The following is a 227,001-nucleotide window of genomic DNA, read 5'->3' on the forward strand; positions in this document are numbered from 1 at the left end:
AACTCACGATACAGCGCCACGTCGTAAAGCGCCTCTTCCATCGCTGGGTCCGAAAGCCCAAACCACTGCTGCATGAAGTGGATCTGCAGCATCGTCGCAACCGGAAACGGCGGCCTTCCGGTCTTACCCTTCGGATAGTGCGGTTCGATCAACGCAATCAACCTCGACCATGGCACCACGCGCATCATCTCATCGAGAAATTCCCGCTTGCGCGTGCGTTTCGTCGAAAGATCCAGACCAAGACCGAGTTGTGTCATCGACGAACTCCTTGAACTTGTCTATCTTCCAGGATAGGCAAACCAGTCTTCAATGCCAGGACTTTTGCAGACCTTCCCTAGCTTTTCTGGCCCGAAAGCGCCGCTGCGCGCCGCGCGCCCCTCCTACAATGTCGCACAGACCAACAAGCACACCAGGGAGACATGCCATGCCGTTCGATGGATTCACGCCCTTCACCGTTCCCACCGCGAACGGCGTCGAGATCGCGGGCATCAAGGGCGGCGACGGACCGCCGCTGCTGCTGCTGCACGGCCATCCGCAGACGCACATGATCTGGCATCGCTGCGCGGACGATCTGGCGAAGCACTTCACCGTGATCGCCACCGACCTGCGCGGCTACGGCGCGTCGTCGAAGCCGCCGAGCGACGCCACGCACGCCGCCTATTCGAAGCGCGCGATGGCCGCCGATCAGGTCGCGGTCATGCGTCACTTCGGCTTCGAGCGCTTTCTCGTCTGCGCGCACGACCGCGGCGCGCGCGTCGCGCATCGCATGGCGCTCGACCACGCGGACGCCGTCGAGCGCCTGATGCTGCTCGACATCGCGCCCACGCTCGCCATGTACGAGCAGACCAACCGCGAATTCGCCACGCTCTATTTCCACTGGTTCCTGCTGATCCAGCCGGAGCCGCTGCCCGAAGCGCTGATCGGCGCCGATCCCGACGCCTACATCGAGCGCGTGATGGGCAGCCGTCACGCGGGCCTCGCGCCGTTCGCGCCCAAGGCGCTCGGCGCGTACCGCGCGGCGCTGCGCCAGCCCGGTGCGGTGCACGCGATGTGCGAGGACTATCGCGCGTCGGCGACCATCGACCTCGAACACGACCGCGCCGACATCGAGCGCGGCCACAAGGTCGCGTGCCCGCTGCGCGTGCTGTGGGGCGAGCATGGCGTGATCGAGCAGTGCTTCGATCCGCTCGCCGAATGGCGCAAGGTGGCGCGCGACGTGAGCGGCCGCGCGCTCGCCTGCGGCCATTACATTCCCGAGGAAGCGAGCGCGGAACTGACCGCCGAGATCCTGTCGTTCTTCGAGGCGACTGAGCGGCAGGACTAGCGTCCGGACCGAACCCGCGGGCGCGGATCAGCCGAGCGGCGGCAGGCGGCGCGGCACGGGCGTCGATTTGACGATCGCCGTGCTGGTCTCCGCGCGCTCGGTGACCTTGTTGAGAATCTCGTCGAGCTGCTCGATCGAATGCAGCCAGATGCGCGCGATGAAGCAGTCGTCGCCAGTGACCTTGTCGCATTCGATGAACTCGGGAATGCGACGGATCACGTCTTCCACCAGATGCAACTGACCCGGCAGCGGCTTCACGCGCACGATGGCCTGCAGCGTGTAGCCGAGCGCGCGCGGGTCGATGCGCACCGTATAGCCGCCGATCACGCCCTGCGCTTCGAGCCGCCGCAAGCGCTCCGAGGTGCTGGGCGCCGACAGCCCGACGATCCGCGCGAGTTCGCTCACGCTCGCGCGCGCGTCCTCGACGAGGGCGGCCAGCAGCGCGCGGTCGATCTCGTCGAGCGCGGCGGCCGGCGGGTTCGGTCGCTTGTTCATCATCTGCCTCCTGCGGTTTGTCGGCTCGCTTGCGTCTTGTGCCTTCGATTCGAAGGAAAATGAGCGGTTGTGCCTTAGTTTAGCGCTGTATTTCGCGAGACGGCCTGCGTAGACTTTCAACCATTCACCGACGCATCCCTCCACGAGGAACACGCACTCATGGCCACTCCCGAAATCCGCCGCGGCGCGGGCGAGATGATCGTTGCGATGCTGATGTCCGGCACCATCGGCTGGCTCGTCGTCGATTCGCAGCAGGCGCCCATCAACGTCGCGTTCATGCGCTGCGTGCTGGGCGGCGCGATGCTCGCGCTCGTCTGCGCGGCGCTCGGGCTGTTCCGGCAGCGGCTGCCGTGGCGCACGCTGGCGCTCGCGATCGCGGGCGGCGCGGCCATCGTCGCGAACTGGGTGCTGCTGTTCGCCGCGTACTCGCGCGCCTCCATTTCGATGGCCACCGCCGTCTACAACACGCAGCCGTTCATGCTGGTCGGACTCGGCGTGCTGGTGCTGCGCGAACGCGTGAGCGCGTCCACCGTCGTGTGGCTCGCGCTGGCGTTCGTCGGGCTGGTGGGCGTGGTCGAGGTGCAGCCCGCCGTGCTCGCGGTGCCGGGCCAATATCTGACCGGCGTGGCCTGCGCGGCGGGCGCGGCGTTGCTCTACGCGATTTCGTCGATCATCACGCGGCATCTGAAGGGCACGCCGCCGCATCTGATCGCGCTCGTGCAACTCGCGTTCGGTGCGTTCGCGCTCGCGCCGTTCATCCACTACGGCACGCTGCCCGCGACGCCCGTGCACTGGGCGCAGATCGTCACGCTCGGCATCGTGCACACGGGCATCATGTACGTGCTGCTTTACGGCGCGATCCAGAAGCTGCCGACGGCGATGACCGGCGCGCTTTCGTTCATCTATCCGGTGGTGGCGATTCTGGTCGACTGGTTCGCCTTCGGTCAGCGGCTCGCGTGGATTCAGGTCGCGGGCGCGGCGCTGATCCTGCTCGCGGCGGCGGGCGTCAATCTCGGCTGGCGCATCGTGCCGGCGCGGAGCAAGGCGCAAGGCGCGTGATTCGCGTCACGCGCACGATGCACGCAGGGCACGCAGGGCACGCAGGGCACGCAGGGCGTCGGCGCCGCCGACCTCACGCGGCAAATTCGATCGAGGCGAGATCAAGCCGATATGGCGCGGCCGAGGCGGGCCTCAACACGCTGGCCGCATAATGGCGCGGTTCGAACCGCCCGACGCGTCAGCCGCATGACCACGCCTTCCTCATCGCCCGATCCGATCCCGCCCGCGCATCGTGACAAGCACGACACGCGCGACACGCACGCCGAACCCAGTCAGGACGAACGCGACCTGCGCCGCGCCAAACGGCGCGCGCTGGCGCTGTTGCTGGGCGCGGCGCTGGTGTTCGTCGTCACGGCGCTGTCGCCGCCGGGCGTGGTGATCGACGGCATCAAGGCCGTCAGCGAGGCCGCGATGGTCGGCGCGCTGGCGGACTGGTTCGCCGTGGTCGCGCTGTTCCGGCGCGTGCCGATTCCGTTCATCGCGCGGCGCACGGGCGTGATTCCGCGCAACAAGGACCGCATCGCCGACGAACTCGCCGCCTTCGTGCAGGAGAAGTTTCTCGACGTGAGTTCGCTCGTCGGGCTGATCCGCCGCCACGATCCGGTCGAGCGCCTGTCCACGTGGCTGCGCGCGCCCGAAAACGCGCGCCATCTCGGCGATTACGCGGTGCGGCTCATGTCGGGCCTGCTCGGCCTCACCGACGACGCGCGCATCCAGAGCTTTATCCGCGACGGTCTGCATGCGGCGCTCGACAAGGTCGATCTCTCGAAGTCGGCGGGCGCGCTGCTCGACACGCTCACGAAGGACGGCCGTCATCAGGAACTGCTCGACCAGTTGCTCGATCAACTCGGCCTGCTGCTGGCCGAAGACAGCACGCGCGCGTTCGTGGCGACGCGCATCGTCGATGGACTCAAGGGCGAGTTTCCGAAGACCGAGAAATTCCTGCCCTCGGAATGGATCGGCGAAAGCGGCGCGCGCGTGCTGGAAAGCGCCGTGAACCGCCTGCTGCTGCAAGTGAGCGAGGACCGCGAGCATCATCTGCGCGTGAAGTTCGACGAGATCGTGCAGCGCCTGATCGTGCAGCTCAAGAACGATCCCGCGTTTCTGCGCAAGGGCGAAGAACTGAAGACGAGCCTGCGCGAAGGCAGCGCGCTCAACGACTACACGCGCGAGCTATGGGAGAGCCTGCGCGCGTGGCTGCGCGACGACCTCGAACGCGACGATTCCACGCTGCACGCGAAAGTGGCCGCGACAGGACGCTGGCTCGGCGAAGCGCTGGCCGCCGACGCCGATCTGCGCGCCTCGCTCAACAGCCATCTGGAAGACGCCGCGCGCGCGATGGCGCCGGATTTTTCGCGCTATCTCACGCATCACATCCGCGACACGGTGCGTAACTGGGACACGCGTGAAACCGCGCGCCTGATCGAACTGAAGATCGGCAAGGATCTACAGGAAATACGCGTGAACGGCACGGTGATCGGCGGCACGATCGGGCTCGGTTTATATCTGTGCTCGCATTTGTTCGACTGGCTGCGCGTGCATATCGGTCTTTGATGCACGCGCTCCAATTTCGTCTATTGATTCGGATGGCGAAATAATTTTTGGCGCCATGAATTTCAGCGATTTAGGCTGCATCAAGGTGCGGTTCTGCATGCTTTAACCGTCTTGTTACACGGCATTTCACTGCCGCCCCGTTTTTAGGGAAATCACTGATGCGGCGCGTATTCTCGCGCGAGTATGATCGGCTCGACAGTTTGATCACGTCAGAGCACGATACTCACGCTCGTCCCCGAAAAAGGACGAGCGTTTTTTTTAGCGTGGCTCAGACCGTGCCGGCGGGCGCCTCGATGCCGTGTTCGCGCAGCACCAGCGCGCCGCTTTTCGCCAGCTCGCCGGTGAGTTCGCGCACCAGGGCGGGCCACGCGCTTTCGGGCGCGAGTTGCTGCGCCGCGGCGCGGATGATCGATGCGTTCGCCACCATCGCGTTCAGCGCGTCGAAACTCAGGCTGCGCACGTCGAGCAGCTTGAACACGATCAGCACCTTGAGCGCGTTTTTCGCGTTGCGTGCCGGATCGGCCCGCAGCCACGCAAGACGTGAATTCGCGCGTTCGAGTGCGGCGCGCGCGTCGGCGAACGGCGCGCCGTGGCCCGGAATCACCATCGCGATATCGAGTTGCGCGATGACGTCGAGCACGGCCTGCTGCTCGGCGAATCCGCTCGCGCCGTCCAGTTCCGGAAAGATCACGCCGAAGCCGTTTTCCCAGAGCGCGTCGGCGCTGATCAGCACGCGCGGCTCGGGCGCGTAGAGCATCAGCGAGTCGGGATCGTGGCCCGGCGCGCCCAGCACGTCCCAGTCGAAACCGCCGAGCGAAAGCCGGTCGCCCGGCGCGAGCTTACCCGTGAACGCGAAGCGCTCGCAGGTCTGCGCGGTGGCGTCGAAGGTGAGGCGCGCGGCGTCCCACGCGCGCACGGCGTCGGCGCTGGCGGCGGGAATCAGCGTGTCGCAGCGCCATTGCGTCTGCAATCGCGCGTTGCCGCCGCAATGATCCGAATGCAGATGCGTGTTGACGATCGCGTCGAGCGTGCGGCCCGCGAGCGCATGCTGCACGAGCGCGACGGTCTGCGCGGCATGCGTGGCGTAACCGGTATCGACGAGCGCCGCGCGCGTCTCATCGACGAGCAGCACATTGTTCGACGAGAGCCAGCCGCGCTCGAATACGCGGATCGAATCCGGCAGCGTCATGAGGCGGGCTTCGGCATCACGAGGATGGTCGCGCGGCCGATCACGAGCGTCTCGCCGCGCTGGTTCGTGGCCGTGCCGTCGAGCTTCACGAGATCGCCGTTCAGGCTCGCTTTCCAGTACGCCTCCACCACGCGCCATTCGAAAGTGATGACGTCGTGCGCGTGCGCGGCGCGCTTGAGCTTCATGTCGAATTCGAGGCCGAGCGGCTGCGCGTGCTGCGAATAATGCGTCGCGAGCAGCGCCATGAAATGCGCGGTGGGCTGCGTGCCCGAGGCGATCAGGCTGCCGAAGCGGCTTTGCGCGGCGTAGTCGTCGTCGTGATGCAGCGGGTTCAGATCGTTCACGAGCGTGGCGAACGACTTCACCGAATCGGGCGAGAGTGCGAGCGTCGAGCGAAACGTTTCGCCGATCTGCACGATGCGCGCGGGCGCGGTCATGATGCGGCCTCATCGCTGTTGTTGCTGTTTTTACCGCCGAAGCGCTCGGCGATCCAGTTCGCGTGGCGCGTTTCGATCGCGTCCCAAACGGCGCGTTTCGCGGCGTCGTCGAACGTGGACCACAGGGCGATCTCGTCGAGCGTGCGCAGGCAGCCTTCACACAGGCCGCTCGGCTCGTGCATGCGGCACACGCTGATGCAGGGCGAGGGCGTGCCGGTCGCCGAAGACATCGCTGCCGGCATCGCCGACGACGGGTTCGGTGCGCGGCCGCTCATGCGTCGCGCAGCGCGACGTCGACCACGGGCGCGCCGGTCATCGCCGCGAGTTCCTGCGGCGACAGATTGAACACCGCATGCGGATGGCCGGCGGCGGCCCACAGGCTGTCGAGCGAGAACAGGTCGGCGTCGATCAGCGTGACGGGTTTGGTGGCGTGACCGATCGGGCACACGCCGCCAATCGCATAGCCGGTTTTCTCGCGCACGAACTTCGCATCCGCGCGGCCGATCGCGCCGACATGCGCCTCGACTTTCTTTTCGTCGACACGATTCGCGCCGCTCGCGATCACGAGCACGGGCGCGTCGTCCGAGCGGCGGCGGAACAGGATCGACTTGGCGATTTGCGCCACTTCGCAGCCGAGACCGGCGGCCGCTTCGGCCGAGGTCTTGCCGGTTTCGGGCAGCAGCACGACCGGCTTGGCATGGCCGTGGTCGCGCAGCAGGAGCGCGACGCGTTGCGCGGAATCGGGCAGGGCGTCGATGCCGTCTTTCTCGGAGTTGATGAGCGTTTCCGTCATGTCCTGAGGTCCTTCGTTGCAGTGTGGCGAGTACGCGGGCGGGTCACGCGCACGCGGCGGCGTTCTGCCGTTTCGCGAGCAGCGCCTTGCCCGCGCGCGAGACGTTCGGGCGGCCGATGGCCGTCGAGATGAAGTCGCCGGCGGCGACCACCTGATCGAGGTCGATGCCGGTGCGGATGCCGAGGCCGTTCATCAGATACAGCACGTCCTCGGTCGCGACGTTGCCGGTCGCGCCTTTCGCGTACGGGCAGCCGCCGAGGCCCGCGACCGAGGCGTGGAAGATCGCGATGCCTTCTTCGAGCGCGGCGTAGATGTTGGCGAGCGCCTGGCCGTAGGTGTCGTGGAAGTGGCCCGAGAGGCGCTCGCGCGGGAACGCCTTCGTGACGGCTTCGAACACTTCGTGCACGCGCTTCGCGGTGCCCACGCCGATGGTGTCGGCGATATCGATCTCGTCGCAGCCGAGCGCGGCGAAGCGCGCCACGACGTCGACCACCGACGCGACCGGCACTTCGCCCTGATACGGGCAGCCGAGCGCGCACGACACGCTGCCGCGAATGCGCACGCCGTTGGCCCTGGCCGCTTCGGCAACGGGCGCGAAGCGCTCGATGCTCTCGGCGATCGAGCAGTTGATGTTCTTCTGCGAGAACGCTTCGCTCGCGGCGCCGAAGATCACGATCTCGTCCGCGCGCGCGGCGAGCGCGCCTTCGAAGCCGCGCAGATTGGGCGTGAGCACCGAATAGATCGTGCCCGCGCGGCGCGCGATGCCGTCCATCACCTGGGCGCCGTCGGCCATCTGCGGGACCCATTTCGGCGAGACGAACGAGGCCGCCTCGATGTTCGCGAAACCCGCCTGCGTGAGGCGGTCGATCAGCTCGATCTTGATCGCTGTGGGGACGAATTCCTTTTCGTTTTGCAGACCGTCGCGCGGTCCGACTTCGACGATCTTGACGGCTTGCGGCAGGGCGTTGCTGGCCATGTGTGTCTCCGGTTTCTTGTGGGGGCGGCGCGCGGTGTTCAGCCGATCATCAATAGCCGCGCGCGGCATGCACGACGCCGCTCACGGTTTCGCCGCGCGCGAGCGCCTCGATCTTGTCGGCGATCTGCGAGATCGCTTCGTCGCGCAAGGTCAGCGCCGAGCTATGCGGCGTGATCGTGATGCGCGTCTCCTGCCAGAACGGATGATCGTGCGGCAGCGGCTCGGTGCGGAACACGTCGAGCGTGGCCGCGGCGAGCGTGCCGTTGGTCAGCGCATCGAGCAGGTCCGGTTCGTTCAGATGCGTGCCGCGCGCGACGTTCACGACATAGGCGCCGCGCGCGAGCTTGCCGAAGGTGCGCGCGTTCAGCACGTTCTCGGTGTCGGGCGTGGCGGGCAGCAGGTTGACGAGCAGTTTCACGTCGTCGAGGAAGGCGTCGAACTGCGCGCCGTGCAACTCGCCCGAGAAGGTCTCGATGCCGTCGAGATGTTTCGCGCTGCGCGAGAAACCGCGCACCGGCACGCCGAGCGCGGCCACCGCGTGCGCGACCTGCGCGCCCAGCACGCCGAGCCCGAGCACGCCCACGGTGAAGGTTTCGCGCGGATGCGGCGCGAGCACGTGCCACTCGCCGCGCGTCTGCTGCTGCGTGTAGTCGTCGAAACGGCGCAGATAGCGCAGCACCGCGTGCTGCACGTATTCGGCCATTTGCGGCGCCATGCCGGAGTCTTCGAGACGCACGAGCAGCGCGTCTTGAGGGAGCGTGCCGGGATGCTCGCGTTCGAGCGCGAGGATCGCATCGACGCCCGCGCCCAGGTTGAACACCGCCTTGAGGCCGGGGCGCGCGGCGAACAGTTCGCGCGGCGGATGCCAGACCACGGCGTAATCGGCGGGGGCGGTGTCGCCCGGTTGCCAGGCGCGCAGTTCCGCGGCGGGCAGCGCGCGGGACAGGCCCTGAAGCCAGGCGGAAGCGTCGGATTGCGGGAGCCAGAACAGAATCTTCATCGTGCTTGTGAGCGTGCTGCGCGTGGTGTGTCGAATCCCGGCGGCGAAAGCAGAAGCAAAAGGCGGCTACGGCCCGCGACGGAATTCAGTGACGGAAGCCGGCGACCGGAATCGCCAGATGAATGGGCAACTGAATCAGCATTCGCTCCATTCTACTTTTTCGGGCCGCCGCTGGCCTGGCTTTCTCGACGCGGGCGGCGGCACGGCCTGCCGGTGGGCGTCGGCGGGCGCCCCTGAAAAAGCAAAGCAAAAAAAATTGGTTCGGCACGCACGGGTCGCGGATCACAATCCATGCTCGACCTCTCGATGCGAGGAAAAAATCATGCTTTCGTGCGCTCAATCCCGCTGGCCGCCGCGACTCGTCACCGTGCCCGGTTTGCACGGCAGCGACGGTGCGCACTGGCAGACCTGGCTCGAACGTCAGTTCGCGCACTCGCTGCGCGTGGAGCAGGCCGACTGGGACGCTCCCGATCTGGCGGTCTGGAGCGACGCCCTGCGCGAGCGCCTCGCGCGCGAGCGCGGGCCCTTTCTGCTTGCGGCGCACAGCTTCGGCTGTCTCGTGACCGCGCACGCGCAGCAACAGGGGAAGCTCGGCGCGGATGTGGCGGGCGTGCTGTTCGTCGCGCCCGCGAGCCCCGAGAAGTTTCGTTTCGCCGGGCCGTTCGAGGCGCGCCGTCTGAGCGTGCCGTCGATTCTGATCGGCAGCGAAACCGATCCGTGGATGCCGCTCGCCGGCGCGCGTCAGCTCGCGCAGCAACTGGGCAGCGCGTTCGTGAATCTCGGCGATGCGGGTCACATCAACTCGGCGGCGGGCTTCGGTCCGTGGCCGCGCGCGAAGTATTTCATCGATACGCTCGTGCATTGCGAGGCGCCCAAGCGTCTGCGTGACGACGAAGCGCAGGCGGAGCCGGTTCGCGACGTGGAAAGCGCCGCGCCGGTCTTGCCGGGCGGTCTCTCCGCGTTCGCCTGAGGGAGAAGCGCGCCCGAGCCGTCAGGCGCGCGGGCGCTCGTGCCGAAGCAGAGCGCTCACGGTGCTCAACTTCACTGCCCGAGCCGCGCGGCCGCGCCCGCGTCGGGCTGCGCATGCACATGCGCCTCGCGCAGCAGCCGCGCTGTGTGCAGCGCGATCATGCCTTCTTCATCGGTGGGAATCGCGAACACCGGCACGCGGCTGTCGCTCGCGCTCACGCGTTCCTTGCCCGCGTCGTTCGCGGCCGTGTCCAGCGCGATGCCGAACACCGGCGCGAGCCGCTCGCACACCTGCGCGCGCACAGGCGCCGCATGCTCGCCGATCCCGGCCGTGAACACCAGCGCATCGAGCCCGCCGAGCACTACCGCGAGCTTGCCCACTTCCTGCGCGATCCGATACGTGTAGAAGTCCACCGCGAGTTTCGCCTGTTTGCTGTCGCTCGCGAGCAGTTCGCGCATATCGCTGCTGAGGCCCGAAATGCCCTTGAGCCCCGACTCCTGATACAGCACCTTTTCGATCGCCGCGTAATCCATGCCGTGCGCCATCATCCAGAGCACGGCGCCCGCGTCGAGCGCGCCGCAGCGCGTGCCCATCGGCAGGCCGTCGAGCGCGGTGAGGCCCATCGTCGTTTCCACGCTCTTGCCGTCCTTCATCGCGCACAGGCTCGCGCCGTTGCCCAGATGCGCGACGATCACGCGGCCGCGCGCGATATCGGGCGCGACGGTGTGCAGATGATGCGCGATGTACTCGTACGAGAGCCCGTGAAAGCCGTATCGGCGGATGCCTTCCTCGTAGTAGTGAAACGGCAGCGCGAACAGTTGCGCCATGATGTCGTTGCCCGCGTGGAAGGCCGTGTCGAAACAGGCCACCTGCGGCAGCTCGGGCGCGGCCACGCGCACCGCGCGAATCGCCGCGAGATTGTGCGGCTGATGCAGCGGCGCGAGCGGCGTGAGCGCGTCGAGTTCCTCGATCACCTTGTCGTCGATGAGCACGGCGTCGGTGAAGTGCGCGCCGCCGTGCACCACGCGATGCCCGATCGCGGCGGGCGGCGTGTCGCGCAAACCGACGGCGAGCACGAGGCGCAGCAGACGGAACGCGGCGTCGTGGTCGGCGACCTGGGCGACCGGAAATTTTTCGTCGACGATCAGGCGGCCGTCGGCCATATGCGCGACCACGCGCGGCGCCACGCCGATGCCTTCGATCTGGCCGCCCGCGCCGTGTATCGCGCGCGCGCCGGCTTCGGCGTGCGGATCGTCGATCACGCGATACACCGAACATTTGATGCTCGACGAGCCCGCGTTCACGACGAGCACGATCTGGCCTTCGGCGGCGTGTTGCTCCGAGAGCTGGGCGGAAGTGAGATGAGCGGTCACAGCGCCTCCGCGGTCATGCGCGCGCGCCGCGCGTGGGCGAGCAGCACCGCGATCGCGCAACTGCCGATACGCGAGCGCACGGTGTCGGCGCGGCTCGTGAGGATGATGGGCACGCGCGCGCCGAGCACGATGCCCGCCGCTTCCGCGCCCGCGAGAAAGGTGAGCTGCTTGGCGAGCATGTTGCCCGCTTCGAGGTCGGGCACGAGCAGGATGTCGGGGTCGCCCGCGACCGGCGAGGTGATGCCCTTGATGCGCGCGGCTTCGGCGCTGATCGCGTTGTCGAAGGCGAGCGGGCCGTCGAGCAGGCCGCCGGTGATCTGGCCGCGGTCGGCCATCTTGCAGAGCGCGGCGGCGTCGATCGTCGAGGGCATCTTGTCGGAGACCGTTTCCACGGCCGCGAGGATCGCCACCTTCGGCGTGCCGATGCCGAGCGCCTGCACGAGATCGATGGCGTTGCGCACGATGTCGGCCTTGTCGGCGAGCTTGGGGAAGATGTTGACGGCCGCGTCGGTGATGAAGAGCGGCTTGTGATACGTGGGCACGTCCATCGCGAACACGTGCGAGAGGCGGCGCTCGGTGCGCAGGCCGTTCGCGCCCGAAGCCACTTCGTGCAGCAGTTCGTCGGTGTGCAGGCTGCCCTTCATGAGCAGTTCGGCCTCGCCCGCGCGCACGGCGTGCACGGCGCGCTCGGCGGCGGCATGGCTGTGCGGGGCGTCGACGATCACGACGTTGTCGAGCGAGAGATTCGCCTCCTGCGCCACCGAGCGGATCTTCTCTTCGGGGCCGACGAGGATCGGCGAAATGAGGCCGAGATTGGCGGCGTCGAGCGCGCCCGTCAGCGACGACACATCGCACGGATGCGCGACGGCGGTGGGCACGGGCGGCAGGCCGGCGCAGCGCGCCAGCAGAACCGAGTACTTGTCGGGCGATGCAGTCATGTCCATCTCTTCGAAGGGCGCTACGTTGACTGAAACCACGCGGTAAAACGGGTGCGGCGGCCGTGCGCATGTTGCGGCGCGCAAAGCGCTAACAGTGTAGTCCAGCGTGCGCGGCGCCGGTCGAAAAGTGCGCGTGGGCGGTGTCGCGCCGGTTCGGTGATGGCGCGTGGCGCGAACGCCGATTCATCGCGCATCGGCTTGCGGTGCGCGTTAGCGGCCGCGAAAAAACCGTGCCGATACCGTTTGTCGCAGGGCCGCCGAAGGCCCGCGAGCGCGTCTGTCACGCCTCATTCACGGCGCGCGGCGATGATGACAGCGACTGCGCGATTCGGCCCGCCTTGACTTTCGTCAGAGCGCTGCCTAGATTGGGATACTGCAGTGCAGCACGGCGCGGCGCCTGCGCTCGCCTGGTGGTTTTGCATGCCGCCGGGTCCGCGCCGCGCGTGCGCCAGTTCATGCCTTGCGCCGCCTGCCGATCCGCAGCGCATGCGCTTCGCCGGCCCGGTGCCGGACGCGCGCCGCCTCCCAGGTTCGCTCGCGCGGCCTGCGCGAGACGCCGCGCGCGCCCCCTTAAAGGAGATTCGTGTCGTGGCAGTTTCCGCTCTCTCGCCTGCACTCCCAGCCGATTCCCACGCGACGCAGGACGCCGCGCCCAATGCGACTCACGCGCCGAACGCATTCTGGCCGCTCTGGCCGCTGCCGCCGTCGCTGACTTCCCTGCCTTCGCCGCTTTCATCGCTTTCATCGTTTCCGTCGCTGCCTGCTTTTTCCTCGCTCTCGCCGCTGTTTTCGCCGCTCGCCAACGCGTTCGCCGAATCGGCCGAGGCCGCGCAGACGGCGCTGAAATCCGCCTTCGGATCAGCCTTCGACCCGGCGTTGAATCCGCTGTTCGCGCAGGCGCAACAGGCGCTGGACGCCGCAAGCGCGGGCGCGACCACCGCCTTCTCGCCGTTGCAGCCGCTGGCGTCGTTTCCGTCGATTCAGTCCATGCCGCCGTTTCCGGCCTTGCCCGCCGCCGCGCCCGCCGCGATCCAGCCGCTCTACGACTATCTGTTCGACGCCTGGCAGCGCAGCGTGCTGTTCCTCGACGTGCTGCGCGAGCGCGGCAACCAGACCTACATGCACGAGAAAGCCGGCATGCCGCCGGTGCTCGCGTTCGACTACGAGGTGATCGTCGACGGCCGCGAACTCGACGATCCCTGCAATTACGCGCTGCTGCGCATCAAGCCCGAAGAGGGCGTGCAGACCGACGCGCGCATGCGTCCGTTCGTCGTGATCGATCCGCGCGCGGGCCACGGTCCGGGCATCGCGGGCTTCAAGATGGACAGCGAAGTGGGCATCGCGCTGCGCAAGGGCCATCCGTGCTACTTCGTGACGTTCTTCCCGGTGCCCACCGATACGCAGACGATCGAATCGGTCGGCAAGGCCGAGGCCGTGTTCCTGCAGAAAGTGCGCGAACTGCATGCCGACGCCGACGGCCAGCCCTTCGTGATCGGCAACTGCCAGGGCGGTTGGGCCGCCGCGTTGCTGGCCGCGTCCGCGCCTTCGCTGGTCGGCCCGCTGATGCTCGCGGGCTCGCCGCTTTCGTACTGGGCGGGCGTGCGCGGCAAGAATCCGATGCGCTATTCGGGCGGCATGCTGGGCGGCTCGTGGATGTCGTCGCTGGCGGCCGATCTCGGCGACGGCCATTTCGACGGCGCGCATCTCGTCACCAACTTCGAGAACCTCAATCCGTCGAATACATTCTGGGGCAAGCTCTACAACCTCTATGCGAAGGTCGATACGGAGCGCGAGCGCTTCCTCGAATTCGAGCGCTGGTGGGGCGGCCACTTCCAGCTGAACCGCGCGGAAATCGACTGGATCGTGCAGAACCTGTTCGTGGGCAATCACCTCACGCGCAACGAGGTCTACGCGAAGAACGCGCGCGCGCCCGTGGATCTGCGCAACATCCGCACGCCGATCATCGTGCTCGCTTCGTGGGGCGACAACATCACGCCGCCGCAACAGGCGCTGAACTGGATTCCCGATCTCTACGCGAGCGTGGATGAAATCGTCGCGAACGAGCAGGTGATCGTCTACTGTCTGCACGACAAGGTGGGGCATCTCGGCATCTTCGTGTCGGCCAGCGTGGCGAATAAAGAGCACACCGAACTATTTTCGGCGCTCGATCTGATCGACGTGCTGCCGCCCGGACTCTACGAGGCGCGCATCACCGATTCGACGCCGGAAGCGGGCCGTCTCGAAGCGCTCGAAGGACGCTACGAAATCCGCTTCGAGCGCCGCACCATCGACGATATTCTCGCGCTCGACGACGGCCGCGACGACGAGCAGCCGTTCGAAGTCGTGCGTCGTTTCGCGGAAAACAATCAGCGTATTTACGACCTGTTCGTCTCGCCGACCGTGCGCGCGTCGAGCAATGCGCTCAGCGCGCATCTGCTGCGCGAGTCGCATCCGTCGCGCGTGGAGCGCAGCTTTTTCAGCGATGCGAACCCGGTGCTCGGCGCGCTGCCCGCCGTGGCCGACGCGGTGCGCGCGCATCGCAAACCGGCGGAGCGCGACAACCCGTTCACGCTGATCGAAAAGCAGGTGTCGGCGAGCATCGAGGCCGTGTGGGACGCGTATCGCGACGCGCGCGACACGTGGACCGAAAGCACCTTCTACAGCCTCTACACCGCGCCGTGGGTGCAGGCGTGGGTGGGCGTCGCGCCCAGCCTGCCGCTCGATCCGATCGCGCCGCCGCTCACGGCGCTGCGCAAGGAGCTGGCGCAGATGCGCCTGCGCGCGGCGCACGCGCATGTGCACAAGGCGTCGCTGCTCGATGTGTTCATGCGCATCATGGCGTACCTCGCCGATGAAATGCATGTGGTGCAGTACCGGCCGTTCCAGAGGATGCGCGAGCTGGCGCGCGAATATTTCGGCGAACGTCAGCCGAGCATCGCGGAACTCAAGGAGGCCGCGCGCCGCCAGGGCGCGATCGTGCAGCTCGATGCGCAGGCCGCCGTCGCCGCGTTGCCGGACCTCGTGCCGGATGCGCGTTCGCGTCGTTTGCTGATGTCGGCGGTGTATCAGGTCGCGAGCGCGTCGGGGCCGCTCGACGGCGAGCGCGCGGAGCGTTTCGCCGAAGTGCAGCGCGTGCTCGGTCTGGAGCCGGGCAGCGAGAAAGAACCGCTGCCGCCGCCGCCGGGCGGGGGCAGTGCGAGTGGTGGCGAGAGTGGTGGCGCGAGCGGAAGCGGTGCGGCGGGCGGCGGCTCCGGCTCGACGCAGGCGGCGGGCGGCGCGCAGGTGAAGGCTTCCGCCGATCCGCAAGATCAGCACGACGCTCCGAAGGCCGATGCCGCATCCGCCGCCACGAAGCCGCGCCGCGCGACGAACGCGAAAGTGAAGGCGGCTGTCGAGGCTGCGGTGAAGGCCGTCGATGCGCCCGAGGTGAAACCGGCGGCCAAACCGACCGAGAAGCCGACCACGAAGCCGACCACGAAGCCCGCAGCGAAAACCGCCGCCAAAGCCGCGACGAAACCCGCAACGAAGACGGCAACGAAACCCGCGTCCCGCCGCGTGCGTCCCGCGAGCCCGCCCGCTGCCACGCGCACGTCGCGTCCGGCCGCGGCGCGCCGCCGCGCCGCGCGTTCTGCGGGCGAGTGAAGTCGAATGTGAAGTGCGATAGCGCATTCACGCGCGGCGCGTGCATCGAGGCGCGCCGCGCGTGAGGCCAGGCGCGAAATCGTCTGAGACAACCGCAACATCACTCGCGAGGTCCGTCATGCACACTCCTCCCGACCGGCCGCTCGCCGGCATGCGCGCGCTCGTGACGGGCGTGGCCAACGCCGAATCGATCGCGTGGGGCTGCGCGCGCGCGTTCGCCGAACTGGGCGCGGACATCGCGCTCACCTATCTCAACGACAAGGCGAAACCCTACGTTGAACCGCTCGCGCAGGAACTCGGCGCGACGCTGCTGCTCCCGCTCAACGTCGAAGACGACGCGCAGCTCGACGCCGTGTTCGACGCCGTGCGCGAGCACTGGGGCTCGCTCGACATCGCGCTGCATTCGATCGCTTACGCGCCGAAGGCCGATCTGCAAGGCGGTTTGCTCGATTCGTCGGCGCAGGGTTTTGCGTATGCGATGGACGTCTCGTGCCACTCCTTCATCCGCATGGCGAAGCGCGCCGCGCCGCTGATGCCGCGCGGCGGCACGCTGTTCGCGATGAGCTATGACGGCGCGAATCGCGTCGTGCCGAACTACAACCTGATGGGGCCGGTGAAGGCGGCGCTCGAAGCGTCGTGCCGCTATCTCGCGTACGAACTCGGTCCGCTGGGCATCCGCGTGCATGCGGTTTCGCCGGGGCCGCTCAAGACGCGGGCGGCGTCGGGGCTGCCCGATTTCGACCGCATGCTGGCCGAAGCGGTCGAGCGCGCGCCGCTCGGCGAACTCGTCGACATCATGGATGTGGGTTACGCCACCGCGTATCTGGCGACGCGCTACGCGCGGCGGCTGACCGGCAACACCGTGTATATCGATGGCGGCGCGCACATCATGGCGTGACGGTCCGACGCGCATTGCGCACGACGAAAAACGCCTCGCACTGCGCGAGGCGTTTTTCGTTTGCTGCGTTTGCTGCGATTGCGGTGCGTGGCTCGGCTAATCAGCCACGCGATGCCGCGCGCTTACCAGCGGCGATAGCCGTCGTCGTGGCCGTAGGCGCCGCGGCGGTCGCTGCCCCAGTGACGGTCGTGCCAGCGGTGGTCGTCCCAACGGCGATCGCCCCAGCGACGGTCGTCCCAACGGCGGTCGTCGTGCCAGCCGACATAGGTCGGTGCATAGACCGGCGCCGGCGCGGCGTACACGGGCGCCGGTGCGCCGATGGCGAGGCCGACGGAGACGCCGGCCATCGCGGTCTGCGATACGGCGAGGATCGTTGCACCTGCACCCAATGCGGCAATCAGCTTCGTCTTCGTGTTCATTCGGAGTCTCCTTCGCTGGATGAATGGACGACTCCAATCTAGCTCGCCGCGCGGCTTTGAAAATTACGAATCTGCAACAATCGTCTCGGCTTTGACGGTGCAATGAAAGGTCGCAAGCTGCCCCGTGACGATGTGAAAGCCCAATCATTACGGGCTTTGCACTCGATCAAGCGATTTTGGTAAGGAGTTTGCAGTCCCTGTGGATTGCGCAAATTGTTGCGTATTTCCAGCTTCGTTACGTGTGTGCCGCCCGAGCGGAGATGTCAGCAAATTTCTCGCTCGTAAGCGTCTGTAATAGTTTTTCCTACTCTTTGTAACCAACGTAACGAAAGCAAAACGTAGACTCGTCCTTCCTTCCTTTATGCGCGGAGCCTTCGGCTTCGTCTCGATGCAAGGATTAGCGATGGTCTCCGAATGCACCGCCATCCGCTCGTCGCGCGCTGGCGTCGAAGCGGAGCGACAGTCGAGCACGGCGGACGCCGCGTTCGCTGCGAAAGCCGCGAATGCGAATCACGCCCCCGCGCCTGTCGAGAACGCGCAGTCCGCCGCGTCCTCGCCGGTGCGCCGCGCCCTCAACACCTTCTTCAAGCTGCTCTATCGCCACACGCATTCACGCGCGTGGCGTCATAACGAGCGCATCGCGCACGGCGTCACGCTCGAACGCGACGCAACGGGGCGACTTACCGGCATGCGTATCGGCGGCCGCAGTTTGCCCTGCGTGAACGGCACGGCGGTGCTGCCGCTGCCCGACGCGCGCGAATGCCATCTGATCGCCACCGGTCCGTCGATCAACGAGATCGATTACCGCGCGCTCGCCATGCCGCGCGTGATGGGCGTGAACGGCGCAATCGCGCTGCAGGAACGCGCGGGCGTGCGCTTCGACTACTACTGCATCGTCGACACGGGCTTCGCGCGTCAACGCGTCGATCTGGTCGAGCGCGTGATTCGCGAGCCGCTCACGCTGTTTGCGACGCCGGTCGTGCTCTGGCATATCGTGCAGCGCTTCGGCGTGGAGCGTCTGCGCTGCCGCGTGTTTCTCGTCGACGACATGCTGTTTCCCGCCGGCCGCCGCGCCGTCGAGAAGAACGCAGTGCGCGCGGTCTACGACGAACGCGCGCTCGCGCTGTTCGACGCGCCGCACACGCTGGGTTTCAGCCTCGATCTGCGGCGCGGCGTGTTCGACGGCTGCACGGTCGCGTACACGGGTTTGCAGGTGCTGGCGGCGCTCGGCTTTCGCCGCATCCTGCTGCACGGCGTCGATCTCGCCAATGCGGCGCTCACGCCGCGTTTCTACGAGTCGGCGGCGAACATGCAGCCGAGTCATCTCGACGAGGATTTCCGCGACATCATCGAACCGTCGTTTCGCGGTGCGGCGGGTCTGCTCGCGCGGCGCGGCGTCGAGGTGCGCAATCTGTCGATGCAGAGCGCGCTCGGCGAGGACGTGTTTCCGAAGCTGCACTGGCAGGCGCTGATTGCGCGCGGCGCGTCCGCACGCGAGGCCGGGGAGCGGGTGCTCGCGGTCGCTTGAGCACGGCGCGGGCAGCGCACGTTACGCCCGCTACGTACAAACGCTCATCAAGCGCGCACAAAAAAGCCGGGGACATGCCCCGGCTTTTTTCATTTCGCGGTCAACGCGCCGCGCAACGGACGGCTTTACTGCACCGTCACCGCGCCGAAGTTCTGGCGGCCGAACGGGCTCACCTGATAGCCGTTCACGTTGGCGCGCGTGATGGCGGCGGCGGTCGGATAGCCGAGCGGAATCCACAGCGCCTGATCGTGAATGATCTTCTGCGCGCTCTCGTAGAGCTTCGTGCGCTTCGCCTGATCGGCGGTTGCCTTGCCGTCGGCGATCAGCTTGTCGAGCTTCGGATCGCAAAAGCGCGCGAAGTTGATGCCCGACTGCACCGCGTTGCAGCTAAAGAGCGGCGAGAGGTAGTTGTCCGGATCGCCGTTGTCGCCGGCCCAGCCCATGAAGAGCGTGTCGTGCTGGCCCTGCTTGGCTTCCTTGATCAGCTCGCCCCATTCGATCACCTTGATCTCCGCCTTCACGCCGATCTTCGCGAAATCGGCTTGCAGCAGTTCGGCGCCCGCACGCGGATTCGGATTGAGCACGCTGCCGTTCGGGCGCACCCAGATCGTCGTCGAGAAGCCGTTGGGCACGCCCGCTTCGGCGAGCAGCGCCTTGGCCTTCGCGATGTCGTGCGGATACGGCTGGATCGTCTTGTCGTAGCCCCAGGTGATGGGCGGCCACGGATTGGTCGCGGGCGTGGCCGTGTTGTCGAACACGGTCTTCAGATACGTCGTGCGGTCGAACGCCATGTTCAGCGCCTGACGGACCTTCGGGTTGTCGAGTGGCTTCTTCTGCGTGTTGAGCGCGACGAAGGCCGTCATGAAAGCGGGCGTCTGCACAACCTTGAGCGCCTTGTCGGTCTTCGCGTCGGCCACGTCCTGCGGCTTGGGCGAGAGCGCGATCTGGCATTCGCCGGCCTTCACCTTCTGCGCGCGCACGGCGGCGTCGGGCGTGATCGCGTAGATCAGGCGGTCGACCTTGGGCTTCGGCCCCCAGTACGACGGATTCACGTCGTAGCGGATCACCGCGTCCTTCGTGTAGCTCTTGAGCTGGAACGGACCGGTGCCGACCGGCTTCGCGTTCAGGTCGAGCGGCTTGCCCGCCTTGAGCAGCTGATCGGCGTATTCGGACGAGTAGATGGACGCGAAGCCCATCGTGAGGATCGAGAGGAAGGTGGCGTTCGGCTCGTTCAGTTCGAACTTCACCGTGTTCGCATCGACCTTGCTGACCGACTTGATGAGCTTGGGCAGACCCATCGACTGCGCGTGCGGGAAGCCGCTCGGGCCGGCGACCTTGTGCCACGCGTTATTCGCGTCGAGCATGCGCTCGAAGGTGAAGACGACGTCGTCGGCGTTCAGCGTGTGCGTGGGCTTGAACCATTCGGTGGTCTGGAACGCCACGTTCGGGCGCAGATGGAACGTGTAAGTGAGGCCGTCGGCGCTCACGTCCCACGATTGCGCGAGCGCGGGCACGACCTTCTTCTGCGCTTCGTCGTAGCTGACGAGCGAGTTGAAGATCACGTCGGCGGAGGCGTTGGTCGTCACGAGCGAGTTGAACTGCACGACGTCGAAGCCGTCCGGGCTCGACTCGGTGCAGATCGTGAGCGGTTTCGCGAGCGCGGGCGTGGCCGCGCAGGCGAGCGCGCACAGGGCGGCGGCGAGCACGGGGGCGGGCGAGGTGAAGCGCATGGGATCTCCGTTTTGCCAGGGTCTTGCCGTTGGTGTGCGGACCGGTCCGCCGTCTGCCGCGCTGCGCGCGCGAAGAACGGCGCGAGGGTCCGATCGGGAAAGCTTATCGAAGGGATATAGCCCGGACAACAAATTAATCGGCATACCAATATGGGGGGCGATCGCTCCCCATCCCCCACGAGCGTGGGTCTGATCGCTCCCACGACGAGTGGGAGGCCGATCTCCCCCAACGATTGGGGGCAGGGGTCAATGCTGCGCAGTGCGCGGCTTGCGCGGCGCGCGCTCGAAGGCGCGGTCGTAGAGCCAGCGCGGCAGCGCGCCGAGCAGGGCGGCGACCACGCGCATCGGCCACGGAAACACGGCGAAGGCGCGTCCGCGCGCGATGGCGTCGGCGGCGCGCGCGGCGAAGCGGTCGGCGTCCATCAGGAACGGCATGCGGTATGGGTTCTTCGCGGTCATCGGCGTGCGGATGTAGCCGGGCGCGATGGTGACCACGGGCACCTTGAACGGGCGCATCTCCACGCGCAGCGCTTCGAGATAGGCGAACGCCGCGGCCTTCGACGCGCTGTACGCGCCCGAACCCGGCAGCCCGCGCACGCCCGCCACGCTCGCGATGCCCACGAGCGTGCCGCGCCGCGTCTGCGCCATGGTCTGCGCGAACGGCTCGAAGGTGGCGACCATGCCGAAGTAATTGGTGTCCATCACGTCGCGGAACGTGGCGAGTTCGCCTTCGCCCGTGAGCGCGCCGCGGCTTACGCCCGCATTGGCAATCACGATGTCGGGCATGCCGTGTTCGGCGATGAACGCGCGCGCGGCGGCGGCGAGCGCATCGGCGTCGCGCACGTCGGCGGGATAGATCGAAACGGGGTGTTGCGGATGAGACTGGAGAAACGCCTCGAGCGCGTCGGCGCGGCGCGCCACGAGCCCGAGGACGGCGCCGCGCCGCGCGTATTCGGCGGCGAGAGCGGCGCCGATGCCGCTCGACGCGCCGGTGATGAAAACCTTGAGCGGGTGTGTCATGCCGGCGCGCGCGCTCACATCTTCTTCGCGCGGATCTGCGAAACGAGGAAGTCCATGACCTGCAGCGTGTCCGGCAGCGCCTTGTCTTCCGTCGATTGCATCAGCGCCGGGCCGGTTTCGTACTTGCCCTGGATCGCGATGGTCGGCACGCCGTCGATCTTGTACGCGTCGAGCATGGCCTTGTCGCGCTGGAGCGCGCTCTGCGTCGAGAACGAGTTGTACGCGTCCATGTACTTCTTCGGATCGACGCCTTGCGTGGCGAGGAACTTCGCCTGGTCTTCCGGCGTGAGCAGGTAGTTCTTGTTCACGTGGATTTCGTGGAACACGGCCGGCGTGAGCTTCTGCGCGAGGCCGAGCGCGTCGAGCGCGTAGTACATCTTCGAATGCGGAACGAAATCGTCACGGAAGGCAACCGGCACGCGCTTGAACACGACGTCCGCGCCCTGCTTCTTGATCCACGATTCGAGGTACGGGTCGAACGCGTTGCAGTGCGGGCAGCCGTACCAGAAGAATTCGATCACTTCGATCTTGCCCGCGGGCACGTCGAGCGGCTGTGGCGCCTTGAGCACCGTGTAGTCCTTGCTGGCGACCGGCGCGGCAGGCGAGGCGTGCGCGGCGCCGGCGATCATGGAGAGCGAGAGCAGGAGCGATCCGAGAATGCGTTTCATAGCGTGTGGTTCCACTGGACGAGGCCGGCGGCGTCCGGCCCGATGGGTGCGGCGCGCAGGCTGCGCGCGGCCGCGGCGTTGCTGGATGAGATCGCGCCGCGGGCTGCGCGCTCCGCCCGTGGCGCTTGCGCACGCAACGGTGCGGACAGCGCGGGGAGCGAAGCGCGCGGCGGCGCGGCGCGGACGGCGGTTACTGCTTCGAGAAGCGGATGACGGCGGTGTCGATACCGGCGTCTGACAGACGTTGACGCGTCGAGTTCATGTCGTCGAACTTGGAGAACGGACCGATGCGCACGCGGTAGTAGGTGATGCCGCCCGCGTCGCGCTGCGTGACCTTCGACTCGAAGCCCTGGAAGGCGAGGCGCGCGCGCTGCTGCTCGGCGTCGGACGAAGTCTTGTACGCGCCTACCTGCAGGAAGTAGCCGGTGTTGGCGTCGGCGGCCGACGGCGCGCCGGAGCCGGGCTGTGCGGGCTTCGCGGCGTTCGGCGCCGGAATTGCGTTCGGCGACTTCTGCGGCTGGTTGTTCGCGAGTTGCTGCGCGGGCTGGCTCGACGGCTGCGGCTTCTTCGCGGGCTGCGTGGTGTCGGCCGTGTTGCCCGTCGAGGGCTTCGGCGCGACCGCGACGCCGTTGTTGGCGGCGTTGTTCGCGCTGTTGTCGGTCGAACCCGACGGCGGCACTTCGACGATCTGCGGCTCGTCGAGCATGCCCGACGACTGCGACTGATTCGTGGTCTGGCCCGGCGCGGTGTTCGGCGGCGTGCTCTGCGCGGCTTGCGGCGTGACCGGCTGGCCCGGCGTCTTGCCCTGCAGCGGACGGTTCGGATCGTATTGTTCGCTCTGGCTGGCGTCCGAAGCGGCCGGCGGCGCGACCTTCGAGACGAACGGCGTGGGCGAGCGCGTGATATAGAGCGCCACCACCACCGCGATCGCAAGGCCGACAATCAGGCCCAGCACGACACCGAGAAACGTACCCCCGGACTGTTTCGACTGCTGTTTTGTAGTGCGGCGCGGTTTTGCCATCGTCTGAATCACCTGCAAACAAGAGAATCCTGGAATGGCGCGCCCGCTCGCGGACGCGCCCCAAACATGTCGCTTCACGTGGTCATGCGCCGCGGCACTGCGCGGCGCGACGCATGCGTCAGTTGCGTTACATGCGCTCGGGCGCCGACACGCCGATCATCGCGAGACCGTTCGCGAGCACCTGGCGCGTGGCCGCGAGCAGCGCGACGCGCGCATCGCGCTCGGCCGCGTCGTCGACGAGAACGCGTTCGGCATTGTAGAACGAGTGGAATTCAGCCGCGAGTTCGCGCAGATAGAACGCGACCGCGTGCGGCGCGAGTTCGCCGGCCGCATGCGTGAGCATCTCCGGATATTCGGCGAGCTTGGCGATGAGCGCGAGCGCGCGTTCGCTCGACAGCGGCGCGAGGTCGATCTGCGGCAGTGCGTCGAGCTTGCCGCCGAACTTGCCCTGCCAGTCGCCGAGAATCGACGAGATGCGTGCGTGCGCGTATTGCACGTAATACACCGGGTTTTCGTCGTTTTCCTTCAGCGCGAGGTCGATGTCGAACACGAATTCCGTGTCGGCCTTGCGCGAGATGAGGAAGAAGCGCACGGCGTCGCGGCCGCGGCGGATGGTCGCTTCGTCGAGCTGATCCGGCGCGACGTCGCTGCCCGCGCGGTCCACATCGGCGCCGCCCGACCATTCGATCAGGTCGCGCACGGTCACGTAGCTGCCCGCGCGCTTGGAGATCTTCACTTCCTGGCCGTCGCGCATGACGGTGACCATCTTGTGCAGCACGTAGTCGGGATAGCCCGTCGGAATGCCGATGCCGAGCGCCTGCAGGCCCGCGCGCACGCGCGCGATGGTGCCGTGGTGGTCCGAGCCCTGGACGTTGATGACCTTGGTGAAGCCGCGTTCCCACTTGGTGACGTGGTATGCGACGTCCGGCAGGAAGTACGTGTAGGTGCCGTCGGACTTGCGCATCACGCGGTCCTTGTCGTCGCCGTAGTCGGTCGTCTTGAGCCACAGCGCGCCGTCCTGCTCGTAGGTCTGGCCCGAGGCGATCAGCGACTCGACGGTCTTCTCGACGCGGCCTTCGGTGTAGAGCGACGTTTCGAGGTAGTAGCGGTCGAACTTCACGCCGAACGCCTGCAGGTCGAGATCCTGCTCGTGGCGCAGGTAGGCGACGGCGAAGCGGCGGATCGCTTCGAGGTCTTCCGGATCCTTCGCGCCGGTGACGGGCTCGCCGTCCTTGGCCGCGACGGTTTCGCCCGCGAGGTAGTCGCGGGCGATTTCGGCGATGTATTCGCCGTTGTAGGCGGCTTCGGGCCAGCCCGCGTCGCCCGGCTTCAGGCCGCGCGCGCGCGCCTGGGTGGAGACGGCGAGATTGCCGATCTGCACGCCCGCGTCGTTGTAGTAGAACTCGCGGTGCACGTCGTAGCCCTGCGAGCCGAGCACGTTCGAGATGGCGTCGCCGAGCGCGGCCTGACGGCCGTGGCCGACGTGCAGCGGACCGGTGGGATTGGCCGAGACGAACTCGACCAGCACGCGCTTGCCGGCTTCGCGCTGCGAGCGGCCGAACGCGGCGCCTTCGGCGAACACGGCGCCGAGCACGGCGCGCTTGGCGTCGACGGTCAGGCGCAGGTTGATGAAGCCGGGACCGGCCACTTCGGCGTCGGCGATCAGACCGGCGGCGGCGGGCAGCGCCTTCACGGCGTCGACGATCTGCTGGGCCAGCGCGCGCGGATTGGCGCGCAGCGGCTTGGCGAGCTGCATCGCGACGTTGCAGGCGACGTCGCCGTGCGCGGCGACCTTCGGACGCTCGAGCGCGATCGTGGGCACGACGAATGCGGCTTCGGTCGCGCCCTCGGTGGCCTTCGCCACCTGGGCGACGGCGTCGGCGAGCAGAGTCTCCAGGGTGTGTTTCTGTGCGGGCAGCATGCTTGTTGCAGGTCCTGTGCGGGTAGTTGGGTGCGGGGCCGGCCTGCATGAAGCGCAAAGGCCGGCGCTTGCCGTCGAATTCGGGTGAGGGCGGGGCGCCGCCGCCGGCCTTTGTCAGCTTTCAGGCCAGCGATCGGGGCAGCTAACCCGCCACGTTCTGGCCGGTTGGCCGCCTGTCCGGCGGCTGTCGCGTCAGGCGCGCGCGTCGCGCGCTGGCTGTGGCGTACCGGCTGGCCGGACAGGGCCGCGCCCTGCGGGTAATTCCGTCCAGACGGATTTTAGCAGGTGCTAATATGTGAAATGAGAAGCCCGGCACACCCGGGCTCGCCAGTTTCGCTTTTCCGCTGGCGCATCTCCGGTTGCAGGGCGCCAGTTACAGCGGGCGCCGGCAACGGCGTCCAGCCCAGGTCAAGCGGACATCAAAAATCATAAAGGGAACAGACATGCTGGTTACATTCAAATGCCACGCGTCGCCTGACGTGACGATGCTGGAAAATCTCGCGCAATATCTTCTTGGCATCATCGGCAAGCGGCTTGGCGAGCGCGGCGTGATCACGCACGAGGAACTCGACACGGCCATCGGCAAGCTCGAGGCGGCCATCGCCACCGACAAGAAGGATCGCGCCGAACACGAAGGCCATTTCCACGAAGGCGAAGACGGCTACGAACATCACGAACTGCCGCCGGGCCTCGCCCAGCGCGCGTTCCCGTTCCTCGACATGCTGCGCGCGGCGAAGAAAGAAGACAACGACATCGTGTGGGGCATCTGACGTGCCCCTGCGCGGACGGCCGCGAACGTCGAGCGTGCTGAGTCTCGAAGCCGACGATGTCGCGCGCTGGGTGTGAGTCGCACGGTGAACTGCAAAAAAGAAAGAGCCCGCTCGATGCGGGCTCTTTGCTTTTTCAAGCGCTGGCGGCGCGTGACGCCGCTTACTCGCTTACTCGCTGGCCGCTGCCGGCGCGGCTTCGGCGGCCGAGGCCGCACCTTTCTTGACCTTCTTTTTCTTCGGTTTCTTCACGTGCTTTTCGGTGGGCGCCGAATACGACGACACCGCGCTCGACTCGTGAGGCGCGGCCGGCTGGGCGAACGACGGCTGCGCGAGCGCCGCGACGCCGAAGGCGGTCAACATCAACATCAGCTTCTTCATACGATTCTCCAAAGGCGATTTTATTAAGGACTTGCTGATGATCGAGCCGGCGCGGCGCCGGACGATGCGCGCCGCCGCGTTTGGCCAAGGGTAAAGCGCTGCCATCTTACAAAGCCGAAAAATGACGCGCGCGTAATATTCAGCCTATCGAATGGCATATGTCGGCTGGCCGCAACGCCCGCGTCCGGAGCCTGGCGGCCACGGCGCGCGGGCGGAGGCGCGGCGACTCGCCGACTTTCGCTCAGAGCAGCGGCGCGAGCGCGCGGCGTGCGTCTTCTTCGGAGAGCGCCATGCGGCGGCCGAAGTCCGCGAGCTGGTCCTGGCCGATCTTGCCGACGGAGAAATACGTGCTGTCCGGATGCGCGAGATAGAAGCCCGAGACGCTCGCCGCCGGCAACATCGCCAGCGATTCGGTCACGCTCATGCCGATCTCGTTGGCCTGCAGCACGTCGAACATGTCGCGCTTGACGAGGTGGTCCGGGCAGGCCGGATAGCCCGGCGCCGGACGGATGCCCGCGTACTTCTCGGCGATCAGCGCGTCGTTGTCGAGCGTCTCGCCCGACGCATAGCCCCACAGGTCGCGGCGCACGCGTGCGTGCATCGCCTCGGCGAAGGCTTCCGCGAAACGGTCGGCGAGCGCCTTGAGCATGATCGCGCTGTAGTCGTCGTGATCCTTCTCGAACTGCGCTTCCTTCACGTCCACGCCAATGCCCGCGGTGACCGCGAACATGCCGATGTAGTCGGCCTTGCCCGAGTCCTTCGGCGCGATGAAGTCGGCGAGACAGCGGTTCGGGCGCATCACGCCGTCCACCACCGGACGCACCGACTGCTGGCGCAGATTGCGCCACGTCATCGCGACTTCCGTGCGCGAGTCGTCGGTGTAGATCTCGATGTCGTCGTCGTTGACGGTGTTCGCGGGCAAGAGCGAGATCACGCCGTTTGCCTGCAGCCAGCGGCCCTGGATCAGGCGCGAGAGCATCGACCTGGCGTCGGAGAACACCTTGCGCGCCGACTCGCCGACGATCTCGTCGTTGAGGATCTGCGGATACGGACCGGCCAGATCCCAGGTCTGGAAGAACGGGCCCCAGTCGATGTACTGCGCCAGCTCGTTCAGGTCGTAGTTCTTGAACACGCGGCGGCCGATGAACTTCGGCTTCACGGGTTCGAAGCCGGTCCAGTCGATCTTCGTCTTGTTGGCGCGCGCGGCTTCGAGCGTGACCATCGGCTGCGCCTTCTTGTTGGCGTGCTGCTCGCGAACGCGGTCGTAATCGGTCTTGAGTTCGTCGATGTACTTCGCCGCGCCTTCGTCGGACAGCAGGCTCGACGCCACCGACACCGAGCGCGACGCGTCCGGCACGTACACGACCGGGCCTTCGTAGTGCGGCGCGATCTTCACGGCCGTGTGCACGCGCGAGGTGGTCGCGCCGCCGATCAGCAGCGGAATCTTCTTCACGCGGAAATAGTCGTCGCGCTGCATTTCGCTCGCGACGTAGGCCATCTCTTCGAGCGACGGCGTGATGAGGCCGGACAGACCGATGATGTCCGCGCCCTCGACCTTCGCCTTCGCGAGGATCTCGTTGCACGGGACCATCACGCCCATGTTGACCACTTCGAAGTTGTTGCACTGGAGCACGACCGACACGATGTTCTTGCCGATGTCGTGCACGTCGCCCTTCACGGTCGCGATGACGATCTTGCCCTTCGCGCGCACGTCCGCGCCCGATTCGGCGAGCAGACGCTTTTCTTCCTCGATGAACGGAATCAGGTGCGCGACGGCCTGCTTCATCACGCGCGCCGACTTCACCACTTGCGGCAGGAACATCTTGCCCTGACCGAACAGGTCGCCGACGATGTTCATGCCGTCCATCAGCGGGCCTTCGATCACGTTGATCGGACGGCCGCCGCCGCCCATGATCTTCTGGCGCGCTTCCTCGGTATCTTCGACGATGAAGTTCGTGATGCCGTGCACGAGCGCATGCGCAAGACGCTTCTCGACGTCCTGATTGCGCCACTCCAGGTTCTCTTCCTTCTTCGCCGCGCCGGTCTTGAACTTGTCGGCGATTTCGAGCAGACGGTCGGTGGCGTCGTCGCGGCGATTGAGCACCACGTCTTCGACGCGCTCGCGCAGTTCGGCGTCGAGATCGGCATACACGCCGAGCTGGCCCGCGTTCACGATGCCCATGTCCATGCCCGCCTGGATGGCGTGGTAGAGGAACACGGTGTGGATCGCCTCGCGCACCGGGTCGTTGCCGCGGAACGAGAACGACACGTTCGAGACGCCGCCGCTGATCTTCGCGTGCGGCAGGTTCTGCTTGATCCAGCGCGTGGCTTCGATGAAGTCCACCGCGTAGTTGTTGTGTTCCTCGATGCCCGTGGCGACCGCGAAGATGTTCGGGTCGAAGATGATGTCTTCGGGCAGGAAGCCGACTTCGTTCACGAGCACGTCGTACGAGCGCTGGCAGATCTCGATCTTGCGCTGATACGTGTCGGCCTGGCCGGTTTCGTCGAACGCCATCACCACGGCCGCCGCGCCGTAACGGCGGATCAGCTTCGCGTGATGGATGAACGGCTGCTTGCCTTCCTTGAGCGAGATCGAGTTGACGATGGCCTTGCCCTGCACGCATTGCAGGCCCGCTTCGATCACGTCCCACTTCGACGAATCGATCATGATCGGCACGCGCGCGATGTCGGGCTCGGAAGCGATCAGATTCATGAAGCGCACCATCGCCGCTTTCGAATCGAGCATCGCCTCGTCCATGTTGACGTCGATGATCTGCGCGCCGTTTTCGACCTGCTGGCGCGCGACTGCGAGCGCCTCGTCGAACTGGCCGTTGAGAATCATGCGCGCGAACGCCTTCGAGCCGGTCACGTTGGTGCGCTCGCCCACGTTGATGAACAGCGTGCCGTCCGTCACGTTGAACGGTTCGAGGCCGGAGAGTCGCAGGGTATGGTCAGTCATGGCGGGGGACCGGGTCGTCAGGGTTCGTCGGTGTGTCGTTTAAGGGTAGCGGGGCGTGTCGGCGCGTCTTATTCGACGTCGCGATACTGGCCCGGCCAGCGGCGCGGCTTGATCTCTGCGAGCGCCTTCGCGATGGCCGCGATGTGTTCGGGCGTGGTGCCGCAGCAGCCGCCGGCGACGTTCACGAGACCGGCCGTGGCGAACTCCTTCAGGAGCCCCGAGGTGTCGGCGGGCAGTTCGTCGAAGCCGGTGTCGCTCATCGGGTTCGGCAGGCCCGCGTTCGGGTAGCACGACACGTAGGTGTCGCACAGCTTCGCGAGTTCGGCGATATACGGGCGCATGAGCGCCGCGCCGAGCGCGCAGTTCAGGCCGAACGTGAGCGGCTTCGCGTGACGCAGCGAATTCCAGAACGCCTCGACGGTTTGACCCGAGAGAATGCGGCCCGAGGCGTCGGTGACGGTGCCCGAGATCATGATCGGCAGGTTCTCGCCGGTGTCCTCGAACAGCTGGTCGAGCGCGAACAGCGCGGCCTTGGCGTTGAGCGTGTCGAAGATCGTCTCGACGAGGAACAGATCGCAGCCGCCGTCCATCAGCGCCTTGGCCTGCTCGTAGTACGCGCGGCGCAGTTCCTCGAACGTCACGTTGCGCGCGCCCGGATCGTTGACGTCGGGCGAGATGCTCGCGGTCTTCGGCGTCGGTCCGATCGCGCCCGCGACGAAGCGCGGCTTGTCGGGCGTCGAGTACTGGTCGCACGCGGCGCGCGCGAGTTTCGCCGACTCCACGTTCATCTCGATGGCGAGTTCGCCCATGCCGTAGTCGTCCTGCGCCACCGTGGTCGCGCCGAACGTGTTGGTTTCGATGATGTCCGCGCCCGCGGCGAGATACTGGTCGTGAATCTCGCGGATGATCTGCGGCTGCGTGAGCGAGAGCAGTTCGTTATTGCCCTTGATGTCGCGCGGATAGTCCTTGAAGCGCTCGCCGCGATAAGCGGCTTCGTCGAGCTTGTAGCGCTGGATCATCGTGCCCATCGCGCCGTCGAGAATCAGGATGCGCGAAGCGAGCAGCGCGGGCAGCGCGGCGCCGCGCGTGTAGCGGGTGGGCGCGGAAGTGTTCGCGGCGGGACGCGAAACGGTGTCGGCAGGCTGGTTCATGGATCGCGAGCGGGCGTGGAGCCGGTTGGACGGGGAAACCCGTTATTGTAGCCGCAGCCGGGGCGCCGCGCTGACGCGCAAGGCCCGCAGCGGGCTGGGGGCGAGGGCGCGCGGGCGCGCAGCGGCGAGGCGTGAGAACTGGCGCGTCGCGCGGACGAAGCAAACCCGCCGGACAAAGAAAACCCCGCGCGACCGCGAGGCCAGGCGGGGTTTTCCGGGCGGGGTGCCGCCGCTGCGCGTCGCCGGTTCGCGGCGACGCGCTCAGAGGGTCAGTGGAGCACCACGGGTTGCTGCATCAGACTGTCGAACTGTCCGAGGAATTCGTCAACCTCGTCGAGCGACTGGTCTTCCTCCATCAACTTCTGTACGTCTTCGCGAAAACGCGCGGCCATTGCGCCGTCGATGAAGATCTCGCGACGCGAGTTCTTGTCGACGATCTCGTACCCGCCCGAGCGCATGGCGACATGGCCGTCCTGCGGCGGAAACTCGACAACGCAATAATTCGGACTGTTGTAGATCATCTGCATGGCGACACTCCTTTTTCCTGTGCTCCCTCACTGCTTGAGTTGATACATGGAGCGTTCGTTCTGGAATTCAAGGGGTGGGTCCCACTGCACCTCTTGTTTTCGACTGCTCTCCCTCGGGGTTCCGTCTGTTTCAGTCTTTGCTTCGTGATGCTACCGGGTGCAACTTCTTAGACCTGCTGGCGAAGAAACGTTTCAAGCAAGGCCGCGAATCCTTGCGACTCCTCTACCGGGGCCAGATGCGCGGCGTCGAGCAATTCGTAGCGTGCGCCCGCGATGGCCCGCGCGAGTGCTTCGGTGTGTGCGGGCGGCGTGCCGCTGTCGTGACGCCCCGCGACGGCGAGCGTGGGCACGCGCAGCCGCGCGAGCCGCTCGTGCACGTCGAAGTCGCGTAGCGCCTCGCAGGCGCGTGCATAACCTTCAGCAGGCGTGCGTAACAACACGTCGCAGACTTGCGCGACCGTATCGCGATGCGTCCGGCGGAAATCCGCCGTGAACCAGCGCGCCATCGTCACGTCGGCGAGCGCGGCGAGACCTTCGCGTCGTACGAGCGCGGCGCGCTCGTTCCAGCTCTCGCGCGCTTCGGGCGCGGTGCGGCTCGCGGTGTCGCAAAGCGTGAGTGAGAGCACGCGCTCCGCGTAATCGAGTGCGAACTGTTGCGCGATCATGCCGCCCATCGACATGCCCACGAGATGCGTCGCGCGAATGTCGCGGTCGTCGAGCAGCGCGGCGAGATCGGCGGCGAGTTCGCGCATGCCGAAAGCCTCGTGCGCGACCGCGCTGCCGCCATGGCCGCGCACGTCGTAGCGCAGCACGCGATGACGATGGCGGAAGTGTCCCGCAAGCGCATCCCACACCGTGAGATCGCCACCCAGCTGGTGAATGAACGTCAGCGCCGGGCCCCCGCTGCGGTCTTCGAAGACGTAGCGCGTATCGATGCCGTTGACAGTCGCTTGCATGCGTTCCTCCTTCACCGTAGTGGGTTGGGAGTCAGGCTGATTGCGCGGTACTGCCCGAACGCACGGTTGTCGCAAGCGGCGCGCCTGAAAGCGGCGCGCGATGATGCCGACCGGCGTTCATGGCGCTATCCGTGATGCATCGCGGACGTTCGTGAGTCTCTTGCCGTTATGTGCAACGGTTGTGCGTGACGCTGTATTCCGTGTTGCGTACGACACGGCCTCCCTCGAGCCGTTTCTTCAGTCCTTTCTGTTGCTCGCCTTGCAGTCGTTCTGCGTGACTTCGCGGGGCGCTCGAAGGCTGGTGCCGGGCGCTGCGCCGCGTAAGCGGCAGACGGTGCATAGCCGTCTGCGCGCGTGGCCAAAGCGGGTCGCTTTGTCGATTCCAGTATGCGCTATTTCCCAAAACCGTGCGGAAAGATGGGCGGCTTTTGCGGCGTGCGCGCGACTTCTTTGCGACCCAGTGTGCGCTGACGCGCGCAATGGCGTTTCAGGGATGAAGCGGAGCGTCGGCGGGCGGCAGCGAGGGCGTTGCAGGCGATGAAGATTCCGGCGTCGCCGAGGGCTGCGCGACCGCTGGCGCATCGGTTGGCGCGGCGTTGCTGTTCTCGCTGCCGCCTGCCGTGGGGGCGGCTGCGGACGAGGCATCCGGCGTGGCCGGCGTGGCCGGCGGCGCATTCGTCATATCGGTCGACGGCGTGGAGGGCGCTGCATTCGGCGAGGCATTCGTCGGCACTGCATTCGGCGCAACATTCGACGCTGCGTCCGGCGCTGCATTCTGCGTGGCATCCGGCGCAGCGTTGCTTGCGCTGCCGCCGCCAGGCGGCACCAGCGCGCCGCGCCAGACCAGTTCGAATTCGTTGCCGTTCGGCTCCGTCTGCATGATGCGCACGGGCAGCCAGCCGAGCGCGGGCGCGAGCCAGACGTCGATGCGGCGTTTGTCGCCGTCATGGCGCGGCAGGCGCATGAAATGACGCGCGGTCACGTAGCCGTGATCGGTGCTCACCGTTTCGTCGCCGATGGTGGTGATGGGCCAGCTCTCGCCGCTGTCGTTGTCGGCGACATAGAACTCGCGCGTGACGCCGGGCTTGTACGTCTCCGGATCGCCGCGCACCAAACTCGCGAGTTGCATGACCATGCTGAAGCGGTCCTGCGCGCCGTCGGGCAGCGCGAGCGAATTCGGCGTCCGCGTAAAAACGATCTGCTTCTGGTCGCGATTGAACACGGTGACGTCGGCGGGACGGCGGCCGCGTTTCTCGATGTACTGATCGGGCGCGAGGCCGAACGGATCGACGTGACCCTTGCTGGTCCAGCTGAAGGTGCCGACGAAAGGCAGCGGTACTTCGACGACCATCTCGTAGTGCTGGCCGTCGCTCTTCCAGTGGATCGTGCCGGGCTGATTGCGCACGCCGTTATAAAACGTGTCGTACTGCAATTCGCCCGACGGCGGCACCGAAAACTTGAGGCCGTGCGAGGCCTGGGCGGCTTGTGCAGACGGGTTGTTGCCGTTGCCGCCGCCCTTGGCCGCGGCGGTGCCGCTCGCGCCGGTCGCGGCGCTGGCGGCCGATGCGTCCGATGCCGCCGAAGCGTCCGATGCCGCATCCGCGCTCGATGCCGGCGTCTCGGGCGCGGCGGCGACGTTGGGGTGCGGATGAGGCTGCGGCGGCGCGACGGCCTGTAGCGTGTGCGGCGGCGCGGGCGCGCGCTTGACCGGGGCCGGTCTGGCGGGCTTCGGCGCGGGCGTCTGCGCCGCGCCGGCGGGGCGCGCCTGCTGCTCGATGCGCTCGGTCTTGAGCAGACGCACCTGCACGGGCACATGCACCTTCGCGGCCGAGGGCGGCGCGCCGTGATGCCGCTCGAACCACTCGGCGGCGAGCCAATGCAGCACCGTCACCGCGACGAACACGGCCACCCAGCGCCAGGGGCGCGCTCGGGCGGGGTTGCGGCGGTTGTCGGCGGCGGAGGTGGACATCGGAGCGTTGGGGTTGGATGGGGTGTGTCGCAGGCGTTACTGTGACATGTCGCACCCACGCGCTGCAAAAAGGCGCGCCAGCGCGCCCAGAGGCTCATCCCGGGCGCACGCCGCGTGCCGCCGTTCCGTCAGCGTTCCACGGGGCTGTACCCCAATTCATACGAGAGTTTATCGGCGCATGCGCGCAGCGCCGTATCCACCGCGCCGTTCCAGCCGATATCGAACGCCCCTTCGTGGCCGAGCGCGATCAGCCCGAGCGCCAGTTCGCCGCTCGCGTCGAACACCGGCGTGCAGAACGCGTGGATGGTCGGCAGCAGCATGCCTTCCACGCGCGCCGCGCCGTGCTCGCGCACGTCGGCGAGCGCGCGTTCGAGTTCGTCGGCCGTGCGCGGCGTGGAGCCGTACGAGAAGTGCTGCGCGCTGCCCAGTTCGCGCTCGATCATCGGCGCGGTCTTGCTGCGCGGCAGGTAGGCGGCGAACAGCAGGCCGGTCGCGGAGCTGAGCATCGGCATGACGTCGCCGAGCTTGAGCGACGCCTTGGCCGGATGCGTCGATTCCAGCCAGTGCACGACGGTCGGCCCCTGGTTGCCCCACACGGCGATGCCCACGGTGATGTCGAGCGCGTCGCGCAGTTCGGCCAGCGCGAGGCGCGCGAGCTTCACGCCGTCCACGCGCGCGAGCCGCGCAAGACCGAGTTGCAGCGCGAAACCGCCGAGTTCGTAGCGCCCGGACAGCGGATCCTGCGCGACCATGCCGAGGCGCAGAAAGCTCACGAGATAGCGATGCGCCTTCGCCGGACTCATGCCCGCGCGTTGCGCGAGGTCGCGCAGCATCATCGCGCGCGGCTCGTTCGTCAGCACCTCGAGCAGGCGGAAACCCACTTCGATCGACTGGATGCCCGAGCGCAGTTTTTCCTCGCCGCCTTCGCCGTGTTCCGCGCTTTCGTTGACGTCGTCGAGATCGGCATCGGTGTCGGCGAGGGCCGTGGACGCGGCGAGAGTGCGGGCGCTGGGCGCGGAGCGGGGGGACTTCGGCATGAAGGCGTCGATGTTTTTGAGGCGGTCGTCGGGGCGGATCGGGGCGCGGCGGATTCAGGCAACGGGCCAGCGACGTGGCAGGCAAACCTGCGCGCTGCTTGGGTCGCGCCGATTCACCATCGTAGAATACATTTCCTCTATCGTCATCCACGCCTCACCACATGAAACTTGCCACGCTGAAGGACGGCACCCGCGACGGCCAGCTGATCGTCGTTTCCCGCGACCTGCGCAGCGCCGCCATCGCCGATGCGATCGCGCCCACGTTGCAGCGCGTGCTCGACGACTGGCGCTTCTACGCGCCGCAACTGCTCGACCTCTACGAAGCGCTCAACCAGGGCCGCGCCCGCAACACCTTCAGCTTCGACGCCCGCGACTGCATGGCGCCGCTGCCGCGCGCCTATCAGTGGGCCGACGGCTCGGCTTACGTGAACCACGTCGAGCTGGTGCGGCGCGCGCGCGGCGCGGAGATGCCGCCCGAGTTCTGGACCGATCCGCTCATGTACCAGGGCGGCAGCGACGACTTCATCGGTCCGACCGACGACATCGTGTGCGCCTCGGAAGCCTTCGGTATCGACTTCGAAGCAGAAGTGGCGGTGATCACCGGCGACGTGCCGATGGGCGCGGGCGCCGACGAAGCGCTCAAGGCCGTGCGCCTCATCGGGCTGGTCAACGACGTGTCGCTGCGCAACCTGATTCCCGCCGAACTCGCGAAGGGTTTCGGCTTTTTCCAGAGCAAGCCGGCCACGTCGTTTTCGCCGGTCTTCGTCACGCCCGACGAACTCGGCGAGCACTGGCGCGAAGGCCGCGTGCATCTACCGATGCTGGTCTGGTGGAACAACAAGAAGGTCGGTCAGCCCGACGCGGGCACCGACATGGTGTTCCACTTCGGCCAGCTGATCGCGCACGCGGCGAAGACGCGCAATCTGCGCGCCGGCGCGATCGTCGGTTCGGGCACGGTCTCGAACAAGGACGCGAAGCGCGGCTACTGCTGCATCGCCGAGAAGCGCTGCCTCGAAACCATCGAGCACGGCGAGGCGAGCACGGGCTTCATGAAGTTCGGCGATTCCGTGAAGATCGAGATGTTCGACGACGCGGGCAAGTCGATCTTCGGCGCGATCGATCAGGCCGTCGCGCCGCTCGGCGGCGAGTGAGCGCGCGTCGGCGCATGCAGGGCGCCTGAAAGGGTTTCGCCGGATGCCGCGCGCGCCGCGTGCGGCTACACTGGCACACGCGCTAACGACGGCGCTGACGACGGCGCACCACCTGTCGCGGTGAGCGCGACATCGCCGTAGAACAAATCCGTAGAGCACGCAGGAAAAGCTGTAGCCGCATCGAAGCCGTACGCAGAATACGCTCGTCCAACATCACGCGATCCGCGCCGCCGCGTGGCTGCCGCGCGATCGACCGGAGACACCATGCCGCGCTTTCGCACCCGCCGCTTTTCCTGGGCGTCCGCCGTTTCGCCTCTGTCGTTTTTTATCCCGCCGCTCTCGTTGCTCGCGCTGTTCGCGTTGCCTTCGCTCGCGTTCGCGCAGATCAAGATCGGTCTCGTGCTTTCGCTGACGGGGCCGGCCGCGTCGCTCGGCATTCCGGCGCGCGATACCGCCGCGATGCTGCCCACGCAGATCGCGGGCCAGCAGGTGCAGTACATCGTGCTCGACGACGCGTCCGACACCACGCAAGCCGTGCAGGACACGAAGAAGCTCATCGACGAGCAACACGTGGACGCGATCATCGGTTCGTCGATCACGCCCAACACGCTGGCGATGCTCGACGTGATCGCGCAAGGCGAAACGCCGACGATCTCGCTGGCCTCGTCGGCGAAGATCATCGAGCCCGTCGACGACAAGCGTCACTGGATGTTCAAGACGCCGCAGACCGACGCGATGATGGCGGGCGCGATCGCCGAACACGCCGCCGCACACAACGTCAAGACGCTCGCGTACATCGGGCAGGCCGACGCACTCGGCGACGCGTTCTACGCCGAAGTCGCGAAGGCGGCGCAGGCGCACGGAATTCGCGTCGTCGCGAACGAGCGCTTCAATCGCACCGATGCGAGCGTGACGGGACAGGCGCTGCGCATCGTCGCCGCGAAGCCCGACGCCGTGGTGGTGGGCGCGGCCGGCACGCCCGCCGCGCTGCCGCCGAAGGCGCTCAAGGAGCGCGGCTACACGGGCCTCGTCTATCACAATCACGGTGTCGGCAATCGCGATTTCCTGCGCGTGTGCGGCGCCGACTGCAACGGCACGTTCCTGCCCGCGAGTCCGGTGCTGGTGGCCGCGCAACTGCCCGACAACCGGCCCGAGCGGCGTCTCGCGCTCGACTACATTGCGCGTTACGAAGCGCGATACGGCGCGGGATCGGTGTCGGCGTTCGGGGCCTATGCGTGGGACGCGGGACTGCTGCTCGACAGCGCGATTCCCGTCGCGCTGAAGTCGGCGGCGCCCGGCACGAGCGCGTTCCGTCATGCGTTGCGCGATGCCATCGAAGCCACGCGCGGTCTGCAGACGACCAACGGCGTCGTCAACATGAGCACGACCGATCACCTCGGCCTCGACGCCCGCGCGCGCGTGATGGTCGAAATCGAAAACGGAAAATGGGTCTGGCAGCCGCATTGAGGCGTGTACGCAGCGGCTGTCCAATAAATTGGTCATCCGAAATAAATCAGCAGGATCAGCAAGGAGCGCCTCATGAACGACACCTTTTACGCCCGCTATCACGCCCTGCAGGTGCGTCGGCATCCGCACGGCATCGTCGAGATCGTGATGAGCGGCGAAGGCACGAACAAGAGCGGCCTTGCCACCGCCGACGCGAACATGCATCGCGAACTCGCCGAAATCTGGCGCGACGTCGACCGCGATCCGGACGCGCGCGTGGCCGTGATTCGCGGCGAGGGCAAGGGCTTTTCGGCAGGCGGCGATCTCGCGCTCGTCGAAGACATGGCGCTGCATTTCGACGTGCGCGCGCGTGTCTGGCGCGAGGCGCGCGATCTCGTCTACAACGTCATCAACTGCAGCAAGCCGATCGTCTCGGCGATGCACGGGCCGGCCGTGGGCGCGGGTCTCGTCGCGGGGCTGCTCGCCGATATTTCGATCGCCACGAAAAGCGCGCGCATCATCGACGGGCATACGCGGCTGGGCGTGGCCGCGGGCGACCACGCGGCGATCGTCTGGCCGCTGCTGTGTGGCATGGCGAAGGCGAAGTATTACCTGCTGCTCTGCGAGCCGGTGAGCGGCGAGGAGGCGGAGCGCATCGGGCTCGTGTCGCTGGCCGTCGACGAAAACGACTTGCTGCCGAAAGCGTTCGAGGTGGCGAAGCGGCTGGCCAATGGCTCGCAGACCGCGCTGCGCTGGACCAAGTACGCGCTCAACAACTGGCTGCGGCAGGCGGGACCGAACTTCGATACCTCGCTCGCGCTCGAATTCATGGGCTTCTCGGGGCCGGACGTGCGCGAAGGCGTGCAGTCGCTGCGCGAGCGTCGCGCGCCGGACTTTCCGGGCGGCGATCCGTTCTGATGAGTCATTCGAGCGGCGCGGCGTATAAGGTGTCGGCGTGTTGTCCGCGCATTACCGATGTTCACGTGCGCGGTATGATCGACAGGTGTTGTACCTGCTGTCCACGCCGCACGTAACAGTAGCGATGGGCGTGCGCCGCGCGCGCGTCCATTCATCCAAGCGAGGGAGATCCGCATGACCGATTCCGCAGGCGCCGTTCCGCCGTTCCCGGGCTTTCCCGGTTTTCCGCCCGCCGAAATGCTCGACCGCATGTGGGGGATGATGCGCCTCACGCCGTTCGGCAGCGCGTTTCCCGGCAGCGAGCCGGGTGCGGGGCAGGGACTCGGGCCGTCGCTTTCGATGATGTCCGACATGATGACGCCGCTGACCAACATCGAGGAACTCGACAAGCGCATCACCGATCTGCGCGCCGTCGAGCAGTGGCTCAAGCTCAATCTGAGCATGCTCCAGTCGGCGATCCAGGCGCTCGAAGTGCAGCGCGCGACGCTCTCCACGCTGCGCGCGTTCGGCGCGTTCGCGCAAGCGCAGATGAGCCCGCCGCCCGAGCCCGAGCACGCCGCGCCGCGTCAGGCTGAAGCGAAGCCGGGCGCGCGCGCCGAATCCGATGCCGATGCCGCGGACGACGCCGAGCCGCCGCCGGGTTTCGATGCCTCGGCGTGGTGGAACCTGCTGCAATCGCAGTTCAACCAGCTTGCGCAGTTCGCGATGGCGCAGCCGGCCGCGGCGGCGCAGGCCGCGCAGGCGGCGGCCGAAGCGGCGGCGTCGGCGGGAGCTGCGGGAAGCGCGGGCGGCGCGGGATCGTCGGCGGATGCGCACGCAAGCGGCGCGCGGGCCGCGCCGCGCGCGAAGCCGTCGGCCAAGCGCAGCAGCGGCAGTAGCGGCAGCAGCGGCAGCACGGGTGGCGCGAGCCGCACGACGGCGCGCGGCACGAAGAAGGCGCCCGCGCAGCCCGACCAGGGCTGAGGGCGCGCGGCGCGCCGCGCTGGCGGTGCGCGCGGAACATGAGGAACGGGGAGCGTCGGCATCATGCGGCTAGCGCTCGTGATGATGGGCGGCGGAGCACGCGCGGCTTACCAGGCCGGCGCGCTGCGTGCGCTCGCGGAACTCGCCGCGCAGGCCGATCCGCTGCGCCGCGCGATGCCGTTCACGGTGATCTGCGGCACCTCGGCGGGCGCGATCAACGCCACCTCCATCGCGAGTCACGCCGATAACTTCGCGCTCGGTGCCGCCCGTCTCGCCGATTTCTGGGCGGATCTGCGCGCCGACAAGGTCTATCGCACCGACTGGCCCGGCATCGCGGCGGCGGGCGGCCGCTGGCTCGCGGCGCTCGCGTTCGGCTGGGCGACCTTCGGACTCGGCGCGCGACGCACGCCGCGCACGCTGTTCGACAACGCGCCGCTCGCGCACTTCCTCGCCGCCACGCTCGACTTCCACCGCATCGAACAGATGCTCGATCAGCGCCTGCTGCACGCGCTCGCGGTGACGGCGCTCAGCTATTCGTCCGGGCGGCACCTGACCTTCTATCAGGCGAGCGAGCCGATTCAGGCCTGGCGGCGCGCCCAGCGCACGGCGCGCATGGTGGCGCTCACGCCCGAGCATCTGCTGGCGTCGGCGGCGATTCCGTATGTGTTTCCTGCCGTGCGCCTCGAACTCGACGGTCATCACGAATATTTCGGCGACGGTTCGATCCGCCAGATCGCGCCGCTCTCGCCCGCGATTCACTTTGGCGCCGAGCGCATCGTCGTGATCGGCGCGAGCGCGCCGTCGCCCGGCGCAGCCATGCCCGAAGCGCCCGAAGTGGCCGAAGCGCCCGAAGTGCTGATGGCGCGCGCCGACAGCGACGTCTACCCGACGCTCGCGCAAATCGGCCAGCAGGTGCTCGCGAGCGTGTTTCTCGATGCGCTGGGCGCCGACATCGAGCGCATCGAGCACGTCAACCGCATGGTCCTGCAACTGCCGCACACGGTCGAGCCGGAAAGCGGCTGGCGGCATATCGAGGTGCTCGCGATCGGGCCGAGCGAGCGCATCGAGCTGATCGCGGCGCGCCATTTGCAGCGGCTGCCGCTGTCCGTGCGGATGCTGCTCGGCGCGGTGGGCGGCAATCGCGCGTCGGGTGCGGCGTTCGCCAGCTATCTGCTGTTCGAGCGCGAGTTCACGCAGGCGCTGATCGATCTCGGCTACCGCGACACGCTCGCCCGGCGCGACACGATTCTGAGCTGGCTGAGCGCGCCGTCCGGACGGCCGTCCGGTGTCGCGTCGACGCCGTCCGAGCCGCACCCGGAGGCGTCCCGGAACTGAAAGATCGGCGTGCTATCATGGTGTAAGGTTTTTCTGGCCGTCCAGTCAGAGCGACGGAGCGCCGCGAGCCCGCCTTGAGCCGGCTTCGAGCCTTGTGGCATGCGCCTCCACGCGATTTTCGATGCGATCATCGGGAGACGGCGCTGCGTCATTCTGTCGCAGCGCTGGGACGGTCCGCCGGGGGGCCGCCGCGTAACACGCGGGCGAGGCGGCCAGGCGGCGTGGGCAACGCGAACCGGCGGCCCCGCGGACATTTCGGCAGCCGGGTTCGAGGCACGGTGCAACTACCCAGAACCCACGACGGCGCCTTTCACTCCGGCAGCGCGGATTGCCGCTCGACAGGAAACAATCTGTTTAGCCGCGGTGAGATTGCGTCCAGACGGCCGGTTACCGCGTAAAATTAAACGCTTTTCGCCTGTACGCCGCGTGAGGGCACGCGCCGCAGGCGGCACGCTACAAGTCGTCATGCGCAGAACAGGGGCGGGACTATGAACACGATGCTTTATCCGGAACTTTACAAGTCGCTCGAATCGGTCCGATGGGACATGGAGAAGGACATTCCGTGGGACCAATTCGACGCGTCGCTCCTGACCGACGAGCAGGCCGCGACCATCAAGATGAACGCGATCACCGAATGGTCGGCGCTGCCGGCCACGGAAATGTTCCTGCGTGACAACCATCACGACAGCGACTTTTCCGCGTTCATGAGCGTGTGGTTCTTCGAAGAACAGAAGCACTCGCTCGTGCTGATGGAATACCTGCGCCGCTTCAAGCCGGAAATGGTGCCGACCGAAGAAGAACTGCACGCCGTGCGCTTCGAATTCGATCCGGCGCCGCCGCTCGAAACGCTCATGCTGCACTTCTGCGGCGAAATCCGCCTGAACCACTGGTATCGCCGCGCTGCCGAATGGCACACGGAGCCGGTCATCAAGGCCATCTACGAAACCATTTCGCGCGACGAAGCGCGTCATGGCGGCGCGTACCTGCGCTACATGAAGAAGGCGCTCGTGAACTGCGGCGACGTCGCGCGCGCGGCCTTCGCGAAGATCGGCGTGCTGATGGCGTCGGCGCGTCGCACCGAAAAGCCGCTGCACCCCACGAACCTGCACGTGAACCAGGCGCTGTTCCCGCGCGACACGGTGCAATCGCGCCTGCCCGATCCGGAATGGCTCGAACGCTGGCTCGACGACCAGATCCGCTTCGACGACGGCTGGGAAAAGAAGGTCATCGAACGCATTCTGCACAACCTGTCGATCCTGTTCGAACGCACGTTCAGCACGGCGCAGGAACTGAACCGCTACCGCAAGGAAGTGGTGCAGCGCCTGCAGGCCGAGCAGGGCACGCAGCAGCCGGCCTGACGCCGGCGCGCTTTCAGGCGTGCCTCGCGGCGCGCCCCGAAGCGCCCACGCATCAAGAAAACGGCCCGGTACGCTCGCGCGTCCGGGCCGTTTCACGTTGTTCATTTCCCTGATCCGTTCACTTTTTTCGAGTCACATCCGATGCCCGCTTCCTTCGAACGCAAGATCACGACGCGCGAAGCGCTCGCGCAGATGCGCGCCTCGTTGCCCGGTCCGGTGGTCTTCACCAACGGCGTCTTCGACATTCTCCATCGCGGCCACGTCACCTATCTCGCCGATGCCAGGGCGCTCGGCGCGACGCTGATCGTCGGCGTGAACAGCGACGCTTCGGTGAAGCGGCTCGGCAAGGGCGACGATCGTCCGATCAACAACGAAAACGACCGCATGGCGCTGCTGGCGGCGCTCGAAAGCGTGGATTGGGTGGTGCAGTTCGGCGAGCAGACGCCGATCGAGCTGATCGAAGCCGTGCGTCCCGACATTCTCGTGAAGGGCGGCGACTACGATATGGACGCGCTGCCCGAGTCGGCGCTCGTGCGTGGCTGGGGCGGCAAGGCGCTGGCGATTGCGTTCGAGCACGATCGCTCGACCACCAAGCTGTTGCAGAAGGTGCGCGCGCAATCCTGAGCGATTGCGCGATGCGGTAACGCGTGCGGACCGGCGCCGCGCGCCAGACTTATTGCGCGAGCGTCGACGCCTGGATGGCCGGATCGGCCACCGGGCCGCCCACCACGGGCACGTCCACGGACTCGGACGGCTTGATCGGCCGCACCGTGAGTCCCTCCGGATGGATCTGCCGGTTCAGATGCTGACGTTCGAGCGAGCCCGAAGCGGGCGTGGGGCCGAACAGACCGCGAATCGCCGCGAAGGCGAGCAGGTTGGCGAGAATCAGGATGGCGATCAGCCAGCGCAGCATCGTGTGAAACTCCGTCGAAATCGTGGTTCGAATAGGTGGGCGCCGTGCAATGCAGCGCCTCGATTGGGCTCGGGCTTGAGCCGTGTTTAGCCTGGATTGGCTTGGATTTAGCCCGGATTTAGCCCGACCGCGCGATCAGCGCGAGACCGGCAAGCACCAGCGCGTCGTGGCGAGTATGCGGCACCTTGAGCGCCGCTGTCACTTCGGCCGCCGCGCCGCCGCTCACCACCAGCCGGACCGGCATTTTCCACGCATCTTGCAAATCGGCCCACGCGCGCTCGATCAGGCCCGCCTGCGCCAGCGCGCAGCCCGCCGAGATCGAGCGTTTCGTGTCGGTGGCGAAAAGCGGGCCGCGCTCCGGCGCGTCGATCAGGCCGCGCGCGTGCTGCGCGTCGAGCACCGGCAATTGCGCGGTGTGCTCGCCGAGCGCGCGCATCATCAGCGTCCAGCCGGGCGCGATCAGGCCGCCGACGAAGGTGCCGTCGGCGCGCAGCGCTTCGAGCGTGGTCGCGGTGCCGAAGGTGGCGATCAGCAGCGGTTCGCCGGGAAAGGCCGCGTGCGCGCCGATCATGCCGGCCCAGCGGTCGCTGCCGAGCGCGTCGGGCGTGCTGTAGCCGTTGGTCACGCCGCCTTGCTGCTCGCACGCGCGGATCACCGTGCGCGCGAGGCCGGGCCAGCGCGCGTCGAGCGCGGCGTCGAGGCGGCGCGCGACGGCTTCACCGGCGACGTTCGAGATCCATGCGCCGCCGGGTGCGGGCAGCGTCGCCCAATCCGCGAAATCGAGCCGGGCGTTGGGTGCTGTGTCCTGCGCTTCCCGATTCGCGTGATCCGCCGCGCCCGCGTGCAGACGCGTGCCGTCGGCGGCCACGAAGGCCCATTTGATGCGGCTGTTTCCGGCGTCGATCAGCAGACAAGGCGCGGCTGCGCGGCTCATGCGCCGCCGCCCGCGAGACGCAGCGAGACGTCGCCGGTCGTGACCGATTCGCGGCCGTTCGGGGTGTCGACGAGCAACTGGCCGTTCTCGTCCACGCCGACGGCAATGCCGCGCATCAGTTCGGCGCCCTGTTCGTAGAGCGCGATTTCGCGGCCCGCGTAGGCGTGGCACGCGTTCCAGCGCGCCTGGAACGAGGCGAAGCCGTTTGCGCCGAAGCGCGCGAGCGCGTCTTCGAGCGCATTGAGTTCGGCGGCCAGCACATCGGTGAGATTCGCGCCGGGCCACACGCGCGAGAGCGCCGTGGGCGCGGCGCCGGGCACGGGCGCGGCTTGCTGCGCGGCGGGGTCGGCGTTCAGCGCTTCGACCTTCGCGGCCAGTGCGTCCGCGCCGCGCACATTGGTGCCGATGCCGATCACCACCGCCGTCGCGTCGGGCGTGCTCCACGCCGTTTCCACCAGAATCCCCACCAGCTTGTCGCCTTCGAGCAGGACGTCGTTCGGCCATTTCAGCGCGATCTGGCCGGGCGCGCTCACGGGCAGCGTGCGCAGGCCGTCGACGAGCGCCGAGCCGACCGCGAGACTCAATCCCGCGAGTCCTTCGATCGGGCGCGGGATCACGCAGGCGAGCGAGAACAGCAGCGCGTCGCCGGGCTGGGCGACCCAGCTGCGGCCGCGCCGGCCGCGGCCCGCGGTCTGCAGATACGCCACGCGCACGAGCGGACGCGCGAGCGCGTTGGTGCGATGGGGCAGCGCTTTCAGGCGCGCCATCAGGTCGGCATTGGTGGAGCCGGTTTCCTCGACGATTTCGATCGGCCAGTCGTTGGCGGCCGGGCCGAACAGCGTCACCGCGCGGTCGCGGTCGATGCGCCAGTCGTCGGCGCGCGGAGCGGGGGTGGGGGGCGTCGCATTCATGGTGCGTATTGTAGTGGCTGCACGGCGTGTGGGCGGTGCGGGACAGGCCGCCGCGAGCGCGTGGGTATCGAAGCCGGTCTGGCGCGATTTACCGGCGATTTGCCTGATTTTTAGGCAAATTCACAGGCGGCCCACAGGCTGCCAACAGCTTATCCACGGATTCATCCACAGGCGCGTGCGGCTTTTCGCGTCGGCGCGCCGCGTATTCCACAGCGCGCCCACAGCGTACCAACAGGTCATCCACAGATTTGTCCACAGCCCGCGCCGCCGCCGTTTGGCTCGCGGCGGAGTTCGGGCGGAACCGGCGCGGGATCGATGCAGAATCGGTGCGCGCTCGCACCGCCGAAACGGGGCGCGTTCGATACAATGTTTAATCATTTCTTCCGTCCGAGCGCCCCGCCTTGACTCAAGAGACGCCGCCTGGCCTCGAAATCGCGGCCGGCAACCAGGGAAAGATCGTGCGCCTGTCCGGCCAGTGGACCGCGCTCGCGCTCGCACGCGACCGCGATCAGGGCGGCGTGGCGCGCCGGCTGCGCGCGCTGGTGGGCGAGCGCGTCGGCCAGTGGGATCTGTCGCGCGTCGAACGCATGGACCACGTGGGCGGCCAGGCGCTCTGGCGCGTCTGGGGCCACAAGCTGCCCGCCGATCTGGTCGCGCTCACGCAGACCCAGCGCGACATCTTCGAGCGCATCGCGCTGCTCGATTCGGTGCGCGAGGCGCCCGAGCGCATCGTCAAGATCGATCCGGTCACGAAGCTCGGTCTCGCGATCTTCTCGTTCTGGGACCACCTCTACGGCGGCATTTCGATGCTCGGCCGCGTGATCCTCGATTTGCTCTTCATCCTGCGCAAGCCGAAGGCCACGCCCTGGATCGAGATTTCCGCGAACGTCTACAACGCAGGCGCCCGCGCGCTGCCGATCACGGCGCTGGTGGCGTTCCTGATCGGCATCGTGCTGTCGTACCTGTCCGCGCAGCAGTTGCGGCTGTTCGGCGCGAACCAGTTCATCGTCAATATTCTCGGGCTCGCGGTGATTCGCGAGCTTGGTCCCGTGCTTGCGGCCATACTGGTGGCTGGGCGCTCCGGGTCGGCCATCACCGCGCAGATCGGCGTGATGCGCGTGACCGAGGAGCTCGACGCCATGCGCGTGATGGGCATCTCGCACGGCCTGCGGCTGATCCTGCCGCGCGTGGTCGCGCTGGGCGTGGCGATGCCGCTGCTCGTCATGTGGACCGACATCATCGCGCTGCTCGGCGGCGCGCTCGCGGCCAAGGCGGTGCTGGGCATCGACGTATCGTATTTCGTGCGTTCGCTGCCGGGCGTGGTGCCGATCGCAAATCTCTGGATCGGGCTCGGCAAGGGCGTGGCGTTCGGCATGCTGGTGGGCATCGTCGGCTGCCACTTCGGCTTTCGCATCAAGGCGAATTCGCAGAGTCTCGGCGAAGGCACGACCACTTCGGTCGTGACCTCGATCACCATCGTGATCCTCGCCGACGCCGTGTTCGCCATTCTCTTCCAGAACGTGGGGCTGTCATGAACACGTTGAGCACGACCGGAACCCGGGCCACGGCGTCCACGCCGTCGCCCGGCGCGCTGACCACGACCGGCACGCTGGCCACGCCGCTCAGGGAAGCCGTCGAGGATCTGCCGCTGCCGGCGATCGGCGAGCCGATCATCGAGGTGCGCAACCTCACCAAGCGCTACGGGCGCAACATCGTCCATCAGCATCTGAATCTGGATATTCGCCGCGGCGAGATCGTCACCATCGTGGGCGGCTCGGGCTCGGGCAAGACCACGCTGGTGCGACAGGTTCTCGGGCTCGAGCGGCCCACGTCCGGCACCATCAAGATGTTCGGCGAAGACATCTCGACGATCGATCCCGAACGCGCCCGCCTGATGCGCACGCGCACCGGCATGCTGTTTCAGCACGGCGCGCTGTTCTCGTCGCTGTCGGTCTACGACAACATCGCGCAGCCGGTGCGCGAGCTGGGCGAGGTGCCGGCCGACCTGCTGCGCGACATCGTCATGCTGAAGCTGGAGATGGTCGGGCTGCCGTGCAAGCACGCGTCGAAAATGCCGGCCGCGCTGTCGGGCGGCATGGTCAAGCGCGTCGGGCTCGCGCGCGCGATCGTGCTGGAGCCCGAGCTGCTGATTCTCGACGAACCGACGGCGGGGCTCGATCCGCGCTCGTCGGACGAAGTGGTGGAACTGATCAGCACGCTGCATCGCGCGCTGGGCCTGACCGTCGTGCTGATCACGCACGATCTGGACGCGATGGTCGCGCTTTCCACGCGCGTGGCCGTGATCGCGGAGCGCAAGGTGCTGGTGGCCGCGCCCGTGGAGGAGGCGGCCGGCGTGGACGATCCGTTCATCCGCGAATATTTTCTGGGCATGCGCGGGCGGCGCGCGTTGCAGGCGCTCCCGCCCGAGCGCCGCGCGAAGCTGCCGCCGGCGGCGCTGCTGCCCGCATCCGTGGGCGTGAAACCGTGCTGAAGCGCGGGCGTGTCACGAGGCGCAAGGTCGCCAACAAGGGAATCTGACGATGGAAAACAAACCGCATGCGTTCTGGGCCGGCGTCTTCACGATCGGCCTGCTGGCGACAATCGCGCTGGCGGTCCTCTTCTTCAGCGCCGATCGCGCGGTGCGCGTGCCGTACGACCTGATCTCGCGCAGCAGCGTCACCGGGCTGTATCCGGACGCGGCCGTGCGCTATCGCGGCCTCGACGTGGGCAAGGTGCAGTCGATCCATTTCGACGCGAATCATCCGGGCCAGATCCGCATTCGCGTGCTGGTGGACCAGAAGGCGCCGATGACGCGCTCGACCTTCGGCACGCTCGCGCTCCAGGGCGTGACCGGCATCGCCTTCGTGCAGCTCGACGACAACGGGCTCGATCAGTCGCCGCTCGCGTCCTCGGACAAGAGCGTGGCGGAGATTCCGCTGCGCCCCGGCCTGCTCGACCAGCTCCAGCGGCGCGGCGACGTGCTGCTGCGCAAGCTCGACAGCATCGCCACCGACGTCGACCAGATGCTCAACGAGGAAAACCGCAAGCAGGTGATGGCCACGGTGACCTCGCTGCAACAGGCCGCCGACAGCGTGAATACGCTCGCGCTGCAATTGCAGCCCGCGACGAAGCAACTGCCGGGCGCGGTCGCCGATCTGCAGAAAACCTTGCAGTCGACCAATCAGCTCATCACCAGCGTGAACCGTCCGGATGGCCCGTTCCAGACCAATCTGAACAAGGCCGGCACGGCGGCGGCGCAGGCCGGGCAGGCGCTTTCGTCGATCGACATGTCGATTCAGGAACTCTCGGCGCGCGTGGGCTACGACACGCTGCCGCGCGTCGATTCGCTGACCGACGACGTGCGCTCGGCGATGCGCTCGGTGGACCGCGCGGCGGGGACGTTCAGTTCGAGCCCGCGCAGCGTGCTGTTCGGCGGCGCGCCGCAACCCGCGCCCGGCCCCGGCGAGCCGGGCTTCGCGTGGCCGGGCACGGGCGCGAAGTAAGCGCGCCGCGAAACGCTGCGAAGTGGCCGCCGCGTTCTGGCCCTTCGCAAAAATCGCTATGCTGCTGCGCGCGCCGCGAACTGCTGCGCCGCAATGGTGTCGGAGTGCATTCGACGTCGGCGGCGGCCGCCAGAACGGCGCCGCCTGACCGCATGATCCGCAAGAACCCGCAAGAACCGGAAGGAACCGCAATGTCACGCCAAGCCACCCCGTCACGCTCGCTTCTGAGGCTCTGCTGCGCCGCGCTCGCGGCGCTCGCCATCGGTACGCTGGCGGCGTGCGCCGGCAATCCGGCCGCGCTCTCGGATATCCGCTACGACCTCGGGCCGCAGGAAGCGCCGCCCGCGCCGCCCACGCTGCCGCCGCTCAAGGTGCTCGAAGTGAGCGCGCCGGCGACGCTCGATCACGACGGCATCGTCTATCGCATCGGCGGCGACTCGCAGCGCTCGGCGCGCTACGCGAGCAGCCACTGGACGATGTCGCCCGCGCGCCTGCTCACGCAGCGTCTGCGCACCTCGCTCGCCACGCGCGTCACGGTGCTTTCGGGCGCGGACGCCGTGCAGGCGCCGATGCTCAAGGTCGAACTCACCGAGTTCGAACAGGTGTTCGACACCGCCTCCGAAAGCTCGGGCGTGCTGGCCGCGCGCGCGACGCTGATGCAGGGCGGCAAGGTGATCGCGCAGCGTTCGTTCCTCGCGCGCGCGCCGGCCAGCACGCCCGACGCGGCGGGCGGCGCGGCGGCGCTGCGGACGGCGAGCGACGATTTCGCGAGTCAGATTGGCGCATGGCTGAGCGTGCAGGCATTCGCCGGCACGCCTTGAGGAACGCGGCGGGCGGCGCGCGCGGCGTGCTGCTCGCGGCACCAGTGGGACCGGTTGGATGAGCGGCAAAGCGGGTAAGGGCGGCAACGGCTACGACAGCCGCAACGGTGAATCCGGCGACGCTGCGCGCGCGCGCAGCGAGGCCGCCGTTGTGCGCGCGGAAAAAGCGTCCGCCGTCCCCGACATCCCGCCGCGCCAGGCCTCCACGCTCTCGCGCCAGGCGCTGGCGCTCTACACGGCGCTGATCGTCTACGGCTCGTGGTATCCGTTCTCGGGTTGGCGCTCGCTCGGCCTCGGTCCGTTCGACTATCTCAACGACCCCTTCCCGCGTTACTGGACCGTCTTCGACGTCGTCACCAACGTGCTCGGCTACATGCCGTTCGGCGCGCTCGCGGTGCTGGCGATCTGGCCGCGCTGCCGCGGACTGGCCGCCGTCGCGCTCGCCACGCTGGGCGGCACGCTGCTCTCAAGCGGCATGGAAGCGGTGCAGACCTATTTGCCCACGCGCGTCGCGTCCAATCTCGATCTCGCCACCAACGCGCTCGGTGCGCTGCTGGGCGCGGCCCTCGCGGCGCCGCTCACGGGCGCGCTGCTCGAACGCGGGTTTCTGCGGCGGCTGCGGTTTCGCTGGTTCGAACGCGACGCGGGCGCGCTGATGGTGCTCGCGGCGCTCTGGCCGTTCGCGACGATGTTTCCCGCGCCGCGCCTGTTCGGCATGGGCGACTGGCCGCGCGCGATCTGGCAGCGCTTCGACGCCTCGATGCAGGACGCCGTGCTCGCCTGGACGCCCGCCGCGTGGCATCTGCGCGCGCTGCCCGACGCGTTCGCCGCGCGTCTGCCCGAGAGCGGCTGGGAAGCGCTCGTCACGACGCTCAACCTGTTCGGCGCGGCGGCCTTCGCCTCGCTGCCGATGCGCCAGCGCGCCCCGCGCGCGCGGCTCATCGTCGTGCTGCTGGCGGCCACGCTCGTGGTGAAGGCGGGCGCGACCTTCCTGCAATCGCAAAGCGGACTGATCTTCAACTGGGCGACGCCGGGCGCGCTCGGCGGCCTCGTCTGGGGCACGCTCGCGGCCTTTCTCGCGCTGCGCCTGCCGCGCGCGGCGCGCGCCGCGGCGGCGAGCGTGGCGCTGGCGGTGGCGCTCGTGCTGGTCAACGTGCTGCCCGTGAATCCGTATTTCGACGTGGTGCTCGCCGACTGGCGCCAGGGCCGCTATCTGCATTTCAACGGGCTTGCGCACTGGCTCGCGTGGATCTGGCCGTGGGCCGCGCTGGGCTGGAGCGCGTTCTCGCTGGAGCGCGCGTGGCTCGCGCGTCGCTCGCTATAATCGACCGCATTCGGCGGCCGCGATGAGTGACCGCATCTAGCGACCCCAGCAGGCACGCCACACGCGCATCGTCACCGTTGTTCCGATAATCCGGCGAGCGCGCCGCACCCCCACTTTTACTGCCTATCCCGGTACTCACGCCATGACCGATTCCTTCTACAAACACCATGTGTTCTTCTGCCTGAATCAGCGCGATCCCGGCGCCGAGCGTCCGAGCTGCGCGAGCTGCAACGCGCAGGCGATGCAGGAATACGCCAAGAAGCGCGTGAAGCAACTGGGCCTCGCGGGTCCGGGTCAGGTGCGCGTCAACAAGGCAGGCTGCCTCGACCGCTGCGAGGAAGGTCCGGTCGTCGTCGTGTATCCGGAAGGCACCTGGTACACCTATGTCGACGAAACCGACATCGAGGAAATCGTCGTGTCGCATCTGCAGAACGGCCAGGTGGTCGAGCGTCTGCTGATCGATCGTCCCTGATGCGGTCCGTGATGCGCGCCGACACGAAAACGACAGCACGAAAGACAGCAAGGACCGCAGCCCGATGAACGCCCAGACGCAAAAATTCCATATCGACGGCCCGATCGGCCAGATCGAATGCGCGCTCGACACGCCCGACGCCGGCACGCCCGTGCGCGGCATCGCGCTCGTCGCGCATCCGCATCCGCTCTTTGGCGGCACGATGGACAACAAGGTCGCGCAGACGCTCGCGCGCACGCTCGTGCAGCTCGGCTACACGACGTACCGCTCGAACTTTCGCGGCGTCGGCGGCACGGCGGGCACGCACGACAACGGCATCGGCGAACAGGACGATCTGCTCGAACTGATCCGCTACATGCGCGCGCAGCCGGGTCAGGCCGACGTGCCGCTCGTGCTCGCGGGCTTCTCGTTCGGCACCTTCGTGCTCTCGCACGTCGCGAAGCGCTATCTGGAAGCGGGCGGCGAAATCGAGCGCATGGTGTTCGTCGGCACGGCGGCGAGCCGCTGGGAAGTCGCGCCGGTGCGCGAGGACACGCTCGTGATTCACGGCGAACTCGACGATACCGTGCCGATTCTCTCGGTGTACGAATGGGCGCGGCCGCAGGAACTGCCCGTCGTGGTGATTCCGGGGGCGGAACACTTCCTGCATCGCAAGCTGCACATTCTCAAGCGCATCATCGTCGACGCCTGGCGCTGAAACGCTCGTGTCGACGGCGCGGCTTTTTCTCGCACGCGTTTTTAGGGTCCATATCGGCCGCACGCAGCGTCTGTAAGTGCTGCGTCGGCCGATCGTGAGAAATGACCTCGCGGTTGCATAAAAAGGCGCGCGAATCGTTAAAAATGCACGACAGGTGCGCGCAAACGTGTGCCCACTTCGAAAAACGCCTGCACGCGGCGCGTATAATGGGCGCTCTTTTTGCGGCCGCCGCGCCCGTCTGAAACCTCTTCAGGCGTGTTGAGCGAGGCGCCGCATTCCGGCTCACCCGACCGTGCGCCGCATGGCGCGCCACGTTCATCCCGACCCCAATCCCGTCCGACCTGAACCCATGCGTTTTCTCTCCAACGGCCAGCAGTCCTCTCTCGTTTCCTCCTCCATCGTTCGTAAAGTCACGCTCGGCGCGCTCGTGCCGGCCTCGCTGCTCGCGAGCGCCAGCGCGTTCGCGCAAGTGCCGCCGCCGGCGGTGAACGCGCGCTCGTGGGTGCTTGTCGACGCCACGGCGAACCAGGTGCTCGCCTCGGGCAACGCCGACGAGCGCGTCGAACCGGCCTCGCTCACGAAGCTGATGACCGCGTACCTCACGTTCGAGGCGCTGCAGTCGAAGAAGATTTCGATGGAGCAGATCGTCACGCCGAGCGAAGCGGTGCGTCGCGTGAAGACCGACGAATCGCGCATGTTCATCGAAGCGAACAAGCCGGTCTCGGTGCACGACCTCGTGTACGGCATGATCATCCAGTCGGGCAACGACGCGGCCATCGCGCTCGCCGAACTCGTGGGCGGCAGCGAAGCGAACTTCGTGAACATGATGAATGCTGAAGCGCAGAAGCTCGGCATGGCGCACACGCACTTCGCCGACGTCAACGGCATGCCCGACCCGAATCACTACACGACGGCCGGCGACCTCGCCACGCTGTCGGCGCGCCTGATTCGCGACTATCCCGAGTACTACAGCATCTTCTCGGTCAAGGAATTCAAGTACAACAACATCAAGCAGCCGAACCGCAACCGTCTGCTGTGGATCGACCCGACGGTCGACGGTCTGAAGACCGGCCACACGCAAGCCGCGGGCTACTGCCTGATCGCGTCGGCCAAGCGTCCGATGGCGGGCGGCGGCGACCGCCGTCTGGTCTCGGTGATGATGGGCGAGCAGAAAGAGCACGACCGGGTGCAGGACAGCCTGAAGATGCTCAACTACGGCTATAGCGCCTACGACACCACGCGCATCTACGGCGCGAACCAGGCCGTGGCCACGCCGCGCGTCTACAAGGGCGCGGCGGACGCCGTGAAGGTCGGCGTGAAGAAGGATCAGTTCGTCACGCTGCCGAAGGGCGCCGCCGACAAGGCCAAGCCGCAGATCGACATCACCAGCCCGCTGATCGCGCCGCTCGCGGACGGCCAGCAGGTCGGCACGGCGAAGTTCGTCGGCGCGGACGGCAAGGTGCTCGCGCAATTCCCGCTGGTCGCGCTCGAAGCGGTGCCGCAAGCCGGCATCGTCGGCCGCGTGTGGGATTCGCTCATGCTGATGTTCAACAAGAAGAAGTAAATGGCCGGACACACCTCGACTTCAGCGCCGCAAGCGCCCGCCGATCTTGACGCGCTCGACGCTCACGACGAGCTCGACGAGCACGATCACGATGACGAGCACGACGGCGAGCCCGTCGTCTGGCTGAACGGCGCATTCACGCCGATCAGCGAGGCGCGCGTGCCGGTGCTCGATCGCGGCTTCATTTTCGGCGACGGCATTTACGAAGTGGTGCCGGTGTATGCGCTCGAAGTCGAGGGTGTCGAAGCGGACGAAGACGGCGCAGCGCCGCTCGTGCGTGTGCCGTTCCGTCTCACGCAGCATCTCGCGCGGCTCGCGCGTTCGCTGGAGAAGATCGGCATCGCCAATCCGTTCAGCGAAAGCGGCTGGCGCGCGCTGATCGCGCGGGTGATCGACGCCAACGAGCAGGCCGGCGCGCTCGCGCCCGATGCGCACGCGAACGTCTACGTGCAGGTCACGCGCGGCGTCGCGAAGCGCGCGCACGCGTTTCCGGCGGCGAGCGTGCCGCCCACGGTGTTCGTGATGGTGAATCCGCTCGTCATGCCGGGCGATGCGTCGCGCGCGAACGGCGTGGCCTGCGTCACCGCCGAAGACCGCCGCTGGCTGCATTGCGACATCAAGGCGACCTCGCTGCTCGGCAACGTGCTGATGGCGCAACATGCGGCCGAACACGGCGTGTTCGAAACCATTCAATTGCGCGACGGTTGGGTGACCGAAGCATCGTCGTCGAATGTGTGGATCGCGAAGGATGGCGCGCTGTACGCGCCGCCGCGCAGCCACAAGATTCTCGAAGGCATCCGCTACGGACTCGTCGAGGAACTGGCGCAGGAATGCGGGCTGCGTTTCGAGGCCCGCGAGATCGACGAAGCCGCGCTGCGCGGCGCCGACGAAGTGCTCGTGACCTCGGCGACGAAGGAAGTGCTGGCGGTCGTCACGATCGACGGCCAGGCGGTGGGCGACGGCAAGCCGGGCCCCGTCTATGCGGCGATTTACGCGGCGTACCAGCGTGCCAAGGCGCGCGCGGCGCGTGAGGTTTATGAGGCGGCATCGCTGGCGCAATCGCACGCCGAAGCCGCCGCCTCGCTACAGGAAGTGGACAACAAATGAGTGCATCGCAAACGAACGGCGCCGCCGGCGCCGAAGAAAAAACCACGCTGATCGAATTCCCGTGCGACTTCCCCATCAAGGTGATGGGCAAGACGCATCCGGAGTTCCAGGACACGATCATCGCCGTGCTGCGCGAATTCGACGGCGGTTTCGATACCGCAACCATCGAAACGCGGCCGTCGAGCGGCGGCAATTACACCGGCCTCACGGTGACGGTGCGCGCGACGAGCCAGCCGCATCTCGACGATATCTATCGCGCGCTGACCGGGCATCCGATGGTGAAGATCGTGCTGTAAGGGCGCGATCCGGATGGGGATCGAGATTGGGATCGAGATGAAGCAAGGGCCGCTTGTTAGCGGCCCTTGTTGCGTTTACGCGTGGTTCACGGCGTTCATTGAGGCGCGCTTCAAGGCGCGTCGCCGGTGGTCGCGCGCAGGGCCGCGGCGGCAGCCGTGATGACCGGGCCGGCCTCGCAGGCGTCTTCGTAGAGCCGTCGAAAGCGCGCCACCTCGTCGAACACCCAGTCGCGGAACGCGGTTACGCGCTCGGTTTGCAGGCGCTGCGGCTGGCAGATGAAGTAGTAGCGCCACGGACTCGGGCCGTCGATGTCCTTGAACAGGCGCACGAGGCGCCCGCGCGTGATTTCGTGCATCGCGAGCGAGCGGCGCACGAGCGCGATGCCCTGGCCGTCCATCGCGGCTTGCAGCAGATTCGACGAATCCTGATAGAGCACGCCGCGCTTGGGCTCGGGCAGATCCTGCAGGCCGGCGGCGTCGAACCACGGACGCCACAGTTCGTCGTCGGAGCGCAGCAGCGGCAGTTTCGTCATCTCGCGCGGATCGTCGGGCAGCTTGCCGCCGTTGAAGTCGGGCGCGCAGGCGGGAAAGAAAATCTCGTCGAGCAGCAGTTCGGTGTGCAGGCCCGGATAGTGGCCGAAGCCGAAACGGATCGCCACGTCCACGTCGTCGCGCGTGAAATCGATCAGCGAATTGGTGGATTGCAGTTCGACGTCCCACTGCGGATGCGCCTCGATGAAGCGGCCGATGCGCGGCGTGACCCAGCGCGCCGCGAACGACGACAGCATCGACACGACGAGGCGGCGGTCGCGGTCGCCAGAGCGGATTTCCTCGGTGGCGCGCGCCAGCTGGTTGAGCGCGTCGCGCACCTGGGTGGCGTAGCGGCGGCCCGTGTCGGTCACGCGCACGCGCTTGCCGTCGCGCGCGAACAGCGCCACGCCCAGTTCGGCTTCGAGCGCGCGGATCTGATGGCTGACCGCGCCGTGCGTGACGAACAGCTCGTCGGCGGCACGCGAAAAACTCTCGTGGCGGGCGGCGGCCTCGAAGGACTTGAGCGCATTGAGGGCGGGAAGCGTACGCAGATCCATCGTAATTTTTCTCACATAGGCGTGAAAAATGATCGTTTTGCTCGATCCCTTGCAGTGTCTAGGATTGTAGCCATTGGAGCACGTCATTCGGAGTCGAAAATGAGAGAAATTTCTTCGGATATCACCTTCGAGGTGGAAGCCCGGCAAGTGGCGTCGGTACGCGTTTCGCGCAGCACGCGCCTGACGGTGCGCTGCGGCGCGGTCTGGGTCACGCGCAGCGACGACACGGCCGATTACTGGCTCGAACCGGGCCAGACGCTGCGGCTGCGTCGCGGCGAGCGTCTGTGGATCGGCGCGGAGCAGGGCGCCGCCGCGTGGGTGGCGTTCGCCACGCCCAAGCGCGTGGGCGAGCGCGCGGTGGACTGGGCCGCACGCACGGCGGCGCGCTTCGGCGTGCATGCGCGCGACGGCTGGCGCACGGTTTGATACAGCGACGGTTTGATACAGCCACGGTTTGATACAGCCACGGTTTGATAAAGCGTTTGACGCACGATTCGATGCGTGCAAATCCGGTCTGCGCACCGCGCCGGGACCGCGCAGGCGGCCCGGCGCGCGGCCTGATCACGGTGATCGCGCAGCGTCCTCGGCGCGCTTGTCCCGAATTGGGTAAACTTCGGGAATCATGTGCGCCACCCCGGTTTCACCCCTGTCAATGTCATCCGACCCCGCGAATTCCGCGATTTCCACGATCGCCGAGGCGGCGTCCAGCACCGAATCCGGCCCCGCCGGCGCGCGCTTCGCAGCGCCCGTCGTGCGCTGGCGTGGCAACGAGGCCTACCAGGCGAGCTTCGACGCCATGCGCGCGTTCACCGATCAGCGCGACGCCGACACCCCTGACGAAATCTGGCTGGTCGAGCACCCGCCCGTTTTCACGCTCGGGCAGGCCGGCAAGCCCGAGCATCTGCTCGTCGCCAACAGCGGTATTCCGCTCGTCCAGATCGACCGCGGCGGCCAAATCACGTATCACGGGCCGGGCCAGATCGTGGCCTATTTGCTGCTCGATCTGCGACGCCGGAAACTGATGGTGCGCGAGCTGGTGACGCTCATCGAGCAGGCCGTGATCGACACGCTGGCGGCGTATAATCTCGCGAGCGAGCGCAAGGCCGGCGCGCCCGGCATTTACGTGCCGGAACACGCGTCGGGCGCCAGCGCGGCGCACCGTGGCGCGAAGGTCGCGGCGCTCGGTCTGAAGATCCGCAACGGCTGCAGCTACCACGGCGTGAGCCTGAATGTGTCGATGGACCTGAGCCCCTTCCTCGCGATCAATCCGTGTGGCTACGCGGGCCTCGAAACTGTCGATATGGCGTCGCTCGGCGTCGCGGCGGACTGGCGCGACGTGGCCGCCACGCTGGCGGCGCAGCTCGAGACGCAACTCGCTGCGCACGCGGCAAATCTTCCGGTGGCCGAAGCGGCCGCCACAGACCCGGCGGCCGAAGCGGCTGCAGTGGACCCGGCTGCTCAGGCGGCCTCAGGCGGGCAACCGCCGCAACCGCAGGCTGGCGCTGTTCCGGCGGCCTGACTGGATCGAACGAATGACTGATGTAACCGCGAACCCCGCCGCGAACCTGGCTCCGAGCCCGGCCCCCGCCGACGCCGTCCCCTACGACGCGACCGCGAAACAGAAGGCGCAGGCCAAGACCGCGCGCATTCCGATCAAGGTCATCCCCATCGAGAAGCTCAAGAAGCCCGACTGGATCCGCGTGAAAGCGGCCACGGGCACGTCGCGCTTCTACGAGATCAAGAACATCCTGCGCGAGCACAACCTGCATACGGTGTGCGAAGAGGCGAGCTGCCCGAACATCGGCGAATGCTTCGGCAAGGGCACCGCGACGTTCATGATCATGGGCGACAAGTGCACGCGCCGCTGCCCGTTCTGCGACGTCGGCCACGGCCGTCCCGATCCGCTCGATCCGGACGAACCGGCGAACCTCGCGCGCACCATCGGCGCGCTCAAGCTCAAGTACGTCGTGATCACGAGCGTCGACCGCGACGATCTGCGTGACGGCGGCGCGGGCCACTTCGTCGAATGTATCCGCCAGGTGCGCGAGCATTCGCCGGAAACCCGCATCGAGATTCTCACGCCCGACTTCCGCGGCCGTCTCGATCGCGCGCTCGGCATCCTGAACGCCGCGCCGCCCGACGTGATGAACCACAACCTCGAAACGGTGCCGCGTCTGTACAAGGAAGCGCGCCCGGGTTCGGACTACGCGCACTCGCTGAAGCTGCTGAAGGACTTCAAGGCGCTGCATCCGGACGTCGCGACCAAGTCGGGCCTGATGGTGGGTCTCGGCGAAACCGAGGAAGAGATTCTTCAGGTCATGCGCGATCTGCGCGCGCACGACGTGGACATGCTCACGATCGGCCAGTATCTGCAGCCTTCGGAGCACCATCTGCCGGTGCGTTCGTACGTGCATCCGGACACCTTCAAGATGTACGAGGAAGAGGCGTACAAGATGGGCTTCACGCACGCCGCCGTCGGCGCGATGGTGCGTTCGAGCTATCACGCCGATCTGCAGGCGCACGGCGCGGGCGTGGTCTAAGCCGTTTCGTTTCGCTTCGTCGCATTGAAAAAAGCCCGCTGAAAAGCGGGCTTTTTCGTTGGCGCGCGGCATGCGCAGGAACACGCAAAGCAATGCTCCAGCAGCGTCATTAGCTATCGCGGATAAATTAGAACCGGACGCCGCCAGACTCCCTATAGTCGGAACCTTCCATTCAACCTCAGTGGTTCCGCCGGAGTTTTTCGATGAGTCATCGCGCCCGTCAACGTGTCCTTTCCTCGCAACGTCCGCGCGTGCTCGCCGCCGCGCTGGCGGCCACGGCGCTGTTCGCCGCGTTCGGTGCGCCGCGCGCGCATGCCGAGACGCGCGAAGTCGTGATCGCGTATCAGGACATGGTGGTGCCGTGGCGTTACGCGCAGGCGACCGGCGAAGTCGAAAAGGCCACCGGCTACAAGGTCACGTTCCGCAAGCTCGCGAGCGGCGCCGATGTGATCCGCGCGCTCGCGTCGGGTTCGGTGCAGCTCGGCGAAGCCGGGTCGAGCCCGATCGCGGCGGGGCTCTCGCAGGGCGTGAATCTCTCGCTGTTCTGGATTCTCGACAACATCAACGACGCCGAGGCGCTGGTCGCGCGCGACGGGTCGGGCGTGACGAGCATCGCGGGCCTCAAGGGCAAGACGATCGGCGTGCCGTTCGTCTCGACCTCGCATTTCCATGCGCTCGTGGCGTTGCAGAACGCGGGCGTGAATCCCGCCGATGTGAAGATCGTGAACCTGCGTCCGCCCGAAGTCGCGGCGGCCTGGCAGCGCGGCAACATCGACGCGACCTACATCTGGGACCCGGTGCTCGCGCAGGTGAAGAAGAGCGGCAAGGTGCTGATCACGTCGGGGCAGGTGGCCAAGGCGACGGGCAAGGCGACCTTCGACGGCTTCGTGGTCGATCGCGGTTTCGCGAAGGATAACGGCGACTTCGTGGCGAAGTTCGTGCAGGTGCTGGCCGCCGCCGACGCCGACTACAGCGCGCATCGCGCCGCCTGGAACGCCGCCTCGCCGCAGGTGCAGGCCGTGGCGAAGGAGTCGGGCGCGAATCCGGACGAAGTGCCTGCGAGCCTCGCGCTCTACGCATTCCCGACGCCCGCCGAGCAGGCCTCGAAGACCTGGCTGGGCGGCGGCGCGCAGTCGGGCGCGGCGCAATCGCTGCTCGCGACGGCGTCCTTCCTCAAGCAGCAGGGCACGATCCAGAACGTGCTGCCCGATTACTCGGTCGGCATCGATCCGCGTTACGTGCAGCGCGCCGCCGCGCACTGATTGACGCGCCGATATCGGCATTCGTCAGCATACGCACGCGAAGGAGGCGAGCATGAGCGCACTGGATATCCGCGATCTGAGCGTCGCCTACGCGGGCGCGCGTCGCGGCGACGCGCCCAGCGTGGCGCTCGCGAACGTGAACCTGCAGGTCGAGCGCGGCGAGTTCGTGGTCGCGCTCGGCGCGTCGGGCTGCGGCAAGACCACTTTGCTGAACTGCATCGCGGGCTTCATCGAACCGACCGGCGGCGAGGTGCGCGTGAACGGCGCGCGCGTGGCCGGACCGGGCGCGGAGCGCGGCGTGGTGTTCCAGAAGCATGCGTTGCTGCCGTGGCTGAACGTGCTCGACAACGTCGCGCTGGGCCTGCGTTTCCGGCGCGTGCCGAAGGCCGAACGCGAGCGCATCGCGCGCGAGCAACTGGCGCTCGTCGGGCTCGACGATCACGCGCGTTCGCGCGTGGATGCGCTCTCGGGCGGCATGCAGCAGCGCGTGGGCATCGCGCGCGCGCTCGCGAGCGATCCGCAAGTGCTGCTGATGGACGAGCCGATGGGCGCGCTCGACGCGATGACGCGCGAATCCGTGCAGACGCTCGTGCTCGACGTCTGGGCGCGCACGCAGAAGACGGTGTTCTTCATCACGCACAGCGTGGAGGAGGCGCTCTTTCTGGCGACGCGCGTGGTGGTCATGACGCCGGGGCCGGGCCGCATCGAGCACGCGTTCGAGGTGCCGTTCGCGCGCCGCTATCTGCGTACGCGCGACGCGCGCGCGGTGAAGTCGGCGCCCGATTTCATCGAATGGCGCGAGCGGCTCGTGCAGTTGCTGCACGCGGATGCGCGTGAACCGGCGCTGTCGTGAGCGCCCATTCGCGAAACCCATCATGAAGTCGACAGTCAAGGTGATCCGATGAGCGTGCCGCAGGAATCATTGGAAGCGCTGAACGCACGCGCGTCATCCAGTTTCGAAGGCGCTGAAACCGCGTCGAGCAGCGCGTCAAACAGAGCGCCAAACAGCGCGCCAAAGATCGCCCCGCAAGCCGCACAGGTCGCGTCGAGCGGTTCGCGCGCCCGCGTCTGGCGCATGCCCGGCGAAGGGCCGACGGCCGCGCTCTCCGCCGCGTCGGTGGCCGGTCTCGCGGCGCTCTGGTGGCTCGCCACGCATCTGCACTGGCTGCCGCCGCTCTTTCTGCCGACGCCCGAGGCGGTCTGGCACGCCTTCGTCGACGCCTGGCACGGCCGTATCCAGGGCGGCCTGCCGCTCTCGGAGCATCTGTTCTGGAGCGCGCTGCGCGTGTTCGGCGCGTTCGCGCTCGCGGCGCTGACGGCGATTCCCGTCGGCATCCTGATGGGCGTGTCGCGCGTCGCGCGCGGTCTGCTCGATCCGCCGCTGGAGTTCTACCGGCCGTTGCCGCCGCTCGCCTACTTGCCGCTCGTGGTGATCTGGTTCGGTATCGACGAGACCGCCAAGATCGTCGTGATCTGGCTCGCCTGCTTCGCGCCGATCGCGATGGCCGCGCGCGCGGGCGCGAAAAGCGCCACCGTCGAGCAGTTGCGCGCGGCGGCGTCGCTGGGCGGCAGCTTCGCGCAGATCGTGCGCTTCGTGGTGCTGCCGGCCGCGCTGCCGGAAATCCTCACCGGGCTGCGCATCGCCATCGGCTTCGGCTGGACCACGCTCGTGGCCGCCGAGATGGTTGCCGCCACGGCGGGGCTCGGCCAGATGGTGCTCAACGCGTCGAGCTTCCTGCGCACCGACGTCGTGGTGATGGGCATCGTGCTGATCGGCCTGATCGCCTGGGGTTTCGACCTCGGCATGCGCGCGCTCGAACGGCGTCTCGTGCCGTGGAAAGGGCGCGGCTAAAAAGGCGCGCCTCGCCGGAGTGTTTTGACCCCGCTTCCGGGCGGCGCCCGCGCGCCCGGATTTCCGGATTCCCGGACGTATCCAAACCGCATTTCTGGAAATCCAGATTGCGCCACGCCCGATGCGTTAAAAATCCCTTGTAAATCAAGGGTGAGTACGCGCTGCGCCGCTGGCATCAACCTTGCGAAATAAATCGCGCGGCCACCCCGGCCGCGACAAAAAAAAGCAAGGAGACAGCCGATGTCCGATCCCCTCGTCCGGTTTCGCTGATTCCCCCCGTTTCGACCTGTCGCGGTTCGGCGCGTATCCACGCGCGGCCATCGGCTTAACTCATTGCAGGCATCCAAAGTGAAGAAACCTCTCCACAAAGTGCTCTATTTCCAGGTGATCGTGGCGATTGTCATCGGCGTGATCCTGGGCCACTTCTCTCCGGCCCTCGGCATCGACATGAAGCCGCTCGGCGACGCCTTCATCAAGCTGATCAAGATGGTGATCGGGCCGATCATCTTCTGTACGGTCGTGACCGGCATCGCCGGCATGGAAGACATGAAGAAGGTGGGCCGCGTGGGCGGCAAGGCGCTGCTGTACTTCGAAATCGTTTCGACGTTCGCGCTGGTGCTCGGCCTGATCGCCACGCACGTGCTCAAGCCGGGCGCGGGCTTCAACGTCGATGTGAAGACGCTCGACGCCAAGGCCGTGGCGAGCTTCGCGGAGAAGGCGCACGGTCAGAGCACCGTCGACTTCCTGATGCACATCATTCCGGACACGATGTTCTCGGCGTTCGGCCAGGGTGAAATTCTCCAGATCCTGCTGATCGCGCTGCTGTTCGGCGCGGTGCTCGCGCAACTGGGCGAGCGCGGCCGCGTGGTGACCGACTTCATCGACAGCCTCTCGGGCGTGCTGTTCGGCATCGTCAAGATCGTCACGAAGCTCGCGCCGATCGGCGCGTTCGGCGCGATGGCGTTCACCATCGGCAAGTACGGCGTGGGTTCGCTCGTGCCGATGCTCAAGCTGATCGGCACGTTCTATCTGACGTCGATCGTGTTCGTGCTCGTGGTGCTCGGCGCGATCGCGCGCTTCACGGGCTTCTCGATCATCCGCTTCGTTTCGTACATCAAGGAAGAACTGCTGATCGTGCTGGGCACGAGCTCGTCGGAATCGGCACTGCCGCAACTGATGCAGAAGCTCGAACGCATGGGCTGCCCGCGCTCGGTCGTGGGTCTCGTCGTGCCGACCGGCTATTCGTTCAACCTCGACGGCACCAACATCTACATGACGATGGCGGTGCTCTTCATTGCCCAGGCGACCAACACCGACCTCACGTGGACCCAGCAGCTCACGCTGCTCGCGGTGACGATGCTCACCTCGAAGGGCGCAAGCGGCGTGACCGGCGCGGGCTTCATCACGCTGGCGGCGACGCTGGCCGTGGTGCCGACCATTCCGCTGTCGGGCATGGTGCTGATTCTCGGCATCGACCGCTTCATGAGCGAATGCCGCGCGCTGACCAACATCGTCGGCAACGGCGTGGCGACGGTCGTGGTGTCGGCATGGGAAAAGGAACTCGACCGCGACAAGATGCGCGCGGCGCTGTCCGGCAATCCCGAGGAAGTGAGGGAAGGCGCGGGCGTCTAAGCGTTCCGGGCGTTCCGGTCGTTCCGGTGTCTTTCGCGGGCGGAGCGCATGCGCTCCGCCCGGATCGCAGCAAAGCCAGTCGTGCCGGCATAACCGCTGTAGTGCCGGCTGTCTCACCGGCCGTATCACCGCTTCACCCAGCATCATGTCCTTTGGCGGCCTCGTGCCGTTGGGCGGCGCGCTGTTCCCCTGCGGCGCGCCGCGCCTCTTTTCCCCTTCCGCTCAAGCCGTCGGCCGCCTCGCGCGGTAAGCGTGTGCCACAATTCTCTCCATCCCCATCCGATTCTCCGGAAGCCACCTCCGTGACGCGCCGTCTCATTGTGTTCATCGTGCTCGCCGTCGGGCTCGCGGTGGTTTGCGCGCTCGCGTGGTCGCTCGCCTGGCAGACCGGCATCGACGCGCTGCGCCGCAACGCCGCCGTGCGCGGCGACCGCACGACGGCCGCGCTCAAGAGCACGCTGGAGCGCTACGAATCGCTGCCGTATCTGGTGGGCGCGCATCCGCTCGTGCAGGACGTGCTGGCCGATCCGCGCCCCGAATGGGTGGCCGAGGCGAACCGCTATCTCGAGGATGTGAACCGCCACGCGCGCGCCACCACGACCTACATCATCGGCGCCGACGGCCGCTGCATCGCCGCCAGCAACTGGCGTGGCGCGGACAGCTTCGTCGGCAGCGAATACCGCTTTCGCCCGTATTTCATCGAGGCCGCGCAAGGCAATGTGGGGCGCTTCTTCGGCATCGGCACGATCTCGCACGATCCGGGCTACTACATTTCGCAGCCGGTGCGGCGCGGCGAGAAGATCGTCGGCGTGGCCGTGGTGAAGCTCAATCTCGAATGGTTTCCGGGCTCGGATGCGTCCGAGCCGCTGCTCGTCACCGACGATCACGGCGTGATCTTTCTGTCTTCCGTGCCCGCGTGGAAGTACCGCACGGTGCGCCCGCTGCCCGCCGAGATCGTCCGCTCGATCGACCAGACGCGCCAGTACGCGCGCCAGGACATCGCGCCCTTGCCCGCGAGCGTGGAGCGCGTGCTGCCCGGCGACGCCGACATCGTGCGCATCGGCAGCGGCCTGCGCGCGCCGCGCTATCTGGAAACGCGCCGCGCGCTCGGCGAGCCCGACTGGCATCTGGTGACGATGTCGCCGATCGATCCGGTCCTCGACGCCGCGCGCAACGCCACCGTCATGACGGGCTTCGGCTATGTCTCGTTGTGCCTGCTCGCCTTCTACTGGCGCATGCGCCGCGCGCGCGTGCGCGAAGTGCTGCGCAGCCGCGCGATGCTGCAAAAAGCCTATGCGATGCTCAACGACCGCGTGGCCGAGCGCACCGCCGATCTCTCGCAGGCCAACGAGCGCCTGCAACGCGAAGTGGCCGAACGCACGCGCACCGAGCAGGAGTTGCGCGCGACCCAGGACGAGCTGATTCAGGCGAGCAAACTCGCGGCGCTCGGGCAGATGGCGGCGGGCATTACGCACGAACTGAATCAGCCGCTCGCCGCGCTGCGCAGTTTCTCCGACAATACGCGCGTGTTTCTCGCGCGCGGTCAGTACGATTCCGCGCACGAGAATCTGGAGGCGATCGGCTCGCTCACCGAGCGCATGGGCAAGATCGTCAATCAGCTCAAGCTGTTCGTGGGGCGCGCGAAGCCGAGAAGCCAGCGCTCGCCGGTGGTGCGCGCGCTGGGTAACGCGCTCGCGCTGCTCGGCAAGCGGCTCGAAGGCGTGCGCGTCGACCTCACGCTGACCGACGGCGAAGCCGCGCCGGTTCCGCTCGATCCGCACGGCGACGCTCCCGAACTGGTCGCCCAATGCGACGACCTGCGGCTCGAACAGGTGCTCATCAACCTGATCGGCAATGCGCTCGACGCGGTGGCGGGGCTGCCCGATCCACGCATCGTCATCGACATTCAGGCGCTGCCCGCGACGCTCGCGATCTCGGTGCGCGACAGCGGCCCCGGCATTCCCGACGACGTCATGCCGCGCCTCTTCGAGCCCTTCTTCACGACCAAGGAGATGGGGCAGGGTCTGGGGCTCGGATTGGCGATTTCGTCGTCGATCGCGCGCGATTGCGGCGGCGCGCTGGCCGCGCACAACGGCCCGGACGGCGGCGCGTGCTTCGTGCTGACGCTGCGGCGCACGCGCATGGGAGCCACTGCGGCTACGACTGCGGGCGCAATGGCGGGCATGGGCGAACCGAAGCCGCAGGACACAAGCTCCCGCACCTCCAACCAGGAAGGCGAACGAACATGATCGACACGACGCCCGGCCGGGTGCTCTATATCGAGGACGACGAACTGGTGCGCCGCGCCGGTGTGCAAAGCCTGCAACTCGCGGGCTTCGACGCGACCGGTTTCGCGAACGCCGAAGCCGCGCTGCCGCTCGTCGATGCCGAATTCGCGGGCGTGGTCGTCAGCGACATCCGCCTGCCCGGCATGAGCGGGCTCGACCTGCTCGCGCAATGCCACGACCGCGCGCCCGACGTGCCGGTGATTCTCGTCACCGGCCACGGCGACATTTCGATGGCCGTGCAGGCGATGCGCGACGGCGCTTACGATTTCATCGAGAAGCCGTTCGCGTCCGAGCGGCTGATCGAAACCGTGCGCCGCGCGCTGGAGCGCCGCACGCTGATGCTCGAAAACCTCGCGCTGCGCCGCGAGCTGGCGGGGCAGAACGCGCTCGCGCCGCGCATCATTGGCAGAAGTCCGGCGATCGAGCAGGTGCGCAAGCTGATCGCGAACGTCGCGCCGACCGATGCGTCGGTGATCATCAACGGCGACACCGGCGCGGGCAAGGAGCTGATCGCGCGCAGTCTGCACGAACTGTCGCCGCGCCGCGATAAACCGTTCGTGGCCGTGAACTGCGGCGCGCTGCCCGAGCCGATGTTCGAGTCGGAGATGTTCGGCTACGAGCCGGGCGCGTTCACGGGCGCGGCGAAGCGGCGGATCGGCAAGCTCGAACACGCGGCGGGCGGCACGCTCTTTCTCGACGAAATCGAAAGCATGCCGCTCGCGCTCCAGGTGAAGCTGCTGCGCGTGCTGCAGGACGGCGTGCTGGAGCGGCTGGGGTCGAACCAGCCGGTGCGCGTCGATCTGCGCGTGGTCGCGGCGGCCAAGGGCGATATGCTCGAACACGTCGCGGCGGGCACGTTCCGGCGCGACCTGCTGTATCGGCTCAACGTGGTGACGATCGCGCTGCCGCCGCTCGCGGAACGCCGCGAGGACATCGTGCCGCTGTTCGAGCACTTTCTGCTGGACGCGGCCGTGCGTTACCAGCGCCCGGCGCCGCTGCTCACCGAACGCGACCGCATGCGTCTCGCGCAGCGCGACTGGCCCGGCAACGTGCGCGAACTGCGCAACGCGGCGGACCGCTATGTGCTCGGGATTCCCGACGATGTCGCGCCGCCCGCCGCGAATGGCGCCGACGACGCGCTGCCGCTCAAGGAGCGCGTCGAGCAATACGAGCGCGCGCTGATCGCCGATGCGCTCCAGCAATCGAACGGCGCGGTCGCGCAGGCGGCCGAGCGTCTGCAGATGGCGAAGGCCACGCTTTACGAAAAGATCCGGCGTTACGGGCTCGTCGCGCGCGGCGAGAACGAACCGCGCGCATAAAAAAAACGGCAGCGAGTTTCGCTGCCGTTTTTCATTGGCGTTGGGCTGATGCGCGGCGATCTCAGGTCGAAAGCGCCTTTTGCAGCAACTGGTCGAGTTCCGCGAACTGCGGCTCGCCCACGTAGCGCTTGAGGATCTTGCCGTTGCGGTCGACCACGAAGGTGGTCGGCGTGAGCTGCACGTTGCCGAACTGCTTCGCGGCGGAGCCGTCGTCCATCGCCACCTTGAACGGCAACTGGCGCGTCTGCGCGTAGTTGGCGACGTACATCGGCGCGTCGTAGTTCATCGCCACGGCGACGAATTCGAGGCCTTCGCCCTTGTAGCGGTTATAGGTCTGGACCATCTGCGGCATTTCCTGCATGCAGGTCGCGCAGCTCGTCGCCCAGAAGTTGATCAGATAGACCTTGCCCTTGAGGTCGGCGGTCGAGACCTTCTGGCCGGACAGCAGCGTGAAGGTGGCGTCCGGCACGCGCTGCTGGCTGCCGAAGAACGCGAAGTAGCCGGCGATGGCGATCGCCAGCACCACGACGGCGGCGGCGATGTTGCGCAGCGCGCCGGAGCGCGCCTTCGGGGAATTCGGGGATGCGGACATGGGTTGGTGCCTCGAGCGCCCACGGGCGCGGAAAGAGCCAGACTGCGTCTGGCAGAACTTCCAGCAAAACAACTGGCAAGCACTCGCAAATCTTGGAGGGTAGGCACCCTTCCTCTCGGAAGAGCGCCCCCCTAAGAACCGTACGTGCGACTTTCACCGCATACGGCTCAAGCCTACATTCATACAGATCGAAGCCCCATTACATCACGGCAATGGAGCCGGCTTAGCTACCGCGACCTTTGCAGCGTGGACCTGCTGGTGACAGTGTGGGTGTAATAGCACCCGGTTAGACAAAGCATCTGTGCCGCCATGCACCCGATACTCCAGGTGATGATCGTGCCAGCCTGTATCGTCCGTTAGAGCACAGCCACAATGCGCGCACAACCCGCCTTGCGACATGTACAGCTTGGCCCATTGCTTGCGGTAGCGCATCGAGTTCCACATGCGCTCCTGCCGCAACTGCTCGCCGTACTGCTCCCACATCGGATCAAAGGGATCGAACCCGCCTTTGATCTTTTTGTGCCGGTGGATTTCCGTACCGCTAAGCTGGTACAGCTCCAACAACCCTTTTCTGCCGTCTTCGTAAACCACAGGTGCAGAGAACACCCAATCGCGTCCGCCGACAGTGTGGAAATACGTCTTCCGCACCCAGTCAGCGTTCTTGTTTGAATGCCTACGCTTCGACCATCGCCAGAGCTTCCGAAAGATAAGATGCTCCACACGTGTGTACGCCTGCTTGGCTACTACAGGACTGTGGTACTGCGCCCAGCCCCGTAGCATCGGGTTCAACAGGCGGATCATCTCCTCCTGCTTCACCGTTTTGTTTCCGCTGATCGTTTCCGCCACCTTGCGATAGAACGTCTTCACGTTCTTCCTGCTCGGCTTGATGAGTAGCTTTCCCGAATACTTGCGGAAATTCCACCCAAGGAAATCGAAACCGTCGTCAATGTGAACGACCCGCGTTTTCTCCTCAGATAGCTGGAGTCCCCGGTAAGCCAGGAACGCTTCCACCCAAGGTCGGATTTCGCTTTCCAGCACCTCTTGCGAGTTGCCCGTTATCACGAAATCGTCCGCGTACCGCACCACATTCACTTTCAGCTTCTTCGCCTTCACGATCCCCAACTTCGCACCGAGGTGCTCAATCAGTTCGCGCTCCAGCCCGTTCAGCGTCACATTAGCCAGCGTCGGGGAAATGATGCCTCCCTGCGGCGTACCGGCCTCAGTCGCCTGTAGCTGACCTTTGTAAATCAGGCCAGCCTTCAACCATTTCTGAAGGATGCCCCTGTCCATCGGGACATGGGACAGCAGCCAGTCATGGTTGATCCAGTCGAAGCATCCCTTGATATCCGCTTCCAGTACCCATTGGGCCGAAACCTTTTGGGACATGGTGACGAATATCTGGGACATGGCATCTGCCGTCGAGCGATTCCTCCTGAACCCGTAAGAGTTCGGGTCGCTCGTCGACTCTGCCACCGGCTCCAAGGCCAGCAGATACAGAGCTTGCATCGCCCTGTCCCGCATGGTCGGGATGCCCAGAGGGCGCTCCTTCCCGTTGGCCTTTGGGATAAAGACTCGCCGTAAAGGCAGAGGCTTGTATCCGCGCCGCTTCAACCTGCCAATGGCTTCCCATCGGCTCTCAGGCGAATCCCATAGTTCACGATCGACTCCAGCCGTTCGCGCACCTTGGTTCTGCGTAACACGTCGTACCGCGTACAACTTCGCGGACAACGTGCGGGTCAGCATCCGTTGCAGGGCTTTCACCCTGCGCCAGTCGCTTTCCCGCGTCGCCTTCGCAATTCGAATCTGCATCCCTCTCACGTTCCGTTCAACCCGGTGCCAATCGATGGCGTACCAGTTATCCGGCGCGTGTGAGAGCGCAGACCCGTCCTTTCGGACAGATACTCTCATGCTGCTCTCCCGCTTGAAGAAGTGACTTCCCGCGCGAAGAGCAGCACGTCCCTCGCGGGAGCGTTTTGCTCCCGCGAGGGGTAAGACAGCACTGACGACTAAGCAGCCGCCAGCAATCACAATTTTCGCTAGAGGGTAGTCAGCCGTCTTGCGACGGTAGACCAGACGGAAGTCTGCCCGCTTTCGCGTGAGGTAATGTCGCAACCCCTATGCATCCCATTACAGGATACCTTTCGCTTTCTCCGTCCTCCCATACCCGCATGGTCAACAGCGTTCCTTGCGGTTCGCCTGCCTGCAATGCTTCGCAGGCAACTGTACGGGCTTACCACGTTCCCGGCATGTCACACGACTGACTTAGGTTCTGCCTATTCCCCGGTGGTTTATTGACGACGTAATCCGATTGCTCAGCGGATTATCCAACCACATACCTTTTTGGTTGATGCCTATCAGCAGCTTTGGCATCGCAATGCTCACGGGGTTTAACAGCAGTTCACTTACATTAACCGTATCAGTCAGCCTCGCTCCTCGACCCCATTGCTGCTGGGAGTCTCCGGGACGACCGCCTCACGGCCGTCGCCCGCCCGGAAAATCCGGGGGCTACTTTGTCAGAAGAGCTTCACACCCCACCGTTACCAGTGGCGCATGTCTTCCTAGGCTACTGCTGGTCGCACAGCAGGTTCACTACCCTCATCGGTGTTCTGACGAGGCCGAACAATGACACACCGAGCTTCCGCTCGTATCGGCTAGCGATGTACCTCAACCCGAGGCCGAGGAATATTGCAAACGACACCCCGCCCAGTCGGCGGAGGTGAAGCCGCTGACTGGGCGGGACCTGACGGTAGTCAGGTCAATGCAGTGCGGTCCCCGGATTACTCATCCGGTTTCCGCTATCACTAAAAGGTGCACCCTGGTGGGGGCGCATCTACTACTTAAAGCAAGCATAGCGACATTGAGCAGTTGCAACCCGAGGCTCGCGCCCCATCGTGATGCTCTACGATATGCCTGTCGCAGCCGGTAGGGTTCGGACTGACACCCGCAGACACTGCTAGTCGATGTCCCTTACGTTGGGACGGCCCGGACACGAGCGTGCGTGTCGCACGAGCAAACGCATTGTAGCGCCGAATTTCCCGGCATAGCGGCTGGGCAGGCACATGCCCGGCATCGCAGCGGATAATGGTCCGCACTTTCTGTCATCCCGCACTTTTATGCCGTCACGTTTGCGTTTCCCGAATTTCGTCAAGCTTTCAGGTTCGCTGGACGTCGATGTTGATATGCGCGCCAGGACGCGCAACGCGCTGCGCCGTGCCGTTGCCTGCGCGGCGGGCGCCACGCTCGTCGCCGGGGTGCTGGCGTGCTCGCCCACTTACGACTGGCGCACGATCGCGAATAGCGCGAGCGGCTATAGCGTCGACCTGCCCGCCAAGCCGGGCGCGGATCAGCGCAGTATCGACGTCGGCGGCACGCCCATGCGCATGCGTGTGCAGACGGCCGAAGTGGGCGGCGCGGTGTTCGTCGTCGGCACGCTCGATCTGCCCGACGCACAGCCCGCGACGCAGCAGAAAGCGCTCGACTTCCTGCGTGACGGCCTCGCGCGCAATCTGGGCGCGCCGCCCGCCGCGCATGCGGTGGACGTGCCGCTGGCGGCGGGCGGCGCCGTGCAGGGCATGGAACTCGATCTGACAGGCAAAGCCGACAACCCGGCGGGTTTCGGCAGCGCGGGCGGCAAGGCCGAAGCGCGCACGATCCACGCGCGCATCGTCGCAAGAGGAGCCCATGCGTACCAGCTCGCGATCGTGGGCCGCGAACAGCCGCCCGTCGAACAAGTCGATCAGTTCTTCCAATCTTTCAAACTGTATTGAGGATAACGGAGCGACGCGCGCAAGCGGCGCGAAGTGAACGTGCTCTCCTGGGTTTACCGGCTAACACACGGATTTGATTGAGGGTTTACGGGTTACCCACAGCGCCTGTGGGTAACTTTGTGGAAAAAGCCGCGTCGCTGGCCGCAAAAGGCCGCCCTGTGGGCTTTTTGTTAGATTGGGCGGCTTTCCCGTAGTTTGTTAAATCGAGAAGAATCAATGACTTGCGTTTTGGCTGACAGCTGAATGCGAATCGTGCACGAAAACGGGCTCAACACGACGTTGTGTGCATAAGTCAAGTCTTGACTTCCATTTTTTGATCCGTCTGACGAGTGGCCTCGCGCCGCCGCGGCCCGCCATGCGCGATGCGCGGTGCGCGTTGGCGCACGAGCGTTCGCGCCGCGCAATTCGTGCGCACTACTGATCGGCGAGTGCTCGGCGATACTGCACGGCCTCCGCAATGTGCGCCGCCGAGGGCATGGAGTCGCCCGCGAGATCGGCGATCGTGCGCGCCACCTTGAGCGCGCGATAGTAGGCGCGCGCCGACCAGCCGAAGCGCTCGCCCGCTTCGCGCAGCAGCGCTTCGCCGGCGGCGTCGGGGCGGCAGACGGCGTCGGTTTCGCGTCCGCTCAGTTCACGGTTGGTCTTGCCCTGACGCGCGATCTGCCGCTCGCGCGCGGCTGCCACGCGCGGCGCGATGACGGCAGTGGCTTCGCCGGGCGCGGCGGCGCGGCCTGCCAGTTCGGCGGGCGGCAGCGCAGGAATCTCGATCTGGATGTCGATGCGGTCGAGCAGCGGCCCGGAAAGCTTGCGCCGATAACGCGCCGCGCCTTCGGGCGTGCAACGGCAGCGTCCGGACGGATCGCCGCGCCAGCCGCACGGACACGGATTCATGGCCGCGACGAGCTGGCAGGCGGCGGGGAAGTCGGTCTGCCACGCCGCGCGCGAGATGGTGATGGAGCCCGCTTCGAGCGGCTCGCGCAAGGTTTCCAGCACATGGCGGTCGAACTCGGGCAACTCGTCGAGAAACAGGACACCTAAATGAGCGAGCGTGATTTCGCCGGGCTGTGGCGGATTGCGCCCGCCGATCAGCGCCGCCGCGCTCGATGAGTGATGCGGGGCGCGAAAAGGCCGACGCCGCCACTGCTGCGGCGAAAAGCCGATCGCACTGGCGGACAGCAGCGCGGCGCTCGCGAGCGCTTCGGTGTCGGTCATCGGCGGCAACAGGCCGGGCAGGCGCGCGGCGAGCATGGACTTGCCCGCGCCAGGCGGCCCGACCATCAGCAGGTGATGGCCGCCCGCGGCCGCCACTTCGAGCGCGCGCCGGGCGCCGCGCTGGCCGATCACGTCGGCCATGTCGGGCAGGGCGCCGGCCGCTGCGGTGTCGAGGGCGCGGGCGCGCACGGGCGCGAGGCGCGCGTCTTCCGCGCCCGCGAGATGCGCGCACAGCGCGCGCAGGTCGGTGACCGCGTAGACATCGACATCGGGCACGAGCGCGGCTTCTGCGGCGTTGTCGGCGGGGAGATAGAGCTGGGGCGTGCGCGGTGCGCACGACGGGTGGAGATCGGCGTCAGTCCGGTCGTGCGCTTCGGCGGCCGCGCTATGTGAGTGCGCATGCGCGCGCGCCGTGCCGCACGCCATCGCGAACGCCCCGCGCATGGGCCGCACCGCGCCGGTCAGCGATAGCTCGCCCGCGAACTCGCGCCAGTCGGTGAGCGCAGCGGCGGGAATTTGTCCGCTTGCCGCGAGGATGCCAAGCGCGATCGGCAGGTCGAAGCGCCCCGATTCCTTGGGCAGATCGGCGGGCGCGAGATTCACGGTGATGCGGCGCACGGGAAAATCGAAGCCGCAATTGCTGAGCGCGGCGCGCACGCGCTCGCGGCTTTCACGCACTTCGAGATCGGGCAGGCCGACGATGGAGAACGACGGCAAGCCGTTGGCGAGATGGACTTCGACGGTAACGTCGGGCGCGCGGCCAGCAGCCGGCGCGCGGCTGCGCACCACGGCAAGCGACATGGGGATCTCCGGGAGACGGCACACGCGCGGCGCACGCGCGACGTGGAGGTCGCGCGCGGCCCATGCGCCAGGCTGGTGAGGCGCGTGCCCCTTTACGGTTCCTTTTCGAAACCGTTACGGCTCGCTTGCCTTAAGTTGCTTTAAGCAATGACAGAATTGTTCAGGACGACTGGCCAGTGACCGGCAGCTTCTGTTCGAGTTCGGCCACGCGGCGTTCGAGTTCTTCGAGGCGTGCGCGCGTGCGGGCGAGCACTTGCGCCTGCGCGTCGAATTCCTCGCGCGTGACGAGTTCGAGCTTCGAGAAGCCCTGCGAGAGCATCGCGCGCACGTTGCGCTCGACGTCGCGCGCGGGCGAGTTCTTCAGCAGGTCGCTGACCTTCGACTGAATGTCGTTGAATACATCGTTCGGTTGTTTCATTCGCTTCCCCTTCGTTGCACAAAATGTGTGCAAGTTTCGTTTCGACTGTGCCTCGCTTTGGGTCGTGACCGATCTTGGTGCGAAACCCGCAAGTCGGGCGATACCCGTGTGCGCATCTGGTGCGTGGCGCGCGCGGTGCATCCTCCGCGTGCCTTCGCCCTGCCTGCCGCGCGCCTTCACGCGGCCCGCAAGCACGCGCCGAGGCGGCTTTGCGCGGCGCGTGCATGCCTGCGCGATCACGCGAGGCCTGAGAACACTCTAGCAACGATCCCAGGCCGCCGCCACCGCGCGGGCCCCACGTTAGCCGTCCGGCCAGGCGCTGCCTCGGCCGAGCCCGCGCCGCGCCTGGACCCGCTTTGGCGCGGCTTTCGGGCGAATCGGGACGCGGCGAAAAGCGCCTTCGCGCCAGCTTGCGCACGCGAGACGCGCATTGTCCACGGGATAGACCAATCCTGCATCGAACTCCGTCAGAACGTGCGATCGATCAAATTGGCACGGGTGTTGCTAATACCGTCCCGCGCACCGAAAAACGGCTGGCTCGCGGTGCGCCAGCGGGGCGAGACCCGCACCGCAGGCGCCCGTTGCAGAAATAAACACGGGATGAAGCAACTACAGCGAGGACTACATGAAACTGATTACAGCAATCATCAAGCCGTTCAAGCTCGATGAGGCGCGCGAGGCCCTCTCGGCCATCGGTGTCTCGGGGATTACGGTCACCGAAGTGAAAGGCTTCGGCCGTCAGAAGGGTCACACCGAGCTGTATCGCGGTGCGGAGTACGTCGTCGACTTTCTGCCCAAGGTGAAGATCGAGGCCGCCGTGTCGGACGACATCGTCGACCAGGCGATCGAAGCGCTCGAGCGCGCCGCCCGCACGGGCAAGATCGGCGACGGCAAGATTTTCGTCACCCCCATCGAACAGGTCATCCGCATCCGCACCGGTGAAACCGGCGCCGACGCGCTCTGATCAACAGCAGCACACGCGATAGTCGATAGACGAGAGAGACAAGAGGAAACCGAGATGCGCAAACTTTTGATGTCCCTGCTGATGGCCGGCTCGCTGCTCGCCGGCGGCATCGGCGCCGCCCTCGCGGACGACGCTTCGGCGCCGGCCGCGGCGTCGGCCCCCGCAGCTTCCGCTGCGCCTGACGCTTCGGCGGCTGCAGCAGCGCCCGCCGCCTCCGCACCCGCCGCTGACGCGGCATCCGGCGCCGCCGCAAGCGCGCCCGCCGCCGCTTCGGCCGCCGACGCGGCACCCGCCGCACCGACCGCGCCGTTCTCGGTCGATTCGTCGAAGATCAACTCGGGCGACACCGCCTGGATGCTGACTTCCACGGCGCTCGTGCTGTTCATGACGATCCCGGGTCTCGCGCTGTTCTACGGCGGCATGGTCCGCAAGAAGAACGTGCTCGCGACGCTCATGCAGAGCTTCGCCATCACCTGCGTCGTCACGGTGATCTGGACGGTGATCGGTTACTCGCTGGCGTTCACGCCGGGCAACTCGTTCATCGGCGGCTTCTCGCGCGTGTTCCTTGAAGGCATGAACTACATCAAGGGCGACAAGGCGACGACGCTGACGGTCAGCCACCTCGCGCCGACCATCCCGGAAAGCGTGTACTTCGTGTTCCAGATGACGTTTGCGATCATCACCCCGGCGCTCATCACCGGTGCGTTCGCGGACCGCATGAAGTTCTCGGCGATGCTGGTGTTCATGTCGCTCTGGTCGATCATCGTCTACGCGCCGATCGCTCACATGGTCTGGGAACCGACCGGCTGGCTCGCCAGCGCCGGCATCCTCGACTTCGCAGGCGGCACGGTGGTGCACATCAACGCCGGTGTGGCCGGTCTCGTGTGCTGCCTCGTGCTCGGCAAGCGTGTCGGCTATGGCCGCGAAGTGATGGCGCCGCACAACCTCGTGCTCACGCTGATGGGCGCGGCCATGCTGTGGGTGGGCTGGTTCGGCTTCAACGCGGGTTCAGCAGTGGCGGCTGACGGCCGTGCCGGTTTCGCGATGCTCACGACGCAGATCGCCACGGCATGCGCGGCGCTCGGCTGGATGTTCGCGGAGTGGATCGCCAAGGGCAAGCCTTCGGTGCTCGGCATCGCTTCGGGCGCAGTGGCCGGTCTGGTCGCGGTGACGCCGGCTTCGGGCTTCGTCGGCGTGATGGGTTCGATCGTGATCGGCGTGGTGGCAGGCGTGGTCTGCTTCTGGTCGGCGACGTGGCTCAAGCACAAGTTCGGCTATGACGACTCGCTCGACGCATTCGGCGTGCACGGCATCGGCGGCATCATCGGTGCGATCCTGACCGGCGTGTTCGCGGTCAAGGACATCGGCGGCGCCGACGGCAGCGTGATCCTCCAGATCAAGGGCGTCGCGACGACCCTGATCTACAGCGGCGTGGTCAGCTTCGTCCTGCTGAAGGTCATCGACATGGTGATGGGCCTGCGCGTCACGGAAGAAGAAGAGCGCGAAGGTCTCGACGTCATCCTGCACGGCGAGCGTGTCGAATAACGTTCGATCCATGTTTCGATGCATGGTTTGAGGTTGTAGGGCAGTACAGGTAGTACTGGAGCACAGCGACTTGGGCCCGTCTTCATGGCGGGCCCTTTCTTTTTCTGCGGGCGCTGTCGCGGAGCGCGGGCGCGGGGCTTGCGTTCGCGCCTTGCGTTTGCGCCTCGCATGGCGCGGGAATAAAGTCGCGTCGCGCGTGTTAGCTGCGTGCAGGGAGCAATGCGCCGAAGTGGGCGGAAATGCGGGGAAACGCGGGGAAATGCGCAGAAAGGGCGTCGGCTTGGCGCCGAAAAGTGTCCCTTCATTTCGTGGGACTCCATTGCGCGCGACGGCGCACGCGGTCCAGAATGGATATCCACCAGGGATGCAGGGATGGCCGGCGAGTCGCCGGGTGACGCGCGATCCGCGAGCAAGCCGCGAGTAACCCTATAAGGTGTAAGGGGAAAGTGCCTTGCATCCGGAGCAATCGTCCCCAGATAGACCACCGGTTTCCCTACAATCCAATAAGCTTTCGTCCGCGAGTAATTCCATATGGTCCCGCATCTGGTCACGGCGTTGAATGGCCCGCTCCTCGAACTGGAGCAGCGCATCCTCGACGCGACGCCGGCCATCGAGCGCTGGTTCCGCCTCGAATGGCAGGAGCACACGCCGCCGTTCTACTGTTCGGTGGACCTGCGCAACGCCGGCTTCAAGCTCGCGCCGGTCGACACCAATCTGTTCCCGGGCGCCTTCAACTGCCTGCCGCAGGAGGTGCTGCCGCTCGCCGTGCAGGCCGCCATGGCCGCCATCGAGAAGATCTGCCCGGACGCCAAGAATCTGCTCGTGATTCCCGAGCAGCACACGCGCAACGCGTTCTATCTGGAGAACGTCGCGCGGCTCGCCACGATCATGCGTCAGGCGGGCCTGAACGTGCGCTTCGGCACGCTCGACGAAACCATCGCCGGGCCGGTCACGATCTCGCTGGCGGACGGCCAGAAGATCGTGCTGGAGCCGCTCGAACGCTCGCAGCGCCGTCTCGGCCTGAAGAACTTCGACCCGTGTTCGATTCTTCTGAACAACGATCTGTCAGGCGGCATTCCGCCCGTGCTGGAGAACCTGCACGAGCAATATCTGCTGCCGCCGCTGCACGCAGGCTGGGCGGTGCGCCGCAAATCGACGCACTTCTCCTGTTACGACGACGTGGCGAAGAAGTTCGCGAAGATGGTGGGCGTCGATCCGTGGATGATCAATCCGTACTTCGCACACGTGGAAGGCGTCGACTTCGAGGCGCGCACGGGCGAGGAGCAACTGGCCACCGCGATCGACGCGGTGCTCAAGAAGATCGCGAAGAAGTACCGCGAGTACGGCATCACCGAAAAGCCCTACGTGGTGATCAAGTCCGACGCGGGCACCGACGGCCGCGGCGTGATGACGGTGCACGACGCCTCGGAGGTTGCCGCGCTCACCAAGCGCGAACGTGCGAAGATGTCGGCCACGAAGGACGGGCTCGAGGTGCACGACGTGATCGTGCAGGAAGGCGTCTACACCTTCGAGCACATCGGCGACGAGGTGGCCGAGCCGGTCGTCTACATGATCGACCGCTACGTGGTGGGCGGTTTCTACCGCGCGCACGGCAGCCGCGAGCGCGACCAGAACCTGAACGCGCCGGGCATGCACTTCGTGCCGCTGGGCTTCGAGCACACGGCGCTGCCCGACACGCGCGCGAAGCCGGGCGCGGCGCCGCCGAACCGCTTTTACATGTATGGCGTGGTCGCGCGCCTCGGGTTGCTGGCGGCATCGGTGGAGCTGGAAAAGACCGATCCGGAAGCCATCCAGGTCTGACGATAGCGGCGCTCACCCGCGCCCGACACGACCGATAACACGACGCTGCGCCCGCCCTGTGCGGGCGCAGCCGTCATAACAGCACGGATACAGCAGGGACGACATGGACATTCTCTTCATCGCCGATCCGCTCGAGCGGTTCAAGATCTACAAGGATTCGACCTACGCGATGATGGCCGAGGCCGCGAAGCGCGGCCACACGCTCTATGCGTGCGAGCCGCAGCAGCTCGCCTGGGTGAACGGGCGCGTGGAAGCCGACGTGCGGCGCGTCGAGATCGTCGGCGATACGGCGGACCTGCATCGCGCGCCGTGGTTCACGGCCACGGACGCCACGCGCGCGCTCACGGAGTTCGGCGCGGTGCTGATGCGCAAGGATCCGCCGTTCGACATGGAGTACGTCACGTCGACGTGGCTGCTGGAAATGGCCGAGCGCGCGGGCGCGAAGATCTTCAACAAGCCGCAGGCGATCCGCGATCACTCGGAAAAGCTCGCGATCGGCGAATTTCCGCAGTTCGTCGCGCCCACGCTGGTGACGCGCGACGCCGTGCGACTGCGCAAATTCCACGACGAACATCAGGACGTGATCCTCAAGCCGCTCGACGGCATGGGCGGCATGGGCGTGTTCCGCGTGAAGGCCGACGGCATGAACCTCGGCTCGATCATCGAGATGCTGAGCGAGGACGGCCGCCGCAGCGTGATGGCGCAGAAGTTCATCCCCGAAATCAAGGACGGCGACAAGCGCATCCTGCTGATCGGCGGCGAACCGGTGCCGTACTCGCTCGCGCGCATTCCGCAAGGCAACGAGGTGCGCGGCAATCTGGCCGCGGGCGGTCTGGGCCGCGCGCAGCCGCTCACGGCGCACGACATGGAGATCGCCAAAGCGCTCGGGCCGACGCTGGCCGCGCGCGGGCTGCTGCTGGTGGGGCTCGATGCGATCGGCGACTGGCTCACGGAAGTGAACGTCACGAGCCCGACCTGCTTCCGCGAAATCATGGAGCAGACCGGCTTCGACGTGGCCGCGATGTTCATCGACGCGCTGGAGCGCGCCGCGGCCTGAATGAGCGCGCTTTGACGGTTTCCTGCCGCGTTTCGAGGGGTTGCTCGAACGCGACAGCGCGGCGCTTGATTCCCGGCGCCGCGCCGGCATCTGACAGATGAGGGCGCGTGCGGCGCTGCTGCAGGGCACAAAAACTGCGCATGCCTGATTGTGCGGTTGATGCGTGCGGAATGAAAAACGCGAGCAAAACCGCATGGTCTGCGCGAAAATGACCCTGCTACAATGCCGCGAGTTCGTATCCGGACCGCGCGTGTTGCATCGCCAGAAGCGCGCCCGAGCACGTTCCGACCCTGATGGCCCACGGCTGGCCACCGGTCGGCGCCAGCATCATCCGAAGCCGTTTATTGCAGTCAAGCTGACATGGCAGGGATTCTCATCATCGCCCACGCACCGCTCGCCACCGCGCTGCGCGAGTGCATTGCCCATATTTACGGCGGTTGTCCGGCGCGCATCGGTGCGCTCGACGTGTTGCCCGACAGCGACCCCGCCGAGGTGGTCGCCCAGGCCAACGCCGAAATCGAGCGCCTGCGCGAGGAAAACGGCGCGCTCGTGCTCACCGACATGTTCGGCGCCACGCCTTCGAACATCGCCGCGCGTCTCGCGACGTTGCCGCAGGTGCGCGTGCTGGCGGGCGTGAATCTGCCGATGCTGGTGCGTGCGGTCTGTTACCGCGCGACGCCGCTCGACACGCTCGTCGAAAAGGCGCTGGCGGGCGCGAGCAAAGGCGTGCAGCCGATCGGCCCGAGCACGCCGCAACCCGTCAACGACTGCGGCTGCGCGCCCACGCCGTGCGCGGAAGCGGCCTCCGACGCGGCCGCGGGCATGGCCTCGAAGCCCGTCGGCGCGAGCGTGCTCGGTGCGAAGACCGCACCCGTGCTGGCCGAAGCCGACTGCGCGGACGTCGCAAGCCGCCTCGCCGGCGCGCTCAAACCCGCCGGCGCGGCCTGAGCCCGCCCGTCGAATTAGGGCGGCGCGGCTCGCTGCGCCGCAGCATCGCGCGCGGCGCGGGCCGCGCAGCGAGCACGCCGGGCCACGGCGTCGCACAATCTCACCGCATCACTCCAACTACCCTGCGTCTGGATCGACCTATGCTGCAACAAGAAACGACCATCGTGAACAAACTCGGCCTGCATGCGCGCGCGTCGGCGAAGCTGACGCAACTGGCCGGCAACTATCAGTCGGAAATCTGGATGAGCCGCAACGGCCGCCGCATCAATGCCAAGAGCATCATGGGCGTGATGATGCTGGCCGCGGGCATCGGCAGCACGGTGCTGATCGAAACGGAAGGCCCCGACGAGCAGGACGCCATGAGCGCGCTGCTCAAGCTCATCGCCGACAAGTTCGGCGAAGGCCAGTGAAGCACGGCCGCTGTTAGCCTCCCGACGCCGCGTCTCGACGCGGCGTTTTCATTTGCTCGACGCGGTATTCGCTTACGGTGTCTTGCAAGACCTAAAGATCGGCGCAAGCCGGACGACATACGAGGACACGCCCCGCACCGCGAAGACTTGCCGCGCTGCAAAACGCGTGTCGCCGGGAAACATCGGCACGCAGCGGAATTTATAATGACGGGCGGGGTCAGAGAGTGCGCATTGCAGCGGTTTGCCGCGGCATCACATAACCAGAGGAGGTGCGCGTGCCGTTCACGCTGCATGGAATTCCCGTATCGCGCGGTATTGCCATCGGGCGGGCGTATTTGATCGCTCCGGCCGCGCTCGACGTCGATCACTATCTGGTCGAGCTGTCGCAGATCGAAGCCGAAATCGAGCGCTTCCGGGCCGCGCTCAAGCGCGTCGAGCAGGAGCTGGACACCTTGCGCGCCGACCTCGCCGCCGACGCGCCCAGCGAAATGGGCGCGTTCATCGGCGTACATCTCATGATCCTGAACGACGTGATGCTCGTGCAGGAAACCATGGACCTCATCCGCACGCGCCGCTTCAACGTCGAGTGGGCGCTCACCGAGCAGCTCGAACGCCTCACGCGCCACTTCGACGAAGTCGAGGACGAATACCTGCGCGAACGCAAGGCCGACATCGAGCAGGTGGTCGAGCGCGTGCTCAAGGCGCTCGCGGGCGCGTCGCCCACGCCGCTGCACGGCAGTTGCGACGAGATGATCGTGGTCGCGCACGACATCGCGCCCGCCGACATGCTGCAGTTCAAGGGCCAAACCTTCCAGGGCTTCGTCACCGATCTGGGCGGCCGCACCTCGCATACGGCGATCGTCGCGCGCAGCCTGGGCATTCCGGCGGCGGTCGGCGTGCAGCAGGCGAGCGCGCTGATTCGCCAGGACGATCTCATCATCGTCGATGGCGATCATGGCGTGGTGATCGTCGATCCCGCGCCCATCGTGCTCGAGGAGTACACCTATCGTCAGAGCGAGATGGCGCTCGAGCGCCGCAAGCTGCAGCGCCTGAAGTTCTCGCCCACGCAGACGCTGTGCGGCACGCGCATCCAGCTCAGCGCGAACATCGAGCTGCCCGAGGACGCCCAGGCGGCGCTCGATTCGGGCGCGACCGGCGTGGGTCTGTTCCGCACCGAGTTCCTGTTCATGAATCACAAGGACCAGTTGCCGGAGGAGGACGAGCAGTTCGAGGCCTACAAGCGCGCGGCCGAGCTGATGAACGGGCTGCCCGTGACCATCCGCACAATCGACGTCGGCGCGGACAAGCCGCTCGATGCGCTCACCGGCGCCGACGGCTACGAGACCGCCGCGAACCCGGCGCTGGGGCTGCGTGCGATCCGCTGGAGCCTGTCCGAGCCGCAGATGTTCCTCACGCAGCTGCGCGCGATCCTGCGCGCCTCGGCGTTCGGCAACGTGAAGATCCTGATTCCGATGCTCGCGCACGCGCAGCAGATCGACCAGACGCTCGACCTGATCCGCGAGGCGCGGCGTCAGCTCGACGACGCGGGCCTCGCCTACGACTCGAACATCCAGGTGGGCGCGATGATCGAGATTCCGGCGGCGGCGCTGGCCTTGCCGATGTTCCTGCGCCGGCTCGATTTCCTCTCGATCGGCACCAACGATCTGATTCAGTACACGCTCGCGATCGACCGCGCCGACAACGCCGTGGCCGACCTCTACGACCCGCTGCACCCGGCGGTGCTGCAACTGATCGCGCACACGCTGCGCGAAGCGAAGCGCGCGGGCGTGCCGGTCTCCGTGTGCGGCGAGATGGCGGGCGATCCGCAGCTCACGCGACTGCTGCTCGGCATGGGGCTCACGGAGTTCTCGATGCATCCGAGCCAGTTGCTGGTGGTGAAGCAGGAGATCCTGCGCTCGCAGTTGAAGGCGCTCGAAAAGCCGGTCGCCGATGTGCTGGCCGCCTATGAGCCCGAAGAGTTGCAGGCGGCGTTGGTGCGTCTTGCGCAGGCGTGATTTGCGCGGTTTTGCTTCTCGGGCTTCCCGTACTCCTCGTGCTTCAAAAGCAAAAAAGCCCCGGCATGCCGGGGCTTTTTTGTTGGCGCGCTCACACGTGCCGTTCGCCGCAGACGGGGCAATCGGGCTGGCGCGCGATGCGCATCGTGTTCCACTCCATGCGCAGCGAATCGAGCATCATCAGCCGGCCGACGAGCGGCGTGCCGATCTCGCCGACCACACGCAGCGCTTCCGCGGCCTGCATCGCGCCGATGATGCCCACCGTGGGCGCGAACACGCCCATCGTCGAGCACGCGACTTCCTCGAACGGTTGATCCTCGGGGAACACGCAGGCGTAGCAGGGCGAGTCCTCGCGGCGGAAGTCGAAGGTGCTGATCTGGCCGTCGAAACGCAGCGCCGCGCCCGAGACGAGCGGCACGCCATGCTTCACGCAGGCGCGGTTGATCGCGTGGCGCGTGGCGAAGTTGTCGGTGCAATCGAGCACCACGCTCATCTTCGGCACCTGCTCGTCGAGCCAGGCGTCGTCGATGCGCGCCTGCACGGCGTTGACCGTCACTTCCGGATTCAGGCGCGCGATGGCGTCGCGGCCCGACTCGACCTTGGCGCGGCCCACCGACGCCGTCTCGTGCATGATCTGCCGCTGCAGATTGGTGAGATCGACCGTGTCGTTGTCGACGAGCGTGAGCGTGCCCACACCCGACGCCGCGAGATACATCGCCGCCGGCGAGCCGAGGCCGCCCGCGCCGATCACGAGTGCATGCGCGTCGAGAAAGCGCTGCTGCGCCTCGATGCCGATCTCGTCGACGAGGATATGGCGGGAATAGCGGAGGAGTTGGTCGTCGTTCATCGCGGGGCGCACGGTGCGAGGCGCGCGATGGACAGAAGACCGTGAGACGCGCGCCGGAAATACGGATTCGCGAAAGTCGCGAAGTTCGTATTGTACCGGCGGCGGGAGCTTCGCTCCGGGGCGCGCGTGGTGGTGCTAACGCGGCCCCCGGAGCGGGTGAGGCAGATGCAGCTTACTTCGCGGGAGCCGACGCCGGCGCGGGCGCCGTTGCAGGTGCGGAAGCAGCGGCCGGAGCCGACGCGCCCGGCGCCATGATCTGCGCGCCCGGCTTCACGGCGATGGGCGCCGAAGCCGAGGTGGGCGGCTTCTGCTGCGCCATGCGGCGTTCCATCGGCGACTTCGATTCGACCACCGGCTTGCCCTGAAGCTTGTTCAGCGCCTGCTGGAGCATGAAGTCGTCAGTCGAACCGAATTCGACCGGCTTGCGCTCGCGATCCTTCTGGCGCTGTTCCGGCGTCTTCTTGTCGTTCTGCTCTTCGAGCTGACGCAGCATGTCCATGCGCTCCTGCTCGCGCACGTCCTGCTCCTTCTTCTCGTCCGGATCCTGCGTGTTGGCGAGGTGGTTCTGGTAGTCCACTTCGCGCGTGACGAGTGCGTCGTCCGGATCGCCGTCCGCGTACTGATCGACCGCGACGTCAGGACGGATGCCCTTGTTCTGGATCGAGCGGCCGCTCGGCGTGTAGTAGTACGCCGTGGTCAGACGCAGCGCCGTGTCGGCCGTCATCGGACGCACGGTTTGCACCGAGCCCTTGCCGAAGGTCGTCTTGCCGATGATGAGCGCACGCTTCTGGTCCTGCAGCGCGCCCGCGACGATTTCCGACGCCGACGCCGAGTAGGCGTTGGTCAGCACGATCATCGGCACGGTCTTGAACTCGGCCGCCTCGCCCTTGAGCGGGTCGCCGTCGAACGACGGCAGGCGGTAGTTCTCGTAGTTGTCGCGATAGACCTGCTTCGAGTCCGGAATCTGGCCGTTGGTCGAGACGACGACCGAGTCGGCCGGCAGGAACGCGCCCGCCACGCCGACCGCGCTCTGCAGCAGACCGCCGCCGTTGTTGCGCAGATCGAGGATGAGGCCCTTCAGGTTCGGCTCCTGACGCGCGATGTCCTGCAGCTTGGCTGCGAGGTCAGGCGTGGTGCGTTCCTGGAAGCTCGTGATGCGGATGTACGCGTAACCCGGCTGCAGGATCTTCGACTTCACGCTCTGCACCTTGATGATGGCGCGCGTGATGGTGAGCGGGAAGGTGCGGTCGTCGGTCTTGCGGAAGATCGTGAGCGTGACCTTCGTGCCCGGATCGCCGCGCATCTGCTTGACGGCCTGGTCGAGCGTCATGCCGCGCACGGGCTTGTCGTTGATACGCGTGATGAGGTCGCCCGGACGGATGCCGGCGCGGAACGCGGGCGTGTCTTCGATGGGCGAGATCACCTTGATCAGGCCGTCTTCCGAGGAGATCTCGATGCCGAGGCCCGCGAAGCGGCCCTTGGTCTGTTCCTGGAGTTCCTGGTAGTCGGTCTTGTCGAGATACGACGAATGCGGGTCGAGACTCGACACCATGCCCTTGATGGCGGCGGTGAGGAGCTTCTTGTCGTCGACCGGCGTGACGTACTCATGCTTGATCTGACCGAAGACTTCGGCGAAGAGCCGCAGCTGGTCGAGCGGCAGCGGCTCGATCACGGTCTGCTGGGTCTGCTGCGCCGAGGCGGAAATCTGCAGGGTGGCAAATACGCCGGTCGCGAGGCCAGCGGCGATCAGGCCGATGTTTTTCAGGTTCTTTCGCATAGAGTTTGTTGCGTGCGGTCGAGGCGCGTGAAAAATAGGCGCGTGGCAGCGTCTAATGGAAAAGCGACGGACAAGTATAACTGCACAGTTGCCGCGTCTGTGTACAAGGCGCGTTCAGCGTCGGGTTCGAGGGATGAACGGGCATGAATCGAAGCGCGCGGCCAGCCGAACGTTGCGTGTTCGACAACCGCGCTGCGGCCGGGTTCGCAAGCCGCGTGCCGTGAATTGTGCCGTGAATTGCGCCTCGGAGGCAGACTGGACGCGGGTGTGGCGGCGAACTGGCGGGAAGCTGGCGGCGCTGTCAGCCCGCCGCGCGAGCGTGCGCAAAGACGATGGCGGCACGTAGCTCGCGCGAAAGGATGGCGCAAGGGATGACGTGAGCGGCGATGCAGGAGATAACGCAGCGCGGTGCGGACACGGCGGAGGCGAAGTCGGCATGCGAGCTTGAGTCGACAGCTTCAGCCGGCCTGGGCGTAAACCGCCGGCGCCCGCTCGAAAGGAGCGGGCGCCGGCGAGAGTCATGCGTGAGCGAAGCGAGGCGTGGATCAGCCCGCTTTCTTGCCCTGGTTCGCGACGGCGGCCTGAGCCTGCGCGATGGCCTCGGCGTCGCCGAGGTAGTAATGCGTGATGGGCTTGAGGTTCTCGTCGAGCTCATAGACGAGCGGCACGCCGTTCGGAATGTTCAGGCCGACGATGTCGCTGTCCGAAATGCCGTCCAGATACTTCACGAGCGCGCGGATCGAGTTGCCGTGCGCGGCGATCACGACGTTCTTGCCCGACTTGATGGCCGGCGCGATCGACTCGTTCCACAGCGGCAGCACGCGCGCGACCGTGTCCTTCAGGCACTCGGTCAGCGGCAGTTGCTCGCGCGGCACCTTGGCGTAGCGCGGGTCGTTGTAGGCCGTGCGGTCGTCCGACGGATCGAGCGCGGGCGGCGGCGTGTCGTAGCTGCGGCGCCAGACGAGCACCTGTTCGTCGCCGTACTTCGCAGCCGTTTCCGCCTTGTTCAGGCCCGAAAGCGCGCCGTAATGACGCTCGTTCAGACGCCACGAGTGGACGACCGGGAGGTACATCTGGTCCATCTGGTCCTGGACGTGCCAGAGCGTGCGGATCGCGCGCTTGAGCACCGACGTGTAGGCGATGTCGAACGCATAGCCGGATGCCTTGAGGAGCTGGCCGGCCTGCTGGGCCTCGCGATTGCCCTGTTCGGTCAGGTCGACGTCCACCCAGCCGGTGAAGCGGTTTTCCTTGTTCCACGTCGATTCGCCGTGGCGGATGAGTACGAGTTTGTACATGAGGATGCCGGTCGGTAGTGAAGAAGCGGTAATCGGGGACGGGAACAGCCAGCAAGCCAGGGCGGCCCGGTCCATCGGGTTGTGCGCCCGGGCTGGGGGGCGTCAACCCTGCGACAAACGGTTATTTTATAATGAGCGGATTGTCCGAACTCGATTTCCCACGATTTCTCTTTTTCCCGGCGGCCCCTCCGTGACGTTCTTCACCAATTACATCAACCTTGTTCTCATCGCGATCGTCCTCATCTCAGGAGGGTTGCTCCTGTGGCCGACGCTCAAACGCGGCGGCCGCGGCGGCGTATCGGCCGCCGAAGCCACGCAGATGATCAACCGCCGCAACGCGGTGGTGATCGACGTGCGTTCGGCCGACGAATTCGCGAAGGGCCATCTGCCCGCCGCCCGCCATCTGCCGATGAGCGAGCTGCAGGGCAAGATCGGCCAGTTCGTGAAGAACAAGAGCAACCCGGTGCTGCTGGTCTGCCAGACGGGCCAGCACTCGAACAAGGCCGCGAGCCTTGTGAAGGAAGCCGGTTTTGCCGAAGTCCACGTGCTGGACGGCGGCGTGAACGCCTGGCAGCAGGCCGGTATGCCGGTCGTGAAACAAGGAGGTTCGAAGTGAACAAAGTGGTCATGTACAGCACCCAGGTGTGCCCGTATTGCCAGATGGCCGAACGTCTTTTAAAGTCGCGCGGCGTCGAACACATCGAGAAAGTGCTGATCGACCGGGATCCGGCGCGTCGTGAAGAAATGATGACGCGTACCGGCCGTCGCACGGTGCCGCAGGTCTATATCGGCGAGACGCATGTGGGCGGTTACGATGACCTCTCCGCGCTCGACCGTGCAGGCGGCCTGATGCCGCTGCTCGAAGCTGCGGCCTGAGTTTCGGGCTGCGCATCGGACCGCGCGTCGGTCCGATGCATTCGCCGCCTGGCAAGGGCGGTTCGGGCGCGGTAACAGCGCCCCAGGTTTCGCCCGCGCGAGCCGGAAAGGTTCGCGCGGGCGTGTTGTCGTTTGTTGCTGCTCAGTGCGGCTGCGTCGCGCGGACTCGCCTCATTGCGAGACCTTGCGATACTGTGCAGCCGCAGTTCATTTAATCAGGAAGCCAAACACCATGTCTGACGAGAATAACCAGCCGTTCTTCAACATCCAGCGCATTTACCTCAAGGACCTGTCGCTCGAGCAGCCGAACTCGCCGGCCATCTTCCTTGAGCAGGACATGCCGTCGGTTGAAGTGGAAGTCGACGTCAAGGCCGAACGCCTCGCGGAATCGGTGTTCGAGATCCTCGTCACCGGCACGGTCACCGCCAAGGTCAAGGACAAGGTTGCGTTCCTGATCGAAGCCAAGCAAGCCGGCATTTTCGACATCCGCAACATCCCGGCGGAACAGGTCGATCCGCTCGTCGGCATCGCTTGCCCGACCATCCTGTTCCCGTATCTGCGCTCGAACATCGCCGACGCGATCACGCGTGCGGGCTTCCCGCCGATCCACCTCGCCGAGATCAACTTCCAGGCGCTCTACGAGCAACGCCTGCAGCAGATCGCGCAGCAGCAGGACGGCGCCAGCAACGCCACGCATTGATCGTTTTTTGATCGCTGATCGAACCAACCGGTGCGGAGTATCGGAATGAAAGTCGCCGTTCTCGGCGCCGGAGCGTGGGGCACCGCGCTGGCGGGCCATCTGGCCCAGGCGCATGACACGGTGTTGTGGGCGCGCGATGGCGCGCTCGTCGACGCCCTGCGTAAAACGCACGAGAACGCCCGCTATCTGGCGGGCGTCTCGCTGCCTGAATCTCTCCAGTACGAAACCGATCTCGCTGCCGCGCTCGACTACGGCGCGGGCGAAGCGGATCTGGTCGTGCTCGGCACACCCGTGGCGGGCCTGCGCGACATGCTGCGCACGATGCGCGACATGGGCCGCGTGCCCGCGCATTTCGTGTGGCTTTGCAAAGGCTTCGAAGCCGACTCGCAGTTGATGCCGCATCAGGTCGTCGCGGCGGAATTGCCCGACCACGCGAGCAATGGCGTGCTGTCCGGCCCGAGTTTCGCGCGCGAAGTGGGCGAGGGTCTGCCCGTCGCGCTCACGGTCGCGAGTGCGTCGGCCGACTGCCGCGAGCGCACGCTCGCCGCATTCCATCACCGTGCGATGCGCATCTATACCGGCGACGACGTCGTCGGCGTGGAAGTGGGCGGCGCGGTCAAGAACGTGCTTGCCATCGCCACCGGCATCTCGGACGGACTCGGCCTCGGCCTGAACGCACGCGCCGCGCTCATCACGCGCGGTCTCGCGGAAATGACGCGTCTGGGCGTGACGCTCGGCGGCCGCGCGGAGACCTTTACGGGTCTCACGGGCCTCGGCGACCTCATCCTTACCGCCACCGGCGACCTGTCGCGCAACCGCACCGTCGGCAAGCAGCTGGCGAGCGGGCGCACGCTCGACGACATCCTCGGCGCGCTCGGCCACGTGGCCGAAGGCGTGCGCTGCGCGCGCGCCGTGCTGGCGATCGCGCGCGCGCATCGGATCGACATGCCGATCACCGAGGCGGTATGCGCCGTGCTGTTCGACGGCGTGGCGCCGCGCGACGCCGTGAGCGCCCTGCTCAGGCGCGACGCGAAGGCGGAATAGTCCCGCGCGGCCACGGCGCGCCTTCGCCGTGAGGGTGCGAGGTTGCGCGAGGTTGCGCACAAGCGCGCAAGGAGGACCGTCATGCTCACCCTCGGAGCGTGCCGCGTCGAGGCGCGAGTCGTGGACATCACGACGCTCGCCGTCGACGCCATCGTGAACGCCGCGAACACCTCGCTGCTCGGCGGCGGCGGCGTGGACGGCGCGATCCATCGCGCGGCCGGCCCCGGCCTGCTGCGCGAGTGCGAGCCGCTGCACGGCTGTCCGACCGGCGACGCCAAACTCACCGCCGGCTACCGGCTTCCCGCAAAACACGTGATTCACACCGTTGGTCCGGTCTGGAACGGCGGCGCGCGCGACGAGGCGTTCCTGCTGGCCTCGAGTTACCGGCGCTCGCTTGAAGTGGCGCGCGAGGCGAACGTGCGCAGCATCGCGTTTCCCGCCATCAGCTGCGGCGTGTACCGATTCCCGCCCGACGAAGCGGTGAGCATCGCGTTCGCAACCGTCATCGACACCCTGCCCGCGTATCCGGCGCTCGAACGCGTGATCTTCGCGTGCTTCGACGAGGCGATGCTCGCGCGTTACGAGCGCGAACTGCGTGCCCGATGAGCACGCTTCACCGTCAATCCGCCCTTATTCCCCGCCCTCGAAACCGGCCTGACGCCACGCTTCGAACACCACGACCGCGACCGTATTCGACAGATTCAGGCTGCGATTGCCGGGCCGCATCGGCAGGCGCACGCGCTGTTCGGGCGCGAAGCGCTCCAGCACGCCGTCGGGCAGGCCACGCGTTTCCGCACCGAACACGAACCAGTCGCCCGGCAGGAACGCGTGATCGTGAAAGCGCCCCGAGCCGCGCGTGGTGAACGCGAACATGCGCGCCGGATCGGGCGTTTCCTTGGCGACGAACGCGTCCCAGTTGGCGTGCACGTGCATCTGCGCGTATTCGTGATAGTCGAGGCCCGCGCGGCGCATCTTCGTGTCGTCGAGCGGAAAGCCGAGCGGCTCGATCAGATGCAGCCGGGCGCCCGTGTTCGCGCACAGGCGAATGACGTTGCCGGTGTTCGGCGGAATTTCCGGTTCGACGAGAACGACGTTGAACATGATGATGAAACTCGTGAAAAGACGATAAAAACGATAAAAAAGCGCGCGGCGCTCAGTCCTTCGGCGTGCGAAGCGCGACGAAATTCGTCACGCGCCGCGCGCCCGCAGCCTTGAGGGTGCGGGCGAGGGCGTCGAGCGTCGCGCCCGAGGTCATGACGTCGTCGACCACGCCCAGGTGCAGGCCGCGCAGATCGGTGCGCCTCAACGCGAACGCCCGGCCCACGTTGCGGCGGCGCGTTTCGCGGTCGAGCTTCGATTGCGGCGCCGTGTGCAGCGTGCGGCGCAGCAGCGTGGCGTCGGCGCGCGTGCCGAGCGCGCGCGCCAGCGGTTTCGCGATCAGCCACGCCTGGTTGTAGCCGCGTTCGATCAGGCGCTCGCGCGAAAGCGGCACGGGCACGATCAGATCGGGCACGTCGGTTTCGCCATTCGCGGCGGACTCCGCAGCATCGAGCCAATCGTCGGTGGCCAGCGCGAGCCGCCGCGCGAATTCCTCGCCCAGCGCGAGCCGCGCGCGGAACTTGAGCCCGCGCGCGAGACCGTCGAGCGGCGCACGATAGTCGGCGAGCGCGAGCGTCGCATCGAAGGCGGGCGGTGTTTTCAGGCACGCCTCGCAGCGATGGCGGCCGCGTTCCGCCTCCGCGCCATCCCGCCGCTGCATCCCGCGTCGCGCGCTCGCGAGCGGCAGCGCGCATACCGCGCAGCGCAGCCGCGCCTCGTTCCAGTACGCGGCATCGCAGCCCTCGCACAGCAGGCCGCGCGCGCTGGACGCCCCGGACACGCTGACACTGCCTCGCGTCAAATTGCCGCATAATGGGCACGGATTGGGCAGCACGAAGTGGGCGAGCCGCGACCAACGCGCTCGCACGCTCTGGCAGACGCGCGGCAGGGCCCGGGATGGGTTCGAACCCTGGGTCCGGCAAGCGGCGCGTCGCGAGGCGGGCGACTCAAGAGACGTCGAAGGGGACGTCGAAGCGGGCGGCGGCGGCATCGAAGGGCGGCCCGTAGCGGGCTCGTGAACTGAAAGGATGGGAGTGAGCGAGTATACTTCGCAGACTTCGCCAATACGACCGACATGTCCCCGTCTCACCCCAGACCCGGCCGTCCGGCCTATGATCCGCGCCATGTGCAGCGGATTTTCGATCGTCGCGCGGCGACTTTCGACGAGGTCGCGTTCCTGCCGCGAGAAATCGCGAGCCGCATGCGCGAGCGCCTCGACTACATCAAGGTGAGCCCCACGTGCGTGCTCGACCTGGGCTGCGGCCCCGGTGACGACCTCCCGAATCTGCGCGAGCGCTTCCCCGAAGCGCCGGTGTTCGGCGCCGATCTTTCGTTTGCGATGCTCGAGCGCGCCCGCGCGCACGACGCCGGCGACACGAGCTGGCGCCGGTTCCTCCCCGTTTCGATCGGCCGGGCGCTCGGCGCACGCGGTCCGCGTTTCGCGCAGGCCGACTTCGCCGAACTGCCGTTTGCGCACGGCGCATTCGAGATGCTGTGGTCGAACCTCGCGCTGCACTGGCATCCGCGCCCGGACCTCGTGTTCGGCGAATGGCAGCGCGTGCTCAAGGTGAACGGCCTGCTGATGTTCAGCACGCTTGGCCCCGACACGCTCAAGGAGCTACGTGGCGCCTATGCCGAAGTCGAGGCCGCGCACGGCGTGGCCACGCAGCCGCACGTGATCGATTTCGTTGACATGCACGATCTCGGCGACATGCTGGTCGAGAACGGCTTTGAGATTCCGGTGATGGATCAGGAGACGCTCACCGTCACCTACAAGACGCCGGAAAAGCTGCTCGCCGACGTGCGCCGCTGGGGCGCCTATCCGTTCGGCTGGGAAGCGTCCGACGCCGACGCGCCGGCGCTCGCGCCGCGTCGCCTCTATCGTGCGCTGCTGGACGCGCTCGAGGCGCGCCGGCTGCACGACGGACCGAACGCGGGAACCATCCCGCTCACCTTCGAAATCATCTACGGACACGCCTGGAAGGCCGTGCCGCGCACGACGGCTGAAGGCCACGGGATCGTGCGGATCGAAGATATTGGACGCGGTTCGGCAAGGAATCGCTGACGTGGTAAGGGGGCTTTCGTTATGTCTGAAATTAGCGCCTGAAAAGCCCCCGAATTTTTGTTGAAAAATCGCTGGAAGTGCCGTCTGGTAAGGGTTTTAGGCAGATTGGGGCTTGCTTGTGAGGGCTGGGGTTCGCGCCTATAATGCGTCAGCTTGCTGCACGGGCAGACCCCAAATCCGACACGGCAAGTCCAGATCTCCCGCAGTTGTGTAAGGCGCAAAGCGGCGATAGTCTGAGGATGTTGCAGTGGGGGGAGCGAGCGATGCAGACATCTGATCTGCTGGCGAGTCCGGAGCCGGTCCTGAAAGACTGGACCATGAAGCGCAATTGTTCGGTTTCGCCCAGGCAATTCGTGTTGTTCTATGTGTCGCTGGCGCTGGTCTCCATCGCGATCGCCGTTCTGCTGTTGATCCACGGCGCCTGGCTGGTTTTGCCGTTCACTGGAATCGATCTGTTGGTAGTTGGGGGCGCCTTCGCCATCTATGCGCGCCATGCTGTCGATTACGAACGTATCAGGCTATATCCGAACCGGCTGGTGATCGAGCAGATGAGCGCCAACGCGCTCACCCAGTTCGAATTCAATCCCCGCTGGGTCCGGGTCGAGCCGGGCGCGACCCCACGCGATCCGGTGCGTCTCGTGTCCCGCGGCCAGGCGGTCGCTGTCGGGTTGCATCTGCCGCAGTATCGGCGTGCGCAGTTCGCGCGGGAACTGCGTGCGTGGCTTGCGCGCGCGGGCTGAAATCATGCGCGTTGCGTCATTTTACGAGTCGCGGCGCGAGCGCCCCAGGGCGCGACCTGATTGCGAAACCTTCCTGCGGGGTCGAGGGTTTGAATGGAAAATATGGGTAAGGAAGCTATGAAAACAATCAAGCGAGCCCTACAGGGCGTGCTCGCGTGCAGCGGACTTCTGGTCGCGGGCGCGGCACTCGCAGTCGGAGACAGTCCGGGCGGTCCAGCGGTCAACGAGATCAATCTCCAGCCGCCCGTCACGCGCATCGCAGAAGAGCTTTACAGCCTCCATACGATGATGCTGATCCTATGCACGGTGATTTTCATCGGCGTATTCGGCGTCATGTTCTATTCGATTTTTGCGCACCGCAAATCGAAGGGTCATCAGGCCGCGCATTTCCACGAGAGCACGACCGTCGAAATCATCTGGACGGTGGTGCCGTTCGTGATCGTCGTGCTGATGGCGCTGCCGGCGACCAAGGCCGTCGTGGCCATGAAAGACACCTCCAACGCCGATCTCACCGTGAAGGTCACCGGCTATCAGTGGAAGTGGGGCTACGACTACGTGAAGGGGCCGGGCGAGGGCATCAGCTTTCTTTCGACGCTGACCACGCCGCGCGCCGAAGTGAACGGCCATGCGCCGATCACCGACACCTATCTGCAGGAAGTCGACAACCCGCTCGTCGTGCCGGTCAACAAGAAGATCCGCGTGATCACGACCGCCAACGACGTGGTGCACTCGTGGTACGTGCCGGCGTTCGGCGTGAAGCAGGACGCGATTCCGGGCTTCGTGCGCGACACGTGGTTCAAGGCCGAGAAGACGGGCACCTACCGCGGCTTCTGTACCGAGCTGTGCGGCAAGGAGCACGCCTACATGCCGGTCGTGGTCGAAGTGCTGTCCGACGACGACTACGCGAAGTGGGTGCAGACGCAGAAGGCGAAGATGTCGGCCGCCAACGACGACCCGAACAAGACCTACACGCTCGCGGAACTGAAGGAGCGCGGCGCGAAGGTCTACGCGGCCAACTGCGCGGTGTGCCACCAGCCGACCGGCAAGGGCGCGGGCGCGTTTCCGGCGCTCGACGGCAGCAAGGTCGCGAACGGTCCGATCGCCGAGCACGTGAGCATCGTGCTGCACGGCAAGAACGCGATGCCGTCGTGGGCGCCCACGCTCAACGACGTGGAGATCGCTTCGGTCATCACCTTCGAGCGCAATTCGTGGGGCAACCACATGGGCGACCTCCTGCAACCGCGTCAGGTCGCCGACGCCCGCAACGGCAAGCTGCCCGAAGGCGGCGCGACGGCTGCGGCGGGTGCTGCTGCGGGTACTGCGGCGGGTGCCGATCAGGCCGCGTCAAGCGGTGCGGCGGGCGCTTCCGCTGCGTCGGGCGCGGATCAGGCCGCCGCCGCGAGCGGTGCGGATCAAGCCTCCGGCGCGGCGCAAGCCGGCGCGTCGCTGCCCGCGAACGTCTACTTCGAGATCGGCAAGAGCACGCTGCCCGTCGACGCGAAGGACGCGATCCAGGCCGCCGCCGATTACGCGAAGGCGCACCCCGACGCGAAATTCACGCTCTCGGGCTACACCGACGCGAGCGGCAAGGCCGACGCGAACGCCGAACTCGCCAAGCATCGCGCGCAAGCCGTGCGCGACGCGCTGAAGGCGGCCGGCATCGCCGAAGACCGCATCATCATGAAGAAGCCGGAAACCGTTACTGGCGGCGCCGACCCGAAAGAGGCGCGCCGCGTGGCGATCAGCCCGGCGGCTTGAGCCGGGCGGCCTGCAACACGGCCGCGACGGCAAGCAGTCCATAAGAATTTAATAAACGCGCAGTACGCAGTACGAGCGGGCCTACGCACGCCCAGACCAACTGCAGTAAGAGACGCAAAGCAATTCGCTTCAGGAGAGAGTCATGTCTAGCATCGGACACGATGTAGCAGGGCACGGCCACGTGCACGGCGATCACGCGCACGAGACACCGCACGGCTGGCGACGCTGGCTGCTGGCCACCAATCACAAGGACATCGGAACGCTGTATCTGCTGTTCTCGTTCGTGATGTTCCTGTCGGGCGGCGTGATGGCGCTCGGCATCCGCGCCGAGCTGTTCGAACCGGGACTGCAGATCATGCGCCCCGAGTTCTTCAACCAGCTCACCACCATGCACGGCCTGATCATGGTGTTCGGCGCGATCATGCCGGCCTTCGTGGGCTTTGCGAACTGGATGGTGCCGCTGCAGATCGGCGCCTCGGACATGGCGTTCGCGCGCATGAACAACTTCAGCTTCTGGCTGCTGCCGGCCGCCGCGTGTCTGCTGGTCGGCTCGTTCTTCGCGCCGGGCGGCGCGACGGCCGCGGGCTGGACGCTCTACGCGCCGCTCTCCACGCAGATGGGCCCTGGCATGGACTTCGCGATCTTCGCGGTCCACATCATGGGCGCTTCGTCGATCATGGGCGGCATCAACATCGTCGTCACGATCCTGAACATGCGCGCGCCGGGCATGACGCTCATGAAGATGCCGATGTTCGCGTGGACGTGGCTCATCACCGCTTACCTGCTGATCGCCGTGATGCCGGTGCTCGCGGGCGCGATCACGATGCTGCTGTTCGACCGTCACTTCGGCACGAGCTTCTTCAACGCGGCAGGCGGCGGCGATCCGGTCATGTACCAGCACATCTTCTGGTTCTTCGGCCATCCCGAGGTCTACATCATGATCTTGCCGGCGTTCGGGATCGTCTCGCAGGTGATTCCGGCGTTCTCGCGCAAGCCGCTGTTCGGCTATAGCTCGATGGTGTACGCCACGGCGTCGATCGCGATTCTCTCGTTCATGGTCTGGGCGCACCACATGTTCGCCACGGGCATGCCGGTCACGGGCCAGCTGTTCTTCATGTACGCGACGATGCTGATCGCGGTGCCGACGGGCGTGAAGGTGTTCAACTGGGTCGCCACGATGTGGCGCGGCTCGCTCACGTTCGAAACGCCGATGCTGTGGGCCGTGGGCTTCCTGATCGTGTTCACGTTCGGCGGCCTCTCGGGCCTGATGCTCGCGATGGCGCCGCTCGACATCCAGTATCACGGCACCTATTTCGTGGTGGCGCACTTCCATTACGTGCTGGTGGCGGGGTCCTTGTTCGCGCTGTTCTCAGGGTGGTACTACTGGTCGCCAAAATGGACCGGCTGGATGTACAACGAGATGCGCGGAAAGATTCACTTCTGGTGCTCGCTGGTGTTCTTCAACCTCGCGTTCCTGCCGATGCACTTCGTCGGCCTCGCCGGGATGCCGCGTCGCTACGCGGACTATCCGGCCCAGTTCACCGACTGGAACCAGGTGATCACGATCGGCGCATTCGGCTTCGGGCTCTCGCAGGTGTACTTCCTGTTCTTCGTGGCGCTGCCCGTGTATCGCGGCGGCGGCGATCTGGAAAAGGCCGGCGACAAGCCGTGGGACGGCGCGACCGGTCTCGAATGGACCGTGCCGAGCCCGGCGCCGTTCCACACCTTCGAAAATCCGCCGACGGTCGAATAAGCCGCTTTCGGAACGCGGTGTCCGGCGCACGTTGCCGGACACGCCGACCACGCTGAACACGCAGAACGCGCCGAACAACGACGCCAATCCGCTAACGCACGCCGCCGTCTTTGTGCGGTTTTCATCGCAGCACGCAACGAGGAGCGATTCACGATGCGCATCACGATGACCGGAACGGACGCGGCCAACGGGCCCGCGAGCATGACGCGCAATACAGACAAAAGACGCACGCCCGAGCAGATTCGCGCGGGCAACCGCCGGCTCGGCCTCGTGTTGCTGGCGGTCGTCGCGGCCTTCTTTCTGGCCGGCGTCGTCAAGCAGGTGTATTTCGCCGGCCACTGACGCCGGGGCATTTGCCGTCTTACCGTAAGAGGAAGTCCGATGTCCACGCAGCATGCCGAAAACGACCGCGCCTTCAACCGATCGATGCTCGTGAAGCTCGTCGTGGTGGCGCTGTTGATGTTCGGTTTCGGCTTCGCGCTGGTGCCGATGTATCGCGCGATCTGCCAGATCACCGGCATCAACAATCTCGTGCAGCGCGACGCTACCGAGCGCGAGGCGCGCAACACGCAGGTCGACATGACGCGCACGGTGTCGATCGAACTCGATGCGAACGCGCGCGGACTGCTGGGTTTCCGGCCGGAGCAGCGCAGCATCGACGTGCATCCGGGCGAAGTCATGACCGTGATGTACGACATTTCGAACAACGAAGGACGCACGATCGACGCGCAGGCGATTCCGAGCTACGCGCCGAAGCAGGCGACCGAGTATTTCCGCAAGATCGAGTGCTTCTGCTTCACGCAGCAGACCTTGAAGGCGAACGAGACGAAACGCATGCCGGTGGTGTTCGTGGTCGACCCGAAGCTGCCGAAGGACGTGAAGACGATCACGCTGTCGTACACCTTCTTCGAGCTGAACAAGCCGGCGGTGCCGGCCGCGCCGAAGCAGGCGGCAGGCGCGTGAATTCCACCGATGACGCGGCACCCACGCAATGAAGCGCAGATGAACGCAAACGGCACGAACGGTAAAGGCAACGCGAAAAAGGGCAGCGTCCTGCAGCTCGTGAAGGCGGTCGCGTGGTCGTTTCTCGGCGTGCGCAAGCGCGCGGACCTCGAAGCCGACGCCGCGCAGCTGCATCCGGCGGCGCTGATCGCGGCGGGCATCATCGGCGCGGTGCTGTTCATCGTCGTGCTGTTGCTGATTGTGCACGCGGTGGTGGGTTGAAGCCGCGCGCGGCGCAAGACGAAACAACGGAAGCAGATCAGGCAACAAGCGCAGCAACACAACAAGAGACGCAACGAGAGACACACAGCCGGCTGCGGCCGGAGCAACTGGAAATTGGAGAATCAGGCATGAGCGGCCAAAACGATAGCCCGTACTACTTCATTCCGCACCCGTCGCGGCATCCGATCAGCGCGGCGCTCGGACTTCTGGTCATGCTCGCCTCGCTCGCGTCGTGGATCAACGGCGATTCGTGGGCGCCGATCGGCGTCGTGATCGGCTTGCTGTGGTTGCTGTTCACGCTCTATCACTGGTTCGGCGACGCGATCGCCGAATCGGAGGGCGGCATGTACGGCAAACGCGTCGACGTGTCGTACCGCTGGAGCATGAGCTGGTTCATCTTCTCCGAGGTGATGTTCTTCGGCGCGTTCTTCGGGGCGTTGTTCTACGCGCGCCAGATCGCGCTGCACCAGCTCGGCAGCCTCGACTACAAGCTGATCTGGCCGGACTTCTCCGCGGTGTGGCCGAACAACGGCCCGGCGGCCCTGGTCTCGCATTTCCGCTCGATGACGCCCTGGCCGGTGCCGACCATCAACACCGCGCTGCTGCTCTCGTCGGGCGCGACGCTCACGGTCTCGCACCACGCGCTGCGCGAGAATCATCGCACCAAGGCCATCGCGTGGCTCGCGGCCACGATCGTGCTGGGCGTGTGCTTTCTGTTCCTGCAGGCGTTCGAGTACATCCACGCTTACGGCGAACTGAACCTCACGCTCGCGTCGGGCATCTACGGTTCGACGTTCTTCCTGCTCACGGGCTTTCACGGCTTCCACGTGTTCCTCGGCGGCACGATGCTGACCGTGGTGCTGATCCGCATGATTCGCGGCCACTTCACCGCCGAGCATCACTTCGCGTTCGAAGGCGCAGCGTGGTACTGGCACTTCGTGGACGTGGTGTGGCTGGGGCTGTACGTCGTCGTGTACTGGCTCTGAGTGGCGCTGAGCGCGTGGCGCGACGCTTCGCGGCGACAACAGAACGCAAACGCCGCTCCGACCTCGTCGGCGCGGCGTTTTTGTCTTTGACGTCCTGACGATCGAGCGCGAAGGGCGAGCGGGAAAGCGGTGCGCGAATCAGCGCCCGTACGGAATGCCGGTGGACTGAATCCAGCCCATCCAGTGCGCGAAGAGGATGAAGAGGAAGAGGGAGATCGAGAGGCCGACGCGCGTGGCGAGCGACCAGACCATGCGCTTGGTGCGGCCCCGGTCGTGCATCATGAAGTAGAGCGCCGAGATCATGCTGGCGATGATCAGCGCGAACGCAACAGGGACCAGGATGTGCATGAAGTTCACGGAATTTGGCATGACTGAAAACGCCCATCTCATTATGGCACCGAGGTTCGCCGTGTGGGGTTCGATCGCGGCGATCATCGGTATTTCGCGCATTGGACGTACCCGATGAAAATCCGCCTCGTTCCCGCGCTGCTCATTCTGCTCGTGATGGCCGTGACGATCCGGCTCGGCTTCTGGCAGCGCGACCGCGCGCATCAGAAGGAAGCGCTCCAGGCGCAGATCACGCAGTACGAAAACGCGACGCCGCAGATCGTGGGCGCGGCGCCGCTCGCGCTCAAAGACGTCGAATTCCATCGCCTGCGCGCGACCGGCACGTTTTTGCCTGAGCGCGTGGTGTATCTCGACAATCGTCCCTATAACGACCAGCCAGGCTTTTACGTCGTGATGCCGCTTAAACTCGAAACCGGCGGCGTGGTGCTCGTGAATCGCGGCTGGCTGCCGCGCAGCATCGATAACCGCGAGACGATCGCGCCCTATGACACGCCTGCTGGCACGGTCACGGTGGAAGGCATCGCGCGCGCGGATGCGTCGCGGGCGTACGAACTGGGTGCCGGCGGCTCTGCAGCGCATCAGAAGATACGGCAGAATCTCGGCGTCGCTTCCTACGCGGCGGAAACCGGATTGCCCCTGCAACCCTTCGTGATCCAGCAGACCGCCTTCGTGCCGGCCTTCAAGGACGGCCTCGTGCGCGACTGGCCGGCGCCCGCCACCGACGTCGAACGCAACTACGGCTACATGCTCCAGTGGTGGGGCATGGCGGCCGCGGCGCTCGGATTCGGGCTGTATGCGGCGCGCCGGGCTGCGGCAAAAGAGCGCATGCACGGTCCGATGCCGGGCACGAAGGACGCCTGATCATCCGATGGGGCAGGATCGTCCGCTGGCTCAGCTCAGCGCAGGACAAACCGGAAGCGACAACAACGAGGTTCAAGCAGTGTCGACTCACACACCCGATACATCGCAGGTCCCGCGCCACCCGGCGCGCGGCGGCAACGGTCAGCAGAAAGGTTCGTGGCAACGCGGCCGCTGGATGCTGCTGCTCATCGTCATCATTTGCGGCGCGCCCATCGTGCTGTCGTATTTCACGTATTACGTGATCAAGCCGAAGGGCGGCAGCACGAGCTACGGCACGCTGATCGAACCGCAGCGCACGATTCCGTCCGCGCTGACGGTGACCGGCGACGACGGCCGCGAAGTGCCGCTCGCCTCGCTGAGCGGCCGCTGGCTGATGCTGACGGTGGACAGCGGCGCGTGCAACGACGCCTGCGCGCAGAAGCTCTATTTCATGCGCCAGGTGCGCGCGACTCAAGGCGCGGAGCGCGAGCGCATCGTCACGGTGTTTCTGCGCACCGACGACGCGAACGTGCCCGACAAGGTGAAGCAGGCTTACGCGGATACGCGCATGTTGCGCGCCAACCCGGCTTCCGTGGCCGCGTGGCTGCCCGCCACCGACACGACCAAGGACACCGATCACATCTATCTGGTCGATCCCAACGGCAATCTGATGATGCGATTCCCGGCCCAGCCGGATCCGTCGAAGATCAAACAAGACGTCACGAAGCTCCTCAAGTGGTCCCGCATCGGTTAAGGTGCGCAGCGCGTCTGACAGAGAAGAGTAAGAGAAAGAGATGTTTATCCTGGAGCTGGGCCTGATCGGCCTGTGCATCGCGTTGCTGCCGCTCTCGTGGGTCTGGGTGAAGGCCGACGACAACAAGTTTCGCAAGCTCGTGTGGCTCACGACGTTCATGACGCTCGACCTCGTCATGTTCGGCGGTTTCACGCGTCTCACCGATTCGGGCCTCGGCTGCCCCGACTGGCCGGGCTGCTACGGCACCTCGTCGCCGTTCATCGCGCACGCGCAGATCGCTGCGGCGCATCTGGCCATGCCCACCGGTCCCGTCAGCATGTCGAAAGCGTGGATCGAAATGATTCACCGCTACTTCGCGATGGCGATCGGCGTGCTGATCATCGCGCAGACGGCGATCGCCTGGCGCGCGCGCATCAAGCGCATGCCGCTGCACGTCTCGCCGTGGTGGCCGACGGCGCTGCTCGGCCTGATCGTCGTGCAGGGTGTGTTCGGCGCCTGGACCGTGACGATGAAGCTGCAGCCGATCATCGTCACCACGCATTTGATGCTGGGCCTCACGCTGCTCGGCGCGCTCGCGTGGCTCGCCGCGCGCATGACGCCGCTGCCCGCCTACGAGCCCGACGCCGCGCGCTGGCGCGCGGCCGCGCTGATCGGGCTCGTGCTGCTGATCGCGCAGATCGCGCTGGGCGGCTGGGTGAGCACGAACTACGCGGTGCTCGCCTGCACCGACTTCCCGACCTGCAACGGCGCGTGGATTCCGCCGATGGATTTCCATCACGGCTTCCACCTCTGGCGCGCGCTCGGCATGGACGGCAACGGCGACGTCATCACGCAGGACGCGCTGGTCGCGATCCACTGGACGCATCGCACGTTTGCCTTCGTGGTGATCGCTTATCTGGTAGGGTTCGCCTTGAAAATGCGGCGCTATGCCTCCTTGCGCCGTCCCGCGAACTGGGTTCTGATCGTGATCGCCCTCCAGTTCCTGACAGGACTTTCGAACATCGTCCTGCAATGGCCATTGCCCATCGCGGTGGCTCACAACGGTGGCGCGGCGATCCTGTTGCTTTTGCTCGTCGTGCTAAACTTTCGAATTGCTTGTAGCCGCCCCGGTCGCGCCGTTCTCCCTGCGCGCGACACCGCTGCGGTGTGATCCCGCCCTATGGAAAGTACAACCCTCCCCCAGTCGCCCGGCAGCCGCGTTTCGCAATATCTCGCGCTGACCAAGCCGCGCGTCACCCAACTGGCCGTGTTTTGCGCGGTCATCGGCATGTTCCTCGCCGTGCCGGGCATGGTGCCCTGGAAGCAGCTGATCGGCGGTACCGTCGGCATCTGGCTGACGGCTGGCGCAGCCTTCGCGATTAACTGTCTCGTCGAACAGAAGGTCGACGCCCGCATGCGCCGCACGTCGTGGCGTCCCTCGGCGCGCGGCGAGATCACGAGCCGGCAGATCCTGCTGTTTTCGGCGGTGATCGGCGGCGTGGGCATGTGGGTGCTCTACACGTTCACGAATCCGCTCACGATGTGGCTCACGGTCGCGACCTTCATCGGTTACGCGATCATCTACACGCTGCTGCTCAAGCCGGCCACGCCGCAGAACATCGTGATCGGCGGCGCCTCGGGCGCCATGCCGCCCGCGCTGGGCTGGGCCGCCGTCACCGGTCACGTGCCGGGCGACGCGTGGATTCTCGTGCTGATCATCTTCGTCTGGACGCCGCCGCACTTCTGGGCGCTCGCGCTGTATCGCCGCAAGGACTACGAAGCCGCGGGCCTGCCGATGCTGCCGAACACGCACGGTGAGAAGTACACGCGCCTGCACATCCTGCTGTACTCGCTGATCCTTTTTGCCGTCGCGTTGATGCCCTACATCTCGGGCATGAGCGGTCTGCTGTATCTGGTGTCGAGCGTGCTGCTCGGCGCGATCTTCCTCGCCTACGCCTGGAAGATCTATGTCGAGTATTCGGACGACCTCGCGCGCGCGATGTTCCGTTACTCGATCATCTATCTCTCGCTGCTGTTCGTCGCGCTGCTCGTCGATCATTACGTGCACGCACTCATCGGGGCGTAACGCGATGGTCCGCACTTCGCTAGCGCGCCTCGCGCGCGCCACGGTCGTCGCGCTCGCGGCGACCGCTCTCGTGGGCGGCACGCTCGCGCTCGAAGGGTGCGGCCAGCAACCGCCGTCGTTCTCGAACCTCGACATCACGGGCAACACGCAGTTCGGCAAGGACTTCTCGCTGCCCGATTCGCACGGCAAGACGCGCACGCTCGCCGACTTCCAGGGCAAGGTGGTCGTGCTGTTCTTCGGCTACACCCATTGCCCGGACGTCTGCCCGACCACGATGGCCGAGCTTTCGCAGGCGCTCCAGCAACTCGGTCCCGACGCCGCGAAGCGCGTGCAGGTGATTTTCGTGAGCGTCGATCCGCAACGCGACACGCCCGAGATCCTGAGCCAGTACGTCAGCGCGTTCGATCCGACCTTCATCGCGCTGCGTCCGGCCAACGACGAGCAGCTCAAGCAGATCACGAAGGACTTCCGCGTCTACTACGCGAAGGTGCCGGGCACCACGCCCGACAACTACACGATGGATCACACGGCGGCCAGCTACGTGTTCGACACCACGGGCAAGCTGCGCCTGTTCGCACGTGACGGCCAGGGCGTCACGCCGTGGCTCCACGACCTGAAGATCCTGCTCGATATCAACGGCTGAGCGGCTCGCATCCTCGCCGGCAGCGGCGCACACTGGCGCGCGCCGGCATACCCGTATGCGATTTCTTTATTTCGCGGGGCGCTCATCATATGGGATCATTTATGACTGCGCCGACGCGCGGCACATGACGCCGCCGCGACCGGCGACGTGACAGCCGCGACCGCGCGGCAAGACCCGCGACAATTCTCGCGATAAAAACGCGATCAATACGCATCCAGCTCGAAACTCACTCCATGCAGCGCAGAAATCTGATTAAAGCTCTCCTCGCCGGCGTCGCCGCCACCACCCTCGCAGCCAGCTTCGGCGCACGCGCGGACGACCAGGTCATCAAGGTCGGCACCGTGTCGGGTCCGGACGCGCAAGTCTGGGCCGTGGTCCAGAAGGTCGCGAAGCGCGAAGGCCTGAACGTCAAGGTCATCGAGTTCAACGACTACGTGCAGCCGAACGCGGCGCTCGATTCGGGCGACCTCGACGCCAACAGCTTCCAGACCGGCCCGTACCTTGACAGCCAGATCAAGCAGCGCGGCTACAAGATCGTCAACGCGGGTCTCACGTACATCTCGCCGATCGGCGTGTACTCGAAGAAGCTGAAGTCGCTCAACGACCTGCCGCAAGGCGCGAAGGTCGCGGTGCCGAACGATCCGTCGAACGAAAACCGCGCGCTGCTGCTGCTGCAGAGCAAGGGTCTGATCAAGCTGCGCGCAGGCGCGGGCACGAACGGCAACAATGCCACGGCGCTCGACGTCGCGTCGAATCCGAAGAAGGTGAAGCTGGTCGAACTGGACGCCGCGCAACTGCCGCGCGCGCTCGGCGACGTCGACGCTGCCGTGATCAACACGAACTACGCGCTCGCCGCCGGCCTGCAGCCGACCAAGGACGCGATCGCGATCGAAGACATCCACAGCCCGTACGCCAACCTGATCGCCGTGCGCGCGCAGGACAAGGACAAGCCGTGGGTGAAGAAGCTGGTCGCCGCTTACCAGTCGGAAGACGTGCGCCAGTTCATCAAGAACGAATTCAAGGGCTCGATGGTCCCGTCGTTCTAAGCGCTGACAGATAAGCGCCACTTGGGCGCTTCATCGCCGCAGACGAAAAAGCCGCTTCGAAAGAAGCGGCTTTTTTCTTTGGCGCGTCGCCGTGAATGCGCGACGGCGCCTAGCTCAAAAGCTGCTGCACCACCCGCATGGCCTCGACGAGCCGCGCCTGCTCGTCTTTCGTCAGCCTCGCCAGCATGCTCTCGATATTGCCGATCGCGGCCGTGGCGAGCGCCGCATAGGCTGCCCGGCCGCCTTCCGTCAGACGCAGCAGCGTCTGGCGCGCATCGGCTTTCGAGGGCTCGCGCGAGATCAGCGCGCGTTGCTCGAAACCCGTCAGGATGCGGCTCAGATACCCGGAATCGAGCGAGAGATTGCGCGCGAGCGCGGCGGCGGTATCGGCGCTATTGCTGGCCAGTTCGCGCAGGATGCGCATTTCCGTCAGCGAGTAGGGCATGGGCGGAAGGCCGCCGACGTGTGTGCCCAGAAATTTTCGATAGAAGCGATTGAACTGCAGGACGGCTTCTGCATGCCGTCTCGTGTCGGAATCGTTTGACAACCTTCTTACCCCGTCGTCATTCGTTGATATTGGTCAGATGCCACTATATGGGATGTTTTCGTCTGACGATATTGTTGTTTGCCTTCGCGCAGGGGTATTGGTCCTACAGCGGTATTACGGTGGTGTGCTCCGACATGGCTTTTAACTGGCTTGTGGTCCGCTACCGGTAGACCAAAACTGGGCTCTCCAGGGAAAACACCGAGACCAATCGGGCACCGCGCCAAGCCTTATGAGTTCGTGCAAGTTATTGATTTTTCGCGAGGTTTTCTCGCGCAGGCGAAAGTTCACGCGTCCGTTGACTGGTATTATTGTGGTTATATAATGGGCTCGCTTTCGAACCGGGCCGCCGAGTGTCAATGCCGGGCCGCCCGGGCGCCCCACGATCTGTCCACTGCTGGCCGGAGTTCCATGGAAACCCGTTGGTCTGCCCTGATGCCCGACGCGCGCAACGTCACGCCGCTCTATCTGCAACTGGCGCGCAACCTTGCCACGGCCATTCACTGCGGCGTGTGGTCGGCTGGCGAGGCGCTGCCTTCGGAGCGCACGCTGTCGGACGCGATCGGCGTGTCGCGCATCACCGCGCGCAAGGCGATCGAACTGCTCGTCGAGCAGGGTCTGATCCGGCGCGCGCGCGGCGCGGGCAGTTTCATCACGCCGCGCGTCGAGGACCCGCTGTCGCGCCTCACCGGCTTCACGAAAAAGATGGAGCAGCGCGGATTCACCGCCGATTCGGTGTGGCTCGAGCGCGAAGTGCGCCCGGCGCGGCGCGAGGAAATCGTCCAGCTCGGTTTGTCGCCGGGCGCGTCGGTCACGAGTCTGCGGCGGCTGCGCCGCGCGGACGGCACCGTGATGGCCGTCGAGCATTCCGCGCTGCCGGTGTCCATCGTGCCGAATCCGGCGCTGATCGACGGCTCGCTGTACGCGTACCTCGAATCGCGCGGCCAGCCGGTCGTGCGCGCGCTGCAGCACTTCAGCGCCGTGAATGCGACCGGCGAGATCGCCGCGCTGATGGGCGTGGAGCCGCGCGCGGCGCTGCTCGTGATCACGCGTGTGGGTTTTTCGCCCGACCAGCGCGCCATCGAGTTGACGGACACGTACTGCCGCGACGGCTATTACGACTTCGTCGCGGAGCTGCGGCAATGAAGAAAGTGGCAGGCGAAAAAGCGGACGAAAAAGCAGGCGAATTCGAAGTCGGACGGAACGCACGGCCGCGTCAGGACTCTCTCATGGACATCGACGTAACGACTTATCGCGCGCCGGCCAACGTCGCGCGCAACATCGGAAAAATCTCATGCTGAGCGGAAATATTCTCACCCCCGAAGGCTGGATCAACGGCACGCTGTCGTTCGAGAACGGCCGCATCGCGTCGATTCAGGGCGAGGCCGCCGATCCGTCGAAGAACGACGCGCCGTACATCATTCCCGGCTTCATCGATCTGCACGTGCACGGCGGCGGCGGCGCCGACGTGATGGAAGCGGGCGACGCCATCGAAACCATCGCGCGCACGCATGCGCGCTTCGGCACGACGAGCCTGCTCGCCACCACCATGACCGCGCCGCGCGACGAGCTGATGAGCGTGGTCGCGGGCCTCGGCGACGTCGCGCGCCAGCGCACGCCGGGCGCCGCCCGCGTGCTGGGCGTGCACCTCGAAGGGCCGTACATCAATCCGGGCAAGCTCGGCGCGCAGCCCGACGCGGCCGTGTCGGCCGTGCTCGACGAAGTGCTCAAGTACCTGGCCATCGCGCCGATCCGCGTGGTGACCGTCGCGCCCGAAATCGCGGGCCATATCGAGATCATCGGCGAAATGGCGGCGCGCGGCGTGCGCGTGCAGCTCGGCCATTCGCTCGCCACCTACGACGACGCCGTCGCCGCGCTCAAGCACGGCGCCTGCGGTTTCACGCATCTGTTCAACGCGATGTCGCCGCTGCACCATCGCAATCCGGGGTTGGTCGGCGCGGCGCTCGCGCACGCGGAATACGCGGAGATCATTCCGGACCTGCTGCACGTGCATCCGGGTGCGATCCGCGCGGCGCTGCGCGCCATTCCGCGCCTTTATGTGGTGACCGACAGCACCTCGGCCACCGGCATGCCCGACGGCGAATACCGCCTCGGCAGCCAGCACGTGACGAAGTGCCTCGGCGGCGTGCGTCTCGCCGACGGCACGCTCGCGGGCAGCACGCTCACCATGGATCAGGCGCTGCGCAATCTCGTCTCGCTCGGCTTGCCGATCGCGGACGTATCCGCGCGCCTGTCGCGCTACGCGGCCGACTACCTCGGCATCGAAGACCGTGGCCGCCTCGTGCGCGGCGCATGGGCCGATGTCAACGTGTTCGACCGCGAACTGGCGCTCACCGCGACCTATGTCGAAGGAGAATCGATTGTCGAATATGCTTAAAGAAGCGCTGGCCTCGGCCGGCGTCGTCGCGGCGCAACTTGCGGACACCTCGCGCGTCGAGGCGCTCGCGGACGTGCTGCAAGCCGAGCCGCGCCAGGTCGCGCTGACCGTCGCGCGCGGCAGCTCCGACCACGCGGCGAGCTATTTCGCCGCGCTCACCATGAGCCGCCTCGGCGTGCCGGTCGCCTCGATTCCCATGTCGATCGCCACGCTCCAGCAGGCGCCCTTACGTGTGCGCGGCCAGTTCGGCCTTGCTTTCTCCCAATCAGGCAGGAGTCCTGATCTCGTCGCCACCATGCGCGTGCTGCGCGAAGCGGGCGCGCTGACGGCGTCGATGGTCAACGTCGCCGGCTCGCCGCTCGCCGAAGCCGCGGGCAACGAACTGCCGCTGCTCGCCGGTCCCGAGCTGAGCGTCGCGGCCACCAAGAGCTATATCGCGATGCTCGCGATGTCGGCGCAACTCGTGGCCTTCTGGCAGCGCGACGCCGCCTTCCTCGATGCCGTGCGCGCGTTGCCCGACGCGCTCGAACGCGCGGGCACGCTCGACTGGTCGAAGGCCGTCGACGAACTGCGCGACGTGAAGCAGATGCTGGTGATCGGACGCGGTCCGGGGCTCGCGATCGCGCAGGAAGCGGCGCTCAAGCTCAAGGAAACCTCGAGCATTCAGGCCGAAGCGTTTTCGAGTGCGGAAGTGCGTCATGGTCCGATGGAGCTGATCGATCGCGACTATCCGCTGCTCGTGTTCGCGCCGCGCGGACCGGAACAGGCAGGTCTCGTCGACTTCGCGCGCGACATGCAAAAGCGCGGCGCGCGCGTGCTGCTCGCCGCGCCCGCCGACGTGCCGGACGCCACGTTGCCGCTCGTCACGGCCGCCGATGCGTCGCTCGATCCGATCGCCGCGATCCTGTCGTTCTACGTGATGGCGGCGGGTCTCGCCGCCGCGCGCGGACGCAATCCGGACGAGCCGCGCTTCCTGAACAAAGTCACCGAAACCCACTAGATTGGAAAGCTGATGGAACGCATCCAGGAGTCCCGTCTGATGAACCCGGAACATGCCGCCGCGCGCGTCGAACTCGTCGCGCCGCTAACCGGACCGGTCGTGCCGCTCGCATCGGTCCCCGATCCGGTGTTTTCGGAAGGTCTGTTCGGCGACGGCATCGGCGTCGATCCGCTCGTCGGCCGCCTTGTCGCGCCGTGCGACGGCACCGTCATGCACCTCGCGCGCACCGGCCACGCCGTCACGCTGCAAAGCGCCGAGGGCGCGCAGATTCTCGTGCACATCGGCATCGACACGGTCGAGCTGAACGGCAAGGGCTTCACCCCCCAGGTCGAGCAGGGCGCACAGGTGCGCCGTGGCGATCTGCTGATCGAATTCGATCTCGATATCGTGGCGTGTCACGCGCCGAGCCTGGTGTCGGTGATCGCGATCGCGAACTCCGATGCGTTCGAAGTCGTCGAGCGTGCGGGCGCGGGCCACGTGCGCGCGGGCGAGACGACACTGCTCGTGCTGCGCGCGCGCGACGGCGCGGCTGTCGAGGCGAGCGTCACCAACGTGGTGATGGACGAAGTGCGCCGCACTGTCACGCTCGCGCATGCGGGCGGCCTGCATGCGCGGCCCGCGGCGCGGGCGCGCGAAGCGGTGCGCGGTCTGGAAGCGCGCGTCGAGGTGCGTTACGGCGAGCGCAAGGCGGCCATCGAAAGCGTGGTCGGCCTGCTCGGGCTGGGCGCGGGCGAGGGCGCGACGATCGAACTCGTCGGCATGGGCCGCGAGGCGCAGAAGGCCGTCGACGCCGTGGCGGGCGAGTTGCTGCGCGAGGCGCCGGGCGAAGTGTCCGAAACGCCTGCGCGCGAGCTTTCGCCTGCGCCGCTTGCTGCTGCGCCTGCTGCCGCTAACGCGCAAACCGCGCAACAGCGTGCACAGCAAAGCGCGCCGGGCACGCTGATGGGCGTGTGCGCCGCGCCGGGTGTGGCGGTCGGCAAGCTGGTCCGCTGGGACGACGCCGAACTCACGCCGCCCGAACTCGCGAGCGGCACGCCGGCGGCGGAAAGCCGTCTGCTCGACAAGGCCGTCGCGGCCATCGACGCCGAACTCGAAGCGTCCGTGCGCACGGCGTCGCAGCGCGGCGCGATCGGCGAAGCGGGCATCTTCCAGATGCATCGCGTGCTGCTCGAAGACCCCACGCTGATCGACGCCGCGCGCGATCTAATCAGCCTCGGCAAGAGCGCGGGCTTCGCGTGGCGCGAGGCGATCCGCGCGCAGATCGCCGTGCTCGGCAAGGTCGACGATTCGCTGCTCGCCGAACGCGCCGCCGATCTGCGCGACCTCGAAAAGCGCGTGCTGCGTTCGCTCGCCTATACGAGCGGCGCGGCCGGTGCGAACGGCGCGGCGCAACGCGAGTTGCCCGACGAAGCCGTGCTCGCCGCCGACGAATTCACGCCCTCCGATCTCGCCACACTCGACCGCACGCGCGTGACGGCGCTCGTGATGGCGCGCGGCGGCGCGACCTCGCACGCCGCGATCATCGCGCGTCAGGCCGGCATTCCGGCGCTGGTCGCGCTGGGCGACGCGCTGCATCAGATCGAGGAAGGCGCGCAGGTGATCGTGGACGCGAGCGCGGGACGCTTCGCCTTCGCGCCCGGCGCCGCCGACATCGAACGCGCGCGCACCGAGAAGCAGCGCCTCGCGGGCGTGCGCGAAGCGAACCGCCGCACCTCGCACGAAGCCGCCGCCACGCGCGACGGCCACGCGGTCGAAGTCGCGGCCAATATCGCGACGCTCGACGACGCGCGCACGGCCGTCGACAACGGCGCCGACGCCGTGGGCCTGCTGCGCACCGAACTCATGTTCATCCATCGTCAGGCGGCGCCGACGGTCGAGGAACATCGCCAGAGCTATCAGGCCATCGCGGAAGCGCTCGCGGGCCGCACGGCGATCATCCGCACGCTCGACGTGGGCGCCGACAAGGAAGTCGATTATCTGACGCTGCCGCCCGAGCCGAATCCGGCGCTCGGCCTGCGCGGCATCCGGCTCGCGCAGGTGCGCCCGGATCTGCTCGACGACCAGTTGCGCGGCCTCGTGGCCGTGAAGCCCGAAGGCGCGCTGCGCATTCTGCTGCCGATGGTCACCGACGTGGGGGAACTCGTGCACCTGCGCGAACGCATCGACGCCTTCGCGCGCGAAGCGGGCCGCAGCACGCGCGTCGAAGTGGGCGTGATGATCGAGGTGCCGTCGGCGGCGCTGCTGGCCGACCAGCTTGCGCGTCACGCTGATTTCCTGTCGATCGGCACCAACGATCTCACGCAGTACACGCTCGCGATGGACCGCTGCCAGCCCGATCTCGCCGCGCAGGCCGACGGCTTGCATCCGGCCGTGCTGCGTCTCGTGGCGATCGCGGTGGAAGGCGCGCGCAAGCACGGCAAGTGGGTGGGCGTGTGCGGCGCGCTGGCGGGCGATCCGCTCGCGGTGCCGCTGCTCGTCGGTCTCGGCGTGACCGAGCTGTCGGTCGATCCGGTCTCGGTGCCGTCGATCAAGGCGCGCGTGCGCAAGCTCGACTACGCGCTGTGCCGCGATCGCGCCCAGGACGTGCTGATGCTCGAATCGGCGCAGGACGTGCGCGCCGCGAGCCGCGCGAACTGGCCGCTCGACTGAACGGCGCGTATCGCTTCGGAATCCGGTAATCAGGGCTCCGAAGGTTTTCAACGGTTTCGCAGGTTTTCAACGGTTTCCCAAACCACACCCCGGCGCGCGCAGCGATCGCGCGCCGGCTTTTCTCACCTCAATACGTCTCGCCGCAATACCTCAAGAGACAGGGACTGGAGGCAGTTCGATGGATGGCAATCCGTTTCTCAAGATCCAGAGCCTCGGCCGCGCGCTGATGCTCCCGATCGCAGTGCTGCCCGTGGCGGGCATTCTGCTGCGCTTCGGCCAGAGCGACATGCTCAATATCAAGATCATCGCCGACGCGGGCGGCGCGATCTTCGACAACCTGCCGCTGCTGTTCGCGATCGGCATCGCGGTCGGCTTCGCGAAGGACAACAACGGCGTCGCGGCGCTCGCGGGCGCGCTCGGCTATCTGGTCGAGACCGCCGTGATGAAGGACATCAACGACAAGCTCAACATGGGCGTGCTGTCGGGCGTGGTGGCCGGTGTCGTCGCGGGCATGCTGTACAACCGCTTCAAGGACATCAAGCTGCCCGAGTTCCTCGCGTTCTTCGGCGGCAAGCGTTTTGTGCCGATCATCACCGGGCTCGTGTGTCTCGCGCTCGGGGTGATATTCGGCTATGCGTGGGGGCCGGTGCAGAGCGTGATCGACACGGCGGGCCACTGGCTCACCACGGCGGGCGCGATCGGCACCTTCGTGTACGGCCTGCTCAACCGTCTGCTGCTGGTCACGGGGCTGCACCACATCCTCAACTCGCTCGTGTGGTTCGTGTTCGGCACGTTCACGCCGGCGGGCGGCGCGCCGGTCACGGGCGACCTGCATCGCTTCTTCGCGGGCGACCCGACGGCGGGCGGCTTCATGGCCGGCTTCTTCCCGGTGATGATGTTCGGCCTGCCGGCCGCGTGTCTCGCCATGCTGCACGAAGCGCCGAAGGAAAAGCGCGCGATGGTGGCGGGCCTGCTGCTCTCGATGGGCCTCACCTCGTTCCTCACGGGCGTGACCGAGCCGATCGAGTTCACCTTCATGTTCCTCGCGCCGGTGCTCTACGCGATCCACGCGGTGCTCACGGGCCTGTCGCTCGCGATCTGCTCGCTGCTGGGCATCAAGCTCGGCTTCACGTTCTCGGCGGGCGCGATCGACTACGTGCTGAACTACGGCCTCTCGACGCACGGCTGGGAAGCGATTCCGCTCGGCGTGGCGTACGCGGTCGTGTACTACGTGCTGTTCCGCTTCTTCATCCGCCGCTTCAATTTGCCGACGCCGGGCCGTGAAGCCTCGGCGGGCGATACCGAAATCGCCGAGTCGATGTCGGGCGTCGCGGTGCCGGGCATGGCAGCGACTTCGCGCGCGGCGCGTTATATCGATGCGCTCGGCGGCGCGGCCAACCTCAAGGTGGTCGATGCGTGCACGACGCGTCTGCGTCTGAACGTGGCCGATCCGGCGCGCGTGTCGGAGCCTGCTTTGAAGGCGATCGGTGCGCGCGGCGTGCTCAAGCGCGGCGGCGAAAGCGTGCAGGTCATCATCGGGCCGGAAGCGGACATCATCGCCGACGAGATTCGCGGTGAGCTTGCGCGCGGCGGTGTTTCATCGAATGTGGCGAATGTGGCCAAGGCGGTGAATGCCGCCGCCGTGGCTCCGGCCGTTGCGCAAAGCGCGCCGGCTGCGGCGGGCGCGCGCAACGCCGGTCCGCTCGATCCGAATCCGTCGCGCTGGCTGGCCGTGCTCGGCGGCGCGGCGAACATCGTCTCGCTCGATGCGGTCGCGGCCACGCGTCTGCGCGTGATCGTGCGCGATCCGGCCGCGGTCGACCGCGTGAAGCTCGACGCGCTCGACGTGGCGTGGGTGTCGGCGGATACGCTGCACATCGTCGTCGGCGACGCTGCGCCGCGTTACGCGCAGGAACTGGCGCTTCAACCGGCATGATCGGCTGAACCGGCGACATCGGCGAAATAAAAAACCGGCAGGTTGCCAGCCTGCCGGTTTTTTTATGGGCGCGTCGCGGCGCCGTACGTTAATGCGCGTCGTCGCCGTGGGTTTGCATCTTCTGCTGCTCGTCGAGCCACATCACGTTGATGATGCCGAAGGCGAGCGCCACGCCGATGCCGAGAATCCAGGTGAAGTACCACATGATGTTTGCTCCTGCCGATGTTGCGTACGTTGCGTAGGTTGCGTTCAGTACATCGTGTTGCGCTTGTCGTCGAGCGCATCCACGGTCACCTTGCCGCGCATGATGCGATACGCCCAGGTGGTGTACGCAAGCACGATCGGCAGGAAGATGATGACGGCCACGAGCATGATCTCGAGCGTCGTCTTGCTGGACGTCGCGTCCCAGACCGTGAGGCTAGAACGCGGATCGAGCGACGACGGCATGATGAACGGGAACATCGAAAAGCCCGCAGTGAGAATCACCCCGACGATCAGCAGCGACGTGCCGATGAACGCCGTCTTTTCGAGCCGCGATCCGGCCAGCACGAACGCGATCACGCCGCCCAGAATGCCGACGATCGGTGCGGCCGCCATCCACGGATACGTCACGTAGTTGGCGATCCACAGCCCCGCGCCCGGCTCCACGCTCTTGAGCAGCGGATTGGCGACCGCGTCGTAGGGCGCGGCATTGGTGATCGCATAGCCGCCGATCAGCGTTGCCACCAGGCCGCCCGCCACCACGAACAGCACGACCGCGAGTCCCGCCATCAGGCGCAGCGCCTTCGACGCGCGCTGGGCCACCACGCCGTCGCTCTTGAGCTTCACGAACGCGGCGCCGTGCGCGCTGAGCATGGTGAGGCTCACGAGCCCGCAGATCAGCGCGAACGGATTGAGCAACGCCCAGAAGCTGCCGTAGTAGGTCACGCGCAGATCGGTGTCGTACTGGAACGGCACGCCTTGCAGCAGGTTGCCGAACGCCACGCCGAACACCAGCGCGGGCACGAAGCCGCCGATAAAGAGCGCCCAGTCCCACGCACCGCGCCACTTCGGGTTGTCGCGCTTGCCGCGATAGTCGAAGCCCACGGGCCGGAAGAACAGCGCGAAGAGCACCAGCAGCATCGCGAAGTAGAAGCCCGAGAACGACGCCGCGTAGACGAGCGGCCAGGCGGCGAACATCGCGCCGCCCGCGGTGATGAGCCAGACCTGGTTGCCTTCCCACGTGGCGCCGACCGTGTTGATGACGACGCGGCGCTCCGCGTCGGTTTTGCCGATGAAGGGCAGCAGGACGGCTGCGCCCATGTCGAAGCCGTCGGTGAGCGAGAAGCCGATCAGCAGCACGCCGATCAGCACCCACCAGATCACTTTGAGGGTTGCGTAGTCCATGGTGTGTTTCCTGATGTGGGTCCGGAGGCCAGGGGGCGTCAGGCGACGCGGTTGCCGCTCGCCACGGCCGCCGCGCCCTGCTCGTGGAAATAGCGTCCCGTCTGCAGCGAGGACGGCCCGAGGCGCGCGTACTTGAACATCAGCGTGATCTCGATGATGAAAAGCGCCGTGTAGAACACCACGAAGCCCGCGAGGCTCAGCCACACGTCGCCGGGCGCGAGACTCGACGCGGAGAGATGCGTCGGCAGCACTTCGGCGATGGTCCACGGCTGGCGGCCGAGTTCGGCGACGATCCAGCCGAATTCGGCGGCGAGCCACGGCAGCGGAATCGCCCAGACGGCCCAGCGCAGGAACCAGCGGCGGTTGTCCTGGAGCAGCGAGCGTTGCGCGCAAAACCAGAACGCGAGCACGAAGGTCAGCAGGAACAGCATGCCGAGCCCGACCATCACGCGGAACGACCAGAACACCGGCGCGACGGGCGGAATCGAGTGCTTCGCGGCGGCCTTGATCTGCGCGGGCGAGGCGTCGACCACATTGGGCGCGAACTGTTTCACGAGCAGGCCGTAGCCGAGATCGCCCTTGTGCGCTTCGAACACGTCGCGCGTGGCGTTATCGGCGTTGCCTTCCTTGAGTTTTTGCAGCGCGGCATAGGCGAGCATGCCGTTCTGGATGCGCACTTCGGCGCGGCCCATCAGATCCTTCAGGCCGATCACGGGCTCGTCGATCGAACGCGTGGCGATGATGCCCATCAGGTACGGAATCTGGATCGCGTAATCGGTGCGCTCTTCTTTCTGATTAGGAATGCCGAAGAGCGTGAAGGGCGCGGGCGCCGGCGCGGTATCCCATTCGGCTTCGATGGCGGCGAGCTTCACCTGCTGCACTTCGCCGGTGCGATAGCCCGACTCGTCGCCGAGCACGATCACGCAGAGCGTCGAGGCGAGGCCGAAACCGGCGGCGATCGCGAACGAGCGCAGCGCGAAATCGACGTCGCGGCGGCGCAGCAAATACCACGACGAGATGCCAAGCACGAACATCGACGCCGTCACATAGCCCGCCGAAACGGTGTGCACGAACTTCACCTGTGCGACCGGATTGAAGATCACCTGGAACAGGCTCGACAGCTCCATGCGCATGGTTTCGTAGTTGAACTCGGCGCCGACCGGATTCTGCATCCAGCCGTTGGCGACCAGGATCCACAGCGCCGAGAGATTCGAGCCGAGCGCGACGAAGAAAGTGGTGAGCAGGTGGCCGCCCTTCGACATGCGGTTCCAGCCGAAGAAGAACAGGCCGACGAAGGTGGATTCGAGGAAGAAGGCCGCGAGCCCTTCGACGGCGAGCGGCACGCCGAAGATGTCGCCCACGTAGTGCGAGTAGTAGGACCAGTTGGTGCCGAACTGGAATTCCATCGTCAGGCCGGTGGTGACGCCCATCACGAAGTTGATCGCGAAGAGCTTGCCCCAGAACTGCGTCATGTCCTTGTAGATGGTCTTGCCGGTCATCACGTAGACGGATTCCATGATGACGAGCAGCCACGAGAGCCCGAGCGTGAGCGGCACGAACAGAAAGTGGTAGAGCGCAGTGACCGCGAACTGCAGCCGCGAGAGATCGACGGTTTCGCTAATGGGCATGGTGGTTCCCTTGTTGCGGGTTCGTCCCGGCCGACACCGGTACGGAGAGAATGGCCTGGGCAACTTCCGCAGGCGGCATGTTCATGTTTTCGGCCTGCGGATGATTGAAGAAGGCGTACTTCAGCGCCATCAGCAGCACGAGCTTGACGGCGAGAACGAGAACGATGTCGCGGGCGAAGGTCGGGCCGCGCGCCCACTGGAGAATGCGTGCGCGCAGAAGCGGTCGCGTGCGCGCTGACTGGCCGGAAGTGAAGATCATGACGATGACTGTTGCCCCTAAAACTTGTTTCCTGGCCAGGCCTGCACGCAACCCGGATTGGTGTACATGTTGTGTACAAGGATTCTAGGAGTGGGGTCATCAGGACACCGTGACAAGAAGCCGCGAGCGCCTGCCTCACCGATCAGTAATGCGATCCGATTTGTTCGAAATCAATTTTTTGAGGTCGCGTTCTGATGTTTGCAACCGTGCATCAGATCAAGACTGCGCGGCATGCGAATTCATCTTACGAGGGAACGCTCAGAGACGGCGTGAACGTGTACTTATTTCTGGCGCCGGAAAAGAAAAAGCCCCGCACCTGGCAGGGGCGGGGCTGTCGGCGTCACGCTCGCGGGGCGAGCGGCGCAGCTTGATACGCGCGTCAGGCGTAGGCGGCGAGCGCCGTGCGCATCTTCTTCATTGCGCTGGATTCGATCTGGCGGATCCGCTCGGCCGATACGCCGAACTCGTCGGCGAGTTCGTGCAGCGTCGAACCGCCCGAACCGTCGTCGGCCACATTCAGCCAGCGCGCTTCGATGATGCGGCGGCTGCGCGGGTCGAGCGCTTCCAGCGCGCTGGCGATGCCGTCCGACTGCAGACGATCGCGGTCGCGCGCGGCCATCACGGCGGTCGGCTCGCTGTGCGAGTCGGCGAGCCAGGCGATCGGCGCGAAGGATTCCTCGCCGTCGTCGTTCTGGCTTTCCAGCGCGATGTCGGCACCCGACAAGCGCGTTTCCATCTCCACGACTTCCTCGCGCTTCACATTCAGTTCCTGCGCCAGGCCTTCGATTTCCTCCGGCGTGAACGACTGCAGGCCCTGCTTGTGGCTGCGCAGGTTGAAGAACAGCTTGCGCTGCGCCTTGGTGGTGGCGACCTTCACCATGCGCCAGTTGCGCAGGATGTATTCGTGGATTTCGGCCTTGATCCAGTGCATGGCGTACGACACGAGACGTACGTTCTGCTCGGGGTCAAAGCGCTTCACGGCCTTCATCAGACCGATATTGCCTTCCTGGATCAGGTCGGCGTGCGGCAGACCATAGCCGAGGTAATTACGGGCGATCGAGACCACGAGGCGCAGGTGCGACAGCACCATGCGGCGCGCGGACTCCAGATTGTTTTGCTCGCGAAATTCAGTCGCGAATTGACGCTCCTCTTGCGGCGTCAACATCGGGATCCGGTTTACGGCCTGGATGTAGGCGTCGATGTTGCCCAGTTGGCCGGGCAGCAGGGAAGCGTTCGCGAGCGCCAGGGCACCCGAACCCGCGGCCTTGGCCGGCTTGGTGTTCAGCGTACCCGGAAGGGTCATTGCCATTGCGTTGCTCACGTAGCGAACTCCTCAGGAATCTTGCAAAAGTCAGACTGCGACTCCACGTTGGATGTTAGCACTCTGAATCAGCGAGTGCTAATACTTGGAGTCGGTAGGGGCTTCATGGTTCCGTGTTCTCTATCGAAATAGTTGTTTCGATAGGTTTCAACAAAATCACGGGAGGCAGACGGGACGGGGTTTCCAGCCCGATGCGGCGCGCGCACACCCGCGAACCGAGGGATAACTCTAGAACGATGACGCCGCGCAAAGCCGGCGCGGCAGAGAATTTGGGGCTGGATAAAAAACTGAATAAGCGGCGCTGACGGACTCAAAAATCGGGCCTCGCAGACGCTGTTCCGCGATTGTTTCGCACGGGCTCGTACTGGCTCGCACGGGCAGCCGCGCCCGAATTCTGTTCACGGCAGATATCTGAATGACATCAGAATACGCCGAAAGTGCTGCGATGCGACATTGCGGCGCAGGGCTAGCAGGCTTGAGCGTGCGGCGCGTCACACAACGCCGTCTGCGGATGCAGGAAGCAATCGCGCAGCGTGACGGCTCTTTCTGACGCGCATATGGGGCCGATCCTTTTGATCGCAAGTATCCATGCGTCCAAACCTGGTATAAATTTCAGCGACACGCATGCGTACATCTTCTGTGCGAACCGGCGCGCGTGGCGCGGGCTCGTGCGCAAGGGGCCCGGGTAATGGCGGCAAAAGTAATCGAAGCGATTCGCGGACTGGAGCGCGAGCGGTTTCGCGCGATGGTGGACGGCGACGGCTCGTCGCTGGATCAACTGCTGTCCGACAATGTCTTTTTCGTTCACACGAACGGCAAGCGCGAGACCAAGCAGCAGTTCATCGATGCGATCACGGCGGGGCGCCGGCGCTACCGTCAGATCGAGATCCAGTCGCAGGACGTGCTGCCGGTGGGCAACGAGACCTGCGTGGTGTCGGGGCGCGTGCTGATCGAGATGGAAGCGAACAATGGCGCGCTGCTGTTTCCGATTGCCTACACGGCGATCCAGACGCAGGAGGATGGCCACTGGCGTCTGCTCGCGTGGCAGGCGACGCGTTGCGCGATCGAGTGAGATCCGGTAAGTCCACTCGCCGATCCGCCTGCTAGGGCGTTTCGGGCGCACGCCAGCGGCCCGTTTTGCCGCCGGCGCTCAACGGCGCCGCCTCCAGGTTTGCTGCTTTTCTGCTGCTAACTTTCCGACTATTGATCGCTTCCGGATCGCTTCGTGGCCCGATCAGGCCGCGACGCGACGGTCGACCGTCTGCCACGTTGCGCGGTTGATGGCGCTGATCACCGCGGCGAGTACAGCCTGCGCCGCATCGTCGGCGACGCCCACGCCGTGGCGCAGCGCCTGTCCGCCCACCCGGGCGCCGACGAACACCGCCGTGCCGCCTTGTGCCGTGCGCGCGGTTTCAAACGACGTGATCTCCACGCTTTCTTCCGCAACATCGGCGAACGCTGCCGCGACGGCTTGCGCATGCGCTTCGTCGATCTGCGCTGCCGCGGCAATCGCGACGTCGCGGCCTTCGAAGCGTGCGCGGCCTGCGCCGACCATCGTTGCCGGCCCCTTCGTCTCGAAATATTCGCGTTCGAACAGCGAGCAGATCGCCTCGCCGGTGATTTCCACGCCGGAGGCGTCCGTGACCTTTTGCACGGCGTGGCTGAATTCGATCTGGACGCGGCGCGGCGGCGTGAAGCCCATGCCGCGTTCGAGCAGATACGTCGCGCCGCCCTTGCCCGACTGGCTGTTCACGCGGATCACCGCGTCGTAGCTGCGGCCGAGATCGGCGGGATCGATCGGCAAATAGGGCACTTCCCAGATGGCGTCGGGCTGCTGAAGCGCGAAACCCTTGCGGATCGCGTCTTGATGCGAACCCGAAAACGCCGTGAACACGAGGTCGCCCGCGTACGGATGGCGCGGATGCACGGGCAATTGATTGCAGCGCTCGACCACGCGGCGCACGGCGTCGATGTCCGAAAAATCGAGGCCCGGATCGATGCCCTGCGTGTAGAGATTCATCGCGAGCGTGACGAGATCGACGTTGCCGGTGCGTTCGCCGTTGCCGAAGAGACAGCCTTCGACACGGTCCGCGCCCGCGAGCACGGCCATTTCGGCGGCGGCCACGGCGGTGCCGCGGTCGTTATGCGGATGCACGGAGAGCACGATGCTGTCGCGATACGCGAGGTTGCGGTCCATCCACTCGATCTGGTCGGCGTAGACGTTGGGCATCGCGGCTTCGACGGTCGCCGGGAGATTCACGATCATCTTGTGATCGCGCGTCGGGCGCCACGTCTGGGCGACGGCGTCGCAGACTTCGCGGGCGAACGTGAGCTCGGCCATGCTGAACGTTTCCGGAGAATACTGGTAGGTCCAGTGCGTCTGCGGGCAGGCGTCGGCGTGCTCGCGGATCATGCGCGTGCCGTTCACGGCGAGCGCCTTCACTTCCTCCTTCGATTGACCGAACACGATCTTGCGGAAAGACGGGCAGATCGCGTTGTAAAGATGCACGATCGCGCGCGATGCGCCTTCGAGTGCCTCGAACGTGCGGGCAATCAGATCTTCGCGCGACTGCACGAGCACTTCGATCGTCACGTCGTCGGGAATGCGCTTTTCGTCGATGAGCTTGCGCACGAAATCGAAGTCGGTCTGCGAAGCGGACGGAAAGCCGACTTCGATTTCCTTGAAGCCGATCTGCACGAGCATTTCGAAGAATTCGGTCTTCTGCTCGATGCTCATCGGCTCGATGAGCGACTGGTTGCCGTCGCGCAGGTCGGTGCTCATCCAGATCGGCGCGCGTTCGATCGTGCGCGTCGGCCATTTGCGGCCGTTCAAACGGATGGCGGGGAAAGGGCGATATTTTTCGGCGGGATTACGCAACATGATGGGCCTCGTTCTTCATGATGTCGTATGCGATGGCGGTCGGCAGCGGGCGGCTGGCGGGCTGGCGACGAGGCACGATGCGAGAGACTTCCGGCATCCGGGCGGCAACCTCGGACGCGAAGAAGACAGCCACGCTGACGGCGGTAACCGGCGCGGCGAAAGCGAACGTGAACGATGCCCATGCAACGTGCATTTTGACCTCGCGACTCGTCCAGTCGGTAGACGGACGAATGCAGACGACAAGTTGTAGAGATACTGCGAGTTTGGGGGTACTGCGAGAACTGCTGGGAGGACTGCCGACCGGCTCTGGGGAGCGGTCGCGCAGCGCTACGCCTGGCTTACGCTAGACGTAGCGATAGGGCCGCTAGGCGGCCGAGGGTAATTCGGAGGGTGTTCGGATAGGAACGCATTCGACCAATTTAAGTCAGGACGAACGCGCCTGTCAACAGGGAATGTGGCGACGCAGCTAGAAAAATTGCACGCAGATAGGCGATGAAGCGCTCAATTGCCGAAATGCGGACGATCCGCAAGCAACGCGCGGACGGCCGCAAACGTCCATGCCGCCGCGCTTTCAGCCGGATCGTTCAGCGCTTCGCGATGCGCTTGATCGTTTCCACCTGACGGGCGATCGCGTCGGGCACGGGCACTTCGCCGCGCAGCACGTCGGCGATCCACTCGGCGGTCGTGGGCGCGTCGCGGCCTTCGGGCAGATCCACTTCGGGCGCGTCCGGCGACGAGCGTTCCGGTTCGATCAGCGTGTCGCAGACGCCGTCATGCAGCCAGTCGACCTGCACCTGGCGGCGCGTATCGGCGACCGCTTCGCCTTCGGTGCCGCGCGCAAGCAATGCGCCACCCACGGCTGCTTCGGGATGCGCGGCGAACAGCGCGCTCAAGCTCTCGCGATACGGCGGATGCGTGTAATTCACGAGCCGCAGGCCCGGTTGCGCGAACGGTTGCAACAGCTTGACTAGCGTGTGCGTGGAGTTGCGCACGCCCATCCGGCGACGCAGGGAGAGCAGGCGCGCAAGCTGCGGTGCGAGCGTTTCGATCGACGCAAATGCAACCCGTTTGTCGGCGAGTTGTGCTTCGATGTCGGCGTGATCGCGTGCGTTGGGGAGATTTAGTGCAGCAAAGATTTCGGCGCTGGTGACGCGGCCCGGATCGGTCTGCACGCCGTGCACGAGCACCGGCACGCCGTCGCGGGCGAGCAGCAGGGCGAGCAGCGGTACGAGGTTCGGCTGCTTGCGCGCTCCGTTGTAGCTCGGAATCGAGACCGCGCGATAGTCGCCTGCAGGCACAGCAATCGGCGCGAACGACGCGTGCGCCGCCGAAAGCATCGCAGCCAGTTCGTCGGCGGTTTCGCCCTTGAGGCGGTAAGCCAGCAAGACTGCACCCAGCTCGAGCTCGGGCACGCGGCCGTCGAGCATCGCGGCGTAGAGCGCGTGCGTGTCTTCGGACGACAGCGAGCGCGCGCCGTGCGGGCCGCGGCCGATCTCCTTGATGAAGCGGGCGCAGGAAAAGGTCTCGGTGGAGTCGGGGGCGTTCATGAGGGCGTGCGTGTTATGTCGATGTGCCGGCCACGCGCCACGCTGCGTGGGCGGTGCGTGCCGTTCGGCGACTGTCTTGCGGATGCAGGAAGTATCGCACGACCTGCGCGGTGCGGTCCGACGCAGTGAAGGGATTAGGGCCGTAGCGTTGTCGCAGCCGTGCCGCAGTACTGCGGTATCGAACTGCGCCAGCGCGGCGCCGCAAGCTTCGAAAGCTTCGCAATGGCTTGAAATATCGTCGCGATTGCTTGCCGTGGCGACTGACCGCGCCGCGCGCCGCTGCGCGTTACACTCGCGTTTTACGCTGCCGAGCCGCGAGCGGATGCAGGCGTCGCGCGGCGTTGACTGACCATCACGAAGAACGAAGACGGAGAAACAGATGAGTTACGTATTTGAACCGGCGCCGCAAGCCTACGTGCCGGTCGCGGGCAGCAGCGCGCATTTCCCGGTGCGCCGCATCTATTGCGTGGGCCGCAACTACGAAGCGCATGCGCGCGAGATGGGCCACGATCCAAACCGCGAACCGCCGTTCTTCTTCGCCAAGCCCGCCGACGCCGTTCTCTTCGTGCCGCCCGGTGCGGCCGCCGATTTCCCGTATCCGGCTCAGTCGAACAACGTGCACTTCGAAATGGAACTCGTCGCGGCGATTGGCAAGGCGGGCAAGAACATTCCGGTGGAAAGCGCGCTCGACCACGTCTACGGCTACGCGCTCGGTCTCGACATGACGCGCCGCGATCTGCAGGCCGAAGCGAAGAAACTCGGCCGTCCGTGGGATACGGCCAAGGGTTTCGACCATTCGGCGCCGATCGGCCCGATCCATCCGGTGGCGCAAGTCGGCCAACTGGCCAAAGGCTCGATCTGGCTTTCGGTGAATGACGAGGAAAAGCAGCGCTCGGATATTTCGCAGATGATCTGGCCAGTTGCCGATACGATCGCGTATCTTTCGACGCTGTTCGAGCTGAAGGCGGGCGACCTGATCTTCACGGGCACGCCGGAAGGCGTGGGCGCGGTGGTGACGGGCGATCTGATGAAGGGCGGCGTGGACGGCCTGGGCGAAATCGCTGTGCGCGTAGTCTGAAAACCGCCTGAACGATGCGACCGGCCTGACGCAGCGTTGCGCCCGCCCGGCGCGCTGCGGCTCGATACCGCGCGACTAAAACAAGGAGCATGAGAGGAGCATGAAGCTATATAGCTATTTCCGCAGTTCGGCGTCGTATCGCGTGCGTATTGCGTTGAATCTCAAGAATCTGTCGTACGAGTACGTGCCGGTGCATCTGGTGCGCGACGGCGGCGAGCAATTGAAGCCCGAGTACCGCAAGGTGAACCCGGACGCCATCGTGCCGACCTTCGTCGACGACGAGCAGCACGCGATCCAGCAATCGCTCGCGATCATCGAGTATCTCGAAGAGACGCATCCGGAGCCGCCGCTGCTGCCGAAGTCGCCCGTCGACCGCGCGCACGTGCGTTCGCTTGCGCTGCAGATCGCCTGCGAGATCCATCCGCTGAACAACCTGCGCGTGCTGAAGTACCTGAAGCGCACGCTGGGCGTGGACGACGCGGCGAAGGATGCGTGGTACCGGCACTGGGTCGAAGCGGGTTTCGAGACGCTCGAAGCGCGGCTGGCCGGCGACCCGCGCACCGGCAAGCTGTGTTTCGGCGATACGCCGACTTTCGCCGACCTGTTCCTCGTGCCGCAGATCTACAACGCGCATCGTTTTAACGTCGACACCACGCGGTTTCCGACCATTCAGCGCATTCACGATTACGCCGTGCAGCTCGATGCATTCGCGCGCGCGGCGCCGGGCGCGCAGCCCGATTCGGAGTGATATCGCGGCGATTTGCGCTCAGATGAGCCGATCATGACGTGAAAAAGGGCATCGCTCGCGAGAGGGATGCCCTTTTCTTTTACGCCGCCTGGATCAGTTGCCGAGCAATGCGTCCGCAAATTCTTCGGCCACGAACGGCTGCAGATCCTCGACCTTCTCGCCCACGCCGATGAAGTACACCGGAATCGGGCGCTGGCGCGCGATCGCGGCGAGAATGCCGCCCTTCGCGGTGCCGTCGAGCTTGGTGACGATCAGGCCGGTGAGACCGAGCGCGTCGTCGAACGACTTCACCTGCGTGAGTGCATTCTGGCCCGTGTTCGCGTCGATCACGAGCAGGACTTCGTGCGGCGCGCCGTCGAAGGCCTTGCCGATCACGCGCTTGACCTTCTTGAGCTCATCCATCAGATGGAGCTGCGTGGGCAGGCGGCCGGCCGTGTCGGCCATCACCACGTTGATGCCGCGCGCGCGCGCCGCGTTCACGGCGTCGAAGATCACCGCGGCCGGGTCGCCGCTTTCCTGCTGCACGACCGTCACGTTGTTGCGCTCGCCCCAGATGGTGAGCTGCTCGCGCGCGGCGGCGCGGAACGTGTCGCCGGCGGCCAGCAGCACGCTCTGGTCGAAGCTCTGCAGATGCTTGGCGAGCTTGCCGATGCTGGTGGTCTTGCCCGCGCCGTTCACGCCCGCGATCATCATGACGAGCGGCTGCGCGCGGCCCAGCATCAGCGACTTTTCGAGCGGCTTGAGCAGGTCGATCAGCAACTGACGCAGCGCGGTTTTCACCTGCTGCGCTTCGGTCAGGCGTTCGGCGCGCACCTTCTGGCGCAGCGTTTCGAGCAGATATTCGGTGGCGTCGACACCCGCGTCCGACATCAGCAGCGCGGTTTCCAGCTCCTCGTAGAGATCGTCGTCGATCTTCGCGTTGACGAAGATGCTCTGGATGTTCGAACCCGTTTTCGACAGCCCCGACTTCAGGCGCGTCAGCCACGACTTCTTCGCGGTGGCGTCGAGCGCGGGCGGCGGGACGATTTCGACGGCCTCGAACGTGCGGGCGGCAGCGGGCGGTGCTTTGGACTCTGCGGGCGCGGCCGGCGCGCGCGGCGCCGCAGGCGCTTCGTCGCGTGCGGCGTCGGCCTCGGGAGCCGGAGCGGCGGTTTCGGCCTGCTCGTTCTCCGCGTTCTTGTCGCCGCGGAGTCGTTTGAAGAAACTGAACATGATCTGTGGCGTGGTGGGATCGCGCTGCCGGTCTGACCGAGGGACGGTCATCGACGTCATTTCAGCATGCAACGCGTGGAAAACACGACATTTTATCAGGCGGCATAGGGCGCGTCCTTGCCGCAGGCTTCCGGCGCGCGCGCGGCGCTGTGGTAACGTTCGCGGATTGGCCGGGCGGCCTCTGCGTCGCGCCTGGCAGCCCGGTTTGCTTCGCCGGTTCAGATCACCGGTTCGCATCCCACCGGATTGCGCAATGGCGATCCGGTTGCGACGATTCAACCTCGATTCACACAGTACACACGCATGGCCCGTTCATCTTCTTCACGCCCGCAGGGCGCACGTTCCGCGCCACCCGCGCGCGGCGGCACGCACACGATCCGCATTATCGGCGGCGACTGGAAGCGCACGCCGCTGCCCGTGCTCGATCTCGACGGCCTGCGCCCCACGCCCGACCGCGTACGCGAAACCCTGTTCAACTGGCTCGGCCAGCGTCTGGACGGCCTGCGCTGTCTCGACCTGTTCGCCGGCAGCGGCGCGCTCGGCTTCGAGGCCGCGTCGCGCGGCGCTGCGCGCGTGGTGATGGTCGAGCGCAGCGGGCGCGCCGCCGCGCAACTGCGCGCGAATCAGGAGCGCCTCGGCGCCCGCGTGATCGAAATCGCGGAAGCCGACGCGCTGCGTCTCGCCGCGAACCTGCCGCCGGGCTCGTTCGACGTCGTGTTCCTCGATCCGCCGTTCGGCGACGCCGCGCTGCTCGCGCGTGCGCTCGAACTCGCCGCGCCGCTCGTCGCGCCCGACGGCTGGCTCTATGTCGAATCCGGCGAAGCCATCGATCCGGGCGCGCAGCCTGCGCTGGCGGGCTGGCGCGTCGCGCGCGAGGGCAAGGCGGGGGCCGTCCGCTATCATTTGCTGCAACGCGAAAATGAGGAATAATGCGCGTTCGATAAGGTTCGATAAAAAACGGGCGGACGGTTTTCGTGCCGCGCACGCTCGAGCGCACACTGTTTTGGCCGATGTTTTGACCGCCGTTTTCGCAACGGTTTGCGCCCCATTTCTGTTGAGAGGAGAAGCCTCATGGTAGTCGCCGTGTACCCCGGTACGTTCGATCCGCTCACGCGTGGTCACGAAGATCTCGTGCGGCGCGCGTCGAGCATTTTCGACACGCTGGTGGTCGGTGTCGCCGACAGTCGCAACAAGAAGCCGTTCTTCACGCTCGACGAGCGGCTAGAAATTGCGCATGAGGTGCTCGGCCACTATCCCAACGTTCAGGTCATGAGCTTCAAGGGTCTGCTGAAGGACTTCGTGCGCAGCAACAACGCGCGCGTGATCGTACGCGGCCTGCGCGCGGTTTCCGACTTCGAGTACGAGTTTCAGATGGCGGGCATGAACCGCTATCTGCTGCCCGACGTCGAAACCATGTTCATGACGCCGTCGGATCAGTATCAGTTCATTTCGGGCACGATCGTGCGCGAAATCGCCCAGTTGGGCGGCGATGTCAGCAAGTTCGTGTTCCCGTCGGTGGAAAAGCGCCTGCAGGACAAGGTGGCGTCGCAGGGCGGCGCACCCGCGAAGGCCTGAGCCTCGCGAGGGTCGGCAGGCGCGGGGCCGCGGCGCTATAATGTCTTGTTTTTGAAGGGAAACGCGAGAGAAGTATGGCCCTGATGATTACCGACGAGTGCATCAATTGCGACGTCTGCGAGCCCGAGTGCCCGAACGACGCTATTTCGATGGGCCCGGAAATCTACGTGATCGACCCGAACAAGTGCACGGAGTGCGTCGGCCATTTCGACGAGCCGCAGTGCATCCAGGTGTGTCCGGTGGAGTGCATCCCGAAGAATCCCGAGCACCTCGAAACGCAGGAGCAGCTGATGCGGAAGTACGAGACGCTGACGGCGGCGAAGGACGCCTGAGCTTCACAGCCCGCCCGTAGTCTGCTCGCAACGACGACGCTGCAAAAGAAAAACGCGCCCGAGGGCGCGTTTTTTTATGCCTGGCTTTTATGTGCGGCCAACGAGGCTCACAACCAGGCTCACAGCGAGGCTCAGGCGACGATGGCTTTGAGCGCCTCGACGAGCGTATCGCATTCCGCGTCGGTGCCAATCGAGATGCGCAGATGCTGATCGATACGCGGCAGCTTGAAATGGCGCACGAAGATTTCCTTTTCGCGCAGCTTCGCGGCAATGCCGGCCGCGTCGTGCTTCGGATGCTTCGCGAACACGAAGTTCGCCGCCGACGGCACGACCTCGAAGCCCAGCGCCTCGAGCGCCGCATTCAGGCGCGTGCGGCTCGCGATCACGCGTTCGCAGGTCGAGCGGAAGTACGCGACGTCCTCGTAGGCGGCCACGCCGGCCGCTTGCGCCAGTCGATCGAGCGGATACGAGTTGAAGCTGTCCTTCACGCGGTTGAGCGCGTCGATCAGATCGGCGTGACCGAACGCAAAGCCCACGCGCATGCCCGCGAGCGAACGCGACTTCGAAGTCGTATGCACGACGAGCAGATTCGGATAGCGGTCGATCAGCGCGATGGCCGACTCGGCGCCGAAATCCACATACGCTTCGTCGACGATCACGACCGAATCCGGATTGCCCGCGACCACCCGCTCGATCTCGGCGAGCGGCAGCGCATGACCGGTCGGCGCATTCGGATTCGGGAAGATCACGCCGCCGTTCGGCTGCAGATAGTCGTCCACGCGAATCTGGAATTGTTCGTCGAGCGGCACCGTGCGGTACTCGACTTCGTAGAGCCGCGCGTAGGTCGGATAAAAGCTGTAGGTGATATCGGGAAAGAGAATCGGCTGGTCGTGCTTGAGCAGCGCGAGGAACGCGTGCGCGAGCACTTCGTCGGAGCCATTGCCCACGAACACCTGATCGGCGCGCAGACCGTGATGCGCGGCCACGGCGGCGCGCAGATTCTTCGCGACCGGATCGGGATAGCGGCGCAGCGACTCGCTGTGCTCGCCCAGTTCGGCGCGGATCGCGTCGAGCACGCGCGGCGAGGGCGGGTAGGGATTCTCGTTGGTGTTGAGCTTCACCGGATGCGCGAGCGCCGGCTGTTCGCCGGGCACGTACGGTACGAGACGGTGGACGATGTCACTCCAGAAACGACTCAAGACGCTCTCCTTCACTCATTCGATAAGACTTGTGCAGCCGCGCGTGACGCACGGCGCGCACCTTGACGCAAGGTTATCCGCGCAACGCCGACTTCAGCCGTTGCGATGCAGCAGCATCACGGCGCGCTCGGTTTCGCCCTTCACGAAGGTGGGCATGATCGCGAGCGAGCGCTCGATCGACGCGTCGATCACGTCCTGCTCTTCGCGGCGCGGCGGCTTGAGCACGAAGTTCGCCACGTCGGGCTTGGCGCCCGCGCGCGCGCCTTCGGGAATCAGATCGCGCGGATGGCCGATGCCGATGCGCAGTCGCCAGTATTGCTGCGTCGACAGATGCGCGGAAATATCCTTCAGGCCGTTGTGGCCGCCGCTGCCGCCGCCGAGCTTGAGCTTCACGGTGCCGGGCGGCAGATCGAGTTCGTCGTGCGCGACGAGGATCTCGTCGGGCAGGATCTTGAAGAAGTTCGCGACCGCGACGACCGACTGGCCCGAGCGGTTCATATAGGTCTGCGGTTCGAGCAGATGCACTTCCTCGCCGTAGAGGCGCGCCTTCGCGTAGTGGCCGTGAAAGCGGCGCTCGTCGCGCAGCGTCGTGCCGGCGTCGCGCGCGAGCTGGTCCACGAGCCAGAAGCCCGCGTTGTGGCGCGTCGCCGTATATTCGGCGCCCGGATTGCCGAGCCCGACGATCAACCTGATCATGGTGGTGTTTCCGCCTGCAAGATCGCTGAATGCTCGACGGCCAGCGGCCGGAGCGTGATCCGCAAGTGTACGGAAGTGTATGAAAGAGTGCGAAAAAAAACCCGCCGGGGCGAACCGCGGCGGGTCACGTCGACCGTCTCTATTGAGACGGATCGAGAGGATCGGCTTGTTGCCGCAGCTTATTCAGCTGCTGCTTCGCCTTCAGCAGCGGCTTGTGCGCCAGCCGGCACCGGTGCCGACGCGACGACCGGGTTTTCCGCTTCGATGTGCGGAACCAGCGTCACACCTGCCGGCAGCGTGATGTCCTTGGCGTGCAGCGATTGACCGGCTTCGATCTTCGCCAGGTCGACTTCGAGGAATTCCGGCAGTTGGCCCGGCAGGCAAACCACTTCGATTTCCGCGAGGACGTGCGAGATGATCGCGCCACCCAGCTTGACGGCCGGGTTGGTTTCCTGGTTCATGAAGTGCAGGGGCACCTTCGTGTGGATCTTCTTGTTCGGGTCCACGCGCTGGAAGTCCACGTGCAGCACGAGCTGACGGAACGGGTGGTATTGCACGTCGCGCAGCAGAACCTGTTGCGACTTGCCTGCCACTTCGAGCTCGAGGATCGACGAGTGGAAGGATTCCTTCTTCAGGGCGTGCCACAGCGCGTTGTGGTCGAGTTCGACCAGCTGGGGTTCCGAACCGACACCGTAAACGATGCCAGGGGTCTTGCCAGCGATGCGCAGGCGGCGGCTCGCACCCGTACCTTGCAGGTTACGCTCGAAAGCGATGACTTTCATGTGATTCTCCAATGCACTGCCCGCGACCAGGCAGTAAAACGGGGCCTTGTCGACAGCACGGCTGTCTTCTGGCCCCCAGCGATGCAGCACGAACCTTCGTCCGTTCGCGCCGATTACGTGCAAAAGCGCGGCATTCTCGCGAACACCGCGCTTTGCGCGTCAATTCTTTTTAGCTTTCTGCGAACAGCGACATCACCGAGTCGCCGCGGCGGATACGCGAGAACGTCTCCGCGAGCAGGCCGGCGCTCGTGAGCGCGCGGATCTTCGAGCACGCGCGGGCTTCTGCGCCCAGCGGAATCGTGTCGGTGACGACCAGTTCGTCCAGTGCGGAAGCTGCGATACGCTCGCCAGCGCCACCCGAGAGAACCGGGTGCGTGGCGTAAGCGAAGACCTGCTTTGCGCCGCGTTCCTTCAGCACTTGCGCTGCCTTGCAGAGCGTGCCGGCGGTGTCGACCATGTCGTCCATGATCACGCAGGTGCGGCCTTCGACTTCACCGATGATGTTCATCACTTCGGCGACGTTCGCCTTCGGACGACGCTTGTCGATGATCGCGAGATCGCAGCCGAGTTGCTTGGCGAGCGCACGGGCGCGCACCACGCCGCCGACGTCCGGCGAAACGACCAGCAGGTTCTCGTAGTTCTGCTTGCGCAGATCGCCGAGCAGCACGGGCGTTGCGTAGATGTTGTCGACGGGAATATCGAAGAAGCCCTGGATCTGGTCAGCGTGCAGATCCATCGTGATGATCCGCTCGACGCCCGCGATTTCCAGCATGTTCGCCACGACCTTCGCCGAGATGGCGACGCGCGCCGAACGGGGGCGGCGGTCTTGACGGGCATAGCCGAAGTAGGGGATGGCTGCAGTGATCCGGCCTGCGGATGCGCGCTTGAGCGCATCGACCATGATCATCAGTTCCATGAGGTTGTCGTTGGTCGGCGCGCAGGTGGACTGGAGGACGAAGACGTCCTTGCCACGCACGTTTTCCTGGATTTCGACCTGGATTTCACCGTCGGAGAAGCGGCTAACCATAGCCTTGCCGAGGGGAATACCGAGGATCTTGACGACTTCCTGTGCAAGCGCGGGATTTGCGTTGCCAGTAAAAACCATCAGGCCGTCATGGCTGCTCATCATGCACCTGCTGCGGACTTTGGGGGGGCGAGAGGAACTACTTGGGCGAACTGCTTTTAGAATTTTTGGCAGGGGAGGAAGGACTCGAACCCTCGCATGCCGGAATCAAAATCCGGTGCCTTGACCAACTTGGCGACTCCCCTACACTCAACTTCTAGCCTGACTGACCGGTAGAGCGATCAGCCACGCAAAACTATGACGCGAAAGTGAAGAGTGGATGCGTGTCCAGACTCGAGGCTACCGCGCTTCTCCAGGTTGGGTGTTCCGCTTGCAGTTTGGCTTGCACCGTTTCTGCTTCGGCCCGACTGGTGAATGCTGCGAAAACGCTTGCACCCGATCCGGTCATCCGCGCCGATGTTGTGCTGCTCGAGATGTTCTCGAACCACTTGATCACCTGCGCTACTTCCGCGTATTTTCCTGCGACAACCGCTTGCATATCGTTCCGGCCGAAACTGTCTGGCCATCCGTTCTGCGCTGCTTGCTGTGCAAGAAAGACTGCTATTGTGCAGGTCTCTGTGTCCCTTGTCAACGACTTTTCTGAAAAAATTTCAGCGGTAGGAACATGAACCTGCGGCGTCACAACCAGAAAATGACGCGGGGGCAATTGTACACATTCCAGCGCCTCGCCAACACCCTCCGCAAATGCATTTTTCCCGAACACGAAGAAGGGCACATCGGCGCCCAGTTTCAGTGCCAGTTCCTGCAATTCGAGGCGCGGCAGATTGAGCTTCCAGAGGCGGTTCAGCGCGAGCAGCGTGGTGGCCGCATCGGAGCTGCCGCCGCCGAGACCGGCGCCCATCGGCAGACGCTTTTCGATGTCGATCTCGACGCCTTCCTGCGTACCCGTGTGCTCCTTGAGCAGCTTGGCCGCGCGCACGGTGAGATCGTGTTCGGCCGGCACGCCTTCGACTTCGACGGTGCGCGTGATGCGGCCGTCGTGGCGGCGCGTGAAATGCAGCGTATCGCCCCAGTCGAGCAACTGGAACACGGTCTGCAGATCGTGATAGCCATTCGGGCGGCGGCCCGTGATGTGCAGGAAGAGATTGAGTTTCGCGGGCGCGAGGCAGTCGCGCAGCGAGTCTTGAGTTTCGGTCATGGTGCGTTGAGGCTTGCCTGACCGTCGTGCGGCGGGCCGCGCGACGGTCGTGTCGTGCTGGATTTTACTGGTCGAGCACGAGCTTGATCTGAAGCGGCGGATCTTCGCGGGTGAGATTCACGCGCTTGACGCCGGTCGCGGGCGCGTCCGCGTAAGCGATGTAGTCGATGGTCCAGCCGTCCTGCTCGATCTGCGAAAGACGTTGCGGGTTCTGCGGGTCGGCGCTCGTATGCGCGCGCGAACTGGGCGCGACCGACGGTTGCAGCCAGTAGCGCAGACCTTCGACCGGCAGCGCGAAGCCGAGCGCCTGCTGCATCAGCGTGCCGACGTTGTCGGCGGTGAGCGGCGGCTTGTTCGGCAGTTCGAGCGTGGCCTGCGACGGCGCCGACGTGACGATCGCGAGCGTCGATCCGAGCGGATTGAGCAACTGCAAGGTCACGGTGGAGTCGGTCTGACGCCAGTCGAAATTACCGTACGCGTTGCGCTGCTGGCCGTTCTGGTCGTTGTACTGCACGGCAAAACGGCCGTGATAGGCGCGGTTCGTCTGCGTGGTGAGCGAGGTTGTGGCGCGCGCCGTGGACGGCTCGTGCGGCGCCTGCGTCGCGCAGCCCGCGAGGGCGAGCAGCGCGGCGAGCGCCGCGCCCGGCGCGAGGCGCAGCGCAGGGCGCAATACGGGGCGCAACACGGCGGAACGGATGCTGAGTCGGGAATCGGCCATCAGAGATCGTTGACCTGGAGGCGCTGGAGCGTCTTCAGGAGCGTGTCGTTGTCGGGTTCGAGCTTGCGGGCTTCGCGCCAGGCCTGACGTGCGCCGTCCTGGTCGCCGTTCTTCCACAGCACTTCACCCAGATGCGCGCCGATTTCGGCGTTCGGCTGCATGCTGTAAGCCTTGCGCAGCAGCTTGATGGCGTCGGCGTTGTCGCCCATGCGGTACTTGACCCAGCCCACGCTGTCCATGATGAACGCGTCGTCGGGGGCGAGCGCCGAAGCCTTCTCGACCAGACGGTCGGCTTCCGGCAGGCGCTGGTTACGGTCGGCGAGCGAATAGCCGAGCGCGTTGTAGGCCTGCGGATTGTCGGGCTGCGTCTTGATCAGCTTGCGCAACTGCGCTTCCATGACTTCGTAGTGACCGTTCTTTTCGGCGGCCATCGCGTAGTCGTAGGTGAGATCGGGGTCGTCAGGGAAGTCGGCGGTGGCCTTCGCGAGGCGCGCTTCGGCTTCCGGATAACGCTTCGCGTCGAACAGGATCGAGGCGTCCGTGCGGGCGATCAGCGACTGGTCGCGCGGATCGTCGCTCTGGATGCCCGCGAGCAGGCGTCGCGCGTCGTCGACCTTGCCCTGCTTGTCGAGCAGTTGCGCGCGCATCACCTGCGCCGGCACGTATTGCTGGCTGGTCGGGCCGATCTTGTTCAGCCAGGCGTCGGCGCCCGCGTCGTCCTTCTGTTCAGCCGACAATTGCGCGAGGTAGATGTAGGCTTGGCCCGGGTCGCCGCCCGTGACCTTTTCGGCCGCCTGCGCGTACTGAACCAGATACTTCTTCGCGTCGTCGTACTTCTTCTGCTGCACGTCGATGAGCGCGAGCGCCATCATCGGCATCAGGTCGTCCGGCTTGGACTTGTGCAGGATTTCAAACTGCTTCTGCGCGTCGTCGAGGCGGTTGGCCGCGAGGTAGGTCTGCGCGAGCGCAAGGTGGCCGTCGCGCGACTTCGGATTCTGCTTGACGTACTGCTCGATGGCCGCAATGCCTTCGGCGCGCTCCTCCGGGCCCATTTGCACGAGCATCAGCGCGGCGGGCAGGTAGTCGCTCTTCTTCGCGAGCGCCTGTTCGAACGACTTGCGTGCGCCGGGCACGTCGTCGGCGAGCAGTTGCTGACGGCCGATGGCGAGTTGCGCTTCGGGGCGGTCCATGTCGTTGACGAGCAGCGCCTTGAGCACGTCGAGACCGCCGGAGCGGTTCGGGCCGCGCGAAAGCAGCAGTTGCAGCGAGAGGATGGCCGGGCCGCGGCTGTCGGCCGGCACGCGGGCCAGCTCGCGCGCGAGCAGCGGCTGCGCGTCGGCGGGCTTGCCGGCGAGCACGAGCAGCGAGGCGTCGAGTTGCGCGGCGCGCTCCGAGTCGGGCGCGTATTGCTGCCAGAGCTGCACGGCGGTGAGCGCGTCGGTCGGGCTTTGCGCCGCGAGCGCGATTTCCGTTGCACGCTGCGCCATGCGCGGATCGTGCGTATCGCGCGCGAGCGCAAGATACGTCTGATAGGCGGGCGCGGGCTGATCGCGCTGGAGCGCGATTTCAGCGGCGAGCACCTGGAAGGTGATCTGGCTCGTGAGCGGAATCGCGGGCAGATCCTTCTTTTCGTCCGCCGTCGCGGGGCCGAACGCGTCCGGCATGGTCACGGAAGTGTCGTCCGTGTCGGGGGACGGATCCTGTGCGTACGCGCTCGACGTGCTCAGCGCCCAGGCTGCGAGCACGGCGGCGCCGATCAGTTTCCGGGGGCCGAACGCGCGGAGTTCGAACGTTTTGCGCAGACGCGGCGCCGCGTGGGGCAGGCGCTTCGCAAACAGCTTTACGAAAGACAGTTCCATGGAATTCCGTCGAATGTTTCGGTCGATTGTAACGCGCTGGCTACAATACGCGCACGACGATGACGCAAGTTGCAGACCAGCCCCGCGCGGTCGCCGGGCCTGGCGACCATGCTGCGTCGCGCTGTGCACCGCGCTGTCCGCCATTTTCCCAGCCCAACCTCACAAACTGATTAAAGATGCCAGAGTTGCCAGAAGTTGAAGTGACCCGCCGTGGCATCGAGCCGTGGATCGCGGGCCGTCGCGTGGAGCGTGTCGACGTGCGCAACGGCTCGCTGCGCTGGCCTGTGCCGGCCTCGCTTGCGCGCATACTGCGCGGTCGCACGGTCCGTTCGGTTGGACGACGCGGCAAATATCTGCTGTTCGAGGTCGAAGACGGCTGGTTCATCGTGCATCTTGGCATGACCGGCACCCTGCGCGTGTTACGTAATCTTCCGAAGCCGCCGGTTGCGGAAAAGCACGATCACATCGACTGGCTGTTCGACGACTTCACCTTGCGTTTTCGCGATCCGCGCCGCTTTGGCGCCGTGCTCTGGCACGCGCGCGAGGACGGCGACGTGCTCGGCCATCCGCTGCTCGCGAACCTCGGCATCGAGCCATTCACGCCCGCCTTCGACGGCGCGTTGCTGTTTCGCGAGACGCGCGGGCGCAAGGTGTCGGTGAAGCAGGCGCTGCTGGCCGGTGACATCGTCGTGGGCGTGGGCAATATCTACGCGTCGGAAAGTCTCTTTCGCGCCGGTATCCGGCCGACCACGGCCGCCGGACGCGTCTCGCTCGCGCGCTACGAACTGCTCGCCGACGCCGTGCGCGCCGTGCTCGCCTCGGCCATCGAAAAAGGCGGCAGCACCTTGCGCGACTTCGTCGGCAGCAACGGCGAAAGCGGCTATTTCCAGCTCGAATACTTCGTTTACGACCGCGCGGGCCAGCCCTGCCGTGTGTGCGGCACGCCGATCAAACAGATCGTGCAAGGCCAGCGGTCGACCTATTTCTGTCCGCGCTGTCAGCGCTGATCCGTCAGTCCGTTCATGTATCTCAAGACCTCCGCAAAGCCCGCGCCCGACGCGCTGCAATCCACTTATTCCGCCGAATTGCTCGCGAGCTTCGCGCCGCGCCTGATCGCGTGGCAGCGCGAACACGGCCGCCACGACCTGCCGTGGCAGAACACGCGCGACCCGTACCGCATCTGGCTCTCGGAAATCATGCTGCAGCAGACGCAGGTTTCCACCGTGATTCCGTACTACGCGCGCTTTCTCGATCGCTTTCCGACGGTCGAGGCGCTCGCCGCCGCGCCCGCCGACGACGTGATGGCGCTGTGGGCCGGGCTCGGCTACTACACGCGCGCGCGCAATCTGCATCGTTGCGCGCAGGTGGTCGCCGAGAGCCATGGCGGACAATTTCCGTCGACGGTCGAAGGACTCGCGGAGCTGCCCGGCATCGGCCGCTCGACCGCCGCCGCGATCGCCTCGTTCGCGTTCGGCGCGCGCGCGACGATTCTCGACGGCAACGTGAAGCGCGTGCTCGCGCGCGTGTTCGGCGTGGAAGGCTTTCCGGGCGAGAAGCGCGTGGAAAACGCGATGTGGACGCTCGCCGAATCGCTCGTGCCGGGCGCCGACGCCACCGACGCCGACGTGAGCGCCTACACGCAAGGTCTGATGGATCTGGGCGCGACGCTCTGCACGCGCGGCAAGCCCGACTGCGAGCGCTGCCCGTTCGCCTCCGACTGCGTGGCGAAGACGACGAACCGGCAACGCCAGTTGCCCGCCTCGCGGCCGAAAAAGGCGGTGCCCACGCGTCAGACGTGGATGCTGATCCTGCTCGACGGCGACGCGGTGATGCTGGAAAAGCGTCCGCCTTCGGGCATCTGGGGCGGCCTGTGGAGCCTGCCCGAAGCCGCCGACGAAGCCGCGCTGGCCGCGCGCGCCGACGGTTATGGCGCGCAGGGCGCGAAGGCGTCCGCGCTCGCGTCGCTCCAACACACCTTCACGCATTTCAAGCTCGACATCGAGCCGCGCGTCGTTGAACTCGACGCGCGCAAGGGCGGTGCGCTCGTCGCGCAGGATGGGGAAACGGCGTGGGTCGCGCTGCGCGAGATCGACGCCTATGGCGTGCCCGCGCCGGTGCGCAAGCTGCTCGACGGATTGCGCGGTTCGCTGATCTAACCCGGAAACGCCGCGCGGATCACTGCGGCATCAGAGCAACTGATGCTGCTGCATGTAGTGATGCACGACGTCGATGCGCGCGCTGGCGTCGTCCAGTTCCATCAGCTTCTGGCGCGCGCGCAGGGCGATCGGCAGCACTTCGGCGAGACGGTTCGAGACCCAGGATGGATCGTCGAAACGGAACGGCTCGGCGAACGGCACGCTCGACGGATCGCGTTCGCGAAGGGTCGCGATGATGCGCTCCAGCACTTCCGCGCATGCGCCAAAACGCGCGAGATGATCGGAGCCTTCGAGCGGGATGTCTTCGGGCAGCAGCTCGGCCATGCCGACGAGCAGGCCGTCGGGCTGCACGCGGTGCGAGAGCAGGCGAAAACGCTGCGTGCCGTGCGCGCGGATCAGCAGCATGCCGAAGGTTTCCACATCGCATTGCTCGATGCGCGCGAGACAGCCCACGGCTTCGGGCACGGCGGCGGTTTCGTCGGGTTGTGCGACCTCGCCGCCGCTTTTCAGCAGACACACGCCGAACGGCGATTCCTCGCGCAGACATTCGCGCGCCATGTCCAGATAACGCGCTTCGAAGATCTTCAGCGGCAGCAGGCCGCCGGGGAACAGCACCGTATGCAGCGGAAAGAGCGGCAAATCGGCAAGCACGGCAGGAGTCGAGGGCATGGCGCAACGCTTTCGGTAAAAGGCCGCGCGATGCGGCCGGTCAGGCGATCAGGCGGGACGACTCTCCGACGTCGAGAGGCGCATCGCGATGACGCACGATCACGTTCGACTCGCCGGCGAAGCGCGTGGCGAGCGTCTGGGCAATAAAGACCGAACGATGCTGGCCGCCCGTGCAGCCGATCGCAATGGTCAGGTAACTGCGGTTGTCGTTACGGAAATGCGGCAGCCATTTCGCGACGAACGCCCCGATGTCGGCGATCATTTCGTGGACGGCCGGTTGCGCCTTCAGAAAGTCGATCACGGGCTGATCGAGGCCGGTAAGCGGCCGCAGGCGCGCGTCGTAATGCGGATTCGGCAGCGTGCGCACGTCGAACACGAAGTCCGCGTCGAGCGGCACGCCGCGCTTGAAGCCGAACGATTCGAAGGTGAGCATCAGCGAGCCGCGTTCGCCTTCGACGAACACCTTCACCCACTGGCGCAGCGAATTTGCGCTGAGATTGCTGGTGTCGACCTGATGACCGAATTCCGCGAGATTCGCGACGAGTTCGCGCTCGTGCTCGATGGCTTCTTCGAGCGACTTGAGCATGCCGACGTTGGCGTCGTGCGCGACCGAACCCGAGAGCGGATGACGGCGGCGCGTTTCGGAAAAGCGCTGGATGAGCGACTGCGTGCTGGCGTTCAGAAACAGCACGCGCACGTCGTGACGGCGCGCGAGGTCGCGGATCATCTCCGGCATGTCGTCGAACGACGAACTCGAGCGCGCGTCGATGGCCACCGCGAGACGCTCGTAGCCGTCTTCGGACAGATATTGCGCGAGTTGCGGCAGAAAGCGCGGAGGCAGATTGTCCACGCAGAAGTAGCCGACGTCTTCGAGCGCATTGAGCGCCACCGACTTGCCGGAACCCGAGATGCCGGTGATCAGGATGATACGCATGGGAGTGGAGATGGACCCGATTGGGTCATCATAGCATCCGATCCGTGCGACTGTTATGACGCTTCCGGCCGCGCGCGGCCTTGCTGGTGGCGCGTGACGGGCGCCAGGCAGCGCGGCGTGGGATGAGAAGGACGAGGAGAGACGAAGACGGCGGGCGCATTGCGGCAGCGTGCCGCAACGCGCGTCAAAGCAGGATCAGACCGGCGGGATCAGATCAGCTTGCCGGGAAACTGGCTGTCCGGATCCTGCATGGCGAGACGCTGGCGATCCATGAAGTCGCGCAGCGTGTCGATGCCGCGCAGTTGCAGGATCGTGTTGCGCACGGCGGCCTCCACCAGCACGGCGAGGTTGCGGCCCGCGGCCACCTGAATCGTCACCTTGCTGATCGGCAGGCCGAGCACGTCGACCGTTTGGCTTTCCAGCGGCAGGCGCTGGAATTCGCCGTCCGGGCGTCGCACGAGCTGGACGATCAGCTTGAGCTTCATCTTCCGGCGCACGGCCGTTTCGCCGAAGATCGTCTTGATGTCGAGCAGGCCCAGGCCGCGCACTTCGAGCAGGTTTTGCAGCAGCGGCGGGCAGCGGCCTTCGACGAAATCGGGGCCGAGGCGCACGAAATCGACGGCGTCGTCGGCCACGAGGCCATGACCGCGGCTGATCAGCTCCAGGCCCAGTTCGCTCTTGCCGAGACCCGAGTCGCCGGTGAGCAGCACGCCCATGCCGAGAATGTCGAGGAACACGCCGTGCAGCGTCGCGCGCGGCGCGAGGATGCGCGACATGTAGAGGCGCAGGCTGTCGATGACGGTGGCCGCCGACATCGGCGTGGTAAACAGCGGCGTGGAGGAGCGCGTGCAGCGCAGCACCAGTTCGGGCGGCGCGGTCATGCCGTCGGCGACGACGAGAAACGGCGGTTCGAGTGCGATCAGCTCGGCCATGTGGCGCGAGCGGTCTTCGTCGGTCTGGCGCTGGTAGTAGTGGATTTCGGCGTCGCCGAGCACCTGGATGCGGTTCGGGTGGATCAGGTTCAGGTGGCCGACGAGGTCGGCGCTCGCCGTGGCCGTGGCCACCGTCTCGGCCGAAAAGCCGCGTTCCCAGCCTTCGTGCCCCGTCAGCCAGCTGAGTTTCAGCGTGGTGGCGTTGTCGTCGAAGATGCTTTGGGCGTTGATGCTGGAAGTGTCCATGAGTCGCTGACTCCGCGAAGACTCGCTTAACTGGTCGCTCTAACCGCGCGCTCTAAAACTGTTGGCTCGCTGCCTGCACGAGATTCGCGCCGTGGCGCACGCTCGCCGCCTCAACGGGCGGCGCAGGGCGCGCCCTGCCGCTTCAAGGTTGCCACTGGGTGAGCAGGCGATGCAACGTCTCGCGATCTTCTTCCGTGTGCAGCCGCTCGCGCGTTTCGCGATCCGACAACAGTTGGGCGATCTCGGAGAGGATTTCAAGATGCTGCTGCGTGGCCTGTTCGGGCACGAGCAGGAAGATGAGGAGCGAAACGGGCTGGCCGTCGGGCGCTTCGAACGCAATGGGCTCCGCCAGGCGCACGAAAGCGGCGAGCGGCTGCTTCAGGCCTTTGATGCGGCCGTGCGGAATGGCCACGCCTTCACCGAGACCGGTGGAGCCGAGGCGTTCGCGCGCGAACAGATTGTCGGTCACCGTGCTGCGCGCAATGCCGTTCTGGTTTTCGAAAATCAGCCCAGCTTGTTCGAAGACGCGTTTCTTGCTGGTAACGGACAGGCCGACGACGACGTTCTCGATGGGAAGAATTTTGGCTAAACGATTCATGTTGGCAGGCGAAAACGTGGCCTGAATGCTCCTCACCCCGGCAGTCGGCGCGGAGTTCGCGCATGGCTGAATCGGTAAAAACAGCCTGATGCCGGGACCGTGGGACGTGTTACCCCGAAAGTGACTGGACCATTATAGAGCAAGCATAGTGGCCGATGGTGCGATGCACCGGGCATGATTGCAACCATTGTTGCGTGGTTGCACCCGGGAACACCGTTCGATGCCGGACACGTCTTGCGCAGTGCTCATGACGACCCCATGAAAAAAGCCGCCCGGGTGGGGCGGCTTTGTTCGTGTGCTGCATTGACTTCCGGCGCGCTGGCCGCGAAGGCCGGGGGAAGTGAATCAGTGTCGAATCAACGTCGCAAATTCTCAAACCCCACGCGCGCCAGGCGCGTCACTGCGGAGGAATCTCGATGGGCGCCGCGGGCTGATGCTTGAGCGCCTCGTGAGCATGGCCTTGCACGCGATCCTTGTGTCGCACGACCTGGCGATCGAGCTTGTCGACCACGAGATCGATGGCGGCATACATGTCGCCATTGCAGCTCTCAACGAAGATGTCCTTGCCTTTCAGATGAAGGTTCACTTCCACCTTCTGTCTCTTGTCCTTTTCCTTGTGGTTGTCGACCGAGAGGACCACATTGCCATCGATGACCTGATCGAAATGTCTTAGCACCCTGTCCAGTTTGGTGATCACGTATTCTCGCAACGCTGGCGTTACTTCGAGATGGTGTCCACTGATCTTCAGATTCATAGTGCTTCTCCAGGCTGATGGCCGCGTGACGCGTGAAGCGCGGCTGTGCCGGTCGACTGACTGCCTGTGTGCGGCTCCCCGAAAGGCCTGCTACGACGGGCTAGCTCGGCCGGCCCTGTCCGCCAACTGGCGTTGCGGCCGGAAAACGCCCACTCCGTAAAAGCCGGAATGAGCCTAAAGAGACTTGCGCAGATTGACCGCCGGAATCTTCAGTGCTTCGCGATATTTCGCGACGGTGCGTCGCGCGACGACGAAGCCCTGTTCCGCCAGCAGTTCGGCTATGCGGCTGTCCGAAAGAGGGGATTTGGTGTTCTCGGCTCCTATGAGTTGCTTGATGAGCGCGCGGATGGCGGTGGACGATGCTGCGCCCCCCGTATCCGTCGATACATGCGATCCGAAGAAGTACTTAAATTCAAGTGTCCCGAACGGAGTCAGCATGTATTTACCGGTTGTCACACGCGAGACAGTTGATTCGTGTAGGCCCAGCGTATCAGCAATCTCCCTCAAAACCAAGGGGCGCATGGCGATTTCGCCGTGCACGAAAAAGTTCTTCTGGCGTTCGACGATCGCCTGCGCCACGCGCAGGATGGTCTCGAAGCGCTGCTGGATATTCTTGATGAGCCAGCGCGCTTCCTGCAGCTGTTGACGCAGCGAGCCGCTGCCCGGATCGCCGCGGTTATTGCGCAGAATATTCGCGTACAGGTGGTTGATGCGCAGCTTCGGCACCACGTCCGGATTGAGTTCGGCGTGCCAGTTCTGGCCCGCCTTCTTCACGATGATGTCCGGCACCACATAGTCGGCTTCGGCCTTGCCGTACGCCGCACCCGGGAACGGCTCTAGCGAACGGATCAGCGCATGGGCATCGCGCAGCTCGTCGTCGCCGGTCTTCAGTTGCTTGCGCAAGCGCGTGAAGTCGCGCGCGGCCAGCAGTTCCAGATGATTCGACACGATCTCGAGTGCAAGCGTGCGCACCGGCGACGTTGTGACGCGCAGCAATTGCAGCTTCAGACACTCCGAAGCGGAACGTGCGCCCACGCCGGCGGGATCGAAGCTGTGCAGCAGTGCCAGCGCCGCGTTGAGTTCGTCGGCGTCGACTTCGAGTTCTTCGGGAATATCGGCAAGAATTTCCTCGCCCGTGGCGGACAGGTAGCCGTCTTCGTCGAGCGATTCGATCAGGAACGTGATGAGCGCGCGGTCGCGCGGGCTCGCGTTCGTTTCACGCAGCTGCGCCATCAGATGGTCGCGCAGCGTGGTGGTGGATTCGTGGATTTGCAGCGGCGGCAGGTCGTCGTCGTCGGAGGCACTGCCCGAGCGGCCGTAGTCGTCGAGGTTCCATTGGCTTGAGTCGCCGTTGGCGTCGCCGCCGAGTCCTTCGTATTCGTCGACGCCGCGCGGTTCGCCGTCGCTGCTATCGCTGTCGCTCGACGAGGAGGACGAGCCGTTGCTCGCGCCCTGCATCGGTTCCGCGTTGGAAGAAGCCGGCGGCTGGGCGATGAGCGACCCGTCGGCGGCCACGCGCAAGGGGCTCGCGATCCAGTCGTCGTCGTTCTCGAGCAGCGGATTCTGCGAGATCGCGGTGGCGACTTCCTGCTGCAGTTCGAGCGTTGACAGCTGCAGCAGCCGGATGGACTGTTGCAGTTGCGGAGTCAGCGCAAGATGCTGCGAGAGGCGGAGTTGGAGGCTGGCTTTCATGGCGGTGTGCGATTCATTGTAAAGAGTTTGCCACGCTCGCGATACCACACGACATCCGCGAAAACGCGCGTGCCCTGCACTGGTGCAACGGCATCTCGCGGGCGGAATTTAGTGCGCAAACAGCGGTTCGCGCACGCGTGCGGCGTGCATCGCGCACCCGGCCTCGGGGCGCGCGTCGCTCGCGATTGCGCGGGCAAGCACAACGGAACATCACGGAAAGTCCGGACGGAAAATCCAGGAAAACTCGGGAAAAACTCAGGGGAAAGCAGGCGCCGGCGCGGCGTTTGCCCGCAGCGGCGTGCGGGCGCTCCGGCAGGCGCGCCGCGCGGACGCTGCGTGAATCGAGCGCGAACGAAGCGCGGCGGCGCTGCCCCCGCGCGCGTGCGGCGCGCGGGCGCGGAGATTACATGCGGAAGTGTTCGCCGAGGTAGACGCGGCGAACGCTTTCGTTTTCGATGATGTCACCGGGCGCGCCGGAGGCGAGCACGGTGCCGTCGCTGATGATGTACGCGTGGTCGCAGATGCCGAGCGTCTCGCGCACGTTGTGGTCCGTGATCAGCACGCCGATGTTGCGCTGCTTCAGGAACTTCACGATCTTCTGGATTTCGAGCACGGCGATCGGGTCGACGCCCGCGAACGGTTCGTCGAGCAGAATGAAGCTCGGATCGGTCGCCAGCGCGCGCGCGATTTCCACGCGGCGGCGTTCGCCGCCCGACAGCGACAGCGCCGGATTCTCGCGCAGGTGCGCGATCTGGAGTTCGTCGAGCAGCGCTTCGGCGCGCTGCGTGATCACGTCCTTGCTCAGACGCTTGCCGTTCTCGTCGTGTTGCAGCTCCAGCACCGCGCGGATGTTCTCCTCGACGGTGAGCTTGCGGAACACCGAGGCTTCCTGCGGCAAATACGAGAGGCCCAGCGCCGCGCGCTTGTGGATCGGCAGCAGACTGATGGACTGGCCGTCGAGGTCGATTTCGCCCGCGTCGAGCGGCACGAGGCCGACGATCATGTAGAACGACGTGGTCTTGCCCGCGCCGTTCGGACCGAGCAGACCGACCACTTCGCCGCTCTTCACGTCGAGCGACACGTCTTTCACGACCGTGCGCGAGCCGTAGCGCTTCTTGAGGTTGCGCACGACGAGCGAGCTCGTCTTGCCCGCGGACGGACGCTGATGGATGGGGGAGTCGGTGGTGGCGGCGTTCACTGTTGCGGCGCTCCCTGAATCTTCGTGGCCGGCGCGAGCGTGGCCGAGGCGCCGGTGAGCGGCTGCGCGCCGCCGTTGCGCGGCGCCAGCATGGCGCGCACGCGGCCCTTCGGATTGCCCGGGCCCGCGACGTCGGAACCCGACTTCGCCGTGTAGAAGTCGTTCTGGCCGTCGTACGTGATGACGCTGCCGTGGACCTGATCCATCACCGTGGACAGACCTTGCAGACGGCGCACCGTCGCGCGCGTGGTGAGCGTGGTCAGGTCCTGCTTGCCGTCGTAGTCGATACGCTCCGCCGTGCCTTCGACGTATTCGTCGATGCCTTCGCGCTTCTGGCGGAAGTACGCGAGGTTGGCGTCGGGCGTGCCCGGCGCGACCGTGCCGGTGGCGTACTGATAGCCCTGCGGATCCTGGGTGACGACGAGCTTGTCGGACTTGATCAGGATCGTGCCCTTGGTGGCGACCACGTGACCCGTGAAGATGGTCTGCTGCTTGAGGTCGTCATACGTCATGTTGTCCGCTTCGATGTTGAGCGGCTTGTCCTTGTCGGCGCGCTCGGCATGGGCGGCGGGGGCGAAACCGGCGAACGGCAGCGCCGCGGCGAGCGCGGTCAGCGCCGCGAGCGCGGCACGGCGCCAGCGCGCGCTGCGCAGGCTGCCGGACAAGGAAGGGGGAAGCGAATCGTTCATGCAATCGTGCCTTGCGTGGACGGCCCGGGGATCAGGACGCGCCGCCGGAGTCAGCCGGGGCGATCGCGCCACGGACGTTGCCGAAGAGCTGGATGACCCGGGTGACATTGTTGTAGTTCATGCCGTTGGTGGCCGTCATGACCGACAGGCCGCGACGAAGTTTAACCGGCTTTTCGGTCAGGATCACATCGTCGTTCACGAGCACGCGGAAATGTTCGGAATCCGCCTGCATCTCGGGATCGCCGACGCCCGCCGCGCGGAGAATGCGCGCCTCGTCGTACAAATCGACGATCGAGGCGTCGCCGTTGACCGTGCCGCGCAGGCCCGTGGCCGTGACCACCGGCTTGCCGGGCTGGAACGCGCGCACCGCCGGCATCGTGAGGTCGCTGTAGGCGTTGTCCTCGTAATGAACCATGTGCGTGGCCGTGAGGCGATACTGCGTCGCGCCCGACTGGTCGAGCTCGGACACCGAAAGCTGGTCGGCGAAGTAATCCGGCGTGTGCGTGAGCGGACGCGGCGCGGCCTCGTTCTCGTGCGGCTTGACCGCCTGGAAAAGCCACCAGGTGAAGCCTGCGAGAAACGCCACGCAGACGATCGGGATCAGCGACGTGAGCCGGAACTTCTGGTTCATCGCGGCTCCGTGCCCGCTTCGGAGTGCGCCGAGCAGGCGGCCGCGAGCAGGGCGTCGTAATGGCCTTGCGCGCGCAGGATCAGGTCGGTGACTTCACGCACGGCGCCGTGGCCGCCGGTCTTGTCGGTGACCCAGTGGGCGCGCGCGAGCACGTCGGTGTGCGCGTTGGCCGGCGCGGCGCAGAAGCCCACCTGCAGCATGACCGCGAGATCGGGCCAGTCGTCGCCCATGTAGCCGCACTGCTCGGGCGCGAGGCCGGTTTCGGCGAGCAGTTGCTTGAACGCGACGCGCTTGTCTTCCACGCCCTGATACAGATGCGTAATGCGCAGTTCCTTCGCGCGCACGGCGACGATCTCGGACTTGCGCCCGGTGATGATGGCCGTGTCGATGCCGGCTTCGCGCAGCAGCTTGGCGCCGTGGCCGTCGAGCGAGTTGAAGCCCTTCATGGTGTCGCCCGCGCCGGTAAAGAGCAGGCCGCCGTCGGTGAGCACACCGTCGACGTCGAAAATCATCAGACGCACGCGCGCGGCACGCGCAGTCGCATCGAGTTCGGGTACCGCCATCAGATCACCTTCTTGGAGAAAAGGTCGTGCATATTGAGTGCGCCGATGAGCTCGCCTTCGGCGCCGACCACCAGCATCTGATTGATGCGATGGCGCTCCATCAGTTCCACGGCTTCCACGGCCAGCTGGTCGGGGCCGATGGTGCGCGGGCCCTTCGTCATGACCTGGGTGATCGGCAGATCGCGGAAGTCGCCCACACGTTCTAGCACGCGGCGCAGATCGCCGTCGGTGAAGATGCCGCTCACGCGGTTCTGCGGGTCGACGATCGCCGTCATGCCCATGCGCTTGGCGGTGAGCTGGAACAGCGCGTCGCGGACCGTGGCCGTGTCGGGCACCGTCGGCACTTCGTCGCCGGTGCGCATCACGTCGCGCACGTAAGTCAGCAGGCGGCGGCCGAGCGCGCCGCCCGGGTGCGAGCGCGCGAAGTCGTCGGCGCCGAAGCCGCGTGCGTCGAGCACGGCGACCGCGAGTGCGTCGGAGAGCGCGAGCGCCGCCGTGGTGCTGGCGGTGGGCGCGAGGTTCAGTGGACAGGCTTCCTTTTCGACGCCGGCGTCCAGATGGACGTCCGAGAGCTGGCCGAGCGTGGACTTCGGACGATTGCCGGTGATGCCGATCAGCTTGGCGCCGATGCGCTTCACGAGCGGCAGGATCGCCACGAGTTCCTCGGATTCGCCGGAATTCGACAGACCGATGAAGACGTCGTCGGCGGTGACCATGCCGAGGTCGCCGTGGCTCGCTTCGGCGGGATGCACGAAGAAGGCCGGCGTGCCCGTGGAGGCCAGCGTGGCCGCGAGCTTGCGCGCAATATGGCCCGATTTGCCGATGCCGGAAACGACCACGCGGCCGCGGCAGGAGAGGATGAGATCGACCGCGCCGACGAAGTTGTCGTCGAGCCGGTCGCGAAGCCCGCGCACGGCGTCAGCTTCGATGTCGAGCACGTCGCGAGCGAGCTTCAGCGCCCGGTCGCCATTGATTTTCGCTATCATCCGGGGAGTATAGCAAAGGCGTATGCGCGCCGCGCCTGCACCCCAGCGCGCGACGGCCCGCGCGCCGGGCGCGCCCAGACCACGCGCCTGCCGCCACGGCTTCTCCCGGCCGTCTCTCGCAGCACTTCCCAATTCGCATCGTTTGCGCCGATCATGGACCCGACCGGCGCGGGCGAAAATTTGCATCGCCGGCCACGCCCGAGAATGACTTCAGAACGAGGACGCTTCGCACGATGATTTCACCGCTGGAAATGACGTTGTTCCTGCTGCTCGCCTCGGTGGTCGGCGTCGTGCTGTTCCGTTACCTGAACCTGCCGCCGATGCTCGGCTACCTCTCGGTCGGCATTCTGGTCGGCCCGCGCGCGTTCGGCATCGTGCCGAACACGGAGGGCGCGCAGAATCTGGCCGAATTCGGCGTCGTGTTCCTGATGTTCTCGATCGGGCTGGAGTTTTCGCTGACCAAGCTGCGCGCGATGCGGCGCGCCGTGTTCGGGCTCGGGCTCTCGCAGGTGCTCGGCACGATCCTGGTCGCGCTGCTGGTCGGGCTCGCGCTCGACCCGTGGGTGCACATCACGTGGCAGGCCTGCGTGGCGCTGGGCGGCGCGCTCGCCATGTCGTCGACGGCCATCGTCAGCAAGATGCTGGCGGAGCGGCTGGAGATCGAGTCGGAGCATGGCCGCAACATTCTCGGCGTGCTGCTGTTCCAGGATCTGGCCGTGGTGCCGCTGCTGATCGTGATCGCGGCGTTCGGCGGCTCGTCGAAGTCGCTGATCGAGTCGCTCGGCATGGCGGCGATCAAGATCGTGCTGGCGCTCGGCATTCTGCTGTTCGTCGGCCAGAAGTTCATGACGCGCTGGTTCAACGTGGTGGCACGGCGGCGTTCGCAGGAGCTGTTCGTGCTGAACGTGCTGCTCGTCACGCTGGGCGCGGCGTTCGTCACCGACAAATTCGGCCTCTCGCTCGCGCTCGGCGCGTTCATCGCGGGCATGCTGATCGCCGAAACGCCGTACAAACATCAGGTGGAAGAGGACATCAAGCCGTTTCGCGACGTGCTGCTCGGCCTCTTCTTCATCACCACGGGCATGCTGCTGAACCCGCACGTGATCATCCAGCATCCGTTGATGGTGGGCGCGTTCCTGATCGCGCCGCTCGTGCTCAAGGCGGTGATGATCACGGCGCTCACGCGTCTGTTCGGCGCGTCGCCGGGCGTGGCGATGCGCACGGGCCTCGGTCTCGCGCAGGCGGGCGAATTCGGCTTCGTGCTGCTCAACCTCATTCTGGACAAGCATCTCGTCGATCCCACGCTGCTCCAGGCGATCCTCGCGGCGATGCTGCTGTCGATGCTCGCCGCGCCGTTCCTGATCCAGAACGCCGATCGCATCGTGCTGCGGCTGTCGTCGACGGAATGGATGCAGCAGTCGCTGATGATGACCCGCATCGCCACGCAAAGCCTCAAGCAGAGCGGTCACGTGATCATCTGCGGTTACGGCCGCGCCGGGCAGAATCTGGCGCGCATGCTGGAAAACGAAGGCCTTTCGTACGTCGCGCTCGACCTCGATCCGGACCGCGTGGCGGCCGCGGCGGCGGCGGGCGAGTCGGTGGTGTTCGGCGATGCGGCGCGGCGCGAGTCGCTGGTCGCGGCGGGCATCCATCGCGCGGCGGCGGTGGCCGTGACCTATGCGAACACGCAGTCGGCGTTTCGCGTGCTGCATCACATCCACGAACTGGAGCCAACGCTGCCCACCATCGTGCGCACGGTCGACGACGCCGATCTCGAACGCCTGCTCGCGGCGGGCGCGACCGAGGTGATTCCGGAGATCGTCGAAGGCAGCCTGATGCTGGCCTCGCACATGCTGGTGCTGATGGGCGTGCCGATGCGGCGCGTCGTGCGCCGCGTGGAGGAACTGCGCGACGCGCGCTACAGCCTGCTGCGCGGCTACTTCCACGGCACCGACGACGCGGGCGAGGACGGTCACGAGCAGGTGCGGCTACAATCCGTACCGGTCGACGCGCGCGCCGATGCCGTGGGCCGCACGCTCGCCGATCTGGGCCTGTTCGACCTCGGCGTGGAAGTGACCGCGATCCGCCGACACGGCATTCGCGGCGTGGAGCCCGATCCCTCGACGAAGCTGCGCGAAGCCGACATCGTCGTGCTGCGCGGTCTGCCCGAGCAGTTGGCCCAGGCCGAGGAACGGCTCTCGCGGCACCGCAAGCTGGGCGCCGCCGGCGCGGGCGCGGCGGCGGCCTGATTCGGCTCGTCTCGGCTCATCTGGGCTCGTCGGGGCTCGACACGAAAACCGCGAAACTTCGCCGCCAGTCGGCGAGTCGCACCGCGCGGCCTCGCCGATCGCGGAGACGTCGCACGGGGTCGCGCCCCGTTTTAATTGTTTATCCGCTTGTTTATCCGAATTACCTGCTCTTTATTCTTGCTACTGCCCGGAGAAATCATGTCCAACGCACCTGCGAACTCGAACGCGAGCACCGAAGCCGCGCAGTTCGTCAACAGTCTGATCCGCACGGTGCCCGACTGGCCTCAGCCGGGAGTGCAATTCCGCGATATCACGCCGCTGATCGGCCATCCGAAGGGCCTGCGCGTGTTGATCGACCTGTTCGTGGAGCGTTACGTGGACGCGAGGCTCGACTACGTGGCGGGCCTCGACGCGCGCGGCTTCATCATCGGCCCGATCGTCGCGTATGAACTGAATGTGGGCTTCATTCCGGTGCGCAAGATCGGCAAGCTGCCGTACAAGACCGTGTCGCAAACCTACAAGCTCGAATACGGCGAGTCGACCGTCGAAGTGCACGAAGACGCCTGCAAGCCGGGCGACCGGGTGGTGATCGTCGACGATCTGATCGCCACGGGCGGCACCATGCTCGCGGGCAAGATGCTGCTCGAGCGCCTCGGCGCGACGGTGGTGGAGGGCGCGGCGATCATCGATCTGCCGGACCTCGGCGGCTCGAAGCTGCTGACCGAATCGGGCCTGCCGCTTTTCACCGTGACGTCCTTCGGCGGCCACTGACCGCTCAAGACCGCCGACAACCTCGCCGACACGCTCATGCCCAACTTCGCGCTATTCCTCGCGACCTCGATCGCGATCACCTTCGCGCCCGGCCCCGACAACCTGCAAGTGCTCGCACGCGGCATCTCGCAGGGGCGCATGGCCGGCTTCGTGTCCGCGCTCGGCTTCGCGGCGGGCGTGACGTTCCACACGACGCTCGCCGCGCTCGGCATTGCCGCGCTGTTGCGTTCGTCGCCGCTCGCGTTCCAGATCCTCAAGCTGGCGGGCGCCGCGTATCTGATCTGGATCGGCATCAAGGCGCTGCGCAGCCAGGGACTGGCGGCGGCGGGCGACCGTCCGCGCCAGCCGCTCGCGACGATCTTCCGCCAGAGCGTGATCGGCAACATCATGAACCCGAAGGTCACGCTGTTCTTCGTGGTGTTCCTGCCGCAGTTCGTCGACGTGCACGGCGCGCAGAGCGTGACGCTGCAGATGCTCGAACTCGGCGTGCTGTTCATGGCGCAGACCGTGGTCGTGTTCTCGGTGTTCGGCGTGTGCGCGGGTGCGCTCGGCAGCTGGCTCAAGCGTCGGCCGCGCGCGGGCGTGTGGCTCGACCGCCTGGCCGGCCTGACCTTCATCGCCATCGGCATGCGCATCGCGCTGCGCGATTGACGCACACCGCTTCATATCGACGCCGCACATCGACACCGACGCCCGGAGCCCCCGAGATGACCTTGCCCTGCATTACCGACGCGCGCCGCTTCGATGTGAACGCGCATCTGCCGTTTCATTTCGGCGACGAGCGCGTGGGCTGGATTCGCGCGGCCGATGTCGCGCTGCTCGCGCGCTGGCCCGACGTCTTCGAGATCGACGGCGACGCCGACACCGCGCGCGTGACGCTCGCCGCCGAATTCGACAGCGTGACGGCGCGCAGCGCGGCGCTGGGCGCGGTGATCGGCGCACTCGCCGCCGAAGGCCGCATTCCGGGCTGGCGCGACGAAACCTACGCGATCCGCAACGCCTTCGACGCGCCGCCGCTCGCCTACATCGAGCGCGCGGCCTCGCGCTTCTTCGGCACGATGACGTACGCGGTGCATCTGAACGGCGTCGTAGAATATGCGGGTTCCGCGGCGCCGCAGCTCTGGATCGCGCGCCGCAGCGACACCAAGGCGACCGATCCGGGCATGCTCGACAACGTGGTCGCGGGCGGCATCGGCTGGGGTCTCGGCGTCGAGGCCACGCTGCAGAAAGAGTGCTGGGAAGAGGCGGGCATCGCCGCCGAACTGGCCGCGTGCGCCACGCCGGGGCGCACCGTGCACGTGTTGCAGTCGCTGCCCGAAGGCACCCAGGCCGAGCAGATCTTCGTCTACGATCTCGCGCTGCCCGAAGATTTCGTGCCGCACAATCAGGACGGCGAGGTCGGCGAGCATCGTCTTGCGCGCATCGACGAAACCGCGCGCTGGATCGAGGAAGGTCAGATGACGGTGGACGCGAGTCTCGCGACGCTCGATCTGCTGCTGCGCCGCCAATGGATTGACGAGGACGCGTGCGAGGGTATCGCCGCGATCTTCGAGCCACCGACGCTGTGAAAGGGCGTGGGTTTTTTCAGCAACTGAAGCCCTTTTGAAACACCAGGAATCGATGGGAGTCACCAAGGTCATGTCGACCGATCACAGCTTTATTCTCAAACTGTCCTGCGCCGACCGTCCGGGCATCGTGCATGCCGTGTCGGGTTTTCTGTTCGAGCGCGGCAGCAACATTCTCGACTCGGCCCAGTTCGGCGACAGCCACACGGGCGAGTTCTTCATGCGCGTGCATTTCCAGCAGGTGGGCGGCGACCCTGGCCTCGACGGCCTGCGCGACGCGTTCGCGCCGCTGGCGGACGAGTTCGGCATGCGCTGGGAGCTGCATGACGCGAACGTGAAGCCGCGCGTCGTGCTGATGGTGTCGAAGATCGGTCACTGCCTGAACGACCTGCTGTTCCGCTATCGCACCGGCCAGCTGCCGATCGAGATCCCCGCGATCATCTCGAACCACAAGGACTTCTACCAGCTGGCGGCGAGCTACAACATTCCGTTCCATCACTTCCCGCTGCTCGGCGGCACGGCAGCCGACAAGGCCGCGCAGGAAGCGCGCGTGCTCGAAGTGGTGAACCGCGAAGGCGCGGATCTCGTGGTGCTCGCGCGCTACATGCAGATCCTTTCGCCGGAGCTGTGCGAGGCGCTCAAGGGCCGCGCGATCAACATCCACCATTCGTTCCTGCCGAGCTTCAAGGGCGCGAAGCCGTACTACCAGGCGTTCGACCGCGGCGTGAAGCTGATCGGCGCGACGGCGCACTATGTGACGTCCGATCTCGACGAAGGCCCGATCATCGAGCAGGAAGTCGAGCGCGTGGACCACAACATGACGCCGGAGCAACTCACGGCGATCGGCCGCGACGTCGAATGCGTGACGCTCGCGCGCGCGGTGAAGTGGCATGTGGAGCACCGCATTCTGCTGAACGGGCATAAGACGGTGGTGTTCCGTTAAGCGCGTTTTGAGCGTGCGATCGCTTCGGCGATGATGTGAAAATGGCCCCGGAAGGGGCCATTTTTTATGCTGCGCGGTAAGCCCGCGCCTCAAACCAGCCGCAGATAAATCAGCTCGCGCTTGATATACGCGTAGAAAATCGGCGCGGCGATCACGCCCTGAATGCCGAACGCGGCTTCCATCACGAGCATCGCCACGAGCAGTTCCCACGTGCGCGCCTCGATCTGGCCGCCCACGATGCGCGCGTTCAGGAAGTATTCGAGCTTGTGGATCACGATCAGGAACACGAGCGCCGTGACCGCCGCGGGCAGGCTCACCGTGAGCGCAATGGCCACGATCAGCGTGTTCGAAATCAGATTGCCGATCACCGGCAGCAGGCCCACCACGAACGTCACCACCACGAGCATCTTCGCGAGCGGCAGCGGCGCATGGAAAACCGGCAGCACGAGCAGCAGGAACAGGCCCGTGAACACCGTGTTGATGGCCGAAATCTTCACCTGCGCGAACACGATGCGGCGGAACGCGTCGGCGAAACGCGAGACGCGCGCGACGAACGCCGTCGAAAGCGGCAGCCGCGTGGCGTTCTTCTGCGCGCCGATCGCAATGATCGCGCCGATGATCATGCCGATCACGATATGCCCCAGAATGCGCGCCGCGTTCTTGCCGCCCTGGCCGAGCTGCGTGGCGTGCTCGTGCATCAGCGCGAGCGCCTTGAGCTTCATCTGCGCGACGTCCACGGGCAGATAGGCCGCGATGGATTCGGGAATGCGGCTGCGCGCCTGGTCGACGAAAGTCATCATCTGCGCCATGACTTTCTGCACGCTCGGCACGTCGTTTTCGAACTGTTCGATCACGCCAACCGTGAGCCCCGTGAGCACGCCCACGATCACGATGGACACCAGCACGACCGACAGCCAGCGCGCGCGGCTGCTCGACATGCGGCGCTCGATGAGCGGCGAAATCGTATGGACGAGCTGATAGACGAGCATGCCGGCCAGCAGCGCCCCGAGCAGATTCAGATGCAGCACCGCGAACATGCCGAGAAGCGCGGCCACATAGCTGCCGATCTCCACGGCCGAGAGTTTCGGCAGACTCATGTCGCTCGTGAGCCTGACCGGCCGAGGGCGCAGATCGCGCACCTGCTGCTGCTTCTCGCCGGACGAGCCGGTCGCGTCGGTCGCTTCGTTGCGCTTGCCCATGTTGGTTCTTTTCCGTCTCCAGACCTCGGGAGCGCACGCGCTCCCAACCCGTTGTTACCGCAGCAATCGTGACTGCTTACTGGTGCTTGTTATCGGCCGCTCGTGGGCGACCGCTTTTTGGTGCTCGCGCGTCTGTGATCGCTGCGGGTGAACGCTTATTGTCCCGATGCCTCGTCGAGCGCGACCGCCTTGCTGGCTCCGCGCTTGAGCAGCGGCGCGAGATAGCGGCCCGTGAAGCTCGCCTTCGACTTCGCGACCTGCTCGGGCGTCCCCTGCGCCACGATCATGCCGCCGCCCGCGCCGCCTTCCGGGCCCATGTCGACGACCCAGTCGGCGGTTTTGATCACATCGAGATTATGCTCGATGATCACCACGGTATTGCCCTGATCGCGAAGCCGGTGGATCACTTCGAGCAGCAGGGCGATGTCGTGGAAGTGCAGGCCGGTGGTCGGCTCGTCGAGTATATACAGCGTCCGGCCCGTATCCCGCTTGGAAAGTTCCAGCGAAAGCTTCACGCGCTGCGCCTCGCCGCCCGAGAGCGTGGTGGCCGACTGGCCGAGGCGGATGTAGCCCAGACCCACGTCCAGCAGCGTCTTGAGCTTGCGCGCCACGACCGGCACCGCCTTGAAGAACTCGTAGGCGGTTTCCACCGTCATGTCGAGCACTTCGCTGATGTTCCGGCCCTTGTATTGGATTTCGAGCGTTTCGCGGTTATAGCGCTTGCCGTGACAGACGTCGCAGGGCACGTAGACGTCGGGCAGGAAGTGCATTTCCACCTTCAGCACGCCGTCGCCCTGGCAGCTTTCGCAGCGCCCACCCTTCACGTTGAACGAGAAGCGGCCCGACTCGTAGCCGCGCTCCTTGGCCGCCGGCACGCCCGCGAACAGTTCGCGGATGGGCGTGAAGAGGCCCGTGTAGGTGGCCGGATTCGAACGCGGCGTGCGGCCGATCGGCGATTGATCGACGTTGATGACCTTGTCGAAATGTTCGAGCCCTTCGATCGCCTCGAACGGCGCCGGCTCGGCCGACGAACCGTACAGATGCTGCGACACCGCGTGATACAGCGTGTCGTTGATGAGCGTGGACTTGCCCGAGCCGGACACGCCCGTCACGCAGGTCAGCAGGCCGACCGGCAGATCGAGCGTCACGTGCTTGAGGTTGTTGCCGTAGGCCTCGACGATGCGCAGGCGGCGCTCGTCGGGATCCTGGCGCTCGTCCGGATAGTCGATGCGGCGCGCGCCCGAGAGATACTGGCCCGTCATCGAGGCCGGATCGCGCTCCACCTGTTTGGGCGTGCCTTCGGCGATCACCATGCCGCCGTGCACGCCCGCGCCCGGTCCCATGTCGACGACGTAATCGGCCATGCGGATCATGTCCTCGTCGTGCTCCACGACGATCACCGAATTGCCGAGATCGCGCAGATGCTTGAGCGTGGAAATGAGGCGGTCGTTGTCGCGCTGGTGCAGGCCGATCGACGGTTCGTCGAGCACGTACATCACGCCCGTGAGGCCCGAGCCGATCTGCGAGGCGAGGCGGATGCGCTGCGCTTCGCCGCCCGAGAGCGTTTCGGCGCTGCGTTCGAGCGAGAGGTAATCGAGCCCGACGTTATTCAGGAACATCAGCCGCGCGACGATTTCCTTGACCACCTTGTCGGCGATCTCGCCTTTCGCGCCTTCGAGGCGCAGCGTCTGGAAGTAGCCGAGCGTGTCGCGCAGCGGCCAGCCGCTCACTTCATAGATGGCGCGCGCGTCCTCGCCCGCGCCGATGCGCACGAAGCGCGCTTCGCGGCGCAGACGCGTGCCTTCGCAGTGCGGGCAGGCCTGATTGTTCTGGTACTTGGCGAGTTCCTCGCGCACCGCGGCCGAATCGGTTTCGCGGTAGCGGCGCTCGAGGTTCGGGATGATGCCTTCGAACACGTGCTCGCGCACGGACGTGCGGCCGCGCTCGTTGATGTACGAGAACGGGATTTCCTGCTTGCCCGAGCCGTACAGCAGGATCTTGCGCACTTTCTCCGGCAGATCCTCGAAGGCGGTGTCGATGTCGAAGTCGTAGTACGCCGCGAGACTCTGCAGCATCTGGAAGTAGAACTGGTTGCGCCGGTCCCAGCCCTTCACGGCGCCCGCCGCGAGCGACAGCGACGGATGCGCGACCACGCGCTTCGGGTCGAAGAAGGTGATCTGGCCGAGGCCGTCGCACTCCGGGCACGCGCCCATCGGGTTGTTGAACGAGAAGAGGCGCGGCTCCAGCTCCGGCAGCGAGTACGAGCAGATCGGGCAGGCGAACTTCGAGCTGTAGAGATGCTCCTTGTTCGTGTCCATTTCGAGCGCGATGGCGCGGCCGTCGGCGAGACGCAGCGCCGTTTCGAACGACTCCGCGAGGCGCTGCTTCATGTCGGGGCGCACCTTGAGGCGGTCCACCACCACGTCGATGGTGTGGCGCTCGCTCTTCTTGAGCTTGGGCAGCGACTCCACTTCGTAGATCTTCGCCTCGCCCTCGTTGGCCGTGCCGCCGCCCGAACGCACGCGAAAGCGCACGAAACCCTGGGCCTGCATGTCGTCGAAGAGTTCGGCGTGCTCGCCCTTGCGGTCCACGATCACGGGCGCGAGGATCATCAGCCGGGTCTCCTCGGGCAGCGCGAGCGCGGCGTCGACCATCTGCGAGACGCTTTGCGCCTCCAGCGGAATCTCGTGGTCGGGGCAGTACGGCGTGCCGACACGTGCGTAAAGAAGTCGCAGGTAGTCGTGGATTTCGGTGACCGTGCCGACCGTCGAGCGCGGATTGTGCGACGTGGCTTTCTGCTCGATCGAAATCGCCGGCGACAGACCCTCGATCAGATCGACGTCGGGCTTCTCCATCAACTGAAGGAACTGACGGGCGTACGCCGACAGGCTTTCCACGTAGCGGCGCTGGCCTTCTGCGTAGAGCGTGTCGAAGGCCAGCGAGGACTTGCCGGAACCGGATAGCCCGGTGATCACCACGAGCTTGTGGCGCGGCAGGTCCAGATTGACGTTCTTCAGGTTGTGGGTTCGGGCCCCACGGATACGGATCTGTTCCATGAACCTGCGGGAGAGAGGGAGGCTAAACCTGCTACTATAACGACTTTTCCAGACCGCCGTTACGGCTTGCCAACGGTCTTTGAAAGGACCTTGAAGCGTCCGCGCGAAGACTCTGCAAGCCAACCGACAGCTCTTGCAAGGCGACCCGGGCTCCGCGCTCCGGGGCCACGGTAAGTGCGCAATCAGCGCCCACTGAGTTCCACGCGGCGCGCGCATCGCCGGCGGGCAGCGGCGGCCAATCACAATACGCTCCGATGTCCTCCAACTCACCCGCTACCTCTTCACGCATGAGTGCGCCCGAGCTGCGCGCGACCGTGTCGCTTGCCGCGATCTTCGCGCTGCGCATGCTGGGCCTCTTCATGATCATGCCGGTGTTTTCGGTCTACGCGAAAACCATTCCCGGCGGCGACAACCTGCTGCTTGTCGGCATCGCGCTCGGTGCGTACGGCGTGACGCAGTCGCTCCTGTACATTTTCTACGGCTGGATCTCCGACCGCATCGGCCGCAAGCCCGTGATCGCCGCCGGCCTCGTGATCTTCGCGATCGGCAGCTTCGTGGCCGCGGGCGCGCACGACATGACGTGGATTATCGTCGGACGGGTGATCCAGGGCATGGGCGCGGTGTCGTCGGCCGTGCTGGCCTTCATCGCCGACCTCACCAGCGAGCAGAACCGCACCAAGGCCATGGCGATGGTGGGCGGCTCGATCGGCCTGTCGTTCGCGGTGGCGATCGTCGGCGCGCCCATCGTGGTGCACTGGCTCGGCATGAGCGGCCTCTTCACGCTGGTCGGCGTGTTCTCGATCATCGCGGTGGGCGTGGTGCTGTGGATCGTGCCCGATGCGCCCAAGCCCGTGCACGTGCGCGCGCCGTTTTCCGAAGTCCTGCACAACGTCGAGCTGCTGCGCCTGAATTTCGGCGTGCTGGTGCTGCACGCGACGCAGACCGCGCTGTTCCTCGTGGTGCCGCGCCTGCTCGTCGATGCGGGTCTGCCGGTCGCCTCGCACTGGATGATCTATCTGCCCGTGATGGGCCTGTCGTTCGTGCTGATGGTGCCGGCCATCATCGCGGCGGAGAAGAAGGGCAAGATGAAGGCCGTGGTGGTCTCGGCCATTGGGCTTATTCTGATCGGCCAGCTTCTGCTCGGCTCGCTTGCGCATACCATAGCAATCGTGGCCGCCGTGCTGTTCGTGTACTTCCTCGGCTTCAATATTCTGGAAGCGTCGCAGCCTTCGCTGGTGTCGAAGCTCGCGCCGGGCAACCGCAAGGGCGCAGCCACGGGCGTCTATAACACCACGCAGTCGATCGGGCTCGCGCTTGGCGGCGTGGTGGGCGGCTGGCTGCTCAAACACGACGGCGCAAGCACCGTTTTCTATACGTGCTCAGGCCTCGTGTTCTGCTGGCTTATAATCGCGGCCAACATGAAGGCGCCGCCCAAACGCGCTGAGCGCGCGTGAGCGTGCGTTTGAACGCGCTTCGGCGCGCCTGATCGGAATCAACTGGAGAAATACATGGCATCCGTGAACAAGGTGATCCTCGTCGGCAACCTCGGCGCCGAGCCGGAAGTGCGCTATCTGCCGAGCGGTGACGCCGTGGCGAACATCCGCCTCGCGACCACCGACCGCTATAAGGACAAGGCGTCCGGCGAGTTCAAGGAAATGACCGAATGGCACCGCGTGGCGTTCTTTGGCCGTCTGGCCGAGATCGTCTCGGAGTACCTGAAGAAGGGCTCGTCGGTGTATATCGAAGGCCGCATCCGCACCCGCAAGTGGCAGGCGCAGGACGGCACCGACCGTTATTCGACGGAAATCGTCGCCGATCAGATGCAGATGCTGGGCGGCCGCAGCGGCGGCGCGTCGGCGGGCAGCGATATGGGCGACGACGGCGGCTACAGCCGTGACAGCGCACCGCGCGGCGGTGGCCGTGCTTCGGGCGGCGGCGGCGGTGCACCGCGTTCGAGCGGTGGCGGCTCGGGCGGCGGCGCTGGCCGTTCGAACGCCCCGGCCGGCGGCGGCTTCGACGAAATGGACGACGATATTCCTTTCTAAGCTGGTTCGACTCGCGCTCGATTCCTTCGGGCGCGAATCCGACGAAAAGCCCGCGACCTTTCCGGTCGCGGGCTTTTTTCATGGTGCCGCCGTCCTGCGCCGCCACGCTCTCCTTTGATTTGCATCACGGCAAACCTGGCGCGCCCAGGCGACGATAAAAAAGATGCATCAATTTTGCATCTTACTAGACGTCCGATGCGGCGCGGGTCGCCGCCCTCGGACAACGCCGTGCTCCGTCAGCCGATCGACGATCGTCTGACGCGTGGCGCGAGCCATCCCCACAAGCAAGGAGAGCAGCGTGTTTTGCTACCAATGTGAACAGACCGACCGCGCCCACGGCGCGCCCGGATGCGCGTCGGCGAAGGGCAACTGCGGCAAGGACGCCACCACCGCCGATCTGCAGGATCTGCTGATCCACGCGGTCAAGGGCATCGCCCAGTACAACGCGCTCGCGCGCGGTCTCGGCAGCGCCGACCGCGAAGCCGACCGCTTCATCCTCTACGCGATGTTCACCACGCTCACCAACGTGAACTTCAACGCCGGCCGCTTCGTGGCGATGCTGCGCGAAGCCGCGCAACATCGCGACTGCGTGAAGGCCGCGTATGAAACGATGGCGCTCGCGCAGGGCGTCGCGGCGCAGGCGCCCGCCGGTCCCGCGCGCTGGCAGCCGGGCGCCGATCTGCCGCAACTGCTCGCGCAGGCTGCGGACGTCGGCGTCGATGCAGGTCTTGATGTCGTGGGCGCCGACATCGTCGGGCTGCGCGCGCTGGTGCTCTACGGCCTCAAGGGCGTGTGCGCCTACGCGCATCATGCGCGCGTGCTCGGCTACGAAAGCGACGAGGTCTACGCGGGCGTGGCGTCGGCGCTCGACTTCCTCGCGCGCGAGCCCGTCGCGGCGGGCGAACTGCTCGAACAGGCGCTCGCGCTCGGCAGCCTGAACCTCAAGGTGATGGAGTTGCTCGACGCCGCCAACACCGGCCGCTTCGGCAACCAGCAGCCCACCGCCGTGCGCATGACGCCGGTCGCGGGCAAGGCGATCCTCGTCTCGGGCCACGATCTGGGCGATCTCGAAGCGTTGCTGCAAGCCACCGAAGGCGCGGGCGTGCAGATCTACACGCACGGCGAGATGCTGCCTGCGCACGCGTATCCGAAGCTCAAGGCGTATGCGCACCTCGCAGGCAACTACGGTGGCGCGTGGCAGGACCAGCAGTCCGACTTCGCGAATTTCCCCGGCCCGATTCTGATGACCTCGAACTGCCTGATCGAGCCGCTGCCGCACTATCGTCAGCGCATCTTCACGACCGGCCCGGTCGGCTGGGCGGGCGTGCGCCATCTGGAGCATCACGCGTTCGCGCCGCTCGTGCAGGCCGCGCTCGCGCTGCCGGGCTTCCGCGAGACCGCGCCCGAGGAAACCGTGACGATCGGCTTCGCGCGCCATACCGTGCTCGGCGTGGCCGACAAGGTGAGCGACGCCGTGAAGGCCGGTCAGATCCGCCACTTCTTCCTGATCGGCGGCTGCGACGGCGCCGCGCCCGGCCGCAACTACTACACCGAGTTCGCGCAGGCCGCGCCCGACGACACCGTCGTCATGACGCTCGGCTGCAACAAGTACCGCTTCAATCGCCACGCGTTCGGCGACATCGGCGGCATTCCGCGTCTGCTCGATCTCGGCCAGTGCAACGACAGCTATTCGGCGATCCAGATCGCGCTCGCGCTGGCCGAAGCGTTCGAGTGCGGCGTCAACGATCTGCCGTTGTCGCTGGTGATTTCGTGGTTCGAGCAGAAGGCGGCCGCCGTGCTGCTGACGCTGCTCGCGCTCGGCATCCGCAACATCCGGCTCGGACCGACGCTGCCGGCCTTCCTCACGCCGGGCGTGGTGCAGATTCTCGTCGATCAGTTCGGCATCCAGCCGATCGGCGACGCGCACGCCGATCTCGCCGCCGCGCTCGCGCGCAAGGCCGCGTGAGGCGGGCACAGGCAAGCCGATGAACCATCGAATCGAGATTCTCACGCGTGACGGCGCGGCCTTGAGCTTCGAGTGCGCGCCGCAGCAGGACGTGCTGGCGGCGGCCGCGGCGGCGCAGTTGACGCTGCCGTCGCAGTGCAAGCGCGGCAGTTGCGGCGCGTGCCACGCGAGCGTCGCCGAGGGCGATTACACGCTGGGCGAGCACGCCGCCGATGCGCTCCCCGCGGGCGATCCGCGCGCGGTGTTGTTGTGCCGCACGACGCCGCGTAGCGATTTGCGCATCGTCGCACCGTACGACAGCGCGAAAGTGCTGCGCCAGCCGGTGGCGGCGCGGCGCGCGCGCGTCGTGTCGCTGGACACGCTCACCGAGGACACGCGCCGCCTCGAACTGCAACTCGATGCCGACGATCTCAACGGCAGCGCCGCCGAGTTCGAAGCGGGCCAGTTCGTCGAACTCGCGCTGCCGGATGACGAAGGCGCAGGCGATCTGCGTCGTCCGTTCTCGCTCGCCAACACGAGCAACTGGGACGGGCGGCTGGAATTGCTGATCCGTCTGCGGCCCGGCGGCGCGTTTTCGGACTGGCTGCGCGAGCGCGCGCGCGTGGGCGACACGCTGACCGTACACGGCCCGCAAGGCGGTTTCGGCCTGTTCGCCGACAGCCTGCGGCCGCGCTGGTTCGTGGCGGGCGGCACCGGGCTCGCGCCCGTGCTGTCGATGCTGCGGCGCATGGCCGAATACCAGGAGATGAACGAGGCGCGCGTGTTCTTCGGCGTGAACCGCGTCAGCGATCTGTTCATGGCCGACGAACTCGCGCGCTTGCAGACGGCGCTTCCGCAGTTGCGCGTCGAGTTCTGCGTGCGCGAGGCCGACGATGCCTGGCGCGGCTTTCACGGCACGCCGGTCGAGGCGCTGGAGGCGGCGCTGGCGTCCGTTTCGGTGAACACGTCGCCCGATCTCTACGTGTGCGGGCCGCCCGCGATGGTGAGCGCCGCGCAAGCCGCCGCCGTGGCGGCGCGCGTGCCGTCGTCGCAATTCGCCAGCGAGCGCTTCGCTGTCTGAGACGAAGCCTCGCGTTGTCCCTGCGAACTCGCCTTCGGGCGAGTTTTTTTATGCCGCGCGGTGTGTGTTGTCAGTGATTGACATTTTGTCGTAAATCGTCAAAATGTCACGCGTGGCGAAGATCAAGACACCTACCGAAGTCTCCGGCGCGAGCGTCAGCGCGCGCGAGAACGCGCTGCTGCTGCGCGAAGGCCTCAAGATCGTCGAGGCGCTCGGGCAGACGCTCGCGCCGCTTGTCGAGGTCGTGCTGCACGATCTGACCTCGCCCGAGCAGTCGGTCGTCGCGATCTCGAACAACCTGTCGGGCCGTCAGGTCGGCGACGCCGCCACCGAAATGGGGCTCGCGCGTCTGAACGATCCCGGCTTCCCCGAAGTCGTCGCCAATTATCCGAATCGCTTTCCCGATGGCCGGCCGGTCAAGAGCACGTCGATCGGGCTCAAGAACAGCGCGGGCGAATACGTGGCGGCCGTCTGCCTGAACATGGACGTCTCGCTGCTCGGCGCGGTCACGGCGGGCCTCGGCCAGTTGATGCAGACGGGCGCCGCCGCGCCGCTGCCCGAATCGCTCGCGCCGCGCACCGGCGACGGCGTGCGCGCCGCACTCGAACGCTATGCCGCCGCGCGCAACACCACGCCCATCGGCATGACGCTCGCGCAGCGCCGCGACGCCGTGCGCGAACTCGCCGAAAGCGGCCACCTGAACCTGCGCCACGCGTTGGCCGAAGTGGCGCGCACGCTCGGCGTGGCGCGCTCCACCGTCTACACCTACTTGCCCAGCGAGCACCGACCATGAGCACTCTGCCCATCACTTTCGACGACGTCGTCGCCGCCCACGAGCGCGTTCGCGGCGTCGCGCACCGCACGCCCGTGATGACCTCGCGCACCGCGAACGAACTCGCGGGCGCGGAACTGTTCTTCAAGTGCGAGAACTTCCAGCGCATGGGCGCGTTCAAGTTTCGCGGCGCGTACAACGCCATCGCGCAGTTCACGCCGGAGCAGAAGCAGGGCGGCGTGATCACGTTTTCGTCGGGCAATCACGCGCAGGCCATTGCGCTCTCGGCGCAACTGCTCGGCGTGAAGGCCGTGATCGTGATGCCGCACGACGCGCCCGCCGTGAAGGTCGCGGCCACGCGCGGCTACGGCGGCGAAGTCGTGTTCTACGACCGCTACACCGAGGACCGCGAAGCGCTCGGCCAGCGTCTCGCCGCCGAGCGCGGCCTCACGCTGATTCCGCCCTACGATCATCCGCACGTGATGGCGGGGCAGGGCACGGCGGCGAAGGAACTGTTCGAGGAAGCGGGCGGTTTCGACGTGCTGCTCACGCCGCTCGGCGGCGGCGGCCTGCTCTCGGGTTGCGCGACGGCGGCGCATGCGCTCGCGCCCGATTGCCAGGTGATCGGCGTGGAGCCGGAAGCGGGCAACGACGGCCAGCGCAGTCTGCAAGGCGGCGCGATCGTCCACATCGAGACGCCCAAGACCATCGCCGACGGCGCGCAGACGCAGCATCTGGGCAACCACACGTTCGCGGTGATCCGCGAGCGCGTGAGCGAGATCGTGACGGTCAGCGACGCGGAACTCGTCGAGACGATGAAGTTCTTCGCCAGCCGCATGAAGATCTACGTCGAGCCGACGGGCTGCCTCGCGGCGGCGGCGGTCCTGCAACGCAAGGTGGACGTGCAGGGCAAGCGCGTGGGCATCGTCATTTCGGGCGGCAACGTCGATCTGCTGCGTTTCGCCGAGCTGGTGAGCGCGCAGCCCTGATCGGCGCGCGGGTCGTCCGCATTGCGAATCGGCGCAGGAAGCCGAGGAAGCCGAATAAACCCAAGCGGGCCGCTAGCCGAACAATCCGGCGAGCGCCTCGCGCGCGTTCGTCACGTGCGCGCTTTCGCCGGGACGCCCCGGCAGCAGATGAAATTCGGCGAACGGCAACGCGGGCAAGCCGAACGACGCTGGACAGGCCATCAGCCCGTCGCCGATCGCCGATTCGTTCAGGCAGGAAATGCCCAGCCCCGCCTTCAACGCGAGCTGCAGCCCCGCGACGCCCGACGCCGAATGCGAAATCAGATACGGCATGCGCGCCTCGTCGAGCAGCCTCACCACGTAACGCTGCAACTGGCACGTCGCGGGCAGCAGCACGAGCGGCCAGGGCGGCGTCAGCGCGCCGCGCTCGCGCAGCGTCTCGCGCGCGCTGACCCACACCAGTTTCTCGCGGCGGATCACCGTGCTCGTGGCCGCCGAGGTCTGCGCGCCGGGCTTCGCCGCGCCGCGCTTTCCCGTGCCCTCCACCATGCGCAGCGACAGGCCGATGTCGAAGGTGTTGTCGTCCGCGCTCGCGTCGATCACGGCGCTGGGCAGCACCGTTACATGCAGACGCAGACGCGGATGCTGGCTCGCGAAGCGCCGGATGATCGCGGCGACATCCTGCGGGCGGTAGTAATCGGTGATGGCGATGCGCACCTCGCCGTCGAGCGAACGTCCCTGCATGTCGTCGAACGCGGCGTCGCACATCGCCACGATGCGGCGCGCGTGATCGAGCAGCTTCGCACCCGCGGGCGTGGGCGCGACGCCGTATTTGCCGCGCACGAACAGCGGCTGGCCGATGCGCTCCTCCAGCTTCTTCAACTGCTCGCTCACCGACGACTGGGAGAGGAACACGCGCTCGGCGCCCGCCGAGACGCTGCCCGCCTCCGTGACGGCGATGAAGGTGCGCAACTGCGCGAAGTCGAGACCGCGTGCGTTCATAAGTGTGTGTGGATGAGCCGGACCGGCTGCGAACCGGGCTGGCAACCCGGGATTTCAGATTTCGGAAATTCCGATTCAACCGTTTGGATATTCCCGCTTTTCCGATAGATGGTGCGCCTCTAGCATGAGCGCAGTCAACCTCTTTCTGGAGCGCATCATGGAGTACGCACAGGGGCGCGCCGCGCCGCATCGATGGAAAGTCTTGAGCGTGGGCGTGGCGGCCAACGCCAGTTTCGCGGCCGCGTTTTCGGGCATTCCGGCCACGGCGGTGCTGATCCGCTCGGGCTACCGTATCGACACGGGCGCACTCGGCTTGTTGCTCGGCATGCTGGGTCTCGGGATCGTCCTGAGCGAATTGCCGTGGGGCATGCTCACCGACCGCTGGGGCGACCGGCGCGTGCTGCTCACGGGACTCGTCTCGACGGCGGCGGCGCTGCTCGCCATGGCCGTCTGGGTCACGCCGACCGCGGCGCGCGTGCCGGGATTGCCGCTGGTCGAAGCGGGCTTTCTCGCCATCGGCTTGCTCGGCGGCAGTGTCAACGGTTCGAGCGGACGCGCGGTGATGGCCTGGTTCGGACCCGCCGAGCGGGGCCTCGCGATGAGCATCCGTCAGACCGCGGTGCCGACGGGCGCCGGCATCGGCGCGTTGCTGTTGCCGCCGCTGGCGCAGCACGCGGGCTTTGTGTGGATGTACGGCGCGCTGGCGGCGATGTGTCTTGCTTCCGCCATTCTGACGATGCTGTGGGTGCGCGAGCCGGACGCGTTGCCCGTCACGCCGACAGCGAACGCCGCCGCCGCATCGGACCCGACCGTCTCGCCGTTGCGCAGCGCGCCGGTGTGGCGCGTGGCGATCGGCATCGCGGCGCTGTGCATGCCGCAAGTCGCGGTGATCTCGTTCGCGAGCGTCTTTCTGCACGATTTCGGCCACATGCATGGCGTGGCGATCGGCGCGGCGCTCGCGGCGGTGCAGGGCGGGGCGGCAGTCATGCGGGTCTGGAGCGGCCGCTGGACCGATCGGCGCGGCAACCGCAACGCCTATCTGCGCGCGTGCGCGGCGCTCACCGTCGGATTGTTCGTACTGCTGGCGATCTCGACCGCGCTCGTGGGGAACACCGGGCAGGGCGTGCAATCGGCGGCGGCGTTGTCGGCATTGTTCGTGTTGCTCGTGGCGGGCGGCATTGCTGCATCGGCATGGCACGGCGTCGCGTACACCGAGCTTGCGACGCAGGCGGGCCACAGCCGTACCGGCACGGCGCTGGCGATGGGCAACAGCGGCGCCTTTCTCGCCTTCTGGCTGGTGCCTTCCGCGATTCCTGTCCTGTTGTCGGCGTTCGGCTGGCCTGCCGTGTGGCTCGCGGGCGCTGCCTGCGCAGCGTTGGCGTGGCCGGCCTTTGCACGCACGCCGCTGGCACGTCAGCAAAGCCGCGCGTCGCGCGGTGCGAGACAGCGCGTTTCCGTTTGACTGTCGCCGTATCAGTCATTCGCTGACAGGATGTTCTGAGTTTTTTTATTTAATTCGCATATCGAATTATTTGATTCGAATAAGCGATACGTGATGCGTATTTAAAGTAAGTTTAACGATTCGGAAATCTCTGATACTGGCAATCGTTAATCGATGTTCAGATGGGAGACCCTGCTGCGTACCGCTCTACGCAGACAAGGCACAGAGCGAGTTGGCGCGTCCGCCGCGCGCACATCGCCGCCCCTTCCCTGTCACATCGAGAGAGAGCCAACTTGAAGCTACGCGTCGTCCTCGCGGACGATCATCCATTCGTTTTATTGGGCGTTCGTTCCGCGCTCGAAGCCGCAGGCGATGTCCATGTCGTTGGCGAGGCAGCCAGCCCGTGCGAACTCATCAGCGCGCTCGAGCGCCTTCCCTGCGACGTCGCGGTCACTGACCTCACCATGCCCAGCGCGCCGGGCGAGATCGAAGACGGTCTGCCGCTCGTGCGTCGTCTGCGCCGCGACTGGCCGCAATGCCGCATCGTCGTGCTCACCAGCATCACCAACGTGGCCATTCTGCGCGCCGTGCTCGACACGGGGGTCACGGCGCTGCTCAGAAAGAGCGAGCCGATGGAGGAGCTCACCGCCGCCGTACGCGGCGCCGGAAACGGCTTGCGCTACGTCAGCCGGTCGATTCTGAGCGACCTCGCCATCGCGGGCGCGGAGCGCGCGGGTTCAACGCGTGCGCCGCGTCTGTCGCCGCGCGAGTCGGAAGTGGTCCGTCAGTTCGTCTGCGGCCGCACCATCACCGAAATCGCGCGCGAGCTCGACCGCGACGTCCGCACGGTGAGCCGCCAGAAGCGCGACGCCATGGCCAAGCTGGGCGTCAGCAACGACGCAGGACTGTTCGCCTTCGTGCGCGCGCACGGACTGCTATGAGCGGCCACGCCGCACGCCGGAAATTGCCATGCCCGAGACTCATGAATTGACGCGGCCCGCGCGGATCATCGTCGCGGACGATCATCCACTGGTGCTGTTCGCACTCGAGAATCTGCTTGCTTCGCTGTCCAATCTGCGCGTCGTGGCGCGCGCGCAATCGGTGCCGCAACTGTTCGAGGAGGCGCAGCAGCACGATTTCGACCTCGCCGTGCTGGACCTCTACATGCCCGGCGAGCGTGGCGAGGAAGGCCACGACGCGGTGCAGCGCTTTCAGCGCACCTACCCGGACAAAGCCGTCGTGGTGCTGACCATGGAAGACGAGGCGGCGGCGCTGCGCAGCGCCATCAATCTGAACGTCGAGGCGGTGTTGAGCAAGCGCGACCGCATCGACCTGATTCCCGTGGCGATCGCTTCGGCCATGGCGCGCGAGCACTACATCGGCCCGGTCGTGCGCGAACTGCTGAAGAAGGCCGAGCGCGAGCAGCGGCGCGAAGAGGTGCTGCGGCTGCTGTCCCGGCGCGAGTTCGAGGTGCTCACGCATTACGCGTCGGGGCTGGGCGTGACCGAGATCGCGGGTCTGCTCGGGCGCAGCGTGAAAACCATCAGCGCGCAGAAGTGCGCGGCCATGAAGAAGCTCGCGCTCACGACGGATATCGACCTGTACCGCTTCGCGCTCGAGTGCGGTGTCGTGCAGGGCGAGGGCCGCTGAATGGGGGCGCAGGTGGCGAGGGCCGATCAAGCGGAACAAACGGAACAGGCGGAACGCGTGCGCGTGATCGTCGCGGACGATCACGAGTGCGTGCGCATCGGCGTGACCGGCTTGCTGCGCGCGTCGCCGCGCATCGACGTGGTGGCCGAAGCCAGCGACACGCACTCGCTTGCATGTCAGCTCGACGCGCACGCCTGCGACGTGGTGATCTCCGACGTCTGCATGCCGGGCATGGACGGCGAATACAGTTCGCTCTCCATGCTGCGGCGTCTGGTCCGCACGCCGCGCGCGCCCGCTGTCGTCGTGCTCACCATGATCTCCAGCGCGCCCATGCTCAGCGGCTTGCTGCAACACGGCTTGCAGGTAATCGTCGACAAGCGCGACGTGCCGTACGCCTTGCTGCCCGCGATCGACGCCGCACGCGTTCGTGAGCCGTTTCAGTCCGCCTGCACGCGCTCGGTGCTCGAGCGCGCGGGTGCGGGCTGCGAACCATGCGTCGGCGTGCCGAGCGCGCGCGAGTGGGAAGTGCTGCAGCTCTACGTGCATGGCATGCCGATTGGCGCCATCGCGCGGCAGCTCGGGCGTAGCGTGAAGACCGTCAGCACGCAAAAGCGCAACGCGATGCGCAAGTTCGGCCTCGCCACCGAGCGCGAACTGATCGAATTCGCCACGCAGATCGGCCTCACCTGAAACGCTCGACCACGCCGCGCCGCCGCCCCGCGATCCGACGTTCTGTCAGATTTCGCGCGCAACTGCGACTGAATCGCCTTCGCATTTTTAGGAGTTGTCCTATCGGACGATGGGACGCCGCTCACCATAATTTAAAGCTCGACGCGCGAATTGTCGGATAGCGCCGGTTTGGCTTTCTCCGTTCGGCATTTCCCCTTCCTGACATCGCTGGCCACCCGTGCGGCAGCCCTCGCCGGCTGTCGGCGGGAACGCGCGCGTCGCGCCAGCTGGACAAGGAGACAACACCATGAAGCTCGTAGACCGTGTGGCGGTGGAGGGCGCGGGCACCGCGTGGCTCGTGTTCGTCGGCTGCGCGAGCGCCGCGCTCAATGGCGCCGTGCCCGCGCAGGGCTGGAATGTCTTCGAAATGGCGGCAGCGTTCGGTCTCGCGCTGGCGGTGGCCGGTTTCGCGTCGGCGCGGGTGTCGAGTGCGCATTTCAATCCCGCGGTGACGATCGGCTTTGCGGCGTCGGGGCGTTTCCCGGTACGCGATGTCGTGCCGTATATCGCCGCGCAAACCGTCGGCGCGCTCCTCGGCACGGCGTTGCTTGCCTACGTCGCGAGCGGCCGCCCGGGTTTTTCCTTCGCGGTGTCGGATTTCGCCAGCAATGGCTACGACGAGCATTCGCCCTGCGAGTATGCGTTCGGTGCGGTGGCGGTCGTCGAGTGCGTGATGACGTTCGCGTTCGTGCTGCTACAGCTTGTCATGTCGCGCTCGCCGCAGCGGCGCAAGGCCGCGCCCATGGCGCTCGGCGCCTGCCTCGCCGCAATCTATCTGATTGCGATTCCGGTGAGCAATGGCGGCATGAATCCGGCGCGGTCCACCGCGCCGGCCTTGTTCGTGGGCGACTGGGCGCTCGATCAGCTCTGGCTGTTCTGGGCCGCGCCGATGCTGGGCGGCATCGCGGCGGGCATCGCTCACCGGCTGGCGCTGCGTCTGCGTGCGAGGGGGCGTATCCGGTCGCGTGCGCAGCGCGACGCGTCTCGCAACGGCCACGGCCCGAGCTGAGCGAGGCCATTCTCTTGCCGACTCCGCCGCTCCTTTCCACTCGCGTCGCGCAACGTTGCGCGTGGGGAAGCGGCGCGCGCGGTGGGGCGATCGGCATGGTCATCGGCATGGTTGTCTGTCAGGCGGCGAAATTGGCATTGGCCCTGGCGTTGGCCTTCTGTCTCGCGATCACGCTGACGACAGCATTCGCCGCCCCCGCCCGAGCGCAGCAAGTCGCAAACGCGAACGCGAACAGTGTCGCCGCCGGAAGCCAGACAGCCAGCATGCCGTCACGCCTCGTCGTGGGCGTGCTGACGGGCGGCTGGCCGCCGCTCGAAGTGCTCGACGAGCATGCGCTCAGCGGCTTCAGCGCGGAGTATCTGCGTCTGCTCGTGGGGCCGTCGGTGCAACTCGTGCCGCGCGTCTATCCCGACATGAGCGCCTTGCTCGCGGGCGCATGCGCGGGCGAGGTCGACGTGATCATGAGCATCGCGCGCGTGCCGCAGCGCGAGCGCTGTCTCGCGTTCACGGTGCCCTACCTGAGCGGCGGAAGCGCGTTCGTCACGCGCGCGGGCAACGAGGCGGTCGCCACCACGGCGTCGCGGCTCGCGCACGCGCGCATCGCGGTCGAAAAAGGCTATGTGTTAGAGGCGATGCTGCGCGAGCGCTTCCCGCAAGCCACCCTCGTCACCTTCGCGAATACCGGCGCGGCGCTTCATGCCGTCGCTCACGGCGCGGCGGACGTTTATGCGGGATTCGCGCCCGTCGTGCGCTACCAGCTTTCGTTCGACGATTACGCCGGTTTGCGCGTGGCGTTCGAAGTGCGGGTCAACGTGCGCGAACTGCGCTTTGGCGTGCCGGTTTCGAAGATCGCGCTGCGCGATCGCCTGAACGTGCTGGCGAGCGGCGTGCGTCCGGCCGCCGCGACGGCGCTGCAGGCGCGCTGGCTCGACGGTCATCCGGCGGCAGGGGCAGACGACGCCCAGACGACCGGCGCGCAACGCGTGCCGCCGTTTACGCTCGACGCCCGCGAGCGCGCGTGGCTGGCGGCATTGCCGCCGCTCAAGGTGGGCTTCGATGCGGACTGGCTGCCGTTCAGCGCGATGGCTGCGCGCGACGGTGCGACGGGCATGGCCAACGATTATCTCGATTACCTGAGCCGCACGCTCGGCGTGACCTTCACGCGCGTGCCGGTCGCCAACTGGCTGGGCGTCGACGCGCCGTTCCGGCGCGGCGATTTCGCGCTGCTCGCCGCCGCAACCGACGAAGGCGTGTTGTCCGAAGGCACGCGCTACACGCAGGCCTACGAACGTTATCCGCTCGTGATCGTGGGGCGTCGCGACGAGCCGATGTCGCGCGGTCTCAAGGACTATGCGACACGCCGCGTGGTGTTGTCGCCGCATGCGCCGCCGTCTTCCTTGCTGTTCGGCAGCGCGGTGCCGGCGCAGATCGTGCGCGCGCCCACGCTCGAAGCCGGGCTCGCGCTCGTCGAGCGCAATCAGGCCGACGTGCTGATCGGCAACGCGGCGGCGCTCGACGGACCGCTGAGCGCGCGCTATCTGGAGACGCTCAAGGTGCTCGGCGCGACCGGCATCGACGCGTCGACGGCCTTCGCGGTGCGCGGCGACCTTACTCCGCTCGTCACGCTGATCGACCGCGCGCTCGACGCCATGTCGCCGTTCGAGCAGCAGCAGATCCGCAATCGCTGGACCGCCGCGGCAACTGAGCGCGGCGGCGGCTGGAGCGTGAATGCGCTGCGTCTGTTGCCGCTTCTGATCGTGTTCGGCGTGGTGCTGCTCGTTACACTGCGCGCCCATGCGCTGCTGCAGCGCGAGATGCGCCGCCGCCGGCGCGCCGAGCAGGTGCTCGCCAAACAGGTCGAGCTGCAGGACACGATGATGGAGATGATCCCGTACCCGCTCGGTGCGCGCGACCTCGACAACCGCTATCTCGCGGTAAACCGCGCCTACGAGGAGGTGACCGGGCTGTCGCGCGGCGAGGTGCTGGGCCGTACCGGCGCGACGGTGGCGGCGTGGGGTGCGGAGAACAGCGAGCGCGTCGACGACCTGTACCGCAAGGCGCTGGAGACGGGCGAGAGCCAGCGCGTCGAACTGGCCTTCGAGGGACCGGGCGCTTCCGGCGCGGCGGGCCAGTGCGCCGGGGCGGAACGCGAAAAACGCCACGGCATTTTCTGGACGCGCCTGTGCCGCGACGTGCATGACGCGCCGTTTTGCGTACTCGGCACGATGATCGACATCACCGATATCCGCCGCGCCGAAATGCGCGCGCGCGAGTCGGAGCGGTTGCTGTCGGACGTCACCGGCTCGCTGCCCGTGATCGTGTTCCAGCTGCGCCGTCATGCCGACGGACACTACGCATTCCCGTATCTCGCGGGCGACACGCAAGGGCCGCTCGGCGATTCCGCCGCCGAACTCATGCGCGCGAACGCGCTCGATCTGTCGCGCGTGGACAGCCGCGACCGCGCGCGGCTCGCGGCGAAGCTCGAACGGTCGGCGCGGCGGCTCGCGCCGGTCAACACCGAGTTTCGTTTCGAGTGCACGCCCGCCCCGCTGTGGGTGCGCGCGGAATTCGTGCCGCGCCGCGTCGAAAACGGCGCGGTCGTCTGGAGCGGCTATGCGGTGGATGCGAGCGTCGAACACGCGCGCGCCGACGAGCTGGCCCGCGCGCGCGATCTCGCCGAGGCGGCCTCGCGCGCCAAGGACGACTTCCTCGCCATGATGAGCCACGAGATCCGCACGCCCATGAACGGCGTGCTCGGCCTCGTGGAGGTGCTCGAACGCACGCCGCTGAATCCGGATCAGCATCAGATGGTGGGCATGGTGCACGAATCGGCGGGCGCGCTGCTGCAGATCCTCGACGACCTGCTCGATTATTCGAAAATCCAGGCGGGGCGGCTGGTGATCGACTCGGAGCCGTTCGACGTGCGTGAGCTGGTCGACAACGCCGTTGGGCTGCTCGCCGGCCGCGCGCACGAGAAAGGGCTGCGCATGCGCGTGGACGTCGAACCCGGCGTGGCGGCGCAGCTACGCGGCGACAGCGGGCGCCTGCGTCAGATTCTCTTCAATCTGCTCAGCAATGCGATCAAATTCACGCCGCACGGCGAGGTGAGCGTGGGCGTGGCGGCGCAGAACCTCGCGCACGCCGCCGACGCGCCCGCGCGCCAGCGCGTGACGCTGTCGGTCTCCGACACCGGCATCGGCATCGCGCCGCAGGCTCAGGCGCAACTCTTCGAGCCGTTCGTGCAGGCCGAAACCTCCACCACGCGGCGCTTCGGCGGCACGGGTCTGGGCCTGACGATCTGCCGCAAGCTCGCGGCGCTGATGGACGGCACGCTCGAATTGCAGAGCGAACTGGGTCGCGGTACGCGCCTCGCACTGCATATCGATCTGCCGGTCGAAACGCTCGCCGTGCAGGCGAACGGTGTGCGCGGCAAGCGCGCGCTGGTGGTCTGCGACGATGGCGGCGTGGCGGGCGCGTTGATGCATTTCGGCGTGTCGCTCGGCATGGAGATGACGCGTCTGGAGCCCGGCGCGCGTCCGCTGCGGGCGCTGCGCACGATGGTCAAACGCGGCGGCGTCGATCTCGTGTTCGCGTCGGAAGCGCTGGCGGGCGCGCTGGAGGGGCAGGGCGTGCCGCTGCTGCGTCTGACGGAAAATCCCAAGCCGAGCGGCTATCGCGTGGCGGAGAACGGCGTGCGCGTCAGTATTAATCCGCTTTCGTGGCGTGGGCTGAGCGCGGCGTGTGCGATGGCGCTCTCGGGGCTGCCGAACGTCGCGGTGCGCCCGGCCGACGCGTCGGAAAGCGGACTCGCCGCGCCCGATCGCGAGAAGGAGCGCGCGGCGGGCCGCCTGATCCTCGTGGCCGAAGATCATCCGGTCAACCAGGAATTGATCCGTCATCAGCTCGCGCTGCTCGGCTTCGCGTGCGATGTGGTCGACGACGGCGCACAGGCGCTCGAGGCGCTGGCGAGCGAGCGCTACGGCTGCCTCATCACCGACTGTCATATGCCGAACGTCTCGGGCTACGACCTCGCGCGCCGCGTGCGCGAACTCGAAGGCGAGCGCGGGGGCCGGGGAGAACGCGGGGGAGAAGGCGGCCGGGAAGGAAGCCGAAAGACAGCCGATGCACCCGCGAGTGCCGCCGCCCGCTTGCCGATTCTCGGCATCACCGCCAACACCGCACCGGAAAATGTGCGCCTGTGCTACGAGGCGGGCATGGACGATTGCCTCATCAAGCCCACGCGCGTCGCGACGCTGCGCGAGCATCTCGCGCGCTGGTTCGGCGCGGAGGGCGTGCATCGCGCGGCGGAGGCGTCGGCGGAGCGCGGCGCTGCCTGTCCGCATCGCGCGCAGCGCGACGATTGCGCCGGCTGCGCCACAAGCGCGGAATGCCAGGTCTCGGCCGCCGACTCGGGGGCAACGGGATCAGGAACGCGCGAGCTGGAACCGCTCGACCTCGCGCACATGATTCAGGTGTGGGGCAGCGAAGCGACGGTGAAGACGTTGCTCGCTTCGTTCGTGAGCGCCGTGCGCGACGATCTGGACGCGCTGCCGCCGCTGCTCGAAGACGTGGATATCGCGGGCTTGCGCGACTGGCATCACCGGCTCGCGGGCGCGGTGGGCGTGCTGCAATATCCGGCGCTGCTTGCGGTGCTCGAAACGTATCGCCGTCACATGAACAGTCACACAGCGGAGCAATTGCGCGAAGAGGGCTTCGAGTTGATTCGCACTTGCCATGCGCTGCTCGACAACATCGAGCAGCAGGCGGCGCTATTGGCCTAAGTATTTTCTGTCAGTCGAATGGCGCGAAACTGACAGAACTGCCAGAAAGGAATGCGAACAGTCGTGCGGGCGCACGCAGTATAAAAAAAACGCGGCCGAAGCCGCGTTCAAGCTTGGAGACCCTTCGATGAAGAGTCACTTCTCGCATCGGGAAGCTTAGTCCGCGTGCCGATAAAAATCGAGATAAAAACGGTCAATTAACTATTACACGAAGTGTCGATAATCGTCTGACGCGGCGACTCGTGCCGCCGGAACCACTCGACCGTGAAATCGACGAACGAGCGTGTTTTTGCGGGCACGTGACGGCGGCCCGGATAGACGAGCGACAGCTCCTTGTCGGCGTCGCGGATCTCATAGCCGTCGAGCACGCGCACGAGCGCACCCTGCGCGAGGTCGGCGGCCACCTGGCTGGCGGGCAGGATCGTGATGCCCATGCCCGCGAGCGCCGCCTGACGCAACATCGCCGAATTGTTGACCGCGTAGGCGGGTTCGATCATCACGGGCTCGCGCGCGCCGCCGGGCGTGGCGAAGTGCCACTCGTTGCCATGAATGTCGGCGGACGGCGCGAGCAGCGTGTGGCGCGCGAGATCGGCGGGACGCGCGGGCGCGCGATGTCGATCGAGATAGTCGGGCGACGCCACGGCGACCGGCGCGATGGTGACGAGCGGCCGGCGGATCAGCGTGCCGCCGCTCACCTGGCGCGGCGCGACGATGCCCGCGTCGAAACCTTCCTCGATCAGATCAACGGGCCGATGCAGCAGCGTGAGCGCGAGCCGCACGTGCGCAAACTCGGCGAGGTACTGCTTGAGCAGGGGCGTGAGGCCGTGCAGCGCGAACGACGCGTGCGCGACCACCCGCAACGTGCCCGACGGCACCGAGACGCCGTGCGCGATCTGCGTTTCGACGCGCTCGAGATCTTCGAGCAGATGGCGGCACGCCTGCGAATACGCGCTGCCGGCCTCGGTCAGCGATACGCTGCGCGTGTTGCGGTTGATGAGGCGCGTATCGAGATGGGCTTCGAGCAGCGCCACGTAGCGCGTCACGACCGCGTTCGAGAGATTGAGACTCGCGGCTGCGCGCCCGAACGAGCCGTGTTCGGCAACGCTGACGAATACGCGCATTGCCTGCAATTGATTCATGTTCTTCGGTCGCATCGACGTGAGCGCGTGTGGAGTGGACCGCGTAAAGGAGGCGGAAAATATAAAAATGAATAAGCGGTAAAAGCGTTAAATTCCGTTTTGCATTCGACGAATAAAAGTAGTGGGGCGAAACGAAATCGAAGGCGGGAATTTACACGGTGTCTGCCGGATAGTACCGATCGAAACCGGCCCATGAAAATGAGACTGCTCCGAATCTTTGCTGCGTCGAGCTGGCAGCGTGTTGTCTATCGGCAACGTTATATCGGGATAATGTTTCGCACAATGCGCGCCCACGAAAAATAGAGATAAAGCGTGCGCATTGCCACTCAAGCGATTGCAGGGTTAACGCGTGCAATCATTCGACATTGTCGAAAATGCTTTTGCTCGATGCCGGGATGGCTGCTTTAAAACGCACGCCCATAAACTTCGGTTTGCATATCAATGCGGCGCCACACTCGCGGCGCGAGGGATCTGGCGAGGCCGGCACCTTGCCCGGCGGCGACATCCACTTTTGCCGAAAGGCTTTGCATCGAAGGAAGCATATGAAAAAGCATCTGGTAATCGCAGCGGCAGTCGCTGCGACGTTCGCATCGGCGTCGTACGCGCAAAGCAGCGTCACGCTGTACGGTATCGTCGACGCGGGCTTCACGTACACGACGAACATCGGCGGCGAACGCAATTACGCCATGACGAGCGGCAACGTCCAGGCAAGCCGTTGGGGCCTGCGCGGCGTTGAAGATCTGGGTGGCGGCCTGAAGGCAGTCTTCAACCTCGAAAGCGGCTTCGACGTGATGAACGGCAAGCAGAACGGCGGCCTGTTCAATCGCCAGTCGTTCGTGGGTCTCTCGCAAGCGCAGTTCGGCACGGTCACGTTCGGCCGTCAGTTCGACTCGGTGGTCGACTACGTCGGCCCGCTGATGGCAGTCGGCACGTGGGGCGGCACCTACATGGCGCACGTCATGGACAACGACAACGGCAACGGCTCGTTCTCGCTGAACAACTCGATCAAGTACACGAGCGCGAACTACTCGGGCTTCCAGTTCGGCGGCACGTACGCCTTCTCGAACCAGGCCGGCGGCTTCGCGAACAACCGCGCGTACAGCGCGGGTGCGAGCTACCAGAACGCCGGTCTGCGCGTTGGCGCGGCCTACCTGCAGGCGCAGGGCATGGACCGCAACGGCAACGGCGCGGTCGTCGGCGACCCGCTGGGCGCGAACGAGCGTCAGCGCACCTGGGGTGCCGGCGCGAGCTACACGTACGGTCCGGTGGTCGGCGGCGTGGTGTTCACGCAAACGCGTCTGAACAACTTCACGGCCGACAAGTCGGTTCGCTTCAACAACATCGAAGGCAACGTGCGCTACAACCTGACGCCGGCACTCGGCATCGGCGCGATGTACACGTACACGAACGCGAACGGCGACGGCGTCGACAACGGCACCGGTAGCCGCTCGGTGCACTGGCATCAGTTCGGCCTTCAGGCCGACTACGCGCTCTCGAAGCGCACCGACATCTACCTCGAAGGCGTCGGCCTGTGGGGTTCGGGCCAGAACGCTGTGGGCCTGACGCAAGTTGGCTACACGTCGGACGGTGGTGTCTCGTCGTCGAAGAACCAAGGCATCATCACGACGGGTATCCGTCACCGCTTCTAAAAAGCATGAACCGCGCGATCCGGGTCCCGGCCGGATCGCGCGATCGTTGCACAACAAGTTGGGTAGGCAATCAAGTCGTACTTGGGTTGGAGAGCGTCGCTTGCGGCGCTCTTTTTTTTCGCCCGCTGCTTTCATCGGGCTTTCCGCTTCACGGGGTGGAATGCGGCATGCTGCAATCGGAATCCGACGTCGTTGTCGGATTTGCTCTAGCATGTGCCTACACGCACGCGCGCGGCCATCGCAAACGGTCTGGTGCGCTGCGTCACAACAAACGGAGAACTCCCATGAAAGCGCTTCGTCCGCTGCAGTTTGCTCTCGCACTGTGTGTCCTTGCCTCCAGCGCCGCCTTCGCCGACACCGTCGCGCTCAAGGCCGATCTCGAACCCTCCAGTGAAGTGCCGCCGCGCGTGAGCAAGGGCCACGGCATGCTCAACGCGACCTTCGACACGTCGACAAAAGCGCTCAACTGGACCATCACCTACGAAGGTCTGACGACGCCGGTCACGGCCGCGCACTTTCACGGTCCTGCGCCCGTCGGCCAGAATGCCGGCGTGCAGGTGCCGATTCCGAAGGGTGAACTGGCGAGCCCGATCAAGGGTTCGGCGACGCTCAACGACAAGCAGGTCACCGATCTGATGGCCGGCCAGTGGTACTTCAACGTGCATACGCAGCAGAATCCGTCCGGCGAGATCCGCGGCCAGGTGCTGCCCGCGAACTGAGCGGCCTTGAAGCGTTCACCGCCAGGGAGCCCATGACCCCATCGACGAGTCGTTCAGGCGGCGCACGGGAATCCGCGCGATGAGCCTGCAAAACAAGCTGATCTGCTGGGGGCTGCGCCGCCGCTTTCTGCCCGAAACGCGCAAGCCGGTCGACGTGGCGCGCACCCGCGCGCTCACGGAAAAGCGCGTCTGGCTGCCGCCGGTGCCGAAGGGCTGGCAGCTTTACGCGCAGCCCGAACAGCGCGAACAAGGTCAAGGCGGCGCCGACGAACCGTCCGTGCGCGGTGAATGGCTGGTGCGCGAGGGCGGGGCGCCGCGCACGATTCTCTATCTGCATGGCGGCGGCTACTACTTCTGTTCGCCGCGCACGCATCGCGCGATTACGTTCGGGCTCGCCACGCGCGCCGATGCCGATGTTTTCTCGCTCGACTATCGCCTCGCGCCCGAGCATCCGTTTCCCGCCGCGCTCGACGATGCGCTGGCTGCCTACCGGCGCCTGCTCGATGAGGGCGCGCCGGCTGCGTCGCTGGTGATCGCGGGCGATTCGGCAGGCGGCGGACTCGCGCTCGCCACGCTGGTCGCCTTGCGCGATGCCGGCGATCCGTTGCCGGGCGGCGCGCTGCTTTATTCACCGTGGACCGATCTGGCGTGCACAGGCGCGTCGATCCGCGCGAACGATGGCCGCGATCCGATGTTCTGCGGCGACGTCTTCGCGCGTATCGCGTCGATGTATCTGGGCGCAACGCGTGCAACGCATCCCTATGTGTCGCCGCTTTACGCCGATTTTCATGGCTTGCCGCCGCTCTTTCTTCTCGCGGGCAGCACCGAAACGCTGCTCGACGACACCTTGCGCGTCGCCGAGCGTGCGCGCGCCGCGGGCGTGAGCGTCGAGTGCGAGATCGGGCGCGATCTGCCGCATATCTGGCCGATCTACGCGCCGTTCATGCCGGAGGCGCGGCGCGCGCTCGATGCCTCCGCGCGTTTCGTGAAGCAGGTCAGCGCCGCCGACGTCACCGCGCGGGCGCGCAAGGCCGCCGCGTTGCCGACGCAAACCGTCGCGTGACGCAGGTGCGCGCGGGATTGCGCGACGCGGTTGCGTGCAGCGCGCTCATTCCAGCGCGAGATCGATCGCGTCGTAGGCCGCATGGATCGCGGCTTCGCCGTATTTGCGCTCCAGTCGCCGCACGGTGAAGTGACCGTGCGCGACGTTCTGGAAGTGGTCGATGAACACCGTGTTGACCATCGCGCCCAACACCGCGCCGATGGCCGGAATCGATTTCGCGGCCACTTGCTCGCTGACCTGCACGGAAAAGCGCGTGGCGACCGTCTGCATGAGCTTGAGCAGCGCGGTCGAGCCATGTGCGGCGAAGCCCTTCGTCGCCATTTCCGATGACGCCTTCGAGACCGCCTGCGCCAGCGCGCCGCGCACGATGAAGTAGCCGAAGTCGGCTTCGTCGTCGGCGGCGGAGCGGCCGCCCATGCCGAACACCGTCAGACATTGCAATTGCGTGTCGGCGTTCGCAAGTTGCTCGCCTTCGCTGCGCGCGATATCGCAGATCGAGCGGAACATCAGCGTAGTTGTGACGGGCAATTCGACCGGCAGCGCGAACAGGCCGAACGCGCCGCCCGCCGCGCCCGTGGTCGCGACGGCGAACTTGTGCAGCAGGTTGCTGGGTTTCGATACGACCTGCGCCGCCGCGCCGTTCGGGCCGCCGCCGTTCGGGCCGCTATTCAAGCCGACGCTCGTCAGCGCGCCTTCGCCCTGCTTGCCGAGCGTCTTGAGCGCGATCTGCAGACATTTGCGCAAGGCGGCCTGGGTGGCGTCGTTGACCTTGTCGTTGGCCATGGCAGGCAGCTTCGCGATCAGCTTTTCGACCGGCGCGCCGACGATGGCGGCCAGCTTCATGCCCAGCGGCGGCGTTTCGAGTTCGTGCTTCGCGCGCTTGAGCGCGGCGAGATCGACGTCGGACAAATCGGCAAAATTGGACAAATTAGTATTTGGCCCCATAAATCTCCCGATGAAAGCGGCGTGGCGCGACGGATTGAGCGCGCCGGGAAAACACCCGGCAACACGCAAAAAGCGTGCGCCTCGTCGAGCCAAACCGTCCATTAGACGCCCAGTGTAGAGGATCGCACCATGCTATGATTCGTAATCTTTGACGCGTCAAACGTTGCGGGATCAAAAAATGGCCGTTCATACCGCCGCCCACCATTCCAGCGGGCAGGTGCTGCCGTTCCGCGAGTCGCTGCTCGCCATGCTCGGCGTCTCGTTCGTGACCATGCTGGTCGCGCTCGATCAGACCGTCGTCGGCACCGCGCTGCCGACCATCGTCGCCGACCTGCGCGGCTTCGAGCTTTACGCGTGGGTCGCCACGTCCTATCTGCTCACCTCGGTTGTCACCGTCCCCATTTTCGGCCGGCTCGGCGATTACTACGGGCGCAAACCCTTCGTGATCGCGTCGATCGTCGTCTTCACGGCGGCCTCGGTGCTCTGCGGCGCGGCCAACAGCATGTTGTTCCTCGTGATCGCGCGAGGCCTGCAAGGCATCGGCGGCGGCATGCTCGTGGGCACCGCGTTCGCCTGCATTCCCGATCTCTTTCCCGATTCGGTCGTGCGTCTGCGCTGGCAGGTGCTGATGAGTTCGGCGTTCGGCATCGCCAACGCGGTTGGGCCGTCGCTCGGCGGTTTTCTCACGCAGTACTACGGCTGGCGTTCGGTGTTCTACGTGAACCTGCCGGTCGGCCTGCTTTCGCTGTACTTCGTCTGGCGTTTCCTGCCGCATCTGCGCCAGGTCGCGCACACCGGACGCATGCGGCTCGACTGGCCCGGCGCGCTGCTGATCGCCGTGACGCTCGGCTGCCTGCAACTGTTCGTCGAACGTCTGCCCGAGCATGGCGTGACGTTCGGCGCGCTCGGCCTGCTCGCGCTCGCCGTCGCGGCGGCGTGGGCGCTGTGGCAATGGGAGCGGCGCTGCCCGCAGGCGATTCTGCCCGTCGACATGTTCCGCAACGCGAGCCTCAATGCGCTGTTCACGCTCGCCGTGCTCGGCGGCTTCACGATGTTCTCGCTGTTGTTCTACGCGCCGCTGCTGTTCCAGGGCGGCTTCGGCATGTCGCCGAACGAGGCGGGCGTCGTCATCACGCCGCTGGTGGTGTTCATCACGATCGGCAGCATTGCGAACGGGCGCATCGTCTCGCGCATCCGCAATCCGAATCTGATGCTCTACATCGGCTTCGCGATGCTCGCGATCGCCTGTTTCGCGGTCGCGCTCGCGACGCGCTCCATGCCGCGCGGGCTGCTGATGACGTTCATGATCGTCGGCGGCCTCGGGCTCGGTTTCGTGATGCCGAATCTCACGGTGTTCGCGCAGCAGACGGCGGGCCGCGAGCATCTGGGCATCGCCACGGCGCTGCTGCAATCGCTGCGCATGATCGGCGGGATGATCGGCACGGCGCTGACCGGCACGATGGTCACGCAGCTCTACGCGAGCGGCGTGCAAAAATCGCTCGCGGCCGATCAGGCGACGCACTGGCTGCCGCAACTCGCCGATCCGCAGATTCTGGTGAATCGCGACGCGCAGACCGCGCTGATTGGCGAACTCGCCAAGGCCGGGCACAATGGCGCGCCGCTGCTCGAAGCCGCGCGCGAGGCGCTGGTGGGCGCGATCCATCTGGGCATCGCGCTGGCGGCGCTGGTCGCGCTCGTCTCGCTATGGCAGACGCGGCGCGTGCCGCTCATCAAGCTTCAGCGCAAGGTCGAGCCCGTGATTCACGCGGACTGATGGCGGGTGTTTGCCGCGTCTTTTATCAACACCGCCCAACCCCGCTTTAACCGCCAGGCAGGATTTTTCAGCATGGAAACTCAGGACCGCATCGCCATCGTTCAGCAGTTCGGACGCACTTATCGCGCTTTCATGTCGGCGTTCGAGGCGCAGGTGGGGCATCCGCTGCCGCGCTGGCGCATCCTGCTCGCGCTGCACGACCAGAACGGCGAGTCGTCGCAGAAGCGGCTTGTCGAGCGTCTGCGCGTGGACCCGGGCGCGCTCACGCGTCAGTTGAAGCCGCTCGAAGCGCTTGGCTGGATCGCGCGCAGCGCCGATGAGCGCGACAACCGCATCACCAATGTGAAGCTCACGGCCGCCGGGCGCGAGGTGATCGAAGCGGGCTTGCCGCGCCGCAATGCGTTTCTGAACCAGACGATGTCGCTGCCCGACGACGCGCTCACCGCGCTGTCGGGCGCGTTGAAGATGATGGAAGAGCGGATCGGCGTCGCGGCGATGCAGGCGGGTGCTCAGGACGGGGCATGAACGCCGTTTAACGCACGCGCAAAAAATTCAGGCGGCGGCGCACACTGTGCGACCGCCGCCTTGTTACATCCGGACGCGGAAAACTCAGAAGAACGTTTCGATCACTTCGGTCACGCGATACTGGCCGTCCACCATCAGCAACTGGCGCCACTTGTCGAACGTGAGACACGGGTGCGAGATGTCGAAGCCGATCATGTCGCCGACCTGAATGTCCGCGCCCGCCGGAATCTGCAGATACGCGTGCTGATCCATCATCTGAAACACTTCCCAGCCTTCGCTCGCGGCGATCTCGCGCGGCGCGCCCGTCACCTCGCCGTCGCGTGACGGACGATAGTGGCGCGTGGCTTCCGGAAAGCCCGCGTCGAAGGCGGCGTCGCGCTTGCCGAAGCCGATGATCGCGCGGCCCGGCTCCGGAATCGACTGCACATAAGCCCACAGTTGCAGCGCGGGCAGCAGCGCCACGCCCATTTCGCGCGCGACCGGATTGCGCGTGAGGATCTGCGATTGCGCCTGCTTGTAGACGCCCACGTCGTGCGTGAGATAGCAGCCGGGGCGCAGCACCACGTCGATTGTGCCCGCCTGGCTGGCCTGCGCGAATTCTTCGGCGACCACGTCGTACCACGCCGAACCCGCGCCCGAGAGCAGCGCGGGCGAGCGCGAGAAGCGGCCCGCGGCGGCGAGTTCCTCGGTCACGTTGAGCGCGTCGCGCAGGAAGGTGCGCACTTCGCTTTCTTCCTTGAGGATGCCTTCGTAGATCTCGACGCCCGCGAGTTGCAGCGAATCGGGATAGCGCGCGATGGCTTCGAGCACGGCGCGGCGCGTGTCGGCGTCGCGCACGCCGGTGCGCCCGCGCGGCACGCCGAGTTCGAGCAGCAGGTTCAGCGTGCGGCGCGAGGCGCGGAAGAATTCGCCGAGCTGTTCGACGCCCGCGACCGAATCGACGAGACAGAAGAACTCGAACTCCGGATCGCTGAGCAGTTCGGCGATGATCGCCATGTTGCGGCGGCCCACGAGCTGGTTGGCCATCAGCACGCGCGTGACGCCGCCGCGATACGCGGCGCGCGTCTGATGCGCCGTGGCGAGCGTGATGCCCCACGCGCCGGTTTCGAGCTGGCGGCGGAACAGTTGCGGCGCCATCGTGGTCTTGCCGTGCGGCGCGAGCTTCACGCCGTAGCGCGTGACGAAGTCCTGCATCCACTTCAGATTGTGTTCGACGCGGTCCGCATACAGAACGGCGGCCGGCAGGCTCACGTCTTCGGCGAGCAGATTCCATTCGAGACGGCCCGCGTCCTGCAACGGCACGCTCGCGCCGGGCACGTTGCCGAGGCCCTTGCTGTTCGGGTCGATCGTCGCACTCTGATAGTTTGTAACTTTCATCTCGGTTCGCTCCATATTCTCTATTGCGCCTGATATTGCGGTACAGACAGGTTCGCCGTTGACTCGGTGATAGTACACAAAGTACCATCGCTTCGTGAATTGTTATTTACTAACACGGCGCTTTCGCCGTTCCCCTCCGTTCCGTCCGCTTACGTCCTGCCCGCCATGAATTCTGCCGCCGAACCGGGCCGCTTCGACATCGTCGCGCGCATCGCGCAATGCGTGCCGGATCTGCGTCCCGCCGAGCGCGACGTCGCCGCCCTGATTCTCGACGATCTCGCCAGCGCCGCGCGCGCGAGCATCGGCGAACTGGCTCGGCGCGCGGGCGTGAGCATCGCGACCGTCACGCGCTTCGCCAAGGCCGTCGGCTGCCACGACGTGCGCGAACTCAAACTGCGCCTCGCCCAGGCGGCTGCCGTGGGCGAGCGATTCCTGCGCGGCGCGGCCGGGCAGGGCGAGCCTGCGAAGGCAAAGCGCGCCAAGGGCGCCAAAGGCGCCAGGCGCGATGCCAGCAAAGCCAATGCCACACCCGACGCAGACGCACCGCTCGCTACCCGGGTTTACGGCGAGATTCACGCCGCACTCGAGCAGAATCACGAATTGCTGCGCCAGGCGCCGTTCGCCGAGGCCGCCGCCGCGCTCGCGCAGGCCCGCATGATCTATGTGTTCGGCATGGGCGGCGGCTCCAGCGCGCTCGCCGACGAAATGCGCTTTCGCCTCGTACGCCTTGGACGCCCCGTCGCCTCATACCAGGATAGCCTGTTGCAGCGGATGGTGGCGAGCACGCTCGCGCCCGATTGCGTGGTCGTCGCGTTGTCGCTAACAGGACGCGTGCCCGAACTGCTCGACGCGTGCCGCATCGCGCGCGACTACGGCGCGAAGCTGATCGCCGTGACCGCGCCCGCGTCGCCGCTGGCCGCGCTCGCCGATTGGCTCGTGCCGATCGTCGCGAGCGAGACCGACTTTATTTACAAGCCGTCGTCGTCGCGTTACGCGATGCTGATGGCGCTCGACGTGCTCGTGACCGAACTCGCGCTCGCGCAGCCCGAGTCCAGCCGCGAATTGCTGCGCCGCATGAAGCACACGCTCGATGCGCATCGCGGCACCGCCGGGCGCGGCGGCGAGCGCCAGCCACTGGGAGACTGACATGCATTCGCACCCCGAAGCCGCCGATACGCTGATCGTCGGCGCAATGCTGTATGACGGCACGGGCGCGCCGCCCGTCGAACGCGACGTGGCGTTGCGCGACGGACGCATCGTCGCCATCGGCAATCTGTCGAACTGGCTCGCCGAAGAAGTGATCGAGGCGAACGGGCGCGCGCTCGCGCCGGGTTTCATCGACGTGCACACGCACGACGACACCCACGTGATCCGCTCGCCGCAGATGCTGCCGAAGATCAGTCAGGGCGTGACGACAGTAGTGGTCGGCAATTGCGGCATCAGCGCCGCGCCGGTCGCGCTCAAGGGCGATCCGCCCGATCCGATGAACCTGCTCGGCGCGCGCGAGGCGTTCGCGTATCCGACCTTCGCCGCGTATGTCGCCGCCGTGAACGCGGCGAAGCCCGCCGTGAACGTGGGCGCGCTGATCGGCCATACGGCGCTGCGCAACAATCATCTGGATAACCTCAAGCGCGCGGCGACCCGTGACGAAGTCGCGGCCATGCGCGCGCAACTCGAAGAAGCGCTCGCGAATGGCGCGCTCGGCTTGTCGACGGGTCTTGCGTACGGCTCCGCGTACGAAGCCTCGACCGAGGAAGTCGCCACGCTCGCCGAGCCGCTCGCCGCCGCGGGCGCGCTCTACACCACGCATATGCGTACGGAATTCGACGCAATTCTCGACGCGATGGAGGAGGCGTATCACATCGGCAAGCACGCGCGCGTGCCGGTGGTGATCTCGCATCTGAAATGCGCCGGGCCGTCGAACTGGGGGCGCAGCGCGGAAGTGCTCGCGTCGCTCGACGGCGCGCGCAAGTATCAGCCGGTGGGCTGCGATTGCTATCCGTACAGCCGCAGTTCGTCGACGCTCGACCTCAAGCAGGTGACGGGCGACATCGACATCACGATCACGTGGTCCACGCCACATCCCGAGCAGGCGGGCAAGCTGATCAAGGACATCGCCGCCGAATGGGGCGTCTCGCAGCAGGAGGCGGGCAAGCGCCTGCAACCGGCGGGCGCGGTCTATCACAACATGTCGGAGGACGACGTGCGCCGCATCCTTTCGCATCCCGCGACGATGGTGGGCTCCGATGGTTTGCCGAACGATCCGCTGCCGCATCCGCGCTTGTGGGGCGCGTTTCCGCGCGTGCTCGGCCACTACGCGCGCGACGAGCAGTTGCTGCCGCTCGAAGAGGCGGTGCGCAAGATGACGGGTTTGTCGGCGCGGCGATACGGCCTCGCGCAGCGCGGCGAGGTGCACGTGGGCTGGCACGCCGACCTCGTGCTGTTCGATCCCGCGAAGGTGCGCGACGCCGCGACCTTCGACAAGCCGCAGCAGGTGGCCGAGGGCATCGACGCGGTATGGGTGAACGGCGTGCTGTCATACCGCGACGGCCAGCCGACCGGCGAGCGCGCCGGGCATTTCGTGGCGCGCGGTCCGCGCGAGGCGAGTGCGAACACCAGCGCCAACGTGGCTTTTTAAGCCGATTCAATGTCGACACGCGGCGCGGCGCAGGACGACGCGCGCCGCACGATCTCAAAGCGATCTCAAAGGAGCAAACGATGAAACGATATGGAGTGGAAGGCGGCAAGGGCCAGGGCGGTCAACATCTGCCGTTCGCGCGCGCGGTGGAAGCCGACGGCTGGCTCTACGTCTCGGGCCAGACGCCGATGGAAAACGGCGAGGTGATCAACGGCGGCATCGTCGAGCAGTCGCACAAGACGATCCAGAACGTGTTCGCCATCCTCAAGGAAGCGGGTTACGGCCCGGAGCACGTGGTGCGCTGCGGCGTCTGGCTCGACGACGCGCGCGACTTCCAGTCGTTCAACAAGGTGTTCCGCGAGTACTTCGGCGATCATCCGCCCGCGCGCGCCTGCGTGCAGTCGAGCATGGTGATCGACTGCAAGGTGGAAGTGGACTGCGTGGCGTATAAGGCGCCGGCTGGGAAGTAAGGCGCTTGCCTGGTTCAAGCGCGCTGGCGCTCTGGCTGTGGCAGGCGAAAAGCGAAAGACGGTTGTCCGGTTAGCGGGCGGCCGTTTTTTTATTGTCGTGGCCATCGCGCGGCGTGCGCCGCGAAATGCGCAGCTCCACTTTCATGCCCGCGGCCACGGCCATGTTGATGAGCGAGTCGAGCGAGAACAGGTCGATCTTGCCGCGCACGAGGTCGGACACGCGCGGTTGCGTGACGCCGAAGATCTTCGCGGCCTGTGCCTGGCTCAGCGCGTTCTCTTTGATGTACTCCTCGAGTGCGATCATGAGGTCGCAGCGCAGCGTCATGTTTTGCGCCGCTTCGGGCGTGGCTTCGAGCGCATCCCAGACGCTGTCGAACGTTTCGATTTTCATGCTTCGGGCTCCGGTTTGAGGGCGGCGCGGTAGCGCTGCCGGGCAAGCGAAAGGTCGCTGAACGACGTTTTTTCCGTTTTCTTCGCGAAACAGTGCAGCACGTGAACGGTGTGACGAATGTTCGCCACGTAGAGCACGCGAAACGCGCCGCGCACGTCGCGCAGGCGAATTTCCCGCGCGCCGGGCGCGACCGGATTCATGGGCTTCCAGTCGTGCGGGTCGAGGCCGTGCTGCACGCGGCGCAGCTGACGCCCGGCTTCGATACGCGCCTTTTCAGGAAAGCGCTTCAGGTCGGCCAGTGCGCCGCCGCAGAATTCGAGCGGTTTGACATCGGTAACTTTATACAAAATCTTATATCTCCTCCAGAGGACTGAGCGCCGATTCCGGCCCGATGCGCACCGGGCCTGACATCGCTCAAGTCTCTGGATCGCCGCCGGATCGCGCCCCCGATTCCATCAAGCGCGTCCGCAGCGTTGGCCGTCCGGCCAGGGGGTCGGATATCCCAATATCTGAACGCCCCAATCACATATTGGAGATCGCGGAAAAACCGCCCTACAATCCAACCCATCCGACAGGGCGCGCCCAGCAATGGCAAAACAGGCGCACCCGACGCAGTCGGCACCACTCAAGACAAAGCCCGGCGGCGGCGCGCAGCGTCCGTCCAGCCAGGCGAAAACCGGAGACGTTTGCCATGTTCCAGCCTGCGGAAAACGCGGCCACTCGCCGTGCGTCCACGCACCGGGCGCCGCCTTGCGCCCGAGCGCATCGCCCCTCACCGAACCATGGCCCGCGCGCCGTCGTCTGACGCCGCGCGCTCTCCCCACGTCCATCTGATCGACCTCGCCATGAATAAAGCGATGTCCCCGACGCTCGCCGAACGCCTCGCCGCCGCTTCGAACGGCCAGGCCGCGCCCGAAGCCGCCGCCGCCCATGCCGCGCACGCCGTGCACGCCGCCCAGCGCGCTGTGTCGTCCGCGTCGGCATCTGCGTCTTCCACGAAAGCCCGCTCCGGCGGCGATGAAATCCTCGGTCTGCCGGGCGCGCTGCTCGACGGCTCGACGCAAGCCGGCACGCAGACGCTGCTGCGCGGCCTCGCGATCCTCGAAGCGGCCGCCGCCGGCGTGCGCGATCTGCGTTCGTTCGGCGCGGTGCTCGGCACGACGCGCAGCACCACGCACCGCCTCGTGTCGAGCCTCGTGCAGGCGCGCTATCTGCGTCAGGTGCAGGGCGGCTATCTGCTCGGCCCAAAGCTGATCGAACTCGGCACCATCGCGCTCGAACAGATGCCGCTCACGGCGGTCGCGCGCACGCATCTCGAAGCGCTCGCCGACGCCACGCTCGACACGATCCACATGGGCGTGCGCGACGGCGACGACGTGCTCTACATCGACAAGATCCCCGGCCAGCGCGGGCTCGAAATGCGCTCGCGCGTCGGTCACCGGATGCCGCTCGCGTCGACCGGCATCGGCAAGGCGATGATGCTCGACCTCCCGCCGCAGTCGTGGCGCGATCTGTTCGAAGCGTCGCGCCGCACGCTCGCGGGCGTGAGCTTCCGCCCCGATCACAGCCTCGACCCGGACACCTTCATCAAGCGCATGGCCACCTATTCGGCGGGCGGCTACACGTTCGATCTGGAGGAGAACGAAGTGTCGATCCGCTGCGTGGCCGCGCCCGTGCGCGACGCGTCGGGTGCGATCGTCGCGGCGCTCTCGGTGGCGAGCACGATTCCCTATATGCCGCTCGAACGCATGGACGAATTGATTCCGGTCGTGCAGCGCGAAGCGCGCGCGATCTCGCAGGAACTCGGCTGGCGCGCGCCGCAACCCGCTACGCGCAGGATTCGCCGATGACAGGCCGCACCACACAAGAACACATGGAACAGGGCAAGGACACCCGCGCCGCGGCGCAGCCGGGCACGCGCCAGGCCGCGTTGATCGCGCTCGATTGGGGAACGACTTCGCTGCGCGCGTATCTGTTCGATGCGGCGGGCGAGGTGCTCGACACGCGCGTTTCGACGGCGGGCATCATGAATCTGCCGGTGCCGGCGGAAGAGGGCGGCTTCGACGCCGCCTTCGACGAAGCCTGCGGTGTCTGGCTCGCGCAAACGCCGGCGCTGCCGGTGCTGGCGGCCGGCATGGTCGGCAGCGCGCAAGGCTGGCTGCAGGCGCCTTACGTGGAAACGCCCGCGGGCGAGGACGCGCTGGTGGGCGGCATCGTCAAGGTGCGCGCGGCGTGCGGCGTGGACGTAGCCGTGGTGCCCGGCGTGCTCGAACCGGGTGCGCTGCCCAACGTGATGCGCGGCGAGGAAACGCAGATCTTCGGCGCATTGAGCGCGCAACCCGCAAGCGACGCCGACGACGACAGCGCCGCCGGCACGCAAGCCGCGCTGATCGGCCTGCCCGGCACGCACGCGAAATGGGCCGTGGTGGAAGGCGCGCGCATCGCGCGTTTCTACACCTTCATGACGGGCGAGGTCTATGCGGCGCTTTCGGCGCACACGATTCTCGGCCGCACGATGAAGCGTCCGGCCGCGCCCGATACGGCAGCGTTTTTGCGCGGCGTGAGCGTCGCGCGCGAACACGGCAGCGCGGGCCTGCTCGCCACGGCGTTCAGCACGCGCACGCTCGGTCTCACCGAACAACTGGCGCCCGACGAGCAGCCCGATTACCTCTCGGGCCTCGTGATCGGCCATGAACTCGCGGGACTCGAAGCGGTGCTGGCGCGCCGCGACGTCGCGCTGGCCGCCTGCGCGCCGCAACTGATCGGCGCCGATGCGCTGTGCGAGCGCTACAAGCTCGCGCTCGCGCAGTTCGGCTGCACCGGCGCGCATCTCGTGCGCCATGCGACCGAGCGCGGCTTGTGGCGCATCGCGGTGCGCGCGGGCCTCGTGTCCGCGAGCTGATCGACGCGACGCACGACGCCATCGCACGCCGATACGTAGACAGATACGCAAGCAACGCAACATCGAGCAACGTCAAGCACCGAACACACGAACAGGACCCGTCATGCAACCCGAACTGAACCTGCCCGCTCCCTACACGCCGCACGCGGGCTTCGTGGCCGCGTTCGCCGCGTGCCGCATGGTCGCGATCGTGCGCGGCATCAAGCCCGCCGAAGCCGCCGAACATGGCCGCGCGATCTATGAAGCGGGTTTCCGGATCATCGAGGTGCCGCTGAATTCGCCGTCGCCGCTGGAGAGCATCGCCGCGCTGCGCGCCACGCTGCCGGCGGATGCGCTGATCGGCGCGGGCACCGTGCTCACGACCGAGCGCGTGCGCGACGTGAAAGCCGCGGGCGGCGAACTGATCGTGATGCCGCACGCCGACACCGACGTGATCCTCGCCGCGAAGCTGCAAGGTCTCGCGTGCGTGCCGGGCGTCGCCACGCCGACCGAAGCGTTCGCCGCGCTCAAGCACGGCGCGGACGGCCTCAAGATGTTCCCCGCCGAACAACTCGGCCCCGACGTCACGAAGGCGTGGCGCGCGGTGATTCCGGCGATCGTGCCGCTGCTGCCCGTGGGCGGCGTGAAGCCCGACAACATGGGCCCGCAACTCGCGGCGGGCGCGAGCGGCTTCGGCCTCGGCTCGGCGCTCTACAAGCCGGGCCAGGACGTGGCGGCCACGCGCGCCAACGCGCTCGCGTTCATCGCGGGCTGGCGCGAAACCGCCAAGGCGCAGGGAGCAAAGGCATGAATCGTCTCGCGGGCAAGGTTGCGCTCGTGACCGGCGCCGGACGCGGCATTGGCGCGGCGATCGCGCGCGCGTTCGTCGCCGAGGGCGCGGCCGTCGTGCTCGCGGAGCTGGATCTGGACACGGCGCAGGCCACGGCCAAAGACATCGCCGCTGCATACGCGAACGCGCGCGTGCTCGCCGTCAAAACCGACGTCACGCAATCGGCCTCGGTCCAGTCGGCCGTGAGCGAAGCGGAGCGCACGTTCGGTCCCGTCGACGTGCTCGTGAACAACGCCGGCATCAACGTGTTCGCCGATCCGCTGACGATGACCGACGACGACTGGCGCCGTTGTTTCGCCGTCGACCTCGACGGCGTCTGGAACGGATGCCGCGCCGTGCTGCCAGGCATGGTCGAGCGCCGCGCGGGCAGCATCGTCAACATCGCCTCGACACACGCGTTTCAGATCATTCCGGGCTGCTTCCCGTATCCGGTCGCCAAGCACGGCGTGATCGGCCTCACGCGTGCGCTCGGCATCGAATACGCGCCGAAGAACGTGCGCGTGAACGCGATCGCGCCTGGTTACATCGAGACGCAACTGACGCACGACTGGTGGAACGCGCAGCCCGATCCCGACGCGGCGCGCCGCGCGACGCTCGAACTGCCGCCGATGAAGCGCATCGGCAAGCCCGAGGAAGTGGCGATGACGGCCGTGTTTCTAGCGTCCGACGAAGCGCCGTTCATCAACGCGAGCTGCATCACCATCGACGGCGGGCGCACGGCGCTGCATCACGAATGAATCCGCAGTAACGAATCCGCAGTAACGCAGTAACGACGAACAAAAAAAGCAATAACGAAGAAGAGAAGGCAGCAGTAAAAAAACGCAGCACGAAGGCAAAAAGAAAAACGCAGGACATTCGCCGCAGCGCTGGCCGCGCGCGCGAGCGGACGGACGAAAACAAGCGGCCGCTACCCTTCCCGTGACTGAAGAAGACAGGAGACTGACACCATGCAACGCAGGATTTTCCTCACGCTGATCGCCGCCGCGACCACGGCCGTGCTCGCTCATATGCCCGTCGCGCAAGCCGCCGATCCGGTCAAGATCGGCTTTCTCGTGAAGCAGCCCGAAGAACCCTGGTTCCAGGACGAATGGAAGTTCGCGGAAGCGGCCGCGAAGGAAAAGGGCTTCACGCTGGTGAAGATCGGCGCGCCCTCGGGCGAAAAGGTGATGAGCGCGATCGACAACCTGGCTGCGCAAAAGGCCCAGGGCTTCATCATCTGCACGCCTGACGTGAAGCTCGGACCTGGCATCGTCGCCAAGGCCAAGGCCGACGGCCTCAAGATGATGACGGTCGACGACCGCCTCGTCGACGGCGCGGGCAAGCCGATCGAGTCGGTGCCGCACATGGGCATTTCGGCCTACAACATCGGCAAGCAGGTCGGTGACGGCATCGCCGCCGAAATCAAGAAGCGCGGCTGGGACATGAAGGACGTCGGCGCGATCGACGTGACCTACGAGCAGCTGCCGACGGCGCACGACCGCACGGCCGGCGCGACCGACGCACTGGTGGCCGCGGGCTTCCCGAAGGCGAACATCATCGCCGCGCCGCAAGCCAAGACCGACACGGAAAACGCCTTCAACGCCGCCAACATCGCGCTGACGAAGAACCCGCAGTTCAAGCACTGGGTCGCTTACGGCCTGAACGACGAAGCCGTGCTCGGCGCCGTGCGCGCAGCGGAAGGCCGCGGCTTCAAGGCCGACAACATGATCGGCATCGGCATCGGCGGTTCGGATTCGGCGCTCAACGAGTTCAAGAAGCCGCAGCCGACGGGCTTCTACGGCACCGTCATCATCAGCCCGAAGCGTCACGGCGAGGAAACCTCGGAACTGATGTACGCGTGGATCACGCAAGGCAAGGAACCGCCGAAGCTCACGCTGACGACCGGCATGCTGGCCACGCGCGACAACGTGGAAAGCGTGCGTCAGCAGATGGGTCTCGCGTCGAAGTAAGCGCCTGATCGTAGGGTTTTGAGGTGTTTCCCGCTGCGGGGCGGCGGCCGGTCCGATGACGGATTCGGCCGCCGTGCCCGCAGCGTATCGAATGAGAGGAAACCGACGTGTCAGCGACACTGCGTTTTGACAATATCGGCAAGGTGTTCCCAGGCGTGCGCGCGCTCGACGGCGTGTCGTTCGAGGTGAACGCCGGCGAAGTGCACGGCCTGATGGGCGAAAACGGAGCGGGCAAGTCCACGCTCCTGAAGATTCTTGGCGGCGAATATCAGCCCGATTCGGGCCGCATTCTCGTCGATGGCAACGAAGTGAAGTTCGCGGATGCCGCGGCCTCGATCGGTTCGGGCATCGCCGTGATTCACCAGGAACTGCAATACGTGCCCGACCTCACGGTCGCGGAGAATCTGCTGCTGGGCGCGCTGCCCAATGCGCTCGGCTGGGTGAAGCGCGGCGAGGCGCGCAAGTTCGTGCGCGAGCGTCTTGCGTCGATGGGCGTGGATCTCGATCCGGCCGCGAAGCTGCGCAAGCTCTCGATCGCGCAGCGCCAGATGGTGGAAATCTGCAAGGCGCTGCTGCGCAATGCGCGCGTGATCGCGCTCGACGAACCCACGAGTTCGCTCTCGCACCGCGAGACCGAAGTGCTGTTCAAGCTCGTGCGTGAACTGCGCGCCGACAATCGCGCGCTCATCTACATCTCGCACCGCATGGACGAGATCTACGAGCTGTGCAACGCCTGCACGATCTTCCGCGACGGCCGCAAGGTCGCCTCGCACGAGAAGCTCGACGAGGTGAAGCGCGAAACGCTCGTGGCGGAAATGGTGGGCCGCGAGATCAGCGACATCTACAACTACACGCCGCGCGAGCACGGCAACGTGCGCCTCGCGGTGCGCGGCATCGAAGGGCATCCGCTCAACGAGGCGGCCAGCTTCGAGGTGAAATCGGGCGAGATTCTCGGCTTCTTCGGTCTGGTGGGCGCGGGCCGCAGCGAACTGATGCAGCTCGTCTACGGCACGCACAAGCGCAAGGCGGGCGAGATCGAACTCGACGGCAAGCGCATCAGCGTGAAGAGCGCGAGCGACGCGATTCGCAACGGCATCGTGCTGTGCCCGGAGGATCGCAAGGAGCAGGGCATTGTCGCGATGGCCACGGTGTCGGAGAACATCAACATCAGTTGCCGCCGCCATTTCCTGCGCGCGGGCATGTTCCTCGACCGCAAGAAAGAGGCCGAAACGGCGGACCGCTTCATCAAGCTGCTGAAGATCAAGACGCCGAGCCGCCGCCAGAAGATCCGTTTTCTCTCGGGCGGCAATCAGCAGAAAGCGATTCTGTCGCGCTGGCTCGCGGAGCCGGACCTGAAGGTCGTGATTCTCGACGAACCCACGCGCGGCATCGACGTGGGCGCGAAGCACGAAATCTACAACGTGATCTATCAGCTTGCCCAGCGCGGCTGCGCGATCGTGATGGTGTCATCGGAATTGCCTGAAGTGCTCGGCGTGTCGGACCGCATCGTGGTGATGCGCGAAGGCCGGATTTCGGGCGAGTTGCCGCGCAGCGCGGCGAGCGAACACGCGGTGCTGGACCTCGCGCTGCCGCAAGGCGCGCAGCGTCGCGCCGCATGATGGGGAAGGAGTGATGCAAATGCAACGAGACAATCTTGCGGCCGAAGCCGCCGACGCAGCGAAGAGCGTGGCGCACAGCGCCGCCGACGCGCTGATCCCGAAGACCAGCGACAAGCAGAAGTGGTGGCAGCAGATCACCGAGTACAGCCTGATCGTGATTTTCGCGGTCATGTTCATCACGATGTCGCTGACCGTCGATCACTTCTTCTCGATCGAGAACATGCTGGGTCTTGCGTTGTCGATCTCGCAGATCGGCATGGTGGCCTGCACGATGATGTTCTGCCTCGCCTCGCGCGACTTCGACCTCTCCGTGGGCTCGACCGTGGCGTTCGCGGGCGTGCTCTGCGCGATGGTGCTCAACGCGACCAACAACACCTTCATCGCGATCGTCGCGGCGGTGGCGGCGGGCGCGGCGATCGGCTTCGTGAACGGCGCGGTCATTGCGTATCTGCGCATCAACGCGCTGATCACCACGCTCGCGACGATGGAAATCGTGCGCGGCCTGGGCTTCATCGTTTCGCATGGCCAGGCTGTGGGCGTGTCGTCGGATACGTTCATCGCGATGGGCACGATGGCCTTCTTCGGCGTGCAACTGCCGATCTGGGTCACGCTGTTCTGCTTCATCGTGTTCGGCGTGATGCTCAATCAGACCGTGTACGGGCGCAACACGCTCGCCATCGGCGGCAATCCGGAAGCGTCGCGGCTCGCGGGCATCAAGGTCGAGCGCACGCGCGTGTGGATCTTCCTGATTCAGGGCGCGGTGACGGCGCTGGCGGGCGTGATTCTCGCCGCGCGCATCACCTCGGGTCAGCCGAACGCGGCCGAAGGTTTCGAGCTGAACGTGATCTCGGCGTGCGTGCTGGGCGGCGTGTCGCTGCTGGGCGGCCGCGCGACGATCTCGGGCGTGGTGATCGGCGTGCTGATCATGGGCACGGTCGAGAACGTGATGAACCTGCTCAACATCGACGCGTTCTATCAGTACCTCGTGCGCGGCGCGATCCTGCTCGCGGCGGTGCTGCTCGACCAGTTGAAGAACCGCGGCGCGCGCGATTAAGCCCGCGGCCACGACTCAAAAAACCAGGAAGCTCAACGTATGTCTTCACCCGCCAATGCCGTCGCGCGCCACGCGCATGAAAACTTCGCGCGTTATCCGAGCCTTGCGGACCGCGTCGTGTTGATCACGGGCGGCGCGACCGGCATCGGCGCGTCGTTCGTCGAGCACTTCGCGGCCCAGGGCGCGCGCGTGGCGTTCTTCGATATCGACGCGACGGCGGGCGAAGCGCTCGCCGACGAACTCGGCGACTCGCGTCACAAGCCGCTGTTCGCGCGCGTCGATCTCACCGATATCGCCGCGCTGCGTGCCGCCATCGCCGACGTGAAGGCCGCGCTCGGTCCGATCGAGGTGCTCGTGAACAACGCCGCGAACGACAAGCGTCACACGCTCGCGGAGGTCACGCCCGAGTTCTTCGACGCGGGCATCGCCGTGAATGTGCGTCATCAACTGTTCGCGGCGCAGGCCGTCGCCGAGGACATGAAAGCGGCGCGGCGCGGCTCGATCATCAATCTGGGTTCGATCAGCTGGATGCTCAAGAACGCCGACTATCCCGTCTACGTGATGAGCAAGTCGGCGGTGCAGGGACTCACGCGCGGGCTCGCGAAGGATCTCGGCCAGCACGGCATTCGCGTGAATTCGCTGGTGCCGGGCTGGGTGATGACGCAGAAGCAGCGCGACCTGTGGCTCACCGACGAAGGCCGCGAGGCGATCAAGCGTGGCCAGTGCATCGACGCCGAACTGCTGCCCGAAGACCTCGCGCGCATGGCGCTCTTTCTGGCCGCCGACGACAGCCGCATGATCACTTCGCAGGACATCGTGGTGGACGGAGGCTGGGCATGAGCGATCAGCTTCAACCGGCGCGAGGCGACGTCGCCGAACTGCTGGTGCACGCGCAGAATGCGCTCGGCGAAGGCGCAACGTGGTGCTCGCGCAGCGGGCGGCTCTACTGGAACGATATCGAAGGCGCGAGCCTGGCGCGTTACGACGCGGCCGACGGCTCGCATCGCGTCTGGCCGATGCCCGAGCGTCTCGCGTGCTTCGCGCTTTGCGAAGACGCGGACACATTGCTGATCGGGCTCGCCTCGCGGCTTGCGTTCTTCGATCTGCGCACGGGCGAGATCACGCCGATCGTCGACGTGGAACCCGATCTGCCGACGCGTCTGAACGACGGCCGTTGCGACCGTCAGGGCCGCTTCGTGTTCGGCACGAAGTACGAGCGCAAGCCGTTCGAAAAGATCGGCGGCTTTTATCGGCTCAATCACGATCTCACGCTGGAGAAACTGCCGCTGCCGGTGGCGGCGATTTCGAACAGCATCGGCTTCAGTCCCGACGGCGGCACGATGTATTACGCCGATTCGTTCACGCGCGAGATTCGCGCCTGCAATTACGGCGCCGATGGAACGATTGCAAACGATCGGCTCTTTGTGCAGGTGCCGTCGCACGAAGGCGAGCCGGACGGTTCGACGGTCGACAGCGAAGGCGGCCTCTGGAACGCGCAGTGGGCGGGCGAATGTGTCGTGCGCTACGGCCCGGACGGCGTGGAAACCGAGCGCATCCGCGTGCCCACGGTGCAGCCGACCTGCGTGACGCTCGGCGGCGAAGACTATTCGACGCTGTATGTGACGAGCGCGCGCGACGGCCTCGACAGCGACACGCTGGCGCGCGAACCGCACGCGGGCGGCGTGTTCGTGGCGCAGACGCGCCGCACGGGGCTCGCCGAGCCGCGCTTCCTGGGTGGCTTCCAGGGCGGTGTCCAGGGTAAACGGTAAGGAAAGCGAACGATCGTTCGTCGTGTGAGGGCGTGCTCGCCGACGCGTTTGCTTGAGCGACATGAGCGCAGCGCGGAATCGTTTTCGAGCGAGGCCTGCGTTGTAGCGAGACAACAAAAAGGCGCAAAAGAGCGGCGCGGATGCGCGTCGGTGTGGCGCCAAACCGCCGCCGTCTCTAAGGTGCTAGCTGTACAAGGCAGCACGAATCAGCACGTATCAGCACGATTCAGCAGGACTTGAACAAGAAGCGGCCGTCACACGACGCAGGCAGCGCGCGGCGATCGAAGCGCGCTGAAGGACCGTCGTGGCGATGCGACCGGCAGGCCGCCAATGCGCCGCCATCCTGGGCGGCGATCCATCATGCCTCTCGAGGAGCCGCTCATGAGCGTCGCGAATTCCGCTTTGCGTCCAACAGCTCGTTCCCGTAACGCTTCCCGGTCGCCGCTTGCCTCCGGCACGGCCGACCCCGCCGCATCGCCGCCCGCCGCCGGTTCGCCCGCCGCCGCGCGCCGCGCGCGGCTGGAAGCGACCACGCATCCCGTCATGCCGGGGCCGAGCACGTCCGCCGTGGCCATCGGCGCGGCCGGCACGGGCGACGTGGCCTGCGTCAGCCTCATCAACGCGTATCTCCGTCTGGACGTCGCGCCGCAACTGGGCGGCGGCATCACGCGCTTCGACTGGCGCAGCGAAGGCGCGCTCGAACCCGTGTTCCGCCGCTGCGAGCAGGTGAGCGCGCGCATGGACCCGAACGAACTGGCGTGCTATCCGCTGCTGCCGTATTCGAACCGCATCGCCGCCGGGCGCTTCCAGTTCGGCGGCCGCGACGTCGAAATCGCCCGCAACCGCGCGAGCGAGGCGCTGCCGATTCACGGCGACGGCTGGCTGGCGAACTGGAGCGTCGAGAGCGCCGAGCGCGAGCACGTGCGTCTCGTGCTCGACCGCAGCGATGGCGAGCCTTACGCGTATCGCGCGGCGCTCACCTACGCGCTGGACGGCCCGACGCTCGCGATGTCGCTCGAAGTGGAGAACGTGGGCCGCGAGGTGCTGCCGTTCGGGCTGGGCGTCCACCCGTTCCTCGCGCGCGACGCGAGCACCGAACTCTCCGCGCCCGCAAGCGGCCTGTGGCTCTCGGGCGCCGACTGGCTGCCGGTGCGCCACGTGCCCGCGCCGCCCGCCTGGCAGTTCGGCATTGCGTATCCGCTGCCCGAGCAGATGGTGAATCACGCGTTCAGCGGCTGGAGCGGCCGCGCGGCCGTGGTCTGGGAACGCCGCCGCCTGTCGCTGTCGATCTGCGCGAACACCGACTATTACGTGCTCTACACGCCGCCGGGCGAGAACTTCTTCTGCTTCGAGCCCGTCGATCACCCGATCAACGCGGTCAATCTGGCGGGCGGCGGCGGCGCGCACGGCATGACCGTGCTCGCGCCGGGCGAGCGCCTCGCGCGCCGCTTCAGCTTCACGGTCGAGCGGATGGATTTGCGCGCGGCGGCCAACCCGCACCGCACGGGCGCGCGGGGCCGGACCGGCGCGCGCGGGCCGAAGGGCGGCCGGGCGCGCACGCAGGGGGCATGAAGGTGGCCTGACGGTGGCCTGAAGACCGGCTGAACCCGGCGGGGTTCGGCGACGCCTACGGCCAATCCGGCGGCGGCGCGCCCGGCCTCGCGGCGTTTCCTCCGATCATTGGGCGCTCCGGGACCGGACGCCGCGAGTTCTCGCCTGATGCCGCTTCCCGTGCTACTTCCCGCCGCCGCGTGCGGCGCTCCCGGGAAGCCGCCTGCCAAGCCGGTTAAAATACGCGCCGTTTCCCCTGTTTCCCTTTTCCCTGCACCGGGCTCGCCGCCCGATCCATCATGACCTCGTTCACCCAAGACCTCGCCGCCGCCTGGCAGCGCACCGGCTCGCTGCTGTGCGTCGGCCTCGATCCCGAGCCCGCGAAGTTCCCGGCCGCGCTGGCCGGCCGCAGCGACGCGATCTTCGAATTCTGCCGCGATATCGTCGACGCAACCGCGCCCTACGCGTGCTCGTTCAAGCCCCAGATCGCCTATTTCGCCTCGAATCGCGCCGAAGACCAGCTCGAAGCGCTGATCGCGCACATCCACGAGAAGCATCCGGGCCTGCCGGTGATTCTCGATGCCAAGCGCGGCGACATCGGCAGCACGGCGGAGCAGTACGCCCGGGAAGCCTTCGAGCGCTTCAAGGCCGACGCCGTGACGGTCAACCCGTACATGGGCTTCGACTCGATCGAGCCTTACCTCGCCCACGCGGGCAAGGGCGTGATCGTGCTGTGCCGCACGTCGAACCCCGGCGGCTCCGATCTGCAATTCCTCACCGTCGACGGCAAGCCAGTCTACCAGGTCGTGGCCGACCTCGCCGCGAACAAGTGGAACGCGAGCGGCGAACTCGGACTGGTTGTGGGCGCAACGTTCCCGAAGGAAATCGAGATCGTGCGCGGCATCGTCGGCGACATGCCGCTGCTGATTCCGGGTATCGGCGCACAAGGCGGCGACGTGGAAGCGACCGTCAAGGCCGGTCGCAGCGCCAACGGCACCGGCATGCTGATCAACTCGTCGCGCGCGATCATCTTCGCGAGCAAGGGCGAGGACTACGCGCAAGCGGCTGCAACGGCTGCTGAAAAGACGCGCGACGCGATCAACGCCTGCCGTTGATGCATTCAGGCGAACGGTTCGGTATTCGAATCGTTCGCCTCTCAGTTTTTCGATCTGACACACAAAAAGATTCAGAAAACGTCAGATCGCTCACTCAGATTTTAAGAACCGTCTGATTCGTCGCACCCCCGTCTGTTCTTAACATGGCATGGTCGATGTGGAATTTGCGATGCCCGGATGTTAAACGCCGCAAATTTCCCGCTGCCTGGGCCTCAGGCGGCGCGCCGTGCAGCTGACTGCATCGTGCCTCGATCCGCTGGCGTCGTGACGGCAAGCATCGTCACGACACCTGGTTGGGCCGCCCACGCGGCCCGCTGACCGGGGCGCTCTCGCGCTCGTAGCGATCGGTAGAACCGATCTGCAGGAGTCTGGACGGGTTCTGTCATGAAAATCACCATTTTTCGCGCCGCGAGGATCTCGATTCTCGCGTGCGCGAGCACGTCTGCGTTCGCAGGGAGCGATCCGTCACGGACTCGCTTGAACAATTCCAGGTCGATGCGAGGTGCGCCGTGCGGATGAACCGGTAACGGCGGCCGTGCCGCTGTCGCGCGCCCTCACAGGCCAGAGGAGCAGCCGACGGGCGGCACACGCCGACCACCATTGACGTGCAGATAACCGGCGCGCCCACGTTCCTGTGCGCGCGCCGCTGGAACAAGAGCGCTTCGCCTGACAAGTCGACCCTCGCGGTCGCCAGCAAGCGCAGGCCGGAACTGAATTGACGCCGGGGCTCGACGAGATCAGGCCACGGGAACAAGGGAATTATTAAGGATTGCAAAATGAACAAGGCATATAGATCGGTTTGGAACGAATCCACGGGCACGTGGACGGCGGTGCAGGAAACCGCGAAGGGGCGCGGCAAGAGCAAGTCGCGGACGAAGGTGTCCGCGGCCGCTTCGTCGTTGGTGACCGCTGGCGTGCTGGGCAGCCTGTCGCTTTCCGCGCACGCGGCGGGAACGATTTCGGATAGCGGCGGCGTCGCCGTGATCGCCGATAACTGTGCAGCGGGCACGGCGGCCTCGGCCCCTGGCGCGAACGCGCTGGCGGAAGGGTGCAGTGCGAGCGCCTCGGGTTCCGGTTCGGTCGCTCTGGGCGCAGGCGCCGGTGCGCTTGGCGCCAACGCCATTGCTATCGGCAATGGGGCGAAAACGTCCCAGCTCGGCGGCGTGGTGATCGGGGCGGGTGCGGTGAGCGATCCGGGCAACGACGCCGGTGGCAACCCCGTGAACGCCAACGTGGTCATTGGGGTAGGCGCAACGGCCTCCAACTCATCCTCGATTGTGATTGGCGCGTCCAGCACCGCCTCGCAGACTGGCGGGACCGTGGTGGGCGTGCGCAGTACCGCAAGCGGCAACCGCTCTACCGCCTTGGGTTTCGTTGCCACCGCCAGCGGTGACTATTCGGTGGCGCTCGGCCGCGCCTCAGTCGCAGCGGGAGCGACCAGCGTGGCGATGGGTGATAGTTCCCTTGCTTCGGGGAGCAACGGCGTTGCATTGGGCGGCTCCGCGAAAAGCACCGACGTCGGCGGGATTGCGATTGGCGGGACGGCGACCGCGCAAGGCGCGAACAGCATCGCGCTGGGCTACAGCGCGATAACGTCGTCGCTGAACTCCGCGTCGGCGCAGAACTCCATCGCGATTGGCTCGTCGGCAGCGACGTTGGGCAACGGTGGCGTGGCGATGGGGACGAACGCCAACGCGGTGACATACGGCACCGCGATCGGCAACGGCGCAACGGTTTCGAGCGCCGATGGCAATAACTCGGGCTCGGCAATCGGTTCGCTTTCGTACGCGAATGGTGTGTCGAGCGCCATGGGCTACAAAGCCACGGCGGGTGGTTCGTGGAGCACGGCGTTCGGCCCCACGGCAAACGCCGGTGGCGCGAACTCCGCTGCGGTGGGCTACGGCGCAAACGCAGCGGGGTCAGGCGCGCTCGCAATGGGGTATGGCGCGATCGCAACAATCGACAACACGATTGCAATCGGCTCGAGCGCGAAAGGCACCGTCGCGGGCGCGATTGCGATTGGTCAGGCGAGCACTTCGCAAGGCACGAACAGCATCGCGCTAGGCAACAACACCAAGAGCGGCTCGACGTCGACTGCCGACGGCAACATCGCGATTGGCGAGAACGCGTCGATCTTGAACAAGGGCTCCGGCATCATCGTGATGGGCCGTAATGCGAAGCTCAAGGCCGACGGCGGCACGCCGAGCATCACGGGCGACGGTTCGATCGTGATCGGTGACGGCGCAAGCATCTTCGGGGGCAATAGCACCGCGCTCGGCGCGAACACGAGTTCGCTGTACTCGGGCGCGACGCTCGTCGGCGCGGGCGCGACTTCGACGGCGCTGGGAGGCGGCACGGCGCTCGGAGGGGGCGCATCGGTGTCGGCCAGCGGCGCTGTCGCACTGGGTAGCGGCTCGCTCGCGAACCGCGCCAATTCGGTCTCCGTCGGCTCGGTCGGCGCGGAGCGTCAGGTCGTCAACGTGGCGGCCGGCGCAGTCAATCCGACCAGCACCGATGCGGTGAACGGCTCGCAGCTCTACGGCGTGGCCAGCTCCGCGGCCAGCGCGCTCGGCGGCGGCGCCGCGGTGAATCCGGACGGCTCGATCTCGAACCCGACGTATGTCGCGAATGGCTCGACGTTCAACGACGTCGGCGGCGCGATCACGAACCTGAGCGGCGCGGTCGACAACATCAACAGCACCGTCAACAACATCGCGAACGGCGGTGGCATCAAGTATTTCCACACGAATTCGACGCTGGCCGATTCGGCCGCGAACGGCGCGAACTCGACGGCAATCGGGCCGGCGGCCGTCACTTCGTTTGCCGACGATATTGCGATTGGTGATGGCGCTGCGGCAAGCCGCCCTGGCTTCAGCAACCAAAGCGCCAACATCGCGCTGGGTGCGAGCGCGTCGGCGCAAGGCCTTCGCTCGATTGCGATCGGCTACGGCGCGCAAACGAATACCGGTTCGCTCTATAACAACTCATCCGATATCGCGATTGGTCAGTCCGCGTTTGCTGAAGGTTTTAACTCGGTCGCGCTCGGCAACAATGCGAATGTCGGTACGGCGGGTATTGACGGCTACAACGTCGCCGTAGGCTCGAATTCGTACGCGAAACCAACGGGCGCCGTGGCGTTCGGCGGATCGTCGACGGCTGCGGCTTCGAATGCCACGGCGATGGGCGCGACCGCTTACGCAGGCGGAAGCGGCTCGACGGCATTGGGCAAAGCCTCGACGGCGAGCGCGGCGAATGCGATCGCGATCGGTAGCGGTGCGAATGCGTCGGTTTCCAATTCGGTGGCGCTGGGTAACGGCGCGACGACGGCTGCTGCTGTCGGCACGGCGAATGGCGTCATCGGTGGTCAGACGTTCACGTATGCAGGCGCAACGCCGACCGGCGTGGTGAGCGTGGGCGCGGCAGGTGCCGAGCGTCAGGTGACGAACGTCGCGGCAGGTCGTGTGACGTCGACGAGCACGGATGCGGTGAACGGCTCGCAACTGTACGCGACCAACACGCAGGTGACGGCGAACACGACGAGCATCAGCAATCTGCAAGGCTCGGTGACGACGCTGCAAGGCAATGTCACGACGCTGCAAGGCCAGATCACGAACATCAACGGCAAGCTCGCCGATGCGGTGCTGTACGACTCGACGTCGCATAACTCGGTGACGCTGGGTGGCGTGGGCGCAAGCACGAACGTCAAGCTGACGAATGTGGCGGCAGGCACGCTGTCGTCGACGAGCACGGATGCGGTGAACGGTTCGCAGCTCTACGCGACGAACTCGAACGTGTCGAACGTTTCGAACACGGTGAACAACATCGTGAACGGCAGCTCGGGCATCAAGTACTTCCACACGAACTCGACGCTGGCCGATTCGGCCGCGAACGGCGCGAACTCGACGGCAATCGGGCCGGCGGCCGTCGCTTCGTTTGCCGACGATATTGCGATTGGCAATGGCGCTGCGGCAGGCCGCAATGGATTCAATGGGCAAGGCGGCAGCGTCGCGCTGGGTGCGAGCGCATCAGCGCAAGGCTATCGTTCGATTGCGATCGGCTATGGCGCGCAAACGAATACCGGCTCGCTCTATGTGAACTCATCCGATATCGCGATTGGCCAGTCCGCGTTTGCCGAGGGCATGAACTCGGTCGCGCTCGGCAACAATGCGAATGTCGGTACGGCGGGTATTGACGGCTACAACGTCGCCGTAGGCTCGAATTCGTACGCGAAACCAACGGGCGCCGTGGCGTTCGGCGGATCGTCGACGGCTGCGGCTTCGAATGCCACGGCGATGGGCGCGACCGCTTACGCAGGCGGAAGCGGCTCGACGGCATTGGGCAAAGCCTCGACGGCGAGCGCGGCGAATGCGATCGCGATCGGTAGCGGTGCGAATGCGTCGGTTTCGGACGCAGTGAACGTCGGTCAGATGAACGCGGCGATCTCGGCGGTGCAGAACATGGCGGAAAACGCCACGGATCCGATGTTCACGGCAAGCGGCGATCGCAACACCGAAGCCGCCAAGGCGAGCGGCACGCACGCCACGGCGGGCGGCGCCAACTCGCTGGCCAGCGGCGAAAACTCGACGGCGATGGGCGCAGCCTCGCAGGCCACGGGCAAAAACTCGTCGGCTCTGGGCGCGAACTCGACGGCGAGCGCGGAAGGTGCAGTCGCACTCGGCGCCGGCTCGGTGGCCGATCGCGACAACACCGTGTCGGTCGGTTCGGCAGGCGGCGAACGTCAGATCGTCAACGTGAAGGCCGGTACGCAAGGCACCGACGCCGTCAACGTGAGCCAGTTGAACGATGCGGTGCTCAATGCCCAGTCGTACACGACGCAGGCGGTGGCGCAAGGCGTGCAGCAAGCCAACGCGTACACCAACCAGCAGATCGGTCAGGTTCGTCGCGAGATGAACTCGCTGGGTGCGGCGGCCATGGCGGCGTCGTCGCTGATCCCGAACGCGCGGGCGGAAGGCAACTTCCAGATGGCCGTCGCGGCGGGTACGTACGGCGGTGAAAGCGCGCTGGCGCTCGGTGCGAACTGGTACGTCAGCGACCGTCTCCTGCTGAACGCGCACGTCGCGCGTTCGACGGGCGCCGGCGGCAGCACGGGCGCATCGGTCGGTGCAACGTTCGGCTTCTGAGCGGAGCGCTAACCAGGCCCGCCACGGGAAGCCGTGGCGGGCACGGAGATTGAAGTCATGAAGAAACTATTGCTATGTGGCGCGCTGGCCACGGCGTTGTCCGCGTTGTCGAGCGCTCCGGCGTTTGCCGGCGTGGGCAGCGACGCCGAAGCGCTCATGCCCGCCGCGCAACGTCTCGCCGATCCGTATCAGCGCGGTCTGGCCGAAGGCTGGCTGGAAATCGCGGATCGTCAGGACAGCCATGTGCTCGTCTCGAAGGTCTACAACGATGCGGCGGCGCGCGCGCTCAACAACGGGCGCCACTATATCGACGGCAGCGTGCCGTTTCAGCCGGTCTACGGGCAGAAGAACTGGCCGCCCGTCGAGACGCGCGAGAAGTGGGTGAAGGCGTTGCAGGAGATCGAGCGCACCAACCAGCGCGCCGATCAGTCGCCGTGCAAGGGCGAGGACGCGGGCCGTCTGCGCGCGCTTACCGACGAAGCCTGGAAGGAACAGGACGAAACGCATGGCACGCGCTGGGTGCACGGCTGGGACGCCATCGAGCGCGCGCAGAAACTCGCGCAGAAGGTGAACGGCGAACTCGATCAGTGCGTGCCGCCGCCCGCTCCGGCTGTCGTCGTGCCGGTGGTCGCGCCGGTCGTGAAGCCGGTCTCGCTGTCGGCCGACGCGCTGTTCGATTTCGACAGCGCTGTGCTCAAGCCCGAAGGCCATCGTCAGGTTGCCTTGCTCGCGCAGCAGTGGCGCGAGTCGGGCGCGGTGCTGGGCGTGGTCGGCATCACCGGTTACACGGATCGTTTCGGTTCGGCGGCGCATAACGATCGCCTCTCGAATCAGCGTGCGGCGGCGGTGATGCGCGAGATGCAGGCGCAAGGCGTGAAGGCGCAGCGTTTCGAGATCAACGGGCGCGGGGCGTCGAATCCGGTCAAGTCGTGTCCGGGCAAGACGGCGACGCCCGCGGTGGTGGCGTGTCTCGCGCCCAACCGGCGCGTGGAGATCTCCGCGAAGTAAGCGTGCGTTCGCACGCGCTGAGCGGGGTGTGAGCCGGGCGGCGCGCGCAGCGCCGCCCGAGGATGTAGGGCGATTTGCGGCGTGTCTTCGGGCACGCCGCTTTTTTTATGCGCTCACGCTTTTTTCGCCGCCGCCGCGGGCTTGCGGAACAGTTCGATGATCGGGCGATGCAGCGGATAGCGCTCGAGCAGCGCATCGACGTCGGCGATTTCGAATTCGCTGAATTCGAAGCCCGGCGCGACCGTGCAGCCCACCAGCGCCCAGCTCGACGGATTCACGCAGCGCGCCGCGAACCAGTGGCCCGCGGGCACCACGGCCTGGAACACCGTGCCCGGATGATCGAGCGCGTGGCCGAGCTTGCGCGTGGACAGCACGCCGCGCTCGTCGATCGAATGGATCTCGATGGGCGTGCCCGCGTAGAAATGCCAGAGTTCGTCGGAACGGATGCGGTGCCAGGCGGAATAGGCGCCGTCGGCGAGCAGGAAATAGATCGCGGTCGATGCCGCGCGCGTGCCGTCCGCGTCGTTGCCGCCGTCGCGCAACACCAGTTTGTCGGAGCGATAGGTCTCGCTGTAGTAACCGCCTTCGGGATGCGGTTCGAGTCCGAAGCGGCGAATCAGTTCTTCGACCGCGCCGCTCGTCGTCGCGGTGGACGGGGTAGTCGGTTGCGTCATGGCATGCGTCTCCTGGTGGGCGAGTCCGGTCACGCGCGGGCGTGGGCATTCGCGCTTCGTCAGCGTTCCTGTTCGTCGATCAGCGCCAGCAGCCCGCGCAGCGCGTGCGCGGCGGCCTGCACGCGAATCTGGTCGCGATCGCCCTTGAAAACCAGCGTCTCGACGTTCGTGTGCAACCGGTTGCTCCAGCCGAACGACACCATGCCGACCGGCTTTTCCGGCGTGCCGCCGCCCGGACCGGCAATGCCGGTGATGGCCAGCGAAACCTGTGCCCGGCTGTTGCGCAGCGCGCCTTCGGCCATCGCGCGCGCGACCGGTTCGCTCACCGCGCCGTGTTTGTCGATCATCTCGGCGGGCACGCCGATCATTTCGGTTTTCGCCTGGTTCGAGTAGGTGACGAAACCGCGCTCGAACCAGCCGCTGCTGCCGGAGATGTCGGTGATGGCGGCGGCGACCATGCCGCCCGTGCAGGACTCGGCGGTGGCGAGCATCAGGCGCGCGTCGCGCAGCTTGTTGCCGGCGCGGATCGCGAGTTGGTGGACGACGGAATCGGTGGGCATGGCGGTGTGTCCGTGGCGGTGGCCGAGGGTGGGGGAGCGACGCGAAAAATCAGACCGACATGCGCCAGAGCGCGATCACGAGCAGCGTGAAAAAGGCGGCCACGAGGTCGTCGATCATGATGCCGAAGCCGCCTTTGAAGCGCCGGTCGAAATAGCGGATGGGCGGCGGCTTCACCATGTCGAAGAAACGGAAGATCACGAAGGCCCAGAGCTTGCCGGTGAATTCGATCGGCGTGACCATCAGCAGCACGAGCCAGAACGCGACGATTTCGTCCCAGACGATCGACGAGGGATCGTCGCTGCGCAGTTTCTTCGCCGTGAAGTCGGTGATCCAGATGCCCGCGAGAAAGCCGCCGATGATGAGCACGCCCCAGTCGAGCACGCTCAGATAGCGGTTGAGCACTTCGAACGCGGCCCACGCGAACAGTGTGCCGGCCGTCCCCGGCGCGAGCCGCGAGAGGCCCGAGCCGAAGCCGAGCGAAACGATGTGCAGCGGATGCGTGAGCATGAAAGGCGCATCGGCGCGGCGCGGGCCTTTCGGCGTGCTTGCGGTCTCGGGCCCCGGCAGCGAAGTCAGCGAGGTCAGCGATGAGGGCGGCTCCGAAGCGCCGCCGGGCGCTTCGGCATGCGTCGCGCCGTTGCCGGCGGGCGAGGGCGTGGAGTCAGTCTGCATGGAAGTGATCGAAGCCTTGCAACGTCAGGTTGAGCGGCGCGCCGGCGGCGTCGTGCCAGGCGATCGCGGGCCGCGCGTCCTGATTCGCGCCGATCCCGCCTTGAGGCGAAGTTATTGTACCGATGCGCGTCACGCGCACACCGGCCTGTTGCGCCGCCGCCTCGACATCGTCACGCCGGGCTTGCGCGGCGGTGAAACACAGTTCGTAGTCGTCGCCGCCCGCGAGCGCGCATTGCACCTGAAGCTCGCGCGGCAGACGCGCGAGCGCGGGCGAGATCGGCAGCGCGTCCACGTTGATGGCGGCGCCCACCCGCGAGCGTTCGAGGATGTGCCGCAGATCGCCGGCCAGCCCGTCCGACACGTCGAGCGCCGCGCGCGCCACGCCCGCGAGCGCGAGACCGAGCGCCACGCGCGGCTGCGGATATTCGAGCGCGCGCCGGAAATATGCGGCGTCGGCGGCGTCGACGGGCATTTGCGGCCAGTCGTTGCGCAACACCGCGAGCCCCGCGCGCGCGTCGCCGGGCGTGCCCGAGATCCAGACGTCGTCGCCGGGCTGGGCGGTGTCGCGCCGAAGTGCGACATCCTGCCGCACCGAGCCGAACACGGTGATGCAGAGATTGAGCGGCCCGGCCGTGGTGTCGCCGCCGACCAGCTCGCAGTCGTGCAGATCGGCCAGCTCGAAGAGGCCCGCGCTGAAGGCGGCGAGCCAGTCCTCGCGCGGCTTGGGCAGCGCGAACGCGAGCGTGAAGCCGAGCGGCTTCGCGCCCATCGCGGCGAGATCGGAGAGATTGACGGCGAGCGTCTTGTGGCCGAGCGCGTGGGGATCGACGTCGGGCAGGAAGTGGCGGCCCTCGACCAGCATGTCGGTCGAGACGGCCAGCATTTCGCCTGGCGCCGGCGCGATCAGCGCGCAATCGTCGCCAATGCCCAGCGCGGCGCGGCGTGTGTGTTCTCGTGCGCGCCGCGCGAAATAATGGTCGATCAGGGTGAACTCGGAAAGCATGACGAAAGGTGTATGACGAATGAATGGCGAGCCCGCTGAGCGGGCCGCCGGCGCGGCTTTGTCTCCATGGCGGTCGCGGCAGCTGCGCCTGAACTGAAAGGAATCCTGCTGGGGAATGGCGCTACAATCGGGCACATTCGCGTTCGAACTGTCATTCTAATCCGCACTCACGCCCTGCCTCCCCATGTCGAATTCCGCCACGAACAAGCTTCGCGAAGCCGCCCTCGACTATCACGAGTTTCCCACCCCCGGGAAGATCGCGATCGCGCCGACCAAGCAAATGATCAACCAGCGCGACCTCTCGCTCGCGTACTCGCCGGGCGTTGCGTTCGCGTGCGAGGCGATCGTCGAGAATCCGCTGAACGCCGCGCGCTTTACGGCGCGCAGCAATCTCGTCGGCGTCGTGTCGAACGGCACGGCCGTGCTGGGCCTCGGCAACATCGGGCCGCTCGCCTCGAAGCCCGTGATGGAAGGCAAGGCGGTGCTGTTCAAGAAGTTCGCGGGCATCGACGTATTCGACATCGAGCTGAACGAGTCGGATCCGCACAAGCTCGTGGACGTGATCGCCGCGCTCGAACCCACTTTCGGCGGCATCAATCTGGAAGACATCAAGGCGCCGGAATGCTTCATCGTCGAGCGCGAAGCGCGCAAGCGCATGAAGATTCCGGTCTTCCACGACGACCAGCACGGCACGGCCATCGTGGTGGCGGCGGCGTTCACCAACGGCCTGAAGGTCGTCGGCAAGGACATCAAGCAGGTCAAGCTCGTGGCCTCGGGTGCGGGCGCGGCAGCGCTGGCGTGTCTGGATCTGCTGGTCGACCTCGGCCTGCCGCTCGAAAACATTTTCGTGACCGACCTCGCGGGTGTGGTCTACAAGGGCCGCACCGAGCTGATGGACCCGGACAAGGAGCGTTTCGCCCGTGAAACCGAGGCGCGCACGCTCGCCGAAGTGATCGAAGGCGCCGACATTTTCCTCGGCCTCTCCGCGGGCGGCGTGCTCAAGCAGGACATGGTCAAGCAGATGGCCGCGAAGCCGCTGATTCTCGCGCTCGCGAACCCCACGCCTGAAATCCTGCCGGAACTGGCGCTGGAAGTGCGCCCGGACGCCGTGCTCGCCACGGGCCGCACGGATTATCCGAATCAGGTGAACAACGTCCTGTGCTTCCCGTTCATTTTCCGCGGCGCGCTCGACGTGGGCGCGACCACGATCACGCGCGAGATGGAAATCGCCGCCGTGAACGCCATCGCGGAACTGGCGCGCCAGGAGCAGAGCGACGTCGTCGCCACGGCCTACGGCATTCAGGATCTGCAGTTCGGCCCCGAATACCTGATTCCGAAGCCCTTCGACCCGCGCCTGATCGTGAAGATCGCGCCGGCGGTCGCCCAGGCGGCGATGGACGCGGGCGTCGCCACGCGTCCGATCGAGGACATGGACGCCTACGAACAGCACCTCCAGCAGTTCGTCTACCACAGCGGCACGACCATGAAGCCGATCTTCCAGCTCGCGCGCGCCGTGGAGCCGGAGAAGAAGCGCATCGTGTTCGCCGAGGGCGAAGAGGAGCGCATCCTGCGCGCGGTGCAGATCGTGGTCGACGAAAAGCTCGCGAAGCCCATCCTGATCGGCCGCCCGGCGGTGATCGAGCAGCGCATGGCGCGCTACGGGCTGCGTCTGGTCGCGGGTCAGGACTACACGGTCGTCAATACCGATCACGACGAGCGCTATCGCGACTTCTGGCAGACCTACGCGAAGCTGATGGCGCGCAAGGGCATCACGCCGCAAATGGCCAAGCTCGAAATGCGCCGCCGCACCACGCTGATCGGCGCGATGCTGGTGGAAAAGGGCGAAGCCGACGGCATGATCTGCGGCACGGTCAGCACGACGCACCGCCATCTGCACTTCATCGACCAGGTGATCGGCAAGAAGACGGGCTGCAACGTGTTCGCCGCCATGAACGCGCTGGTGCTGCCGAACCGCCAGATTTTCATCGTCGACACGCACGTGAACGTCGATCCCACGCCCGAGCAGCTCGCCGAAATCACGATCATGGCGGCGGAAGAAGTGCGCCGCTTCGGCATCGAGCCGAAGATCGCGCTGTGCTCGCATTCGAACTTCGGTTCGAGCAACGCGCCTTCCGCGCAGAAAATGCGCGACCTGCTGGAAATTCTCCAGGAGCGCGCGCCCGATCTGCAGGTTGACGGCGAAATGCACGGCGACGTCGCGCTCGACGCGAATCTGCGCCAGGAAATCCTGCCGGAGTCGACGCTCGAAGGCGAGGCGAACCTGCTGATCATGCCGAACATCGATGCGGCCAACATCTCGTACAACCTGCTGAAGACGGCGGCCGGCAACAACATCGCCATCGGGCCGATCCTGCTGGGCGCGGCCAAGCCGGTGCACGTGCTGACGGCGTCGGCCACGGTGCGCCGCATCGTCAACATGACGGCGCTGCTGGTCGCGGATGTGAACGCGGCGCGTTAAGTTTTGCGCGGCGTGTCACGCGCGATGTCACGCGAAGTGTCACGATAGGACCACGGATTGGCCGCCTCGGCGGCAGTCCCGAAACGGCGCGTCCGGGCTTCCGGCGCGCCGTTTTTTTGCACTTTTCAGTGTTGTAATAATTACCGGTTTGCCGCTTGTGCGGGGTCAACGGTGTGGTATCGGCGCCTGGCTGCGATTGCTTCCAGGTCCCATTAGCGATACCCTTACATCTTTCATGGTCGTCGAACGCGTAATCCCCAAGATAAAACTTGGGGCGGAAATCCATAAATGGTGCGCAGATGGCATGCATAGGACTGCCTGACGAAAATCGCGCGCAAGATGGCGTCGCATCGACCAGTCAGGTTCGAGTAAATCCTTGTTCCCCAAGAGCATTTCGCGGTCGCGCCGGCGGCGCTGCCGGTCGGCTTGGGCGCGCGGTTTCGGGCTTTTTTCTGGTGGCGGCGCTGGCGTTCGCGCAAGGCGCGGCGGCGCGCGGTTCGTCGTGGGAGCAATCCGGCGGCAACGCGGCCGACGTGCCGGTCGGAACCGTCAACGTGGGCGAGTTGCCGCGCGAGGCGGTTGCCACGCTGGGTCTGATCGGCGAGGGCGGGCCTTATCCGTACGAGAAGGACGGTGTCGTGTTCGGCAATTTCGAGCGGCAGTTGCCGCATCACCGGCGCGGCTTCTATCACGAGTACACCGTCCCCACGCCGCATGCGCGCAATCGCGGCGCACGGCGCATCGTCTGCGGCGGGCCGCTCAGGCATACCGACAACTGCTATTACTCCGACGACCACTACGCCAGTTTTAAGCGAATTGTTGAATGACACCGGGAAGAGCGGCATGAGCGATAACACTTACGCACACGACCCGCGGGTCGCGAGCGATCTGTTCGCGTCCGGCGAGGGCAACCTGTTCCAGCGCGTCATGCAGATGAAGCAGGACGATCAGCAACGCGAGGATCAGCAGCACGGCAGCGTGCACACGGACGAGGCGCATTCATCGAACGAGGCGGCCATGAGCCTGTTTTCGACCGTCAGGCCGAACATCGTCCAGTCGATCCGCGCGTTCCGCGTGCAGGATCTCGCCGACGAGGCGGAGCGTCTGAAACAGCATTTCCTGTATGCGTTCTGCGCCAATGCGCTGACCAAGCAGGAAGTGCTGGAGACCATCGCCACGTCGTTTCTGTTTCCGAAGCATTTCGGCAAGAACTACGACGGCCTGTACGACTGCCTGACCGATCTGGTGCAGAAAGCCGGCGAGCAGCCGGGCTTCGTGGTCGTGCTCGACGGTCTGCCGATCGCGCAGAAGTTCGACAAGGACGGCCGCGAGACGCTGCTCGACGTGTTCCGCGAGGCATCCGAATATTGGGCCGAGCGCGGCGTGCCGTTCCGGGTCTTTTATTCGTTCGCCTGAACGGACCGGTTTGGCGCGGTCGCCGCGCATCCATCGTCGCATTCGCGCGACACAAACGCACAGGCCCGCCTTTCGGCGGGCCTTGTCATTTTTACGTGCTCGATCGCCCGTTCAGGCGACGTCTGCGTTATCTGCGCAAGCGGATTACCAGCCGCCCCAGCGCGCCGCAAGCGCCGCGAGCACGGCGATCCCCGCCGTTTCCGTGCGCAGGATGCGCGGCCCGAGGCCGACGGCGATAAAGCCGTGATCGAGCGCGGCGGCTTCTTCCGGCGACGAAAACCCACCTTCCGGCCCCACCAGTACGGTCACTTCGCCGTGCGGCGGCGTGCCCGGCAAGGTGGCAAACGAGACATTCGCGCGCGGCGAAAGCAGCACGCGCAACTCGCCTTCGGCAGGCGTTTTCGACAGCGAGCCGAGCCAGGTGCCCATCTCGCGCGTGGGCGCGACTTCCGGCATGCGGTTGCGCCCGCATTGTTCGCACGACGCCTGCACGATGCGCTGCCAGTGCGCCTGGCGGCGCACGGCGCGATCGCCCGAGAGGCGCACGACGCTGCGCGAGGTGGTGAGCGGCACGAAATTCGTCGCGCCCAGTTCGACCGCCTTTTCGATCAGCCAGTCCATTTTGTCGCTGCCGGCGATGCCTTGCGCGAGCGTGAGCCGGTAGGGCGGCTCGGTTTCGATGTCGCGATACGGGCCGACGCGCACTTGCACCTCGCGCCGCTCCATTTCGACGATTTCGGCGCTGAACTCGCCGCCCATGCCGTTGAACAGCACGACCGTGTCGCCGGGTTGCAGACGCAGCACCTGAACGTGTCGCGTGACTTCGTCGGGGAGGGTAAAGACGTCGCCGGATTCCAGGGAATTGCCGACGAAAAAGCGGGGCATAAGACAGGTTCTCATTGCTTCATGACAAATGGCGGGCAAGCGCCCAGCGGTAACCGTCGAGGTCCTCGACCTGGGCGAAACGGTCGCCCCAGAACTGGTCTTGTGGTTCGCTCAACGATTTGGCGCCGGCTGCGAGCGAGCGCGCATACACCGCGTCGACGTCGTCGACATACAGATAAAAGGATTGGGGAGCGATGGTGTTCGAGCTTTTGGGCGTGTGCGCCGTCGAGCCGAACGCGCCTTCGGGCGCAAACATCACGATCAGCTGATCGTGATAGGTCATTTCCACGTGCATGACCGCGCCGTCGTCCTCGACACTGTCGCGTACCGCAAAGCCGAATGCCGCCACGAAAAAGGCGATCGCGGCGCGCGCATCGCGCACCGTCAGATACGGCGTCAGCCACGGCACACCGGCGGGGCGGGGTGGGGTCATCGAGTCTCTCCAGATTCGGTTCGGGCAAGGACCTGGGTGGGCGGATTTCGGCGGGTACGCAAAAAAGTGTAAGGAACCCAGCGATTCTCCAACGTCACACCTGCTAAAGCTGTAGGAATTGGCCTAGTTTATCGCGCGCCATCCGGGGTGCGACCAGGAGTGCCCCGTGGATCTGCGCGTCGTAGAAGCGCAGTTCCTCGATCTGGCGCGCGGCGAGGCGCGTTTCGATCGCGGCGGCGTCCATCGTCATCGGATCGAGACGGTCGCTTGCCACCGCCATCAGCCAGAACGCGCCGTAAAGCGGCACGTAGGCGCCGAGCGGGCGCACCCGCGCGAACGCGCCACGCAATCCGGCCAGCAGCGCGCCGATGCGCGCGGCGTGATGATACGGCGCGCCCAGATGCAAGGAAACCAGCGCATCGTCGTTCATCACGCGTTTGAGCGCGGCGTAGAACGCGGCAGTGTACAGGCCCGCGGCGGGCGAGTCGGGCGGCGTCAGATCGAACACGACCAGATCGAACCGTTCTTCGGCGCGCGCGACGAAGTCGGCGGCGTCGCCGATCACCAGTTCCACGCGCGGGTCGTCGAAGGCGCCGCCGCGCACGTCCGGCAGATAGTCGCCGGTCAGCCGCACGACGTCCGGATCGAGTTCGGCCACCACGATGCGCTCGATGTCCGGATGACGCAGCAACTGGCGCGCCGCGCCGCCGTCGCCGCCGCCCAGCACGAGCGCCGCGCGCGGCGCGGGATGCGTGAGCGCGGCCACGTGCGTCATGCACTCGTGATAGATGAATTCGTCGCCGGCCGAGGTCATCGGGCGGCCGTCCAGCGTGAACAGGCAGCCGAGCTGCGGCGTGTCCCAGACCTCGATGTGCTGCCAGACCGAATCGGCGGCGGCGAGCAGGCGCGCGCCGGGGAAGCCGTATTCGGCGTCGGCGGCGGGGCGGAAGACGAGCGGAGCGGTCACGGCGGAGTCGAGGCGATCGGTGCGGATTCGTTTCTAAAAGCGATGCGACCCTATGGAGAGCAGGGCGAGCGTGGTGCACTGGCCGAACCCGGCAGGCAGGCGCGAATCAGGGCGACATCGGCATCTGTCGCAATTATAAAGGCGGCTGGCGTGCGGCCCGCCGCCGCGTGCTGGGCGCCGCCGTGTGCCGGCAGGCGAGGCCGAGCTGCCGCCGAGTTGCCGCCGATTGCCGCGCCGCAACGTCGCCGCGTCATAGCGCAACGTCGATCGCGTCATAACAGGGTCCAATCGCCGCGTGCCAGAGTTTGATCCTGCTCCTGCCGATCCGGGAAAATCCCCATGATCTGCTAGAATGTCCGCCTTTGCAGCCCTGTCCGTTTGCTCTGGCCGTTTGCGTCTACCTGGCGCCGCATCGCGCGCCGGAGCGGGCGTTTGCCGAGCTTCCGGAAGTCTCGCTGCTGTGCGCGATCCGCAAACCGTTTCATCGTTTGCCCGCCCACGCCGCTTTTTGCACTCGATCCCCGGACTCGACATGACGACCTCGTCCTCCGCCTCCCCCGCTACCACCTCGTTGATGGCCAACGCGATCCGCGCGCTGTCCATGGACGCCGTTCAGCAAGCGAATTCCGGCCACCCCGGCATGCCCATGGGCATGGCCGAGATCGCCGTCGCGCTGTGGGCGCGCCATCTGCGCCACAACCCGACGAACCCGCACTGGAACGACCGCGACCGCTTCGTGCTGTCGAACGGCCACGGCTCCATGCTGCTGTACTCGTTGCTGCATCTGACCGGCTACGATCTGCCGATCGAAGAGCTGAAGAACTTCCGCCAGATGCACTCGAAGACGCCGGGTCACCCGGAATTCGGCATCACGCCGGGCGTCGAAACCACGACCGGCCCGCTCGGCCAGGGTCTGGCGAACGCGGTCGGCATGGCGCTGGCCGAAGCGCTGCTCGCCGCCGAGTTCAACAAGGCCGACGCGAAGATCGTCGACCACCACACCTATGTGTTCCTCGGCGACGGCTGCCTGATGGAAGGCATCTCGCACGAAGCCTGCTCGCTCGCCGGCACGCTCAAGCTGAACAAGCTGATCGCGCTGTACGACGACAACGGCATCTCGATCGACGGCCACGTCGAGCACTGGTTCCACGACGACACCCCGAAGCGTTTCGAAGCCTACGGCTGGAACGTGATCGCGGACGTGAACGGTCATGACGTCGACGCCGTCGACGCGGCCATCGCCCAGGCGAAGGCATCGGACAAGCCCACGCTGATCTGCTGCAAGACGCAGATCGGTCACGGCGCGCCGACCAAGGCCGGCGGTCACGACGTGCACGGCGCGCCGCTCGGCGCCGAAGAAATCGCCAAGTGGCGCGAAGCGGCGGGCTGGAAGTGGGAGCCCTTCGTCGTGCCGCAGGAAGTCTACGCAGACTGGGATTCGAAGGCCACGGGCGCGAAGCTCGAAGGCGAATGGAACGAATCGTTCGGCGCGTACAAGTCGAAATATCCGCAGGAAGCCGCCGAATTCGAGCGCCGCATGGCCGGCAAGCTGCCCGCCGACTGGGCGCAGAAGGCTGCCGCGATCGTCGCGGGCGCGGACTCGCGCAAGGAAACCGTCGCGACCCGCAAGGCGTCGCAGCAAGCCATCGAAGGTCTCGCCGCAGCGCTGCCCGAACTGCTCGGCGGCTCGGCCGACCTGACCGGCTCGAACCTCACGAACTGGAAGGCTTCGAAGCCCGTGCGCGCCGCCAAGGCAGGCGAAGCCGGCATCGAGTGGGGCAACCACGTCAACTACGGCGTGCGTGAGTTCGGCATGAGCGCCGCACTCAACGGCATCGTGCTGCACGGCGGCTACAAGGCTTTCGGCGGCACCTTCCTGACGTTCTCGGACTACAGCCGCAACGCGCTGCGCGTCGCCGCGCTGATGAAGTGCCCGTCGATCTTCGTGTTCACGCACGACTCGATCGGCCTCGGCGAAGACGGCCCGACGCACCAGTCGATCGAACAGGTCCCGAGCCTGCGCCTGATCCCGAACATGACGCTCTGGCGTCCGGCCGACACGGTGGAAACCGCCGTGGCCTGGACCGAGTCGATCGCGCATCAAGGCCCGTCGTCGCTGATCTTCAGCCGTCAGAACCTGCAGTTCAACGAACGCACCGACGCGCAGATCGCCAACATCGCCAAGGGCGGTTACGTGCTGAAGGACTGGAACGACGACATCCCGAGCCGCAAGATCATCCTGATCGCCACGGGTTCGGAAGTCGAACTGGCGATGAAGGCCGTCGAAGCGCTGCAGCGCGAAGGCATCGGCGCCCGCGTCGTGTCCATGCCGTCGACCAACGTGTTCGACCGTCAGGACGCCGAGTACAAGGAGCGCGTGCTGCCCAAGGGCGTGCGCCGCGTCGCGATCGAAGCCGCGCAGACCGACTTCTGGCGCAAGTACGTCGGCCTCGAAGGCGGGGTGGTCGGGATCGACACCTTCGGCGAATCGGCCCCGGCTGGCGTGCTGTTCAAGCACTTCGGCTTCACGGTCGAGAACGTCGTCGCGACGGCCAAGGCCGCGCTGGACAACTAAGCATGCTTCACACGGGCTCGCCGCCTACCAGACGGCGGGCCCGTTTGCCGTGTGCGCCCCGCAGCGTCGCGCTCGCACGCGACGGCGAACGGAGCGGCCGCACGGCGTCCGTCTCAGAATTTTTAACCATCAGGAGATGAACCATGACGATTCGCGTCGCTATCAACGGCTATGGCCGTATCGGCCGTAACACGCTTCGCGCGTTCTACGAGAACGGCAAGAAGCACGACATCCAGATCGTGGCGATCAACGACCTGGGTGACGCGAAGACCAACGCGCATCTGACGCAATACGACACGGCTCACGGCAAGTTCCCGGGCGAAGTCAGCGTCGACGGCGACTACCTCGTCGTCAACGGCGACCGTATCCGCGTGCTGGCCAACCGCAACCCGGCAGAACTGCCGTGGGGCGAGCTGGGCGTCGACATCGTGTTCGAATGCACGGGCTTCTTCACGACCAAGGAAAAGGCGAGCGCCCACCTGAAGGGCGGCGCAAAGAAGGTCATCATCTCGGCGCCGGGCGGTAAGGACGTCGACGCGACCATCGTCTACGGCGTGAACCACAACGTGCTGAAGGCTTCGGACACGGTCATCTCGAACGCATCGTGCACGACGAACTGCCTCGCGCCGCTCGTCAAGCCGCTGAACGACAAGATCGGCCTCGAAACCGGTCTGATGACGACGATCCACGCCTACACGAACGACCAGGTTCTGACGGACGTGTACCACGAAGACCTGCGCCGCGCGCGCTCGGCCACGCACAGCCAGATCCCGGCGAAGACGGGCGCGGCATCGGCTGTCGGCCTCGTGCTGCCGGAACTGAACGGCAAGCTGGACGGTTACGCGATCCGCGTCCCGACCATCAACGTGTCGATCGTCGACCTGTCGTTCATCGCCAAGCGCGACACGACCGTCGAAGAAGTCAACGCGATCATGAAGGAAGCCTCGGAAGGCGCGCTCAAGGGCATCCTGGGCTACAACACCGCACCGCTGGTGTCGATCGACTTCAACCACAACCCGGCATCGTCGACGTTCGACTCGACGCTCACGAAGGTCTCGGGCCGCCTGGTCAAGGTGTCGAGCTGGTACGACAACGAGTGGGGCTTCTCGAACCGCATGCTGGACACGGCAGTGGCGCTCGCGAACGCGAAGTAAGTACGCTCGCTGGACGAAAAACCGCCCTTCGGGGCGGTTTTTTTACGCCGGCGCGTGGCGTGCGCGCCACGAGAATCTGGCTAATGATTGCCGCGACCGCGCAAAACATTACCGGATAAAACAAAAACGCCACGGCGAAGCGTGGCGTTTTTCCGCGATAAGCGGTGCATGAGCGGTATGCCGGGCGCGCCCGGGCATACCGTGAGCACGCTCAATGCTTGCGGTGCGGGCAGTTTTCCTTCGTGCACGCGCCGTAAAGCGCAAGCGCGTGCTCCTGCAGCTTGAAGCCGCGCTCGTTGGCGATCATCTGCTGGCGTTTCTCGATTTCGGGGTCGAAGAATTCCTCGACGATGCCGCAATCGAGGCACACCAGGTGGTCGTGGTGGCTGCCTTCGTTGAGTTCGAAGACGGCTTTGCCCGACTCGAAGTTGCTGCGCGTGAGCAGGCCTGCCTGCTCGAACTGCGTGAGCACGCGGTAGACCGTGGCGAGGCCGATGTCGAGCTCCTCGTTCAGCAGGTTGCGGTACACGTCTTCCGCCGTCAGGTGGCGTACCGGGCTGTGCTGAAAAATCTCCAGGATCTTGAGGCGCGGCAGCGTCGCCTTCAGACCGATGTTCTTGAGATCGGTTGGATTGGTCATGACGATAAGTCCCTGGAGTACAATGCTAGGTTCTTATGTTAATGCGTTTTTGCCGTTCCGGGCATTTTCGGCAGAACTTCGAACGAACTTCTACAGAATACGCGCGGCTTCGCGACAAGCCCGCACGGTGAGGGAAATGATTCCAGAATTCACAACGATCGGCCGCCGTCTGAGCGGCAGCCGCGTGGCGTGCACCCTGCTGGCCGCTGCCGCGTTCGCAACCCTCGGGGGCTGCAAGACCTATGACGGCGTGACGCAGCGCATCGCGCAGAGCATTACGCCGTACCGCATCACCATCGTGCAAGGCAACTTCGTTTCGAGCGAAATGGCCGCCCAGATGCATGTGGGCATGTCGCGCGCCGAGGTCAAGCAACTGCTTGGCACGCCGCTGCTCACCGACATGTTCCACGCGAACCGCTGGGACTACGTCTTCTACTTCAAGCGCGGCTCGACCGCAGTCGTCCAGCAGCGCGATTTCGTCGTGATGTTCGAGGGCGACCGCGTGGCCAGCTGGTCGGGCGGCGAAGATCTGCCGTCGAATCTGGAACTGCTCGCCGAAATCGACGGCGACAAATCGGGCAAGAAGGCCAAGGCCGCTGCGGCTGCCGCTGCTTCTGGCGCGTCGGGCGCCACGGCTGCGTCGCTGGCGCCGGCTGCCGGCAGCCCGGGCGCGTCGGCGCCGGCTGTCACCGACACGGCGCGCACGCCGTCGTCGGAACTCGGCACCGCCACCTCGCAACTGCCGCAGGACGCCAACGCGCAGGCCGCCGCCGCCGCGAACCGCGCCACGGAAGCGGTGCAAACGCCGGCCGGCGTGACGCCGTCGGTGCGCTCGGGTACGCCCACGTCGGCGGCGCTGCCGCCGAACGTCGGCACGATGCCCTCGCAGGTCCAGCTGCGCCGTCAGCCGCCGCCGCAGATCCAGGGCGTGCCGCCGTCGAATCCGGTCGGTCCGACCGCGGGCGCACAAGGCACCGGCGACACGAATCCGCCGCCGCCGTCGCAAAACGCGCCGCTGACCGCGCCGCCCACCGTGCCCGCCTCGGGCGCCGCGGCCACGGGCAACTGATCGCGCGGTCCGACGGCGCAGCGCGTCGCGCGGTCCGCCGCGCGGTGCGTCGTATCGGACAATTCGTACGGGCGTAGCGCCTCGCGCTGCGCCTCTCCTCGGCGGCTTCGGCCGCCGCGTTTTTTGGTGGTGGCCGCGCGCGGTGTGTCCCGTGCGCGGACTCGGCCAGTTTCACGTTTGCAGGGACCGTCATGAAAATCGCAATCGCCGGCGCATCGGGCCGCATGGGCCGCATGCTCATCGAAGCCGTTCTCAACTCGCCTGACTGCACGCTCTCGGGCGCGCTCGTCCGCACGGGCTCGTCCGCCCTCGGCCAGGACGCGGGCGCGTTCCTCGGCAAGCAAACCGGCGTGCAGATCACCGACGACATCGAACAGGTCTTCGCGCAGAGCGACTGTCTGATCGACTTCACGCGCCCCGAGGGCACGCTCGTGCACCTGGAAGCCGCGCAGCGCCACGGCGTGAAGATGGTGATCGGCACGACCGGCTTCGACGCGCAGCAGAAGGCGCAGCTCGGCGCCGCCGCGCAGAAGGTCGGCGTGGTGTTCGCCGCGAACATGAGCGTGGGCGTGAACGTCACGCTCAAGCTGCTCGAATACGCCGCGCAGTTCTTCGACAAGGGCTACGACATCGAGATCATCGAGGCGCACCATCGCCACAAGGTCGACGCGCCCTCGGGTACCGCGCTTGCGATGGGCGAAGCCGTGGCGCACGCGCTCGGCCGCAATCTCGACGACTGCGCCGTGTACGGCCGCAACGGCGTGACCGGCGAGCGCGATCCGTCGACCATCGGGTTTTCGGCGATTCGCGGCGGCGACATCGTCGGCGACCATACGGTGCTGTTCGCGGGCATCGGCGAGCGCATCGAGATCACGCACAAGTCTTCGAGCCGCCTGTCGTACGCGCAAGGCAGCGTGCGCGCCGCGCTGTTTCTGCAGGACAAGGCAAGCGGCCTGTACGATATGCAGGACGTGCTCGGCCTGCGCTGAGCGAACCTGACACCAACGCGGCAGTCCCGCCGCGAGACGAGGGCCGATGGCAGCGAGTTCCGGAGTCATCCACTATCTGCAGACGAGCGACGCCGTCACCCACGCGGTCGCGTGGGTGTTGCTGGCCATGTCGATCGCGAGCTGGTGTTTTCTGATCGTCAAAAGCTGGATGCTGGTGCGCGCGAAGCGCCAGGGGCCGCGCGCCGTGGCGCGCTTTTGGCAAGCGCATTCGCTCGCCGAGGGCGTGAGCGCGATGCGTGCGGTCGACCGCGAGCGCGTGTTTTTGCCGCTCGCGCAAGCGACGCTCGCAGTCGTCGAATCCGACGCGCCCGGCGCCTTGCTGGCCCGCGTGGATCGCGGCGAGCGTGTGCTGCGCGCGCTGCGGGGCGCGCTTCAGGGCTCGCAACGGCGGCTGGAGTTCGGTCAGGTGCTGCTGGCTTCGGTGGGCAGCACGGCGCCGTTCGTCGGCCTGCTCGGCACCGTCTGGGGCATCTATCACGCGCTCGGCAGCATTGCCGCGAGCGGCCAGGCGATGATCGAAAACGTGGCCGGCCCGGTGGGCGAGGCGCTCATCATGACGGCCTTCGGCCTCGTCGTCGCGATTCCCGCGGTGCTCGCCTATAACGTGCTCGGCCGCCTCGTGCGCCAGATTTCCGACGATCTCGACGGCTTCGCGCACGATCTGCATGCTTACGCCTGCGCGCCGGACGACAGCGCCGCAGCGCGCGATCTCCCGCTGGCCGCGCGCAGCGAAGGCGTCACGCGCGCCGGGGCGCTTTGAAGCGCCGCTGACACGGAGGCACGCATGGCATTCGGCGGACTCGAAAAGAAGCGCGATTCGGCACCGATGGCCGAGATCAACATGACGCCGCTCATCGACGTCATGCTCGTGCTGCTCGTCATCTTCATCATCACCGCGCCGCTGTTCACGCACGCGATCCGGCTCGACCTGCCGCAGGTGGCCGCCGAGGCCGCGCGGCAGACGCCGCAGACCGTCACGCTGTCCATCGACGGCGCGGGCAAGCTCTACTGGAACGCCGCGCCCATTTCACTCGACGAGCTGCGCCAGCGTTTCGCCGACGCGGGCAAGGCGCCCGAGGCGCAGCAGCCCGACCTGCAGCTACGCGCCGCGCGCGACACGCGCTACGACATCATCGCCCAGGTGATGGGCGCGGCGCAGGCCGCGGGCCTCGCGCGCATCGGTTTCGTGACCGATCCGGCGCCCGCGCAGCATTGATCGTCGCGCGCCGCGGGCACGCCGCGCCCGGCGCCGGCGCGCTCATGTCAAACCGGGCGGAAAGCCCGGCTCAGTCAACGGTATAATCAGCGTTTCCCCGCTTATCACGGGGTCGTTTAGCCAGCGTAGCCCGCCACCCGCCGGCGTCGCAGTCCGGCTGCGAACGACCGGTCCGGTGCATCCGGCACCGACTCCGCCTGAATTTGAACTGAATCGGGCCAGAATCCGCCAGATTCCGCGTTACCCCATCCACACCATGCTCGAAAAATACGTTCCCTCCGACGTCGAATCCGCCGCGCAAGGCGAATGGCGCGACAGCGACGCTTACCGGACGGCCGAAAAGGCCGACAAGCCCAAGTTCTATTGCGTCTCGATGCTGCCGTATCCGTCGGGCAAACTGCACATGGGCCACGTGCGGAACTACACGATCAACGACGTGATGTACCGCTATCTGCGCATGAACGGCTACAACACGCTCATGCCGATGGGCTGGGACGCGTTCGGCATGCCCGCCGAGAACGCCGCGATGGCCAACGGCGTGCCGCCCGCGCAGTGGACGTACAGCAACATCGAGTACATGAAGGGCCAGATGCAGTCGATGGGCCTCGCGATTGACTGGTCGCGCGAAATCGCCACCTGCAAGCCCGACTACTACAAGTGGAACCAGTGGTTCTTCCTGAAGATGCTCGAGAAGGGCATCGCCTACAAGAAGACCGGCACGGTGAACTGGGATCCGGTCGATCAGACCGTGCTCGCCAACGAGCAGGTGATCGACGGCCGCGGCTGGCGCTCGGGCGCGCTGGTGGAAAAGCGCGAAATCCCGATGTACTACCTGCGCATCACGCAGTACGCCGATGAGCTGCTGAACGACCTCGACGGCCTCGGCTGGCCCGAACGCGTCAAGATCATGCAGCAGAACTGGATCGGCAAGAGCTTCGGCGTGAACTTCGGTTTCCCGTACGAACTCGACGGCGAGAAGACGCTGCTGCGCGTGTTCACCACGCGCGCCGACACGATCATGGGCGTGACGTTCTGCGCGATCGCCGCCGAGCACCCGCTCGCCACGCGCATCGCCCAGGACAAGCCGGAACTGCTGCCTTTCATCGACGAATGCAAGCGCGGCGGCGTCGCCGAAGCCGACATGGCCACGATGGAAAAGAAGGGCGTGGACACGGGCTTCACGGTCACGCATCCGGTCACGGGCGAGCAGGTGCCGGTGTGGATCGGCAACTACGTGCTGATGAGCTATGGCGAAGGCGCGGTAATGGGCGTGCCGGGCCACGACGAGCGCGACTTCGCGTTCGCGAAGAAATACGACCTGCCGATCAAGCAGGTGATCGCGGCGGAAGGCGAGACGTACTCGCTCGACGGCTGGCAGGAGTGGTACGGCGACAAGGATCGTGCCGTCACCGTGAACAGCGGCAAGTACGATGGCCTGAATTACGCGGCGGCGGTCGACGCCGTGGCGGCGGACCTGAAGGCGCACGGTTACGGCGACAAGCAGGTCACGTGGCGTCTGCGCGACTGGGGCATCTCGCGCCAGCGCTACTGGGGCACGCCGATCCCGATCATCCACTGCCCGAGCTGCGGCGACGTGCCGGTGCCCGAGCAGGACCTCCCGGTCGTGCTGCCGGAAGACCTCGTGCCGGACGGCACGGGCAACCCGCTCGCGAAGTCGGAAGCGTTCCTGAACTGCAAGTGCCCGAGCTGTGGCGCCGACGCAAAGCGCGAAACCGACACGATGGACACCTTCGTCGACTCGTCGTGGTACTTCTACCGCTACGCGGCGCCGGACGCAGTGAACATGGTCGACGAGCGCACCGACTACTGGATGCCGATGGACCAGTACATCGGCGGCATCGAGCACGCGATTCTTCACCTGCTGTACTCGCGTTTCTGGGCCAAGGTCTCGCGCGATCTCGGCCTCGTGAAGTTCGGCGAACCGGCGAAGAACCTGCTCACGCAGGGCATGGTGCTCAACGAAACGTTCTATCGCGAAGACGCGTCGGGCAAGAAGACCTGGTATAACCCGGCCGACGTCACGGTCACGCACGACGACAAGGGCCGTCCGACCGGCGCGACGCTCAACGGCGACGGTCAGGCCGTCGTGCTGGGCGGCATCGAGAAGATGTCGAAGTCGAAGAACAACGGCGTCGATCCGCAGGTGCTGATCGACCAGTACGGCGCCGACACCGCGCGTCTCTTCACGATGTTCGCCGCGCCGCCCGAGCAGCAGCTCGAATGGTCGGGCGCGGGCGTGGAAGGCGCGAGCCGTTTCCTGCGCCGCGTCTGGTCGTTCGGCTATACGAACGCGGAAGCGATCCGCTCGCGTGCGACGTTCGACGCCGCCGCGCTCACGGACGCCGAAAAGGCGCTGCGCCGCGAAGTCTATGGCGTGCTCAAGCAGGCCGACTTCGACTATCAGCGTCTGCAATACAACACGGTCGTGTCGGCGGCGATGAAGATGCTCAACGCCATCGACGGTGCGAAGACCGCCGGCGCGGGCGTGCAGCGCGAGACGTTCAGCGTGCTGCTGCGCGTGCTCTATCCGGTCGTGCCGCACCTCACGTTCGAACTGTGGAAGCTGCTCGGTTACGCCGACGAATACGGCACGCTGCTCGACGCGCCCTGGCCGAAGGTCGACGAACAGGCGCTTGAACAGGCCGAGATCGAACTCGTGCTCCAGGTGAACGGCAAGGTGCGTGGCGCCGTGACCGTCGCCAAGGATGCGCCGAAGGACGCGATCGAAGCGGCAGCGCTCGCTCACGAGATGTTCGTCAAGTTCGCGGAAGGCCGCGCACCGAAGAAGATCATCGTCGTGCCGGGCCGTCTCGTGAACGTCGTCGTCTGACGTGCCTCCCAGGCCGGCGCGCGCGTGCCAACGCACCGCGCGCCGGCCGAACTGAATCTGTCGCGAACCCAGGAGTCCACGTGATTCGCAGATCGTTCCTGTTAGTGGCGAGCAGCGCCCTGATGCTCTCGGCGTGCGGTTTTCAGCTGCGCGGCGAGCAGAACTACGCGTTCAAGCGCCTTGCCATCGTCGGCGCGCCCCCGCCCGTGGCGGCGCGCCTCACGCGCATGATCGAAGGCGGCAGCGATTCGGTCGTGGTCGATTCCACGGCCAACGCCGACGCCGTGCTGCGCGTGGGCGAATCGCGCGGCTTCAGCACGCTGACGCTGAGCTCGCTCGGCGCTGTCGAGGAATACCAGGTCAACTATTCGCTCAACTACGCGCTGATGGCGCCGGACGGTTCGCCGCTGATCCGCCCGAGCACGATCGCGCTGAACCGCGCGATGACCTATAGCGACCAGTATTCGACCGCGAAGGTGACCGAGTCGGATCTGCTGTTCGCCGACATGCAGAACGACGCGGTCGATCAGCTCACGCGCCGCCTCGCGGTGCTCAAGACGCTGCATCCGACGGCTGATCAGGTCGTGCCGGGCGTTGCGCCGCGCGCGCCGCTGCCGCCGCCGCCGCTCTGATCGCCGGGTCGGTCACCGGGTCGATTCCTGCACGGATCGGCCCGCGCCGCCGCTGTTTTTGTTCTCCAACTAAAGCGCTCTTCATGCAACTGCGACTGGACGCACTCGAGCCGCACCTCGCCAAGGGGATGGCCGGCCTGTACGTCGTCTTCGGCGACGAGCACCTGCTCGCCCAGGAGGCGTGCGACCGCATCCGGGCGAGCGCGCGCGCCGCGGGCTTTACCGACCGCTCGGTGTTCACGGTCGAGCGCGGTTTCGACTGGAGCGCGCTGCTCGGCGCGAGCCAGTCGATGTCGCTGTTCGGCGATCGCCAACTGGTCGAGTTGCGCATTCCGACCGGCAAGCCCGGCAAGGAAGGCGCGGATGCGCTGAAGACGCTCGCGAAGTCGGGCAATCCCGATGTGCTGACGCTTGTCACGCTGCCGCGTCTCGATGCGGCCACGCAGAAGTCCGCGTGGTTCACGGCGCTCGCCGAAGGCGGAGTGGCGATCAAGATCGATCCGGTCGAGCGCGCCGCGCTGCCGAACTGGATCGGCCAGCGTCTGGGCATGCAGGGCCAGCGCGTCGCGCCCGGCGAAGATGGCCGCCGCTCGCTGCAGTTCGTCGCGGAGCGCGTCGAAGGCAACCTGTTGGCGGCGCATCAGGAAATCCAGAAGCTCGGGCTGCTCTATCCGCAAGGCGTCCTGAGCTTCGAGCAGATTCACGACGCCGTGCTCAACGTGGCGCGCTACGACGTCTTCAAGCTCAACGAAGCGATGCTGACCGGCGACGCGGGCCGTCTTGCGCGCATGCTCGACGGGTTGCAGGGCGAGGGTGAAGCCTCGGTGCTGGTGCTGTGGGCCGTCGTCGAGGAAATCCGCACGTTGCTGCGCATCAAGCGCGGTGTGGGCGCGGGCAAGCCGCTCGCCATGCTGCTGCGTGAAAACCGCGTCTGGGGACCGCGCGAGCGCCTGATCGGGCCGGCGCTTTCGCGCCTTTCCGAAGCGACGCTGGAGCGCGGTCTCGCGCTCGCGGCGCGGCTCGACCGGCAGGTCAAGGGCCTCTCGGGGCAGGCGCGCGGCGACTGGCGCAATGCGCTGCCGCCCGATGCATGGGATGGCCTGTTCGAACTCGCGATGATGGTGGCCGCGCCGCGCGACACCGCGCCGCCGCCGCGTACCGGCGCGCGCAGCGAGGGCGATGCACGCCGCGCCGCGCCAGCGAACCCGGCCGCCGCGGCTGCTGCTGCCGCCGCCGCCCGACCGCGCACCGCAGGGCCGGGGCGCCGGACCAGCTAGCGCGTTACGCGCGGCGTCCTCGCTCCCGCACCTGCATCCGTTCCGGCGCGATCGCGGCTTGATCACGGCGCCTGGCTGAACCTCGCTGAACGTCGCTGAATCCCGCCGCGCCCAGCAAAGCTGGCCCGTTCCCTTTAAAATTGACCTGATCTGAACCGCGCACCCCGCCGCCTTGCTGCATTCGCGCCGGACGCGCCGCATCACGAAGACATCATGGATATCGACCAGTACATGACCGACCTCGGCCGCCGCGCACGCAAGGCATCGCGCGCGATGGCGCGTGCCTCGACGGCCGCGAAGAACGCCGCGCTCGAAGCGGTGGCCCAGGCCATCGAGCGCGACGTGCAGCAACTGAAGGACGCCAACGCTCGCGACCTCGCGCGCGCGAAGGAGAAGGGCCACGACGCGGCTTTCATCGACCGCCTCACGCTCTCCGACAAAGCGATCGGCACGATGGTCGAAGGGCTGCGCCAGGTCGCGGCGCTGTCCGACCCGATCGGCGAGATCAGCAACATGAAGTTCCGCCCGAGCGGCATCCAGGTCGGCCAGATGCGCGTGCCGCTCGGCGTGATCGGCATCATCTACGAATCGCGCCCGAACGTGACCATCGACGCCGCGGCGCTGTGCCTGAAATCGGGCAACGCCACGATCCTGCGCGGCGGCTCCGAAGCGCTCGAATGCAATACGGCGCTCGCGAAGCTGATCGGCGAAGGGCTGGCGGCGGCGGGTCTGCCGCAAGACGCGGTGCAAGTCGTGGAAACGGCTGACCGCGCGGCGGTGGGCAAGCTCATCACCATGACGGAGTTCGTCGACGTGATCGTGCCGCGCGGC

General features: G+C 66.3%; 206 protein-coding genes, 1 tRNA gene and 1 pseudogene (1 of these 208 only partly in view). 126 read left to right on the forward strand and 82 right to left on the reverse strand.

Features of this window, described 5'->3' with window-relative positions:
* Positions 1 to 257 (reverse strand): transposase (locus BMY06_RS02340; protein WP_143064400.1); only part of this gene is annotated, 257 nt, incomplete at its 3' end.
* 167 nt (positions 258 to 424) lie between these two features.
* Here BMY06_RS02340 and BMY06_RS02345 point away from each other — a divergent pair.
* Entirely contained in the window at positions 425 to 1,324 is a 900-nt protein-coding gene (locus BMY06_RS02345) for an alpha/beta fold hydrolase (protein WP_065062013.1), read from the forward strand.
* Between the two features lie 27 nt (positions 1,325 to 1,351).
* On the opposite strand, the gene BMY06_RS02350 is transcribed toward BMY06_RS02345, so the two are convergent.
* On the reverse strand, positions 1,352 to 1,819 hold the full coding sequence (locus BMY06_RS02350) for an Lrp/AsnC family transcriptional regulator (protein WP_065062302.1): 468 nt from the start codon (positions 1,817 to 1,819) through the stop codon (positions 1,352 to 1,354).
* Between the two features lie 159 nt (positions 1,820 to 1,978).
* Here BMY06_RS02350 and BMY06_RS02355 point away from each other — a divergent pair, with 159 nt between their 5' ends.
* Positions 1,979 to 2,878 carry a DMT family transporter gene (locus BMY06_RS02355; RefSeq protein WP_074981406.1) on the forward strand — a complete coding sequence of 300 codons (900 nt, stop codon included), beginning with the start codon at positions 1,979 to 1,981 and terminating at the stop codon, positions 2,876 to 2,878.
* 186 nt (positions 2,879 to 3,064) lie between these two features.
* On the forward strand, positions 3,065 to 4,432 hold the full coding sequence (locus tag BMY06_RS02360) for a DUF445 domain-containing protein (RefSeq protein WP_080180587.1): 1,368 nt from the start codon (positions 3,065 to 3,067) through the stop codon (positions 4,430 to 4,432).
* Between the two features lie 268 nt (positions 4,433 to 4,700).
* Here the strand turns inward: BMY06_RS02360 and BMY06_RS02365 are convergent, their stop codons facing one another.
* From BMY06_RS02365 to BMY06_RS02390, 6 genes are read right to left on the reverse strand one after another with little or no spacing between them, the layout of a single operon-like run.
* Entirely contained in the window at positions 4,701 to 5,621 is a 921-nt protein-coding gene (locus BMY06_RS02365; RefSeq protein ID WP_074981407.1) for an MBL fold metallo-hydrolase, read from the reverse strand.
* Complete coding sequence (locus tag BMY06_RS02370) at positions 5,618 to 6,058, reverse strand: MaoC family dehydratase (RefSeq protein WP_065062017.1); 441 nt, start codon at positions 6,056 to 6,058, stop codon at positions 5,618 to 5,620. Before BMY06_RS02370 ends, BMY06_RS02365 begins: the two co-directional genes overlap by 4 nt.
* Positions 6,055 to 6,300, reverse strand: coding sequence for a DUF1289 domain-containing protein (locus BMY06_RS02375; RefSeq protein ID WP_074981723.1), 246 nt, complete (start codon positions 6,298 to 6,300; stop codon positions 6,055 to 6,057). The genes BMY06_RS02370 and BMY06_RS02375 overlap by 4 nt, the downstream gene beginning before the upstream one ends.
* Positions 6,301 to 6,329: 29 nt before the next feature.
* Positions 6,330 to 6,851 (reverse strand): YbaK/EbsC family protein, encoded by a 522-nt coding sequence (locus BMY06_RS02380; protein ID WP_065062019.1) that lies wholly within the window; start codon positions 6,849 to 6,851, stop codon positions 6,330 to 6,332.
* A gap of 43 nt (positions 6,852 to 6,894) precedes the next feature.
* Positions 6,895 to 7,827, reverse strand: a complete 933-nt coding sequence (locus BMY06_RS02385; protein ID WP_065062021.1) for a hydroxymethylglutaryl-CoA lyase — start codon at positions 7,825 to 7,827, stop codon at positions 6,895 to 6,897.
* Between the two features lie 49 nt (positions 7,828 to 7,876).
* Positions 7,877 to 8,827, reverse strand: a complete 951-nt coding sequence (locus tag BMY06_RS02390) for a 2-hydroxyacid dehydrogenase (protein WP_074981409.1) — start codon at positions 8,825 to 8,827, stop codon at positions 7,877 to 7,879.
* A gap of 322 nt (positions 8,828 to 9,149) precedes the next feature.
* Between BMY06_RS02390 and BMY06_RS02395 the strand changes: the two genes are divergently transcribed.
* The gene (locus BMY06_RS02395) at positions 9,150 to 9,797 is read left to right on the forward strand and encodes an RBBP9/YdeN family alpha/beta hydrolase (RefSeq protein ID WP_074981410.1); all 648 of its coding nucleotides are present in this window, start codon (positions 9,150 to 9,152) and stop codon (positions 9,795 to 9,797) included.
* A gap of 71 nt (positions 9,798 to 9,868) precedes the next feature.
* Here the strand turns inward: BMY06_RS02395 and BMY06_RS02400 are convergent, their stop codons facing one another.
* On the reverse strand, positions 9,869 to 11,170 hold the full coding sequence (locus BMY06_RS02400; protein ID WP_074981411.1) for an acetate/propionate family kinase: 1,302 nt from the start codon (positions 11,168 to 11,170) through the stop codon (positions 9,869 to 9,871).
* Positions 11,167 to 12,147 (reverse strand): bifunctional enoyl-CoA hydratase/phosphate acetyltransferase, encoded by a 981-nt coding sequence (locus BMY06_RS02405; RefSeq protein ID WP_390969473.1) that lies wholly within the window; start codon positions 12,145 to 12,147, stop codon positions 11,167 to 11,169. The genes BMY06_RS02400 and BMY06_RS02405 overlap by 4 nt, the downstream gene beginning before the upstream one ends.
* A 549-nt stretch (positions 12,148 to 12,696) precedes the next feature.
* On the opposite strand from BMY06_RS02405, the gene BMY06_RS02410 reads away from it, so the two are divergent.
* Together BMY06_RS02410 and fabI are read left to right on the forward strand one after the other, a co-directional pair.
* Entirely contained in the window at positions 12,697 to 15,750 is a 3,054-nt protein-coding gene (locus BMY06_RS02410) for a DUF3141 domain-containing protein (RefSeq protein WP_074981413.1), read from the forward strand.
* Positions 15,751 to 15,868: 118 nt separating this feature from the next.
* Positions 15,869 to 16,648, forward strand: coding sequence for an enoyl-ACP reductase FabI (fabI, locus tag BMY06_RS02415; RefSeq protein ID WP_065062032.1), 780 nt, complete (start codon positions 15,869 to 15,871; stop codon positions 16,646 to 16,648).
* Between the two features lie 122 nt (positions 16,649 to 16,770).
* Here the strand turns inward: fabI and BMY06_RS02420 are convergent, their stop codons facing one another.
* A complete protein-coding gene (locus BMY06_RS02420; RefSeq protein ID WP_065062034.1) occupies positions 16,771 to 17,067 on the reverse strand; it encodes a hypothetical protein in 297 nt (98 codons plus the stop codon).
* Positions 17,068 to 17,470: 403 nt separating this feature from the next.
* Between BMY06_RS02420 and BMY06_RS02425 the strand changes: the two genes are divergently transcribed.
* The gene (locus BMY06_RS02425) at positions 17,471 to 18,595 is read left to right on the forward strand and encodes a hypothetical protein (RefSeq protein ID WP_083400878.1); all 1,125 of its coding nucleotides are present in this window, start codon (positions 17,471 to 17,473) and stop codon (positions 18,593 to 18,595) included.
* Between the two features lie 125 nt (positions 18,596 to 18,720).
* Here the strand turns inward: BMY06_RS02425 and BMY06_RS02430 are convergent, their stop codons facing one another.
* The 5 genes from BMY06_RS02430 to argS form a co-directional block, all read right to left on the reverse strand.
* Positions 18,721 to 20,325 carry an ABC transporter substrate-binding protein gene (locus BMY06_RS02430; RefSeq protein WP_074981415.1) on the reverse strand — a complete coding sequence of 535 codons (1,605 nt, stop codon included), beginning with the start codon at positions 20,323 to 20,325 and terminating at the stop codon, positions 18,721 to 18,723.
* A gap of 246 nt (positions 20,326 to 20,571) precedes the next feature.
* Complete coding sequence (locus BMY06_RS02435; RefSeq protein WP_074981727.1) at positions 20,572 to 21,345, reverse strand: SDR family oxidoreductase; 774 nt, start codon at positions 21,343 to 21,345, stop codon at positions 20,572 to 20,574.
* A gap of 14 nt (positions 21,346 to 21,359) precedes the next feature.
* On the reverse strand, positions 21,360 to 22,013 hold the full coding sequence (locus BMY06_RS02440) for a thiol:disulfide interchange protein DsbA/DsbL (protein WP_065062038.1): 654 nt from the start codon (positions 22,011 to 22,013) through the stop codon (positions 21,360 to 21,362).
* A gap of 190 nt (positions 22,014 to 22,203) precedes the next feature.
* Positions 22,204 to 23,034 (reverse strand): SPOR domain-containing protein, encoded by an 831-nt coding sequence (locus tag BMY06_RS02445; RefSeq protein ID WP_065062313.1) that lies wholly within the window; start codon positions 23,032 to 23,034, stop codon positions 22,204 to 22,206.
* Positions 23,035 to 23,161: 127 nt separating this feature from the next.
* Positions 23,162 to 24,955, reverse strand: coding sequence for an arginine--tRNA ligase (gene argS, locus BMY06_RS02450; protein ID WP_074981418.1), 1,794 nt, complete (start codon positions 24,953 to 24,955; stop codon positions 23,162 to 23,164).
* A gap of 443 nt (positions 24,956 to 25,398) precedes the next feature.
* Here argS and BMY06_RS02455 point away from each other — a divergent pair, with 443 nt between their 5' ends.
* A complete protein-coding gene (locus BMY06_RS02455) occupies positions 25,399 to 25,725 on the forward strand; it encodes a DUF1840 domain-containing protein (RefSeq protein WP_065062041.1) in 327 nt (108 codons plus the stop codon).
* Between the two features lie 168 nt (positions 25,726 to 25,893).
* Here BMY06_RS02455 and BMY06_RS02460 read toward each other — a convergent pair whose 3' ends face one another.
* The 7 genes from BMY06_RS02460 to BMY06_RS02490 form a co-directional block, all read right to left on the reverse strand.
* The gene (locus BMY06_RS02460) at positions 25,894 to 26,208 is read right to left on the reverse strand and encodes a hypothetical protein (RefSeq protein ID WP_375790400.1); all 315 of its coding nucleotides are present in this window, start codon (positions 26,206 to 26,208) and stop codon (positions 25,894 to 25,896) included.
* A 136-nt stretch (positions 26,209 to 26,344) separates the two neighbouring features.
* Positions 26,345 to 29,083, reverse strand: coding sequence for a methionine synthase (metH, locus tag BMY06_RS02465; RefSeq protein ID WP_260696522.1), 2,739 nt, complete (start codon positions 29,081 to 29,083; stop codon positions 26,345 to 26,347).
* A 47-nt stretch (positions 29,084 to 29,130) separates the two neighbouring features.
* On the reverse strand, positions 29,131 to 30,213 hold the full coding sequence (locus BMY06_RS02470) for a homocysteine S-methyltransferase family protein (RefSeq protein ID WP_065062045.1): 1,083 nt from the start codon (positions 30,211 to 30,213) through the stop codon (positions 29,131 to 29,133).
* A gap of 269 nt (positions 30,214 to 30,482) precedes the next feature.
* Positions 30,483 to 30,740, reverse strand: a complete 258-nt coding sequence (locus tag BMY06_RS02475) for a BTH_I0359 family protein (protein WP_065062046.1) — start codon at positions 30,738 to 30,740, stop codon at positions 30,483 to 30,485.
* 167 nt (positions 30,741 to 30,907) lie between these two features.
* Positions 30,908 to 31,696 (reverse strand): 3-oxoadipate enol-lactonase, encoded by a 789-nt coding sequence (pcaD, locus tag BMY06_RS02480; RefSeq protein ID WP_074981421.1) that lies wholly within the window; start codon positions 31,694 to 31,696, stop codon positions 30,908 to 30,910.
* Positions 31,697 to 32,183: 487 nt separating this feature from the next.
* Positions 32,184 to 33,665, reverse strand: a complete 1,482-nt coding sequence (locus tag BMY06_RS02485; protein ID WP_080180585.1) for a DUF3108 domain-containing protein — start codon at positions 33,663 to 33,665, stop codon at positions 32,184 to 32,186.
* 128 nt (positions 33,666 to 33,793) lie between these two features.
* Positions 33,794 to 34,702 carry an IclR family transcriptional regulator gene (locus tag BMY06_RS02490; RefSeq protein WP_074981425.1) on the reverse strand — a complete coding sequence of 303 codons (909 nt, stop codon included), beginning with the start codon at positions 34,700 to 34,702 and terminating at the stop codon, positions 33,794 to 33,796.
* Between the two features lie 161 nt (positions 34,703 to 34,863).
* Between BMY06_RS02490 and BMY06_RS02495 the strand changes: the two genes are divergently transcribed.
* The 7 genes from BMY06_RS02495 to rfaE2 all read left to right on the forward strand — a co-directional run bounded on the left by BMY06_RS02495 (position 34,864) and on the right by rfaE2 (position 42,497).
* Entirely contained in the window at positions 34,864 to 35,853 is a 990-nt protein-coding gene (locus tag BMY06_RS02495) for a fumarylacetoacetate hydrolase family protein (protein WP_074981427.1), read from the forward strand.
* Positions 35,854 to 36,117: 264 nt separating this feature from the next.
* Positions 36,118 to 37,320, forward strand: coding sequence for an ABC transporter substrate-binding protein (locus BMY06_RS02500; protein ID WP_080180584.1), 1,203 nt, complete (start codon positions 36,118 to 36,120; stop codon positions 37,318 to 37,320).
* 72 nt (positions 37,321 to 37,392) lie between these two features.
* Positions 37,393 to 38,217, forward strand: a complete 825-nt coding sequence (locus BMY06_RS02505) for an enoyl-CoA hydratase/isomerase family protein (RefSeq protein WP_173816877.1) — start codon at positions 37,393 to 37,395, stop codon at positions 38,215 to 38,217.
* A gap of 174 nt (positions 38,218 to 38,391) precedes the next feature.
* Entirely contained in the window at positions 38,392 to 39,180 is a 789-nt protein-coding gene (locus BMY06_RS02510) for a PhaM family polyhydroxyalkanoate granule multifunctional regulatory protein (protein WP_065062054.1), read from the forward strand.
* A gap of 63 nt (positions 39,181 to 39,243) precedes the next feature.
* Entirely contained in the window at positions 39,244 to 40,515 is a 1,272-nt protein-coding gene (locus tag BMY06_RS02515; RefSeq protein WP_074981431.1) for a patatin-like phospholipase family protein, read from the forward strand.
* A gap of 488 nt (positions 40,516 to 41,003) precedes the next feature.
* A complete protein-coding gene (locus BMY06_RS02520; RefSeq protein WP_065062058.1) occupies positions 41,004 to 41,873 on the forward strand; it encodes a ferritin family protein in 870 nt (289 codons plus the stop codon).
* A gap of 141 nt (positions 41,874 to 42,014) precedes the next feature.
* On the forward strand, positions 42,015 to 42,497 hold the full coding sequence (rfaE2, locus tag BMY06_RS02525) for a D-glycero-beta-D-manno-heptose 1-phosphate adenylyltransferase (protein ID WP_065062060.1): 483 nt from the start codon (positions 42,015 to 42,017) through the stop codon (positions 42,495 to 42,497).
* A 49-nt stretch (positions 42,498 to 42,546) separates the two neighbouring features.
* Here the strand turns inward: rfaE2 and BMY06_RS02530 are convergent, their stop codons facing one another.
* The 3 genes from BMY06_RS02530 to BMY06_RS02540 form a co-directional block, all read right to left on the reverse strand.
* Complete coding sequence (locus tag BMY06_RS02530; RefSeq protein ID WP_065062062.1) at positions 42,547 to 42,786, reverse strand: hypothetical protein; 240 nt, start codon at positions 42,784 to 42,786, stop codon at positions 42,547 to 42,549.
* Between the two features lie 118 nt (positions 42,787 to 42,904).
* Entirely contained in the window at positions 42,905 to 43,720 is an 816-nt protein-coding gene (locus BMY06_RS02535; protein WP_074981433.1) for a type III pantothenate kinase, read from the reverse strand.
* Positions 43,717 to 44,631: a biotin--[acetyl-CoA-carboxylase] ligase gene (locus tag BMY06_RS02540; protein WP_065062066.1), complete on the reverse strand. Its 915-nt coding sequence runs from the start codon at positions 44,629 to 44,631 to the stop codon at positions 43,717 to 43,719. Before BMY06_RS02540 ends, BMY06_RS02535 begins: the two co-directional genes overlap by 4 nt.
* Positions 44,632 to 45,032: 401 nt before the next feature.
* On the opposite strand from BMY06_RS02540, the gene BMY06_RS02545 reads away from it, so the two are divergent.
* The 10 genes from BMY06_RS02545 (at position 45,033) to BMY06_RS02590 (ending at position 54,415) form a co-directional block, all read left to right on the forward strand.
* Positions 45,033 to 46,166 carry an MlaE family ABC transporter permease gene (locus BMY06_RS02545; protein ID WP_065062068.1) on the forward strand — a complete coding sequence of 378 codons (1,134 nt, stop codon included), beginning with the start codon at positions 45,033 to 45,035 and terminating at the stop codon, positions 46,164 to 46,166.
* Positions 46,167 to 46,240: 74 nt separating this feature from the next.
* On the forward strand, positions 46,241 to 47,122 hold the full coding sequence (locus tag BMY06_RS02550) for an ABC transporter ATP-binding protein (RefSeq protein ID WP_110325604.1): 882 nt from the start codon (positions 46,241 to 46,243) through the stop codon (positions 47,120 to 47,122).
* Between the two features lie 49 nt (positions 47,123 to 47,171).
* The gene (locus tag BMY06_RS02555; RefSeq protein WP_074981435.1) at positions 47,172 to 48,134 is read left to right on the forward strand and encodes an MlaD family protein; all 963 of its coding nucleotides are present in this window, start codon (positions 47,172 to 47,174) and stop codon (positions 48,132 to 48,134) included.
* Between the two features lie 191 nt (positions 48,135 to 48,325).
* Positions 48,326 to 48,955 carry an ABC-type transport auxiliary lipoprotein family protein gene (locus BMY06_RS02560; RefSeq protein ID WP_065062321.1) on the forward strand — a complete coding sequence of 210 codons (630 nt, stop codon included), beginning with the start codon at positions 48,326 to 48,328 and terminating at the stop codon, positions 48,953 to 48,955.
* Positions 48,956 to 49,013: 58 nt separating this feature from the next.
* Entirely contained in the window at positions 49,014 to 50,279 is a 1,266-nt protein-coding gene (locus BMY06_RS02565; protein WP_080180582.1) for a VanZ family protein, read from the forward strand.
* A gap of 142 nt (positions 50,280 to 50,421) precedes the next feature.
* A complete protein-coding gene (locus BMY06_RS02570) occupies positions 50,422 to 50,751 on the forward strand; it encodes a (2Fe-2S) ferredoxin domain-containing protein (protein ID WP_065062072.1) in 330 nt (109 codons plus the stop codon).
* A 64-nt stretch (positions 50,752 to 50,815) separates the two neighbouring features.
* Positions 50,816 to 51,448 carry an alpha/beta hydrolase gene (locus tag BMY06_RS02575; protein WP_065062074.1) on the forward strand — a complete coding sequence of 211 codons (633 nt, stop codon included), beginning with the start codon at positions 50,816 to 50,818 and terminating at the stop codon, positions 51,446 to 51,448.
* 349 nt (positions 51,449 to 51,797) lie between these two features.
* A complete protein-coding gene (locus tag BMY06_RS02580; RefSeq protein WP_074981436.1) occupies positions 51,798 to 53,012 on the forward strand; it encodes a D-alanyl-D-alanine carboxypeptidase family protein in 1,215 nt (404 codons plus the stop codon).
* Positions 53,013 to 54,119, forward strand: coding sequence for a D-amino acid aminotransferase (locus BMY06_RS02585; RefSeq protein WP_080180581.1), 1,107 nt, complete (start codon positions 53,013 to 53,015; stop codon positions 54,117 to 54,119). It begins immediately after the preceding gene.
* Complete coding sequence (locus BMY06_RS02590; RefSeq protein ID WP_065062077.1) at positions 54,116 to 54,415, forward strand: DUF493 family protein; 300 nt, start codon at positions 54,116 to 54,118, stop codon at positions 54,413 to 54,415. Before BMY06_RS02585 ends, BMY06_RS02590 begins: the two co-directional genes overlap by 4 nt.
* A 110-nt stretch (positions 54,416 to 54,525) precedes the next feature.
* Here BMY06_RS02590 and BMY06_RS02595 read toward each other — a convergent pair whose 3' ends face one another.
* On the reverse strand, positions 54,526 to 55,503 hold the full coding sequence (locus BMY06_RS02595; protein WP_065062079.1) for a transcriptional regulator GcvA: 978 nt from the start codon (positions 55,501 to 55,503) through the stop codon (positions 54,526 to 54,528).
* A 99-nt stretch (positions 55,504 to 55,602) separates the two neighbouring features.
* On the opposite strand from BMY06_RS02595, the gene BMY06_RS02600 reads away from it, so the two are divergent.
* The 9 genes and pseudogenes from BMY06_RS02600 (at position 55,603) to BMY06_RS02640 (ending at position 66,396) form a co-directional block, all read left to right on the forward strand.
* Positions 55,603 to 55,929: a DUF2917 domain-containing protein gene (locus tag BMY06_RS02600; protein ID WP_065062081.1), complete on the forward strand. Its 327-nt coding sequence runs from the start codon at positions 55,603 to 55,605 to the stop codon at positions 55,927 to 55,929.
* Between the two features lie 226 nt (positions 55,930 to 56,155).
* Positions 56,156 to 56,941, forward strand: a pseudogene (lipB, locus tag BMY06_RS02605) (lipoyl(octanoyl) transferase LipB); the annotation flags it as partial.
* 94 nt (positions 56,942 to 57,035) lie between these two features.
* Positions 57,036 to 58,043: a lipoyl synthase gene (lipA, locus tag BMY06_RS02610; protein ID WP_065062083.1), complete on the forward strand. Its 1,008-nt coding sequence runs from the start codon at positions 57,036 to 57,038 to the stop codon at positions 58,041 to 58,043.
* A gap of 203 nt (positions 58,044 to 58,246) precedes the next feature.
* On the forward strand, positions 58,247 to 59,305 hold the full coding sequence (gene tauA / locus BMY06_RS02615; RefSeq protein ID WP_074981438.1) for a taurine ABC transporter substrate-binding protein: 1,059 nt from the start codon (positions 58,247 to 58,249) through the stop codon (positions 59,303 to 59,305).
* Between the two features lie 52 nt (positions 59,306 to 59,357).
* On the forward strand, positions 59,358 to 60,158 hold the full coding sequence (locus tag BMY06_RS02620; protein WP_065062087.1) for a taurine ABC transporter ATP-binding protein: 801 nt from the start codon (positions 59,358 to 59,360) through the stop codon (positions 60,156 to 60,158).
* Between the two features lie 48 nt (positions 60,159 to 60,206).
* Entirely contained in the window at positions 60,207 to 61,157 is a 951-nt protein-coding gene (locus BMY06_RS02625) for an ABC transporter permease subunit (protein WP_244144290.1), read from the forward strand.
* Between the two features lie 348 nt (positions 61,158 to 61,505).
* Positions 61,506 to 62,789, forward strand: a complete 1,284-nt coding sequence (locus BMY06_RS02630) for a dicarboxylate/amino acid:cation symporter (RefSeq protein ID WP_065062089.1) — start codon at positions 61,506 to 61,508, stop codon at positions 62,787 to 62,789.
* A 152-nt stretch (positions 62,790 to 62,941) separates the two neighbouring features.
* The gene (locus BMY06_RS02635) at positions 62,942 to 65,038 is read left to right on the forward strand and encodes a sensor histidine kinase (protein ID WP_390969450.1); all 2,097 of its coding nucleotides are present in this window, start codon (positions 62,942 to 62,944) and stop codon (positions 65,036 to 65,038) included.
* The gene (locus BMY06_RS02640) at positions 65,035 to 66,396 is read left to right on the forward strand and encodes a sigma-54-dependent transcriptional regulator (RefSeq protein WP_065062091.1); all 1,362 of its coding nucleotides are present in this window, start codon (positions 65,035 to 65,037) and stop codon (positions 66,394 to 66,396) included. The genes BMY06_RS02635 and BMY06_RS02640 overlap by 4 nt, the downstream gene beginning before the upstream one ends.
* 61 nt (positions 66,397 to 66,457) lie before the next feature.
* On the opposite strand, the gene BMY06_RS02645 is transcribed toward BMY06_RS02640, so the two are convergent.
* Both BMY06_RS02645 and ltrA read right to left on the reverse strand, forming a co-directional pair.
* Complete coding sequence (locus tag BMY06_RS02645; protein ID WP_065062093.1) at positions 66,458 to 66,988, reverse strand: TlpA disulfide reductase family protein; 531 nt, start codon at positions 66,986 to 66,988, stop codon at positions 66,458 to 66,460.
* A gap of 204 nt (positions 66,989 to 67,192) precedes the next feature.
* Positions 67,193 to 68,896 (reverse strand): group II intron reverse transcriptase/maturase, encoded by a 1,704-nt coding sequence (gene ltrA / locus BMY06_RS02650; protein ID WP_074981440.1) that lies wholly within the window; start codon positions 68,894 to 68,896, stop codon positions 67,193 to 67,195.
* A 1,271-nt stretch (positions 68,897 to 70,167) separates the two neighbouring features.
* Between ltrA and BMY06_RS02655 the strand changes: the two genes are divergently transcribed.
* Positions 70,168 to 70,755 (forward strand): hypothetical protein, encoded by a 588-nt coding sequence (locus BMY06_RS02655; protein ID WP_074981732.1) that lies wholly within the window; start codon positions 70,168 to 70,170, stop codon positions 70,753 to 70,755.
* Between the two features lie 414 nt (positions 70,756 to 71,169).
* On the opposite strand, the gene BMY06_RS02660 is transcribed toward BMY06_RS02655, so the two are convergent.
* The gene (locus BMY06_RS02660; protein WP_065062097.1) at positions 71,170 to 72,768 is read right to left on the reverse strand and encodes a YifB family Mg chelatase-like AAA ATPase; all 1,599 of its coding nucleotides are present in this window, start codon (positions 72,766 to 72,768) and stop codon (positions 71,170 to 71,172) included.
* Between the two features lie 160 nt (positions 72,769 to 72,928).
* Entirely contained in the window at positions 72,929 to 73,186 is a 258-nt protein-coding gene (locus BMY06_RS02665) for an accessory factor UbiK family protein (RefSeq protein ID WP_065062099.1), read from the reverse strand.
* 625 nt (positions 73,187 to 73,811) lie between these two features.
* Between BMY06_RS02665 and BMY06_RS02670 the strand changes: the two genes are divergently transcribed.
* From BMY06_RS02670 to ptsP (BMY06_RS02700), 7 genes are all read left to right on the forward strand, one after another.
* A complete protein-coding gene (locus BMY06_RS02670) occupies positions 73,812 to 74,150 on the forward strand; it encodes a P-II family nitrogen regulator (protein WP_006048089.1) in 339 nt (112 codons plus the stop codon).
* Positions 74,151 to 74,204: 54 nt separating this feature from the next.
* Positions 74,205 to 75,695 carry an ammonium transporter gene (locus tag BMY06_RS02675; RefSeq protein ID WP_065062101.1) on the forward strand — a complete coding sequence of 497 codons (1,491 nt, stop codon included), beginning with the start codon at positions 74,205 to 74,207 and terminating at the stop codon, positions 75,693 to 75,695.
* 531 nt (positions 75,696 to 76,226) lie between these two features.
* Positions 76,227 to 77,516 carry a glutamate--cysteine ligase gene (gshA, locus tag BMY06_RS02680; protein WP_065062103.1) on the forward strand — a complete coding sequence of 430 codons (1,290 nt, stop codon included), beginning with the start codon at positions 76,227 to 76,229 and terminating at the stop codon, positions 77,514 to 77,516.
* A 103-nt stretch (positions 77,517 to 77,619) separates the two neighbouring features.
* Positions 77,620 to 78,573: a glutathione synthase gene (gene gshB / locus BMY06_RS02685; protein ID WP_065062105.1), complete on the forward strand. Its 954-nt coding sequence runs from the start codon at positions 77,620 to 77,622 to the stop codon at positions 78,571 to 78,573.
* 360 nt (positions 78,574 to 78,933) lie between these two features.
* Positions 78,934 to 79,521 (forward strand): PTS sugar transporter subunit IIA, encoded by a 588-nt coding sequence (locus BMY06_RS02690; protein ID WP_080180578.1) that lies wholly within the window; start codon positions 78,934 to 78,936, stop codon positions 79,519 to 79,521.
* A 140-nt stretch (positions 79,522 to 79,661) separates the two neighbouring features.
* On the forward strand, positions 79,662 to 79,931 hold the full coding sequence (locus BMY06_RS02695) for an HPr family phosphocarrier protein (protein WP_065062107.1): 270 nt from the start codon (positions 79,662 to 79,664) through the stop codon (positions 79,929 to 79,931).
* A 275-nt stretch (positions 79,932 to 80,206) separates the two neighbouring features.
* On the forward strand, positions 80,207 to 81,946 hold the full coding sequence (gene ptsP, locus BMY06_RS02700; RefSeq protein ID WP_065062329.1) for a phosphoenolpyruvate--protein phosphotransferase: 1,740 nt from the start codon (positions 80,207 to 80,209) through the stop codon (positions 81,944 to 81,946).
* Between the two features lie 91 nt (positions 81,947 to 82,037).
* Here ptsP (BMY06_RS02700) and BMY06_RS02705 read toward each other — a convergent pair whose 3' ends face one another.
* The 3 genes from BMY06_RS02705 to gpmA form a co-directional block, all read right to left on the reverse strand.
* Positions 82,038 to 82,793, reverse strand: a complete 756-nt coding sequence (locus BMY06_RS02705) for a HesA/MoeB/ThiF family protein (protein ID WP_065062109.1) — start codon at positions 82,791 to 82,793, stop codon at positions 82,038 to 82,040.
* Between the two features lie 172 nt (positions 82,794 to 82,965).
* Entirely contained in the window at positions 82,966 to 84,570 is a 1,605-nt protein-coding gene (locus tag BMY06_RS02710; protein ID WP_074981442.1) for a S41 family peptidase, read from the reverse strand.
* Positions 84,571 to 85,115: 545 nt separating this feature from the next.
* On the reverse strand, positions 85,116 to 85,865 hold the full coding sequence (gpmA, locus tag BMY06_RS02715; RefSeq protein WP_065062113.1) for a 2,3-diphosphoglycerate-dependent phosphoglycerate mutase: 750 nt from the start codon (positions 85,863 to 85,865) through the stop codon (positions 85,116 to 85,118).
* Between the two features lie 190 nt (positions 85,866 to 86,055).
* On the opposite strand from gpmA, the gene BMY06_RS02720 reads away from it, so the two are divergent.
* The 5 genes from BMY06_RS02720 (at position 86,056) to BMY06_RS02740 (ending at position 89,091) form a co-directional block, all read left to right on the forward strand.
* Positions 86,056 to 86,481, forward strand: coding sequence for a rhodanese-like domain-containing protein (locus BMY06_RS02720; RefSeq protein ID WP_065062115.1), 426 nt, complete (start codon positions 86,056 to 86,058; stop codon positions 86,479 to 86,481).
* Complete coding sequence (grxC, locus tag BMY06_RS02725; RefSeq protein WP_065062117.1) at positions 86,478 to 86,741, forward strand: glutaredoxin 3; 264 nt, start codon at positions 86,478 to 86,480, stop codon at positions 86,739 to 86,741. The genes BMY06_RS02720 and grxC overlap by 4 nt, the downstream gene beginning before the upstream one ends.
* A 232-nt stretch (positions 86,742 to 86,973) precedes the next feature.
* Complete coding sequence (gene secB / locus BMY06_RS02730) at positions 86,974 to 87,441, forward strand: protein-export chaperone SecB (RefSeq protein ID WP_065062119.1); 468 nt, start codon at positions 86,974 to 86,976, stop codon at positions 87,439 to 87,441.
* A gap of 45 nt (positions 87,442 to 87,486) precedes the next feature.
* A complete protein-coding gene (locus BMY06_RS02735) occupies positions 87,487 to 88,485 on the forward strand; it encodes an NAD(P)H-dependent glycerol-3-phosphate dehydrogenase (RefSeq protein ID WP_074981444.1) in 999 nt (332 codons plus the stop codon).
* Positions 88,486 to 88,566: 81 nt separating this feature from the next.
* On the forward strand, positions 88,567 to 89,091 hold the full coding sequence (locus tag BMY06_RS02740) for an O-acetyl-ADP-ribose deacetylase (protein ID WP_074981446.1): 525 nt from the start codon (positions 88,567 to 88,569) through the stop codon (positions 89,089 to 89,091).
* Between the two features lie 24 nt (positions 89,092 to 89,115).
* On the opposite strand, the gene trmL is transcribed toward BMY06_RS02740, so the two are convergent.
* Together trmL and BMY06_RS02750 are read right to left on the reverse strand one after the other, a co-directional pair.
* Positions 89,116 to 89,586, reverse strand: a complete 471-nt coding sequence (trmL, locus tag BMY06_RS02745) for a tRNA (uridine(34)/cytosine(34)/5-carboxymethylaminomethyluridine(34)-2'-O)-methyltransferase TrmL (protein ID WP_065062125.1) — start codon at positions 89,584 to 89,586, stop codon at positions 89,116 to 89,118.
* A gap of 52 nt (positions 89,587 to 89,638) precedes the next feature.
* Positions 89,639 to 90,472: a ComF family protein gene (locus tag BMY06_RS02750; RefSeq protein ID WP_074981734.1), complete on the reverse strand. Its 834-nt coding sequence runs from the start codon at positions 90,470 to 90,472 to the stop codon at positions 89,639 to 89,641.
* Positions 90,473 to 90,658: 186 nt separating this feature from the next.
* Between BMY06_RS02750 and BMY06_RS02755 the strand changes: the two genes are divergently transcribed.
* The 8 genes from BMY06_RS02755 (at position 90,659) to BMY06_RS02790 (ending at position 98,109) form a co-directional block, all read left to right on the forward strand.
* Positions 90,659 to 91,648: a methyltransferase domain-containing protein gene (locus BMY06_RS02755; RefSeq protein ID WP_074981448.1), complete on the forward strand. Its 990-nt coding sequence runs from the start codon at positions 90,659 to 90,661 to the stop codon at positions 91,646 to 91,648.
* Between the two features lie 263 nt (positions 91,649 to 91,911).
* Positions 91,912 to 92,388: a DUF2244 domain-containing protein gene (locus BMY06_RS02760; protein WP_065062129.1), complete on the forward strand. Its 477-nt coding sequence runs from the start codon at positions 91,912 to 91,914 to the stop codon at positions 92,386 to 92,388.
* Positions 92,389 to 92,481: 93 nt separating this feature from the next.
* Positions 92,482 to 94,146 (forward strand): cytochrome c oxidase subunit II, encoded by a 1,665-nt coding sequence (gene coxB / locus BMY06_RS02765; protein WP_074981450.1) that lies wholly within the window; start codon positions 92,482 to 92,484, stop codon positions 94,144 to 94,146.
* Positions 94,147 to 94,288: 142 nt separating this feature from the next.
* The gene (gene ctaD, locus BMY06_RS02770; RefSeq protein WP_065062134.1) at positions 94,289 to 95,899 is read left to right on the forward strand and encodes a cytochrome c oxidase subunit I; all 1,611 of its coding nucleotides are present in this window, start codon (positions 94,289 to 94,291) and stop codon (positions 95,897 to 95,899) included.
* Positions 95,900 to 96,100: 201 nt separating this feature from the next.
* On the forward strand, positions 96,101 to 96,241 hold the full coding sequence (locus tag BMY06_RS02775; protein WP_216822702.1) for a cytochrome oxidase small assembly protein: 141 nt from the start codon (positions 96,101 to 96,103) through the stop codon (positions 96,239 to 96,241).
* 39 nt (positions 96,242 to 96,280) lie between these two features.
* Complete coding sequence (locus BMY06_RS02780; RefSeq protein WP_074981452.1) at positions 96,281 to 96,862, forward strand: cytochrome c oxidase assembly protein; 582 nt, start codon at positions 96,281 to 96,283, stop codon at positions 96,860 to 96,862.
* 39 nt (positions 96,863 to 96,901) lie between these two features.
* Positions 96,902 to 97,123, forward strand: coding sequence for a DUF2970 domain-containing protein (locus BMY06_RS02785; protein ID WP_065062140.1), 222 nt, complete (start codon positions 96,902 to 96,904; stop codon positions 97,121 to 97,123).
* Positions 97,124 to 97,251: 128 nt separating this feature from the next.
* Positions 97,252 to 98,109 (forward strand): cytochrome c oxidase subunit 3, encoded by an 858-nt coding sequence (locus tag BMY06_RS02790; RefSeq protein WP_065062142.1) that lies wholly within the window; start codon positions 97,252 to 97,254, stop codon positions 98,107 to 98,109.
* 138 nt (positions 98,110 to 98,247) lie between these two features.
* On the opposite strand, the gene BMY06_RS02795 is transcribed toward BMY06_RS02790, so the two are convergent.
* On the reverse strand, positions 98,248 to 98,457 hold the full coding sequence (locus BMY06_RS02795; protein ID WP_028201826.1) for a twin transmembrane helix small protein: 210 nt from the start codon (positions 98,455 to 98,457) through the stop codon (positions 98,248 to 98,250).
* A gap of 114 nt (positions 98,458 to 98,571) precedes the next feature.
* Between BMY06_RS02795 and BMY06_RS02800 the strand changes: the two genes are divergently transcribed.
* The 6 genes from BMY06_RS02800 to BMY06_RS02825 all read left to right on the forward strand — a co-directional run bounded on the left by BMY06_RS02800 (position 98,572) and on the right by BMY06_RS02825 (position 103,805).
* Positions 98,572 to 99,318, forward strand: coding sequence for an SURF1 family protein (locus tag BMY06_RS02800; RefSeq protein ID WP_074981454.1), 747 nt, complete (start codon positions 98,572 to 98,574; stop codon positions 99,316 to 99,318).
* A 79-nt stretch (positions 99,319 to 99,397) separates the two neighbouring features.
* Positions 99,398 to 100,051 (forward strand): SCO family protein, encoded by a 654-nt coding sequence (locus BMY06_RS02805; RefSeq protein WP_065062333.1) that lies wholly within the window; start codon positions 99,398 to 99,400, stop codon positions 100,049 to 100,051.
* Between the two features lie 40 nt (positions 100,052 to 100,091).
* On the forward strand, positions 100,092 to 101,201 hold the full coding sequence (locus BMY06_RS02810) for a COX15/CtaA family protein (protein ID WP_065062146.1): 1,110 nt from the start codon (positions 100,092 to 100,094) through the stop codon (positions 101,199 to 101,201).
* A gap of 9 nt (positions 101,202 to 101,210) precedes the next feature.
* A complete protein-coding gene (cyoE, locus tag BMY06_RS02815; protein WP_065062149.1) occupies positions 101,211 to 102,116 on the forward strand; it encodes a heme o synthase in 906 nt (301 codons plus the stop codon).
* Positions 102,117 to 102,120: 4 nt separating this feature from the next.
* Positions 102,121 to 102,759, forward strand: coding sequence for an SCO family protein (locus tag BMY06_RS02820; protein WP_074981456.1), 639 nt, complete (start codon positions 102,121 to 102,123; stop codon positions 102,757 to 102,759).
* A gap of 233 nt (positions 102,760 to 102,992) precedes the next feature.
* Complete coding sequence (locus tag BMY06_RS02825) at positions 102,993 to 103,805, forward strand: MetQ/NlpA family ABC transporter substrate-binding protein (protein ID WP_065062151.1); 813 nt, start codon at positions 102,993 to 102,995, stop codon at positions 103,803 to 103,805.
* Between the two features lie 109 nt (positions 103,806 to 103,914).
* On the opposite strand, the gene BMY06_RS02830 is transcribed toward BMY06_RS02825, so the two are convergent.
* On the reverse strand, positions 103,915 to 104,250 hold the full coding sequence (locus BMY06_RS02830; protein ID WP_124263144.1) for a MarR family winged helix-turn-helix transcriptional regulator: 336 nt from the start codon (positions 104,248 to 104,250) through the stop codon (positions 103,915 to 103,917).
* A gap of 510 nt (positions 104,251 to 104,760) precedes the next feature.
* Between BMY06_RS02830 and BMY06_RS02835 the strand changes: the two genes are divergently transcribed.
* The 6 genes from BMY06_RS02835 (at position 104,761) to nagE (ending at position 112,332) form a co-directional block, all read left to right on the forward strand.
* Positions 104,761 to 105,495, forward strand: a complete 735-nt coding sequence (locus BMY06_RS02835; protein ID WP_065062155.1) for a GntR family transcriptional regulator — start codon at positions 104,761 to 104,763, stop codon at positions 105,493 to 105,495.
* The gene (locus BMY06_RS39460; RefSeq protein WP_161495578.1) at positions 105,492 to 105,650 is read left to right on the forward strand and encodes a hypothetical protein; all 159 of its coding nucleotides are present in this window, start codon (positions 105,492 to 105,494) and stop codon (positions 105,648 to 105,650) included. Before BMY06_RS02835 ends, BMY06_RS39460 begins: the two co-directional genes overlap by 4 nt.
* Positions 105,644 to 106,747 (forward strand): N-acetylglucosamine-6-phosphate deacetylase, encoded by a 1,104-nt coding sequence (gene nagA / locus BMY06_RS02840; RefSeq protein WP_074981460.1) that lies wholly within the window; start codon positions 105,644 to 105,646, stop codon positions 106,745 to 106,747. Before BMY06_RS39460 ends, nagA begins: the two co-directional genes overlap by 7 nt.
* Positions 106,740 to 107,747: an SIS domain-containing protein gene (locus BMY06_RS02845; RefSeq protein ID WP_065062160.1), complete on the forward strand. Its 1,008-nt coding sequence runs from the start codon at positions 106,740 to 106,742 to the stop codon at positions 107,745 to 107,747. The genes nagA and BMY06_RS02845 overlap by 8 nt, the downstream gene beginning before the upstream one ends.
* A 12-nt stretch (positions 107,748 to 107,759) precedes the next feature.
* Positions 107,760 to 110,396 (forward strand): phosphoenolpyruvate--protein phosphotransferase, encoded by a 2,637-nt coding sequence (gene ptsP, locus BMY06_RS02850; RefSeq protein WP_074981462.1) that lies wholly within the window; start codon positions 107,760 to 107,762, stop codon positions 110,394 to 110,396.
* Between the two features lie 178 nt (positions 110,397 to 110,574).
* Positions 110,575 to 112,332 (forward strand): N-acetylglucosamine-specific PTS transporter subunit IIBC, encoded by a 1,758-nt coding sequence (gene nagE / locus BMY06_RS02855; RefSeq protein WP_074981464.1) that lies wholly within the window; start codon positions 110,575 to 110,577, stop codon positions 112,330 to 112,332.
* A gap of 88 nt (positions 112,333 to 112,420) precedes the next feature.
* On the opposite strand, the gene cydX is transcribed toward nagE, so the two are convergent.
* The 5 genes from cydX to rpoH form a co-directional block, all read right to left on the reverse strand.
* Complete coding sequence (cydX, locus tag BMY06_RS02860; protein ID WP_065062163.1) at positions 112,421 to 112,537, reverse strand: cytochrome bd-I oxidase subunit CydX; 117 nt, start codon at positions 112,535 to 112,537, stop codon at positions 112,421 to 112,423.
* A gap of 44 nt (positions 112,538 to 112,581) precedes the next feature.
* The gene (gene cydB / locus BMY06_RS02865; protein WP_065062164.1) at positions 112,582 to 113,718 is read right to left on the reverse strand and encodes a cytochrome d ubiquinol oxidase subunit II; all 1,137 of its coding nucleotides are present in this window, start codon (positions 113,716 to 113,718) and stop codon (positions 112,582 to 112,584) included.
* 38 nt (positions 113,719 to 113,756) lie between these two features.
* Positions 113,757 to 115,346 (reverse strand): cytochrome ubiquinol oxidase subunit I, encoded by a 1,590-nt coding sequence (locus BMY06_RS02870; protein WP_065062165.1) that lies wholly within the window; start codon positions 115,344 to 115,346, stop codon positions 113,757 to 113,759.
* Complete coding sequence (gene cydP, locus BMY06_RS02875) at positions 115,336 to 115,605, reverse strand: cytochrome oxidase putative small subunit CydP (RefSeq protein ID WP_065062167.1); 270 nt, start codon at positions 115,603 to 115,605, stop codon at positions 115,336 to 115,338. The genes BMY06_RS02870 and cydP overlap by 11 nt, the downstream gene beginning before the upstream one ends.
* 379 nt (positions 115,606 to 115,984) lie before the next feature.
* Positions 115,985 to 116,914, reverse strand: a complete 930-nt coding sequence (gene rpoH, locus BMY06_RS02880; RefSeq protein WP_373681563.1) for an RNA polymerase sigma factor RpoH — start codon at positions 116,912 to 116,914, stop codon at positions 115,985 to 115,987.
* A 700-nt stretch (positions 116,915 to 117,614) separates the two neighbouring features.
* On the opposite strand from rpoH, the gene BMY06_RS02885 reads away from it, so the two are divergent.
* On the forward strand, positions 117,615 to 117,998 hold the full coding sequence (locus tag BMY06_RS02885; RefSeq protein WP_065062171.1) for a nuclear transport factor 2 family protein: 384 nt from the start codon (positions 117,615 to 117,617) through the stop codon (positions 117,996 to 117,998).
* Between the two features lie 162 nt (positions 117,999 to 118,160).
* Here BMY06_RS02885 and leuA read toward each other — a convergent pair whose 3' ends face one another.
* From leuA to ybiB, 3 genes are all read right to left on the reverse strand, one after another.
* Entirely contained in the window at positions 118,161 to 119,807 is a 1,647-nt protein-coding gene (gene leuA, locus BMY06_RS02890) for a 2-isopropylmalate synthase (RefSeq protein ID WP_074981466.1), read from the reverse strand.
* Positions 119,797 to 120,000 (reverse strand): hypothetical protein, encoded by a 204-nt coding sequence (locus tag BMY06_RS02895; protein WP_065062175.1) that lies wholly within the window; start codon positions 119,998 to 120,000, stop codon positions 119,797 to 119,799. The genes leuA and BMY06_RS02895 overlap by 11 nt, the downstream gene beginning before the upstream one ends.
* Positions 120,001 to 120,391: 391 nt before the next feature.
* On the reverse strand, positions 120,392 to 121,354 hold the full coding sequence (gene ybiB / locus BMY06_RS02900; RefSeq protein WP_074981468.1) for a DNA-binding protein YbiB: 963 nt from the start codon (positions 121,352 to 121,354) through the stop codon (positions 120,392 to 120,394).
* A gap of 379 nt (positions 121,355 to 121,733) precedes the next feature.
* On the opposite strand from ybiB, the gene BMY06_RS02905 reads away from it, so the two are divergent.
* Both BMY06_RS02905 and maiA read left to right on the forward strand, forming a co-directional pair.
* Positions 121,734 to 122,432, forward strand: a complete 699-nt coding sequence (locus BMY06_RS02905; RefSeq protein ID WP_074981470.1) for a fumarylacetoacetate hydrolase family protein — start codon at positions 121,734 to 121,736, stop codon at positions 122,430 to 122,432.
* 100 nt (positions 122,433 to 122,532) lie between these two features.
* Complete coding sequence (gene maiA, locus BMY06_RS02910; RefSeq protein ID WP_065062181.1) at positions 122,533 to 123,180, forward strand: maleylacetoacetate isomerase; 648 nt, start codon at positions 122,533 to 122,535, stop codon at positions 123,178 to 123,180.
* 93 nt (positions 123,181 to 123,273) lie between these two features.
* Here maiA and ftsY read toward each other — a convergent pair whose 3' ends face one another.
* Positions 123,274 to 124,392, reverse strand: coding sequence for a signal recognition particle-docking protein FtsY (ftsY, locus tag BMY06_RS02915; protein ID WP_074981472.1), 1,119 nt, complete (start codon positions 124,390 to 124,392; stop codon positions 123,274 to 123,276).
* Positions 124,393 to 124,695: 303 nt separating this feature from the next.
* On the opposite strand from ftsY, the gene rsmD reads away from it, so the two are divergent.
* The 3 genes from rsmD to BMY06_RS02930 all read left to right on the forward strand — a co-directional run bounded on the left by rsmD (position 124,696) and on the right by BMY06_RS02930 (position 126,299).
* A complete protein-coding gene (rsmD, locus tag BMY06_RS02920; protein WP_074981474.1) occupies positions 124,696 to 125,322 on the forward strand; it encodes a 16S rRNA (guanine(966)-N(2))-methyltransferase RsmD in 627 nt (208 codons plus the stop codon).
* A gap of 141 nt (positions 125,323 to 125,463) precedes the next feature.
* Positions 125,464 to 125,967: a pantetheine-phosphate adenylyltransferase gene (gene coaD / locus BMY06_RS02925; protein ID WP_065062187.1), complete on the forward strand. Its 504-nt coding sequence runs from the start codon at positions 125,464 to 125,466 to the stop codon at positions 125,965 to 125,967.
* Positions 125,968 to 126,041: 74 nt separating this feature from the next.
* The gene (locus tag BMY06_RS02930; protein WP_065062189.1) at positions 126,042 to 126,299 is read left to right on the forward strand and encodes a YfhL family 4Fe-4S dicluster ferredoxin; all 258 of its coding nucleotides are present in this window, start codon (positions 126,042 to 126,044) and stop codon (positions 126,297 to 126,299) included.
* Positions 126,300 to 126,430: 131 nt separating this feature from the next.
* On the opposite strand, the gene hisC is transcribed toward BMY06_RS02930, so the two are convergent.
* The 8 genes from hisC to BMY06_RS02970 form a co-directional block, all read right to left on the reverse strand.
* On the reverse strand, positions 126,431 to 127,498 hold the full coding sequence (hisC, locus tag BMY06_RS02935; protein WP_074981476.1) for a histidinol-phosphate transaminase: 1,068 nt from the start codon (positions 127,496 to 127,498) through the stop codon (positions 126,431 to 126,433).
* A 93-nt stretch (positions 127,499 to 127,591) separates the two neighbouring features.
* Positions 127,592 to 128,194, reverse strand: coding sequence for an aminoacyl-tRNA hydrolase (gene pth / locus BMY06_RS02940; RefSeq protein WP_065062191.1), 603 nt, complete (start codon positions 128,192 to 128,194; stop codon positions 127,592 to 127,594).
* Between the two features lie 179 nt (positions 128,195 to 128,373).
* Positions 128,374 to 128,976, reverse strand: a complete 603-nt coding sequence (locus tag BMY06_RS02945) for a 50S ribosomal protein L25/general stress protein Ctc (protein ID WP_065062193.1) — start codon at positions 128,974 to 128,976, stop codon at positions 128,374 to 128,376.
* 169 nt (positions 128,977 to 129,145) lie between these two features.
* Complete coding sequence (locus tag BMY06_RS02950) at positions 129,146 to 130,102, reverse strand: ribose-phosphate pyrophosphokinase (RefSeq protein ID WP_027815686.1); 957 nt, start codon at positions 130,100 to 130,102, stop codon at positions 129,146 to 129,148.
* Between the two features lie 66 nt (positions 130,103 to 130,168).
* Positions 130,169 to 130,245: transfer RNA gene (locus BMY06_RS02955), tRNA-Gln, on the reverse strand.
* A gap of 50 nt (positions 130,246 to 130,295) precedes the next feature.
* Positions 130,296 to 131,198 carry a 4-(cytidine 5'-diphospho)-2-C-methyl-D-erythritol kinase gene (gene ispE / locus BMY06_RS02960; RefSeq protein ID WP_074981478.1) on the reverse strand — a complete coding sequence of 301 codons (903 nt, stop codon included), beginning with the start codon at positions 131,196 to 131,198 and terminating at the stop codon, positions 130,296 to 130,298.
* Positions 131,199 to 131,262: 64 nt separating this feature from the next.
* Positions 131,263 to 131,916: a lipoprotein insertase outer membrane protein LolB gene (gene lolB / locus BMY06_RS02965; RefSeq protein WP_065062197.1), complete on the reverse strand. Its 654-nt coding sequence runs from the start codon at positions 131,914 to 131,916 to the stop codon at positions 131,263 to 131,265.
* Positions 131,916 to 133,775 (reverse strand): tetratricopeptide repeat protein, encoded by a 1,860-nt coding sequence (locus BMY06_RS02970; protein WP_065062198.1) that lies wholly within the window; start codon positions 133,773 to 133,775, stop codon positions 131,916 to 131,918. Before BMY06_RS02970 ends, lolB begins: the two co-directional genes overlap by 1 nt.
* A gap of 176 nt (positions 133,776 to 133,951) precedes the next feature.
* On the opposite strand from BMY06_RS02970, the gene mutM reads away from it, so the two are divergent.
* Together mutM and mutY are read left to right on the forward strand one after the other, a co-directional pair.
* Positions 133,952 to 134,782 carry a bifunctional DNA-formamidopyrimidine glycosylase/DNA-(apurinic or apyrimidinic site) lyase gene (mutM, locus tag BMY06_RS02975; protein WP_074981480.1) on the forward strand — a complete coding sequence of 277 codons (831 nt, stop codon included), beginning with the start codon at positions 133,952 to 133,954 and terminating at the stop codon, positions 134,780 to 134,782.
* A 15-nt stretch (positions 134,783 to 134,797) separates the two neighbouring features.
* Positions 134,798 to 135,931, forward strand: a complete 1,134-nt coding sequence (gene mutY / locus BMY06_RS02980; protein WP_080180577.1) for an A/G-specific adenine glycosylase — start codon at positions 134,798 to 134,800, stop codon at positions 135,929 to 135,931.
* A 30-nt stretch (positions 135,932 to 135,961) separates the two neighbouring features.
* Here the strand turns inward: mutY and BMY06_RS02985 are convergent, their stop codons facing one another.
* The 11 genes from BMY06_RS02985 to kdsD all read right to left on the reverse strand — a co-directional run bounded on the left by BMY06_RS02985 (position 135,962) and on the right by kdsD (position 145,823).
* Positions 135,962 to 136,600 carry an LON peptidase substrate-binding domain-containing protein gene (locus BMY06_RS02985; RefSeq protein WP_065062202.1) on the reverse strand — a complete coding sequence of 213 codons (639 nt, stop codon included), beginning with the start codon at positions 136,598 to 136,600 and terminating at the stop codon, positions 135,962 to 135,964.
* A gap of 40 nt (positions 136,601 to 136,640) precedes the next feature.
* Complete coding sequence (gene rapZ, locus BMY06_RS02990) at positions 136,641 to 137,534, reverse strand: RNase adapter RapZ (RefSeq protein WP_065062204.1); 894 nt, start codon at positions 137,532 to 137,534, stop codon at positions 136,641 to 136,643.
* A gap of 209 nt (positions 137,535 to 137,743) precedes the next feature.
* Positions 137,744 to 138,712: an HPr(Ser) kinase/phosphatase gene (gene hprK / locus BMY06_RS02995; RefSeq protein ID WP_027795920.1), complete on the reverse strand. Its 969-nt coding sequence runs from the start codon at positions 138,710 to 138,712 to the stop codon at positions 137,744 to 137,746.
* A 142-nt stretch (positions 138,713 to 138,854) separates the two neighbouring features.
* The gene (gene ptsN / locus BMY06_RS03000; protein WP_027815677.1) at positions 138,855 to 139,310 is read right to left on the reverse strand and encodes a PTS IIA-like nitrogen regulatory protein PtsN; all 456 of its coding nucleotides are present in this window, start codon (positions 139,308 to 139,310) and stop codon (positions 138,855 to 138,857) included.
* A 397-nt stretch (positions 139,311 to 139,707) separates the two neighbouring features.
* Positions 139,708 to 140,064: a ribosome hibernation-promoting factor, HPF/YfiA family gene (gene hpf / locus BMY06_RS03005; protein WP_065062206.1), complete on the reverse strand. Its 357-nt coding sequence runs from the start codon at positions 140,062 to 140,064 to the stop codon at positions 139,708 to 139,710.
* A gap of 174 nt (positions 140,065 to 140,238) precedes the next feature.
* Positions 140,239 to 141,756, reverse strand: a complete 1,518-nt coding sequence (locus tag BMY06_RS03010; protein WP_074981484.1) for an RNA polymerase factor sigma-54 — start codon at positions 141,754 to 141,756, stop codon at positions 140,239 to 140,241.
* A 403-nt stretch (positions 141,757 to 142,159) separates the two neighbouring features.
* On the reverse strand, positions 142,160 to 142,927 hold the full coding sequence (gene lptB, locus BMY06_RS03015) for an LPS export ABC transporter ATP-binding protein (protein ID WP_110325612.1): 768 nt from the start codon (positions 142,925 to 142,927) through the stop codon (positions 142,160 to 142,162).
* Positions 142,928 to 142,950: 23 nt separating this feature from the next.
* Entirely contained in the window at positions 142,951 to 143,643 is a 693-nt protein-coding gene (gene lptA, locus BMY06_RS03020) for a lipopolysaccharide transport periplasmic protein LptA (protein ID WP_074981486.1), read from the reverse strand.
* A 31-nt stretch (positions 143,644 to 143,674) separates the two neighbouring features.
* Positions 143,675 to 144,274 (reverse strand): LPS export ABC transporter periplasmic protein LptC, encoded by a 600-nt coding sequence (gene lptC, locus BMY06_RS03025; RefSeq protein WP_065062214.1) that lies wholly within the window; start codon positions 144,272 to 144,274, stop codon positions 143,675 to 143,677.
* Positions 144,271 to 144,837 carry a KdsC family phosphatase gene (locus tag BMY06_RS03030; protein ID WP_074981487.1) on the reverse strand — a complete coding sequence of 189 codons (567 nt, stop codon included), beginning with the start codon at positions 144,835 to 144,837 and terminating at the stop codon, positions 144,271 to 144,273. Before BMY06_RS03030 ends, lptC begins: the two co-directional genes overlap by 4 nt.
* Complete coding sequence (kdsD, locus tag BMY06_RS03035) at positions 144,837 to 145,823, reverse strand: arabinose 5-phosphate isomerase KdsD (RefSeq protein ID WP_065062218.1); 987 nt, start codon at positions 145,821 to 145,823, stop codon at positions 144,837 to 144,839. The genes BMY06_RS03030 and kdsD overlap by 1 nt, the downstream gene beginning before the upstream one ends.
* 233 nt (positions 145,824 to 146,056) lie before the next feature.
* Here kdsD and BMY06_RS03040 point away from each other — a divergent pair, with 233 nt between their 5' ends.
* The 5 genes from BMY06_RS03040 to purU all read left to right on the forward strand — a co-directional run bounded on the left by BMY06_RS03040 (position 146,057) and on the right by purU (position 151,351).
* The gene (locus BMY06_RS03040) at positions 146,057 to 148,072 is read left to right on the forward strand and encodes a monovalent cation:proton antiporter family protein (RefSeq protein ID WP_074981489.1); all 2,016 of its coding nucleotides are present in this window, start codon (positions 146,057 to 146,059) and stop codon (positions 148,070 to 148,072) included.
* Positions 148,073 to 148,270: 198 nt separating this feature from the next.
* On the forward strand, positions 148,271 to 148,843 hold the full coding sequence (locus BMY06_RS03045) for an adenine phosphoribosyltransferase (protein WP_074981491.1): 573 nt from the start codon (positions 148,271 to 148,273) through the stop codon (positions 148,841 to 148,843).
* Between the two features lie 36 nt (positions 148,844 to 148,879).
* Positions 148,880 to 149,494: a LysE family translocator gene (locus BMY06_RS03050; protein ID WP_065062224.1), complete on the forward strand. Its 615-nt coding sequence runs from the start codon at positions 148,880 to 148,882 to the stop codon at positions 149,492 to 149,494.
* Positions 149,495 to 149,550: 56 nt separating this feature from the next.
* On the forward strand, positions 149,551 to 150,411 hold the full coding sequence (locus BMY06_RS03055; RefSeq protein WP_065062226.1) for an NUDIX hydrolase: 861 nt from the start codon (positions 149,551 to 149,553) through the stop codon (positions 150,409 to 150,411).
* Between the two features lie 70 nt (positions 150,412 to 150,481).
* Positions 150,482 to 151,351 carry a formyltetrahydrofolate deformylase gene (gene purU / locus BMY06_RS03060; protein WP_065062228.1) on the forward strand — a complete coding sequence of 290 codons (870 nt, stop codon included), beginning with the start codon at positions 150,482 to 150,484 and terminating at the stop codon, positions 151,349 to 151,351.
* A gap of 89 nt (positions 151,352 to 151,440) precedes the next feature.
* Here the strand turns inward: purU and BMY06_RS03065 are convergent, their stop codons facing one another.
* Both BMY06_RS03065 and uvrA read right to left on the reverse strand, forming a co-directional pair.
* Complete coding sequence (locus BMY06_RS03065; protein WP_065062230.1) at positions 151,441 to 152,550, reverse strand: AI-2E family transporter; 1,110 nt, start codon at positions 152,548 to 152,550, stop codon at positions 151,441 to 151,443.
* Positions 152,551 to 152,705: 155 nt separating this feature from the next.
* Positions 152,706 to 155,606: an excinuclease ABC subunit UvrA gene (gene uvrA / locus BMY06_RS03070; protein ID WP_065062232.1), complete on the reverse strand. Its 2,901-nt coding sequence runs from the start codon at positions 155,604 to 155,606 to the stop codon at positions 152,706 to 152,708.
* A gap of 254 nt (positions 155,607 to 155,860) precedes the next feature.
* Here uvrA and BMY06_RS03075 point away from each other — a divergent pair, with 254 nt between their 5' ends.
* From BMY06_RS03075 to BMY06_RS03100, 6 genes are all read left to right on the forward strand, one after another.
* A complete protein-coding gene (locus tag BMY06_RS03075) occupies positions 155,861 to 157,060 on the forward strand; it encodes an MFS transporter (RefSeq protein ID WP_373681566.1) in 1,200 nt (399 codons plus the stop codon).
* A gap of 54 nt (positions 157,061 to 157,114) precedes the next feature.
* Positions 157,115 to 157,651 carry a single-stranded DNA-binding protein gene (locus BMY06_RS03080; RefSeq protein ID WP_065063061.1) on the forward strand — a complete coding sequence of 179 codons (537 nt, stop codon included), beginning with the start codon at positions 157,115 to 157,117 and terminating at the stop codon, positions 157,649 to 157,651.
* A 298-nt stretch (positions 157,652 to 157,949) separates the two neighbouring features.
* Positions 157,950 to 159,617 (forward strand): hydroxylamine reductase, encoded by a 1,668-nt coding sequence (gene hcp / locus BMY06_RS03085; RefSeq protein ID WP_074981495.1) that lies wholly within the window; start codon positions 157,950 to 157,952, stop codon positions 159,615 to 159,617.
* Positions 159,618 to 159,636: 19 nt separating this feature from the next.
* The gene (locus tag BMY06_RS03090; protein WP_074981497.1) at positions 159,637 to 160,677 is read left to right on the forward strand and encodes a 2Fe-2S iron-sulfur cluster binding domain-containing protein; all 1,041 of its coding nucleotides are present in this window, start codon (positions 159,637 to 159,639) and stop codon (positions 160,675 to 160,677) included.
* Positions 160,678 to 160,789: 112 nt separating this feature from the next.
* Positions 160,790 to 161,470 carry a helix-turn-helix transcriptional regulator gene (locus tag BMY06_RS03095; RefSeq protein ID WP_237181313.1) on the forward strand — a complete coding sequence of 227 codons (681 nt, stop codon included), beginning with the start codon at positions 160,790 to 160,792 and terminating at the stop codon, positions 161,468 to 161,470.
* A complete protein-coding gene (locus tag BMY06_RS03100) occupies positions 161,467 to 162,438 on the forward strand; it encodes a threo-3-hydroxy-L-aspartate ammonia-lyase (RefSeq protein ID WP_074981499.1) in 972 nt (323 codons plus the stop codon). The genes BMY06_RS03095 and BMY06_RS03100 overlap by 4 nt, the downstream gene beginning before the upstream one ends.
* A 72-nt stretch (positions 162,439 to 162,510) precedes the next feature.
* Here the strand turns inward: BMY06_RS03100 and BMY06_RS03105 are convergent, their stop codons facing one another.
* Positions 162,511 to 163,419 carry a LysR family transcriptional regulator gene (locus BMY06_RS03105; RefSeq protein ID WP_065063071.1) on the reverse strand — a complete coding sequence of 303 codons (909 nt, stop codon included), beginning with the start codon at positions 163,417 to 163,419 and terminating at the stop codon, positions 162,511 to 162,513.
* A gap of 124 nt (positions 163,420 to 163,543) precedes the next feature.
* On the opposite strand from BMY06_RS03105, the gene BMY06_RS03110 reads away from it, so the two are divergent.
* The 6 genes from BMY06_RS03110 (at position 163,544) to BMY06_RS03135 (ending at position 173,029) form a co-directional block, all read left to right on the forward strand.
* Entirely contained in the window at positions 163,544 to 164,881 is a 1,338-nt protein-coding gene (locus BMY06_RS03110; RefSeq protein ID WP_244144288.1) for an MFS transporter, read from the forward strand.
* A 161-nt stretch (positions 164,882 to 165,042) separates the two neighbouring features.
* Complete coding sequence (locus BMY06_RS03115; RefSeq protein ID WP_080180187.1) at positions 165,043 to 165,801, forward strand: response regulator; 759 nt, start codon at positions 165,043 to 165,045, stop codon at positions 165,799 to 165,801.
* Between the two features lie 28 nt (positions 165,802 to 165,829).
* Positions 165,830 to 166,510, forward strand: coding sequence for a response regulator (locus BMY06_RS03120; protein WP_065063075.1), 681 nt, complete (start codon positions 165,830 to 165,832; stop codon positions 166,508 to 166,510).
* A gap of 12 nt (positions 166,511 to 166,522) precedes the next feature.
* Positions 166,523 to 167,200: a response regulator gene (locus BMY06_RS03125; protein WP_237181315.1), complete on the forward strand. Its 678-nt coding sequence runs from the start codon at positions 166,523 to 166,525 to the stop codon at positions 167,198 to 167,200.
* Between the two features lie 286 nt (positions 167,201 to 167,486).
* Positions 167,487 to 168,248, forward strand: a complete 762-nt coding sequence (locus BMY06_RS03130) for an aquaporin (RefSeq protein WP_065063079.1) — start codon at positions 167,487 to 167,489, stop codon at positions 168,246 to 168,248.
* A gap of 263 nt (positions 168,249 to 168,511) precedes the next feature.
* Entirely contained in the window at positions 168,512 to 173,029 is a 4,518-nt protein-coding gene (locus BMY06_RS03135) for an ATP-binding protein (RefSeq protein WP_237181316.1), read from the forward strand.
* Between the two features lie 197 nt (positions 173,030 to 173,226).
* On the opposite strand, the gene BMY06_RS03140 is transcribed toward BMY06_RS03135, so the two are convergent.
* Positions 173,227 to 174,168, reverse strand: coding sequence for a LysR family transcriptional regulator (locus BMY06_RS03140; RefSeq protein WP_065063125.1), 942 nt, complete (start codon positions 174,166 to 174,168; stop codon positions 173,227 to 173,229).
* Positions 174,169 to 174,710: 542 nt separating this feature from the next.
* Between BMY06_RS03140 and BMY06_RS03145 the strand changes: the two genes are divergently transcribed.
* The 3 genes from BMY06_RS03145 (at position 174,711) to BMY06_RS03155 (ending at position 177,599) form a co-directional block, all read left to right on the forward strand.
* Positions 174,711 to 175,817: a porin gene (locus BMY06_RS03145; RefSeq protein WP_074981503.1), complete on the forward strand. Its 1,107-nt coding sequence runs from the start codon at positions 174,711 to 174,713 to the stop codon at positions 175,815 to 175,817.
* 284 nt (positions 175,818 to 176,101) lie between these two features.
* On the forward strand, positions 176,102 to 176,536 hold the full coding sequence (locus tag BMY06_RS03150) for a CHRD domain-containing protein (protein ID WP_065063085.1): 435 nt from the start codon (positions 176,102 to 176,104) through the stop codon (positions 176,534 to 176,536).
* A 79-nt stretch (positions 176,537 to 176,615) separates the two neighbouring features.
* Positions 176,616 to 177,599, forward strand: a complete 984-nt coding sequence (locus tag BMY06_RS03155; protein ID WP_065063086.1) for an alpha/beta hydrolase — start codon at positions 176,616 to 176,618, stop codon at positions 177,597 to 177,599.
* Between the two features lie 45 nt (positions 177,600 to 177,644).
* On the opposite strand, the gene BMY06_RS03160 is transcribed toward BMY06_RS03155, so the two are convergent.
* Positions 177,645 to 178,526, reverse strand: a complete 882-nt coding sequence (locus BMY06_RS03160; RefSeq protein WP_373681567.1) for an EcsC family protein — start codon at positions 178,524 to 178,526, stop codon at positions 177,645 to 177,647.
* Between the two features lie 196 nt (positions 178,527 to 178,722).
* On the opposite strand from BMY06_RS03160, the gene BMY06_RS03165 reads away from it, so the two are divergent.
* Both BMY06_RS03165 and BMY06_RS03170 read left to right on the forward strand, forming a co-directional pair.
* Entirely contained in the window at positions 178,723 to 180,318 is a 1,596-nt protein-coding gene (locus BMY06_RS03165; protein WP_065063090.1) for an MDR family MFS transporter, read from the forward strand.
* 72 nt (positions 180,319 to 180,390) lie between these two features.
* Positions 180,391 to 180,843: a MarR family winged helix-turn-helix transcriptional regulator gene (locus BMY06_RS03170; RefSeq protein WP_065063092.1), complete on the forward strand. Its 453-nt coding sequence runs from the start codon at positions 180,391 to 180,393 to the stop codon at positions 180,841 to 180,843.
* A gap of 84 nt (positions 180,844 to 180,927) precedes the next feature.
* Here the strand turns inward: BMY06_RS03170 and BMY06_RS03175 are convergent, their stop codons facing one another.
* On the reverse strand, positions 180,928 to 182,220 hold the full coding sequence (locus BMY06_RS03175; RefSeq protein WP_065063094.1) for an amino acid deaminase: 1,293 nt from the start codon (positions 182,218 to 182,220) through the stop codon (positions 180,928 to 180,930).
* A gap of 165 nt (positions 182,221 to 182,385) precedes the next feature.
* Between BMY06_RS03175 and BMY06_RS03180 the strand changes: the two genes are divergently transcribed.
* From BMY06_RS03180 to BMY06_RS03190, 3 genes are all read left to right on the forward strand, one after another.
* A complete protein-coding gene (locus BMY06_RS03180) occupies positions 182,386 to 183,366 on the forward strand; it encodes a MurR/RpiR family transcriptional regulator (RefSeq protein ID WP_074981505.1) in 981 nt (326 codons plus the stop codon).
* A 1-nt stretch (position 183,367) separates the two neighbouring features.
* Positions 183,368 to 184,858, forward strand: coding sequence for an N-acyl-D-amino-acid deacylase family protein (locus BMY06_RS03185; protein WP_074981740.1), 1,491 nt, complete (start codon positions 183,368 to 183,370; stop codon positions 184,856 to 184,858).
* Between the two features lie 80 nt (positions 184,859 to 184,938).
* Entirely contained in the window at positions 184,939 to 185,328 is a 390-nt protein-coding gene (locus BMY06_RS03190) for a RidA family protein (protein ID WP_065063098.1), read from the forward strand.
* A 70-nt stretch (positions 185,329 to 185,398) separates the two neighbouring features.
* Here the strand turns inward: BMY06_RS03190 and BMY06_RS03195 are convergent, their stop codons facing one another.
* Together BMY06_RS03195 and BMY06_RS03200 are read right to left on the reverse strand one after the other, a co-directional pair.
* Positions 185,399 to 185,719: a helix-turn-helix domain-containing protein gene (locus BMY06_RS03195; protein WP_074981507.1), complete on the reverse strand. Its 321-nt coding sequence runs from the start codon at positions 185,717 to 185,719 to the stop codon at positions 185,399 to 185,401.
* A complete protein-coding gene (locus BMY06_RS03200) occupies positions 185,716 to 186,066 on the reverse strand; it encodes a type II toxin-antitoxin system RelE/ParE family toxin (protein ID WP_065063101.1) in 351 nt (116 codons plus the stop codon). The genes BMY06_RS03195 and BMY06_RS03200 overlap by 4 nt, the downstream gene beginning before the upstream one ends.
* A gap of 498 nt (positions 186,067 to 186,564) precedes the next feature.
* On the opposite strand from BMY06_RS03200, the gene BMY06_RS03205 reads away from it, so the two are divergent.
* The 13 genes from BMY06_RS03205 to BMY06_RS03305 all read left to right on the forward strand — a co-directional run bounded on the left by BMY06_RS03205 (position 186,565) and on the right by BMY06_RS03305 (position 204,656).
* A complete protein-coding gene (locus tag BMY06_RS03205; protein WP_065063129.1) occupies positions 186,565 to 187,569 on the forward strand; it encodes an IclR family transcriptional regulator in 1,005 nt (334 codons plus the stop codon).
* A gap of 23 nt (positions 187,570 to 187,592) precedes the next feature.
* Positions 187,593 to 188,621, forward strand: a complete 1,029-nt coding sequence (locus BMY06_RS03210; RefSeq protein ID WP_065063103.1) for a 2-dehydro-3-deoxygalactonokinase — start codon at positions 187,593 to 187,595, stop codon at positions 188,619 to 188,621.
* Positions 188,622 to 188,724: 103 nt separating this feature from the next.
* Complete coding sequence (locus tag BMY06_RS03215; RefSeq protein ID WP_065063105.1) at positions 188,725 to 189,411, forward strand: 2-dehydro-3-deoxy-6-phosphogalactonate aldolase; 687 nt, start codon at positions 188,725 to 188,727, stop codon at positions 189,409 to 189,411.
* Complete coding sequence (locus tag BMY06_RS03220) at positions 189,408 to 190,187, forward strand: SDR family oxidoreductase (RefSeq protein ID WP_065063107.1); 780 nt, start codon at positions 189,408 to 189,410, stop codon at positions 190,185 to 190,187. Before BMY06_RS03215 ends, BMY06_RS03220 begins: the two co-directional genes overlap by 4 nt.
* A gap of 210 nt (positions 190,188 to 190,397) precedes the next feature.
* Positions 190,398 to 191,399: an arabinose ABC transporter substrate-binding protein gene (locus BMY06_RS03225; RefSeq protein WP_065063109.1), complete on the forward strand. Its 1,002-nt coding sequence runs from the start codon at positions 190,398 to 190,400 to the stop codon at positions 191,397 to 191,399.
* Between the two features lie 107 nt (positions 191,400 to 191,506).
* Positions 191,507 to 193,018: an L-arabinose ABC transporter ATP-binding protein AraG gene (gene araG, locus BMY06_RS03230; protein ID WP_065063111.1), complete on the forward strand. Its 1,512-nt coding sequence runs from the start codon at positions 191,507 to 191,509 to the stop codon at positions 193,016 to 193,018.
* A gap of 13 nt (positions 193,019 to 193,031) precedes the next feature.
* Positions 193,032 to 194,072 (forward strand): L-arabinose ABC transporter permease AraH, encoded by a 1,041-nt coding sequence (gene araH / locus BMY06_RS03235; protein WP_074981509.1) that lies wholly within the window; start codon positions 193,032 to 193,034, stop codon positions 194,070 to 194,072.
* Between the two features lie 39 nt (positions 194,073 to 194,111).
* Positions 194,112 to 194,912, forward strand: coding sequence for an SDR family NAD(P)-dependent oxidoreductase (locus BMY06_RS03240; RefSeq protein WP_074981511.1), 801 nt, complete (start codon positions 194,112 to 194,114; stop codon positions 194,910 to 194,912).
* Positions 194,909 to 195,841 carry an SMP-30/gluconolactonase/LRE family protein gene (locus BMY06_RS03245; RefSeq protein ID WP_074981513.1) on the forward strand — a complete coding sequence of 311 codons (933 nt, stop codon included), beginning with the start codon at positions 194,909 to 194,911 and terminating at the stop codon, positions 195,839 to 195,841. Before BMY06_RS03240 ends, BMY06_RS03245 begins: the two co-directional genes overlap by 4 nt.
* 381 nt (positions 195,842 to 196,222) lie before the next feature.
* Positions 196,223 to 197,413: an aldose 1-epimerase gene (locus tag BMY06_RS03250; RefSeq protein ID WP_080180186.1), complete on the forward strand. Its 1,191-nt coding sequence runs from the start codon at positions 196,223 to 196,225 to the stop codon at positions 197,411 to 197,413.
* 278 nt (positions 197,414 to 197,691) lie between these two features.
* Positions 197,692 to 198,507 (forward strand): orotidine-5'-phosphate decarboxylase, encoded by an 816-nt coding sequence (gene pyrF, locus BMY06_RS03255; protein WP_065063119.1) that lies wholly within the window; start codon positions 197,692 to 197,694, stop codon positions 198,505 to 198,507.
* A gap of 776 nt (positions 198,508 to 199,283) precedes the next feature.
* The gene (locus tag BMY06_RS39465; RefSeq protein ID WP_080180185.1) at positions 199,284 to 203,648 is read left to right on the forward strand and encodes an ESPR-type extended signal peptide-containing protein; all 4,365 of its coding nucleotides are present in this window, start codon (positions 199,284 to 199,286) and stop codon (positions 203,646 to 203,648) included.
* A gap of 57 nt (positions 203,649 to 203,705) precedes the next feature.
* Positions 203,706 to 204,656, forward strand: a complete 951-nt coding sequence (locus tag BMY06_RS03305; RefSeq protein ID WP_074981515.1) for an OmpA family protein — start codon at positions 203,706 to 203,708, stop codon at positions 204,654 to 204,656.
* Between the two features lie 113 nt (positions 204,657 to 204,769).
* Here the strand turns inward: BMY06_RS03305 and BMY06_RS03310 are convergent, their stop codons facing one another.
* The 4 genes from BMY06_RS03310 to thiL are packed head-to-tail and all read right to left on the reverse strand — an operon-like array spanning position 204,770 to position 207,566.
* The gene (locus BMY06_RS03310) at positions 204,770 to 205,330 is read right to left on the reverse strand and encodes a cupin domain-containing protein (protein ID WP_065065167.1); all 561 of its coding nucleotides are present in this window, start codon (positions 205,328 to 205,330) and stop codon (positions 204,770 to 204,772) included.
* Between the two features lie 59 nt (positions 205,331 to 205,389).
* The gene (locus tag BMY06_RS03315; RefSeq protein ID WP_065065166.1) at positions 205,390 to 205,890 is read right to left on the reverse strand and encodes a CinA family protein; all 501 of its coding nucleotides are present in this window, start codon (positions 205,888 to 205,890) and stop codon (positions 205,390 to 205,392) included.
* Positions 205,891 to 205,939: 49 nt separating this feature from the next.
* The gene (locus tag BMY06_RS03320) at positions 205,940 to 206,563 is read right to left on the reverse strand and encodes a phosphatidylglycerophosphatase A family protein (RefSeq protein WP_173816775.1); all 624 of its coding nucleotides are present in this window, start codon (positions 206,561 to 206,563) and stop codon (positions 205,940 to 205,942) included.
* The gene (thiL, locus tag BMY06_RS03325) at positions 206,553 to 207,566 is read right to left on the reverse strand and encodes a thiamine-phosphate kinase (RefSeq protein ID WP_074981518.1); all 1,014 of its coding nucleotides are present in this window, start codon (positions 207,564 to 207,566) and stop codon (positions 206,553 to 206,555) included. The genes BMY06_RS03320 and thiL overlap by 11 nt, the downstream gene beginning before the upstream one ends.
* Positions 207,567 to 207,750: 184 nt before the next feature.
* Here thiL and BMY06_RS03330 point away from each other — a divergent pair, with 184 nt between their 5' ends.
* The 3 genes from BMY06_RS03330 (at position 207,751) to BMY06_RS03340 (ending at position 211,461) form a co-directional block, all read left to right on the forward strand.
* Positions 207,751 to 210,045 carry an NADP-dependent malic enzyme gene (locus BMY06_RS03330; protein WP_065065164.1) on the forward strand — a complete coding sequence of 765 codons (2,295 nt, stop codon included), beginning with the start codon at positions 207,751 to 207,753 and terminating at the stop codon, positions 210,043 to 210,045.
* A 455-nt stretch (positions 210,046 to 210,500) separates the two neighbouring features.
* The gene (locus BMY06_RS03335) at positions 210,501 to 210,872 is read left to right on the forward strand and encodes a ribonuclease (RefSeq protein WP_373681568.1); all 372 of its coding nucleotides are present in this window, start codon (positions 210,501 to 210,503) and stop codon (positions 210,870 to 210,872) included.
* 16 nt (positions 210,873 to 210,888) lie between these two features.
* Positions 210,889 to 211,461, forward strand: a complete 573-nt coding sequence (locus BMY06_RS03340) for a barstar family protein (protein WP_065065163.1) — start codon at positions 210,889 to 210,891, stop codon at positions 211,459 to 211,461.
* Between the two features lie 144 nt (positions 211,462 to 211,605).
* Here BMY06_RS03340 and BMY06_RS03345 read toward each other — a convergent pair whose 3' ends face one another.
* The 3 genes from BMY06_RS03345 to speE all read right to left on the reverse strand — a co-directional run bounded on the left by BMY06_RS03345 (position 211,606) and on the right by speE (position 213,746).
* Positions 211,606 to 212,346, reverse strand: a complete 741-nt coding sequence (locus tag BMY06_RS03345; RefSeq protein ID WP_065065162.1) for a 16S rRNA (uracil(1498)-N(3))-methyltransferase — start codon at positions 212,344 to 212,346, stop codon at positions 211,606 to 211,608.
* A 19-nt stretch (positions 212,347 to 212,365) separates the two neighbouring features.
* Positions 212,366 to 212,779, reverse strand: a complete 414-nt coding sequence (locus BMY06_RS03350; RefSeq protein ID WP_065065161.1) for a VOC family protein — start codon at positions 212,777 to 212,779, stop codon at positions 212,366 to 212,368.
* A gap of 103 nt (positions 212,780 to 212,882) precedes the next feature.
* Positions 212,883 to 213,746, reverse strand: coding sequence for a polyamine aminopropyltransferase (speE, locus tag BMY06_RS03355; protein WP_074981520.1), 864 nt, complete (start codon positions 213,744 to 213,746; stop codon positions 212,883 to 212,885).
* A gap of 532 nt (positions 213,747 to 214,278) precedes the next feature.
* Between speE and tkt the strand changes: the two genes are divergently transcribed.
* A complete protein-coding gene (gene tkt / locus BMY06_RS03360; RefSeq protein WP_074981522.1) occupies positions 214,279 to 216,321 on the forward strand; it encodes a transketolase in 2,043 nt (680 codons plus the stop codon).
* A gap of 143 nt (positions 216,322 to 216,464) precedes the next feature.
* Positions 216,465 to 217,475 carry a type I glyceraldehyde-3-phosphate dehydrogenase gene (gene gap, locus BMY06_RS03365; RefSeq protein ID WP_065065158.1) on the forward strand — a complete coding sequence of 337 codons (1,011 nt, stop codon included), beginning with the start codon at positions 216,465 to 216,467 and terminating at the stop codon, positions 217,473 to 217,475.
* 211 nt (positions 217,476 to 217,686) lie between these two features.
* Here gap and fur read toward each other — a convergent pair whose 3' ends face one another.
* The gene (fur, locus tag BMY06_RS03370; protein ID WP_065065157.1) at positions 217,687 to 218,115 is read right to left on the reverse strand and encodes a ferric iron uptake transcriptional regulator; all 429 of its coding nucleotides are present in this window, start codon (positions 218,113 to 218,115) and stop codon (positions 217,687 to 217,689) included.
* A 136-nt stretch (positions 218,116 to 218,251) separates the two neighbouring features.
* Here fur and BMY06_RS03375 point away from each other — a divergent pair, with 136 nt between their 5' ends.
* The 8 genes from BMY06_RS03375 to BMY06_RS03410 all read left to right on the forward strand — a co-directional run.
* The gene (locus BMY06_RS03375; RefSeq protein ID WP_065065156.1) at positions 218,252 to 219,184 is read left to right on the forward strand and encodes an outer membrane protein assembly factor BamE; all 933 of its coding nucleotides are present in this window, start codon (positions 218,252 to 218,254) and stop codon (positions 219,182 to 219,184) included.
* A gap of 191 nt (positions 219,185 to 219,375) precedes the next feature.
* Positions 219,376 to 220,173: a 4-hydroxy-tetrahydrodipicolinate reductase gene (dapB, locus tag BMY06_RS03380; RefSeq protein ID WP_074981524.1), complete on the forward strand. Its 798-nt coding sequence runs from the start codon at positions 219,376 to 219,378 to the stop codon at positions 220,171 to 220,173.
* 46 nt (positions 220,174 to 220,219) lie between these two features.
* Positions 220,220 to 220,954 (forward strand): MotA/TolQ/ExbB proton channel family protein, encoded by a 735-nt coding sequence (locus tag BMY06_RS03385; protein WP_074981525.1) that lies wholly within the window; start codon positions 220,220 to 220,222, stop codon positions 220,952 to 220,954.
* 24 nt (positions 220,955 to 220,978) lie between these two features.
* On the forward strand, positions 220,979 to 221,410 hold the full coding sequence (locus tag BMY06_RS03390) for an ExbD/TolR family protein (protein WP_065065153.1): 432 nt from the start codon (positions 220,979 to 220,981) through the stop codon (positions 221,408 to 221,410).
* A 256-nt stretch (positions 221,411 to 221,666) separates the two neighbouring features.
* Positions 221,667 to 224,261, forward strand: a complete 2,595-nt coding sequence (gene leuS, locus BMY06_RS03395) for a leucine--tRNA ligase (protein ID WP_074981527.1) — start codon at positions 221,667 to 221,669, stop codon at positions 224,259 to 224,261.
* An 80-nt stretch (positions 224,262 to 224,341) separates the two neighbouring features.
* Positions 224,342 to 224,893, forward strand: a complete 552-nt coding sequence (locus BMY06_RS03400; protein ID WP_065065151.1) for an LPS-assembly lipoprotein LptE — start codon at positions 224,342 to 224,344, stop codon at positions 224,891 to 224,893.
* A gap of 83 nt (positions 224,894 to 224,976) precedes the next feature.
* On the forward strand, positions 224,977 to 226,170 hold the full coding sequence (gene holA / locus BMY06_RS03405; RefSeq protein ID WP_074981530.1) for a DNA polymerase III subunit delta: 1,194 nt from the start codon (positions 224,977 to 224,979) through the stop codon (positions 226,168 to 226,170).
* Between the two features lie 213 nt (positions 226,171 to 226,383).
* Positions 226,384 to 227,001 carry the 5' portion of a glutamate-5-semialdehyde dehydrogenase gene (locus tag BMY06_RS03410; protein WP_065065150.1) on the forward strand. 654 nt of this gene lie beyond the right edge of the window, so the window shows 618 of its 1,272 coding nt (coding positions 1-618); its start codon is at positions 226,384 to 226,386; its stop codon lies beyond the right edge, outside the window.

Origin of the sequence: Paraburkholderia tropica (genome assembly GCF_900109265.1) — a bacterium.
In the GTDB taxonomy this organism is placed as follows: Bacteria; Pseudomonadota; Gammaproteobacteria; order Burkholderiales; family Burkholderiaceae; genus Paraburkholderia; species Paraburkholderia tropica.

Coding starts and splice junctions, on each gene's coding strand:
- BMY06_RS02580 (WP_074981436.1), top strand. CDS start 51,798: ATGCGTTTTCTCTCCAACGGCCAGCAGTCCTCTCTCGTTTCCTCCTCC.
- BMY06_RS02670 (WP_006048089.1), top strand. CDS start 73,812: ATGAAACTGATTACAGCAATCATCAAGCCGTTCAAGCTCGATGAGGCG.
- BMY06_RS02595 (WP_065062079.1), bottom strand. CDS start 55,503: ATGGATCTGCGTACGCTTCCCGCCCTCAATGCGCTCAAGTCCTTCGAG.
- BMY06_RS03390 (WP_065065153.1), top strand. CDS start 220,979: ATGGCATTCGGCGGACTCGAAAAGAAGCGCGATTCGGCACCGATGGCC.
- BMY06_RS03065 (WP_065062230.1), bottom strand. CDS start 152,550: ATGGGCAAGCGCAACGAAGCGACCGACGCGACCGGCTCGTCCGGCGAG.
- pyrF (WP_065063119.1), top strand. CDS start 197,692: ATGACCTCGTTCACCCAAGACCTCGCCGCCGCCTGGCAGCGCACCGGC.
- BMY06_RS02775 (WP_216822702.1), top strand. CDS start 96,101: ATGACGCGCAATACAGACAAAAGACGCACGCCCGAGCAGATTCGCGCG.
- BMY06_RS02660 (WP_065062097.1), bottom strand. CDS start 72,768: ATGTCGCTTGCCGTGGTGCGCAGCCGCGCGCCGGCTGCTGGCCGCGCG.
- BMY06_RS02435 (WP_074981727.1), bottom strand. CDS start 21,345: ATGACACACCCGCTCAAGGTTTTCATCACCGGCGCGTCGAGCGGCATC.
- BMY06_RS02930 (WP_065062189.1), top strand. CDS start 126,042: ATGGCCCTGATGATTACCGACGAGTGCATCAATTGCGACGTCTGCGAG.
- BMY06_RS03350 (WP_065065161.1), bottom strand. CDS start 212,779: ATGACCCCACCCCGCCCCGCCGGTGTGCCGTGGCTGACGCCGTATCTG.
- BMY06_RS02655 (WP_074981732.1), top strand. CDS start 70,168: ATGCGCGCCAGGACGCGCAACGCGCTGCGCCGTGCCGTTGCCTGCGCG.
- pth (WP_065062191.1), bottom strand. CDS start 128,194: ATGATCAGGTTGATCGTCGGGCTCGGCAATCCGGGCGCCGAATATACG.
- BMY06_RS02885 (WP_065062171.1), top strand. CDS start 117,615: ATGGCGGCAAAAGTAATCGAAGCGATTCGCGGACTGGAGCGCGAGCGG.
- BMY06_RS02370 (WP_065062017.1), bottom strand. CDS start 6,058: ATGACCGCGCCCGCGCGCATCGTGCAGATCGGCGAAACGTTTCGCTCG.
- BMY06_RS02575 (WP_065062074.1), top strand. CDS start 50,816: ATGAACGCCCAGACGCAAAAATTCCATATCGACGGCCCGATCGGCCAG.
- ftsY (WP_074981472.1), bottom strand. CDS start 124,392: ATGTTCAGTTTCTTCAAACGACTCCGCGGCGACAAGAACGCGGAGAAC.
- BMY06_RS03320 (WP_173816775.1), bottom strand. CDS start 206,563: ATGCAGACTGACTCCACGCCCTCGCCCGCCGGCAACGGCGCGACGCAT.
- trmL (WP_065062125.1), bottom strand. CDS start 89,586: ATGTTCAACGTCGTTCTCGTCGAACCGGAAATTCCGCCGAACACCGGC.
- cydB (WP_065062164.1), bottom strand. CDS start 113,718: ATGGACTACGCAACCCTCAAAGTGATCTGGTGGGTGCTGATCGGCGTG.
- BMY06_RS02665 (WP_065062099.1), bottom strand. CDS start 73,186: ATGAAACAACCGAACGATGTATTCAACGACATTCAGTCGAAGGTCAGC.
- gpmA (WP_065062113.1), bottom strand. CDS start 85,865: ATGTACAAACTCGTACTCATCCGCCACGGCGAATCGACGTGGAACAAG.
- BMY06_RS02375 (WP_074981723.1), bottom strand. CDS start 6,300: ATGCCGGCAGCGATGTCTTCGGCGACCGGCACGCCCTCGCCCTGCATC.
- BMY06_RS03340 (WP_065065163.1), top strand. CDS start 210,889: ATGAGCGATAACACTTACGCACACGACCCGCGGGTCGCGAGCGATCTG.
- BMY06_RS03135 (WP_237181316.1), top strand. CDS start 168,512: ATGCCGTCACGCCTCGTCGTGGGCGTGCTGACGGGCGGCTGGCCGCCG.
- BMY06_RS02785 (WP_065062140.1), top strand. CDS start 96,902: ATGAACGCAAACGGCACGAACGGTAAAGGCAACGCGAAAAAGGGCAGC.
- thiL (WP_074981518.1), bottom strand. CDS start 207,566: ATGCTTTCCGAGTTCACCCTGATCGACCATTATTTCGCGCGGCGCGCA.
- BMY06_RS02355 (WP_074981406.1), top strand. CDS start 1,979: ATGGCCACTCCCGAAATCCGCCGCGGCGCGGGCGAGATGATCGTTGCG.
- BMY06_RS39465 (WP_080180185.1), top strand. CDS start 199,284: ATGAACAAGGCATATAGATCGGTTTGGAACGAATCCACGGGCACGTGG.
- mutM (WP_074981480.1), top strand. CDS start 133,952: ATGCCAGAGTTGCCAGAAGTTGAAGTGACCCGCCGTGGCATCGAGCCG.
- BMY06_RS02520 (WP_065062058.1), top strand. CDS start 41,004: ATGAACACGATGCTTTATCCGGAACTTTACAAGTCGCTCGAATCGGTC.
- BMY06_RS03185 (WP_074981740.1), top strand. CDS start 183,368: ATGCATTCGCACCCCGAAGCCGCCGATACGCTGATCGTCGGCGCAATG.
- BMY06_RS03215 (WP_065063105.1), top strand. CDS start 188,725: ATGCAACCCGAACTGAACCTGCCCGCTCCCTACACGCCGCACGCGGGC.
- BMY06_RS02350 (WP_065062302.1), bottom strand. CDS start 1,819: ATGAACAAGCGACCGAACCCGCCGGCCGCCGCGCTCGACGAGATCGAC.
- BMY06_RS02470 (WP_065062045.1), bottom strand. CDS start 30,213: ATGAACCAGCCTGCCGACACCGTTTCGCGTCCCGCCGCGAACACTTCC.
- BMY06_RS03190 (WP_065063098.1), top strand. CDS start 184,939: ATGAAACGATATGGAGTGGAAGGCGGCAAGGGCCAGGGCGGTCAACAT.
- BMY06_RS03175 (WP_065063094.1), bottom strand. CDS start 182,220: ATGAAAGTTACAAACTATCAGAGTGCGACGATCGACCCGAACAGCAAG.
- BMY06_RS02385 (WP_065062021.1), bottom strand. CDS start 7,827: ATGGCCAGCAACGCCCTGCCGCAAGCCGTCAAGATCGTCGAAGTCGGA.
- BMY06_RS02420 (WP_065062034.1), bottom strand. CDS start 17,067: ATGAACACGAAGACGAAGCTGATTGCCGCATTGGGTGCAGGTGCAACG.
- BMY06_RS02695 (WP_065062107.1), top strand. CDS start 79,662: ATGCTGCAACAAGAAACGACCATCGTGAACAAACTCGGCCTGCATGCG.
- gshB (WP_065062105.1), top strand. CDS start 77,620: ATGGACATTCTCTTCATCGCCGATCCGCTCGAGCGGTTCAAGATCTAC.
- fur (WP_065065157.1), bottom strand. CDS start 218,115: ATGACCAATCCAACCGATCTCAAGAACATCGGTCTGAAGGCGACGCTG.
- ctaD (WP_065062134.1), top strand. CDS start 94,289: ATGTCTAGCATCGGACACGATGTAGCAGGGCACGGCCACGTGCACGGC.
- BMY06_RS02845 (WP_065062160.1), top strand. CDS start 106,740: ATGCTTAAAGAAGCGCTGGCCTCGGCCGGCGTCGTCGCGGCGCAACTT.
- rsmD (WP_074981474.1), top strand. CDS start 124,696: ATGGCCCGTTCATCTTCTTCACGCCCGCAGGGCGCACGTTCCGCGCCA.
- lipA (WP_065062083.1), top strand. CDS start 57,036: ATGACTGATGTAACCGCGAACCCCGCCGCGAACCTGGCTCCGAGCCCG.
- BMY06_RS03055 (WP_065062226.1), top strand. CDS start 149,551: ATGACCTTGCCCTGCATTACCGACGCGCGCCGCTTCGATGTGAACGCG.
- BMY06_RS02735 (WP_074981444.1), top strand. CDS start 87,487: ATGAAAGTCGCCGTTCTCGGCGCCGGAGCGTGGGGCACCGCGCTGGCG.
- nagA (WP_074981460.1), top strand. CDS start 105,644: ATGCTGAGCGGAAATATTCTCACCCCCGAAGGCTGGATCAACGGCACG.
- argS (WP_074981418.1), bottom strand. CDS start 24,955: ATGCTGCCCGCACAGAAACACACCCTGGAGACTCTGCTCGCCGACGCC.
- uvrA (WP_065062232.1), bottom strand. CDS start 155,606: ATGGAACAGATCCGTATCCGTGGGGCCCGAACCCACAACCTGAAGAAC.
- BMY06_RS03180 (WP_074981505.1), top strand. CDS start 182,386: ATGAATTCTGCCGCCGAACCGGGCCGCTTCGACATCGTCGCGCGCATC.
- BMY06_RS02985 (WP_065062202.1), bottom strand. CDS start 136,600: ATGCCCTCGACTCCTGCCGTGCTTGCCGATTTGCCGCTCTTTCCGCTG.
- maiA (WP_065062181.1), top strand. CDS start 122,533: ATGAAGCTATATAGCTATTTCCGCAGTTCGGCGTCGTATCGCGTGCGT.
- BMY06_RS03075 (WP_373681566.1), top strand. CDS start 155,861: ATGTCCTCCAACTCACCCGCTACCTCTTCACGCATGAGTGCGCCCGAG.
- BMY06_RS03040 (WP_074981489.1), top strand. CDS start 146,057: ATGATTTCACCGCTGGAAATGACGTTGTTCCTGCTGCTCGCCTCGGTG.
- tauA (WP_074981438.1), top strand. CDS start 58,247: ATGAGTCATCGCGCCCGTCAACGTGTCCTTTCCTCGCAACGTCCGCGC.
- BMY06_RS02970 (WP_065062198.1), bottom strand. CDS start 133,775: ATGGAACTGTCTTTCGTAAAGCTGTTTGCGAAGCGCCTGCCCCACGCG.
- mutY (WP_080180577.1), top strand. CDS start 134,798: ATGTATCTCAAGACCTCCGCAAAGCCCGCGCCCGACGCGCTGCAATCC.
- nagE (WP_074981464.1), top strand. CDS start 110,575: ATGGATGGCAATCCGTTTCTCAAGATCCAGAGCCTCGGCCGCGCGCTG.
- BMY06_RS03220 (WP_065063107.1), top strand. CDS start 189,408: ATGAATCGTCTCGCGGGCAAGGTTGCGCTCGTGACCGGCGCCGGACGC.
- BMY06_RS02690 (WP_080180578.1), top strand. CDS start 78,934: ATGGCAGGGATTCTCATCATCGCCCACGCACCGCTCGCCACCGCGCTG.
- BMY06_RS02585 (WP_080180581.1), top strand. CDS start 53,013: ATGGCCGGACACACCTCGACTTCAGCGCCGCAAGCGCCCGCCGATCTT.
- BMY06_RS02440 (WP_065062038.1), bottom strand. CDS start 22,013: ATGAAACGCATTCTCGGATCGCTCCTGCTCTCGCTCTCCATGATCGCC.
- BMY06_RS02625 (WP_244144290.1), top strand. CDS start 60,207: ATGAGCGTGCCGCAGGAATCATTGGAAGCGCTGAACGCACGCGCGTCA.
- BMY06_RS02600 (WP_065062081.1), top strand. CDS start 55,603: ATGAGAGAAATTTCTTCGGATATCACCTTCGAGGTGGAAGCCCGGCAA.
- BMY06_RS02360 (WP_080180587.1), top strand. CDS start 3,065: ATGACCACGCCTTCCTCATCGCCCGATCCGATCCCGCCCGCGCATCGT.
- BMY06_RS02590 (WP_065062077.1), top strand. CDS start 54,116: ATGAGTGCATCGCAAACGAACGGCGCCGCCGGCGCCGAAGAAAAAACC.
- BMY06_RS03115 (WP_080180187.1), top strand. CDS start 165,043: ATGGGAGACCCTGCTGCGTACCGCTCTACGCAGACAAGGCACAGAGCG.
- BMY06_RS02530 (WP_065062062.1), bottom strand. CDS start 42,786: ATGCTGCGCTGGCTGATCGCCATCCTGATTCTCGCCAACCTGCTCGCC.
- cyoE (WP_065062149.1), top strand. CDS start 101,211: ATGGAAAGTACAACCCTCCCCCAGTCGCCCGGCAGCCGCGTTTCGCAA.
- BMY06_RS02675 (WP_065062101.1), top strand. CDS start 74,205: ATGCGCAAACTTTTGATGTCCCTGCTGATGGCCGGCTCGCTGCTCGCC.
- BMY06_RS03385 (WP_074981525.1), top strand. CDS start 220,220: ATGGCAGCGAGTTCCGGAGTCATCCACTATCTGCAGACGAGCGACGCC.
- BMY06_RS02500 (WP_080180584.1), top strand. CDS start 36,118: ATGCCGCGCTTTCGCACCCGCCGCTTTTCCTGGGCGTCCGCCGTTTCG.
- BMY06_RS03120 (WP_065063075.1), top strand. CDS start 165,830: ATGCCCGAGACTCATGAATTGACGCGGCCCGCGCGGATCATCGTCGCG.
- leuS (WP_074981527.1), top strand. CDS start 221,667: ATGCTCGAAAAATACGTTCCCTCCGACGTCGAATCCGCCGCGCAAGGC.
- gshA (WP_065062103.1), top strand. CDS start 76,227: ATGGTCCCGCATCTGGTCACGGCGTTGAATGGCCCGCTCCTCGAACTG.
- BMY06_RS02535 (WP_074981433.1), bottom strand. CDS start 43,720: ATGAGCCGCGCAGCCGCGCCTTGTCTGCTGATCGACGCCGGAAACAGC.
- BMY06_RS02830 (WP_124263144.1), bottom strand. CDS start 104,250: ATGCCCTACTCGCTGACGGAAATGCGCATCCTGCGCGAACTGGCCAGC.
- lptC (WP_065062214.1), bottom strand. CDS start 144,274: ATGAACCAGAAGTTCCGGCTCACGTCGCTGATCCCGATCGTCTGCGTG.
- secB (WP_065062119.1), top strand. CDS start 86,974: ATGTCTGACGAGAATAACCAGCCGTTCTTCAACATCCAGCGCATTTAC.
- BMY06_RS02485 (WP_080180585.1), bottom strand. CDS start 33,665: ATGTCCACCTCCGCCGCCGACAACCGCCGCAACCCCGCCCGAGCGCGC.
- BMY06_RS02950 (WP_027815686.1), bottom strand. CDS start 130,102: ATGAGCAGCCATGACGGCCTGATGGTTTTTACTGGCAACGCAAATCCC.
- BMY06_RS02835 (WP_065062155.1), top strand. CDS start 104,761: ATGGAAACCCGTTGGTCTGCCCTGATGCCCGACGCGCGCAACGTCACG.
- BMY06_RS03030 (WP_074981487.1), bottom strand. CDS start 144,837: ATGGCGGTACCCGAACTCGATGCGACTGCGCGTGCCGCGCGCGTGCGT.
- BMY06_RS03100 (WP_074981499.1), top strand. CDS start 161,467: ATGAGCACTCTGCCCATCACTTTCGACGACGTCGTCGCCGCCCACGAG.
- BMY06_RS03250 (WP_080180186.1), top strand. CDS start 196,223: ATGAGCGTCGCGAATTCCGCTTTGCGTCCAACAGCTCGTTCCCGTAAC.
- ptsN (WP_027815677.1), bottom strand. CDS start 139,310: ATGAATCGTTTAGCCAAAATTCTTCCCATCGAGAACGTCGTCGTCGGC.
- BMY06_RS02565 (WP_080180582.1), top strand. CDS start 49,014: ATGAGCGGCAAAGCGGGTAAGGGCGGCAACGGCTACGACAGCCGCAAC.
- BMY06_RS02345 (WP_065062013.1), top strand. CDS start 425: ATGCCGTTCGATGGATTCACGCCCTTCACCGTTCCCACCGCGAACGGC.
- lptA (WP_074981486.1), bottom strand. CDS start 143,643: ATGAACGATTCGCTTCCCCCTTCCTTGTCCGGCAGCCTGCGCAGCGCG.
- BMY06_RS03050 (WP_065062224.1), top strand. CDS start 148,880: ATGCCCAACTTCGCGCTATTCCTCGCGACCTCGATCGCGATCACCTTC.
- gap (WP_065065158.1), top strand. CDS start 216,465: ATGACGATTCGCGTCGCTATCAACGGCTATGGCCGTATCGGCCGTAAC.
- BMY06_RS02365 (WP_074981407.1), bottom strand. CDS start 5,621: ATGACGCTGCCGGATTCGATCCGCGTATTCGAGCGCGGCTGGCTCTCG.
- BMY06_RS39460 (WP_161495578.1), top strand. CDS start 105,492: ATGAAGAAAGTGGCAGGCGAAAAAGCGGACGAAAAAGCAGGCGAATTC.
- BMY06_RS02810 (WP_065062146.1), top strand. CDS start 100,092: ATGTTTATCCTGGAGCTGGGCCTGATCGGCCTGTGCATCGCGTTGCTG.
- BMY06_RS02710 (WP_074981442.1), bottom strand. CDS start 84,570: ATGCGAAAGAACCTGAAAAACATCGGCCTGATCGCCGCTGGCCTCGCG.
- BMY06_RS02540 (WP_065062066.1), bottom strand. CDS start 44,631: ATGAATGCGACGCCCCCCACCCCCGCTCCGCGCGCCGACGACTGGCGC.
- BMY06_RS02825 (WP_065062151.1), top strand. CDS start 102,993: ATGCAGCGCAGAAATCTGATTAAAGCTCTCCTCGCCGGCGTCGCCGCC.
- cydX (WP_065062163.1), bottom strand. CDS start 112,537: ATGTGGTACTTCACCTGGATTCTCGGCATCGGCGTGGCGCTCGCCTTC.
- BMY06_RS03110 (WP_244144288.1), top strand. CDS start 163,544: ATGAGCGCAGTCAACCTCTTTCTGGAGCGCATCATGGAGTACGCACAG.
- coxB (WP_074981450.1), top strand. CDS start 92,482: ATGGAAAATATGGGTAAGGAAGCTATGAAAACAATCAAGCGAGCCCTA.
- BMY06_RS02790 (WP_065062142.1), top strand. CDS start 97,252: ATGAGCGGCCAAAACGATAGCCCGTACTACTTCATTCCGCACCCGTCG.
- BMY06_RS02870 (WP_065062165.1), bottom strand. CDS start 115,346: ATGCCCATTAGCGAAACCGTCGATCTCTCGCGGCTGCAGTTCGCGGTC.
- BMY06_RS03105 (WP_065063071.1), bottom strand. CDS start 163,419: ATGAACGCACGCGGTCTCGACTTCGCGCAGTTGCGCACCTTCATCGCC.
- lolB (WP_065062197.1), bottom strand. CDS start 131,916: ATGGCCGATTCCCGACTCAGCATCCGTTCCGCCGTGTTGCGCCCCGTA.
- BMY06_RS02905 (WP_074981470.1), top strand. CDS start 121,734: ATGAGTTACGTATTTGAACCGGCGCCGCAAGCCTACGTGCCGGTCGCG.
- BMY06_RS03245 (WP_074981513.1), top strand. CDS start 194,909: ATGAGCGATCAGCTTCAACCGGCGCGAGGCGACGTCGCCGAACTGCTG.
- BMY06_RS03145 (WP_074981503.1), top strand. CDS start 174,711: ATGAAAAAGCATCTGGTAATCGCAGCGGCAGTCGCTGCGACGTTCGCA.
- BMY06_RS03375 (WP_065065156.1), top strand. CDS start 218,252: ATGATTCCAGAATTCACAACGATCGGCCGCCGTCTGAGCGGCAGCCGC.
- BMY06_RS03345 (WP_065065162.1), bottom strand. CDS start 212,346: ATGCCCCGCTTTTTCGTCGGCAATTCCCTGGAATCCGGCGACGTCTTT.
- purU (WP_065062228.1), top strand. CDS start 150,482: ATGTCGACCGATCACAGCTTTATTCTCAAACTGTCCTGCGCCGACCGT.
- BMY06_RS03205 (WP_065063129.1), top strand. CDS start 186,565: ATGAATAAAGCGATGTCCCCGACGCTCGCCGAACGCCTCGCCGCCGCT.
- BMY06_RS02475 (WP_065062046.1), bottom strand. CDS start 30,740: ATGCAGATGATCTACAACAGTCCGAATTATTGCGTTGTCGAGTTTCCG.
- BMY06_RS03240 (WP_074981511.1), top strand. CDS start 194,112: ATGTCTTCACCCGCCAATGCCGTCGCGCGCCACGCGCATGAAAACTTC.
- BMY06_RS03210 (WP_065063103.1), top strand. CDS start 187,593: ATGGAACAGGGCAAGGACACCCGCGCCGCGGCGCAGCCGGGCACGCGC.
- BMY06_RS02455 (WP_065062041.1), top strand. CDS start 25,399: ATGCTGGTTACATTCAAATGCCACGCGTCGCCTGACGTGACGATGCTG.
- hprK (WP_027795920.1), bottom strand. CDS start 138,712: ATGGACACTTCCAGCATCAACGCCCAAAGCATCTTCGACGACAACGCC.
- BMY06_RS02510 (WP_065062054.1), top strand. CDS start 38,392: ATGACCGATTCCGCAGGCGCCGTTCCGCCGTTCCCGGGCTTTCCCGGT.
- BMY06_RS02380 (WP_065062019.1), bottom strand. CDS start 6,851: ATGACGGAAACGCTCATCAACTCCGAGAAAGACGGCATCGACGCCCTG.
- araH (WP_074981509.1), top strand. CDS start 193,032: ATGCAAATGCAACGAGACAATCTTGCGGCCGAAGCCGCCGACGCAGCG.
- BMY06_RS02620 (WP_065062087.1), top strand. CDS start 59,358: ATGAGCGCACTGGATATCCGCGATCTGAGCGTCGCCTACGCGGGCGCG.
- BMY06_RS03045 (WP_074981491.1), top strand. CDS start 148,271: ATGTCCAACGCACCTGCGAACTCGAACGCGAGCACCGAAGCCGCGCAG.
- kdsD (WP_065062218.1), bottom strand. CDS start 145,823: ATGATAGCGAAAATCAATGGCGACCGGGCGCTGAAGCTCGCTCGCGAC.
- ybiB (WP_074981468.1), bottom strand. CDS start 121,354: ATGAACGCCCCCGACTCCACCGAGACCTTTTCCTGCGCCCGCTTCATC.
- BMY06_RS03150 (WP_065063085.1), top strand. CDS start 176,102: ATGAAAGCGCTTCGTCCGCTGCAGTTTGCTCTCGCACTGTGTGTCCTT.
- BMY06_RS02760 (WP_065062129.1), top strand. CDS start 91,912: ATGCAGACATCTGATCTGCTGGCGAGTCCGGAGCCGGTCCTGAAAGAC.
- BMY06_RS02795 (WP_028201826.1), bottom strand. CDS start 98,457: ATGCACATCCTGGTCCCTGTTGCGTTCGCGCTGATCATCGCCAGCATG.
- BMY06_RS02645 (WP_065062093.1), bottom strand. CDS start 66,988: ATGTCCGCATCCCCGAATTCCCCGAAGGCGCGCTCCGGCGCGCTGCGC.
- BMY06_RS02555 (WP_074981435.1), top strand. CDS start 47,172: ATGGAAAACAAACCGCATGCGTTCTGGGCCGGCGTCTTCACGATCGGC.
- BMY06_RS02895 (WP_065062175.1), bottom strand. CDS start 120,000: ATGCACGTTGCATGGGCATCGTTCACGTTCGCTTTCGCCGCGCCGGTT.
- BMY06_RS02740 (WP_074981446.1), top strand. CDS start 88,567: ATGCTCACCCTCGGAGCGTGCCGCGTCGAGGCGCGAGTCGTGGACATC.
- BMY06_RS02780 (WP_074981452.1), top strand. CDS start 96,281: ATGTCCACGCAGCATGCCGAAAACGACCGCGCCTTCAACCGATCGATG.
- rapZ (WP_065062204.1), bottom strand. CDS start 137,534: ATGCGTATCATCCTGATCACCGGCATCTCGGGTTCCGGCAAGTCGGTG.
- BMY06_RS02640 (WP_065062091.1), top strand. CDS start 65,035: ATGATCGACACGACGCCCGGCCGGGTGCTCTATATCGAGGACGACGAA.
- BMY06_RS03195 (WP_074981507.1), bottom strand. CDS start 185,719: ATGAAAATCGAAACGTTCGACAGCGTCTGGGATGCGCTCGAAGCCACG.
- holA (WP_074981530.1), top strand. CDS start 224,977: ATGCAACTGCGACTGGACGCACTCGAGCCGCACCTCGCCAAGGGGATG.
- BMY06_RS02495 (WP_074981427.1), top strand. CDS start 34,864: ATGAAACTTGCCACGCTGAAGGACGGCACCCGCGACGGCCAGCTGATC.
- BMY06_RS03140 (WP_065063125.1), bottom strand. CDS start 174,168: ATGAATCAATTGCAGGCAATGCGCGTATTCGTCAGCGTTGCCGAACAC.
- BMY06_RS02390 (WP_074981409.1), bottom strand. CDS start 8,827: ATGAAGATTCTGTTCTGGCTCCCGCAATCCGACGCTTCCGCCTGGCTT.
- BMY06_RS03310 (WP_065065167.1), bottom strand. CDS start 205,330: ATGACGCAACCGACTACCCCGTCCACCGCGACGACGAGCGGCGCGGTC.
- BMY06_RS03090 (WP_074981497.1), top strand. CDS start 159,637: ATGAACCATCGAATCGAGATTCTCACGCGTGACGGCGCGGCCTTGAGC.
- BMY06_RS02560 (WP_065062321.1), top strand. CDS start 48,326: ATGTCACGCCAAGCCACCCCGTCACGCTCGCTTCTGAGGCTCTGCTGC.
- BMY06_RS02460 (WP_375790400.1), bottom strand. CDS start 26,208: ATGGCAGCGCTTTACCCTTGGCCAAACGCGGCGGCGCGCATCGTCCGG.
- BMY06_RS03010 (WP_074981484.1), bottom strand. CDS start 141,756: ATGAAAGCCAGCCTCCAACTCCGCCTCTCGCAGCATCTTGCGCTGACT.
- coaD (WP_065062187.1), top strand. CDS start 125,464: ATGGTAGTCGCCGTGTACCCCGGTACGTTCGATCCGCTCACGCGTGGT.
- BMY06_RS03155 (WP_065063086.1), top strand. CDS start 176,616: ATGAGCCTGCAAAACAAGCTGATCTGCTGGGGGCTGCGCCGCCGCTTT.
- leuA (WP_074981466.1), bottom strand. CDS start 119,807: ATGTTGCGTAATCCCGCCGAAAAATATCGCCCTTTCCCCGCCATCCGT.
- BMY06_RS03225 (WP_065063109.1), top strand. CDS start 190,398: ATGCAACGCAGGATTTTCCTCACGCTGATCGCCGCCGCGACCACGGCC.
- BMY06_RS02820 (WP_074981456.1), top strand. CDS start 102,121: ATGGTCCGCACTTCGCTAGCGCGCCTCGCGCGCGCCACGGTCGTCGCG.
- BMY06_RS03170 (WP_065063092.1), top strand. CDS start 180,391: ATGGAAACTCAGGACCGCATCGCCATCGTTCAGCAGTTCGGACGCACT.
- BMY06_RS03305 (WP_074981515.1), top strand. CDS start 203,706: ATGAAGAAACTATTGCTATGTGGCGCGCTGGCCACGGCGTTGTCCGCG.
- cydP (WP_065062167.1), bottom strand. CDS start 115,605: ATGATCTTCACTTCCGGCCAGTCAGCGCGCACGCGACCGCTTCTGCGC.
- BMY06_RS03130 (WP_065063079.1), top strand. CDS start 167,487: ATGAAGCTCGTAGACCGTGTGGCGGTGGAGGGCGCGGGCACCGCGTGG.
- BMY06_RS02705 (WP_065062109.1), bottom strand. CDS start 82,793: ATGAACGACGACCAACTCCTCCGCTATTCCCGCCATATCCTCGTCGAC.
- BMY06_RS03315 (WP_065065166.1), bottom strand. CDS start 205,890: ATGCCCACCGATTCCGTCGTCCACCAACTCGCGATCCGCGCCGGCAAC.
- BMY06_RS02515 (WP_074981431.1), top strand. CDS start 39,244: ATGCGGCTAGCGCTCGTGATGATGGGCGGCGGAGCACGCGCGGCTTAC.
- dapB (WP_074981524.1), top strand. CDS start 219,376: ATGAAAATCGCAATCGCCGGCGCATCGGGCCGCATGGGCCGCATGCTC.
- rfaE2 (WP_065062060.1), top strand. CDS start 42,015: ATGCCCGCTTCCTTCGAACGCAAGATCACGACGCGCGAAGCGCTCGCG.
- BMY06_RS02445 (WP_065062313.1), bottom strand. CDS start 23,034: ATGGCAAAACCGCGCCGCACTACAAAACAGCAGTCGAAACAGTCCGGG.
- BMY06_RS02755 (WP_074981448.1), top strand. CDS start 90,659: ATGTCCCCGTCTCACCCCAGACCCGGCCGTCCGGCCTATGATCCGCGC.
- fabI (WP_065062032.1), top strand. CDS start 15,869: ATGCACACTCCTCCCGACCGGCCGCTCGCCGGCATGCGCGCGCTCGTG.
- BMY06_RS03165 (WP_065063090.1), top strand. CDS start 178,723: ATGGCCGTTCATACCGCCGCCCACCATTCCAGCGGGCAGGTGCTGCCG.
- ptsP (WP_074981462.1), top strand. CDS start 107,760: ATGGAACGCATCCAGGAGTCCCGTCTGATGAACCCGGAACATGCCGCC.
- BMY06_RS03080 (WP_065063061.1), top strand. CDS start 157,115: ATGGCATCCGTGAACAAGGTGATCCTCGTCGGCAACCTCGGCGCCGAG.
- tkt (WP_074981522.1), top strand. CDS start 214,279: ATGACGACCTCGTCCTCCGCCTCCCCCGCTACCACCTCGTTGATGGCC.
- BMY06_RS02505 (WP_173816877.1), top strand. CDS start 37,393: ATGAACGACACCTTTTACGCCCGCTATCACGCCCTGCAGGTGCGTCGG.
- BMY06_RS02800 (WP_074981454.1), top strand. CDS start 98,572: ATGAAAATCCGCCTCGTTCCCGCGCTGCTCATTCTGCTCGTGATGGCC.
- pcaD (WP_074981421.1), bottom strand. CDS start 31,696: ATGCAAGCGACTGTCAACGGCATCGATACGCGCTACGTCTTCGAAGAC.
- ispE (WP_074981478.1), bottom strand. CDS start 131,198: ATGACCGAAACTCAAGACTCGCTGCGCGACTGCCTCGCGCCCGCGAAA.
- BMY06_RS03330 (WP_065065164.1), top strand. CDS start 207,751: ATGTCGAATTCCGCCACGAACAAGCTTCGCGAAGCCGCCCTCGACTAT.
- rpoH (WP_373681563.1), bottom strand. CDS start 116,914: ATGGCAATGACCCTTCCGGGTACGCTGAACACCAAGCCGGCCAAGGCC.
- BMY06_RS02430 (WP_074981415.1), bottom strand. CDS start 20,325: ATGCGCTTCACCTCGCCCGCCCCCGTGCTCGCCGCCGCCCTGTGCGCG.
- BMY06_RS02945 (WP_065062193.1), bottom strand. CDS start 128,976: ATGAAAGTCATCGCTTTCGAGCGTAACCTGCAAGGTACGGGTGCGAGC.
- BMY06_RS02570 (WP_065062072.1), top strand. CDS start 50,422: ATGACCGATTCCTTCTACAAACACCATGTGTTCTTCTGCCTGAATCAG.
- hpf (WP_065062206.1), bottom strand. CDS start 140,064: ATGAATCTGAAGATCAGTGGACACCATCTCGAAGTAACGCCAGCGTTG.
- BMY06_RS02395 (WP_074981410.1), top strand. CDS start 9,150: ATGCTTTCGTGCGCTCAATCCCGCTGGCCGCCGCGACTCGTCACCGTG.
- ltrA (WP_074981440.1), bottom strand. CDS start 68,896: ATGAGAGTATCTGTCCGAAAGGACGGGTCTGCGCTCTCACACGCGCCG.
- BMY06_RS02425 (WP_083400878.1), top strand. CDS start 17,471: ATGGTCTCCGAATGCACCGCCATCCGCTCGTCGCGCGCTGGCGTCGAA.
- BMY06_RS02490 (WP_074981425.1), bottom strand. CDS start 34,702: ATGCCGAAGTCCCCCCGCTCCGCGCCCAGCGCCCGCACTCTCGCCGCG.